The 230,686-nt window shown below is 62.5% G+C and carries 201 protein-coding genes, 1 other RNA gene and 2 pseudogenes (2 of these 204 only partly in view); 100 read left to right on the top strand and 104 right to left on the bottom strand.

Translation table 11 applies throughout. The features are described 5' to 3' along the window. Positions 1 to 1,865, bottom strand: the 5' portion of a protein-coding gene (ligA, locus tag C5J24_RS03630; protein WP_105415663.1) for an NAD-dependent DNA ligase LigA. It extends 292 nt beyond the left edge of the window; 1,865 of the gene's 2,157 nt are visible here — the first part of the coding sequence; its start codon is at positions 1,863 to 1,865; the stop codon falls past the left edge of the window. Between the two features lie 105 nt (positions 1,866 to 1,970). Between ligA and C5J24_RS03625 the strand changes: the two genes are divergently transcribed. Both C5J24_RS03625 and C5J24_RS03620 read left to right on the top strand, forming a co-directional pair. Then, the gene (locus tag C5J24_RS03625; protein ID WP_371673647.1) at positions 1,971 to 2,309 is read left to right on the top strand and encodes a DUF6516 family protein; all 339 of its coding nucleotides are present in this window, start codon (positions 1,971 to 1,973) and stop codon (positions 2,307 to 2,309) included. Further along, entirely contained in the window at positions 2,296 to 2,634 is a 339-nt protein-coding gene (locus C5J24_RS03620; RefSeq protein ID WP_105415661.1) for a hypothetical protein, read from the top strand. The genes C5J24_RS03625 and C5J24_RS03620 overlap by 14 nt, the downstream gene beginning before the upstream one ends. Before the next feature lie 66 nt (positions 2,635 to 2,700). On the opposite strand, the gene recN is transcribed toward C5J24_RS03620, so the two are convergent. From recN to C5J24_RS03495, 25 genes are all read right to left on the bottom strand, one after another. Next, positions 2,701 to 4,374 carry a DNA repair protein RecN gene (gene recN / locus C5J24_RS03615; RefSeq protein WP_105415659.1) on the bottom strand — a complete coding sequence of 558 codons (1,674 nt, stop codon included), beginning with the start codon at positions 4,372 to 4,374 and terminating at the stop codon, positions 2,701 to 2,703. Between the two features lie 10 nt (positions 4,375 to 4,384). Continuing rightward, positions 4,385 to 5,227, bottom strand: coding sequence for an outer membrane protein assembly factor BamD (locus tag C5J24_RS03610; RefSeq protein ID WP_105400782.1), 843 nt, complete (start codon positions 5,225 to 5,227; stop codon positions 4,385 to 4,387). Between the two features lie 242 nt (positions 5,228 to 5,469). Further along, positions 5,470 to 6,426, bottom strand: coding sequence for a UDP-3-O-acyl-N-acetylglucosamine deacetylase (gene lpxC / locus C5J24_RS03605; RefSeq protein WP_105415657.1), 957 nt, complete (start codon positions 6,424 to 6,426; stop codon positions 5,470 to 5,472). A gap of 255 nt (positions 6,427 to 6,681) precedes the next feature. Further along, complete coding sequence (ftsZ, locus tag C5J24_RS03600) at positions 6,682 to 8,457, bottom strand: cell division protein FtsZ (RefSeq protein WP_105416617.1); 1,776 nt, start codon at positions 8,455 to 8,457, stop codon at positions 6,682 to 6,684. An 87-nt stretch (positions 8,458 to 8,544) separates the two neighbouring features. Next, positions 8,545 to 9,876 (bottom strand): cell division protein FtsA, encoded by a 1,332-nt coding sequence (gene ftsA / locus C5J24_RS03595; protein WP_046633535.1) that lies wholly within the window; start codon positions 9,874 to 9,876, stop codon positions 8,545 to 8,547. Continuing rightward, a complete protein-coding gene (locus C5J24_RS03590) occupies positions 9,873 to 10,805 on the bottom strand; it encodes a cell division protein FtsQ/DivIB (RefSeq protein WP_105415655.1) in 933 nt (310 codons plus the stop codon). The genes ftsA and C5J24_RS03590 overlap by 4 nt, the downstream gene beginning before the upstream one ends. Continuing rightward, positions 10,793 to 11,719, bottom strand: a complete 927-nt coding sequence (locus C5J24_RS03585; protein ID WP_105415653.1) for a D-alanine--D-alanine ligase — start codon at positions 11,717 to 11,719, stop codon at positions 10,793 to 10,795. The genes C5J24_RS03590 and C5J24_RS03585 overlap by 13 nt, the downstream gene beginning before the upstream one ends. Before the next feature lie 333 nt (positions 11,720 to 12,052). After that, positions 12,053 to 12,754 carry an aquaporin Z gene (aqpZ, locus tag C5J24_RS03580; protein ID WP_105415652.1) on the bottom strand — a complete coding sequence of 234 codons (702 nt, stop codon included), beginning with the start codon at positions 12,752 to 12,754 and terminating at the stop codon, positions 12,053 to 12,055. Between the two features lie 249 nt (positions 12,755 to 13,003). Continuing rightward, positions 13,004 to 13,978 carry a UDP-N-acetylmuramate dehydrogenase gene (gene murB, locus C5J24_RS03575; RefSeq protein ID WP_105415649.1) on the bottom strand — a complete coding sequence of 325 codons (975 nt, stop codon included), beginning with the start codon at positions 13,976 to 13,978 and terminating at the stop codon, positions 13,004 to 13,006. Between the two features lie 3 nt (positions 13,979 to 13,981). After that, positions 13,982 to 15,391, bottom strand: coding sequence for a UDP-N-acetylmuramate--L-alanine ligase (murC, locus tag C5J24_RS03570; RefSeq protein ID WP_105415647.1), 1,410 nt, complete (start codon positions 15,389 to 15,391; stop codon positions 13,982 to 13,984). Further along, positions 15,388 to 16,512 (bottom strand): undecaprenyldiphospho-muramoylpentapeptide beta-N-acetylglucosaminyltransferase, encoded by a 1,125-nt coding sequence (gene murG, locus C5J24_RS03565; RefSeq protein ID WP_105415645.1) that lies wholly within the window; start codon positions 16,510 to 16,512, stop codon positions 15,388 to 15,390. The genes murC and murG overlap by 4 nt, the downstream gene beginning before the upstream one ends. 7 nt (positions 16,513 to 16,519) lie before the next feature. Beyond that, the gene (ftsW, locus tag C5J24_RS03560) at positions 16,520 to 17,674 is read right to left on the bottom strand and encodes a putative lipid II flippase FtsW (RefSeq protein ID WP_105415643.1); all 1,155 of its coding nucleotides are present in this window, start codon (positions 17,672 to 17,674) and stop codon (positions 16,520 to 16,522) included. Positions 17,675 to 17,699: 25 nt separating this feature from the next. After that, complete coding sequence (gene murD / locus C5J24_RS03555) at positions 17,700 to 19,097, bottom strand: UDP-N-acetylmuramoyl-L-alanine--D-glutamate ligase (protein WP_105415641.1); 1,398 nt, start codon at positions 19,095 to 19,097, stop codon at positions 17,700 to 17,702. A 7-nt stretch (positions 19,098 to 19,104) separates the two neighbouring features. Beyond that, positions 19,105 to 20,208, bottom strand: a complete 1,104-nt coding sequence (gene mraY / locus C5J24_RS03550) for a phospho-N-acetylmuramoyl-pentapeptide-transferase (RefSeq protein WP_046633517.1) — start codon at positions 20,206 to 20,208, stop codon at positions 19,105 to 19,107. Positions 20,209 to 20,238: 30 nt separating this feature from the next. After that, on the bottom strand, positions 20,239 to 21,669 hold the full coding sequence (locus C5J24_RS03545) for a UDP-N-acetylmuramoylalanyl-D-glutamyl-2,6-diaminopimelate--D-alanyl-D-alanine ligase (protein ID WP_105415639.1): 1,431 nt from the start codon (positions 21,667 to 21,669) through the stop codon (positions 20,239 to 20,241). Continuing rightward, entirely contained in the window at positions 21,666 to 23,126 is a 1,461-nt protein-coding gene (locus tag C5J24_RS03540; protein WP_105416615.1) for a UDP-N-acetylmuramoyl-L-alanyl-D-glutamate--2,6-diaminopimelate ligase, read from the bottom strand. Before C5J24_RS03540 ends, C5J24_RS03545 begins: the two co-directional genes overlap by 4 nt. Before the next feature lie 59 nt (positions 23,127 to 23,185). Continuing rightward, on the bottom strand, positions 23,186 to 24,928 hold the full coding sequence (locus tag C5J24_RS03535; protein WP_105415637.1) for a penicillin-binding protein 2: 1,743 nt from the start codon (positions 24,926 to 24,928) through the stop codon (positions 23,186 to 23,188). Continuing rightward, on the bottom strand, positions 24,928 to 25,389 hold the full coding sequence (locus tag C5J24_RS03530) for a hypothetical protein (protein ID WP_105400772.1): 462 nt from the start codon (positions 25,387 to 25,389) through the stop codon (positions 24,928 to 24,930). The genes C5J24_RS03535 and C5J24_RS03530 overlap by 1 nt, the downstream gene beginning before the upstream one ends. Before the next feature lie 3 nt (positions 25,390 to 25,392). Next, positions 25,393 to 26,418 (bottom strand): 16S rRNA (cytosine(1402)-N(4))-methyltransferase RsmH, encoded by a 1,026-nt coding sequence (gene rsmH / locus C5J24_RS03525; protein WP_105415635.1) that lies wholly within the window; start codon positions 26,416 to 26,418, stop codon positions 25,393 to 25,395. A gap of 14 nt (positions 26,419 to 26,432) precedes the next feature. After that, positions 26,433 to 26,867, bottom strand: coding sequence for a division/cell wall cluster transcriptional repressor MraZ (mraZ, locus tag C5J24_RS03520; RefSeq protein ID WP_245446544.1), 435 nt, complete (start codon positions 26,865 to 26,867; stop codon positions 26,433 to 26,435). A 448-nt stretch (positions 26,868 to 27,315) separates the two neighbouring features. After that, an RNA gene (rnpB, locus tag C5J24_RS03515) (RNase P RNA component class A) lies at positions 27,316 to 27,750 on the bottom strand. A gap of 70 nt (positions 27,751 to 27,820) precedes the next feature. After that, positions 27,821 to 29,011 (bottom strand): FAD-binding oxidoreductase, encoded by a 1,191-nt coding sequence (locus C5J24_RS03510; RefSeq protein ID WP_105416613.1) that lies wholly within the window; start codon positions 29,009 to 29,011, stop codon positions 27,821 to 27,823. 67 nt (positions 29,012 to 29,078) lie between these two features. Beyond that, positions 29,079 to 29,675, bottom strand: a complete 597-nt coding sequence (locus C5J24_RS03505) for a lytic transglycosylase domain-containing protein (RefSeq protein ID WP_105415631.1) — start codon at positions 29,673 to 29,675, stop codon at positions 29,079 to 29,081. A 243-nt stretch (positions 29,676 to 29,918) separates the two neighbouring features. Further along, positions 29,919 to 30,680, bottom strand: a complete 762-nt coding sequence (locus C5J24_RS03500; RefSeq protein WP_105415629.1) for an N-acetylmuramoyl-L-alanine amidase — start codon at positions 30,678 to 30,680, stop codon at positions 29,919 to 29,921. Continuing rightward, positions 30,677 to 31,426, bottom strand: coding sequence for a DnaJ family molecular chaperone (locus C5J24_RS03495; RefSeq protein WP_172723835.1), 750 nt, complete (start codon positions 31,424 to 31,426; stop codon positions 30,677 to 30,679). The genes C5J24_RS03500 and C5J24_RS03495 overlap by 4 nt, the downstream gene beginning before the upstream one ends. 327 nt (positions 31,427 to 31,753) lie before the next feature. Between C5J24_RS03495 and C5J24_RS03490 the strand changes: the two genes are divergently transcribed. The 3 genes from C5J24_RS03490 to C5J24_RS03480 all read left to right on the top strand — a co-directional run bounded on the left by C5J24_RS03490 (position 31,754) and on the right by C5J24_RS03480 (position 34,867). Next, positions 31,754 to 32,965, top strand: coding sequence for a pyrophosphate--fructose-6-phosphate 1-phosphotransferase (locus C5J24_RS03490; protein ID WP_105400767.1), 1,212 nt, complete (start codon positions 31,754 to 31,756; stop codon positions 32,963 to 32,965). A 49-nt stretch (positions 32,966 to 33,014) separates the two neighbouring features. Further along, the gene (locus tag C5J24_RS03485) at positions 33,015 to 33,650 is read left to right on the top strand and encodes a LysE family translocator (protein ID WP_105415626.1); all 636 of its coding nucleotides are present in this window, start codon (positions 33,015 to 33,017) and stop codon (positions 33,648 to 33,650) included. 101 nt (positions 33,651 to 33,751) lie between these two features. Continuing rightward, on the top strand, positions 33,752 to 34,867 hold the full coding sequence (locus C5J24_RS03480) for a lytic transglycosylase domain-containing protein (RefSeq protein WP_245446504.1): 1,116 nt from the start codon (positions 33,752 to 33,754) through the stop codon (positions 34,865 to 34,867). A gap of 41 nt (positions 34,868 to 34,908) precedes the next feature. Here the strand turns inward: C5J24_RS03480 and C5J24_RS03475 are convergent. Further along, a pseudogene (locus tag C5J24_RS03475) lies at positions 34,909 to 36,260 on the bottom strand (serine hydrolase domain-containing protein). Between the two features lie 166 nt (positions 36,261 to 36,426). Here C5J24_RS03475 and C5J24_RS03470 point away from each other — a divergent pair. The 5 genes from C5J24_RS03470 (at position 36,427) to C5J24_RS03450 (ending at position 41,648) form a co-directional block, all read left to right on the top strand. Then, positions 36,427 to 37,674 (top strand): DUF3419 family protein, encoded by a 1,248-nt coding sequence (locus tag C5J24_RS03470; protein WP_105415624.1) that lies wholly within the window; start codon positions 36,427 to 36,429, stop codon positions 37,672 to 37,674. Positions 37,675 to 37,685: 11 nt separating this feature from the next. Continuing rightward, positions 37,686 to 38,342, top strand: a complete 657-nt coding sequence (locus C5J24_RS03465; RefSeq protein ID WP_245446502.1) for a class I SAM-dependent methyltransferase — start codon at positions 37,686 to 37,688, stop codon at positions 38,340 to 38,342. A 146-nt stretch (positions 38,343 to 38,488) separates the two neighbouring features. Further along, entirely contained in the window at positions 38,489 to 39,274 is a 786-nt protein-coding gene (locus C5J24_RS03460) for a GH25 family lysozyme (RefSeq protein ID WP_105416609.1), read from the top strand. A gap of 142 nt (positions 39,275 to 39,416) precedes the next feature. After that, the gene (locus C5J24_RS03455; RefSeq protein WP_105415620.1) at positions 39,417 to 40,619 is read left to right on the top strand and encodes a lytic murein transglycosylase; all 1,203 of its coding nucleotides are present in this window, start codon (positions 39,417 to 39,419) and stop codon (positions 40,617 to 40,619) included. A gap of 99 nt (positions 40,620 to 40,718) precedes the next feature. Then, positions 40,719 to 41,648, top strand: coding sequence for a DMT family transporter (locus C5J24_RS03450; RefSeq protein WP_105415618.1), 930 nt, complete (start codon positions 40,719 to 40,721; stop codon positions 41,646 to 41,648). Positions 41,649 to 42,065: 417 nt separating this feature from the next. Here the strand turns inward: C5J24_RS03450 and metF are convergent, their stop codons facing one another. The 4 genes from metF to ettA form a co-directional block, all read right to left on the bottom strand. Beyond that, positions 42,066 to 42,953: a methylenetetrahydrofolate reductase [NAD(P)H] gene (metF, locus tag C5J24_RS03445; RefSeq protein WP_105415616.1), complete on the bottom strand. Its 888-nt coding sequence runs from the start codon at positions 42,951 to 42,953 to the stop codon at positions 42,066 to 42,068. 13 nt (positions 42,954 to 42,966) lie between these two features. Then, positions 42,967 to 43,965 carry a metalloregulator ArsR/SmtB family transcription factor gene (locus C5J24_RS03440; RefSeq protein ID WP_046667564.1) on the bottom strand — a complete coding sequence of 333 codons (999 nt, stop codon included), beginning with the start codon at positions 43,963 to 43,965 and terminating at the stop codon, positions 42,967 to 42,969. A gap of 151 nt (positions 43,966 to 44,116) precedes the next feature. Continuing rightward, positions 44,117 to 46,414: a methyl-accepting chemotaxis protein gene (locus C5J24_RS03435; RefSeq protein ID WP_105416607.1), complete on the bottom strand. Its 2,298-nt coding sequence runs from the start codon at positions 46,412 to 46,414 to the stop codon at positions 44,117 to 44,119. Positions 46,415 to 46,636: 222 nt separating this feature from the next. After that, on the bottom strand, positions 46,637 to 48,286 hold the full coding sequence (ettA, locus tag C5J24_RS03430; protein ID WP_105400760.1) for an energy-dependent translational throttle protein EttA: 1,650 nt from the start codon (positions 48,284 to 48,286) through the stop codon (positions 46,637 to 46,639). Between the two features lie 91 nt (positions 48,287 to 48,377). On the opposite strand from ettA, the gene C5J24_RS03425 reads away from it, so the two are divergent. From C5J24_RS03425 to C5J24_RS03410, 4 genes are all read left to right on the top strand, one after another. After that, complete coding sequence (locus C5J24_RS03425; protein WP_105415614.1) at positions 48,378 to 49,316, top strand: alpha/beta fold hydrolase; 939 nt, start codon at positions 48,378 to 48,380, stop codon at positions 49,314 to 49,316. Positions 49,317 to 49,414: 98 nt separating this feature from the next. Then, a complete protein-coding gene (locus C5J24_RS03420) occupies positions 49,415 to 50,377 on the top strand; it encodes a DMT family transporter (protein ID WP_105415612.1) in 963 nt (320 codons plus the stop codon). Between the two features lies 1 nt (position 50,378). Then, positions 50,379 to 51,581 (top strand): CaiB/BaiF CoA-transferase family protein, encoded by a 1,203-nt coding sequence (locus C5J24_RS03415; protein WP_105415610.1) that lies wholly within the window; start codon positions 50,379 to 50,381, stop codon positions 51,579 to 51,581. Next, positions 51,578 to 53,239: a thiamine pyrophosphate-binding protein gene (locus C5J24_RS03410; protein WP_105415608.1), complete on the top strand. Its 1,662-nt coding sequence runs from the start codon at positions 51,578 to 51,580 to the stop codon at positions 53,237 to 53,239. The genes C5J24_RS03415 and C5J24_RS03410 overlap by 4 nt, the downstream gene beginning before the upstream one ends. A 61-nt stretch (positions 53,240 to 53,300) precedes the next feature. On the opposite strand, the gene C5J24_RS03405 is transcribed toward C5J24_RS03410, so the two are convergent. The 3 genes from C5J24_RS03405 to C5J24_RS03395 all read right to left on the bottom strand — a co-directional run bounded on the left by C5J24_RS03405 (position 53,301) and on the right by C5J24_RS03395 (position 54,981). Next, complete coding sequence (locus C5J24_RS03405; RefSeq protein WP_105415606.1) at positions 53,301 to 53,642, bottom strand: RidA family protein; 342 nt, start codon at positions 53,640 to 53,642, stop codon at positions 53,301 to 53,303. Between the two features lie 71 nt (positions 53,643 to 53,713). After that, positions 53,714 to 54,052: a TIGR01244 family sulfur transferase gene (locus C5J24_RS03400; protein ID WP_105415604.1), complete on the bottom strand. Its 339-nt coding sequence runs from the start codon at positions 54,050 to 54,052 to the stop codon at positions 53,714 to 53,716. Between the two features lie 89 nt (positions 54,053 to 54,141). After that, positions 54,142 to 54,981 (bottom strand): DUF4432 family protein, encoded by an 840-nt coding sequence (locus tag C5J24_RS03395; RefSeq protein ID WP_105415602.1) that lies wholly within the window; start codon positions 54,979 to 54,981, stop codon positions 54,142 to 54,144. Positions 54,982 to 55,174: 193 nt separating this feature from the next. Here C5J24_RS03395 and C5J24_RS03390 point away from each other — a divergent pair, with 193 nt between their 5' ends. Together C5J24_RS03390 and C5J24_RS03385 are read left to right on the top strand one after the other, a co-directional pair. Further along, on the top strand, positions 55,175 to 56,569 hold the full coding sequence (locus C5J24_RS03390) for a L,D-transpeptidase (RefSeq protein ID WP_371673633.1): 1,395 nt from the start codon (positions 55,175 to 55,177) through the stop codon (positions 56,567 to 56,569). Between the two features lie 52 nt (positions 56,570 to 56,621). After that, positions 56,622 to 57,299 (top strand): ClpX C4-type zinc finger protein, encoded by a 678-nt coding sequence (locus tag C5J24_RS03385; RefSeq protein WP_172723834.1) that lies wholly within the window; start codon positions 56,622 to 56,624, stop codon positions 57,297 to 57,299. A 35-nt stretch (positions 57,300 to 57,334) separates the two neighbouring features. Here C5J24_RS03385 and C5J24_RS03380 read toward each other — a convergent pair whose 3' ends face one another. From C5J24_RS03380 to C5J24_RS03345, 8 genes are all read right to left on the bottom strand, one after another. Next, positions 57,335 to 58,051, bottom strand: a complete 717-nt coding sequence (locus tag C5J24_RS03380) for a ParA family protein (protein ID WP_105400753.1) — start codon at positions 58,049 to 58,051, stop codon at positions 57,335 to 57,337. A gap of 218 nt (positions 58,052 to 58,269) precedes the next feature. Continuing rightward, complete coding sequence (locus C5J24_RS03375; RefSeq protein WP_105400752.1) at positions 58,270 to 59,415, bottom strand: iron-containing alcohol dehydrogenase; 1,146 nt, start codon at positions 59,413 to 59,415, stop codon at positions 58,270 to 58,272. Further along, positions 59,412 to 60,797, bottom strand: coding sequence for an aldehyde dehydrogenase family protein (locus C5J24_RS03370; protein ID WP_105415600.1), 1,386 nt, complete (start codon positions 60,795 to 60,797; stop codon positions 59,412 to 59,414). The genes C5J24_RS03375 and C5J24_RS03370 overlap by 4 nt, the downstream gene beginning before the upstream one ends. A 37-nt stretch (positions 60,798 to 60,834) precedes the next feature. Further along, positions 60,835 to 61,251 (bottom strand): type II toxin-antitoxin system VapC family toxin, encoded by a 417-nt coding sequence (locus C5J24_RS03365; RefSeq protein WP_105415597.1) that lies wholly within the window; start codon positions 61,249 to 61,251, stop codon positions 60,835 to 60,837. After that, positions 61,244 to 61,726, bottom strand: a complete 483-nt coding sequence (locus tag C5J24_RS03360; RefSeq protein WP_105415595.1) for a helix-turn-helix transcriptional regulator — start codon at positions 61,724 to 61,726, stop codon at positions 61,244 to 61,246. Before C5J24_RS03360 ends, C5J24_RS03365 begins: the two co-directional genes overlap by 8 nt. 81 nt (positions 61,727 to 61,807) lie before the next feature. After that, positions 61,808 to 63,178 carry a glutamine synthetase family protein gene (locus C5J24_RS03355; protein ID WP_105415593.1) on the bottom strand — a complete coding sequence of 457 codons (1,371 nt, stop codon included), beginning with the start codon at positions 63,176 to 63,178 and terminating at the stop codon, positions 61,808 to 61,810. 87 nt (positions 63,179 to 63,265) lie between these two features. Beyond that, positions 63,266 to 64,816, bottom strand: coding sequence for an APC family permease (locus C5J24_RS03350; RefSeq protein WP_105416603.1), 1,551 nt, complete (start codon positions 64,814 to 64,816; stop codon positions 63,266 to 63,268). A 101-nt stretch (positions 64,817 to 64,917) separates the two neighbouring features. Beyond that, entirely contained in the window at positions 64,918 to 65,694 is a 777-nt protein-coding gene (locus tag C5J24_RS03345; protein WP_105415591.1) for an N-formylglutamate amidohydrolase, read from the bottom strand. A gap of 170 nt (positions 65,695 to 65,864) precedes the next feature. On the opposite strand from C5J24_RS03345, the gene C5J24_RS03340 reads away from it, so the two are divergent. From C5J24_RS03340 to C5J24_RS03320, 5 genes are all read left to right on the top strand, one after another. Continuing rightward, entirely contained in the window at positions 65,865 to 66,755 is an 891-nt protein-coding gene (locus C5J24_RS03340; RefSeq protein ID WP_105400746.1) for a MurR/RpiR family transcriptional regulator, read from the top strand. Positions 66,756 to 66,897: 142 nt separating this feature from the next. Beyond that, positions 66,898 to 68,004 carry an ABC transporter substrate-binding protein gene (locus tag C5J24_RS03335; RefSeq protein ID WP_105415589.1) on the top strand — a complete coding sequence of 369 codons (1,107 nt, stop codon included), beginning with the start codon at positions 66,898 to 66,900 and terminating at the stop codon, positions 68,002 to 68,004. A 72-nt stretch (positions 68,005 to 68,076) separates the two neighbouring features. Further along, positions 68,077 to 68,952 (top strand): ABC transporter permease subunit, encoded by an 876-nt coding sequence (locus tag C5J24_RS03330; protein WP_046608687.1) that lies wholly within the window; start codon positions 68,077 to 68,079, stop codon positions 68,950 to 68,952. Beyond that, a complete protein-coding gene (locus C5J24_RS03325; protein WP_105415587.1) occupies positions 68,949 to 69,737 on the top strand; it encodes an ABC transporter permease in 789 nt (262 codons plus the stop codon). The genes C5J24_RS03330 and C5J24_RS03325 overlap by 4 nt, the downstream gene beginning before the upstream one ends. A gap of 9 nt (positions 69,738 to 69,746) precedes the next feature. Continuing rightward, entirely contained in the window at positions 69,747 to 70,808 is a 1,062-nt protein-coding gene (locus C5J24_RS03320; RefSeq protein WP_105400743.1) for an ABC transporter ATP-binding protein, read from the top strand. Between the two features lie 69 nt (positions 70,809 to 70,877). Here C5J24_RS03320 and metH read toward each other — a convergent pair whose 3' ends face one another. Beyond that, positions 70,878 to 74,651, bottom strand: a complete 3,774-nt coding sequence (gene metH, locus C5J24_RS03315; RefSeq protein ID WP_105416602.1) for a methionine synthase — start codon at positions 74,649 to 74,651, stop codon at positions 70,878 to 70,880. 169 nt (positions 74,652 to 74,820) lie between these two features. Between metH and C5J24_RS03310 the strand changes: the two genes are divergently transcribed. Together C5J24_RS03310 and C5J24_RS03305 are read left to right on the top strand one after the other, a co-directional pair. After that, positions 74,821 to 76,077, top strand: a complete 1,257-nt coding sequence (locus C5J24_RS03310) for an AGE family epimerase/isomerase (RefSeq protein ID WP_105416600.1) — start codon at positions 74,821 to 74,823, stop codon at positions 76,075 to 76,077. Positions 76,078 to 76,173: 96 nt separating this feature from the next. Continuing rightward, positions 76,174 to 76,659: an MgtC/SapB family protein gene (locus C5J24_RS03305; RefSeq protein WP_105415586.1), complete on the top strand. Its 486-nt coding sequence runs from the start codon at positions 76,174 to 76,176 to the stop codon at positions 76,657 to 76,659. Positions 76,660 to 76,685: 26 nt separating this feature from the next. On the opposite strand, the gene C5J24_RS03300 is transcribed toward C5J24_RS03305, so the two are convergent. The 3 genes from C5J24_RS03300 to C5J24_RS03290 all read right to left on the bottom strand — a co-directional run bounded on the left by C5J24_RS03300 (position 76,686) and on the right by C5J24_RS03290 (position 83,760). Next, on the bottom strand, positions 76,686 to 79,643 hold the full coding sequence (locus C5J24_RS03300) for a PAS domain-containing protein (RefSeq protein WP_172723833.1): 2,958 nt from the start codon (positions 79,641 to 79,643) through the stop codon (positions 76,686 to 76,688). A 174-nt stretch (positions 79,644 to 79,817) separates the two neighbouring features. Further along, entirely contained in the window at positions 79,818 to 82,001 is a 2,184-nt protein-coding gene (locus C5J24_RS03295) for a bifunctional diguanylate cyclase/phosphodiesterase (RefSeq protein ID WP_105415582.1), read from the bottom strand. A gap of 217 nt (positions 82,002 to 82,218) precedes the next feature. Further along, positions 82,219 to 83,760, bottom strand: coding sequence for a UbiD family decarboxylase (locus C5J24_RS03290; protein ID WP_105415580.1), 1,542 nt, complete (start codon positions 83,758 to 83,760; stop codon positions 82,219 to 82,221). A gap of 157 nt (positions 83,761 to 83,917) precedes the next feature. Between C5J24_RS03290 and C5J24_RS03285 the strand changes: the two genes are divergently transcribed. The 5 genes from C5J24_RS03285 (at position 83,918) to C5J24_RS03265 (ending at position 88,508) form a co-directional block, all read left to right on the top strand. Beyond that, positions 83,918 to 84,898 carry a tripartite tricarboxylate transporter substrate binding protein gene (locus C5J24_RS03285; protein ID WP_105415578.1) on the top strand — a complete coding sequence of 327 codons (981 nt, stop codon included), beginning with the start codon at positions 83,918 to 83,920 and terminating at the stop codon, positions 84,896 to 84,898. Between the two features lie 251 nt (positions 84,899 to 85,149). Beyond that, a complete protein-coding gene (locus tag C5J24_RS03280; RefSeq protein ID WP_105415576.1) occupies positions 85,150 to 86,667 on the top strand; it encodes a PAS domain-containing sensor histidine kinase in 1,518 nt (505 codons plus the stop codon). Further along, entirely contained in the window at positions 86,654 to 87,274 is a 621-nt protein-coding gene (fixJ, locus tag C5J24_RS03275; RefSeq protein WP_046667538.1) for a response regulator FixJ, read from the top strand. The genes C5J24_RS03280 and fixJ overlap by 14 nt, the downstream gene beginning before the upstream one ends. 115 nt (positions 87,275 to 87,389) lie before the next feature. After that, positions 87,390 to 87,740, top strand: a complete 351-nt coding sequence (locus C5J24_RS03270; RefSeq protein WP_172723832.1) for a transcriptional regulator — start codon at positions 87,390 to 87,392, stop codon at positions 87,738 to 87,740. A gap of 117 nt (positions 87,741 to 87,857) precedes the next feature. Continuing rightward, the gene (locus C5J24_RS03265; RefSeq protein ID WP_105415573.1) at positions 87,858 to 88,508 is read left to right on the top strand and encodes a helix-turn-helix domain-containing protein; all 651 of its coding nucleotides are present in this window, start codon (positions 87,858 to 87,860) and stop codon (positions 88,506 to 88,508) included. A 174-nt stretch (positions 88,509 to 88,682) separates the two neighbouring features. On the opposite strand, the gene C5J24_RS03260 is transcribed toward C5J24_RS03265, so the two are convergent. From C5J24_RS03260 to C5J24_RS03240, 5 genes are all read right to left on the bottom strand, one after another. Beyond that, positions 88,683 to 89,420: a copper homeostasis protein CutC gene (locus C5J24_RS03260; RefSeq protein WP_105415571.1), complete on the bottom strand. Its 738-nt coding sequence runs from the start codon at positions 89,418 to 89,420 to the stop codon at positions 88,683 to 88,685. Positions 89,421 to 89,477: 57 nt separating this feature from the next. Next, on the bottom strand, positions 89,478 to 90,497 hold the full coding sequence (locus tag C5J24_RS03255) for an ROK family protein (protein ID WP_105415569.1): 1,020 nt from the start codon (positions 90,495 to 90,497) through the stop codon (positions 89,478 to 89,480). Further along, on the bottom strand, positions 90,494 to 91,360 hold the full coding sequence (locus C5J24_RS03250; protein ID WP_105415567.1) for an ABC transporter permease: 867 nt from the start codon (positions 91,358 to 91,360) through the stop codon (positions 90,494 to 90,496). The genes C5J24_RS03255 and C5J24_RS03250 overlap by 4 nt, the downstream gene beginning before the upstream one ends. After that, positions 91,360 to 92,280 carry an ABC transporter permease gene (locus C5J24_RS03245; protein WP_105415566.1) on the bottom strand — a complete coding sequence of 307 codons (921 nt, stop codon included), beginning with the start codon at positions 92,278 to 92,280 and terminating at the stop codon, positions 91,360 to 91,362. Before C5J24_RS03245 ends, C5J24_RS03250 begins: the two co-directional genes overlap by 1 nt. 86 nt (positions 92,281 to 92,366) lie before the next feature. After that, positions 92,367 to 93,902 (bottom strand): ABC transporter substrate-binding protein, encoded by a 1,536-nt coding sequence (locus C5J24_RS03240; RefSeq protein WP_105415564.1) that lies wholly within the window; start codon positions 93,900 to 93,902, stop codon positions 92,367 to 92,369. Between the two features lie 136 nt (positions 93,903 to 94,038). Between C5J24_RS03240 and C5J24_RS03235 the strand changes: the two genes are divergently transcribed. Then, on the top strand, positions 94,039 to 95,181 hold the full coding sequence (locus C5J24_RS03235; protein ID WP_245446500.1) for an ROK family transcriptional regulator: 1,143 nt from the start codon (positions 94,039 to 94,041) through the stop codon (positions 95,179 to 95,181). A gap of 8 nt (positions 95,182 to 95,189) precedes the next feature. Next, positions 95,190 to 96,626: a M81 family metallopeptidase gene (locus tag C5J24_RS03230; RefSeq protein WP_105415562.1), complete on the top strand. Its 1,437-nt coding sequence runs from the start codon at positions 95,190 to 95,192 to the stop codon at positions 96,624 to 96,626. A 569-nt stretch (positions 96,627 to 97,195) separates the two neighbouring features. Here C5J24_RS03230 and C5J24_RS03225 read toward each other — a convergent pair. After that, positions 97,196 to 97,870, bottom strand: a complete 675-nt coding sequence (locus tag C5J24_RS03225) for a GntR family transcriptional regulator (protein ID WP_105415560.1) — start codon at positions 97,868 to 97,870, stop codon at positions 97,196 to 97,198. Positions 97,871 to 98,209: 339 nt separating this feature from the next. Between C5J24_RS03225 and C5J24_RS03220 the strand changes: the two genes are divergently transcribed. From C5J24_RS03220 to C5J24_RS03175, 10 genes are all read left to right on the top strand, one after another. Then, positions 98,210 to 99,337 (top strand): BMP family ABC transporter substrate-binding protein, encoded by a 1,128-nt coding sequence (locus C5J24_RS03220; RefSeq protein ID WP_105415558.1) that lies wholly within the window; start codon positions 98,210 to 98,212, stop codon positions 99,335 to 99,337. A gap of 23 nt (positions 99,338 to 99,360) precedes the next feature. Beyond that, a complete protein-coding gene (locus C5J24_RS03215; RefSeq protein ID WP_105415556.1) occupies positions 99,361 to 100,488 on the top strand; it encodes an ABC transporter permease in 1,128 nt (375 codons plus the stop codon). Positions 100,489 to 100,491: 3 nt separating this feature from the next. After that, positions 100,492 to 101,418, top strand: coding sequence for an ABC transporter permease (locus C5J24_RS03210; RefSeq protein WP_105415554.1), 927 nt, complete (start codon positions 100,492 to 100,494; stop codon positions 101,416 to 101,418). A 26-nt stretch (positions 101,419 to 101,444) separates the two neighbouring features. After that, positions 101,445 to 102,161, top strand: coding sequence for a cysteine hydrolase family protein (locus tag C5J24_RS03205; RefSeq protein WP_105415552.1), 717 nt, complete (start codon positions 101,445 to 101,447; stop codon positions 102,159 to 102,161). Continuing rightward, positions 102,161 to 103,216: a ring-opening amidohydrolase gene (locus C5J24_RS03200; protein WP_105415550.1), complete on the top strand. Its 1,056-nt coding sequence runs from the start codon at positions 102,161 to 102,163 to the stop codon at positions 103,214 to 103,216. The genes C5J24_RS03205 and C5J24_RS03200 overlap by 1 nt, the downstream gene beginning before the upstream one ends. A gap of 1 nt (position 103,217) precedes the next feature. Beyond that, complete coding sequence (locus tag C5J24_RS03195) at positions 103,218 to 104,768, top strand: ABC transporter ATP-binding protein (RefSeq protein ID WP_105415548.1); 1,551 nt, start codon at positions 103,218 to 103,220, stop codon at positions 104,766 to 104,768. 11 nt (positions 104,769 to 104,779) lie between these two features. Beyond that, on the top strand, positions 104,780 to 105,463 hold the full coding sequence (locus C5J24_RS03190) for a cysteine hydrolase family protein (RefSeq protein ID WP_105416596.1): 684 nt from the start codon (positions 104,780 to 104,782) through the stop codon (positions 105,461 to 105,463). Further along, positions 105,456 to 105,809 (top strand): cupin domain-containing protein, encoded by a 354-nt coding sequence (locus C5J24_RS03185; protein ID WP_105415546.1) that lies wholly within the window; start codon positions 105,456 to 105,458, stop codon positions 105,807 to 105,809. Before C5J24_RS03190 ends, C5J24_RS03185 begins: the two co-directional genes overlap by 8 nt. After that, positions 105,806 to 107,644 carry an allophanate hydrolase gene (atzF, locus tag C5J24_RS03180; RefSeq protein WP_105415544.1) on the top strand — a complete coding sequence of 613 codons (1,839 nt, stop codon included), beginning with the start codon at positions 105,806 to 105,808 and terminating at the stop codon, positions 107,642 to 107,644. Before C5J24_RS03185 ends, atzF begins: the two co-directional genes overlap by 4 nt. Before the next feature lie 115 nt (positions 107,645 to 107,759). Beyond that, on the top strand, positions 107,760 to 107,945 hold the full coding sequence (locus tag C5J24_RS03175; RefSeq protein ID WP_105415542.1) for a hypothetical protein: 186 nt from the start codon (positions 107,760 to 107,762) through the stop codon (positions 107,943 to 107,945). A gap of 20 nt (positions 107,946 to 107,965) precedes the next feature. On the opposite strand, the gene C5J24_RS03170 is transcribed toward C5J24_RS03175, so the two are convergent. Further along, on the bottom strand, positions 107,966 to 108,865 hold the full coding sequence (locus C5J24_RS03170) for a LysR family transcriptional regulator (protein WP_172723831.1): 900 nt from the start codon (positions 108,863 to 108,865) through the stop codon (positions 107,966 to 107,968). 138 nt (positions 108,866 to 109,003) lie between these two features. Between C5J24_RS03170 and mdlC the strand changes: the two genes are divergently transcribed. Further along, positions 109,004 to 112,087: a benzoylformate decarboxylase gene (gene mdlC, locus C5J24_RS32605; protein WP_205836915.1), complete on the top strand. Its 3,084-nt coding sequence runs from the start codon at positions 109,004 to 109,006 to the stop codon at positions 112,085 to 112,087. A 74-nt stretch (positions 112,088 to 112,161) separates the two neighbouring features. Here the strand turns inward: mdlC and C5J24_RS03155 are convergent, their stop codons facing one another. The 4 genes from C5J24_RS03155 to C5J24_RS03140 all read right to left on the bottom strand — a co-directional run bounded on the left by C5J24_RS03155 (position 112,162) and on the right by C5J24_RS03140 (position 115,511). Further along, positions 112,162 to 112,620, bottom strand: coding sequence for a DUF3237 domain-containing protein (locus C5J24_RS03155; protein WP_105415538.1), 459 nt, complete (start codon positions 112,618 to 112,620; stop codon positions 112,162 to 112,164). Positions 112,621 to 112,625: 5 nt separating this feature from the next. Further along, positions 112,626 to 113,921 (bottom strand): TRAP transporter large permease, encoded by a 1,296-nt coding sequence (locus C5J24_RS03150; RefSeq protein ID WP_105415536.1) that lies wholly within the window; start codon positions 113,919 to 113,921, stop codon positions 112,626 to 112,628. Further along, positions 113,918 to 114,418, bottom strand: coding sequence for a TRAP transporter small permease (locus C5J24_RS03145; protein ID WP_105415534.1), 501 nt, complete (start codon positions 114,416 to 114,418; stop codon positions 113,918 to 113,920). The genes C5J24_RS03150 and C5J24_RS03145 overlap by 4 nt, the downstream gene beginning before the upstream one ends. Before the next feature lie 73 nt (positions 114,419 to 114,491). Then, entirely contained in the window at positions 114,492 to 115,511 is a 1,020-nt protein-coding gene (locus tag C5J24_RS03140; RefSeq protein ID WP_105415532.1) for a TRAP transporter substrate-binding protein, read from the bottom strand. 713 nt (positions 115,512 to 116,224) lie between these two features. Between C5J24_RS03140 and C5J24_RS03130 the strand changes: the two genes are divergently transcribed. Next, complete coding sequence (locus C5J24_RS03130; protein ID WP_105415530.1) at positions 116,225 to 117,613, top strand: FAD-binding oxidoreductase; 1,389 nt, start codon at positions 116,225 to 116,227, stop codon at positions 117,611 to 117,613. Positions 117,614 to 117,701: 88 nt separating this feature from the next. Here C5J24_RS03130 and C5J24_RS03125 read toward each other — a convergent pair whose 3' ends face one another. From C5J24_RS03125 to C5J24_RS03105, 5 genes are all read right to left on the bottom strand, one after another. Beyond that, positions 117,702 to 119,108, bottom strand: a complete 1,407-nt coding sequence (locus C5J24_RS03125) for an aminomethyltransferase family protein (RefSeq protein WP_105415528.1) — start codon at positions 119,106 to 119,108, stop codon at positions 117,702 to 117,704. Between the two features lie 416 nt (positions 119,109 to 119,524). Then, positions 119,525 to 120,340 carry a GntR family transcriptional regulator gene (locus C5J24_RS03120; RefSeq protein WP_105415526.1) on the bottom strand — a complete coding sequence of 272 codons (816 nt, stop codon included), beginning with the start codon at positions 120,338 to 120,340 and terminating at the stop codon, positions 119,525 to 119,527. A 159-nt stretch (positions 120,341 to 120,499) separates the two neighbouring features. Further along, positions 120,500 to 121,594 carry an ABC transporter ATP-binding protein gene (locus C5J24_RS03115; protein ID WP_105415524.1) on the bottom strand — a complete coding sequence of 365 codons (1,095 nt, stop codon included), beginning with the start codon at positions 121,592 to 121,594 and terminating at the stop codon, positions 120,500 to 120,502. 87 nt (positions 121,595 to 121,681) lie between these two features. Continuing rightward, a complete protein-coding gene (locus C5J24_RS03110; RefSeq protein ID WP_245446498.1) occupies positions 121,682 to 123,448 on the bottom strand; it encodes an iron ABC transporter permease in 1,767 nt (588 codons plus the stop codon). A 74-nt stretch (positions 123,449 to 123,522) separates the two neighbouring features. After that, positions 123,523 to 124,602 (bottom strand): ABC transporter substrate-binding protein, encoded by a 1,080-nt coding sequence (locus C5J24_RS03105; RefSeq protein ID WP_172723830.1) that lies wholly within the window; start codon positions 124,600 to 124,602, stop codon positions 123,523 to 123,525. 515 nt (positions 124,603 to 125,117) lie between these two features. Between C5J24_RS03105 and C5J24_RS03100 the strand changes: the two genes are divergently transcribed. The 7 genes from C5J24_RS03100 to C5J24_RS03070 all read left to right on the top strand — a co-directional run bounded on the left by C5J24_RS03100 (position 125,118) and on the right by C5J24_RS03070 (position 132,163). After that, complete coding sequence (locus C5J24_RS03100; protein ID WP_046633401.1) at positions 125,118 to 126,023, top strand: LysR family transcriptional regulator; 906 nt, start codon at positions 125,118 to 125,120, stop codon at positions 126,021 to 126,023. A gap of 239 nt (positions 126,024 to 126,262) precedes the next feature. Then, the gene (locus tag C5J24_RS03095) at positions 126,263 to 127,342 is read left to right on the top strand and encodes an amidohydrolase family protein (RefSeq protein ID WP_105415520.1); all 1,080 of its coding nucleotides are present in this window, start codon (positions 126,263 to 126,265) and stop codon (positions 127,340 to 127,342) included. Positions 127,343 to 127,345: 3 nt separating this feature from the next. Further along, positions 127,346 to 128,449 carry an amidohydrolase family protein gene (locus tag C5J24_RS03090; RefSeq protein ID WP_105415519.1) on the top strand — a complete coding sequence of 368 codons (1,104 nt, stop codon included), beginning with the start codon at positions 127,346 to 127,348 and terminating at the stop codon, positions 128,447 to 128,449. A 16-nt stretch (positions 128,450 to 128,465) separates the two neighbouring features. After that, entirely contained in the window at positions 128,466 to 129,590 is a 1,125-nt protein-coding gene (locus C5J24_RS03085) for an amidohydrolase family protein (protein ID WP_105415517.1), read from the top strand. Beyond that, positions 129,587 to 130,693 carry an amidohydrolase family protein gene (locus C5J24_RS03080; protein WP_105415515.1) on the top strand — a complete coding sequence of 369 codons (1,107 nt, stop codon included), beginning with the start codon at positions 129,587 to 129,589 and terminating at the stop codon, positions 130,691 to 130,693. The genes C5J24_RS03085 and C5J24_RS03080 overlap by 4 nt, the downstream gene beginning before the upstream one ends. Positions 130,694 to 130,695: 2 nt before the next feature. After that, entirely contained in the window at positions 130,696 to 131,109 is a 414-nt protein-coding gene (locus tag C5J24_RS03075) for a Rieske (2Fe-2S) protein (protein ID WP_105415512.1), read from the top strand. Positions 131,110 to 131,143: 34 nt separating this feature from the next. After that, positions 131,144 to 132,163: an extracellular solute-binding protein gene (locus tag C5J24_RS03070; RefSeq protein ID WP_105415510.1), complete on the top strand. Its 1,020-nt coding sequence runs from the start codon at positions 131,144 to 131,146 to the stop codon at positions 132,161 to 132,163. 81 nt (positions 132,164 to 132,244) lie between these two features. Here C5J24_RS03070 and C5J24_RS03065 read toward each other — a convergent pair whose 3' ends face one another. Together C5J24_RS03065 and fabF are read right to left on the bottom strand one after the other, a co-directional pair. Beyond that, positions 132,245 to 133,426 carry a thiolase family protein gene (locus tag C5J24_RS03065; RefSeq protein ID WP_105415508.1) on the bottom strand — a complete coding sequence of 394 codons (1,182 nt, stop codon included), beginning with the start codon at positions 133,424 to 133,426 and terminating at the stop codon, positions 132,245 to 132,247. A gap of 10 nt (positions 133,427 to 133,436) precedes the next feature. Beyond that, the gene (gene fabF, locus C5J24_RS03060) at positions 133,437 to 134,726 is read right to left on the bottom strand and encodes a beta-ketoacyl-ACP synthase II (RefSeq protein WP_105415506.1); all 1,290 of its coding nucleotides are present in this window, start codon (positions 134,724 to 134,726) and stop codon (positions 133,437 to 133,439) included. An 89-nt stretch (positions 134,727 to 134,815) separates the two neighbouring features. On the opposite strand from fabF, the gene C5J24_RS03055 reads away from it, so the two are divergent. The 7 genes from C5J24_RS03055 (at position 134,816) to C5J24_RS03025 (ending at position 141,665) form a co-directional block, all read left to right on the top strand. Then, positions 134,816 to 135,388, top strand: coding sequence for a TetR/AcrR family transcriptional regulator (locus tag C5J24_RS03055; protein WP_105415503.1), 573 nt, complete (start codon positions 134,816 to 134,818; stop codon positions 135,386 to 135,388). Between the two features lie 147 nt (positions 135,389 to 135,535). Further along, positions 135,536 to 137,140, top strand: a complete 1,605-nt coding sequence (locus tag C5J24_RS03050) for an ABC transporter substrate-binding protein (protein ID WP_105415501.1) — start codon at positions 135,536 to 135,538, stop codon at positions 137,138 to 137,140. 40 nt (positions 137,141 to 137,180) lie between these two features. Continuing rightward, positions 137,181 to 138,170 carry an ABC transporter permease gene (locus C5J24_RS03045; protein ID WP_105415498.1) on the top strand — a complete coding sequence of 330 codons (990 nt, stop codon included), beginning with the start codon at positions 137,181 to 137,183 and terminating at the stop codon, positions 138,168 to 138,170. A 10-nt stretch (positions 138,171 to 138,180) separates the two neighbouring features. Continuing rightward, positions 138,181 to 139,011 (top strand): ABC transporter permease, encoded by an 831-nt coding sequence (locus C5J24_RS03040; RefSeq protein WP_105415496.1) that lies wholly within the window; start codon positions 138,181 to 138,183, stop codon positions 139,009 to 139,011. Further along, positions 139,008 to 139,790 carry an ABC transporter ATP-binding protein gene (locus tag C5J24_RS03035; protein WP_105415494.1) on the top strand — a complete coding sequence of 261 codons (783 nt, stop codon included), beginning with the start codon at positions 139,008 to 139,010 and terminating at the stop codon, positions 139,788 to 139,790. The genes C5J24_RS03040 and C5J24_RS03035 overlap by 4 nt, the downstream gene beginning before the upstream one ends. Beyond that, entirely contained in the window at positions 139,787 to 140,584 is a 798-nt protein-coding gene (locus tag C5J24_RS03030) for an ABC transporter ATP-binding protein (RefSeq protein WP_105415492.1), read from the top strand. Before C5J24_RS03035 ends, C5J24_RS03030 begins: the two co-directional genes overlap by 4 nt. Then, positions 140,574 to 141,665, top strand: coding sequence for an aminotransferase class V-fold PLP-dependent enzyme (locus C5J24_RS03025; protein ID WP_105415490.1), 1,092 nt, complete (start codon positions 140,574 to 140,576; stop codon positions 141,663 to 141,665). Before C5J24_RS03030 ends, C5J24_RS03025 begins: the two co-directional genes overlap by 11 nt. Here C5J24_RS03025 and C5J24_RS03020 read toward each other — a convergent pair whose 3' ends face one another. Next, positions 141,666 to 143,222: a VOC family protein gene (locus C5J24_RS03020; protein ID WP_105415488.1), complete on the bottom strand. Its 1,557-nt coding sequence runs from the start codon at positions 143,220 to 143,222 to the stop codon at positions 141,666 to 141,668. 342 nt (positions 143,223 to 143,564) lie between these two features. Between C5J24_RS03020 and C5J24_RS03015 the strand changes: the two genes are divergently transcribed. Next, positions 143,565 to 145,418, top strand: coding sequence for an ABC transporter ATP-binding protein (locus C5J24_RS03015; protein WP_205836914.1), 1,854 nt, complete (start codon positions 143,565 to 143,567; stop codon positions 145,416 to 145,418). A 10-nt stretch (positions 145,419 to 145,428) separates the two neighbouring features. Further along, positions 145,429 to 147,327 carry an ABC transporter ATP-binding protein gene (locus C5J24_RS03010; RefSeq protein WP_105415484.1) on the top strand — a complete coding sequence of 633 codons (1,899 nt, stop codon included), beginning with the start codon at positions 145,429 to 145,431 and terminating at the stop codon, positions 147,325 to 147,327. 136 nt (positions 147,328 to 147,463) lie between these two features. On the opposite strand, the gene mmsB is transcribed toward C5J24_RS03010, so the two are convergent. The 6 genes and pseudogenes from mmsB to araD1 all read right to left on the bottom strand — a co-directional run bounded on the left by mmsB (position 147,464) and on the right by araD1 (position 155,193). Continuing rightward, the gene (mmsB, locus tag C5J24_RS03005) at positions 147,464 to 148,654 is read right to left on the bottom strand and encodes a multiple monosaccharide ABC transporter permease (RefSeq protein ID WP_105415482.1); all 1,191 of its coding nucleotides are present in this window, start codon (positions 148,652 to 148,654) and stop codon (positions 147,464 to 147,466) included. Beyond that, on the bottom strand, positions 148,654 to 150,213 hold the full coding sequence (gene mmsA / locus C5J24_RS03000; protein ID WP_105415480.1) for a multiple monosaccharide ABC transporter ATP-binding protein: 1,560 nt from the start codon (positions 150,211 to 150,213) through the stop codon (positions 148,654 to 148,656). Before mmsA ends, mmsB begins: the two co-directional genes overlap by 1 nt. A gap of 57 nt (positions 150,214 to 150,270) precedes the next feature. Further along, positions 150,271 to 151,302 carry a multiple monosaccharide ABC transporter substrate-binding protein gene (gene chvE, locus C5J24_RS02995; RefSeq protein ID WP_245282809.1) on the bottom strand — a complete coding sequence of 344 codons (1,032 nt, stop codon included), beginning with the start codon at positions 151,300 to 151,302 and terminating at the stop codon, positions 150,271 to 150,273. Positions 151,303 to 151,419: 117 nt separating this feature from the next. After that, a pseudogene (locus tag C5J24_RS02990) lies at positions 151,420 to 153,208 on the bottom strand (IlvD/Edd family dehydratase); the annotation flags it as partial. A 58-nt stretch (positions 153,209 to 153,266) separates the two neighbouring features. Continuing rightward, positions 153,267 to 154,193: a Gfo/Idh/MocA family protein gene (locus C5J24_RS02985; protein WP_105415479.1), complete on the bottom strand. Its 927-nt coding sequence runs from the start codon at positions 154,191 to 154,193 to the stop codon at positions 153,267 to 153,269. Between the two features lie 7 nt (positions 154,194 to 154,200). After that, a complete protein-coding gene (gene araD1 / locus C5J24_RS02980) occupies positions 154,201 to 155,193 on the bottom strand; it encodes an AraD1 family protein (RefSeq protein WP_105415476.1) in 993 nt (330 codons plus the stop codon). Positions 155,194 to 155,521: 328 nt separating this feature from the next. Between araD1 and ytfQ the strand changes: the two genes are divergently transcribed. From ytfQ to C5J24_RS02955, 5 genes are all read left to right on the top strand, one after another. Beyond that, positions 155,522 to 156,481 (top strand): galactofuranose ABC transporter, galactofuranose-binding protein YtfQ, encoded by a 960-nt coding sequence (gene ytfQ / locus C5J24_RS02975; RefSeq protein ID WP_105415474.1) that lies wholly within the window; start codon positions 155,522 to 155,524, stop codon positions 156,479 to 156,481. Between the two features lie 107 nt (positions 156,482 to 156,588). Further along, positions 156,589 to 158,115, top strand: coding sequence for a sugar ABC transporter ATP-binding protein (locus C5J24_RS02970; protein ID WP_105415472.1), 1,527 nt, complete (start codon positions 156,589 to 156,591; stop codon positions 158,113 to 158,115). Further along, on the top strand, positions 158,112 to 159,161 hold the full coding sequence (locus tag C5J24_RS02965; protein ID WP_105415469.1) for an ABC transporter permease: 1,050 nt from the start codon (positions 158,112 to 158,114) through the stop codon (positions 159,159 to 159,161). The genes C5J24_RS02970 and C5J24_RS02965 overlap by 4 nt, the downstream gene beginning before the upstream one ends. After that, complete coding sequence (gene yjfF / locus C5J24_RS02960) at positions 159,158 to 160,144, top strand: galactofuranose ABC transporter, permease protein YjfF (protein ID WP_105400686.1); 987 nt, start codon at positions 159,158 to 159,160, stop codon at positions 160,142 to 160,144. The genes C5J24_RS02965 and yjfF overlap by 4 nt, the downstream gene beginning before the upstream one ends. Then, on the top strand, positions 160,145 to 160,888 hold the full coding sequence (locus C5J24_RS02955; RefSeq protein ID WP_037083382.1) for a FadR/GntR family transcriptional regulator: 744 nt from the start codon (positions 160,145 to 160,147) through the stop codon (positions 160,886 to 160,888). Between the two features lie 6 nt (positions 160,889 to 160,894). Here the strand turns inward: C5J24_RS02955 and C5J24_RS02950 are convergent, their stop codons facing one another. The 5 genes from C5J24_RS02950 to C5J24_RS02930 form a co-directional block, all read right to left on the bottom strand. Continuing rightward, positions 160,895 to 162,043, bottom strand: coding sequence for a M20 family metallopeptidase (locus C5J24_RS02950; protein ID WP_105415467.1), 1,149 nt, complete (start codon positions 162,041 to 162,043; stop codon positions 160,895 to 160,897). A gap of 168 nt (positions 162,044 to 162,211) precedes the next feature. After that, entirely contained in the window at positions 162,212 to 163,072 is an 861-nt protein-coding gene (locus C5J24_RS02945) for a shikimate dehydrogenase (RefSeq protein ID WP_105415465.1), read from the bottom strand. A gap of 62 nt (positions 163,073 to 163,134) precedes the next feature. Beyond that, a complete protein-coding gene (locus C5J24_RS02940; RefSeq protein ID WP_046639129.1) occupies positions 163,135 to 164,148 on the bottom strand; it encodes a TRAP transporter substrate-binding protein in 1,014 nt (337 codons plus the stop codon). A 74-nt stretch (positions 164,149 to 164,222) separates the two neighbouring features. Further along, positions 164,223 to 165,503, bottom strand: a complete 1,281-nt coding sequence (locus C5J24_RS02935; RefSeq protein ID WP_046633353.1) for a TRAP transporter large permease — start codon at positions 165,501 to 165,503, stop codon at positions 164,223 to 164,225. Between the two features lie 10 nt (positions 165,504 to 165,513). Then, positions 165,514 to 166,077: a TRAP transporter small permease gene (locus C5J24_RS02930; RefSeq protein ID WP_105415463.1), complete on the bottom strand. Its 564-nt coding sequence runs from the start codon at positions 166,075 to 166,077 to the stop codon at positions 165,514 to 165,516. 294 nt (positions 166,078 to 166,371) lie between these two features. Here C5J24_RS02930 and C5J24_RS02925 point away from each other — a divergent pair, with 294 nt between their 5' ends. Then, a complete protein-coding gene (locus C5J24_RS02925; protein ID WP_046608629.1) occupies positions 166,372 to 167,010 on the top strand; it encodes a TetR family transcriptional regulator in 639 nt (212 codons plus the stop codon). On the opposite strand, the gene maiA is transcribed toward C5J24_RS02925, so the two are convergent. The 3 genes from maiA to hmgA form a co-directional block, all read right to left on the bottom strand. Continuing rightward, positions 167,007 to 167,642 (bottom strand): maleylacetoacetate isomerase, encoded by a 636-nt coding sequence (gene maiA / locus C5J24_RS02920; protein WP_105415461.1) that lies wholly within the window; start codon positions 167,640 to 167,642, stop codon positions 167,007 to 167,009. The two genes, C5J24_RS02925 and maiA, sit on opposite strands and share 4 nt — an antisense overlap. After that, positions 167,639 to 168,658 carry a fumarylacetoacetate hydrolase family protein gene (locus tag C5J24_RS02915; RefSeq protein WP_105415459.1) on the bottom strand — a complete coding sequence of 340 codons (1,020 nt, stop codon included), beginning with the start codon at positions 168,656 to 168,658 and terminating at the stop codon, positions 167,639 to 167,641. The genes maiA and C5J24_RS02915 overlap by 4 nt, the downstream gene beginning before the upstream one ends. An 86-nt stretch (positions 168,659 to 168,744) precedes the next feature. Further along, positions 168,745 to 170,109 carry a homogentisate 1,2-dioxygenase gene (gene hmgA, locus C5J24_RS02910; RefSeq protein WP_105415458.1) on the bottom strand — a complete coding sequence of 455 codons (1,365 nt, stop codon included), beginning with the start codon at positions 170,107 to 170,109 and terminating at the stop codon, positions 168,745 to 168,747. 79 nt (positions 170,110 to 170,188) lie between these two features. Between hmgA and C5J24_RS02905 the strand changes: the two genes are divergently transcribed. Continuing rightward, positions 170,189 to 170,683, top strand: a complete 495-nt coding sequence (locus C5J24_RS02905; protein WP_105415456.1) for a MarR family winged helix-turn-helix transcriptional regulator — start codon at positions 170,189 to 170,191, stop codon at positions 170,681 to 170,683. On the opposite strand, the gene C5J24_RS02900 is transcribed toward C5J24_RS02905, so the two are convergent. Then, complete coding sequence (locus C5J24_RS02900) at positions 170,662 to 171,141, bottom strand: Lrp/AsnC family transcriptional regulator (RefSeq protein ID WP_046599717.1); 480 nt, start codon at positions 171,139 to 171,141, stop codon at positions 170,662 to 170,664. The two genes, C5J24_RS02905 and C5J24_RS02900, sit on opposite strands and share 22 nt — an antisense overlap. 124 nt (positions 171,142 to 171,265) lie before the next feature. Here C5J24_RS02900 and hppD point away from each other — a divergent pair, with 124 nt between their 5' ends. Then, a complete protein-coding gene (hppD, locus tag C5J24_RS02895; protein WP_105415454.1) occupies positions 171,266 to 172,381 on the top strand; it encodes a 4-hydroxyphenylpyruvate dioxygenase in 1,116 nt (371 codons plus the stop codon). Positions 172,382 to 172,414: 33 nt separating this feature from the next. Here hppD and C5J24_RS02890 read toward each other — a convergent pair whose 3' ends face one another. The 3 genes from C5J24_RS02890 to C5J24_RS02880 all read right to left on the bottom strand — a co-directional run bounded on the left by C5J24_RS02890 (position 172,415) and on the right by C5J24_RS02880 (position 175,639). Then, the gene (locus tag C5J24_RS02890; protein ID WP_105415452.1) at positions 172,415 to 173,404 is read right to left on the bottom strand and encodes an isoaspartyl peptidase/L-asparaginase family protein; all 990 of its coding nucleotides are present in this window, start codon (positions 173,402 to 173,404) and stop codon (positions 172,415 to 172,417) included. 85 nt (positions 173,405 to 173,489) lie between these two features. Next, the gene (locus C5J24_RS02885; RefSeq protein WP_105415451.1) at positions 173,490 to 175,082 is read right to left on the bottom strand and encodes an ABC transporter substrate-binding protein; all 1,593 of its coding nucleotides are present in this window, start codon (positions 175,080 to 175,082) and stop codon (positions 173,490 to 173,492) included. Further along, entirely contained in the window at positions 175,079 to 175,639 is a 561-nt protein-coding gene (locus tag C5J24_RS02880) for a MarR family winged helix-turn-helix transcriptional regulator (RefSeq protein WP_105415449.1), read from the bottom strand. The genes C5J24_RS02885 and C5J24_RS02880 overlap by 4 nt, the downstream gene beginning before the upstream one ends. Positions 175,640 to 175,845: 206 nt before the next feature. Between C5J24_RS02880 and C5J24_RS02875 the strand changes: the two genes are divergently transcribed. From C5J24_RS02875 to C5J24_RS02855, 5 genes are all read left to right on the top strand, one after another. Then, a complete protein-coding gene (locus C5J24_RS02875; RefSeq protein WP_105415447.1) occupies positions 175,846 to 176,547 on the top strand; it encodes a creatininase family protein in 702 nt (233 codons plus the stop codon). 76 nt (positions 176,548 to 176,623) lie between these two features. After that, positions 176,624 to 177,595 (top strand): ABC transporter permease, encoded by a 972-nt coding sequence (locus tag C5J24_RS02870; RefSeq protein WP_105415445.1) that lies wholly within the window; start codon positions 176,624 to 176,626, stop codon positions 177,593 to 177,595. Next, positions 177,595 to 178,470, top strand: a complete 876-nt coding sequence (locus C5J24_RS02865) for an ABC transporter permease (RefSeq protein WP_046667477.1) — start codon at positions 177,595 to 177,597, stop codon at positions 178,468 to 178,470. Before C5J24_RS02870 ends, C5J24_RS02865 begins: the two co-directional genes overlap by 1 nt. Then, on the top strand, positions 178,467 to 180,182 hold the full coding sequence (locus C5J24_RS02860; protein ID WP_105415443.1) for an ABC transporter ATP-binding protein: 1,716 nt from the start codon (positions 178,467 to 178,469) through the stop codon (positions 180,180 to 180,182). Before C5J24_RS02865 ends, C5J24_RS02860 begins: the two co-directional genes overlap by 4 nt. 16 nt (positions 180,183 to 180,198) lie before the next feature. After that, complete coding sequence (locus C5J24_RS02855; RefSeq protein WP_105415441.1) at positions 180,199 to 181,083, top strand: polysaccharide deacetylase; 885 nt, start codon at positions 180,199 to 180,201, stop codon at positions 181,081 to 181,083. A gap of 69 nt (positions 181,084 to 181,152) precedes the next feature. On the opposite strand, the gene C5J24_RS02850 is transcribed toward C5J24_RS02855, so the two are convergent. Then, the gene (locus C5J24_RS02850) at positions 181,153 to 182,082 is read right to left on the bottom strand and encodes a LysR substrate-binding domain-containing protein (RefSeq protein ID WP_105400669.1); all 930 of its coding nucleotides are present in this window, start codon (positions 182,080 to 182,082) and stop codon (positions 181,153 to 181,155) included. Between the two features lie 101 nt (positions 182,083 to 182,183). Here C5J24_RS02850 and C5J24_RS02845 point away from each other — a divergent pair, with 101 nt between their 5' ends. After that, the gene (locus C5J24_RS02845) at positions 182,184 to 183,089 is read left to right on the top strand and encodes a DMT family transporter (protein ID WP_245446496.1); all 906 of its coding nucleotides are present in this window, start codon (positions 182,184 to 182,186) and stop codon (positions 183,087 to 183,089) included. Positions 183,090 to 183,140: 51 nt separating this feature from the next. Here the strand turns inward: C5J24_RS02845 and C5J24_RS02840 are convergent, their stop codons facing one another. After that, positions 183,141 to 183,725: a DUF922 domain-containing Zn-dependent protease gene (locus tag C5J24_RS02840; RefSeq protein WP_172723829.1), complete on the bottom strand. Its 585-nt coding sequence runs from the start codon at positions 183,723 to 183,725 to the stop codon at positions 183,141 to 183,143. A 213-nt stretch (positions 183,726 to 183,938) separates the two neighbouring features. On the opposite strand from C5J24_RS02840, the gene C5J24_RS02835 reads away from it, so the two are divergent. From C5J24_RS02835 to C5J24_RS02805, 7 genes are all read left to right on the top strand, one after another. Continuing rightward, positions 183,939 to 184,256: a hypothetical protein gene (locus C5J24_RS02835; RefSeq protein ID WP_105415437.1), complete on the top strand. Its 318-nt coding sequence runs from the start codon at positions 183,939 to 183,941 to the stop codon at positions 184,254 to 184,256. Positions 184,257 to 184,322: 66 nt separating this feature from the next. Next, positions 184,323 to 184,958: a TetR family transcriptional regulator gene (locus tag C5J24_RS02830; RefSeq protein WP_105415435.1), complete on the top strand. Its 636-nt coding sequence runs from the start codon at positions 184,323 to 184,325 to the stop codon at positions 184,956 to 184,958. 95 nt (positions 184,959 to 185,053) lie between these two features. Further along, positions 185,054 to 185,896: a metallophosphoesterase gene (locus C5J24_RS02825; protein ID WP_105415433.1), complete on the top strand. Its 843-nt coding sequence runs from the start codon at positions 185,054 to 185,056 to the stop codon at positions 185,894 to 185,896. 21 nt (positions 185,897 to 185,917) lie between these two features. Next, positions 185,918 to 187,225 (top strand): ABC transporter substrate-binding protein, encoded by a 1,308-nt coding sequence (locus C5J24_RS02820; protein ID WP_105415431.1) that lies wholly within the window; start codon positions 185,918 to 185,920, stop codon positions 187,223 to 187,225. Between the two features lie 82 nt (positions 187,226 to 187,307). Beyond that, the gene (locus C5J24_RS02815) at positions 187,308 to 188,258 is read left to right on the top strand and encodes a carbohydrate ABC transporter permease (protein ID WP_105415429.1); all 951 of its coding nucleotides are present in this window, start codon (positions 187,308 to 187,310) and stop codon (positions 188,256 to 188,258) included. Continuing rightward, entirely contained in the window at positions 188,248 to 189,111 is an 864-nt protein-coding gene (locus C5J24_RS02810; RefSeq protein WP_105415427.1) for a carbohydrate ABC transporter permease, read from the top strand. Before C5J24_RS02815 ends, C5J24_RS02810 begins: the two co-directional genes overlap by 11 nt. 1 nt (position 189,112) lies before the next feature. Next, positions 189,113 to 189,865: a tyrosine-protein phosphatase gene (locus tag C5J24_RS02805; protein ID WP_105415425.1), complete on the top strand. Its 753-nt coding sequence runs from the start codon at positions 189,113 to 189,115 to the stop codon at positions 189,863 to 189,865. Between the two features lie 37 nt (positions 189,866 to 189,902). On the opposite strand, the gene C5J24_RS02800 is transcribed toward C5J24_RS02805, so the two are convergent. Both C5J24_RS02800 and C5J24_RS02795 read right to left on the bottom strand, forming a co-directional pair. After that, positions 189,903 to 190,874, bottom strand: a complete 972-nt coding sequence (locus tag C5J24_RS02800; protein ID WP_105415423.1) for a S1C family serine protease — start codon at positions 190,872 to 190,874, stop codon at positions 189,903 to 189,905. 99 nt (positions 190,875 to 190,973) lie between these two features. Beyond that, on the bottom strand, positions 190,974 to 191,768 hold the full coding sequence (locus C5J24_RS02795) for an NAD(P)-dependent oxidoreductase (protein ID WP_105415421.1): 795 nt from the start codon (positions 191,766 to 191,768) through the stop codon (positions 190,974 to 190,976). A 204-nt stretch (positions 191,769 to 191,972) separates the two neighbouring features. Here C5J24_RS02795 and C5J24_RS02790 point away from each other — a divergent pair, with 204 nt between their 5' ends. The 8 genes from C5J24_RS02790 to C5J24_RS02755 all read left to right on the top strand — a co-directional run bounded on the left by C5J24_RS02790 (position 191,973) and on the right by C5J24_RS02755 (position 200,158). Beyond that, positions 191,973 to 192,725 carry a FadR/GntR family transcriptional regulator gene (locus tag C5J24_RS02790; RefSeq protein WP_105415419.1) on the top strand — a complete coding sequence of 251 codons (753 nt, stop codon included), beginning with the start codon at positions 191,973 to 191,975 and terminating at the stop codon, positions 192,723 to 192,725. Positions 192,726 to 192,802: 77 nt separating this feature from the next. Further along, positions 192,803 to 193,708, top strand: coding sequence for a 5-dehydro-4-deoxyglucarate dehydratase (gene kdgD, locus C5J24_RS02785; RefSeq protein WP_105416588.1), 906 nt, complete (start codon positions 192,803 to 192,805; stop codon positions 193,706 to 193,708). Positions 193,709 to 193,711: 3 nt separating this feature from the next. Further along, complete coding sequence (locus C5J24_RS02780) at positions 193,712 to 194,848, top strand: mandelate racemase/muconate lactonizing enzyme family protein (RefSeq protein ID WP_105415417.1); 1,137 nt, start codon at positions 193,712 to 193,714, stop codon at positions 194,846 to 194,848. Continuing rightward, complete coding sequence (locus tag C5J24_RS02775) at positions 194,848 to 195,714, top strand: amidohydrolase family protein (protein WP_105415415.1); 867 nt, start codon at positions 194,848 to 194,850, stop codon at positions 195,712 to 195,714. Before C5J24_RS02780 ends, C5J24_RS02775 begins: the two co-directional genes overlap by 1 nt. A gap of 82 nt (positions 195,715 to 195,796) precedes the next feature. Then, the gene (locus C5J24_RS02770) at positions 195,797 to 196,768 is read left to right on the top strand and encodes a TRAP transporter substrate-binding protein (RefSeq protein WP_046668627.1); all 972 of its coding nucleotides are present in this window, start codon (positions 195,797 to 195,799) and stop codon (positions 196,766 to 196,768) included. An 84-nt stretch (positions 196,769 to 196,852) separates the two neighbouring features. Continuing rightward, a complete protein-coding gene (locus C5J24_RS02765; RefSeq protein WP_105416586.1) occupies positions 196,853 to 197,374 on the top strand; it encodes a TRAP transporter small permease in 522 nt (173 codons plus the stop codon). Further along, positions 197,374 to 198,654, top strand: coding sequence for a TRAP transporter large permease (locus tag C5J24_RS02760; RefSeq protein ID WP_105415413.1), 1,281 nt, complete (start codon positions 197,374 to 197,376; stop codon positions 198,652 to 198,654). The genes C5J24_RS02765 and C5J24_RS02760 overlap by 1 nt, the downstream gene beginning before the upstream one ends. A 70-nt stretch (positions 198,655 to 198,724) precedes the next feature. Further along, positions 198,725 to 200,158 (top strand): aldehyde dehydrogenase family protein, encoded by a 1,434-nt coding sequence (locus C5J24_RS02755; RefSeq protein ID WP_105415411.1) that lies wholly within the window; start codon positions 198,725 to 198,727, stop codon positions 200,156 to 200,158. A gap of 59 nt (positions 200,159 to 200,217) precedes the next feature. On the opposite strand, the gene msrA is transcribed toward C5J24_RS02755, so the two are convergent. The 8 genes from msrA to C5J24_RS02715 all read right to left on the bottom strand — a co-directional run bounded on the left by msrA (position 200,218) and on the right by C5J24_RS02715 (position 208,379). Beyond that, entirely contained in the window at positions 200,218 to 200,742 is a 525-nt protein-coding gene (gene msrA / locus C5J24_RS02750) for a peptide-methionine (S)-S-oxide reductase MsrA (protein WP_046633284.1), read from the bottom strand. Between the two features lie 74 nt (positions 200,743 to 200,816). Then, on the bottom strand, positions 200,817 to 201,509 hold the full coding sequence (locus C5J24_RS02745) for a hypothetical protein (protein WP_105415409.1): 693 nt from the start codon (positions 201,507 to 201,509) through the stop codon (positions 200,817 to 200,819). 8 nt (positions 201,510 to 201,517) lie between these two features. Then, entirely contained in the window at positions 201,518 to 202,570 is a 1,053-nt protein-coding gene (locus C5J24_RS02740) for an ABC transporter ATP-binding protein (protein WP_105415407.1), read from the bottom strand. 49 nt (positions 202,571 to 202,619) lie between these two features. Then, positions 202,620 to 203,462 carry a carbohydrate ABC transporter permease gene (locus C5J24_RS02735; RefSeq protein WP_046608602.1) on the bottom strand — a complete coding sequence of 281 codons (843 nt, stop codon included), beginning with the start codon at positions 203,460 to 203,462 and terminating at the stop codon, positions 202,620 to 202,622. Further along, on the bottom strand, positions 203,452 to 204,384 hold the full coding sequence (locus tag C5J24_RS02730; RefSeq protein ID WP_105415406.1) for a carbohydrate ABC transporter permease: 933 nt from the start codon (positions 204,382 to 204,384) through the stop codon (positions 203,452 to 203,454). The genes C5J24_RS02735 and C5J24_RS02730 overlap by 11 nt, the downstream gene beginning before the upstream one ends. Positions 204,385 to 204,398: 14 nt before the next feature. Further along, positions 204,399 to 205,682, bottom strand: a complete 1,284-nt coding sequence (locus tag C5J24_RS02725; RefSeq protein ID WP_105415404.1) for a sugar ABC transporter substrate-binding protein — start codon at positions 205,680 to 205,682, stop codon at positions 204,399 to 204,401. A gap of 49 nt (positions 205,683 to 205,731) precedes the next feature. Next, complete coding sequence (locus C5J24_RS02720; RefSeq protein WP_105416584.1) at positions 205,732 to 207,333, bottom strand: FAD-dependent oxidoreductase; 1,602 nt, start codon at positions 207,331 to 207,333, stop codon at positions 205,732 to 205,734. 14 nt (positions 207,334 to 207,347) lie between these two features. Then, the gene (locus C5J24_RS02715) at positions 207,348 to 208,379 is read right to left on the bottom strand and encodes a LacI family DNA-binding transcriptional regulator (protein WP_105415402.1); all 1,032 of its coding nucleotides are present in this window, start codon (positions 208,377 to 208,379) and stop codon (positions 207,348 to 207,350) included. Positions 208,380 to 208,485: 106 nt separating this feature from the next. Between C5J24_RS02715 and C5J24_RS02710 the strand changes: the two genes are divergently transcribed. Beyond that, complete coding sequence (locus tag C5J24_RS02710) at positions 208,486 to 209,145, top strand: SGNH/GDSL hydrolase family protein (protein WP_105415400.1); 660 nt, start codon at positions 208,486 to 208,488, stop codon at positions 209,143 to 209,145. Between the two features lie 66 nt (positions 209,146 to 209,211). On the opposite strand, the gene C5J24_RS02705 is transcribed toward C5J24_RS02710, so the two are convergent. The 8 genes from C5J24_RS02705 to C5J24_RS02670 form a co-directional block, all read right to left on the bottom strand. Next, the gene (locus tag C5J24_RS02705) at positions 209,212 to 210,393 is read right to left on the bottom strand and encodes a mandelate racemase/muconate lactonizing enzyme family protein (protein ID WP_105415398.1); all 1,182 of its coding nucleotides are present in this window, start codon (positions 210,391 to 210,393) and stop codon (positions 209,212 to 209,214) included. Positions 210,394 to 210,403: 10 nt separating this feature from the next. Then, complete coding sequence (locus tag C5J24_RS02700; RefSeq protein WP_105415396.1) at positions 210,404 to 211,315, bottom strand: dihydrodipicolinate synthase family protein; 912 nt, start codon at positions 211,313 to 211,315, stop codon at positions 210,404 to 210,406. After that, positions 211,312 to 212,148 carry a carbohydrate ABC transporter permease gene (locus tag C5J24_RS02695; protein ID WP_105415394.1) on the bottom strand — a complete coding sequence of 279 codons (837 nt, stop codon included), beginning with the start codon at positions 212,146 to 212,148 and terminating at the stop codon, positions 211,312 to 211,314. The genes C5J24_RS02700 and C5J24_RS02695 overlap by 4 nt, the downstream gene beginning before the upstream one ends. Before the next feature lies 1 nt (position 212,149). Further along, positions 212,150 to 213,082 carry a carbohydrate ABC transporter permease gene (locus tag C5J24_RS02690; RefSeq protein WP_051909353.1) on the bottom strand — a complete coding sequence of 311 codons (933 nt, stop codon included), beginning with the start codon at positions 213,080 to 213,082 and terminating at the stop codon, positions 212,150 to 212,152. A gap of 256 nt (positions 213,083 to 213,338) precedes the next feature. Continuing rightward, positions 213,339 to 214,610 carry an ABC transporter substrate-binding protein gene (locus C5J24_RS02685; protein ID WP_105415390.1) on the bottom strand — a complete coding sequence of 424 codons (1,272 nt, stop codon included), beginning with the start codon at positions 214,608 to 214,610 and terminating at the stop codon, positions 213,339 to 213,341. A gap of 85 nt (positions 214,611 to 214,695) precedes the next feature. After that, positions 214,696 to 215,502, bottom strand: a complete 807-nt coding sequence (locus tag C5J24_RS02680; RefSeq protein WP_105415388.1) for an SDR family NAD(P)-dependent oxidoreductase — start codon at positions 215,500 to 215,502, stop codon at positions 214,696 to 214,698. After that, positions 215,499 to 216,593, bottom strand: a complete 1,095-nt coding sequence (locus C5J24_RS02675) for an ABC transporter ATP-binding protein (RefSeq protein ID WP_105415386.1) — start codon at positions 216,591 to 216,593, stop codon at positions 215,499 to 215,501. The genes C5J24_RS02680 and C5J24_RS02675 overlap by 4 nt, the downstream gene beginning before the upstream one ends. A 17-nt stretch (positions 216,594 to 216,610) precedes the next feature. After that, positions 216,611 to 218,335, bottom strand: a complete 1,725-nt coding sequence (locus C5J24_RS02670) for an SMP-30/gluconolactonase/LRE family protein (protein ID WP_172723828.1) — start codon at positions 218,333 to 218,335, stop codon at positions 216,611 to 216,613. A 139-nt stretch (positions 218,336 to 218,474) separates the two neighbouring features. Between C5J24_RS02670 and C5J24_RS02665 the strand changes: the two genes are divergently transcribed. The 5 genes from C5J24_RS02665 to C5J24_RS02645 all read left to right on the top strand — a co-directional run bounded on the left by C5J24_RS02665 (position 218,475) and on the right by C5J24_RS02645 (position 222,872). Then, complete coding sequence (locus C5J24_RS02665; RefSeq protein WP_172723827.1) at positions 218,475 to 219,626, top strand: mandelate racemase/muconate lactonizing enzyme family protein; 1,152 nt, start codon at positions 218,475 to 218,477, stop codon at positions 219,624 to 219,626. A 12-nt stretch (positions 219,627 to 219,638) separates the two neighbouring features. After that, positions 219,639 to 220,562, top strand: a complete 924-nt coding sequence (locus tag C5J24_RS02660; RefSeq protein WP_105415383.1) for a 2-dehydro-3-deoxygalactonokinase — start codon at positions 219,639 to 219,641, stop codon at positions 220,560 to 220,562. 2 nt (positions 220,563 to 220,564) lie between these two features. After that, positions 220,565 to 221,494 carry a 2-dehydro-3-deoxygalactonokinase gene (locus C5J24_RS02655; protein ID WP_105415381.1) on the top strand — a complete coding sequence of 310 codons (930 nt, stop codon included), beginning with the start codon at positions 220,565 to 220,567 and terminating at the stop codon, positions 221,492 to 221,494. A gap of 12 nt (positions 221,495 to 221,506) precedes the next feature. Next, positions 221,507 to 222,127 (top strand): 2-dehydro-3-deoxy-6-phosphogalactonate aldolase, encoded by a 621-nt coding sequence (locus C5J24_RS02650; protein WP_105415379.1) that lies wholly within the window; start codon positions 221,507 to 221,509, stop codon positions 222,125 to 222,127. 94 nt (positions 222,128 to 222,221) lie between these two features. Beyond that, complete coding sequence (locus C5J24_RS02645) at positions 222,222 to 222,872, top strand: class I SAM-dependent methyltransferase (RefSeq protein WP_105415377.1); 651 nt, start codon at positions 222,222 to 222,224, stop codon at positions 222,870 to 222,872. A 9-nt stretch (positions 222,873 to 222,881) separates the two neighbouring features. Here the strand turns inward: C5J24_RS02645 and C5J24_RS02640 are convergent, their stop codons facing one another. Beyond that, positions 222,882 to 223,733 carry a MurR/RpiR family transcriptional regulator gene (locus tag C5J24_RS02640; protein ID WP_038543847.1) on the bottom strand — a complete coding sequence of 284 codons (852 nt, stop codon included), beginning with the start codon at positions 223,731 to 223,733 and terminating at the stop codon, positions 222,882 to 222,884. Positions 223,734 to 223,961: 228 nt separating this feature from the next. Here C5J24_RS02640 and murA point away from each other — a divergent pair, with 228 nt between their 5' ends. From murA to C5J24_RS02605, 7 genes are all read left to right on the top strand, one after another. Then, positions 223,962 to 225,218: a UDP-N-acetylglucosamine 1-carboxyvinyltransferase gene (gene murA / locus C5J24_RS02635; protein ID WP_105415375.1), complete on the top strand. Its 1,257-nt coding sequence runs from the start codon at positions 223,962 to 223,964 to the stop codon at positions 225,216 to 225,218. Continuing rightward, positions 225,215 to 226,099: an N-acetylglucosamine kinase gene (locus C5J24_RS02630; protein WP_105415373.1), complete on the top strand. Its 885-nt coding sequence runs from the start codon at positions 225,215 to 225,217 to the stop codon at positions 226,097 to 226,099. Before murA ends, C5J24_RS02630 begins: the two co-directional genes overlap by 4 nt. Positions 226,100 to 226,280: 181 nt before the next feature. After that, positions 226,281 to 227,204, top strand: coding sequence for an N-acetylmuramic acid 6-phosphate etherase (murQ, locus tag C5J24_RS02625; RefSeq protein ID WP_046633822.1), 924 nt, complete (start codon positions 226,281 to 226,283; stop codon positions 227,202 to 227,204). Positions 227,205 to 227,283: 79 nt separating this feature from the next. Then, entirely contained in the window at positions 227,284 to 228,804 is a 1,521-nt protein-coding gene (locus C5J24_RS02620; RefSeq protein ID WP_105415371.1) for an ABC transporter substrate-binding protein, read from the top strand. Positions 228,805 to 228,840: 36 nt separating this feature from the next. Next, entirely contained in the window at positions 228,841 to 229,803 is a 963-nt protein-coding gene (locus C5J24_RS02615; RefSeq protein WP_105415369.1) for an ABC transporter permease, read from the top strand. After that, complete coding sequence (locus C5J24_RS02610) at positions 229,803 to 230,642, top strand: ABC transporter permease (RefSeq protein WP_205836913.1); 840 nt, start codon at positions 229,803 to 229,805, stop codon at positions 230,640 to 230,642. The genes C5J24_RS02615 and C5J24_RS02610 overlap by 1 nt, the downstream gene beginning before the upstream one ends. Beyond that, positions 230,639 to 230,686, top strand: partial view of an ABC transporter ATP-binding protein gene (locus tag C5J24_RS02605; protein ID WP_105415366.1) — the 5' end (the start) only. Its footprint extends 1,698 nt past the window's final position; only the first 48 of its 1,746 coding nucleotides appear in the window; it begins with the start codon at positions 230,639 to 230,641; its stop codon lies beyond the right edge, outside the window. The genes C5J24_RS02610 and C5J24_RS02605 overlap by 4 nt, the downstream gene beginning before the upstream one ends.

The raw sequence follows: 230,686 nt of genomic DNA, 5'->3' as shown, positions 1-230,686 counted from the left end.
TCGACATTGCGCGGCTCCTTGAAGAACTCGACGATGGCACGCGCCATCACCTCGCCGATGCCCTCGATATTGTTGAGATCGTCCCAGGCGTCGCCGGAAAGCTCGGCCGCATCGTCCATGGCCTTCGCAAACGCCTCGTAGGTGCCGTAGGCGCGCGCCAGCAGCTTGGCGGTGGTCTCGCCCACGTGGCGGATGCCGAGCGCGTAGATGAAGCGGTGCAGGGCGATCTCGCGCCGCTCGTCGATCGCATCGAACAGTTTCTTGACGCTGACTTTTCCGAAGCCCTCGATATTTTCGAGCTTGGTAAGCGTCGATCCCTCCTGCCGCCGCTTCAGCGTGAAAATATCCGGCGCGGTGCGGATCTTCAGCGCGTCGTCTTCCGCCTCGAAGAAGAAATCGATCTGCTTTGAGCCGAGGCCTTCGATATCGAAGGCGTTGCGCGACACGAAATGCTTGAGGTGCTCGGTCGCCTGCGCCCGGCAGACGAAACCGCCGGTGCAGCGGGTGACCGAATCGAGCTTGCCGGTCTTTTCGTTGCGCTCACGCACCGCATGGCTGTCGCAGACCGGGCAGCGCTTCGGGAATTCGTAAGGCACCGCTTCCTGAGGACGTTTCTCCATCACCACGTCGAGCACCTGCGGGATGACATCCCCTGCCCGCTGGACGATGACGGTGTCGCCGACGCGGATATCGTGGTCGAGCTCGCGGATCGGCTCGCCGGAATTGCCCAAGCCCTTGATATAGTCCTCGTTGTGGAGCGTCGCATTGGTGACGACCACGCCGCCGACGGTGACCGGCGTCAGCCGCGCGACCGGCGTCAGCGCGCCGGTGCGGCCGACCTGGATGTCGATCCGTTCCACATGGGTAAAGGCCTGCTCCGCCGGGAATTTATGCGCCGTCGCCCAGCGCGGAGACCGCGAGCGAAAGCCGAGCCGGGCCTGCAGATCGAGCCTGTCCACCTTGTAGACGACGCCATCGATCTCGTAGTCGAGATCCGGGCGCTTAAGGCCGATATCCTTGTAATGGGCGATGATGTCCTCGACCGCGTGCAGGCGTTTCATCAGCGGGTTGACCGGAAAGCCCCATTCCCTGAACTTTTCGACCATGCCCATCTGGGTGTCGGCCGGCATTTCGGACATCTCGCCCCAGGCATAGGCGAAGAATTTCAGGTTGCGGCTGGCGGTCACCTTGGCGTCGAGCTGGCGCAGTGACCCGGCCGCCGTGTTGCGCGGGTTGACATAGGTCTGCCTGCCTTCCGCCGCCATCTTCTCGTTGAGCGCCAGGAAGTCGCTTTTCGTCATATAGACCTCGCCGCGCACCTCGACGACATCGGGCACGCCCGCGGGCAGGCGGTTCGGGATCTCCTTGATGGTCTTGATGTTCTCGGTGACGTTCTCGCCGGTCGTACCGTCGCCGCGAGTCGCGGCATTCACCAGCCGGCCGTTCTCGTAGCGGATCGACATGGAAAGCCCATCGATCTTCGGCTCGGCGGTAAACGCGATCGAGCCGTCCGGCAGCTGGCCGAGGAAACGATAGACGGAAGAGACGAAGTCGCGCACGTCATCGTCCGAGAAGGTGTTGTCGAGCGACAGCATCGGCCGCGAATGGGTGATCGCCGCGAACGTCGGCAAGGGTGCCGCACCGACCCGGATCGACGGGCTGTCGGCGCGGATAAGCTGCGGGAACCGCTTCTCGATCGCATCGTTCCGCCGTTTCAGCGCGTCGTAATCGGCATCCGAAATCTGAGGCGCGTCATGGCCGTGATAGAGCTCGTCATTGCGGGCAATCTCCGCCGCCAGATAGGCCAGTTCGGCTGCGGCCTGTTCTTCGGTCAGGTTTTCGACGGGCGTCTGTTCGGCGGGCATGCGGGTCTACTCCTCGGGTAGCGAGGAGTCGTTTTGTAGCGCAAATTTCCCCAAGGGGAAGAGGATCACCCATCGCAAGGCGCCAAGAAACGTTGGAGACTGGCGATGCTATTGAAGTCATCACCAGTTGATGCTATTGAGGTCATCATGGCAAACGCAAAACTCCTGTTGAAAAGACGGCAGGAACGCACGCTACGATCATTCGTGGATCTCTCTGTTTTCGAAGTGCCGGCACCGCTCAAAGGCAGCGCACACAATTACAAATATCGGCTGGCCTATGTGGTCGATGACGTTTGCGTCATGCGATACGACAACGAGGCTGGAAAGGGAGATCACAGGCATATCGGTGCCGTCGAGGCACCGTATTCGTTTCGAAACGTATCGGCTTTGTTGCGGGATTTCTTCGCAGAAGTCGAAAGGATGGAGGCCGATGAAAACTCTTAGAATCAATATTGCATCGCAAGATGACATCATCGCCGACTTCGAAGCCGGCCGACATCTCGGAGAACCGGTCTACAGTTTTCCTACATGGGAAGCCCTGCACACAGCCCTGACCCCCAACCGGGTTGCGATTTTGGCGGCCATGAAAGACAAGGGCGGCATGACGATGCGGGAAGTGTCCCGGCTCGTAAAACGCGACTTCCGCCCCGTTCATGCCGACATTGCAGCACTGATTAAGATCGGGCTTCTCGATAGGGCTGAAGACGGCGTCATCTTTCCCTATGCCGACGTCCATATCGACATCTCGGATATCTCGAAGGCAGCTTAAACCCCGGACGCGCTTTTTCATTGGAAGGCAGCGGGAGGTCGGTACGCCGACGGGATTACATTCCGATCAGCCGTTGCCCGCCAGCAGCCGCTTGGCCGCCGCCCTCGCCTCGTCGGTCACCGATGCGCCGGCGAGCATGCGGGCGATCTCTTCGGTGCGGTGTTCCGGCTCCATGGTGGCGACGCGGGTGGCGATCTTGTCGGTGCCCTCGCCGGCGGGTCCCTTGGAGATCAGCAGATGCGTTGCGGCGCGTGCGGCCACCTGCGGCGCGTGGGTGACGGAAAGCACCTGCACCTTGTCCGACAGCCGTTTCAGCCGCTGGCCGATCGCATCGGCGACGGCACCGCCGACACCGGTATCGATTTCGTCGAAGACCAGCGTCGGAGCCGAGCCTCGGTCGGCGAGCGCCACCTTGAGCGCCAGGAGGAAACGCGACAGCTCACCGCCCGAAGCGACCTTCATGATCGGGCCGGGGCGCGTGCCGGGATTGGTTTGAACGTGGAACTCGACCGTATCGATGCCTTCGGCGCTCGCCGCTTCCGGATCGCTCGCCACATCGACCATGAAACGGGCCCGTTCGAGCTTCAGCGCCGGCAGTTCGGCCATCACGGCTTCGGCCAGCGCCTCGGCGCCATGCCGGCGCTTCTCGGACAGGATGGCGGCGGCTTGATCGTAGGCGGCCTTGGCAGCGGCGGTCAGCTTTTCCAGCTCGGCGAGCTTCTCCTCGCCGGCATCGAGATCGGCAAGGTCCGATATCATCTTTTCGGCAAGCGCCGGCAGGTCGGCGACCGGGATCGAATATTTGCGACCGGCGGCCCGGAGCGCAAACAGCCGCTCCTCGACCCGCTCCAGTTCGCGCGGATCGAATTCGGTGCGCCTCAGCGCCGCCTCGACTTCCATCTGGGCGTTGGAAAGGTAGTTCAACGCCTGATCGAGAAGCTCGACGGTTTCTTCAAGCAGGCCCGGCGCCTCATGGCTCTTGCGCTCCAGGCGCCGCACCAGCGAGGCGATCAGCGGCACGGGCGAGGCATTGCCATTGAGGAATTCGGAAGCTTCGGAAATGTCGCCGGCGATGCGTTCGGACTTCTGCATTCGCGAGCGCTGCTCGGCGAGCTCCTCCTCCTCGCCGTCACGCGGCGACAGCGCTTCCAGCTCTTCCACCGAGGCACGGATATAATCGGCTTCGCGGGCCGCGGCCTCGACCTTGGCGCGATGGGTCTTGAAGGCCCGATCCGCGTCCTTCCACGAGCGATAAAGGCCGGAAAGCTGCAGTACCTCGTCGCCGAGGCCCGTAAAGGCGTCGAGCAGCGTGCGGTGGGCGTCGGTATCGATCAGCGCCCGGTCGTCGTGCTGTCCGTGGATCTCGACCAGAAGCTGGCCGGCCTGGCGCATCAGCTGCACGCTGACCGGCTGGTCGTTGATGGAAGCACGGGTGCGCCCGTCGGCCGACTGGATGCGACGGAAGATCAGGTCGCCGTCGTCGTCGATGCCGTTGTCGCGCAGAAGTTTTCGGGCGCCGTGGCTGCCGGACACGTCGAAGACGGCCGTCACCTGGCCCTTGTCCTCGCCATGGCGCACCAGGTCGCCGTCACCGCGACCGCCGAGCGCCAGCGAAAGGCTGTCGAGAAGGATCGATTTGCCGGCGCCGGTTTCGCCGGTCAGCACGGAAAGGCCGGTCTCGAAGGCAAGATCCAGCCGCTCGATCAGAACGATATCGCGGATCGATAACTGGATCAGCATGTCTCAGACCTTAAGCGCCGATCAGCTTGGCCCCGGCGCGGGAAATCCACGAACCGCGATTCTCGCGCGGTTCGACGCCGTTGCCCTTCAGCAGCTTGAAGGAGTCCGCATACCACTGGCTGTCGGGATAATTGCGCCCGAGGACAGCGGCAGCGGTCTGCGCCTCTTCCGTGATGCCCATCGCATAGTAGGCCTCGGTCAGGCGTGCCAGCGCCTCTTCCACCTGATTGGTGTTGGGGTACTGCTCGACCACGTTGCGGAAGCGCTGGATCGCGGCAAGATATTCCTTGCGCTCCAGATAATAGCGGCCGATCTGCATTTCCTTGCCGGCGAGCTGGTCGCGCGCGAAGCGGATCTTCGCCTGCGCATCCTCGACATATTCCGAGGTCGGATAATTGGTCACGACCTTGTTCATCGCATCGATGGTGCGCACGGCAGCGCGCTGGTCCTGGGTCACGTCGGCGATCTGCTTGGAGTAAGCGAGGCCGACGAGATACTGGACATAGGCCGAATCCTGCGATTGCGGATACTGGCTCATGTAGCGGTTGCCGGTGGCCACCGCCTCGTCGTTGCGGCCGAGCCGGTACTTGGTGAATGTGCTCATGACGAGCGCCTTGCGGCCCCATTCAGTGAAGGGATTCTGGCGGTCGATCGAATCGAACTTGCGGCCTGCTTCGGCAAGGTTGCCTGCCTTCATGTTGGCGAGACCCTGGTTGTAGAGCGTCTCCGGCGCATCCGTTTCGAGACCGAGCTTGGTGATGTCAATATCGGGATCCGACTGGCAGGCGGTCATGCCAAAGCCGGCGCCGGCCAGCACCAGCGACACAAGCGCTACTCTTGCCGTCTTACGCATTCCAACAGACCTTACATGGTTCATTCGAGAATTCCTGATCGTCCCGCGCCTGAAAAGCCCGCTGCCCAAGCAGGCCGTTCTAGCCATAAAAGCAAAGGGAGAGCAACGCAATGCTGTGGCATTAATGCATTTTTGTGGCACGTCGCCGCAATACGGCATTTCAAGGTTAAATCGGAACCCTGTCCCCAAAAAAGAAAAAGGCCGCTTCCGGAGAAGCGGCCGAGTCGACTGGGTCAACTTTATCAGGCAAACCAGGACGTAAGTTCCGGCACGTTGACCGGTACGAACTCCCCTGCCCGCACGCGGGCCGCACGCGACGACGGAGCCTCGACGACCTCATAAGCCGTCGGATCGCTCATCAGCGCCTTCAGCGCATTGGCATTCATCTTGTGGCCGCCGCGATAGGAGCGGTAGCAGCCGATGAACTGGGCGCCGGCAAGCGCCAGGTCGCCGACGGCATCGAGCGTCTTGTGGCGCACGAACTCGTCCTTGTAACGAAGGCCCTCGACATTGACGATCGTGTCGTCGTCCGAGATGACGACCGAATTTTCGAGCGAGGAACCGAGTGCGTAGCCGGCAGCCCAGAGACGCTCCACGTCGCGCATGAAGCCGAAGGTGCGGGCACGGGAGAGTTCCTGCTTGAAGGTCTCGGCGGTCAGGTCGCCCTTCCAGGTCTGGCGGCCGATCAGCGGCGAAGAGAAATCGATCTCGACCTCGAAACGGGTGCCGTCATAGGGGCGGAACTCCGACCAGGAAGCGCCGGAGTCGATGCGGACCGGCTTCAGGACACGGATGTAGCGGCGCTTGATGCCGAGATTGACGATGCCGGCCTGCTCGATCGCTTCGATGAACGGATAGGAACTGCCGTCCATGATCGGCATCTCGCCGCTATCGACTTCGACCATAAGGTTGTCGACGCCGAGCGCGTAAATCGCGGCCATTACGTGTTCGATCGTCGCGACGGAACGGGAAAGCGAAGTGCCGAGAACGGTGCAGAGATCGGTATTGCCGACCTGGGAGGAAACGGCCCGATATTCGACCGAGCTGCCGTCGTCCAGAAGACGCGTGAAGATTACGCCGGTGCCAGCTTCGGCAGGCTGAAAAGTAAGGCTGACGGGGGCTCCGGAATGAACGCCAATGCCCTTCAGGGTTACCGGGGAGGCGATGGTGGTCTGGAAACCGAACAGTCCGATAGTCATTCCTGCTGCCTTCTTTTCGCCGGATCCGTAAAGCAAAAGGATCCGATATTCTTAACGCCTGCCGGACCGATCGCCTGAATCGGTCGATCTCTGTCGGCGTGTCTTAGCGTCTTTCATACGCAGCCATCCGGCACAATCCAAATCACTGTTCATTTCGGATTGTTACGTTGTTAACTCTACGTCTTGATTGATAAAACGAGCGAAGGCCCGGATGCGTGATCCGGGCCTTCTTCACGTTTCGTGACCGTCTTTAACTCAGTTCGACTGGCGGCGCAGGAAGGCCGGAATTTCGAGCTGATCTTCCTCGTGATGGGCCTGCGGAACCGCACGTCCATGATCGTCGAGATTGCCGCGGCGCGGCGCATAGAGGCTTGCCTCGGCCGACAGCGGACGACGCTGCTGCGGGGCCGGAGCCGGTGCGGCCGGCTCGATGTGAGCAGGCTCTTCCTCTTCGCGGCGGCCGAGCGAGTTGGTGATCCGCTTCAAGAGACCCATCGGGCCGCGTTCTTCCTGCACATGGCTCACCGGCTGGGCGCGACGATCCATTTCGGCCTTCACGACCGGCGGGAAATCCTCGACCTTCGGCATGCGAACCGGTTCGACCACCTGCGACATCGGCTCGCGGTAGACCGGCTGCGCCGGGCGCGGAGCCGGCTGGCTCATCGCCGGAGCGGGTTGCTGCGCGTGATGATGAACCGGGGCTGGCTGCGGGGCCGGAGCCGGGCGGCTCATGACCGGGGCCGGTGCTTCGGCCGGAGCAGCTGCGAAGATGCGGCTCTGCGGGCGGAACTCCTCCTGCTGATGCATGACCGGCTGCGGAGCGACCGGCTGAGGTGCCGCATGCTGGTGCTGCGGTTCAGCAATAGCGAGTTCGCGTTCCATTTCGGCTTCCGCCATGCGGATCGTCTCGGCGATCGGATCGACGACCGGCTTCGGAGCCGGGGCTGCCTGCATGACCGGAGCCGGCTGAGCAGCAACAGGCGCCGGAGCAATGGCAGCCGACGGGCGGATGATCGGCTTGGCAGCGGCGCGCATTTCGGCGGCGCGGATGTCGACGGCGCCGGCGGCGCGATCGATGCCGGTCGCCACGACCGATACGCGGATCAGGCCTTCGAGCGCTTCGTCGAAGGTCGCGCCGAGGATGATGTTCGCATCCGGATCGACTTCTTCGCGAATGCGGGTCGCAGCTTCATCGACTTCGAACAGCGTCAGGTCACGGCCGCCGGTGATCGAGATCAACAGCCCTTGAGCGCCCTTCATCGAAGTCTCGTCGAGCAGCGGGTTGGCGATCGCGGCTTCTGCGGCCTGCATGGCGCGGCCCGGGCCGGATGCTTCGCCGGTACCCATCATCGCGCGACCCATCTCGCGCATCACCGAGCGGACGTCGGCGAAGTCGAGGTTGATCAGGCCTTCCTTGACCATCAGGTCGGTGATGCAGGCGACGCCGGAATAGAGAACCTGGTCGGCCATCGCGAACGCGTCGGCGAAGGTCGTCTTGTCATTGGCGATGCGGAAGAGGTTCTGGTTCGGAATGACGATCAGCGTGTCGACAGACTTCTGCAGTTCCTGGATGCCGGATTCCGCAAGCCGCATGCGGCGCTGGCCTTCGAAATGGAACGGCTTGGTGACGACGCCGACGGTCAGGATGCCCTTGGAGCGGGCGGCCTGCGCGACGACCGGCGCGGCACCCGTGCCGGTGCCGCCGCCCATGCCGGCGGTGACGAAGCACATGTGCGTGCCATGCAGGTGATCGACGATCTCGTCGAGGCATTCTTCCGCGGCGGCGCGGCCGACTTCCGGCTGCGAACCGGCGCCGAGACCTTCGGTGACCCGAGCGCCCATCTGGATGATGCGTTCGGCCTTGGTCATGGTCAGCGCCTGGGCATCGGTATTGGCGACGACGAAATCGACGCCTTCGAGGCCGGCTGTGATCATGTTATTGACGGCGTTACCGCCGCCGCCACCGACGCCAAACACGGTAATCCGAGGCTTCAACTCGGTGATATCAGGCTTTTGCAGCTTGATGGTCATTGCACCAGTTCCTTCTTTTGCTGGCCGCATCGCCGCCGGCCAATTCATTGCAACTCTTCTCCGATACGCGGGCCGAAGCCCCTCGCATCAAAAACTTTCCTTCAACCACTGGCCCACGCGGGCCAGCCTGCCATTGCCGCTTCCCAGCGTGGCCATCAGGCCGCTCTGCGAAGCGTGTGTTTCGAGATCCGCGACCTGCGGATAGATCATCAGCCCGACTGCCGTCGAAAAGGCCGGTCCCTTGGCTGCCGTCGGCAGGCCGGAGACGCCCATCGGACGGCCGATGCGGACATTGCGCGCCAGGATGCGGCGCGCCGTTTCCGAAAGGCCGGTAAGCTGGCTGGCACCACCCGTCAGCACCACGCGCTTGCCGACGATCGGGCTAAAACCCGACTTCTGGATGCGGTCACGGATGAGCTCGAGCGTCTCTTCGATGCGCGCCTGTACGATGCGGGTGACCAGCGAACGCGGCACCTGGGTCGGCTGATCGCGATCGTCCTCGCCGATCGGCGGAACGGAGATCACATCCCGCTCGTCGCCACCGTTGGCGAGCGCCGAACCGTGAACGACCTTCATGCGTTCCGCATCCTCGATGCGGGTCGAAAGCCCGCGGGCAAGGTCGGTGGTCACGTGATGACCGCCAAGGCTGATCGCATCCGTATGGACGAGCTTCCCCTCGGCAAAGACCGAGATCGTCGTCGTGCCGCCGCCCATGTCGATCGCAGCGCAGCCGAGTTCGACTTCGTCGTCGACGAGGGCCGCAAGGCCGCTCGCATAAGGCGTTGCAACCATACCTTCGACCGAGAGATGCGCACGGTTGACGCAGAGTTCGAGGTTCTTCAGCGTGGCGCGCTCAGCGGCCACGACATGCATGTCGACACCAAGTGTGTCGCCGAACATCGCCAGCGGATCGCGGATGCCGCGTTCGCCGTCGAGCGAGAAACCGGTCGGAAGCGAGTGCAGGATGGCGCGATCCTGGCGCAGCGACTGCTGGCTTGCCGCCACCAGCACCTTCTTGAGATCGGCCTCTTCCACTTCCTGGCCGCCGAGATCGATCGTCGCCGTATAGACGTCGCTGGTGATGCGGCCGGCGGAGACGTTGACGATCAGGCTGTCGACGGTAAGCCCCGCCATACGCTCGGCGGCATCGACCGCGAGGCGAACGACGCTTTCCGCGGCATCGAGATCGCCGATCACGCCGGACTTCACACCGCGCGAGCGCTGGTGGCCGATGCCGATGATCTCAATATTGTGGGTGCGGCCGGGCAGAACCTGGCTTTCCTGGCGCGGCGTCAGCCGGGCGATCATGCAGACCACCTTGGTTGAGCCGATATCGAGGACGGAAACGACGTGGCTGCGCTTGGAAGACAGCGGCTTCATGCGCGGCAGACCGAAATGGGAAGAACCGAATACGCTCAAGACTGCTCTCCCAGTTTCTTCAAGGCCTTTGTCCGCGCATCGAGCGCCTCTTTGCGGCGATCCATGGCACCGGGAGTGAGCTGAATGGTGGTGCGATCCTCAAGCCTCAGGTCGACACCGGCGACATCGCGCTCCAGCAAGCCCTGCTCCTTTTCGAGCCGTGCGAGCACGCGCAGCGCCTTGGCGACGTTGGCTTCCGGCAACTTCAGCACGACGCCGTTGTCGAGATGCAGATCCCAGCGGCGACCGGCAATGCGAACATAGGCCTTCACACGATTTTTCAGCTCCGGCCAGCCGGCCATGGCGTCCTCGAAGGAGGATGCGGCCGTCTCGGCATCGCGGCCGACGAAGAGCGGCAGCGAGGCGAACTTGTTGTCACGCAACGGCGCGATCACGCTGCCGTTCTTTTCGATCAGCGAGAGTTCGGCGCCGTGCTGCCAGATGCCGAAGGCCTGACGTTCCTTCAGCATCACCTCGATCGTCTTCGGATAAATCTTGCGAACTTCCGCATACTGGACCCAGGGAAGCGCCGAGAGCTTGCGGCGGGCGGAATCAATGTCGAGAGCGACCAGCGAGGTCGTGCCGTCGAGGCCAAGAAGCTGCAGAATGTCGATTTCGGAAGTCTGGTCATTGCCCGAGACGCGCACATCCTCGATCGCAAAGCCGACAGCCGCCGTCGTTGCCTGGGCGACCGTCTGGCCGTGACCGCCGAGCGACATGCCGTAAAGGCCGACTACCGCGAAGAAGCCTGCAGCGGAAACGGTTCCCGTATGGGGCGGGATATGGATGCGGCCGGTGGCGAGACTGACGCAGAAGCGGAACACCCGGCGAAGCGGGCGCGGAAGAACCCGGCGCTCTTCGGCACCGAGATAATGAGCCTGAGAACGGCCTCGCGGTCCACCCGCTTTTCTGCCGATCAACGCAAACACGTAGCGTCCTCCACCATCCAACGGACGAGTTCACCAAATGAGTGACCGGCATGGCCGGCCATTTCGGGCACCAGTGATGTCGGGGTCATGCCCGGCTGCGTGTTGATTTCCAGCCAGATAACCTCGCCGTTCTCGGAGAACCGGTCGTCGTAGCGAAAGTCGGAGCGACTGACGCCACGGCAGCCCATCGCCTGATGCGCCTTAAGCGCTAGTGTTTGAATCTTTTGGTAAACATTCGGTGAAATTTGCGCCGGAATGACGTGTTTCGAACCACCCTCCGCATATTTCGCATCGTAATCGTAAAAGGCGTGGCTGAGCGGCACCACTTCGGTGACGCCAAGCGCCACATCGCCCATCACGCCGCAGGTCAGTTCGCGGCCATAGATATAGCGCTCGACCAGAACACGATCGCCGTAACGCCATTCGGCCGAACCGATGATCTGCGGCGGATGCGATTGATTTTCCTGGACGATCACGACGCCGAAGGACGAGCCTTCGCGAACCGGCTTCACCACATAGGGCGGCTTTATCGGATGGGCGTTACCGATATCGAAGCGGCTCATGGCCTTGGCTTCGGCGACGGGAATGCCGGATGCCTTGGCGACGTGCTTGGCCTGATGCTTATCCATGGCGAGCGCCGAGGCAAGCACGCCGGAATGGGTGTAGGGTATCTCGAGGTATTCGAGAATGCCCTGGATCGTTCCGTCTTCACCGAAAGGTCCGTGCAAGGCATTGAAGGCTACGTCCGGCCGAAGCTCCGAGAGAACGGCCGCGACATCTCGGCCGACATCGACGCGGGTGACGCGATAGCCTTCACCTTCGAGAGCATCCGCACAGGCAGTGCCCGAGGACAGGCTGACAGGCCGCTCGGAGGAAAATCCTCCCATCAAAACAGCCACGTGCTTGTCGCTCATCAATCACTCCCGCCAAAAAGGACTACACTCTCTAGTACGGCGCTTGCGCCAACCTGTTCTCTGACGATTCTCGCCGGACGTTAGGCATGCCTGCATTAGTGCCCGAATATAGTTAACAAACCGTTTACCTTGATTAACCCGGGTAGCCAAAAGCATGAAAACAAAGGAAAAATCGAATCGCTGGATGTTAACGCCCAGTTTGCGGCAACATTCGGAACGGCAATAAAAGGAGGGTCGAGCCTCTCGAATCGGACGGCGATTCCTGAAAGTTCGAGGCACGGAAAAGCCCGCGAAGCGTGCGGCTTCGCGGGCTCTCTTACCGGGAAGAAAAGATCAGGCCGCGGCCCGCTCTTCCGAATCGTCCACCAGCTTCCACGCCAGCGCGCCGAGGATGGCGCCTACGATCGGGGCAACCCAGAAAAGCCAAAGCTGTGCGACAGCCCAGTCCCCGACGATCAGCGCGACGCCGGTCGAACGTGCTGGATTGACGGACGTGTTGGTGACAGGGATCGAGATCAGATGGATCAGCGTCAGCGCAAGGCCGATTGCGATCGGAGCAAACCCGGCCGGCGCCTTCGGTCCGGTCGCGCCCAGAATGATGAAGATGAAGAAACCGGTGAGAACCAGTTCTATCAACAGCGCGGAGGTCAACGAATAACCGCCGGGCGAATGCTCGCCATAGCCGTTGGACGCAAAGCCGCCGAGCTGGAAACCAGCCTTGCCGGAGGCGATGAGATAGAGAACCAGGGCAGCAACGACCGCTCCTACCACTTGAGCGATGACGTAAGGCAGCAGGCTCGATGCCGGGAACCTGCCCGCCACCGTCAGTCCCACCGATACCGCCGGATTGAAATGCCCGCCGGAAATGCCGCCGACCGCATAAGCCATGGTCAGCACCGTCAGGCCGAACGCGAGCGCTACGCCGACGAAGCCGATACCGAGATCCGGAAATGCAGCAGCCAGAACCGCGCTGCCGCATCCACCGAAGACAAGCCAGAAAGTGCCGAAAAACTCGGCTGCTAATTTTTTAAACATCGGATATCCCCCTGCTCGTGCCCCCGGCACCCTGCCGGTTCTTGGCACGAATCTCATTCAAACAGGGGTATTATGCAATATACTCTCATGAATGCTCAATGAATAAGCATCTCGTGAAATATCCAAGGTTGCACCGGCGTCACCGGCGCTATCCAACTGAATCAAAACACGAGATGACCGCTGCAACGTCTTAAATTTACAAGACAACCCGCCAACCGGGGGCCTTTGCCTCACCCCGGTCGAGTACCGTCATTCGCTTGTCATGCCCTGGAAGGGTCTCACCTCGCGGCCGGGCATGAAGATGCCGAGGCGCTTGATTTCCCATTCGAGCTTGACGTCGGAATGTTCAAAGACCCGCTGGCGAATGGTCTCGCCGAGATATTCGAGGTCGTAGCCGCTGGCATAACCGATATTGATCATGAAGTTGCAATGGAGCGACGACATCTGTGCTCCGCCGCTGACCAGCCCGCGGCAGCCTGCCTCGTCGATCAGCTTCCACGCGGAATGGCCTTCCGGGTTCTTGAAGGTCGAGCCGCCGGTCTTTTCCTTGATCGGCTGCACCGTCTCCCGATGCTGACGCACGGCATCCATCTCGGCGCGAATCTTTGCCCGCTCCTCGGGATATCCTTCGAAGACCGCGTGGGTAAAGATCATGTCCGCCGGGACCGAGGAATGGCGATAGCTGTAGCCCATCTCGGCAGTCGAGAAGACATGCGTGCCGCCCTTGCGGTCGACGGCATGCACTTCGACTACGCGCCCGGCCGTCTCGCCGCCATTGGCGCCGGCATTCATGCGCAGAGCGCCGCCGATCGAGCCGGGGATGCCGTAATAGAAGGCGAAACCGCCGATGCCGTTGTCCATCGCCATTGCGGCAATGTGCTTGTCGGGGCAGATCGCGCCGGCCTTGATGCGGTTGTCACCGACGAGATCGACCCCGCCGAAACCCTTGGCCGAGAGACGCAGAACGACACCGGGAATGCCTCCGTCGCGGACCAGCAGGTTCGAACCGACGCCGACCACCGTCAGCGGCACCTCTTCCGGCAGGATCTGCAGGAAAGTCACGAGATCGTCGACGTCATGGGGCTGGAACATCAGTTCGGCGAGCCCGCCGGCCTGGAACCAGGTAACGCGATCCATCGGCGCGTCCGGCGTCAGCCTTCCGCGCAGTTTGTTGACGTCATCCCCCAACGACGCCAGAAGCTTTTCCCCGTTCACCTGTTTCATTTCCTACTGTCCCGATATGCTTTCCAGTTCCTTCGGCAACGCCGCGGCCCACTGTGTGATATTGCCCGCTCCCAGAAGAACCACGAAATCACCCGGCTTCGCAATGCCCGATACAATCGAAGCGAGTTCTGTCGGCGACGCCATGTATCTTGCGTCGCGATGGCCGCCCGAACGGATGCGCGAAATCAGCGTTTCAGAATTGGCACCTTCGATCGGCTCCTCGCCGGCGGCGTAGACCGGCGCCAGGATGATGCTGTCGGCATCGTTGAAGCAATTGGCAAAATCCTCGAAGAGGCTCGACAGACGCGTGTAACGATGCGGCTGGTGCACCGCGATGATGCGGCCCTGGCACGATTCGCGGGCAGCCCGCAGCACGGCCTTGATCTCCACCGGATGGTGACCGTAGTCGTCGAAGATCGAAACGCCGTTCCATGTCCCCGTCAGGGTAAAGCGCCGCTTGACGCCGCTGAAATTGGCGAGCCCCTTGCGGATATCCTCTTCCGAAATGCCGAGCCGGTTGGCGACGGCGATCGCGGCGGTGGCGTTGGAAATGTTGTGGCGCCCGGGCATCGGCAGCGCAAGATCCTTGAACTGGAACACCCGGCCCGTGCGGCGACGGCGAATTTCCACGTCGAAGATCGACTTGGTGCCTTCCATGCGGACACTCGAGAAACGCGCATCCGCCTGGGGGTTTTCGCCATAGGTGACGATCTTGCGGTCCTCGATGCGGCCGACCAGCGCCTGCACTTCCGGATGATCCAGGCAGAGCACGCCGAACCCGTAAAAAGGCACGTTCTCGACGAACTGCCGGAAGGCGGCGCGTACCGCGTCGAAATTGCCGTAATGGTCGAGATGCTCGGGATCGATATTGGTGACGACGGCGACGTCGGCAGGCAGCTTCAGGAAGGTGCCGTCCGATTCGTCGGCCTCGACCACCATCCACTCGCCCTCACCCATGCGGGCATTGGTGCCGTAGGCGTTGATGATGCCGCCGTTGATGACGGTCGGGTCGAGGCTGCCTGCCTCCAGCAGCGCCGCGACCATCGAGGTCGTAGTGGTCTTGCCATGTGTGCCGCCGATGGCGATCGCATTGCGGAAGCGCATCAGCTCGGCGAGCATTTCGGCGCGGCGCACGATCGGCAGCGATTTTTCGCGCGCGGCCATCAGCTCCGGATTGTTCTTCTTGATCGCGGTCGAGACGACGACCACCTCGGAATCGCCGATATTCTCGGCCTGGTGGCCGACGAAGACCGGGATGCCCTTGTCGCGCAGGCGCTGGACATTTGCACCGTCGGCCTGGTCGGATCCCTGGACCTTGTGGCCGAGATTATGCAGCACCTCGGCGATACCGCTCATGCCGATACCGCCGATGCCGATGAAATGAACGAGCCCTATGGCCTTCGGCATCTTCATGCACGCACTCCCTTAAATTCCGAAATTGATTTCCGCTCCGCGATCGCCACGACCAGATCCGCAAGCTGGCCGGTCGCATTCGGCCGTCCGGCGGACCTGGCGGCCGCTGCCATTCTTTCGAGCTTATCCGGATCCTTCATCGCACCCGAAATGATCGCGGCAAGCTTTTCCGGCGACAGATCCGACTGCTGCACGACCTTTGCGCCGCCGGTCGCCACCAGCGCCTCGGCATTGGCTGCCTGGTCGTGATCCAGAGCATGTGGGTAAGGCACGAGAATGGCCGGCCGGCCGATCACCGCGATTTCCGACACAGTGGAGGCACCGGAGCGGCAGATGACCAGATGTGCCGTCGCCAGCCGTTCGGCCATGTCCGAGAAGAACGACGAGATATCGGCGGGTGCCTTGAGCTTTGCAAAGCAGGAGCTGACCCGATCCTTGTCTTCCGGGCGCGCCTGCTGGGTAACGACGACACGATCGCGCTCGGCCTGGTCGAGCAGGCTGAGCGCCGTCGGCACGGCCGACGAGAAGAACTGCGCGCCCTGGCTGCCGCCGAACACGACCAGCCGGAACGGATCGTCGCCGCGAGAGGCGACATAGGGAATATTGGAGGCCGCAAGCACGGCCGGACGCACCGGATTGCCCGTCGTGACGGTCTTGTCCGCATAAGGACCACTGCCCTCCTGCAGGAAACCGCCGGCGATCGCCTGGACCTTGGCGGCCAACGCCTTGTTGGCGCGGCCCATCACGGCGTTCTGTTCATGGATCATCGTTGGCACGCCCATGGCGGTCGAAGCCATCAGCGGCGGCACGGTCGGGTAGCCGCCGAAGCCGACCACGGCAAGCGGCTTCAGGCGGCCGATCAGGCGGCGCGCAGCCCGCAGGCCCGTCCACAGCTTCCAGCCGGTGCGGGCGAGCGCGATCGGGTTCTTGGATCCGAACGTGGCGGACGGAACGACATGGATTTCGTCGGCGGGAAACGTGCCGGCATAACGCTCCGCCCGGCTGTCGGTGACGAGATGCACGGAATAACCCCGCGCCTTCAGTTCGTGTCCCAGCGCTTCCGCCGGAAACACATGACCGCCGGTTCCCCCGGCGGCAAGCAATATGATGCCCTTGGTCATTCGACTTTTACTCCGCGGGTACGCTCTGGGCGACCCGGAACAGGCTCCGCTCTTGCGCTCGCTTCTCCGGACGATGGCGGGTCAGCGCCAGGATGAAGCCTGCAGTGATGCAGATCGCGATCATCGAGGAGCCGCCATAGGAGATCAAGGGGAGCGTCATGCCCTTGGCCGGCATGAGTTCGAGATTGACGCCGATATTGATGAGCGACTGCATGCCGATCTGCAGCACGAGGCCAGCGACCGCGAACCGGTTGAAGTCGTTGCGCTCCTTGAAGGCGTGGTTCAGGCCGCGCAGCACGATGAAGGCGAAGATCGCCACCAGTGCCATACAGAAGATAATGCCGAATTCTTCCGCTGCAACGGAGAACACGAAGTCCGTGTGGCTGTCCGGCAGGATGCGCTTGACGATGCCTTCGCCCGGCCCCTGCCCGAACCAGCCGCCCTGCAGGATCGCTTCGTGCGCCGTCTCGATCTGGAAGCGGTCGCCCTCCCCGGTCAGGAACTTGTCGAAACGGGCGGTCACGTGCGGCAGCATGTAATAGGCGGTGACGATGCCGCCGGCACCGACGCCGCCGAGCAGCACGATCCACAGCCAGGGCATGCCGGCCATGAAGAACATGCCCCCCCAGACGACGCTGGTCAAAATCGTCTGGCCAAGGTCGGGCTGGGCGACGAGCAGTGCCGCGACGATGCCGAAAAGGATGATGGCGAAGAGATTGCCGGGGATTTCCGGCTGCCGCGCGTGCTCGGCAAACAGCCAGGCGCAGACGACGACGAAGGCCGGTTTCATGAATTCCGACGGCTGGATCGAGAACATTCCGACGCCGATCCAGCGCCGCGATCCCTTGACCTCGACGCCGAAGAACAGCGCCAGCACCATCAGCGTCAGCGAGATGATCAAGAGGACGATCGCGGTCCGCCGCACCTGCCGCGGCGTCAGGAAGGACAGGCCGACCATCACCACCAGCGACGGCAGCAGGAACAGCGCGTGACGCTCGACGAAATGGAAGCTGTTGAGGCCGATACGCTCGGCGACCGCCGGCGATGCCGCGAAGGAGAGCATGAAACCGACGCCCATCAACAAAACGAAGGCGACGAGGAAGAAACGGTCGATCGTCCAGAACCAGTCTGCGAGCGGCCCACGGTCTGCGCGGCTTACCATCTGTCGTTCCCCTTTTCCGTCTCGATCAATCTAAATCGACCAACATCGTGACGCCGTCGAGACCCGCGACATGGCCGACAAAGGCATCGCCGCGAACCTCGAAATTCTTGAACTGATCGAAGCTGGCGCAGGCCGGCGACAACATCACCGCGGACGGCGTCGTATCGGCTCCTGCATCCGCCGCTGCGTGCGCGACCGCCTTTTCGAGCGTGCCCGAAATCTCGTAGGGCACCGCCTCGCCAAGCGTCGCCGCGAATGCCGGCGCGGCTTCTCCGATCAGATAGGCCTTGACGATACGCGGGAAGAGTGGAGCGAGGCTGACTATGCCGCCCTCCTTCGGCAGGCCGCCGGCAATCCAGTAGATCCGATCGTAGCTGGAGAGCGCCGGCGCTGCCGCATCCGCGTTGGTCGCCTTCGAATCGTTGACGAACACGACCTGGCCCCGGCGGCCGACCGGCTGCATCCGATGCTTCAGACCGGGGAAGGATTTCAGTCCCGCCCGGATCTCGTCCCGCGACACGCCGACCGCGAGGCACGCGGCGATGGCCGCCGCCGCGTTCTGGGCGTTGTGGCTGCCCTTGAGCGTCTGGATGCCGTCGAGATCGACGAGCAGCGACGTCGCGCCGCCATGCGCCTCGATGATCCGGCTGCCTTCGGCATAAAGACCGTCGGCAACGACGACCCGCTTGGAAATCCGCTTGACCGCGACGCCGGCCCGCTCGATGCGGTCGGCAATCAGGGCGCAGAACGAATCGTCGACGCCGATCACGGCCGTGCCGCTACCGGCAACCAGCCGTTCCTTGACGTCGGCATAATGCTGCATGGTGCCGTGGCGGTCGAGATGATCAGGCGTCAGGTTGAGCAGGATGCCGGCGGTCGGGTTGAGCGTCGGCGCCAGATCGATCTGGTAGGACGAGCATTCGACGACGAAATAACGCTCGGCCTTCGGCGGATCGAGCGTCAGGATGGCGGTGCCGATATTGCCGCCGAGCTGGGTATCGCGGCCGCTCGACGTGAGGATATGGGCGATCAGCGCCGTGGTCGTCGACTTGCCGTTGGTGCCGGTAATCGCGATGAACGGGCAATCCGGCGCATGCGCCCGGCGCTCGCGCACGAAAAGCTCGACATCGCCGATGATCTCGACGCCGGCGGACCGGGCAAGGTCAACGCTCCAATGGGGCTTAGGATGAGTGAGCGGCACGCCAGGCGACAGCACGAAGGCGGCTTGTGCCGACCAGTCGATGCCGCGCAGATCGGCGGTCGCGATCCCCTCGGCCGTCGCCTTGGCAACGCTGTCGGGATTGTCGTCCCAGGCGACCACCTTCGCGCCGCCGGCAACCAGGGCCCTGGCCGTGGCCAGTCCCGAGCCGCCGAGGCCGAACAACGCGACCGGCTTGTCCTTGAATGTGGTGACCGCGATCATCGCCGTGTCACCGCAGCTTGAGCGTCGAAAGGCCGAGCATGGCAAGGCCGACGGCGATGATCCAGAAGCGGATCACCACCTGGCTTTCCGTCCAGCCGAGTTTTTCGAAATGGTGGTGGATCGGCGCCATCAGGAAGACGCGCCGGCCGGTCATCTTGAAGAAGCCGACCTGGATGATCACCGACAGCGTCTCCATGACGAACAGGCCACCGACGATCGCCATAACGATCTCGTGCTTGGTGGCAACCGCGACCGAACCGATCAGGCCGCCGAGCGCCAGCGATCCGGTATCGCCCATGAAGATGGCGGCCGGCGGGGCGTTAAACCAGAGGAAGCCGAGGCCTGCGCCGATCACCGCGCCGAGGATGACGGCGAGCTCGCCGGTGCCGGGCACAAAATTGATCTGCAGGTATCCCGCAAACACCGCGTTGCCGGCGAGATAGGCGATGACGCCGAAGGAAGCCGCGGCGATCATGACCGGCACGATGGCAAGCCCGTCTAGGCCGTCCGTCAGGTTTACCGCATTGCCGGCAGCCACGATGACGAAACCGCCGAACAGCACGAAGAAGACGCCGAGATTGATGAACAGGTCCTTGAAGAAAGGGAAGGCGACCGAGGTGCCGAGCGTCGGATTGCTCGACTGGCCGGTGGCGAGCGCCACCCGCATCATGAAGAAGACCGCGATGCCGGCGATCACGAACTCGATGCCGAGTCGGGCCTTGCCGGAAAACCCCTTGTCGGTCTGCTTGGTGACCTTGAGATAGTCGTCATAGAAGCCGATCGCGCCGAAACCCAGCGTGACGAGGAGGGTCGCCACCACATAGACGTTCGAAAGGTCGGCCCAGAGCAGCGAGCCGCCGACGATGCCGGCGAGAATCATCAGCCCGCCCATGGTCGGCGTGCCGGCCTTCTTGAAATGGGTCTGCGGCCCGTCGGCGCGGATCGGCTGTCCCTTGCCCTGGCGCAGGCGCAGCGATGCGATGATCATCGGCCCGAACAGGAAGACGATCAGCGCAGACGTAAAGAGCGCAGCACCCGTCCTGAAGGTGATGTACCGGAACAGGTTGAAAAATTGGACTTTGTCCGCCAGTTCCACAAGCCAGATCAGCATTCAGCGCCCTTTCTAGAAGCCGCGTCTCAATTAGTGGCGTTCCGTGTCGGAGAATGCCGGGTAGTTGTCAATAAGCGCGGCCACGATCTTGCCGAAACCGATGCCAAGCGAAGATTTCACCATCACCACGTCGCCAGGGATCACCGAGCGCACCACAAAATCGGCGAGATCCGCGGTTTTTTCGTAATATTGCACGTCGACGGTGTCGGGCAGCGCGTCGCGCAGCGCTACCATTTCCGCACCCGCCAGCCAGACATGCTCGATACCGGCGGCGAGCAGCGGACCTGCCAGCTCCTCGTGCACCTTCGCGGAAAACTCGCCCATTTCGAGCATGTCGCCGAGGACCGCGATCCGCCGGCCGGTCAGTTCCGGCGTCGCCGCCGCCAGAAGCGCGATCCCCGCCCGCATCGAGGCAGGGTTGGCGTTGTAGCTCTCGTCGATGAGGGTCAGATGGCCTTCGCCAATGCCGAGGCGGTGGCGCTCGCCCCTGCCCTTGACCGGCTTCAGCCCCGCGAGCGCCGCCATTGCACCGGCCATGTCCGCGCCGACCAGCAGGCAGGCGCCGAGGACTGCCATGGCGTTCTCGGCGATATGGCGGCCGGGAGCACCGATATGGACTTCCGAGGTCTCGCCGTTCAGCACCGCCCAGACGACCGAGTTTTCCCCGTTGCCTTCGAAATCCGCCAGCCGGAAATCCGCCTTGGCGTGCTGGCCGAAGGTGTGGACGTGCGAGACGCCTGCCTCCTGCGCCTTTTTCTGCAGGAAGCCGAACTGCTTGATGTCGCGGTTGAGGATCGCCGAACCGCCCGACTCAAGGCCTTCGAAGATCTCGGCCTTGGCGGCTGCAATCTCCTCGAGGTTCTTGAAATGGCCGAGATGGGCGGCGGCGATCGTGGTTATGATCGCCACATGCGGGCGCACCATCTTGACCAGGGGGCGGATTTCGTCGAGATGGTTCATGCCGATCTCGAAGACCCCGAAATCGGTATCAGCCGGCATGCGGGCGAGTGTCAGCGGCACGCCCCAGTGATTGTTGAAGGACGCGACGGCGGCATGCACCTTTCCGGAAGGCGCAAGCGCGTGGCGCAGCATCTCCTTGGTGGTGGTCTTGCCGACCGAACCGGTCACGGCGACGATACAGGCCCTGCTGCGGTCGCGTGCCGCGAGCGCCAATTTGCCAAGAGCGGCGAGAACGTCCTCCACCACGATCATCGGCACCGTCAATTTGCCGAGCGCAGGCAGTTTCGCCTCGTTGACGACGATCAGCGTCGCACCGTTGGCAACCGCGAGACTTGCATAGTCATGACCGTCGACGCGATCGCCCTTGATAGCGAAAAAAGCCTCGTCCTGGCCGATGGAACGGCTGTCGATCGAGATGCCGGTGATGCCCGCCGGAAGCGCACCGATCGGCCGGCCGCCCATGGCAGACGTCAAATCCTCGGAGGTCCATAGCCAGCTCACGATTTCATCTCCTCCAGTGCCTTGCGGACTTCGACGTGATCGGAAAACGGCAGGACCGTCGTGCCGATCGTCTGGCCGTGTTCATGGCCCTTGCCCGCGACGATCAGCGTATCGCCGGCCCGCAGCATATTGACTGCCTGGCGGATCGCCTTGGCCCGGTCGCCGATCTCGATTGCGCCCGGAGCCGCCGCCATGATCTCGGAACGGATCACCTCGGGAACCTCGGAACGCGGATTGTCGTCGGTGACGATGACGATATCGGCAAGCCGCGTCGCCACGTCACCCATGATCGGCCGCTTGCCCTTGTCGCGGTCGCCGCCGCAGCCGAACACCACGATGACCCGCCCGGTCGTGAACGGGCGCACGGAGGTCAGCACGTTTTCCAGCGCGTCCGGCTTGTGGGCATAATCCACATAGGCGAGCGCGCCGGCTTTTGTCTGGCCGATCAGCTCGAGACGACCCGAGGCGCCCACCAGCTTTTCGAGCGCGGCCATGGCAACGGCAGCCGGAACCCCGGTCGACATCGCAAGTCCTGCCGCGACCAGCGCGTTCGCCACCTGGAAATCACCGGCAAGCGGAATATCGACTTCAAAAATCTGGTCGCCGATGTGGATCTCGGCCATCTGCTTGTGCCGGAAATGCTCGACGCGCTTGAGGCACAGATAATCGCCCTTTCGGCCGACGGTGCGGACTTCGAGATCGGCAACCGTCGCCACTCGTATCGCCTCTTCCGACCAGGCGTCGTCGGCGAAGATGACGGCCGGCGAGCCTTTCGGCATCAGCGTATCGAAGAGCCGCATCTTGGTGGCCATGTAGCTTTCGATCGTCGGATGGTAGTCCATGTGGTCACGGCCGAGATTGGTGAAGCCGGCGGCGGAAAGACGCACGCCGTCGATCCGGCTCTGGTCGAGGCCATGGCTGGAAGCCTCCATGGCGGCATGGGTAACGCCTTCGGCAGCCAGTTCCGCCAGCAGCTGCTGCAAGTCGACCGGATCCGGCGTGGTCAGCGTTCCGTAGTCGTTGCGGGTGGGCGAGACGACGCCGGTCGTGCCGATCTGTGCCGCGGCATGGCCGGCATGCGCCCAGATCTGGCGGGTGAACGAGGCAACGGAGGTCTTGCCGGCGGTGCCGGTGACGGCAACCATGGTTTCCGGCTGCGCATGGTAGAAACGGGCGGCCGCCAGTGCCAGGAGCCGGCGCGGATTGGAGACGGCAAGAACCGGAATGCCCGCTTCCGCCGAATGCCCTGCAATCGCCGCGGCCGCGCCGCGGGCGGCGGCATCGCCGATATAGCTCGAACCGTCCGCCTTGGTGCCTGCGAGTGCCGCAAAGAGCATGCCCGGGGTTACCTTCCGGCTGTCGGAAGTAAGCCCGGTCACCTCGAGATCGCCTGCAGGCCCGGCCATCAGGTCGGCTATTTCCGGGAAATCCTGTCCGGCGAGTTCTCGCAATTTCATCGGTTGATCGTCCATTCTGAGCGTCGTCCCCTCGAATCGTCCGCTCAAGTTGTTATCGCTCAATAAGACACAAGCAGGGCAGAACCGTCATTGCCGAATTTCGGCTTCACACCCAGAATCGGCGCGGCGCGGGTGATGATCTCCTTGACCATCGGAGCGGCGGACGTCGCGGCAAGAGCCGCGCCGTTGCCCTTGTCGGTCTTGGGTTCGTCGCAGAACGTCAAGACGACGTATTGCGGATTGTCCATCGGGAAGGCCGCGAGGAAGGCGTTGAAGTTCTTGTCATGGGCGTAACGTCCGTTGACGACCTTGTCCGCCGTACCCGTCTTGCCGCCGACGTTGAAGCCCGCGACGCGGGCATTCCGGCCCGATCCGTTGGCGCCGTTCCATTCGAACAGGAAGCGCATGTCCTTGCTGGTCGAGGGCTTGAGCACCTGGGTCGCAATCTTGTCGGCTTCTGCTCGGTTGCGCGGCAGAAAGGTCGGCGGGATGTATTTTCCGCCGTTGACGAGCGCTGCACCGGCAACCGCCGTCTGCAACGGCGTCGTCGAGACACCGTGGCCGAAGGAAATGGTGACCGAATTGATCTTCTTCCATTCGCGCGGCTGGCTCGGAGAGGCGACTTCCGGAAGCTCCGTCCGCATTTTGGTCAGCAGGCCGAGCTTGGTCAGGAAATCCTTGTGGCCTTCGATGCCGACCGTATCGGCAATCTTGGCGGTGCCGATGTTGGACGAATATTGGAAGATTTCCGGCACGCTCAGCACGCGCCCCTTACCGTGGAAATCCTTGATCGTGAAGCCGCCGATGCGGATCGGGAACCGGGCGTCGAACGTGCTCTGAAGGTTCACCTTGCCGGAGTCGAGACCCATGGCGATGGTGAAGGACTTGAAGGTCGAGCCCATTTCGAACGTGCCATTCGACATGCGGTTGAACCAACCCTCCTCGCCGCCTTCGGCCGGGTTGTTGGGATCGAAATCGGGCGCGGACGCCATGGCGACGATTTCGCCGGTATGGACATCGAGAACGACCGCGCCGGCGCCGATCGACCGGTACTTGCTGATCGCCTCGGACACGACGTCGCGGACGATTGACTGGACACGCAGGTCGATGGACAGTTTGACCGGCTCCAGCGGCTGGCTGGAAGTCATGCCGACGGCCGCGAGATCGGCAAGCCCCTGATTGTCGACGTAACGCTCCATGCCGGCAACGCCGCGGTTGTCGATATTGACATAACCGACCACATGCGCGGCGGTCGGGCCGCCCGGATAGAAACGGCGTTTCTCGGGCCGAAAACCGATGCCCGGAATGCCGAGCGCCAGGATCTGGCTCTGCTGCTTCGGCGTCAACTGGCGGCGCAGCCACTGGAAACGCGAGTTCGAGGTCAGCTTCGAATAGGTGCCCTTGACGTCGAGGTCGTTCAGAACCGTCGAGAGCTTCTCGATCACCTCGTCGGCATCGACGATCTTGTTGGGTTCGGCAAACAGCGAAACGGTGCGGATGTCGGTCGCCAGAACCGCGCCGTTGCGGTCGACGAGATCGGGGCGCGACGCCAGAAGGCGGTCCGCCGGCAGGATGCTCGATGTCGTCAGCGGCTGCGCGACTCCATATTGCATCAGCCGGCCGCCGACGACGCAGTAGAAGACCGTGAAACCGGCGATCAGCAGGCCGACGCGGTTTTTCGCCTGGGCAGACTTGCGCTTGCGGGTCCCCTCGAAGGAGGCCTTCTCGGAGCCGCGGCCACGGCTGCCGGAGGAGAAATGCGCGCGGCTCTTGACGATCATGATGCGGGACAGGAAAGACATCAGCGTTTCACCGATCCTGTGGAAATGACTTCGATGGGACCGCGCCGCTGCGGCACGGGAATTTTGGCGGCGGGCTTGGCCTTGGCGGCAGCAACCCCCTTCAGCGCGGCGGCAACCTCGCTGTTCTTGCCGGCGATGATGTCCTCGATCGTGGTCTCCGGCTGCGGAAGCCGGGCCTTGGGCATCGGCAGTTCCTTCGGCATCGCAAGCTGCGTCGTCTCCGTGGGAGCCAATGCCAGCTCGGAACTGTAGACGTTGATCAGCCGGTGCAGGCGGTTCGGCTGGGTCAGCAGAGCCCAGTCCGCCTTCAGGAGATCGATCGTGTCTTTCTCCAGCTTGATTTCCGATTCGAGCCGGCGAACTTCGCTGAGTTTTTCATCGGCGCGGTGCTTGATCGAATAGGTGACGACGGCCGCTGCCGTCATCACGCCGATCAGGACAAGATCGAAGCTACGCAGCATGTATCAGGCTCCCATCTTTGCAAGGCTGGCGAGATCGGGCAGATCGAAAATGGAGATGTCGGCTGACCGTGGCGGAGCTTCCGTCCTGACCCCGGCGCGAAGCTTGGCGGAACGGGCGCGCGGATTGAGTTCCGCCTCCTCATCGCTCGCCGAGATCATCGACTTGCCGATCGGCTCGAAAATCGCAGGCTTGGCCTCGACCATCGGCAGGTGGCGCGAGCCGGAGGCCTTGCCGGAACGATCGGCGAAGAACTGCTTGACGATCCGGTCTTCCAGCGAATGGAAGGTGACGACGACCAGCCGGCCGCCGGGCTTCAGGGCCCGCTCGGCGGCAAACAGCGCCTGAGCAAGCTCGCCGAGTTCGTCGTTGACGAAGACACGCAGCGCCTGGAAGACGCGGGTCGCCGGATGGATTTTGTCCTTGGCCTTGCGCGGATTGACCGTCTCGATGAGGTTGGCGAGTTCGCGCGTCGTGGTGAAGGGTTCAGTCAGGCGACGCTTCTCGATGGCGCGGGCGATACGGCCCGAGTGCTTTTCCTCACCGAGGAAACCGAAGATGCGGGTGAGATCGCCGACCTTGGCGCGATTGACGACATCCGCTGCGGAGACGCCGCTCGCCGACATGCGCATGTCGAGCGGTCCGTTGCGCTGGAAGGAAAAGCCGCGATCAGCCTCGTCGATCTGCATCGAGGAGACGCCGATATCGAGCACGACGCCATCGAGCCCGCCTTCCGGCGCGTGGTCGGCAAGACTGGAGAACTGCGATTGAATGAGGTGGAGGCGGCCTTTATGGGCATCGGCAAGCGCCTTGCCGGCGGCAATCGCATTCGGGTCGCGATCGAGCGCGATCACTTCGGCTTCGGCGGCAAGAATGGCGGATGTATAACCGCCCGCCCCGAACGTACCGTCGAGAATGACCTTGCCGGCCCGAGGCTCGAGTGCCTCCAGAACTTCTTTTAGAAGAACCGGAATGTGACGAACCGGTCCGCCTTCGGGCTCGGTTGTTCCGTCGCCTGGATTCGCCGCCATTCCGTTCCCCTGTCTTACGCGGGACGCGAACCGAAGCGCCCCTCTCTCGCCGCCGCCTGCGCCTCGTAGAACGCCTGCGGCTGCCAAAGTTGAAAATGATCCGAGCGCCCAACGAAGGTAACATCCGAGCCGATTCCCGTGAAGTCGCGGATGAAATCCGTAACCATCAGCCGGCCCTCCGCATCGAGCCTCATGAAGACGCCGCCACCGTGTACGAGCAGCGACATCCGGTTCGCTTCCGGCGAAAACGGATCGGCGGAAGCGATCTGCCGCTCGTAACGATCGAGCAGATCCGGCCCGCCGACGCTGATCGCCGGATAGATGAAATCCTGGAGACAATAAAGCTCCCGGATCCCGCGCTCCGAAAGAACCGAACGAAAACTCGCCGGAACGGAGACCCGCCCCTTCGCATCGATCCTGTTCGTCGCATTCGACAGGAAGCGGCTCATCACGCCAAACATCCGCTCCGTTATGGTTCAGGACGGAAGCCCGTCCACCCGTTGACACAACACCAAACACAGCTTCGCCGCCCGGATGGGCGGATAACCGCCCGGCCGTAGGACGACCGAAACTCAGGGGTTGGCGGGCGCTCATTCGCCCTTGTGCAGTGCGATTTTGGGATACCATGGGACCATATGGGCGTCAATGGGAGAAGCCCCGCTAGCCACTCCCAGATGGGATTTATTTATAAGCTGTTAAGTTTAACAAAGGGTTATCGGAGGGAGTGAAGAAACCGCCTCGGCAGTGTCCGACAAGTGAACTGTGGACACTTGTTAAGCGCCGACAAACAAAGGAGCTTTCGAAACTCCTGATATAAACGCTGCACCGCAAAAAGCGGCCGCAGGACGTCTCTCCTTGCCAAAGGCGCAGACAGAATCGCGACGGCGAGAGGAGGTAAACGCCAGTTGGCCTGTAAGCCGGGTTCTGTATGGCCCCGGTGCAAGCACCGGAACGTGGCAGCCATTCATCTGGGACGACATTTGCATGTCGCCTCACGCAACCCACCCGGATGACTGGCCCGGAAACAGGCTGTAGCCACGCTTTCACGCGGCCCGTGTCATCCCTATTCGGTCTTGCTCCCGGTGGGGTTTACCTTGCCGCCGCTGTTACCAGAAGCGCGGTGGGCTCTTACCCCACCCTTTCACCCTTACCCCGCCAGCTCTGCCGCTTTGTTTAAAGCGGTACAGCAAGCGGGGCGGTTTCCTTTCTGTGGCACTTTCCCTAGGGTCGCCCCCGCCGGACGTTATCCGGCACCGTGTTTCCGTGGAGCCCGGACTTTCCTCACCTTACCGCCTTTCGGCATTGGTAAAGCGCGGCTGCCCGGCCAACTGGCAGGCGGTCCATAACCGAGATGGAGAGCGAAAGCCATAGGCGAGAAGCAATCAGGCCGGAGATAATCGGCTTAGAGATAATCCGCCCGGAAATCCGTCGAATAGGCTTCGTCCCGGATTTTCCCATGAAAGATCAGCTCGGCGCCGAGCCGGCCGATCTCGTCGGAACTCTTGGCCGCCGCCCCGCAGCCGCCGCTGAGGATGCCGATTCGGGAGGCTTGCGTCATGGCGATTGCCGGATATCCGGTTGGCGTGAACGAGGTGACGCAGGCCGCCATCGACGAGCGCGAGAGATCGAGTTCCGGCATCAGCCGTGTCATGATCTCGGCAAGCCGCGCCCTGGTGCTTTCCCGTCCGCCCGAGCGGAACCAAGCGCGGATGTCCGGCTCGGTCGGCAGCAGCAGATCATCCGGATCGCCGCCGATCTTCAGATAGATCCTGCCATCGGGATACCGCACCGGCGGAAGGAGATAGATGCCGTCCTCGCCCTCGCCCCATTTCCAGATCAGCGAAGGCACCCTGCCCGAGATGTCCATGGCGGCCTCATCGACCTCGAAGAAGGCGACAGTGCGGGCATAAACGCTCAGGTCGAGGCGTGCGCCGAGCAGCCGTTCGTTGATCGAAAAACCTCCGGCTGCGACCAGCACTTTTTCGGCAACATAGCTGTTGCCCTCGCTGGTCGTGACGGTGACCTGATCGCCATCCTGTCGCACCGAGGAAACCGTTTCGGGAATAATTGCCGTGCCCTGGCGTTCGGCGATCAGAGCCTGGGCCTTCACCAACCGGCGCGGATTGATGTGCCCGGCATTCCTGGGCTCCCAGACACCCTCGCTCGCCTGCGGGAACGAGAAGAAACCGAACCGATCGGCAAGATCGAGATCCGACAGCGTCTCGGTCGAAACGCCGAGCTTATCTGCCGCATCGAGGACGTTCGCGACATAGGAAGGTCCCTCGCCCCGCTTCGGCCCGACCAGCAAGCAGCCCGATTCGGTATAGAAATCCAAGCCGCTTTCGCGGGCGATCTCGCCGTAACGTTCGATCGAACGGTTGGCGAGGCGCGCCCACACGGGATCGGGATCGATCGTCCGGGTGATGCGCGCCTCGTCGTAGTGGCTGGCAAAGACGCCTTCATGGCGCCCGTAGTCCGCCGGCTCACCGGGACCGACCAACGCAATACCGTCGGTCCATTTCGAGAGGTAGCGGGCAGCCGCAGCGCCCATCATGCCCCTCCCGATCACGATAAATCTGAACCGTTCCGTCATGCCCTCGCCTTTCGATTCCACCGGCCGAAATGTCTTCTGTCAGAAGCACTTCTAGCCGTTTTCGGAATCAAAATGCCACAGGCGAAAGCGACGCAGTCTGTTCGGCCGTCTGCTCGGCGGTCTCGATCACCGCTTGCACCCGATTACAATAGCGCTTGGAAACCGGGTTCATGCGCTTGGCGCCGTGGCCGGCATTGTATTTGAGGATGGTGCCGCAGATCTTGCCGCCGCCGAGTTCATGCGCGCCGGCCAGGTATTTCATACCGTAGCGGATATTGGTCTCGGGATCGTAGAGGCCGTAGTCCGGCCCGTGGTAACCCATCAGCCTCGCCGTCGCCGGCTTGATCTGCATCAGCCCGATCTCGCCGGCACTGCCCTTGACAGTCGGGCGGAAGTTGCTCTCGATCTGCACCACCGCCAGCGCAAGCTCTTCCGGAACATCGTATTCGTCCGCATATTTCGCGATCAGCTGGGTGTAATGAAGCTGCCGAACCAGGCGCCTGGCTTCGTCGGTGGGCGCGGCAAAACCGGTTTCGCGCGTTTCCCATGGAATGATGAGCGGCTTGGTATAGGTGGTGACGGCGTCGTCCTCAGCACGCACGAGTTCGGTTCCCGCGACCAGCATGGCAAGGCCCGCCGCGGCAGCAACAATCATAATATTCATGTAGGTGAAGTGTCTCCGGACCAACAGGAACCGCGGGTGTCGTTACGCAAACACCCTCTCAGCGCGTCGCCGGATTGACGGCGCGATGTTTTCACGAATCCTGGTCGTTTATCTCTGCAACCCCCGTCCAACATGGCGGCTGCCGTTAGCGGGTCCTTTAGACCGGGCTAATAAGGAGATGATGTGGCACTGCAAAATTTTGCGATTTCGACGCGGTCCCGAACGACCGGTGCGGCGCCCGCATTAATTGAATTTTGGCAAGGACTTGAGCAGCCGATGAAGCGTGTCGATCGTCGAAAAATCGGCGATCCCGTCGACCAACTGCGGCCTAAAATGACGCTGGAACGCTTCGACCACGCCCTTCGTGCGCTCGCAGAAAGTGCCCGTGATTTCAATTCCGTAGCCATAAAGCGACAGCATCGACTGCAATGCCTCGATAGGCTGGCCGCTCTCGCCGAACTGGAAAAACCGTCCGCCGCGGATTTGCGCTGGATCGATCCAATGACCTATCCCGTCAAGGTACAACTTTTCCCAAGGGAAATTTTCGCCCGGATCGACCTTGCGGATAGGGGCGACATCGGAATGTCCAAGCACTCTTTCCGGTCGGATTTGCCACCTTTGGCCGCAATCGCGACACAATTCGACGACGGCTTGGATCTGCGCGGACGGATAGTCCGGCAGGCCACCGGGATGGCCTGGATTGGCGATCTCGATGCCGATCGAACAGGAATTGATGTCGGTCTCGCCGGCCCAGGAGCTCTTGCCGGCGTGCCAGGCACGGCGATCCTCCGGCACAAGCTGCACCACGCCCCCGTCCTCGTGGACGAAATAGTGGCTCGAGACCTGGCTCTCCTCGTTGCAGAGCCAGGAAAGCGCCTGGTCGCCGATCGGCATGCCTGTGTAATGAAGGATAATCATGTCGGGCCTGCGCCCGCCGGCGCGCTCGCCGTGATTGGGGGAAGGCCTTACCGTCGCGCCGGCATAGTCGGCGTAAAACGGCATCATGCGGCGCGGCGCTCTTTCTCGATCGCCGCATAGGCGGCATTGAGCGCGGCCATGCGCTCATTGGCAGCGGCATGCAGCGAAGCCGGAACGCCGCGGGCGATCAGACGGTCCGGGTGATGTTCGGACACCAGCGAGCGGTACTGCTTGCGGATCTTTGCGAAATCGTCTTCCGGCGAAACGCCGAGCACAAGATAGGGGTCTCGTCCGTCGAGATGCACGTGTCGCGCCATGATGCGGCGGAAATGCCCCTCGTCGATACGGAAGATTTCGGCGATACGGAAAAGGAAGGCAAGCTCCGCCTCGTGCACCAGGCCGTCCGCCTTGGCGATGTGGAACAGCCCGTCGACGACGTTTTCCAGCATCGGGCAATTTGCAGCCTTGCCCGCGCCCGGGCTGCACAAGCCGGCGAGCTTCGTCGCATAGGCTTCGTAGCCCGCGACATCCTGGCGCGCGAGGTTATAGAGGCGCGCGACGTTGCGGGCTTCCTCGTCGGGAAAATCGAATATCTGCTGAAAGGCCTTGACCTCGGCCTCGCTGACGATACCGTCAGCCTTCGCCATCTTGGCCGACAGCGCGATGATTGCGACCGAGAAAGACACCTGCCGGCGTGTTTCCGGATCACCCTCGAACGTCGTGCGGATCACCTCGATGACACGGCCGAGCGCGTTCCCGGCCGCGTCGCCCATGGCGCCGAGAAGCCGTTCCCAAAGGGAGGAAAAGTGAAGGCAGGCAAAATCCCAGATCATGAGCGCAGTGGACCAGATTATAATTGGGATTGCAAGGCGACCAACGGTCCGTCTTAGATTAAACTATGTTCATGTTTTCCGAACAATCACCGGCGCTCACAGACAGGTGACCCTGCACTTCGGGACAATTGGAAAGCCTCCAAAACTCTTTTTCCACAGGCGGGACGAAGGGGCTGCGGCAGTTGAATCGATTATATTAGGCTCTCCTGCACCGAGAAGTCGAAGCTGCGGTTTTTCTTGAGAAATTCACTTTACAGGGGCCTGTCTCTGTCGCATCCATTCCAGCGGTTTTGAACTGTACGCGAGCATGCGCGTCAAGGAGGATCGATGGCCAAACAGAAAGTAGCAATGCTGACCGCAGGGGGCCTCGCGCCTTGCCTGTCTTCCGCCGTCGGCGGCCTGATTGAGCGCTACAACGACGTCGCGCCGGATATCGAGATGGTCGCCTACCGTTCCGGTTATCAGGGCGTTCTGCTCGGCGACCGCATCGAAATCACCAATGACATGCGCGAAAAGGCCCATCTGCTGCACCGCTACGGCGGCTCGCCGATCGGCAATAGCCGCGTCAAGCTCACCAATGCCGCAGACTGCGTCAAGCGCGGCCTCGTCAAGGAAGGGGAGAACCCGCTTCGCGTTGCCGCCGAGCGGTTGGCGGCCGATGGGATCACCATCCTCCACACGATCGGCGGCGACGACACCAACACGACGGCCGCCGACCTCGCAGCCTATCTCGGCGCCAATGGCTACGACCTGACCGTCGTCGGCCTGCCGAAGACCGTCGACAACGATATCGTGCCGATCCGCCAGTCGCTCGGCGCCTGGACGGCTGCCGAAGTCGGCGCCTCTTTCTTCGACAACGTTTCGAACGAGCAGAGTGCCGCTCCTCGCACATTTGTGATTCACGAAGTGATGGGACGTCACTGCGGCTGGCTTACCGCCGCGACTGCACGGGCCTATATTCAGAAGACCAAAGGCAACGAATATGTCGAGGGCTTCATGATGAACAGCGCGATGAAGAACATCGACGGTGTCTACCTGCCGGAGATGGCCTTCGACCTCGAAAAGGAGGCCGCACGCCTCAAGGACGTCATGGACAAGCGCGGTTTCGTAACCTTGTTCGTGTCGGAAGGTGCCGGTCTCGATACGATCGTCGCCGAACGGGAAGCGGCAGGCGAATCGATCAAGCGCGACGCGTTCGGCCATGTTAAGATTGACACGATCAATGTCGGCGGCTGGTTCCAGAAGCAGTTCGCGGCGCTGATCGGCGCCGATCGCTCCATGGTGCAGAAATCCGGCTACTTCGCCCGCTCGGCGCCGGCAAACGGCCAGGACCTGCGGCTCATCCAGGGCATGGTCGATCTCGCCGTCGAAAGCGCATTGAACAAGGTCTCAGGCGTTACCGGCCACGACGAGGACCAGGGCGGAAAACTGCGCACGATCGAATTTCCCAGAATCAAGGGTGGAAAACATTTCGATCTGACGGCAAAATGGTTCGGCGAAGTGATGGACCATATCGGCCAGCCCTTCGAAACGGCTTGAGACAAGAAAACTAGCGGGCGCCGCTCACGGGCGTCCGGGAGGAAATGGAATGACGGCTGACATCTGGCTCGCTTTTGCTGCGACCGCGATCTTTCTCGCCCTCCTTCCGAGCCCTATCGCTTGTCTGACTGCCAGTTTCTCTCTCCAGCGCGGTCGCCGCACGGCGATCGCAACGGTCCCGGGGCTTGCCGTGGGAATGTCGGCGGCCCTGATCGTGGCGATGGTCCCCATGGCCCTGATCGCCGTCTACCTTCCCAAGCTCATCGACGTGATCTCCTGGGCAGGGCTCGGCTATCTGATGCTCTATGTGATCTGGTCCTACCAGGATCCGCGAATCTCCGGCCCGATTGCCGATAACGACAATCTTCCCGAATGTCGGGCAGCGCGAATCTTCGGATGCCTGTTCGGCAAATCCGCCTTCCGGGCGCGTTATGCCGTCGTCCTTGCAGCTGTGCTCGCCCAGTTCGTCGATCCCGACCGCTCTCTCCTGCCCCAGTTTCTCGAAATGCAGGCGACTTTCCTTGTCTGCGCTGCGCTTGGAGCCGGTATTCACGTGCTTTTTCCGCGCCGTGTACTCAACCGCCGGCGGCGGCCCGCCAACTTCAACTCCGCCTCACGCAAGCCCCAGACGCGCTTCATTTCGCGGCGCGCGGTCACAGCCGGCTATCGCCGGATCGCCGCCTGACGCTCGCCATCTTGTCGGACGCTGCCCAATAGGTTAATCAAAACACTCTTTTGGTGGCGTTTGGGCGGACTGGGGTAACCATTTTTCATGAAAGCGACCCAATGGCGATAATCCGATTCCTCGGCCGCGGGACGGTTGTGGCGTGCGCCGTTTCTTCGGTTCTGGCCGGATGTTCGAGTGTCGAGCGCGAGCAGAAGCTTGCAACGACACAGACGGTTGCCCCGACCAGCGGCCAGGCGACCGGACCTGCCCAGACGGCCTCCGCAGATGGCCAGACGACTATCCAGTACAGATCCGATCTCCCGTTAAACGGACAGGCTCAGACTGCAGGCCAGATGACCCCTCCGGGAGTTCAGGTCGCCTCGGTCGCCCAGACGGTCGGCACGCAGCCGACCGTGGCGCTCGCCAAGACCGCAAGACTTCCCGTTCCGGTGCCCGTCGCCGCCGATGCGATGTCCGTTCAGTCCGCCGCAATGGCATCGCCCATCATGGCGCCGCTCGTCGCTTTCGCCCCCGCGCCCGGGCCAGCGATGATGCCGCCGCCCGTTGCTCCGACCACATCGACAATTCTCGCGTCGGCCCAGCCGGCGAACCTTGCCACACCAAAGGGCGGACGCCTCGTGTCGCCGCCGATCGCACCAGCGGTCAGCGAAGGCAAGATCCAGCCGGCGGCAGCTTCGGCGATCGCGCTGGACGAACGGGAACTGACACCGGACATGGTCGCGCTTCAGACCGTCGTGCCGACCCCTCGCCCGGACACTGCGACGCTTGCCTATGCAGCGCAGCCGCGAGCCGTTGCCGCCTTGTCCGCCATGGAATTCCCGCCGGCTCCCGGCGAGCCGATGCCGTCCACGGCCACCGGTGCGACGCCGGAGTTGAGCAAGCTCATCAAGCGTTATGCCGGCATGTACGGCGTGCCGGAATCGCTGGTGCATCGCGTCGTGCATCGGGAAAGCAAGTACGATCCCAAGGCCTATCACAAGAACGGCTACTGGGGTCTCATGCAGATCAAGTATTCAACCGCCAAGTCCATGGGCTACGAAGGCCCGCCGGCCGGCCTGCTCGATGCCGAGACCAATCTCAAATACGCGATCAAATATCTGCGCGGCGCCTGGCTTGTCGCCGACAACAGAAACGACAACGCCATCAAACTCTATGCGCGCGGCTATTATTACGACGCCAAACGCAAGAACATGCTGGACGTCCTGGAGAAGTAGCCGGGCTGAAAGTGCCTCGACTGAAAATGTTCAACGGCGCCTCAAGGCGCCGTTGTTGCTTTCACCACCTCGGCGACCAGCCGGGTCGGATCGTAACGGTTCCAGTTCGGCGTCAGCCCGAGCCGTACCACCACCAGATCGAGCGACGGGATGACCGTGATGGTCTGCCCATCATGCCCCTGCAGGAAAAACGCATCCGCCGGGATATCCGGATTATTCTTGCCCGGCAGCCACGTCTGCATTTTCGAATAACGGCCGTTCGACGTGGCGTTGGCCTGGTGCATCAGGGTGACGAAACCTTGCGGCAGGATCCGGCTGCCGTTCCACACACCGTCCCGCGCAAGCAGCAGCCCGATCCGGGCCCAGTCGCGCGCGGTCGCATACATATACGAACTGCCGACGAAGATGCCTGCCGCATCGGTCTCCATGACGGCGCTTTGCATGCCGAGCGGGCCGAACAGCGCGTTACGGGGATAGGACAACGCGGCAGTTCTGTCGCCGATCCGGTCCATCCAGATCTTGGAGAGCATCACGGCCGTGCCGGAAGAATAACCGAACCGCGTGCCGGGATCAGCCTCCAGCGGCTGGTCGGCCGCGAAATTCGCCATGTCCGGCTCGAGATAGAGCATGCGGGTGACATCGGCGACCGTGCCGTAATTCTCGTTGAAGGCAAGCCCGCTTTCCATGGCGGCGAGGTCGGCAATCCGGATATCGCCTCGCTGGTTGCCCTGCCATGGCGGGACAGACCCTTGTCGTCCAGCGAGAGCTTTCCGTCTCGAATGAGCGTGCCGAGGATCGCGGCGTTCACGGTCTTGGTCATCGACCAGCCGAGCAGCGGCGTATCCTTCGAAAAACCGATCGAATAGGTTTCGCCGACGATCCGTCCCCGCTTGACCACCACCACCGCCCGAAGGCCTGGACCGGCAAGACCCGTATCTGAAAGAAGCCGCGCAACCGACTGATCGGATTCGACTTTTCTGCCTTCCGGCCAAAGCGCGGATGGATCGACTGACGTAACGGCAGGCACCGAAACGCCGACGGCAACAGCCGGCGCCCCATCGGGGACGACGCCGCAGCCGAGCCCTTCGCGATAGACCGCGTCATTGCCGGCGAAAATGCCGAGCAGCGCCGCATGAACCCGCTTCTCCGTTCGATCGACGGAAACCCGCATCAATTTCAGAAGCGGGTGACCCGGAGCCTGCACGTCGACGGCGAGGACCTCGCTGCTGTCGCGGCCGGCAAGGAAGACGTTCGAGCAGACCATCTTGGCCGAATAGCCGCTTCCGACCCTCAGCAGTTCCGGCGGCGACGCATAGAGCCAGATCCCGAGCCCGACGAGGCCGACGACGATGACGCCGCAGAGGATTTTTACGAACCGCACCAACAACCGCATGCCTGCCTCCATTTCAAGGGCCGCATGCAATCAGGATTCTCGACACCAAGGAAGGGGGTGTTCGGCCGCGTGGGGCCGATCGGGGGACTGGCCACAGGCGGCGTCATCAATCTGTAGCATGACGGGTTTACACGCGCTGAAACTCTGGACAAAGCGGGACTCGACCATGGCGGATATTGCACAGGAAGCCGGTTTTCGGAAAAACCAGAAGCTGAAGGACGCCCTTCTGCAGCATAAAGCTCTGTCCCGGCAGGGTTTCTCAGAAAGGCTTTTCGGCCTCCTGTTCTCCGGTCTCGTCTATCCGCAGATCTGGGAAGACCCGGAAGTCGACATGACCGCCATGGAGCTTTCCGGCGAGCATTCGATCGTCACCATCGGTTCCGGCGGCTGCAATATGCTCGCCTATCTGTCCCGTTCGCCGAAGAAGATCGACGTCGTTGACCTCAACCCGCATCACGTCGCGCTGAACCGCCTGAAGCTCGCCGCGTTCCGCCACCTGCCCGGCCACGGCGATGTCGTGCGCCACTTCGGCATGGACGGCATCCGCACCAACAGCAAGAGCTACGACGCGTTCATCGCGCCGAACCTCGATGCCGCGACCCGCGCCTACTGGGACAAGCGTTCGCTCGCCGGCCGCCGCCGGATCGAAGTGTTCGACCGCAATATCTACAAGACCGGCCTGCTCGGCCGCTTCATCGGCGCCGGCCACCTGATCGCCCGCCTGCATGGCATCGACCTCACTCAAATGGCAGATGCCAAATCGTTGCGCGAACAGCGCCAGTTCTTCGACGACCGCATCGCTCCGCTGTTCGACAGGCCGCTGATCCGCTGGATCACCAGCCGCAAGAGTTCGCTGTTCGGCCTCGGCATTCCGCCGCAGCAATATGACGAGTTGGCGAGCCTTGCCTCCGACGGATCGATCGCGCCGGTCCTGCGCCAGCGCCTCGAAAAGCTCGCCTGCCATTTCCCGCTGCGCGACAACTATTTCGCCTGGCAGGCCTTTATGCGACGTTATCCGAAGCCGGAGGAAGGCACGCTGCCGACCTATCTCAAGGCTGAAAACTACCGCGCCATCCGCGACAATGCCGAGCGCGTCACGGTCCACCATGCCAGCTTCACGGAACTGCTGGCCCAGAAGTCCGCCGGCTCGGTCGATCGTTATATCTTGCTCGACGCCCAGGATTGGATGACGGACGAGCAATTGAACGACGTCTGGTCGGAAATCAGCCGCACGGCCGCGCCCGGCGCCCGTGTGATCTTCCGCACCGCCGCCGAAAAGAGCGTGCTCGACGGTCGCCTTTCCCCGGCCCTTCTCGACCAGTGGTCCTATCTGGAAGAACGCTCCAACGAACTCAACCTGGAAGACCGCTCGGCAATTTACGGCGGTTTCCACATCTATGTGAAAAAAGCCTGATGGCGACGGATATGGCGAGTAACTCCCTGCCGACTGGCCACGCCGAGCGCATGGACCGGATGTACCGGTATCAGCGCCATATCTACGACATCACCCGCAAATATTATCTTTTCGGCCGCGACCGGGCGATTGCGGGATTGAATCTCCCGCCGAATGCCTCGCTGCTCGAAGTCGGCTGTGGCACGGGCCGGAACCTTGCCCTCGCCCACCGGCAATATCCGGCGGCCAGGCTCTACGGCCTCGATATCTCCGCTGAGATGCTGGAAAGCGCCAGGGCCAATTTCCGCGGCAAGCCGATCATGCCGGAATTTCGTGTCGCCGATGCGACGAATTTCAAGGCGGAGGAATTCGGCGCGACCGGCTTCGACCGCATCCTGATCTCCTACGCGCTGTCGATGATTCCCGATTGGGAAAAGGCGATCGACGCCTCGCTTGCGGCGCTCGCACCACACGGTTCCCTGCATATCGTCGACTTCGGCCAGCAGGAACGGCTGCCAAGCTGGTTCGGGCGGTTCTTGAAGGCCTGGCTCATGCGTTTCCACGTCACGCCGCGGCCAAACCTGCACGAAGTGCTGGAAAGCAAGCTGACTGCGGCCGATGCCGACATGATCTTCGAGGAGATCGGCCGGGGTTATGCCTGGCATGCCGTCATCCGCCGCCGCGGCTGAAGCGTTAGGGCTCCCGCATCTCCGGCGTGAAATCCTCTTGCCCTAACCGATTTTTTACGACGTTATGGTGAATATGGAGTTCATGCCTCCCTGTGTTGCGTCGAACGGGGCAAGAGGCTTCCACGTCGACACCACACGGGATGTTCATGCCTCGGCTCCTTCTGGCCCTCCTTGCCACCGCGCTCCTTGCCACGGGATGCACATCCTCAAGTTATGACCTGATGGAAACGTCATCGGTCAAGAGGATGCGGTTCAAGGACAGTGACCCGCAGGATTTCGGTAAAACGCATCCTGGGCTCCACGAGGTCCACGGCATCGACGTCTCCAAGTGGAACGGCACCGATATCGACTGGCCCGCCGTGAAAAAATCCGGCATCGCCTTTGTCTTCATCAAGGCGACGGAAGGCAAGGATCGCATCGACCCGACGTTCGAACTGAACTGGCGGGGCGCCGCATCGGCCGGCATTCCCTATGCCCCCTACCACTTCTATTATTTCTGCTCGACAGCCGACGAACAGGCCGACTGGTTCATCAACAACGTGCCACGGGATGCGGTGAAGCTGCCGCCGGTCCTCGACATGGAATGGAACCATTCCTCCCCGACCTGCAAGACCCGCCCCGATCCCGAGACTGTGCGCGCCTCCATGCAGCGCTTCATGGACCGCGTCGAGACCTATTACGGCAAGCGGCCGATCATCTATACGTCGGTGGATTTCCACCGGGACAATCTGGTCGGTGCCTTCAGCAACCACCACTTCTGGCTCCGCGCCGTGGCGCAGCATCCGACCAAGATCTACCCGGATCGCCGCTGGGCTTTCTGGCAGTATACCTCGACGGGCGTCGTGCCGGGCATCAAGGGCGAGATGGATATCAACGTCTTTGCGGGCACGTCCAAGAACTGGCACAACTGGGTTGCGGCAGTCTCAAAGTAAACCCCGTGCACCCGGCGAAACAGGTGTCTGGCAATGTGTGAGCAGTTGCGATAAAAACTGCGCCAACACGGCTGCCGTCCACGTTTCGGTCACAAAATTTTCCGAGATCGGACGGCGCTTACTCAGATTCTAGGAACGCCGAATGTCCGCTCGCTTTGCCCGCCGCCTCGCCCTTGCCTCCGTCATCACCAGTTGCCTTGCCTCCACCGCTCTCGCCCAGGCCCCGGCTATCGCCTGCGGCGGCGATCTCGGCGCTTTCCTCGACGGCGTCAAGGCGGAAGCCATTTCCAAGGGCGCCTCAGCAAGCGCGGTAGACGAAGCGCTCGCCGGCGCCCAGATCGACCAGAAAGTCTTGTCCCGCGACCGGGCTCAGGGCGTCTTCCGCCAGACCTTCCTGGAATTTTCGCAGCGCACCGTCAGCCAGGCGCGCCTCGACATCGGCCGCCAGAAAATCAAGCAGTATGCGGAGGTCTTCGCCCGCGCTGAGAAGGAATTCGGCGTGGCGCCCGGCGTCATCACTGCCTTCTGGGGGATGGAGACCGATTTCGGCGCCGTGCAGGGCGATTTCAACACCCGTAACGCACTGGTGACGCTCGCGCACGACTGCCGCCGCCCGCAGCTTTTCCGCCCGCAGCTGATCGCCCTGATCGAGATGGTCCAGCACGGCGACCTCAATCCTTCCACCAACACGGGCGCATGGGCCGGCGAGATCGGCCAGGTGCAGATGCTCCCCGAGGATATTATCGCGCACGGCGTCGACGGTGACGGCGACGGCCATATCAACGTCAAGGCCAGCTCCCCCGACGCTATCCTCACGGCCGCAAAATTCATCCAGAGCATGGGCTTCAAGCCTGGCCAGCCGTGGATCCAGGAAGTGACGCTGCCGGAGAACCTCCCCTGGGACAGGTCCGGCCTCGGCAACGAGATCCCAGCCAGCGAATGGTTCAAGCTCGGCGTCACCCCGCGTGACGGCGCGACCAACTTCGGCAACCTGCCCGCAGCTCTCATCCTGCCGCAGGGTCGCAAGGGACCAGCTTTCCTGACCTATCCGAACTTCAGCATCTATCTGGAATGGAACCAGTCGTTCATCTACACGACCTCGGCCGCCTATTTCGCGACCCGGCTTTCGGGTGCCCCGACCTATCTGAAGGGCACGCCGGACCAGGGCCTGGACGACACCGGTATGAAGGCGCTGCAGACCAAGCTGGAAGCGCTCGGCCACAATATCGGCAAGGTCGACGGCATCCTGGGGTCGGGCACGCGCCAGGCCGTCCAGAAGGAACAGGCGCGCCTCGGTCAGCCGGCCGACGGCTGGCCGACCCAGACCCTGCTCTCCGCGCTCTGAAATACAATCTCTGAATACAATCGCCGCCCGACCGAAATCGGGTGGCGGTTCGCGGAACAAAGGGATATCCCCTGACCTTGACCACGAGGGGGATTTTGCATGACAACCGCCGCCATTTCGAAGCCCAGCGCCACCGCCTGGGCCCTGATCCTGCTGCTCGGGCTGATCTGGGGCGGATCCTTCTTCTTCGCGCGCGTCGCAGTCGTGGAAGTGCCGCCCTTCACCCTCGTCTTCCTGCGCCTGTTCCTGGCAGCAGCGGCGCTGCACATCTATCTGCGCGGCCGGTTCGAGCTCTATCCGACGCTTAGAACCCACTGGCGGTCCTTCCTGGTCATGGGCTTCATCAACAACGCCCTTCCCCATACGCTGATCTTCTTTGGCCAGACCGAGATCGGCGCAGGTCTCGCTTCGATCCTCAACGCGACCACGCCGATCTGGACGGTGCTGATAGCCAATCGCTGGACAGCCGACGAAAAATTGACACCGGCAAAAATCGCCGGCTGCCTTGCGGGTCTTGCCGGTACCGCCGTGCTGATCGGTCCGGGCGTCACGGCGGCCGCGGCCGCGCCGCTCTGGGCGCTGATCCTGCCGATCCTTGCGGCAATCTCCTACGGAGTGGCCGGCACCTACGGCAAACGCTTCCGCGGCCTGCCCGCACCAGTCAGCGCCACCGGTCAACTCACGGCCTCCAGCCTGATGATGCTGCCCGTGTCGCTGCTCGCCGACCAGCCCTGGGCGCTGCCCGCCCCATCGACGCATGCCGTCCTTGCGATCCTCGCCCTGGCGCTCCTCTCGACCGCCTTCGCCTATCTCCTCTATTTCCGAATTCTTGGGATGGCCGGCGCGACGAATGCCTCTCTGGTTACGCTCGTCGTGCCTCCGAGCGCGATCCTTCTCGGCGCGCTTTTCCTCGGCGAAAGACTGGAGGCGACCGACCTCATCGGCATGCTGCTGATCGGTTTCGGCCTGGTCCTGCTCGACGGAAGGCTCCTTCGCAGGCGCAGCAATTCGCCGTCCGGCGCGTCGTAACGGATCGAAACCATCACGGAATATGTCAGAAGTTAACAGCCGTACACGGCTTTTTAACTCTGCGGAAATTAAGATTAACGGATGCTTTACCGATAAAAATCAGTGACTTGCGTGATCAGCACCGGGATAAGGTGAACAGGCGAACGGCGCTGCAGCATAGAAATACGCTTCCCAACCGGCACAAAACCGACATAAAGTCTGCCCGTCAACGCAAGGAGGCAGACATGGGACGTACATACTCTCTCAATGTCTTGGTAGTCAGTGCAGCGTTTGTGTTTGTGGCATCCATGCTCTTCATTTGAGCGCCACCAGTTCCACTACCAGTTCAAGATATCGCATCCAAGACCGTTTGATAATCAGCACTTCCGGTGAAAACGCATGCTCCTTTCGTAGGAGCATGCGTTTTTTTCATTGCGCTCAGGCAGCGGCGATCCGCGGTGTGCGGATCTGCCGGCGGCCAAGCCGCTGAAGGACGGCGGAGACGAGCGGTGCCCGGTTCATCGTGTAGATGTGGAAGTCGCCAAGGCCGCGGCGGATCAGATCCTCGATCTGTTCTGCGGCGATGTCGGCAGCCACGCTGGCGCGATCCTCGGGCTTGTCGTCCAACCCTTCGAAACGGGCATCCAGGAAAGACGGAACCGAGGAACCGCAGCGACCGGCGAAACGCTTGAGCTGGGTCAGGTTCTGGATCGGCATGATGCCCGGCACGATCGGGATTGCGATGCCGGCGGCGCGGACCTTTTCGAGGTAACGTTCAAAAACGTCATTGTCGAAGAAGAACTGGGTCAGTGCCCGGGCGGCGCCGGCATCCGCCTTGCGCTTGAGCATTTCGATGTCTGCGCCAAGATCGGCGCTTTCCGGATGTTTTTCGGGATAGGCGGAGACGGAAATGTCGAAGCCGCCGAGTTCTGTCAGGCCGCGCACCAGCTCCGCTGCATTGGCATAACCCTGCGGATGCGGGCGATAGTCCGTGCCGACACCGCTCGCCGGATCGCCGCGCAGGGCAACGATGTGGCGGATGCCGGCGGCGCGATACTCGCCGACGACGGAATGGGTTTCTTCTCGCGTGGCATCGACGCAGGTCAGATGTGCGGCGGTCGCAAGCGAGGTCTCGCCGACCAGGCGGCGCACCGTGTTGATCGTCGGCGCCTTGGTCGAACCGCCCGCACCATAGGTGACCGAAACGAACCTCGGATCCCAGAGCGCCAGTTCATCGACCGTATCCCAGAGCTGGCCCTCCATCTCTTCCGACTTCGGCGGAAAGAATTCGAAGGAAACGCTGAAAGTTTCGCTATCGGCGGTCATTGGTTCAGCTCCCTTAAAGGACGGTTTGCGATTGGGCGGATGCATGATGGGCGGCGATCAGCAGGCGGCGGTCGCGGGCGAGCCAGACTGTGGCTGTGAGCCCGCCTTCCTTGCCAGAACCAAGATCGATCGCCTGCTCGACTTCGAGGCCCACCTTCTCGAGCCACTCCGCCATCACCTGATGGGAGAAGCCGAGACGCACATGGGCGTGGTCGTTGCGCAGGTATTCGAGCGTATGCGGTGCGAGATCGACGATCAGCAGGCGGCCGCCCGGACGCAGCACGCGGGCTGCCTCGGCGATCGCCAGTTCCGGCTGGTCGAGGAAGTGCAGCACCTGGTGAACGGTGATCAGGTCGAAATCCTGGCCTTCGAGCGGCAGGTTGAGAATGTCGCCGTGCCGGACGGACGCCTTGACGATCCCGGCCTTGTCGAGATTGGACCGGGCGACCGAGAGCATGTCGCGGCTCGCGTCGATGCCGACGGCGCGACGGTAGATGTTGGACAGAAGCTGGAGGATCCAGCCGGTGCCGGTGCCGAGATCGAGAAGCGCGTCGACGGGCGCCGGGCCGATCAGCTTGAGCAGCGCCGATTCGACTGCCGCGTCGCTGATATGCAGGCGGCGAAGCTCGTCCCATTCGGATGCGTTGCGCGTGAAATAGGCTTGCGCGCGTTCGGCACGCAGACGCTTGACCGTCGTCAGCCGCTCGCTGTCCCTGAGCAGCACCGGATCCTCCTCCGAGGAGGCGGCGAGCAGCGTCCTCACCAGCGTTGCCGCCTTGCCTTCCTGCTTCAGCCGGAAATAAGCCCAGGCGCCTTCCTGATAGCGATCGATCAGCGCCTCTTCGGCAAGCAGCTTCAGATGCCGCGAAATGCGCGGCTGCGACTGGCCCAGGATTTCGGTAAGATCGGTGACGGTGAGATCCCCGGCAGCGAGAAGCGCAAGCAGGCGGAAGCGCGTCGGCTCGCCGGCTGTTTTCAGTACGTCCACCAGGGTGTCGAGCGCCAATCCCATTCAGCCGCATCCTTACGCAATCAAGATATAAAGATATGTTTATATCGTTTTGCCGTTCTATGCAAGCGGCAACTGATGGATCCGACGAGGTCGCCTGAAACGCAGAAGGCGGCCGAAGCCGCCCTCTCAAGCTCTGTTTGTGCCAGGAAGATCAGAATTCTTCCCACTCGTCGGCGGATTGCGCGAGGGCCGTATTTCCGCGGGAAACCGGAGCGCGCGCCGGCATCGGACGGCTCGGTGCAGCGGCGACCGGGCGCGAGGCCGGAGCTGCCGGCGCACGCATGCGGCTCGCCGTCTCGCGAAGCTGGCCCGAGGCGCTGCCGCCGAGTTGGAAGTGCGAGAGGAGATCGCTGAGCTTGCCGCTCTCCTGGGCAAGGCCGGCGCCTGCGGCGTTCATCTCTTCGACCATTGCGGCATTCTGCTGGGTCGACTGGTCCATGTGGTTGACGGCGGTGTTGACCTGGGCCAGGCCGACCGACTGTTCCTGTGCCGCGATCGCGATCGCATCCATGTGACCGTTGACGGTCTGAACCAGTTGCTCGATGACGCTGAGCCCCTCGCCCGTCTCGCTGACGAGCTTGACGCCTTCGCTGACGGCAACCGCCGAGTTGGAGATCAGCGACTTGATTTCCTTGGCGGCGTTTGCCGAGCGCTGGGCCAGTTCGCGGACCTCCTGCGCGACGACCGCAAAGCCCTTGCCGGCTTCACCGGCACGCGCCGCTTCCACGCCGGCGTTCAGCGCCAGCAGGTTGGTCTGGAAGGCGATCTCGTCGATGACGCCGATGATGTTGGAGATCTGGCTGGACGACTTCTCGATCCGCTCCATGGCAGCAACCGCGTTGCGGACGACCTGGCCAGACTGGTCCGCGCGGGTCCGCGCGTCGCGGACGACATCGCGGGCCTCGCCGGTGCGCTTCGAGGTAGAAACGACGTTGGCGGTGATCTCCTCGAGTGCTGCTGCCGTTTCTTCCAGCGAAGCAGCCTGCTGTTCGGTGCGCTTGGACAGGTTGTCGGACGCGTCGGAGATTTCCCTCGAACCGCTGGTGACGGTGGAAACCGAATTGCCGACGCTGAGCAGCGCGTCGCGCAGCTGGCGGACCGAGGTATTGAAGTCGTGGCGCAGGCCTTCGAACTGCGGCGCCAAGGCTTCGTTCACTTCGCAAAGCATGTCGCCGGCGGCAAGACGGCGAAGGTTGGCGGCGAGCGCACCGGTCGCCTGGGTCAGCTTCGCCTCGGTATCCGCCTCGCTCTGGCGCTGCATTTCGATGCGCTCGGCTTCCGAGCGACGACGGGTGGCCTCTGCCTCGGCTTCCAGCTCGAGATTGCGGATAGCGGCTTCGCGGAAAACCTCGACCGAACGGGCCATGGCGCCGATTTCGTCCTTGCGGTCAGCGTAGGGGATTGCCTCCTCGGTATTGCCCGAAGCGAGGCTTGCCATACGGTCGCCGACCCGACGAATTGATTTGGATAGCTGGCGAGCGATCACGACTGACAGGGCAATGGCGGCGATGACAAACGCGCCAAGCAGCGTCAGCGACGTCAACAATGAATTGTAGGAATTGCCAAGCTTGGACGTGGCTTGTGCGTGGACGCTTGCCGCGGTTTCAACCAACAACTGGCCGACGAAGTCACGACGCGATGCCATTGCTCGGGTCCAGTTATCCAGATCGGCAGGAGCAGGCGTGAAGGCCGTATTCTTCGCCATTTCCTCGATCCTTTGCTGAACCAATCGACCTGGGGCCGACTGCATGAAAGTGTCCAGCTGGCCAACAATCGCAGGATTTACGAACTCGCGCACGAGCTGAGCGTAGATTCGGATCTGGGTCGTTGCAGCACCGAAGCGAGCAAACTCTTCAAGTGAAAGCGTACCGTTCTTGGTATATTGCATACCGATCCGGTTAAGAACGAGAAAACCTTCATTATACTGCAGCAGGGCGCCATAGCCCGTTACTCCCTGCTGGAGATCGCGATCCTCCATGATATTGCCGGTTCGCGCGGTCAGCTGGATGGAGGACGCGGAAAGCGGCTGCAGATAGAGAAGCGGCACCATCGCATCGATGGGTCCGGCGTCCACCTTGCCGCGGAACTCCGAAATCTTGACGTATCGTTCGTCGAGAGTGCGCTTGATGTCGGTCAAGAGCGTGTCCGCATAGCCGGCACTGACCACTTCGTTGTAGCCCGCAACGATTGCCTTGTAGGCCTCATCGGTTTTCTGGCGCATCTGGCCGCGCTGATCGGGCGAAGCGGCACTTTCAACCGGCAAGGCAAGCATCAGCCGTCCACTCGCCCCAGCCAGACGTTCAAGGGCCGCCGCGCCGGAGAGCTTTTGATAAGCGCCGTAGCTATTCAACGTGACGAAAGCGCCGAGCCCAATCACGGCCAGGAGCGGAACGGCAGCAAGAAGCGTCAACGATGTACGGAAAGGCAGACGTTCGATCAAACGCAGCATGAAAAACCCTTTGAAGCGGGCCGTCATCATGACAGCGTCAAGACCCACGCGGACATGGTCTCCCTGGGCGAAAATGCGCTGGCAATCTTTGCAATTGTCTTTATCGGGCTACGTCAAAAATACCCATAATTTTGGGGGTTCGAATTTTAGCTTTTATTAATCTTACATAAAACGAAAACCCCGGCAGAGCCGGGGTTTTGAATTAGGTGAAGCTAAAAAAGACTAACGCGTCAGACGCTTGTGAGCCTGGCTGCCCGGGTTGAGGGCGTCGGGGCCGAGTCGGCGGACCTTGTCCTGCTCATAGTCCTCGAAATTGCCTTCGAACCATTCCACATGGCCGTCGCCTTCGAAGGCAAGGATATGCGTCGCCAGACGGTCGAGGAACATGCGATCGTGGCTGATGATGATGGCGCAGCCGGCAAAGTTTTCCAGCGCGCTTTCGAGCGCGCCCAGCGTTTCCGTATCGAGGTCGTTGGTCGGTTCGTCGAGGAGGAGAACGTTGCCGCCGGCCTTCAGCATCTTGGCAAGGTGAACGCGGTTGCGCTGACCACCCGAGAGGTTGCCGACCTTCTGCTGCTGATCGCCGCCCTTGAAGTTGAAGGCGCCGCAATAGGCACGGGAGTTCATGTCGAACTTGCCGAGCTTGATGATTTCGGCGCCGCCCGAGATTTCTTCCCAGACGGTCTTGTTGCCGTCGAGCGCATCGCGGCTCTGGTCGACGTAACCGAGGTGGACGGTCTCACCGACCCGGATCGAACCGGCATCCGGGGTTTCCTGGCCGGTGATCATCCGGAACAGCGTGGTCTTGCCGGCGCCGTTCGGGCCGATGATGCCGACGATGCCACCCGGCGGCAGCTTGATCGACAGGTCGTTGATCAGCGTGCGGCCCTCGAAGCCCTTGGTGATGCCTTCCATCTCGATGACCACCTGGCCGAGACGCTCGCTGACCGGGATGATGATCTGCGCATCGCCGGGACGCTGCTTGTCGGCGGCCTCCACCAGCTGTTCGTAGGACTTGATACGCGCCTTGGACTTGGCTTGACGCGCCTTCGGGCTGGAAGCGATCCATTCCTGTTCGCGGGAAATCGCCTTCTGGCGGCCGGCCTCTTCCCGGTTTTCCTGCTGCATGCGCTTGGCTTTTGCGAGCAGGTAGGCCGAGTAATTGCCTTCGTACGGAATGCCGCGGCCGCGGTCGAGCTCGAGAATCCAGCCGGTGACGTTGTCGAGGAAGTAGCGATCGTGGGTGATCATCATCACGGCGCCCGGATAGTCGCGCAGGTGCTTTTCGAGCCAGGCGATGGTTTCGGCGTCCAGATGGTTGGTCGGTTCGTCGAGCAGCAGCAGGTCCGGCTGCGACAGCAGGAGACGGCAGAGCGCCACGCGACGGCGTTCACCGCCCGACAGGCTGGTGACTTCCGAATCGCGCGGCGGGCAGCGCAGCGCCTCCATGGCCATCTCGACCTGGCTTTCCAGATCCCACAGGTTCTGGCTGTCGATGACGTCCTGAAGCTTGGCGCCCTCGTCCGCGGTCTCGTCGGAATAGTTCATCATCAGTTCGTTGTAGCGGTCGAGGACGGCCGTTTTCTTGGCGACGCCTTCCATGACGTTCTCGAAAACCGTCTTGGACTCATCGAGATGCGGTTCCTGTTCGAGATAGCCGACGGTCGCGCCTTCTGCGAGCCAGGCTTCGCCGGTATATTCCTTATCCTGACCGGCAATGATGCGCAGCACGGTCGACTTACCGGCGCCGTTCGGACCGAGGATACCGATCTTGGCATCCGGGTAGAAAGACAGATTGACGTTCTCAAGGATTTTCTTGGCGCCGTAGGACTTGTTGAGTCCCGACATGTGATAGATGAACTGACGTGCCATGGATAAAAGTGCTCCGGGGGGAATTTCGGTTTGCCGCTATGTAGGCGAATTGGTGGCCGGGAGCAATGCGCGAACGGTCGAGGGAGCGAGGATGTTCGACGAAACGAGGCGGTTTAAGAGCCCCACGGGTGCAAACCTTGCCTATCATTACCAGCCGGCGGCAGAACCGGGGCTCGCCGTCCTGCTGATCTCTCACGGGCTTGCCGAGCATTCCAGGCGCTACAGGGGGTTCGCCGAGGCCATGGCCAGCCACGGCTTCCACGTCTATGCCTTCGACCATCGTGGTCACGGCGAGACCACCGCGCCGGACGCACCGATCGGCCGTTTCGCCCGGCGCGACGGCGTCGGCCTAGTGCTCGCGGACGTCAAGGCCATGCGCGACATGGCGGCACATGCCCATCCCGGCCTGCCGATCCTGCTCTTCGGCCATTCCATGGGCGGCCTGATCGCACTCAATGCCGCCGTCGACCATCCCGACAGCTTTAATGCCGTCGCGGTTTGGAATTCCAATTTCCATCCAGGCGCGGCTGGCCGCGCTGCGCAGGTGATCCTGCGCATCGAAAAAGCCCTGAAAGGCTCCGACGTGCCGAGCGGGCTCCTGCCGAAACTCACATTCGGAGCCTGGGGGAAATCTGTCCCGGGCCACCGCACGGAATTCGACTGGCTGAGCCATGACCGGGATGTCGTCGACGCCTATATCGCCGATCCCTTGTGCGGTTTCGATGCCAGCGTCTCGCTGTGGCTCGATCTTTTCGAACTCACTTTTCGCGCGCCGAAACTCGTCGATCGGCTGGCGAAGAACCTGCCGATCCATCTGATCGGCGGCGCCGAGGACCCGGCGACCAATGGCGGCCGCGAAATCCTGTGGCTGTCCGAGCATTTCAAGCGCAACGGCTTTTCCGACGTCACCACCAAGATCTGGCCGGGCACCCGCCACGAAACGCTGAACGATACGGTGCGAGGCCGCGCCACCGCCGAATTCGCCGCCTGGGCCCGGGCCGCCCTGCCCGTCCCGGCGCCGGTGATCTGAATCGACAGTCCATATAAAACGGCCCTTCATATCAAACGGAATGAGTTCATGACATTTAATCAAGTGCTTCCGGAACCGGTCCCGGCTATAGGAAATCCATGAATTCGTCGCCCGCAAGCCTTGTCGCATCAGCCCCGAACCGGATCGTCAACGGCCTCGGCCTGATGATCGTCGCGATGCTGATCGCGCCGTTTATCGACATCTTTTCCAAGCTTGCCACCGATACCGCATCGCCCACCTTCATCACTGCCGCCCGCTTCGCTTTCCAGGCGCTCTGCATGCTGCCGATCGTGCTCTGGAATGGATACTGGCGGACGTTCTCCTGGCGGCTCAGCGTCTTCCATGCGATCCGCGCGACCCTCATCACTGTCTCCATGGTCTGCTTCGTGGCGACGCTGGCAGTCATGGAAGTGGCCGATGCGATCGCCATCTTCTTCGTCGAGCCGATCATCCTGACGGTGCTTTCCAGCATCTTCCTCAAGGAGACCATCGGCTGGCGGCGTTATACCGCCTGCGCGGCCGGCTTCGTCGGCGCCATGATCGTCATCCGCCCGAGCTTCCAGGAGATCGGTTTCGTGGCGCTGCTGCCGATCGTCACCGCCTTCTGCGTGGCGATCTTCGCGATCCTGACCCGGGCGCTGGCGCATCGCGAAGATCCCTGGTCGATGCAGTTCCAGATGGCGCTCTGGGGAATTCCGATCTCGGCCATCCTGCTCTTTGTCGGCGACCGGAGCGGCGTCGCCTTCCTGGCCCCCTCCATGCCGGACTGGACGACCCTGCTGTGGCTCGCGGGCGTCGGCGCCTTCGCGGCCCTGTCGGGCATCCTTGCCGTCTATGCCTATCGCGCCGCACCGGCGTCCGTGATCGCGCCGCTGCAATATTTCGAGATCGTTTCGGCGACGCTGTTCGGCTGGCTGGTCTTCGGAGACTTCCCCGACCCGGTCAAATGGCTCGGCATTTCGATCATCATCGGCTCCGGCCTCTACATCATCTGGCGGGAACGCCGCGTCGCCTCCATGAAGCCGGTAACCAGCGCCGCCAAATCAACCGTGACCCCGTGACATGACCCAGACACCCAAAAAACCGCCGCTTACCGGTATCCGCGTCATCGAACTCGCCCGCGTGCTCGCCGGTCCCTGGGCCGGGCAGATGCTGGCGGACATGGGCGCCGACGTCATCAAGGTGGAAAATCCCGATGGCGGCGACGACACTCGCGCCTGGGGTCCTCCCTTCGTCGAAGGCAAGGACGGTGAAAACCTGTCGGCCGCCTATTACCACTCCACCAATCGCGGCAAGCGCTCGATCGCCGTCGACCTCAAGACCGAGGAAGGCCAGGACATCGTCCGCCGGCTGGCGGCAACCGCCGACGTGCTGATCGAGAATTTCAAGCTCGGCGGCCTCGTCAAATACGGGCTTGACTACGAGAGCCTGAAAAAGATCAATCCGAAGCTGATCTATTGCTCGATCACCGGCTTCGGCCAGAACGGCCCCTACGCCAATCTCGCCGGCTACGATTACATCGTCCAGGGCATGTCCGGCTTCATGTCGATCACCGGCGAACCGGACGGCCAGCCGATGAAGGCGGGCGTCGCGATCGCCGATATCTTCACCGGCATCTATGCGGTGACCGCCGTCCAGGGCGCGCTGATCCACGCGATGAAAACGGGCGAAGGCCAGCATGTCGACATGGCGCTGCTCGACGTCCAGGCCGGCATCCTCGCCAACCAGAACATGAACTACCTGGTTTCCGGCGAGGCGCCGGTGCGGCTTGGCAATGCTCATCCGAATATCAGCCCCTACGAGGTCTTGGCGACCGAGGACGGTTACCTCATTCTCGCCGTCGGCAATGACGGTCAGTTCCGCCGCCTCTGCCGCATCCTCGGCATCGATGGGATGGCCAACGACGAACGTTTCGCCACCAACAAGGCGCGCGTCGCCAACCGCGTCGAAGTGCGCCGGCTGATCCTCGCACAGACGTCGAAATGGAAGAAGGCCGAGCTGCTCGCCGCCTGCGGCGACAATGCGGTGCCGGCAGGGCCGATCAATTCGATCGCCGAAATGTTTAACGATCCGCAGGTCAAGGAGCGCGGGCTCCGAATCGATCTGGAAGCGGCAGACGGCACCGTCATCCCGGGCGTGCGTAGCCCGATCGTGCTGTCGGAAACGCCGCTTGCCTATCACCGGCCGAGCCCGGCGCTCGGCGAACATACCGCAGACGTGCTGGCGCAACTCGATCAAATCGAAAAAGAGGGGAGAGAAAAATGAACACCGTCATGAAGACCGGAGGGCAGCTCATCGTCGAGGCGCTGAAGGCGAACGGCGTCAAGCGCATCTCCTGCGTACCCGGGGAAAGTTATCTCGCCGTGCTCGACGCGCTGTATGAAAGCGGGATCGAGATCCTCGTCTGCCGCCAGGAAGGCGGTGCCGCGATGATGGCCGACAGCTGGGGGCGTCTCAGCGGCGAGCCCGGCATCTGCATGGTCACCCGCGGCCCCGGCGCCACCAACGCGTCGGCCGGCCTGCACATCGCCAGGCAGGATTCCATTCCGATGATCCTCTTCGTCGGCCAGATCGGTCGCGATATGAAGGAGCGCGAGGCCTTCCAGGAAGTCGAATACCGCCGCGCCTTCACCGAATTCGCCAAATGGGTCGGCGAGATCGACGACGCCCGCCGCATTCCGGAATTCGTCACCCGCGCGTTTGCCGTCGCCACCTCCGGCCGCCCCGGTCCGGTCGTGCTGACGCTGCCGGAAGACATGCTGGTCGAAGAGGTCGAGGCGCCTGAAGCCCGCGCCTACATGCCGGTCGAAAGCCATCCCGGCAAAAGCCAGATCGCCGCATTCGAAACCATGCTCAAGAACGCCGAGCGTCCGATGTTCATCCTCGGCGGCACCCGCTGGAGCGAGCAGGCGGTTGCCGATTTCCAGGATTTCGCCAGCCGCTTCAAGGTGCCCGTAGGCTGCTCCTTCCGCCGCCAGATGCTCTTCGATCACCTGCACCCATCCTATGCGGGCGATGTCGGCATCGGCATCAATCCGGTGCTCGCCAAGGCGGTCAAGGAGGCCGACCTGCTGGTGCTGATCGGCAGCCGCATGTCGGAAATGCCCTCCTCCAGCTACACGCTGATCGACATCCCCTACCCGAAGCAGAAGCTCGTCCACGTCTTCCCGGATCCGGAAGAACTCGGGCGCATGTACCGGCCCGACCTTCCGATCTGCGCCGCCCCTTCGGAATTCGTCGCCGCCCTGAAGGACCTCGATCCGCCGGCCGCCCCGCTCTGGACCGAACGGAAATCGGCGCTGCACGATTCCTACCTCAAGTGGTCGACGCCACCGGAGGCCGGCCCCGGCCCGGTCAGGATGGGGCCGATCATGCAGTGGATCGAGGAGAACGTGCCCGACGACGCGATCTTCACCAACGGCGCCGGCAATTACGCCACCTGGCTGCACCGTTTCCACCGCTTCCGCAAATACAACACCCAGTCCGCCCCGACCTCCGGCTCGATGGGCTACGGCCTCCCCGCCGCGGTTGCCGCTAAGCAGCTGTTTCCCGAACGCGAAGTCGTCTGCTTTGCCGGCGACGGCTGTTTCATGATGCATGGCCAGGAATTCATCACCGCCGTCCGCTATGGACTGCCGATCATCACGGTGCTCGTCAACAACGGCATCTACGGCACGATCCGCATGCACCAGGAGCGGGAGTATCCGGGCCGCGTCAGCGCTACCGACCTCGTCAACCCGGATTTCGTCGCCTATGCCAAGGCCTTCGGCGGACACGGGGAGCTGGTCGAGAAGACGGAAGAGTTCGGCCCTGCCTATCAGCGGGCGCGCGCCAGCGGCAAACCCTCGATCATCGAGGTCAGGCTCGATCCGGAAGCGATCACGCCGGCCAGGACGCTGACCCAGATCCGCGAAAAGGCCTGAAAATAGAAAAAGCCGGCCTATCAGAGCGATAGGCCGGCTTTTTGAATCAATATCGCAGCGATCAGATCGCAGCCGTAACGATGAACTCGACCTTGTATTTCGGTGCAGCGAGCTTGGCTTCGCTGGTGGCGCGGGCCGGCGGGTTGGCCGGGTCGATCCAGGCTTCCCAGACAGCGTTCATCTCGCCGAAATAGGCGATGTCGGAGAGATAGATGATCGTCTGCAGGATCTTCGACTTATCCGAACCGACGGCTGCCAGCAGGCGGTCGACTTCGGCGAGCGCGTCCTTGCACTGGTCGGTGACACTCTCGCCTTCGCCGACCTGGCCGGCCAGATAGACGGTGTTGCCGTGGACGACGGCGGCGCTCATGCGGGCGGCCGGCTCGATGCGCTGGATGCTCATGGAATTCTCCTCAAAAAAATTGAGCTTCGGGAAAAGACCCCGCGCAAAAGGCACGAGGCCGCGGAAAATCTTCAGCCGCGCAGATGCTGGCTCTTTTCGTAGATGGTCGTCGAACGGGCGCCGGAGCGGCAAAAGCCGAGCATCGGGCGCGGGAATTCGTCGAGAGCATCGACCATCGCCCTGACGCCCTGTTCGTCGACGCCCATGCGGCCGACCGGGATGTGGCTGATGTCGAGGCCAAGTTCCTTGGCGCGAGCTTCGATCTCGGCGAAATGCGGCTGGCCCGGCTCTTCGTCGTCAGGACGATGGCAGACGACCGACTTGAACCCCATGGCCTTGATCTGATCGAGATCCTCGACGGTGATCTGGCCGGTGACGGAATACTCGTCGTTGATCTGGCGGATATCCATGGCTTGAGCCCTCCGTTCTGATTGAGGCGCCAGCATTACGACGGTGCCGCCCGGGCGTCAATCGGGCGACGGCCGCTGGACGGCGGGTCTCAGACGAAGCAGAAGCGCAGTCCGTATTCGACGCTTTCGCCGGGTTTGACGAAGCCGAGTTCTCCGTTTGCCGCCAGTTCCTGGCGGCTTGCCAGGCGATGTGAAACCGGCTCTATCCCAAGCACATGCGCCGGCGCCTTCTGGTTCCGCCAGACCTGCAGATGCGGAAGCGTATCGGTCTTGAACTTCACCTTCAGCGTCAGTCCGCCGATTGCCGCGATCGGGCCGAGCGCGATCTCGGCCCATTGCTCGCCCTCGACGGCCGCCGGGACGCAGAATATGCCGCCGGTCTCGCCGCCGAACGTCCAGGGGAAACCGCCGTTGTCGAGCATCGCGCCGCTCAGCCGGACCCGGTCGTCGAACAGCCAGGCGCCGATATTCAGGTGGTACATATGCACCCGCGCAAACGGCTTCGAGCCGGTGTTGGTGACCTTGTCCGACAGGCTCACCTCCCCCGTCGCCCCGTCGATCCGCCAGTGGCGTTCGAGGAGGGCCGTCTCGCCGGTCGCAAGGGTCAGCGGCACGCGGGCACGGCACTCCGCATCCGGCCCCTGCGCATCCCAGAACAGGATTTCGGCGGGGTGGGAGGAGAAGGATCCGTGCAGCGGATATTTCCGGCCGTCAGAGGCGCCTTCGATGGCCTCGGGGTGACGAATATGGTCCGGCCCGCAGGTGAAGAGAAAGCCTTCGAGCGAGTGATCGATTCGCGGATCTCCGTCGTCCGGAATGGCCCGGCCCGGAGCAAGGTCCACATCGCCGACAAAACAGCCTCCGATATCGAGAACGGAGCTCTGGTCCAGGAAAATCCTCGGTCCGTTGGCGGCGGAAAAAGCCTTCATAATCATTCCCTTCACGGTTTCGTCAAAACTTCTAACCGATCGTGAAGTGAATTTAACGGTGTGTTCATGACGAATTCACTTTTTCCACACTACGGTCAAATTTAACTTGTCTGTGGCGACAGGCGAACGGGCGGGAACCAATGTCCGATTTCCCGATTACGTTTAAGTAGGAAACAAGGAAGTCGGTGACATCGTGAAGCGGCTATTTTTCGCATGCGCAAGTCTGGTGATCTTGACCGCGGCACAGGGAATTCCCTCCGCCGAGGCGCAGAACCGCTACGGCCGCTATCCTTCGGAAACGATGCTCGTCGCTCCCGACGGTTCGATCCTGGACTATGAACCGGATCGCCGTGACGTCATCATCAGCCGAGACGGCATGGGGCGCCGCGTCCTCATCGACCATTTCGGCAATGTCGTCGCGACCGAAATCCGCGGGGAAACCTATCGCCCCAACCGGAGGCAGGAATATCCGCCGGTGCCGGGCGGTTACCGGTCGCTGCGCGATTCGGGCGGTTACCAGCAGGGTGCAGGCGGTTATCGCGACTACCGCGAGTATCGGCCGGGCGAACCAGGCGCCGTTACCGGCGGCATCCCAGGGCCAGGCTCGGTCAGCCGCATGCCACTGGATGACCAGGCCCTCCCCGACGACGATTTGGGCTATCCGCAGGAGGCTTCGATCGAACCGGACCAGCGGCCGGCGGAGACGCTTCTGCCGCAGAAGCCGATCATTACCGTCACCAAGAAGCCGCAGGCCCAGATCGCAGCACTTCAGGTCTTCCTGGACCGTGAAGGCATCTCGCCCGGCGTGATCGACGGCCATCTCGGCGACAACGTCAACAAGGCGATCGCCGCCTGGCAGGAAATGACCGGTGAGACGCTCGATCCGAACAATTCCGAAGACATCATGCAGCGGCTGACCTATTCGGGCGGCCTGCCGATCGTCGACTACACGATCACCCCGGCCGATGCCGCCGGTCCCTACGTCGCGTCGATCCCGGAAGACTATGCCCACAAGTCGCAGCTGCCGGCCATGTCCTATATGTCCGTGACGGAGAAGCTCGCCGAGCAGTTCCACATGGACGAGAACTATCTGAAGGCGCTCAATCCCGGCGTCGATTTCACTATCCCCGGCTCGATCATCAAGGTCATCAATCCCGGCCAGCCGAAGGCCGGTCAGGTCACCCGCATTCTCGCCGACAAGGCCAGAAAACAGGTCTTCGCCTACGGCGCGGACGGGCGCCTGGTCGCCGCCTATCCGGCCACCATCGGCTCCACCGACACACCTTCGCCGACCGGAACCCATACGGTCGAACGTATCGCGCTCGATCCCGGTTACACCTACAATCCGAAGATCAATTTCAAGCAGGGCAATAACGACCAGATCCTGCAGATCCCGCCAGGGCCGAACGGGCCGGTCGGTACGGTCTGGATTGCACTCTCGAAGCCCACATACGGCATCCACGGCACGCCGGAACCTTCCAAGATCGGCAAGACCAACAGCCACGGCTGCGTCCGCCTGACCAACTGGGACGCAAGGGAACTTGCCAAGATGGTCAAGCCAGGCACGACGGTAGAATTCACCGAGTAAGATCCCGGCACAACCTATCAGCCGTCGGCACCCGCTGCCGAAGGCTTTTTGTTTGCCTGGCAATCTGGCTTCAGCCAAAAGACGCCCTAGTTTTTCGCGAGAAAAATGTACATCGGCGGTGGATGGAATGAACTTCCCAACGAGACTCAAAGGCGCCCTGTCCCTCCTCTTCGGACGCGGCGACGATAGAGCTGTCTGCTCCTTTTGCGGTGAAAACCGCCGTACTGTCGAGATGATCATTGCCGGTCCGGCAGCCACGGCGATCTGCAATCGTTGCATCTGCGTCTGTAACCAGGTCATGCTTGAAAATTCCGGCCCACCTGGTTTCCGTCGCCATGCCGAAAAAGATCATGAAAAGACGATCGCGATACCGCTCGCCCATGACGAAGTCCTGCTGGGTGCTCCCGAACGTATCGCGCTCGAGCAGATGCTGCACGTCCTCGTCGCGTCGCTTCCGCAAAGCAGACTGATCGGCTGGAGCTATATGCATTCGGAAGATCGATTCGACCTGCTGACAGTCGAGATCCTGACGACGTCCGGAATGCAGCCGAATGAAATCAGCAGCCTCGCCCAGCAGAACTGGCGTCAGATGCGCGACCGGTTCGTCGCCGCGCGCAGCGTTCCGGCCAATCTGGAAGAGCCCGAACTGATCGGAACGGCAGCCGCAGCTACCCAAGCGGCCAGCGCATATGCAAAGGCGGTCGGCTCTTTCGAACCAACCGCCTCTTAATCCACGTCTTGGAATGAACAGAAGTCCAATGGTGATCAGGCTGCGTAGCGGCTCAATCCGAAGAGGCGCGACGCAACGGACCGGGTGATCTTGACGGGCATGAGCCGCATGACTTCCTGTGCGTAGGAGCGGGCGTTTTCCTTCGCCTTGTCGAGATTGCTGACCTTGGCCGGATCGAGCGTGTGGAGCGTTCCGCCGGTCTCGAACAGTTCCTTGAAGGCGATGCGTTCGCCGATCGGCGTATCGAGGACATGCACGCCGCGGGCTGCCAGAAGCCCTTTGATGGTCAGCAGCGCCTTGGTGGTGACCATGGACGTCACCCGCGTCAGCACCACCGAATGCGGGATCACCAGGCCGGCCTTCTCCTTCATGTAGGACAGGAGGTCGAGGATCTGCGCCGCACCCTTGGCGTCCATGGCAGAACCCTGGACCGGGATCATCACATGGTCGGAAAGGCCGATCGCCGTGGTGACCAGCGCGTCACGGGCGCCGGCGAGGTCGATGATGAAATAGTCGGTGCGCGATGCCATTTCCCGCAGGTGACACTGCAGCGATGCGAGTGTGACTTCCGATACCACCTCGATGTTGCGCACCGCGCGAGAGGTCTCGAACCATTGGCTGATCCAGCGCTGCGGATCGGCATCGATGACGGTGACGCGAAAACCCTGATGGGCAAGTTCGGTGGCGAGCAGGAGTGCCGCGGTCGTTTTTCCGGCTCCACCCTTGGCATTGGCAAAGGAAATTACTGGCATTTTCGGTCCTCGAACAAGTCTTGAGCCACATCGCTCACGAGGACACCGGGAAGCATGGTGTCATAAGCACATCCTTTCCAAACATGGTTAACGAATTGCAAATTTAGCCACCATTAATATCACTCAGGAGATTTAGCTTTTGGCTCTAAAATGCGGAAAAGCCCGGAAGTTTTGCCTTCCGGGCTTGATCGACGCCGATGCATCGGGGTCTGGAAGTCTTAAAAGCAGGCGAGGAAAAGCGCCTTGGTATTCTCCATCGTCATGGTGACGGGGTTGCCGCCGCAGCTGGGGTCCTCCATCGCCATGGCCGTCAGCTCATCGATTCGGTCGGGCTTGATCCCCATCGCCGTGAGATTTTCGGGCACGCCGAGTTCCGAACGCAATGACAGGACATAGTCGTAGAACCCGTCGAACCCGCCGGCGATGCCGAGATAGGCCGCAGCGCGGGCGATCTTCTCCTCGATCGCCGGCCGATTGAAGCGCAGCACCGGCGGCATGACGACCGCATTGGTCATGCCATGATGAGTGTTGTAGACCGCGCCGATCGGATGCGACAGCGAATGGATGGCGCCGAGCCCCTTCTGGAAGGCGACCGCCCCCATGGCTGCGGCCGACATCATGTTGGTGCGTGCTTCGAGATCCGCCCCGTCCCTATAGGCGCGCGGCAGGAACTCCTTGACGAGCCGCATGCCTTCGAGCGCGATCCCGCCGGACATCGGGTGGTAGAAGGGCGAGGAATAGGCTTCCAGGCAATGGGCAAAGGCATCCATGCCGGTGCCGACGGTGATCGCCTTCGGCATGCCCATCGTCAGCTCCGGATCGCAGATGACGACGCCCGGCAGCAGTTTCGGGTGGAAAATGATCTTCTTCACATGGGTGGCGGAATTGGTGAGCACCCCTGCCCGGCCGACTTCCGAACCGGTCCCGGCCGTGGTCGGCACGGCGACGATCGGCGCGATCTTCGAGGCGTCGGCGCGGGTCCACCAGTCGCCGATATCCTCGAAATCCCAGACCGGCCGCGTCTGGCCGGCCATGAAGGCGATCAGCTTGCCGAGATCGAGGCCCGAACCGCCGCCGAAGGCAACGACGCCGTCATGGCCGCCGTCATTGTAGGCCTTGATGCCGGCTTCGAGGTTGTTCTCGTTCGGGTTCGGATCGACGTCGGCAAAGATCGCCCGGCCGAGGCCCGCCTCTTCGAGCACGTCGAGCGCGTGGCCGGTGATCGCCATCGAGGCCAGTCCCCGGTCGGTGACCAGGAGCGGCTTGCTGAGGCCGAGCGTCTTGCAGGCGTCCGCCAGTTCCTTGATGCGTCCGCGGCCCAGCTTGACGGCGGTCGGATAGCTCCAGTTCGCGACGATATTCATTTCGTGACCTTCTTCAGGTGGTAGGATTTCGGGCGGGTCAGGTTGTGGAAACCGAGGACGGAGAGCGAACCGCCTCGCCCGGTTTCCTTGACGCCGGTCCAGACAAGCGCCGGATCGAGATAGTCGGCGCGATTCATGAACACCGTGCCGGTTTCGAGCTGGCTGCCGATCCGGTTTGCCCGGTCGACATCCGGCGTCCAAAGCGACGCCGTCAGCCCGTAGCGGCTGTCGTTCATGTAACCGATCGCCTCGTCGTCACTCTTCACCTTCATGATGCCGACAGCCGGGCCGAACGTCTCTTCCCGCATGATCTCCATGGAATGGTCGACGTCAACCAATACTTGCGGCGCAAGATAGGCGCCACCGTCGTCGGCCGGGAAAAGCTTCGGATCGACCAGCGCCCTGGCGCCGCTCGCCACCGCGTCGGCGATCTGCTGACGCACGACCTTGGCGAAGCGCTTGTTGGCCATCGGCCCGAGCGTCGTTTCCTTGTCGAGCGGGTTGCCGAGCTTGTAGTTCGACACCCAGGCGACCGACTTCTCAACGAAGGAATCGTAAAGCGATTCGTGCACATAGATGCGCTCGATGCCGCAGCAGCACTGGCCGGAATTATAGGTCGCGCCATCCATCAGCGTATCGACGGCGGCGTCGAGATCGGCGTCGTCCATCACATAACCGGGATCCTTGCCGCCGAGTTCGAGGCCGATGCCGGTAAATGTGCCGGCGGCGGCCCGCTCGATCGACCGTCCGCCTTCGACCGAGCCCGTAAAATTGATGAAATTGAACATGCCCTCGGAAATCAGCTTCGCCGACGTCGCGTGGTCGAGGAAGATATTCTGGAAGACGTCTTCCGGAACGCCGGCCTCGATAAAGGCGCGCACCATGCGCTCACCGACAAGCAGCGTTTGCGAGGCATGTTTGATGACAACCGCGTTGCCGGCCATCAGCGCCGGAGCGACCGTGTTGATCGCCGTCATATAGGGATAATTCCAGGGCGCGATGACGAACACGACCCCATGCGGCTCCCGTTCGATGCGACGTTCGAACGTGGCGCTGTCCTCGACGCGCAGCGGAGCGAGCGCATCGGCGGCGATCGACGCGACGTAATTGGAGCGCTCGTTGAACCCCTTGAACTCGCCGCCGTAGCGTACCGGCCGGCCCATCATCCAGGCAAGCTCGGGCACCACTTCCTCGACCATCTCGTTGAGGCGTGCGACGCCCTTGAGTACAAGCTGGACACGCTCCTCGAGCGGCCGCTTCGCCCACGCCTTCTGCGCTTGCCGTGCGCGGCCGATAGCTTCGGCGGCCGCTTCCGCCGACATGGCCGGACGCTCGGCATAGACCGAGCCGTCCACCGGCGAGATACATTGGATCATTGTCATTGATACAGACTCCAGAAATTCAACAGGCCCCGAGGGGTTAACAGGCAAGCGTGCGGACATGGCCCGCAGCGCCGTAGGATAGAATAGCGCGGTCGCGCGTGATGATGGTCAGGTCGTGTTCGCGAGCAGTGGCGATCAGGATTCGGTCGATCGGGTCCTTGTGGATGGGCTGGGGCAGGATACAGGACGCCATGAAAAGATCGGCAGTCACCGACTTCTCGGCAACCTCTGTCTCCTGCCTAAAACTGTCGTACCAGCGTTTGGCATCCCTTGTCTCATGGATCCGCCCTCGGGCCACCAGCATGGCCATTTCCCAAGCCGTGGCAGTGGACACGTAAACAGGAATGCCCATAGCCCAGGAGCTGTTGACGGCATCGGCTGCCCTGGCGGCAAGGAGCTCGTTATGTGTCATCCATATGACCGCACATGTGTCGAGCAGATAGGACTCATTCATTATAGAGCTTCTCGCCCCATTCGTAATCCCAGTCCATCGGCGCCGTCAGGTCGACGCCGGGCATGACCGTGATCGTTCCCTTCATGCTGCCGAATATGGGATGCAGTTCTATCAGCGTGCCGTCCTCTCGCTCCATCCAGCGCTTGCCGTCCTTGTAGATGATGTCGTCTTCCGTGAACATCTTCTCGGATGGATCGGGCGTAGGGGAGCCGCCCTCCGCCAAATAAGCGTCCTGCTTCTTTTCGGCAAAACCATAGGCCTCACCTCCACCTCTGCGGTGAATAGCAACCACGTCCAGAGGAATGCCGAGAAAGGCTGAAACCCCGTCCTGCTCGTCTGCGCTCATCTTTCGCTCGCCTTTGAGCATGCGGGAAACCGAGCTTGGATCGAGCTTCAGGAACCTGGCGAGCTCCACACTGGACGACCCCATCTCCTTCAGCTTTTCATAGAACCAGTCGCTATCGATCTCAGCCATGACATCAGCCCTCGATGAACCAATTCAACCTAGCCGATTATTGATTAAATCTCAACAATCGAAAGATCGATTGCGATTATCTCAAGCCCTCTCGAAACCGCGTGCCACTTCCCAGTCCGTCACGCGGCGATCGTATTCCTCTTGTTCCCACTGGCCGGCGCGGACATAGTGGTCGATGACATCGTCGCCGAAGGCGGAGCGCAACAGTTCCGAGCCGTCCATGAGCTCGACCGCGTCACGCAGCGTTCGCGGGATTTCTCGAACACCCTTGCCGCCATAGGCGTCGCCGACGAAGGCAGGCTCCAGCGTCATCTTCTTCTCGATCCCCTCGATGCCCGCCGCAATCAGTGCCGCCATGGCGAGATAAGGGTTGAGGTCGGAACCGCCGACGCGGCATTCGATGCGGATTCCCTTGGACGCCTCGCCGCAGAGACGATAGCCGGCGGTGCGGTTGTCCTTCGACCAGACGGCCTTGGTCGGCGCGAACGTGCCGGCCATGAAGCGCTTGTAGGAATTGATATAGGGCGCCAGGAAGAAAGTGATCTCGCTCGCGTGGGCGAGCAGCCCGGCGATATAGTGTTTCATCAGTTCCGACATGCCGTGCTCGTTGTCCTTGTCGAAGAACAGCGGCGTCTTGCCGTCGGCACTCCACAGGGACTGGTGGATGTGCGACGAGCTGCCGGCGGCCGAATAATTCCACTTGGCGAGGAAGGTGATCGCCTTGCCCTTGCCCCAGGCGATCTCCTTGCACGCATTCTTGATGATCACGTGCCGGTCGGCCATGGTCAGCGCGTCGGCGTAACGAACGTTGATTTCCTCCTGGCCGGCCGATGCCTCGCCCTTGGAATTCTCGACCGGAATGCCGGCGCCCTGCAGGCCGGTGCGTATCGCCCGCATCACTTCTTCTTCCTTGGTAGTCTGGAAGATGTGGTAGTCTTCGTTGTAGCCGCTCGCCAGCTTGAGATTGCGGTAGCTGCTTTCGCGGGCCTGGTCGTAGGTCTGGTCGAACAGGAAAAATTCGAGTTCCGTCGCCATGAAGGCGGACATGCCCATGTCTGCGAGACGCTGGACCTGTCTCTTGAGGACCGCCCGCGGCGAATGCGGCACGTCCGCATGGGTGTGGTGGTCGAGCACGTCGCAGAGGACCAGCGCGGTGCCTTCGAGCCAGGGCAGTTTTCTGAGCGTCGCGAGATCCGGCTTCATCGTATAGTCGCCGTATCCCTGCTCCCAGCTGGTCGCCTTGTAGCCGGAAATGGTCTCCATCTCGATATCGGTCGCAAGCAGGTAGTTGCAGCTATGCGTTTCCTGATAGGCGCTCTCGACGAAATATTCCGCCTGGAACCGCTTGCCCATCAGGCGGCCCTGCATGTCCACCTGGGCGGCGATGATCGTATCGATGCGGCCATCGGCGACATCGCGTTTCAGATCGTCGAAGGAGTAAATCGGGGTCATGCCTCACATCCGTTTCAAAAGGGGGAACCGCCACAACCTCTCGAGTGTCGTGGCGGCGGGATCATAGGGGCGTCAGCCCGGTCGCGCTTACTTTTCTCCGACAGCCGCTTCCGCAGCAGCGATCTCGGCCTGCCGCTTGGCGATGGCGTCGCCGATCGGCGGTCCCATGAAGCGCCGGTTCTCGAAGGCGAACCAGACGATTCCGGTCAGCACCAGGAAGCCGACGGTGATTTCGAGCGCCCAGTCGTTCGGCGGCTGAATGCCGATGAAGAAGATGACGATCATCGAGATGATCGCCAGGACTGCAACTAGCCTGTAGACCGGAATCCCCATGTTCCAGGGTCCCATTTTCGGCCATTTCGCCGTGCCGATCGTGAACAGCCCGAGCGCGATCGGCAGGGCGAAGGAAAGGAACAGGAAGATGACCGTGCAAGACACGACGATCGAATAGGCCGGCGTGCCGGCAATGGTGATCGCCGAGGTAAACCAGACGAACAGGACTGCGAGGATGGAGCCGGTCCAGATCGCCGCGACGGGCGAACGGTGTTTTGGGCTGACCTTGGCGAGCACCGACGACGCAGGCAGGCCCTTGTCGCGTGCGAAGGCGAAGATCATTCGCGATACCGACGTGACGGTAGCCAGGCCGCAAAGCAGCTGCGAGATGAAGATCAGGAAATACAGGATGCTCTTCACGGTCGGGTTCATCTGCGCGTCCATCGCCCAGAAGAATACGTTCCAGCCCTGCTTGGCCGCATCGTCCATGTTGGGGATCATCAGTACGAACGCGCACAGCATCATGTAGCCGAACAAGGCGGACCACAGGACGGCCGAGATCATACCGCGCGGCACGGATTCCGCCGCCTTGACGGTTTCCTCGGATGTATGGGCCGAGGCGTCATAACCGGTGATCGTGTAGATCGGCAGGAGCAGGCCGAGGAGGAATGCCATCAAGCCGGAAACGCTCGTCGGCCAGACCAGCGCCGCCCCTTCCGTGCCGGTATAGTTGGCGAAGGTGAAGAACCGTGCGAAATCGAAGCCGGGGGCTGCGATAAGGCATGCGATTGTGAGCAGGATCGCGGTCGCGAAGATCAGATAGCCGGAAAAGTCGGTGAGTTTCGCGGTCAGACCTATGCCGAAATGATTGATGCCGGCCTGCAGCCCGGTGATGATGGCTACGAAAACCACCCGGTGCGTCAGCGTATCCTCGATGCCGAAGGTCGGCCCGAAGGCGCCGAAGAAGAAATAGAACGTCCCGACATTGATGGCGCCGAGCACGGTCACGAGGCCGAGCAGGTTGAGCCAGGCGGAAAGCCAGCCGGTGAAGCGGTTGCCGAGGATCGATCCCCAATGATAGAGGCCGCCCGCCGTCGGATAGGCCGATCCGATCTGCGCGAGCCCGAGCGCGAAGATGCCGGAAATAAGGCAGCCGAGCGGCCAGCCTATGCCGATCGCTGCGCCGCCGGCGCCGGCAGTCGCCTGGCCCAGCGAATTGATGCCGCCGGAGAGAATGCAAATGATGGAAAACGAAATTGCGAAGTTGGAAAACGAGCTCATGCGACGCTCGAGTTCCTGTGCATAGCCCATGGAATGCAGGATATGGGTATCCTGCTTTTTGTCGCCTTCGGTATAATCGGACATGACTTCCCCCTGTTGGCAGAAAGACCGCGCCATCGCGGCCATCCGGTTTGTCCTTCCCGCGGCGATCGACCGCGGGCATGCGAGCTGCTGCTCCCCGGGTCTTATCTTTGGATGTCTGCGAGGCTTTCCCGCAGCAATCCTGTCAAGAAATCGGCCACGACCCCCTGGCCGGTTTCGTCTGTTATGAGATCGTTCCTGATTTCGATCATGACGTTGAGAAGCCCCGCCGGCAGGGCGTGGACTTCCAGTGTATGGGTTACGCCGTCCGCCGGCCCGTAAGGCTCGTTGCGCTCGACGCGATAGAGATGCGTGTCGGATGCGGCCTGCAGCATCCGGTCGGCAAGCCGGCTGTCGGTATCGTGAAGCACGCCGATCTCGACGGGCCGTTCCTTGCCGAAATAGACCGGCGTGAAGCTGTGGATCGTGACGAAGACGGTCCCCTGCCCCCTTGCGCGCCGTGCCGCGATCTCCTCGCGGATACGGCCGTGGAATGGCAGGTAGAGTGCCGTGGTCCGGCGCGATTTCTCTGCCTCCGACAGGTTCTCGTTGCCGGGAATCCGGAAGATCTCGGACACGTCACGCATGGCGGCAGGCGAATCCGGCGGCCGGTTGCAGTCGTAGATGAGGCGCGAAAACCGCTGGTGGATCAGCGTCGCGCCGAGGCTCTTCGACATCAGCCGGGAGACGGCAAGCGCTCCCGGATCCCAGGCTATATGCGAGGCGAGCGCATCCTTCGAGAGCCCGAGATCGCCGTAGCGCTCCGGCAGGCGTCTCGAGGCATGCTCGCAGACGAGAAGCACCTCTCCCCGGCCGCCCGCATTGTCCACGGCAACGGGCTCGCCATCCGCCTCCGAGAAGAATTCCGACTGGACCAGCATGAACGCGTTCCGGGAAAAATCGTTTAAATTGGATTAAGAAGAGAATTCTTCACTTTCCGGCCGCCGTCAACGTGATTCTGAAAATTTCTCTTCAAACGCACCGTTGACTTCTCTGCAGAAACGATTGTTAATCTTTCGACAACCGGCGAAGACCGGAGGGAACAGCTTTAGTGCCACCAACTGCACGCACCGTATCGGATGTCATTCGTGTTCGCTACGACAGCCTGACGCGCGCGGAAAAACAGTTGGCGGACAGCCTATTGGAGAACTATCCGGTGTCAGGGCTCGGCAGCATCACTGTGATCGCGGAGAACGCGGGCGTTTCGACGCCGACGGTCGCGCGCATGGTGCAGAAGCTCGGCTACAAGGGTTATCCGGAATTCCAGTCGCATCTGCACCAGGAGCTCGAGGCGACGCTCTCCAACCCGATCGCCAAGCATGACCGCTGGGCGTCCAATGCGCCGGGCACGCATATCCTCAACCGTTTTGCCGACGCGATCACCGCCAATCTGCGCGATACGCTTTCAGCTCTCGACACCACGACCTTTGAGGGCGCGGCTGCACTTCTGCGTGATCGCGACCGCAGCATCTATTTCGTCGGCGGCCGCATAACAGGGGCGCTGGCCGAGTACTTCTTCACCCATATGCAGGTCATCCGTCCCAGGACGACCTTGATCTCCACCAATTCCAGTTCCTGGCCGCAGCATGTCCTCAACATGAGCGCCGGCGACGTGTTGGTGATCTTCGATATCCGCCGCTACGAGCAGGAGATGGCGACGCTGGCGGAGGCCGCACGGGCCAACGGCGTCGTCATCATCTTGCTGACCGACGTCTGGGCCTCGCCCGTTGCCAAACATGCACAGCACACGTTCAAGGTGAGGATCGAGGCGCCGTCGGCCTGGGACAGCTCCGTCATTACTCTCTTCGTGGTCGAGGCGCTGATCGAAGCGGTCCAGAGCGCGACCTGGGAGGAGACCCGCGAACGCATGAACTCTCTGGAAGGTCTTTTCGAGCGGACGATGCTGTTCCGCCGGCCGGGCCGCCAGAGCCGTCCCGACTGATTGTCGGGCTCAAGAAATATGCCGGCAATCCGGGGGTTTATGAGCAAATGCTCATCCTCCGGGCTGTCACATACGATACATGAACTGGCTCTACGAGTCGCGCCGAAACGATCCGGACTACCTGAACCCCTAGGAGGATACCTTGCTCAACAAGACCCAACGTCTTCTTTCCCTGACGACCGCCATCGTCATCGCCTCCACCGCCATTGCCGCCGCCGAGCCGAGCGCCGAGCTGATCGCAGCCGCCAAGAAGGAAGGCACGCTGACCACGATCGCCCTGCCCCATAGCTGGTGCGGTTACGGCGACGTCATCGCCGGCTTCAAGGCGAAGTACGGCCTCGAAGTCAACGAACTCAACCCGGATGCGGGTTCGGGCGACGAAATCGAAGCGATCAAGGCCAACAAGGGCAACAAGGGCCCGCAGGCTCCCGACGTCATCGACGTCGGCCTGTCGTTCGGCCCGTCCGCCAAGACTGAGGGCCTGATCCAGCCTTACAAGGTCTCCACCTGGGATTCGATCCCGGCCGACGCCAAGGATGCAGACGGCTACTGGTACGGCGATTATTACGGCGTTCTGGCCTTCCTGGTGAACAAGGACCTCGTCAAGACGTCGCCGAAGGACTGGCCTGATCTCCTGAAGTCCGACTACGCCAACACCGTCGCGCTCGCCGGCGATCCGCGCAGCGCCAACCAGGCCGTTCAGGGCGTTTTCGCTGCCGGCCTTTCCGGCGCCAAGGGCGACTCCGCCAAGGCCGGCGACGAAGGCCTGAAGTTCTTCGCCGAACTCAACAAGAAGGGTAACTTCGTGCCGGTGACCGGCAAGGCCGCGCCGTTCGCGCAGGGCACCACGCCGATCATCGTCGCCTGGGACTATAATGCGCTGTCCTGGGGCCAGAGCCTGAAGGGCAACCCGCCCTTCGAAGTCGTGGTTCCGGCAACCGGCGTCGTAGCAGGCGTCTACGTCCAGGCGATCTCCGCCTTCGCTCCGCATCCGAACGCTGCGAAGCTGTGGATGGAATACCTCTATTCCGACGAAGGTCAGCTCGGCTGGCTGAAGGGATATTGCCACCCGATCCGCTTCAACGATCTTGCCAAGAACAACAAGATCCCGAAGAACCTGCTCGACGCCCTGCCCCCGGCAGCGGCCTATGAGAAGGCCGTATTCCCGACGCTCGCCCAGCAGGCTGCCGCCAAGGAAACCATTACCAAGAAATGGGATAGCGTAGTCGGCGCCAACGTCGCAAAGTAATCGGAACAAGACTGAGCTCCCGCGCCGCCCGGCGCGGGAGCTTTCCCGTTTCCCCCTGGATGGCCAGCATTCATGACCACCGCTTCCACGTCATTCATCGATCGCCGGACAGTCATCGACTGGCTCGGCATCGTGCCGTTCATGGTATTCGCACTCGCCTTCCTGATTGTTCCGACGCTCTATCTGATCGTCGGTGCCTTCTTCAATCCGGCCGGCGAATTCACGTTCCAGAACATTGTCGATCTCTTTTCGCCTTCCATCCTGAGCGCCTACTGGATCAGCATCCGGGTATCCGTCGCCTCGGCACTGGGTGGCGCGTTGATCGGCTTTTTCCTAGCCTGGGCAGTCGTGCTCGGCGGCGTGCCGTCCTGGATCCGCTCCAGCCTGCTGACCTTTTCAGGCGTCGCCTCGAACTTCGCCGGCGTGCCGCTCGCCTTCGCCTTCCTGGCGACGCTTGGCCGGACCGGATTGGTCACGATCTTCATGCGGGACTGGTTCGGCTTCAATCTCTATTCGACGGGCTTCAACCTCCTCTCCTTCTTCGGCCTGACGATCACCTACATGTTCTTCCAGATCCCGCTGATGGTACTGATCCTGACGCCGGCGCTGGACGGATTGAAGAAGGAGTGGCGGGAGGCGTCCGAAATCCTTGGCGCATCCACGTGGCAATACTGGCGCATGGTCGTGCTGCCGATCCTCTGGCCGAGCCTGATGGGCGCCACGCTCCTCCTTTTCGCCAACGCCTTCGGCGCGATTGCGACCGCCTTTGCGCTGACCGGTGCCTCGCTCAACATCGTGCCGATCCTGCTCTACGCCCAGATCCGTGGCGACGTGCTTCATAACCCGAATCTCGGCTACGCCCTGGCCCTCGGAATGATCGTCATCACCGGCATTTCCAACATCCTCTACATCTGGCTGCGCAGCCGCGCAGAACGGTGGCAGAAATGAAGGCGCACAAGATCTTCGCCTGGATCGCGATCGCTATCGGCGCCATCTATTTCCTCGTGCCGCTGATCGGCACGTTCGAGTTCTCGCTGCGCATGCGGCGCGGCGTCTATTCTTTCGATGCCTACCAGTCGGTGTTTACGGACGCTCAATTCCGCGCCACCTTCGGCTTCTCGATGCTGATGGCGCTGGTGACGATCGTCGTCGGCATGTTCCTCATCGTGCCGACCGCCTATTGGGTCCGGCTGCGCCTGCCGCAGATGCGGCCGGTCGTCGAATTCATCACGCTCCTGCCGCTCGTCATTCCGGCGATCGTCATCGTGTTCGGTTACCTGCGTCTCTACAATTCCTCGTCCTGGATCCCGTTCACCGGCTCGACGCAGGGAACGAACATCCTGCTGACCTTTTCCTACGTGACCCTGGCACTTCCCTACATGTACCGTTCGGTCGATACCGCGATGCGGACCATCGACGTACGGACGCTGACGGAGGCGGCCGAAATTCTCGGCGCCAAATGGCCGACGATCATGTTCCGCTGCATTTTCCCGAACGTCATGTCGGGCGTGCTCTCGGGCGCCTTCATCACGTTTGCGATCGTCATGGGCGAGTTCACCATGGCGGCCCTCCTCAACCGTCCGGCCTTCGGTCCCTATCTCCAGCTCGTCGGCGCCAACAAGGCTTACGAGCCTTCTGCGCTGGCGGTCATTGCGTTTGCGATCACCTGGCTCTCGATGGGTCTGATCCAGCTCGTTTCCCGCTTCGGCAAATTGTCGCCGGCCAGGCCTTAAGGAATTTTGATGTCGTTCCTCGTTCTCGAAAGTATCAAGAAGAGTTTCGGCCCGACCCAGGTCGTCAAGGACTTCAACATGTCCATCGAGAAGGGCGAGTTCGTCTCCTTTCTCGGACCCTCGGGCTGCGGCAAGACGACCGTGCTGCGGATGATCGCCGGGTTCGAAAGCCCGAGCGACGGAGCGATCTCGATCAACGGCCGGAACCAGAACGCGCTGAAGACCAATCAGCGCAATATCGGCATGGTATTCCAGGCCTATGCGTTGTTTCCGAACATGAACGTCTTCGACAACGTCGCCTTCGGTCTGAAAGTCGCCGGTAAGTCCAAGACGGAGATCGAAACGCGCGTCAAGGAAATGCTGAAGCTGATCAGCCTCGACCATCTGGCCGACCGCTACCCTTACCAGATGTCCGGCGGCCAGCAGCAGCGCGTGGCGCTTGCCCGCGCGCTTGCGCCGAAGCCGCAGGTGCTGCTGCTCGACGAGCCGCTGTCGGCGCTCGATGCCAAGATCCGTGTGTCATTGCGCGAGGAGATACGTGAAATCCAGCGCCAGCTCGGCATCACCACCGTCTTCGTGACGCACGACCAGGAAGAGGCCCTGTCGATCTCCGACCGAGTGGTCGTCATGAATGCCGGCCGCGCCGACCAGATCGGCACGCCGTCGGAAATCTACAATCGTCCGACCACCCGTTTCGTCGCCTCCTTCGTCGGCACGCTCAACATCATCGAGGCGACCGTCGTCGATCCGGCGGCAAACACCGTCAAGGTCGGCGAAAACACCATCAGGCTGAGGGAATCGATCGGCGCGCTGAAGGGCGGCGACAAGCTGTCGATCGCGCTGCGCCCTGAAGCTGGTTCGCTCCTGGAAAATGCAAAGGGCGACACGTCGCTCACCGGCCAGGTCCTCTCCTCGCATTTCCTGGGCTCGGTCATCCGCACCAAGCTCGATGTCGGCGGAAACCAGATTTCCTTCGACATGTTCAATTCGCCGGATGCGGTCCTGCCGCAGTCGGGCGAAACCCTAACGCTGCGCTTCAACGCCCACGACTTCCTGATCATCCGCGACTGATCGCGGAAGACGGACGGTCCGCGGACGAAAACGGCATCCTCGCGGATGCCGTTTTGCATTTGAGCCATCTCAGGCCGCGTCGTCGACCGCATCCTGGCCGGACGCCGGCACGTAGTTGAGGACCGGCCCGAGCCAGCGCTCCACTTCCTCGACCGACATTCCCTTGCGCTTGGCATAGTCCTCGACCTGGTCGCGCTCGATCTTGGCGACGCCGAAATAATAGGATGCCGGATGGCCGATATAGAGGCCGGAGACCGACGAGCCGGGCCACATCGCGTAGCTTTCCGTCAAGACGACGCCGGTCGCCTCTTCCGCGTCGAGCAGCCGGAACAGCGTCGCCTTTTCCGTATGGTCGGGCTGGGCCGGATAACCGGGCGCCGGGCGGATGCCGTGATAGGCCTCGGTGATCAACTCTTCCGCCGAGAACGTCTCGTCGGCCGCATAACCCCAGAATTCCTTGCGGACCTGCTCGTGCATGCATTCGGCGAAGGCTTCCGCGAAGCGGTCGGCAAGCGCCTTGACGAGGATCGAGGAATAATCGTCGTTCGCCCGTTCGAACCGCTCGGCGATCGCCACTTCCTCGATGCCGGCCGTGACGACGAAACCGCCGACATAGTCTTCCAGGCCGGTCGCGACGGGTGCGACGAAGTCCGACAACGCCACGTTCGGGCGGCCATCCCGCTTTGAAAGCTGCTGTCGCAGCGTGAAGAAGGTCGCGAGTTCTTCGTTGCGGCTTTCATCCGTGTAGACGCGAATATCGTCTCCCACCGTATTGGCCGGCCAGAAGCCGATCACCGCCCGCGGCCGGAACCATTTTTCCGTAATGATCTTGTCGAGCATCGCCTGGGCGTCCGCATAAAGCTGGCGTGCCGCCTCGCCCTGCTTCTCGTCTTGGAGGATCGCCGGGAAACGTCCCTTCAGCTCCCATGTCTGGAAGAACGGGGTCCAGTCGATGTATTTCGCCAATTCCGCCAGATCGTAGGTCTCGAACACTTTTGTGCCGGTGAACTGCGGCTTCTTGGGCTGATAGGACGACCAATCAATCTTTTCGGCATTGGCGCGCGCACGCGCGATCGGCAGGCGTGTCTTTTCCGCCTCCGAGCGAGCATGTGCGGCGGCAACCTTGGCATATTCCGCCTGTACCGTGCTGATATAGTTCGATTTTCCGTCTTCGGATAGAAGCGCGGACACCACGCCGACCGCGCGGCTGGCATCCGTCACATAGATCGCCTGGCCGCGATTGTAGCGCGGGTGGATCTTGACCGCGGTGTGCACGCGGCTGGTCGTCGCGCCGCCGATCAGCAGCGGAATGTCGAAACCCTGGCGCTCCATTTCCGAAGCCACATGCGCCATCTCGTCGAGCGACGGAGTGATCAGGCCGGAAAGCCCGATGATATCGACCTTTTCGGCAATCGCCGTTTCCAGGATCTTGGTCGCCGGCACCATCACGCCGAGATCGATGATCTCGTAATTGTTGCAGGCGAGCACGACCCCGACGATGTTCTTGCCGATATCATGGACGTCGCCCTTGACGGTCGCCATCAGCACCTTGCCGGCGGACTTTTTCTGGTCGCCGCCGTTGAGACGCTTTTCCTCTTCCATGTAGGGCAGAAGGACGGCGACGGCCTGCTTCATGACGCGGGCGGATTTCACCACCTGCGGCAGGAACATCTTGCCCGAGCCGAACAGGTCGCCGACCACGTTCATGCCGGCCATCAGCGGGCCCTCGATCACATGCAGAGGCCGCTCCGCATTCTGGCGCGCCTCTTCGGTATCGCCCTCGATGAACTCGTTGATGCCGTTGACGAGCGCATGCGAAAGGCGCTTCTCCACCGGCCATTCGCGCCAAGCGAGATCTCTCTCCTTGGCTTCCTTGGCCCCGGTCCCACGATAACGTTCGGCGATATCCAGCATCCGTTCGGTCGCGTCGTCGCGGCGGTTGAGGACGACGTCCTCGCAGGCCTCGCGCAGATCCGGATCGATGTTCTCGTAGATCGCCAGCTGGCCGGCATTGACGATGCCCATGTCCATGCCCGCCTGGATGGCGTGGTAGAGGAACACCGCATGCATTGCCTCGCGCACCGGCTCGTTGCCGCGGAACGAGAAGGACAGGTTGGAGACGCCGCCTGAAATATGCACGAGCGGCATGCGCTCGCGGATGGTCTTCGTCGCCTGGATGAAGGCGAGACCGTAGCTGTTATGCTCTTCGATACCCGTGGCGACCGCAAAGATGTTCGGGTCGAAGATGATGTCTTCCGGCGGGAAATCCGCCTCTTCGGTCAAAAGCTTGTAGGCACGTTCGCAGATCGCCACCTTGCGCTCGTAGGTATCGGCCTGGCCCTGTTCGTCGAAGGCCATGACCACGACGGCCGCGCCGTAATTGCGCAGTAGCTTGGCCTGGGCGATGAACTTCTCCTCGCCCTCCTTCATCGAGATCGAGTTGACGACCGGCTTGCCCTGCACGCATTTCAGGCCCGCTTCCATGATCTCGAACTTGGACGAGTCGAGCATGATCGGCACCCGGGCGATATCCGGCTCTGCGGCGATCAGGTTGACGAATTCGACCATCGCTCGCTGCGAATCGATCAGGCCCTCGTCCATGTTGATGTCGATGACCGAGGCGCCGTTTTCCACCTGGTCGCGGGCAATCGCCAGCGCTGCGGTAAAATCGCCGGCGGTGATCAGCTTGCGGAATTTGGCCGAACCGGTGACGTTGGTGCGCTCGCCGACATTGACGAATGGCACGTCCTTGGTGAACTCGAAGGGTTCGAGGCCCGCAAGCGACATGAACGGCCGGTGTTCCGGCACTTCGCGCGGCTTGTGCGGCGCGACTGCCTCGGCAATCGCGCGGATATGCTCCGGCGTCGATCCGCAGCAGCCGCCGACGACGTTGACCAGGCCTTCCGCCGCAAACCCTTCGATCTGGCGAGCCATGTCGTCCGGCGATTCGTCGTAACCGCCGAACGAATTTGGCAGGCCGGCATTCGGATAGGCGGAGATGAACGTGTCGGCGACGCCCGAGAGTTCCTGCAGGTGCGGCCGCATTGCATCGGCGCCGAGCGCGCAGTTGAGGCCGACGGTGAAGGGCTTCGAATGACGGATTGAGGACCAGAAGGCCGACGGCGTCTGGCCGGACAGCGTGCGGCCGGAAAGATCGGTGATCGTGCCGGAGATCATCACCGGCAGGCGGATGCCCTTTGCCTCGAAACGCTCGGCGCAGGCGAATATCGCCGCCTTGGCGTTGAGCGTATCGAAGATCGTCTCGATCAGGATGATATCGGCGCCGCCGTCGATCAGGCCGTCGAGCTGTTCGCCGTAAGCGATGCGAAGATCGTCGAATGTCACCGCCCGGTAACCGGGATTGTTGACGTCGGGAGAAATCGAGGCCGTGCGGTTGGTCGGGCCGATGGCGCCGGCCACGAAACGGCGGCGACCGTCTTCCTTCTGCGCCCTCAGCGCCGCTCGCCGGGCCAGCCGCGCGCCGTCACGGTTCAGGTCGTAGACCGCGTTCTCCATCTGATAGTCGGCCTGGGCGATGCGGGTCGAGGAGAATGTATTGGTTTCGATGATATCGGCGCCGGCCTTGGCGTAGCGATAATGGATTTCCTCGACCGCCTGCGGCTGCGAGAGAATCAGAAGGTCGTTGTTGCCCTGCTGGTGGCAGGCGCATCCGGCAAATCGCTCGCCGCGGAAATGGCTTTCGTCAAAACCCAGGCCCTGGATTTCGGTGCCCATCGCACCGTCGAGGATGAGGATGCGCTCACGAGCCGCGGCCTTGAGTGCCGAGAGAATCTCCGCGCCATCGCGAGCGGCGGCTTCGGGACCAAAGAGTTCGTCGAACATGGCACTGCCCTTCATCATTTCCGGATGGCTCAATAACCGCATAAAGATATGTTTATGTCAATATATAACCAGCATGTCGTGCGATATAGAATAGTCGATGACATGAAACCGGCCGGGCGTTATAGGCGTTCTGATCCCAATGCGCCGCCGTAGCGATTCCGAGGTTTTCATGAGCGACACCGGTCAGACAGAAGCCAAGTGGGCGAGCCTTCCCTATCATCGTCGCTGGCTCCTGAACGAGGCCGACGGGCTCTTCGATTTTTTCCAGTACCGGGCGATGAACCCAAAGGGCGGCTTCTTCGATCTCGACGACCAGGGCTTGGCCCTCGGCGGCGCCAATCCGACGCGGGGCATCCATGCCTCGGCGCGTATGGTCCATTGTTTCTCGATCGGCTACCTGCTCGGCCGGCCAGGCTCCGGCGATATCATCGACCACGGCATGCGCACTCTCTGGGAGCGCCATCGCGATAGCGAATATGGCGGTTATTTCTGGCAGGTCAACGATGACGGCGCAGCCGATTCGGCCAAGCAGGGTTACGGCCACGCCTTCGTGCTACTCGCCGCCTCCTCGGCCAAGGTCGCCGGCCACCCTCTCGCCGACCAGATGCTTGCCGACATAAGCGAGGTTCTGGAAACCAGGTTCTGGGAACCGCGCCACGGCGCGATCGCGGAAGAATTCGCCCGCGACTGGTCGCCGATCGACGGTGGCAGCTATCGCGGCCAGAATTCCAACATGCACCTCACCGAAGCGCTGATGGCCGCTTTCGAAGCGACCGGCGAGAAGGCCTATCTCGACAAGGCGGAAAGCATCGCCGACCTCGTCATCCGCCGCTCCGCCGGCAGCGTCGGGTTCCGGGTCGCCGAACATTTCGATCCGGAATGGACGATCGACAAGGACTATTATCACCCTGACGAAATGTTCCGCCCCGCCGGCACCACGCCGGGCCATTGGCTGGAATGGTCGCGCCTCCTGCTGCAGCTCTGGACACTCGGGGACAAGAAACACGGCTGGATGCCGGATGCGGCGAAATCGCTGTTTATCCAGTCCATGTCACTGGGTTGGGACAAGGAGAAGGGCGGCTTCTTCTACACGCTCGACTGGAACGACAAACCCGCCAAGACCAACAAGCTCTGGTGGCCGATGTGCGAGGCAGCCGGTGCCGCGCATTTCCTCAACGAGCACCTGCCGGCCGACGATTTCTACGAGGACAGCTATCGGCGGATCTGGGGTACGATCGCCAACCGTTTCATCGATCACAAAAACGGCGGCTGGCACGAGGAACTGACCGAGGATCTCGTCCCGGCCCACACCCTCTTCCCCGGCAAGGGCGATATCTACCATGCCCTGCAGGCCTGCCTCATTCCGCTATTCCCGGCAAACGGCAGTCTGACGAAGGTCATCGTCGAGGCCGAGGGGCGTATCTGAAGCATGCCACTCAACGTCACCCAGCGGTGACGGAACCATCCATGCCTGCATCAGTTTCCCGTGTCACATAGTTGTAACATCGGGATATGGTGAACCATGCTCAACGTTCTCGCGGAAGAGTTTTCGCACGAGGCGCCCGTTGCGATCGAAGTGCTTCTGGTGAGGCTGATCGGCGCAACACTCCTCTGCGGCTTGATCGGCCTGGAACGCGAGTTCCGCAACAATTCCGCCGGCCTGCGCACCAACATGCTGATCGGCCTCGCATCCGCCGTGTTCACCCTCGCCGGCCTGCAGATCATGCATGAATTCGGAAACCGCCCCGATACGGTCCAAATCGACCCGATCCGTCTCATCGAGGCCGTTACCGCCGGCATCGCTTTTCTGGCCGCCGGCGTCGTCTTCCAGATGCGAGGCGATGTGAAGGGCCTGACCACCGGCGCCAGCATGTGGCTGTCTGGCGCGATCGGCCTTTGCGTCGGACTCGGCATGTGGATCGTCGCGGTGACGGCGACCGGCGCCGGCATCATCGTCCTCTGGCTGCTGCGCAAGACCGAAGTGGCCGCGGGCTTGAAAGACGAATAGCGGCAAGGCACCGGAGATAGTGCGGATCACCCGCCCGAGCGCGGCGTCACCATTGCCCGAATGCGGGTCGTCAGCAGCTCGTAATCATAGGGCTTGGTAATCAGCGCGGTATTGCCGAGCGTCTCCGATCCCGGCACGTTGCGGTCGCCGGTCGCGAAAATCACCGGCAGGTCGGCAACCGTTTCTCGCAATTTCAAGGCGAGCTGCAAGCCGCTCATTTCAGGCAGATGGACGTCGGTGACGAGGATGTCGATCGGATCGCTGCCCGCCGCGGCAAGCGCTTCGGCAGCCGATCCGGCCTCGATCACGGTCATGCCCGCATCCTGCAGGAAATCGGCGGTCGAGATGCGGATCAGCGCCTCGTCCTCCACCAGCAGAACGGAGATCGGCAGATCCGGCGCCGATGGTTGTTCGACGGCAGGCTTGGCCGAAGCTGCCTCGGCCAAACTTGCATCGGCCAAACTTGCCTCGGAAGGACTTTCCGGCAAGCGCGGCTGTGGAGCCTGCCGGCTCTGATCGATCACCTGGCGGATTTTTCGGGCGAGCGCCTCCCGCGTATAGGGCTTGCTCAGGAGATTGACGCCCGGGTCGAGCCGCCCACCATGGACGATCGAATTTTCGGTGTAGCCCGAGGTGAACAGCACGCCGAGATGCGGCAGCCGCTCCTTGGCCCTTTTGGCGAGATCGCTGCTCTTCAGCCGCCCCGGCATCACCACGTCCGTGAACAGGCAGTCGATCGGCACGCCGCTTTCGATGATCGCAAGCCCGCTGTCGGCATCCTTGGCCCGCAGGACCCGGTACCCCAGTTCCGCAAGCAGGCTGACGGTGATTTCCCGCACCGCTTCGTCGTCCTCGACGACCAGGATCGTCTCGTTTCCGCCGAGGGCAGCGCCACCGGTATTTTCGGCGACCACATCCTCGTCCTCCATCGATCGCGGAAGATATATCCGCACCGTGGTGCCGTTTCCCGGCTCGCTGTAGATCCGGATATGGCCGCCAGACTGCTTGACGAAGCCGTAGACCATCGACAGGCCGAGCCCTGTGCCCTTGCCCTCCGGCTTGGTGGTGAAGAACGGGTCGAAGACCTTGCTCAGAATGTCGGCCGTCATGCCCGTACCGGTATCGGTGACCGCGAGCATCACGTATTGGCCCGACTCGATGTCGAACGTGTGGCGCGCATATTCGTCGTCGAGATAGGCGTTACCGAGTTCGATCGTCAGCTTGCCCTGCCCGTTCATCGCATCGCGTGCATTGATCGCGAGGTTGAGGAGCGCATTCTCGACATTGCTCGGATCAACAAGCGTATTCCAAAGCCCGCCGCCGACGATCGTGTCGATCTCGATCGCCTCGCCGAGGCTGCGCCTCAGGAGATGATCCATCTCGCGGATCAGGCGGCTCAGATTGATCACCTTCGGCGAAAGCGGCTGGCGGCGGCCGAAGGCGAGAAGCTGCGAGGCAAGCCGGGCGCCGCGCGAAGCCCCTGCAAGCGCGCTGTTCAACCGCCTTTCGGCCACTTCGTTGCCCGCGAATTCCCGGCCGAGAAGCTGGAGATTGCCGGTGATCACCTGCAGGAGATTGTTGAAATCGTGGGCGATGCCCCCTGCGAGATTGCCGATCGCCTCCATCTTCTGGCTCTGGCGAAGCACTTCCTGCGTCCGCTCGAGCTCGATCGTTCTTTCCTCGACGCGGTGGCCGAGGGTTTCGGCGAGGCTGGAAAGCTCCGATTCTGTCTTCTTCTGCTCATCGATATCGGTATTGGTGGCAACCCAGAGGGTGATCTCGCCCTCGGCATTCTTGATCGGCACCGCGCGGCTGATGAACCAGCGATAGACGCCGTCGTGGCGGCGAAGACGTATTTCCGTCTCCAGCCGGCTTCCGGTGCGCAAGGCCTCGCCCCAAGCGGCGGCAATCCGGGGCGAATCGTCCGGATGGAGCATCTCGGAGCGCCGCTCCCTGTCGAAATAGAAGGACTCCAGGCCGCTATAGGTGAAGATCTGGTCGTTGCACCATTGCATCCGGCCATCCGGCGTCGCCGTCCATACATGTGTCGGCAAGGACTGGGCAAGCGTCCTGAAACGGTCCTCGTTTTCGCGGGCCGCCTCCTGTGCACGGCGAAGCTCCGTGACGTCCTGGCCCTGCACGAAAATGCCATCGACCATCCCGTCGTGATCGCGGATCGGCTGATAGACGAAATCGAGAAAGCGTTCTTCCGGCTCAGCGTTTTCGGAGGACTGGAAAACGACGCGCGCGCCATAGGCGCTATAGGGCGTACCGGTCCGGTAAACCTCGTCGAGCAGCTCGTAGACACCCTGGCTGGCGACATCCGGCAAAGCCTCGCGCACAGTCTTGCCGATCAGGTCCTCGCGGCCGACAATCGTCCGGTACGACCTGTTGACGATCGAGAAAATATGCTCCGGGCCACGCAGCACGGCAATGAAGCCGGGCGCCTGTTCGAACAGCATGCGCAGATATTCCCGCTCCTCGCCGAGCGCGGCATTCTGCCCCTGGACCGCATCGGCCCGGCGCATCAGATCCGTATGGACCTTGAGGACGCCGTCTCCCGCGGATCGGCTGCGCAGCAGGTGAAGTTCGGTCACGTCCACCGTATGCTGCAGGATGAAGATCAGCCGCCCCGCCTCGTCCTTGATCGGCGTATGGGTTGCGCTCCAGTAACGATCCTCGAGCTCTCCATCGGGACCTGGGATCGGATAGGGGATGAGCGGCAGGTGATCCACCTCGGCGGTGGAGAGGACCTTGGCGAAGGACTGGCGCAGCAGCCGGCCCGGGACAGAATCCGGTTCGCTTGGAAACGCATCGAACATGGTACGGTCGACAAGCTCTTCACGGCTGCGCCCCGTCACCGCCAGATAAGCGTCGTTCATTCCGACAAGCCGCAATTCCCGGTCGAGTATGACATAGGGATTGGGTGAGAGATTAAACAACTGATTCAGATCGATTTCGGAAAGCTCCGTCAGTCTGAACATGCGCCGTCCCTGATGCCAATGCATCACAGGTTATAGGGCTTCCGCTAATATTGACAATTGAAATCAGGAGGGGTCAGGAAATCTCCCACGGGATTATCGCAATACGCTAAAAGACATCTAACGCCCCGATTTTGCTCGCGGTTCCGGCACCGCCCTGTGCGGCATCAGGCCGGATTACTTGATCCGGATCCGCTGCCTTTCCACCGGTTGGACGAAAAGCCGGGCGACCTCATCGGCCGGCATCGCCTTGCCGTAACGATAGCCCTGCCCCGCCTCGCAGCCCATCAGGCGAAGCGCCGCCTCCTGCTCCTCGGTCTCGATGCCTTCGGCAATCGTCTTCAACCCCAGTTCCCTGCTGAGCGCGATCAGCGCCCGGGTAATGGCGGCATCGCGCGGCTTGGTCAGGAGATCGCGCACGAACCCCATGTCGATCTTGAGCGTCGTTAGCGGATAGCGCTGCAGCGAGCCGAGCGAGGCATAGCCGGTGCCGAAATCGTCGAAGGCGATGCCGACGCCGAGTTCGCGCAGCGCCTGAATCGATTCGAGCGACTGGTCGTCGTCGTTGAGCGTGACCGTTTCGGTGATCTCGATCTCGAGGAAACGCGGATCGAGCGCGTAGCGTGCGATCAGGTCCACGACGCTGCGCGCCAGATCGCCGGCCCGGACCTGCGCTGGAAACAGATTGATGCCCATCTTGATCGGTGGATACCCCGCCGCATCCCAGGCGGCCATCTGGCGGCCCGCTTCGTCCAGCACCCAGAAGCCCACGTCGAGTGCGATCGAACTCTGCTCCAGAGCCGGGAGAAAGGCCGCCGGCGACAGGAGCCCGCGCTCCGGATGCTGCCAGCGGATGAGCGCCTCGACGCCGAATACCTCCCCGGTGTCGAGCGTCACCTGCGGCTGGTAGTGCAGCACCAACTCGTTCTTGTTCAGCGCCCGCAGCAATTCGTCCCGCAGCATTCGCTTCGCCAGGGTTTCGTTGCGCATCGACTGTTCGAACATGCGCACGACCCGGCCGCCGGCCTGCTTGGCCCGGTAGAGCGCGAAGTCGGCACTGGCGATGAGCTCCTCGGAATCGGAACCATGGTTCGGCGCAAGCGAAAAGCCGACGCTCGCCCCGACGCGGAACGTGTGCCCGGCAACCTCGAACGGTATCTTGAAAGCCTCAATGACCGCATTTGCGGTTTTCTGGGCGACGAGAGGATCCCCGGTTCCGGGAATGAGAATGGCAAACTCGTCGCCGCCAAACCGGGAGACCGTGACGTTACGGTCGAGGACGGCCGGCAATCTGACACCGATCGCCTGCAGCAGGGAATCGCCGATGCCGTGCCCCAGGCGATCGTTGACGTCCTTGAACCCATCAAGGTCGAACAGCAGCACGGCGAGCGGCCGGTTGCGCGCCAATTCCTCGCGCAAAAGGTCTTCGAAACGAGGCCGGTTGCACAAGCCGGTGAGCGTATCCTGGCTTGCCAGCCTCAGGAGCCGGACGTCGCGGTCGCGGCGTTCGGATATGTCCTTGATGATGGCGCCCACGCCGACGCCGCGCTGATCGTGCCAGATCGAAAGCGCCATCTCGACCGGGAACTCCGAGCCGTCCTTGCGGCATGCCGAAATCTCGACGGTCTTGCCCTTGAGCATGGAACTGCCGCCCGCGGCCACGCGCGCGAGACCGGCATTGTGAGCGGCTCGGAACCGTTCGGGCACGATAAGGTCGAGCGAGCCGCCGACCATCTCCTCCCGGCTGAAACCGAACATATCGAGCGCCGCCTGGTTGACGAACTCGACGCGGCCGGTGGGATCGACGGTAATCAGCGAGAGATCGGTGGCATCCGCAAAGTTGGCAGCCGTCGCCTGCGGTATGCCCTCCCGACGCAATTCCATGTGCTCCATGACCATGGCGGCAAGGCCGGCGAGCGTTCGCCTTTCCCGCTCGGAGAAACTTTCTCGCACCTGCGTATCGGCGATGCACAGCGCTCCGAGCCGGAAACCGTCCGGCGAGATCAGCGGCGCACCGGCATAAAACCGGATGAATGGTTCGCCGGTGACGATCGGCAGGCCGGAGAACCGCGCATCGAGCCGGGCGTCGGACACCACCAGAACATCGTCCGTGCGGATCGTGTGATCACAAAAGGATTCGGATCGGTCGGTCTCCTGGATATCGAGACCCGAACAGGCCTTGAACCATTGCCGATCCTCTTCGATCAGCGTCACGAAAGCCATGCGCGTGGAAAAAAGCTCGGAGGCAAAACGGCAGATTCGGTCGAAGCGGTTTTCAGGCCCGGAGCCCGCAATGCGGTAGTTCGCCAGAGCGTCGAGCCGTCTGCGCTCCGCAATATCGATGCTGTCGGCGTAAGACATCTCTGCTCCAGAGGAGGGCGGGTAGTAGGACTACCATAGAAATCCATCCATTAGAGAAAGCATAACGGGGCGCCCCCAAGAAATGAATGGTGTTTGACGGGGTCCTCGCCCGTTCGGCCCGATGTAAGAGGGCTTTCTCGACTTAAAATGAAAAACCTCCCGGATTTACATCCGGAAGGCTGCTTCGGTAAGGCACAATGTCCCGAAATGGATCATCCTATCGGGGAAGATAGTAACGGCCGCGCTCGTCGCGCTCCAGCCCCTTGGAGCGGAAGGTGTCGAGTTCGCGGACGACCTCGCGGCCATCGCGGCTGCCGACGGCGGCCATCAACTCCTCGAAATGTTTGGCGCCATCCTTCAAAGCCGCTTCGAGCGACGGGAACCGATTGCCGGGATAGGACGGAGCCTGCGGCGTGACGAGCTCCCAGCTCTGGGCATGCTGCATCGGCCAGGTCAGGTCGTAGCCGGCCTTGGCGCCGGAGCGGGAGCCGTGAAGCGACGGATCGAGCGGCGACAGCCGGACGCCGGTGGCGATCACCAGATCCCGGTCGGCCTGGAAGCGGGTACCAAATGCCCATTCCATCTGGCTGTCGTCGAAGATGTCGATATCCGGATCGACGACGAAGACGTTCTTGACGCCGACGGCGCCGAGAACCGCATAGAGTGCCGAACGGGCCTCGCCCGGATAGGTCTGGCGGATGGAGAAGCGCATGCTCATCGAGCCGCCGGCGGCGACCGGCGCATAGACGGCGACCGGCTGGCGCACGACGTCGCGGAGCGTCTTCCAGACGTTCATCTCCATACGCAGCGCTTCAAGGTTGGAGGTATCGGTGAAATCCATGCGATTGCCGCTGATGGTCGCGGTCTGGAACAGCGCGTCACTGCGGTGGGTGATGGCGGTGACATGGAAGACCGGATTGGTCTTCACGACGCCGTAATAGCCAAGATATTCGCCGTAGGGTCCTTCCTTCTCCACGTAACCGCGCTCGTCGAAATAGCCTTCGATGACCATTTCCGCGTCTGCCGGGACCATGATGTCGTTGGTGACGCATTTGACGACCGGCAGCGGTGCCCCGCGAAGAGAGGAGATCAATTCCAGTTCGTCGACCGGCTCCTTCATGGTGGCCGACACCATGTCGATTGGATGGCAGCCGACCACATAGGCAACGTTCAGCCGCTCGCCGCGGTCGGAAGCGGCCATGTACATGACGCGCAGGTCGCTCGGCGCAATCAGATCGACGCCCGCTTCCTGCGGGCCGCGCAACATCAGCCGGCGCATACCGCAATTGTAGCGGCCGTCCTTCGGGTCGATCGTATAGTCGATCGTCGCGGAAATGTAGGGCGCGCCATCGAGCGCGTGCTGCACGTGGACCGGCAGCTTGAGGAGATCGGCGTCAGCGCCGGACAGCACGACCTGCTGCACGGGCGCTTCGTCACCGGAAAGCTTCACCAGTTCCGGCTTCAGCGACAGGCGGCGGCGCATCTCGAGCGCCACGTCGCCGGCGGGCACGCCGAAAGCCTTTGCGAGACGGGAGCGGCTGCCGACCACGTTGCCGATCAGCTGCTGGCCTTCGGGACCTGCATTTTTGAACCAGACGGCCTTCGGGTTGTTCTGAAGGATCGCCGCGACATCGGCCAGATCGACCTTCTCCTCGCGGATCTCGAGCTCGTCGGCGCTCAGGCTCTCGACGAAATTCTTCAACCGGAAACGGTCGAGATCAAGCGCGGCGGCGGATTGAGTTGTCGTATTGGCGGTCATTCTTCCTCTCCCGAAAACGCGTTTCTGCGTAGGACGGTTTTTAGCCAGAACAGTTGATTAAATCAAATATAATTATACAATGTTGTATCAGGTCGCATCGGGGAGGTGTGGCCGACCGGCGTCGACTGCGAGACCTGGTCATCCATGGGAGGAATTCATGCAGACTGTCACTCGTCGTTTCATGCTTGCCGCATCGGTCGCCGTTGCCGGTAGCGCCCTCGGTCTTTCGCCGGCCGCGGCCCAGGCGGATTATCCAAATCAGACCATCAGCATGATCTGCGCGTTCCCGGCCGGCAGCGGCGCCGACGTTATCGTCCGCTTTTTCGCCGAGAAGATAGCCAAGGTCTCGGGCGCCACCATCATCGTCGAAAACAAGCCCGGCGCCGGCGGCAACATTGCCGGACAGTACGTCACGCGCTCCAAGCCGGACGGCTACACGATCTTCTTCCACACCGGCAGCGCCGTTGCCGGCAACATGCACATGTTCAAGACGCCGCCCTTCGACGTGGTGAAGGACCTGCAGGTCGCGGCCACCGTCAACAAGCAGCCGCACATGATCGCCGTTCCGGTATCGAGCCCGATCAAGGCCATGAAGGAACTGACCGAATACCTGAAGAAGGAAGGTTCGAACGCGAGCTATGCCGTCAACAACACGTCGGGCAAGGTGCTGGCAGCCATCTACAAACAGGAAGCCGGCCTCGAAACGGTCGAGGTCGCCTATAAGAGCAGCGCCGATTCCGTGAACGACATCATGAGCGGTGCCATGGCCTTTGCCGCCCAGGATCCGGTCTTCTCCCTGTCGCAGCTCCGCGAAGGCCGCTACCGCCTGCTGGCCGTCAGCTCCGCGAAGCGCATTCCGGGCGCTCCCGACGTTCCGACCATGACCGAAGCCGGCTATCCGATGGACCAGGTCGGCTGGTTCGCGATGATGGTCCCCTCGGCGACCCCGAAGGATATCGTCAACAAGATCAATGGCTGGACCAGGCAGGTCCTCGGTCAGGAAGAGGTCAGGAAGTTCGTGACCGACCAGGGCGGCGACGTGTTCGTCTCGACGCCGGAAGAAGGCCAGGAATACCTCAAGAAGGAGGTCGCGGCCTGGGCCGGCTACGTCAAGGTCGCCAACATCCCGCAGCAGTGAACCCTTTGGCCTCACGGTTCTTTGCATGGCCGGAAGCGGCGCACCGTCGCCGCTTCATTCGTGTCGGCACCCGCCCGCAGGTCGGCACAAATAAACGCGCAAAAGTATATGCTTTTTAACCTACAACCGCTTCCGCCGTTGGACGCCGCATCCGCGCGCATGCTAGAACGGTTTCAAGGATAGGCTGTCAGGTTTCAGATGCACAAAGGAATTGCGTTTCTCCTCCAGACGATCGGATTCGGGTAGGCATCATGGCTTCCAAGACGATCGCCGAAAGGAAGGATGACTATATTCAGTCTTTCTTGAGCCGTCGGTTTTCCCCCGCCGAGGTTTATGTCATTGCGACCGTCGGCGTGCTGATCGCGTTCGGGCTGCGCATTTCGCTGCATGGCGTCCTCGACGAAAGGGCACCTTTCACGTTCTTCATTCCGCCGATCCTGGTTGCCGCCCTTATCGGTGGCCTGCGGGCCTCGCTTTTCGCGGTGGCCCTTTCCGTTCTGGCAGGCTACATCATCAAGGAGTTGACGCCGCGGGGAGCCGTTTTTTCGGAAATGGCCATGCTCAGCTTCATTGGCGTGGTGATCGCGCTGCTCGGCGAAATCCTTCACTCCGCCCGCAAGGCGATCGGGAAAGCCCAGGCGAGAGCTGATTCCCGCGAAGCCCATCTTCGCTCCGTCCTCGACACCGTTCTCGATGCCAGCATCGTCAGCACAAGGGACGGGACGATCGTTTCCTTCAACGCCGCTGCAATCCGCCAGTTCGGCTACAGCGAAGAAGAGGTGGTCGGCCAGAACCTGCGCATGCTGATGCCGGAACCCTACCGCCGCGAACACGACGGTTACATGGAAAGGTATCTGAGGACCGGCGAGAAGCGGATCATCGGCATGGACCGCGTGGTCGTCGGGCGGCGCAAGGACGGCTCGACCTTCCCGATGAAGCTTGCTGTCGGCGAGACCCATACCGGCGGGGAAACCTTCTTCACCGGCTTCGTGCGCGACCTGACCGAACGCGAGGAATCGGCCGCACGCCTGCAGGAGATCCAGGGAGAGCTCGCACGGCTCGCCCGCCTTAATGAAATGGGTGAAATGGCATCCACCCTCGCCCACGAACTGAACCAGCCCCTTTCGGCGATCGCCAACTATGTGCATGGTTGCGCACGCCTTCTGCGCGACATGGACGAAGCCGTGGCGGTGCGCATGCGCGAAGCGCTGGAAGAAACGGCGCATCAGTCGCTGAGGGCAGGCCGGATCATCAAGCACCTCCGGGAATTCGTGACCAAGGGCGAGACCGAAAAGGCGCCGGAAAACATCCGGCGCCTGGTAGAAGAAGCCGGCGCCCTGGCGCTGGTCGGCTCGCGCGAAAAAGGTGTCCGGGCGGTTTTCGAGTTCGCACCAGGACCGGAAATGGTCACCGCCGACCGCATTCAGGTCCAGCAGGTGCTCACTAACCTGATGCGCAACGCCATCGAGGCGATGCGCGACAGCCCGCGACGGGAACTGGTCATCCGCACCCTCCAGGAGGACGAAGACATGATCCAGGTGATCGTCCAGGATACCGGCCCCGGCATTCCCGAAGAGATCGCCGGGCAGCTTTTCAAACCCTTCGTCACCACCAAGGCCGGCGGCATGGGGATAGGGCTTTCGATTTCCAAGCGCATCGTCGAAGCGCATGGCGGCGAGATGACGGTGACGCGCAATGAGGCCGGAGGAGCGACGTTCCGTTTCACACTCCCGATCGACAAGGAGGAACGCGAAAATGCAGACGGGTGACTACACGATCCATATCGTCGACGACGAGGAGCCGGTCAGAAAGTCCCTTGCCTTCATGCTGACCATGAACGGCTTTGCCGTGCGCATGCATGAAACCGCCTCGTCCTTCCTGCAGTTCGCGCCGAGCGTGCGAAACGGCGTTTTGGTGACCGACCTCAGGATGCCGGACATGACCGGCGTCGAACTGATCCGCAAGCTGACAACCAGCCGGACCGGCATTCCTTCGATCGTCATCACCGGCCACGGCGACGTGCCGATGGCGGTGGAGGCGATGAAGGCAGGCGCCGTCGACTTCATCGAAAAACCGTTCGGCGACACGGTTATCATCGAAGCGATCCAGCGGGCGGCCGAGCTGCTGTCGGATAAAATGCTCGATACGGACGACCTGGCAGAGGTTCAGACGCGGCTTGAAAGCCTGAGCGACCGGGAGAGGCAGGTGCTGGCGGCCGTGGTTGCCGGTCTGCCGAACAAGTCGATCGCCTACGATCTAGACATAAGCCCCCGCACCGTCGAGGTGCACCGCGCCAACGTGATGGCCAAGATGAAGGCGAAAAGCCTGCCACAGCTCGTTCGCATGGCGATCGCCGCCGGTTTCGGTCCCAATTGAACGGCGCAAAAATATTGGAATTTCTTGATCTATCGCAAAGCGCCACTCCCCACGCAGGCCCTAGATGTCTGATTTGAGCGGCTCTCCGGCTGCCCCCACCCGCGCGGGAAGTTTGGTGTTATCACAAGCGAGAAGCATAGTCGTCATCGCGCCCGATCTCGGTCTCAGGCAGTCGTTGACATTCGCACTCGAGGTAGAGGGCTACCGGGTCGAGGCCCATGAATCCTGGCGCAAGAGCGCCGCCATCCTCGGCCCGACGCTTTGCATGATCATTGACGACCAGGTGCTGCGCTCCTCGAGCGATATCCTGCAGCGCCTGCTCCAGTCGGGCCAGGCGGTGATCCTGCTCACCGACGGCATGTCTCCACCCATCGAAGGCGAGATCGGCCCGGTCCTGAGCCTCGCCAAGCCGTTCAACGGCGCCGATCTTCTGGGTCTCGTCAAGAACCTTGCGCTCACGGCCTGAGCCGGATCGAAGCTGTCCTGCCGCCCGCCCCTACGTAAATCCCCCTAGTGATACAACCCAATTTTTCCCCTGCACGTCTTCTGTCATCTTGAGACTACAGCAAGGGGAGACGTGAACATGCACACCGCAGCCGCTCATGCCACGAAGTTGGAGCTCACCAAGAGCCAGATCGTGATCGCACCCCAGGCCGCGGGTCTCTTCCGGGCCAATACCGTGACGACCTTCAATGCCGGTGCCGAAATCTACGCTCCCGGCGACAAGGCAGGTACATTCTATCACGTCGAATTCGGTGCCGTGCGGATCCACCGCCTGTTGTCGGACGGAAGGAGGCAGGTCATCGCCTTCCATCTGGCTGGGGAAACCTTCGGGTTCGAGGCCGACCGGACCCATAGTTTCTTTGCGGAAGCCATCGCCCCGACGGGCTTGCGCGCCATCAACCGGGCCACCAACGACCAGGCCTTGCCGGAACTGCTTTCTTTGGCGCTGCGCGGCATGCTGCGCGCCCAGGAACATATCATGATGATCGGCCGCCAGACGGCGGTGGAACGGATCGCCGGCTTCCTCGTCGACATGGCGGAACGCCAGGGCGGGCTCGAATATTTCGACATACCCATGACCCGGCTTGATATAGCCGACTATTTAGGCCTGACGATCGAAACGGTGTCGCGCGTTTTCGCAAAACTCCGTGCGGCCGGCCTTATCAAACTGCGGAGCATTCGTTGCATCGAGATCAAAAAGCACGAAGCACTCCGCAGCCTCTGCGCATGACAGTGAATGAAAGTGCATAGCAGTGCATGAGCGGACGGTGGCGGCCGTCCGCTGAGAATGGAAGTGCCTATCTCCTCAATTTCGTAATATCCTCCCTCACTGCTGAGCGGCAGGTCGTCGTCCCCCGGCGGCCTGCCGCAAAGTCGTGCCTGCCGATCGGCAGACACCTGAGCATCAGTCCCGCGCCACTTCCAATTCATCGAGCAAACTGCGCATCTGCCGGACGATCTCGCTGCTCGTCTCATAGGAAACAGGCGCCTGGAAACCGAAGGCAATGGCGCGCTCGTCCTTGCTTCCGACGGTCCGGCGGCAGGAACTGTGGACCTCGTGCACGCCGGTTTCGCGAACCACCCGTTCGACGGTCGACAGATTGATGCCGCCGCCGGGCATGATCGACACCCTGTCCCCCGCCCGCTCCACCAGCATCTTCAACATCTCGGTCCCGTCCGGCCCATTGACCTTGAGGCCGGAGGTCAGGATGCGTTCGACGCCGAGTGCGACCGCCTGTTCCAGGGCCTCGAACGGATCGGGCACCAGATCGAAGGCGCGGTGAAGCGTCACGCCCAGCCCCCGCGCATGCTCTATCAGCCGCTTGAGCAAGCCCATGTCGAGTGTCATGTCCGGCCGGCTCGCGCCAATCACCACGCCTGCAAGGCCCGCCGCCCGAACCGCATCGATATCGGCCATCATCGCTGCCTCGTTGTCGACGTCGTAGACGAAGCTGCCAGCGCGGGGCCGGATGATCGCATAGACCGGGACCGGCGCCTTGGCGGCAAGCGCGATCATGCCCGGCGGCGGCGTCAGTCCGCCGACATCGAGTGCCGCGCAGAGTTCGATGCGGTTTGCGCCGCCGGCGATGGCAGCCGCCAGACCTTCGGGACTATCGACGCAGACTTCGAGCAGGATGGACAGGATCAGTCTCCTTGACGACCGGCACTCTTGTAACAGCAGGCGCCGCTGAAAGGCGCTTTAATGACCTTGAACGGCACTCTCGCGACCGTAGCCGGCGCTTTGATGGCCGAGCACGGCGGCCCCTACCAGCCCGCCATCCTCCAGCCGGAGCGCCGGTGTCACCAGCGGGTGATCGAGGCGGTTGAGGATACGCTTGCGCACCGCCCGGTCGAGCGCATCGATGAGGGGCGTGACCGAGGCAAGCCCGCCGCCGACCGGCACGATCGAGGCGCCGGTGACATTGACCGACAGCGCCAGCGGATCGGCGATCAGTTCGAGATAGACGGCGACGGTCCTTGCCGCCCTCGCCTCGTCCGCCTGCCAGTCCTCGAGTATCCGGTAGCTGGTCTCCTCGCAGCCATGCAGGAAATGATGCAGCCGCTCGATGCCGCGTGCCCCGCCGATCGTGTCGACGCAGCCGGACTGGCCACAGCCGCAGGAGAAGCGCGGGATATGCAGCGTCTCGCCGCCGATCTCGACCGTCGTGTTGAGGATCGGGCCATGGCCCCACTCGCCGGTGACCCCGCCGGCCCCGCGCACCAGCCGCCCATCAATCGCAAGCCCGCCGCCGATGCCGGTACCCATGATGGCGCAGAAGACGACCGCATGGCCTCGCCCTACCCCCTCGTTAGCCTCGGCAAGCGTCAGACAGTCCGCATCGTTTGCGGCCAGCACCGGCCGTCCGAGGATGGCAGACAGTTCGTCGCCGATCCGCCGCCCGGTAATGCAGGGTATATTGGCCGAGGTCGCGATGCCGCTTCTGGGATCGATGAGACCGGCAATCGACAGCGCCAGCGGCGAAGCCGGATCACCCGCCTGCGCATTGCGCTCGATAAGCGTCGCGAGGGAGGCCGCAAGATCGTCCCAATTGGCAGCGGGCGTCGCAACCTTGTCGAGCGGAACAAGCGCGCCCGGCGCCGGCGAGACCGCGAATTTCATGAACGACCCACCGATATCGACGCAGAAGACCGGTTTTGCCGGCCCCACGCTGTCAATTGCCGGCTGGCCTGTCGTGCGGGGTGTGGCGGCGATGCTCATTTGCGCGGATCCAGAAGGTCGCGAAGACCATCGCCGAGAATGTTGAAGCCGAGCACGGTGATCATAATCGCCAGACCCGGAAACAGCGACATCCAGATGTTGAGGCCGAGATAGTTGCGGCCGTCGCTCATCATCGCGCCCCACTCGGGAAGCGGCGGCTGGGCGCCGAGGCCGAGGAACGACAGGCTTGCGGCCGACAGGATGACCGTGCCGGCGGTCAGCGTCGACTGCACGATGATCGGCCCGATCGCGTTGCGCAGGATATAATGGCTCATGATCCGGCGGCGCGAGATGCCGAGCGAGAAGGCGGCTTCGACATAATCCATGCGCTTCAGGCCCAGCGTCAGGTTTCGGCTGAGCCGGGCGTAGACCGGCACGGAGAAAATGGCAATGGCGACCAAAAGATTGATCAGGCTGGTGCCGAGCACGCTGACGATCAGGATGGCGAGCACGATGCCCGGAAAGGCAAACAGGATGTCCATCGTCCACATGATCGCCTGGTCGACATAACGGCCGCTCATGCCCGACAGGATGCCGAGCGGCACGCCGACCAGCACCGCCAGCCCGACGGCCAGGACCACTTCAAGCAGTGAGATGCGCGCCCCGAAGATGACCCGGGCGAAGATGTCGCGACCGTTGTCATCGGTGCCGAATGGATGCGCCAGCGACGGCGGCTCCATGGTCGCCAACAGGTCCTGCATGTAAGGGTCGGCGGATGCGATCAACGGCGCGAAGATCGCGGCGAGCACGATGATGCCGATCAACAGGCTACCCAGCGTGATGCTGCGATGGGTCGCCATCCAGCGCAGTCCCCGCAGAACGGCCGGGCGCCGCGATGCGATATCGGTGTCAACGGACGCCATCAGTCGAACCTTATCTTCGGGTTGAGGACGGCGATCAGCAGCTCGGCGAGAAAATTCATCATCACTACGCCGGTGACCGCGACCAGCGTCACGCCCTGGATGACGGGATAATCCCGGTAGCGCACTGCATCGACCAGAAACCGTCCGATACCCGGCCAGTTGAAGACGGATTCGGTCACGACAGCGCCGCCCATCAGGCTGCCGAAATTCAATCCGACGATGGTGATGATCGGGATGAGCGCGTTGCGCAGCGCATGGCTCCAGTAGATCTTGCTGGGCGCCACGCCCTTGGCGTAAGCCGTGCGGATATAATCCTGGCTCATCACCTCGATCATGCTGGAGCGCGTCATGCGGGCGATGACGGCCGTCGGCAGCACGGCAAGCGTGATCGACGGCAGGATGAAGCTTTTCCACGAGCTGGCGCCGAGCAGCGGCAGCCAGCCAAGATGCACGGAAAACGTATTCATCGCCATCAGCGCCAGCCAGAAATTGGCGATCGAGGCGCCGGCAATCGCAAGAATCATCACGAACTGGTCCGGCCAGCCATGCCGGTAGATCGCCGCGATCATCCCGGCCGGCACGCCGATGCCGATGGCGATCAGATAGGCGGTGATCGCCAGCCCGATCGTGAACGGCAGGCGTTCGCCGATTTCGGCAACGACCGGCAACTTCGACTTGATCGAGGTGCCGAGATCACCCCTCACCGCCCCATAGGCAAACGAGGCGTATTGCGCCGGCAGGCTGCGGTCGAGGCCGAGCCGGACGGTCATGTTGTCGACCGCCTCCTGGGTCGCCTCGGGTCCAGCCATCAGCCGCGCCGGATCGCCCGGCAGCGCGCGGATCGCCACGAAGACCAGCAGCGAAACGCCGACCAGGATCAGCGGCAGAGCCAGCAATTTCTTGAGGATATAGGCTTTCATGCGCCTGTCCTGGAGCCCGTTTTTCCGGCCCCATGTTCATAAAAGGAAACGGCGGACGGATTTCTCCATCCGCCGTACTGTTGATATTACTTCTTGGCATCCTTGACGACGATAAGGCCGCCCGGGATTACCCAGGCACCCTTCACGCTGGCGCGCGTCGCAAACAGGTCCTGCTTGGTATAAAGCAGAACATGCGGAGCCTGGTCGTTCACTTGTCTCTGGGCATCGACATAGATCGCGTTACGCGCCTTTTCGTCGAGCGTCGAAGCGGCCTTGTCGATCAACTCATCGAGCTTGGCATCGGAGAAGAAGCCGAGGTTGGCGCCGGCGGGCGACGCGCTCTTCGTGTAGTAGAGCGGGCGGAACTGCAGGTCGGCACCGTTGACACCGGAAGACCATGAAGCGATCGACGAACCGATATTGTCCTTCTCCTTGCCGGCCGGATCCTGGAAAGCCGCCTTCGACCAGACGCCGCCTTCCATCTTGCGCACGTCCAGCTTGACGCCGGCCTTCGCCCACATCGCCTGCAGCAGTTCGCCGATGCGCGATTCCTGCTCCTGCACGATGGTCGACATCGCGAAACCGTCCGGATAACCGGCCTCCTTCAGGAGCTGCTTGGCCTTCTCGATATTGTAGGGATAGGGATTGAGCGTCTTATCGTAACCGGGGGTGACCGGGGCGAGCGGCGAGTTGGCCGGCGTCGCATAACCGTTCATGAACGCCTTGACGAGGCCTTCCCGGTCGGTCGCATAGTTCAGCGCCTGGCGGACGCGGACGTCGTCGAGCGGCTTCAACTTGGTGTTGAGCGAGACCCAGAACACGGCCGACCCGTCGGTCGTCGAGAGCTTCATCTCGGGGTTTGCCTTGACCTGTGCGGCAAAGGCGGCCGGGAACGGGTTGATCACATCGGCGTCGCCCGTCTGCAGGGCCATGTTCATGACCGAAGGCTCGCCGGTCCAGGTCCACTTGATCTGGTCTTCGCCCTTCGGCGCACCGCCCCACCATTCGGAATTCTTGGCCTGCAGCACATATTCGCCGGACTTGTATTCCTGCAGCTTGTAGGGGCCGGTGCCGACAGCCTTGGAGCCGACCGTGCCAGCGGCATCGGCGGTCGGGCTGACCATCAGGCAGGGACCGGTCGTGAGTAGCGCGAGGAAGGCCGGATACTGCGTCTTCAGCTTGAACTGAACGGTCGTCGGATCGACGGCGGTGACACCTTCGAGGAAGGTGCGCAACCGGCCGCTGGCGGCAAGGCCGCGCTTGGTATCGAGGTGGCGGGCAAAATTCTTGACCACGGCGTCGGCATCGAAGGCCGTGCCGTCATGGAATTTTACGCCCGGACGCAGCTTGAAGGTCCAGATCAGGCCGGAAGCGTCTGCCGACCATTCGGTGGCGAGCGCGGGCTTCATCGACAGATCGGGATCGCGCTTGACGAGGCCTTCATACATCGGGTCGAGCAGGGCCGCGGTATAGGTCGCGGTCTGGTCGCCCGGATCCATGGAACGCGGAGCTTCGGTCTGCATCACGTTGAGCGTCGCGGCACTCGCCGCAATCGGAAACACGAGGCTGCCGGCAACTGCGCAGGCGAGCGCGAAATGGCGACTTTTCAGGAACATGGTCATGGTCGTTCACCCTTGGTTTTGTTGACACGAGGGCGGTCCGTTGCCGCCTTAGATCATTTTTATAATTTATTGGCGTTGATTTGTTCATTTTCTGAACTTAGTGTCAACCCACCTTCACAAACAGAAAACAGCTGCCTTGAACGCTCTGCTTACCTCCTCCCAGCGCCAGCTTGTGCGCGTCATCAGCGAGTCCGGCCCGCTCAGCCGGACCGAGATGGCGAGCCTGCTGGGCTTCAGCAAAGCGGCAATGAGCGGCATTGCCCGCGACCTGATCGACCTCGGCGTGCTGCACGAGACGGAGACGGTCTACGGCCAGGGCCGGCCGTCGGTGAGGCTCGACCTGCATCCGGAATGCGCCTTCTTCGTCGGCATCTCGTTGCTCGAAGACCCGGCGCCGATGATCCTCAGCGACCTCAACGGCAAGATCATCGCCCGCCAGTCGATGCCGCTGTCGCGCGATCCGCATGTCATCGCCGAAGCGATCACCGAAGGCCTCCCGAGCCTTCTCGAAGCCCATCCGGACGCCAAGGAAAAACTCTCGGGCATCGGCGTCGCCCTGTCCGGCTTCGTCGACGAATCCCAGGCCAATTGCGTGCAGTCCACCCTGCTTGGCTGGCAGGACGTACCTCTCGCAAAGATCATCCGCCAGCGCTCCGGCGTCGAGACCTTCATCGAGAACGACGCAAAGGCGGTCGCCGTCAGCGAAAAGCTGTTCGGCAGCGCTCGCGAAATCCAGAGTTTCAGCGTGGTCTCGCTCGGCGACGGCATCGGCTGCGCCCATTTCATCGACGGCAAGCTCTATCGCGGCAATCACGGCGGCGCCGGCGAGATCGCCCATTGCACCATCGAGCCCGGCGGTTCCCCCTGTCGCTGCGGCAAGCGCGGCTGCCTCGACACCGTCTCCTCCATGAAGGCGATCAAGGAAATGTCGCGCGCCGAGGGCCTCGAATGCACCTCGCTGTCGGATATCGAATATGAGGCATCGACCGGCAACGCCGCCGCGATCCGCATCCTGCACCGCGCCGGCTCGGCGCTCGGGCTGGCGATCGCCAACCTCATCCAGATCAACGACCCCGGCCTGATCCTGATAACCCATGTCGAAGGCTCGTTCGACGGCCTGTTCGGCACGGTGGTCAACCAGGCCATCGAAACCAACGTGCTGCCGCGTTACGCCGGCCAGACGCCGATCCGCATCAAGCGTGTCGATGGCGATGTCTGGGCGCGAGGTGCCGCCAGCATCGCAGCCCATAACTTTTTGATCGGCCCCAACTCAAACTGAGGTTTCCCATGCGTATCGCTGTCGGCGGCATCCATATCGAATGCAGCACCTACAATCCGGTCCTCAACGAGGAGAAGGATTTTCGCGTCGTGCGCGGCGAGGAGCTGACGGCAGCGCCCTATTTCGCCTTCCTCAAGGATTACGACGCCGAATTTCTGCCGACCATCCATTGCCGCGCCATTGCCGGCGGTCCGGTCTCCCGCTCCGCCTATGAGCGCTTCAAGGCCGAATTCCTCGACCGACTGAAACCTATGCTGCCACTCGATGGTCTCTATCTGGCCATGCACGGCGCCATGTATGTGCAGGGCATGGAGGATGCCGAGGGCGACTGGATCACCGCCGCCCGCGATCTGGTCGGCCCGGATTGCACGATCTCGGCCAGCTACGACCTGCACGGCAATGTCAGCCAGCGGATCATCGACGCGCTCGACATGTATTCAACCTACCGCACCGCGCCGCATATCGATGTCGAGGAGACGATGCGTCGCTCGGTGAAAATGCTGGTCGAAAGCCTGAAGACAGGCGTCAAGCCGGTCCTTCTCTGGGCACCGATCCCGGTCGTATTGCCCGGCGAGCGCACCTCGACGGTCGATGAGCCGGCCAAAAGCCTCTACGAGATGATGCCGGAAATCGACGCGATCGACGGCGTCTGGGATGCCTCGCTGATGGTCGGTTACGTCTGGGCCGACGAACCGCGCGCCACCGCCGCCGCGATCATGACCGGCACCGACCGCGCGGTCCTCGAGCGGGAAGCCAAGCGCGTCGCCCAGGCCTATTGGGATGCGCGCGAAAAATTTGTGTTCGGCTGCGAGACCGGTTCGATCGAGGAATGCGTCGACAAGGCGATCGCCGCCAAGACCGCACCGGTGGTTCTTGCCGAATCCGGCGACAATCCGACCGGCGGCGGTGTCGGCGATCGCGCCGAAGTGCTGGCCGACCTGATCGCGAAAAAGGCAACCGGCGTCATCTTCGCCGGCATCGCCGACAAGGCGGCGACAGAGGCCTGCTACGCGGCCGGCGTCGGCGCCGAACTCGACGTGTCGATCGGCGCTTCGCTCGACACGATCGGCAGCCAACCGGTCAAGGCGAAGGTCAAGGTGCAGTTCCTCTACGACACCACCGAACTTGCCGACCGGCAGGCGGTCGTCACGATCGGCGGCATCGAACTCGTCCTCTCCGCCAAGCGCCGCCCCTACCACTACATCGCCGACTTCACCCGCCTCGGCCTCGATCCGAACGGCGCCAAGATCATTGTCGTGAAGTCGGGCTATCTCTCGCCCGAACTGGCGCCGATCGCCAACCCGAACCTGATGGCCCTGTCACCTGGCGTCGTCGACCAGTTCGTCGAGCGCCTGGAACGCCATCACAAGCTCAGGCCGACCTATCCTTTCGACAAAGATTTTGCCTACGAACCGCAGGTGTTTGTTTCGGCGCGGTCGAAGTGAATTTGGCGTGATGTCTCCCGTTGCGTGAGGCGTATGCCGGCGCGTTAGCCCCTCACCCTAACCCTCTCCCCGCGCGCGGGGAGAGGGGACATGCCCCACGACACCGCTAGAGAGGAACGGAGAGGCCACGGCATATCTCCTTCGCCCCGCCGGCGGGGAGAAGGTGCCGGCAGGCGGATGAGGGGCAGTTTGAATCGGACGGTGACGCTTTCAGCATCCCCGAAAAATTTCTCACCGTCGTTCAGACACTTACCCGCTTTCCCTTCTCCGTCCGTCCCCGCGTCCCGCAACGACCCGCATAATCCTGCCGTCATCGGATGGGAAACCGGTTCGCGAACCGGCCGCATCATCCGGCTCGCAAGGTCCGGTTTCCGGTGACGGTCGAGGAAGCGGCTTAAGGGGCCTGACAATCCCCGGAACCGCAAAACGGCCGGGGCAGGCGGAAAGCCTGAATACCCAATACTCCGAAATACCCCGCCTGCCCCACTCCCGCAAAACGCAACCGCCGGATTTTCATCCGCGCGGCCAAAAGTGCTGTCTGGAAAAGAGGTGGCGACGTCGACGGCCGCCTATTCCCCAGCAGTCGCGAAAACCGCGCTGGCGTCGCTGACGATCGCCACATGCGAATAGGCGGCCTGCCCCGCCGCGACTGCGTCGGCGCGTATGATCGCCATGACGATCTGGTCGTGCTCTTCATAGGATTTCGCAAGGCGTCCCGGCAGGCGGAATTGCGCGCGGCGGAAAGGTGCGAGCCGCGCCCGCGTCTGCGTCACCATCTCGAAGACATGGTCGTTATGGGCGCCGCGATAAAGCCTTGTGTGGAATTCGGTATTGTGCGCCGCGTATTCCTCTTCCGCGCCTGAATGCACCAACCGCATCGAGCCACGGTGGTCGAGTTCCAGCGCCCGCCTCTCGTCCACCGTCATCCGCTCGGCCGACAGCCGCGCGCAAATACCTTCAAGCTCGGCCATCGCCTCGAACATCGAGTGAAGATGGGTCTCGGTGACATTGGTGACGACGGCGCTGCGGTTCGGCTCGCGCCCCACAAGCCCCATGGCGCCGAGTTCGCGCAGGGCCTCGCGCACCGGCGTGCGGGAAACCTCGAAGCGTGAGGCGAGCGAGATCTCGTCGAGCTTCTCGCCCGGCAGGAGGGCGCCCGTGACGATCATGTCGGCAATCGCCCGCACCATCTGCTCGACGGTGGTTCCGGTACGGATGACTTCTCTGCGCCTGAGCTGCTTCACGGGACGATTCTACTTGACCTTACAATTTGCATACAGATGCCGTTCCGGACTCCATAAGTCAAATAACGCCGCCAACATCGCGGTAACTTTCAGCTTTCCGATATCGAAAAGGCACCACCGGCGATTGCCGTATTGCCCCTCCGGCGGGTTGCTGAACAAATAATAACTATTGATTATTTCTTAAGCGAAAATGCGATGAATCTGTATGCACTTTTCATTGGAGAGTTTTCGGCTTGTAAAATTTCTGTTCAGTAACAACGGCTTGAGTTCTGGCACGTACATTGCATGCACTTTACTGTACCCGTTCGAAACCGGCCCAGAGCCGCAAGGAGCATGCCGATGACCAAACTCCTTCCCATGAACCGCCGCAATTTCCTCCAGGCTTCCGCCGCCGGCCTGGCTGCTGGTGCCGCCCCCGGCCTGATCGGCTCGCAGGCCATGGCGCAGACGGCGCTGACCGTCGGCTTCATCTATGTCGGCCCGAAGGACGACTATGGCTACAACCAGGCGCATGCCGAGGGCGCGTCCGTCATCAAGAAGATGCCGGGCATCACGCTGGTCGAAGAGGAAAACGTTCCGGAAACCGTCGATGTCCAGAAGACCATGGAGTCGATGATCAACCTCGACGGCGCCACCCTGCTCTTCCCGACCTCGTTTGGCTATTTCGACCCTCATATGCTGGCGATGGCCGCCAAATATCCGAAAGCGCAGTTCCGCCATTGCGGCGGCCTGTGGACCGAGGGCAAGAACCCGATGAATACCGGATCCTATTTCGGCTATATCGGCCAGGGCCAGTATCTGAACGGCATTGCCGCGGCCTATGCGACCAAGAGCAAAAAGATCGGCTTCGTCGCCGCCAAGCCCATCCCGCAGGTGGTCCAGAACATCAATTCCTTCCTGCTCGGCGCCCGTTCGGTCGATCCGACGATCACCTGCCAGGTGATCTTCACCGGTGAATGGTCGCTCGCCGTCAAGGAGGCCGAAGCCACCAACGCGCTGGTCGACCAGGGTGCCGACGTTATCACCTGCCATGTGGACAGCCCGAAGGTGGTCGTCGAGACCGCCGCCCGTCGCGGCGCCTTCGTCTGCGGTTACCATGCGGACCAGAGCGCGCTTGCCAAGGACAAGTACCTGACCGGCGCCGAATGGGCCTGGGGCAATGTCTATACGAGCTTCATCAAGGCCGCCCAGAGCGGCGGCAAGCTCGGCAATTTCGTCCGCGGCGGCCTGAAGGACGGCTTCGTCAAGATGAGCCCGCTCGGACCGGCCGTCTCCGCCGAAGGGCGCAAGAAGTTCGAGGCGACGCTTGCCGAGATCATGACCGGCAAGTTCTCGGTCTTCAAGGGCCCGATCAAGGACAACAAGGGCAATGTCGTCGTCACCGCCGGCAAGTCGTTTGCCGAGGATGCAATCGAACTCGAAAGCATGGGTTACCTGGTCGAGGGCGTCGTCGGGTCCACGTCTTGATCTCGAGGTGAAGGAGAAGCGCCATGACCGTCGAAGCGAACGATCCGGGACTATCGATAGCAACGGGGAGCGGTGCTTCGCTGCGCCCCGTCCTCGAATGGTTGGCGCGACGGGCTGAACCCATGGCGATCGGGCTCGTGGCGATCCTGATCGGCCTGGCGCTTTTCTCCCTCTTCATCCTCGCGATCGGCAAGTCGCCGGTCACCCTCTTCCAGCTCATGTACACGGGCGGTTTCGGAAGCTGGTTCTCGATCCAGAACAGCCTTTCCCGCGCCGCCCCCCTGCTGCTGACCGCGCTCTGCGTCGCGCTGCCGGCACGGCTCGGGCTCGTCATCATCGGCGCCGAGGGCGCGGTCGTGCTCGGCGGCGTCGCAGCGGCGGCCAGCGCCATGCCCTTCATCGGCGTGGTGCCGCCGATCGTGCTCTTCATCTTCATGGGCTTTGCCGCCATGGTGGTCGGCGGCATCTGGATCGGCTTTGCCGGTTTCCTGCGCCACTATCGCGGCGTCAACGAAACGATCTCCTCGCTGCTTCTGGCCTATATCGCGATTGCCCTGATGAACCAGTTCGTCGAAGGGCTGCTGCGCGATCCCGCCAGCCTCAACAAGCCCTCCACCAAACCTCTGCCGAAGGAATACATGCTCGGCCAAATCCCCGGCATGGACGTCCATTGGGGCCTCGTCATCGGCATCGTCGCCTGCGTCCTCTCCTGGGTGCTGATCGAGATCACCAGCTTCGGTTTTGCGGCCCGCATCGCCGGCGGCAATGTCCGCGCGGCGCAGATCCAGGGCCTGCCGGTCGGCAAGCTGATCGTCGGCTTCACCGCCATTGCCGGCGGTTTCGCCGGTCTCGCCGGCATGATCGAGGTCGCGGCGGTCCAGGGCAGCGCCAACGCCTCGCTCGCCGCCGGTTACGGTTACACCGGCATCCTCGTCGCCTTCCTGGCACGCCACAATCCGCTGGCGATCATCCCGGTCGCTATCCTGCTCGGCGGCATCGCAGCATCGGGCGGCCTGATCCAGCGGCGGATGGGCTTGCCCGATGCGACCGTGCTCGTGCTCCAGGGCACGCTGTTCATCGTCATCCTGTTCTGCGAGACCTTCTACGGCCGCTTCAAGATCTTCAATCCCGACCTCTGGAAAAGGAGCTGACCGATGGAAGACACAGGAATCGGCCTCTGGGGCGTGCCGCTGGCGATCTTCGCAGGCGCAATCCGCGTTTCCACCCCGTTCATCTTCGTTTCGCTCGGGGAGACGATCACCGAGCGCTCCGGCCGGATCAATCTCGGGCTTGAAGGCACGCTCGTTTTCGGTGCCATGGCGGCCTATGCGGTGGCTGTGATGACCGGCTCGCCGACATTAGGCGTGCTGGCGGCGATGGCGACCGGCGCCCTGTTCGGCACGATCCACGGCTGGATCTGCAAATGGCCGAAGGTCAACGACATCGCAATCGGCATCGCGATGATGCAGTTCGGCCTGGGCCTCGCCTTCTTCCTCGGAAAATCCTTCATCCAGCCGGTGGCGCCGAAACTGCCCTCCATTCCGCTCGGCAGCTGGTCGGCGGTGCCGCAGGTTCAGGCAGCGCTCAACATCAACGTGCTGTTCTTCATCGGCGCGGCGCTTGCCCTCTTCCTGTTCTGGGCCTTCAAGAACACCCGCATCGGCTTGATCCTGCGCGTCGTCGGCGACAGCACCGATGCCGCCCGCGCCATGGGCATCAGCCCGGACCGTGTACGCCTCCTCGCAACGGCCGCCGGCGGTTCGCTTGCGGCGATCGGCGGCGCCTATCTGTCGCTCTATTACCCCGGTTCCTGGAACGAGGGCATTTCCTCCGGGCAAGGGTTGATGGCGGTGGCGCTGGTGATCTTCGCCCGCTGGAACCCGATCGGCTGCTTCCTCGCCGCCCTGCTGTTCGGCGGTGCAGGCGCGCTTGGGCCGGCCCTGCAGTCGGTCGGCGTCACGCAGGGCTATTACCTGTTCTACGCTGCACCCTACGTGCTCACCCTCATCATTCTGATCGCCACCTCCTCGCCCACCCGCTCGCTTGCCGGCGCGCCGGGCGCGCTCTCGCTGACGAAATAGGCCGCAAACCGAATTGGAGAGACCCGATGAACAGCCTTTCCCCCGCCGCGCTGGCTGGCCAGACACTCAGCTATATCGACGCCGATCCCTATGCCTGGCCTTACAACGGCGACCTGAGACCTCAGAACACAGCCCTCATCATCATCGACATGCAGACCGATTTTTGCGGCAAGGGCGGTTATGTCGATCACATGGGTTACGACTTAGCCCTGGTGCAGGCGCCGATCGAACCGATCAAGCGCGTCCTCGCCGCCATGCGCGCAAAAGGCTACCACATCATCCACACCCGCGAAGGCCACAGGCCCGACCTCGCCGACCTGCCCGCCAACAAGCGCTGGCGCTCGCAACGCATCGGCGCCGGCATCGGCGATCCCGGCCCCTGCGGCCGCATCCTGACGAGGGGCGAGCCCGGCTGGGACATCATCCCGGAACTCTACCCGATCGAAGGCGAAGTCATCATCGACAAGCCGGGCAAGGGCTCGTTCTGCGCCACCGACCTCGAACTCATCCTCAACCAGAAGCGCATCGAGAACATCGTGCTGACCGGCATCACCACCGATGTCTGCGTCTCGACCACGATGCGCGAGGCGAACGACCGCGGCTTCGAATGCCTGATGCTGGAAGACTGCTGTGGCGCCACCGATTACGGCAACCACCTCGCCGCCATCAAGATGGTCAAGATGCAGGGTGGCGTCTTCGGTGCCGTCTCCAATTCCGAAGCACTCGTGAAGGCCCTGCCCTGATGCCTTCGCTGCGTGCCCACGTCTATCGCATACCCGCCGACGGCCCGGACGATGTCGCCGGCGTCGAGGCGTTGTTTGCGGGCGGTCTTGCGGCGAAGAACGTCGTGGCGGTGCTCGGCAAGACCGAAGGCAACGGCTGCGTCAACGATTTCAGCCGTGGATACGCGACCCGCAGCTTCGACGACTTGTTCCACAGGCATGGGGTCGATGGGGTCTCAACCGTCATGTCGGGTGGAACCGAAGGCGCGCTTTCGCCGCACTGGACGATCTTCACCCGCGAAACTGTGGAAGCGCCCGGCGAACGAGCGCTTGCAATCGGTGCCTCCCGCACACCCGTTCTGCCCACCCATCATCTCGGACGCCGGCAACAGGTTCTGCTCGTCGCCGACGGGGTCAGGGCGGCAATGCGGGATGCCGGTATCGACGACCCGGCGGATGTGCATTTCGTCCAGATCAAATGCCCGCTGCTGACGTCGCGCCGGATCTCCGAGGCGGAGGCCGCGGGCGCCACCGTCGCGACCCGCGACACGCTGAAGTCGATGGGCCTGTCGCGCGGCGCCTCCGCGCTCGGCGTCGCGGTGGCGCTTGGCGAGGTCGGCGAAGCGGAAATCGCCGATGCCGATATCGGTATCCGTTTTGACCTCTTCTCGAATTGCGCCTCGACATCGGCCGGTGTCGAACTGATCGACCACGAGATCATCGTCCTCGGCATGAGCTCCCAGTGGTCCGGCCCCTTCGCGATCGATCATGCCGTCATGGAAAACGCGATCGACGCATGTTCAGTCCGCCGGGCGCGTGAACGCTTGCCGGAAAACAGCCGCCTTGCAGCGGTTCTCGCCAAGGCCGAGCCGGACCCTTCCGGCAAGATCGGCGGCAAGCGCCATACGATGCTGGACGATTCCGACATTTCCGGCACGCGCCACGCCCGCGCTTTCGTCGGCGGCGTTCTCGCGGGCGTTTTCGGCATGACCGACCTCTACGTCTCGGGCGGCGCCGAGCATCAGGGACCACCCGGCGGCGGCCCCGTCGCTATTATCGTCGAAAAGGAGACTTGAAGTGAGCATCGTTCGCGATACCCCACTCCCCCAGGCCGGCAAGGCGGTCGGCATCGAAACGCTCGGCATGACCATGCGGTTCGGTTCCTTCACCGCGCTCGACAACGTCTCGATCAGCGTGCCCGCCGGCTCGTTCCATGCTCTGCTCGGCGAAAACGGCGCCGGCAAGTCGACGCTCGTCAAATGCATCATGGGCTTCTACCACGCGACATCGGGCTCGCTCTCGGTCGACAGCCGCGAAGTCTCGGTCGCCTCGCCCAAGGATGCCGCCACCTACGGGCTCGGCATGGTCTACCAGCATTTCACGCTGGTGCCCTCGCTGACCGGCGCCGAAAACCTGGTGATCAGCCGCACCTCCGTGCCCTCGGTGATCAACTGGGCGAAGGAACGCAAGAATCTTGCCGCCTTCATGGAGCGCATGCCGTTCCAGATCCCGCTCGAACGGCCGGTGAGCGAGCTGGCGGCCGGCGAGAAGCAGAAGCTGGAGATCGTCAAGCAGCTCTATCTCGGCCGTTCCTTCCTCGTGCTCGACGAACCGACCTCGGTGCTGACGCCCGCCGAAGCCGACGAGATGCTCGGCATCGTGCGCGGCATGACCGAGCGCGGCGAACTGACGGTGCTGATGATCAGCCACAAGTTCCACGAGGTGACGAAGTTTGCCGATGCGGTCTCGATCCTGCGTCGCGGCAAGCTGGTCGGCACCGGCAAGGTCAGCGAACTTTCCACCTCCGACATGGCGGGAATGATGATCGGCGACGTCAAGCTCGCCGAACTCGACAGCCGCCTGCCGGTGCCGGAAGCCGCGAAATCGGTATTGAAGGTCGAACAGGTCAAGGCGCCGGATCGCTCCGGGCTGAAGACGATCGAGATCGACAACCTGACGGTCCGATCCGGCGAGATCGTCGGCATCGCCGGCATTTCCGGCAATGGCCAGAAGGAACTGACCGAGATCCTCGCCGGCCAGCGCCCGACCGACGGAGGCACGGTGACCGTCAACGGCGAAGCCTATGGCGCGACCCGCCCAGAAACCCGCAGGAACAACGTCCGCTTCATCCCCGAAGAACCCCTCCAGAACGCCTGCGCGCCAAAAATGACGGTCAGCGAAAACCTCGCCTTCCGCACCTTCGACCTGAAGGGTGACGGCAAGGATGCGATCTGGCTGAACAAGGGCGAAATGAAGAAGCGCGCCTCCTCGCTGATCTCGGATTTCAAGGTGAAGACCGCCTCGTCCTCTTCGCCGATATCAGCCCTTTCCGGCGGCAACGTGCAGCGGGCGGTGCTGGCGCGCGAACTCACCGGCGACGTCGATCTGCTGATCGTCTCCAACCCCTGTTTCGGCCTCGACTTCTCGGCCGTCGCGGAAATCCGCGCCCGCATCATGCGCGCCCGCAACTCGGGCACCGCCGTGCTGCTGCTCTCGGAAGATCTCGACGAACTGCTGGAAATGTCGGACCGCATCATGGTGATCTCGGAGGGTAAGCTGGTCTACGAAACACCGATCCGCGCCGCCGATATCGGCGTCATCGGCGCCCATATGGCGGGGCATCACTGATGGCCGAGGGGATAATCGAGATCAAGGCAGAACCCTTCGCCTTCCCGGCGAAACCGGAAACGCTGGCGCTTATCGTCATCGACATGCAGCGCGACTTCGCCGAGCCTGGCGGTTTTGGCGCCAGCCTCGGCAACGATGTCGGCCGCATCACCAAGATCGTGCCGGACGTCAAACGCCTCATCCAGGGGTTTCGCGATGCCGGCCTGCCGGTCATCCACACGATGGAATGCCACAAGCCGGACCTTTCCGACCTGCCGCCCGCCAAGCGCGACCGTGGCAATCCGACGCTCCGGATCGGCGATCTCGGCCCGATGGGTCGGGTTCTGATTTCAGGCGAACCGGGCACGGCGATCCTGCCTGAACTTGCGCCGATCGACGGCGAAGTGGTGATCGAAAAGCCCGGCAAGGGCGCCTTCTACGCCACCGAGCTTGGCGACGTGCTGAAGGCGAAAGGCATCAGCCAGCTCGTCTTTGCCGGTGTGACGACGGAAGTCTGCGTCCAGACGACGATGCGCGAGGCGAACGACCGCGGCTACGAATGCCTGCTCGCCGAAGAGGCGACCGAGAGCTATTTCCCCGAGTTCAAGGCCGCCGCCATCGCCATGATCCGCGCCCAGGGCGCCATCGTCGGCTGGACCGCTCATGTCGACGACATTCTGGACGGGATCACGCCTAAGGGGATGACCGATGCCTGAATCAACCCGCGAACTTCTGACGCTAGGCGGATGGAAAGACTTGGAATTCGAGCCCTTCCGCGACGAGGTCACGATCCACTGGATCCGCCCCTTCGAAGGCGACCAGCCGGGTGTGGCGCTGCTGAAATACGAGGCCGGCGCCGGCGTTCCCCGCCACCGCCATGAAGGCCTCGAAACCATTCTGGTGCTCGAGGGCGTGCAATCCGACGAGGCCGGCGACTCCGGCCGCGGCAGCTATATCGTCAATGCGCCCGGCACCGAACACTCCGTCTGGAGCGATACCGGCTGCGTCGTCCTGATCCAGTGGGACCGGCCGGTGACAATACTGGAAGAGGAAATGGCATGAGCTTGCCGGAACAGACGCCCGCCTTCGACATCGCCTCGCTTCACGCGTTCTACCAGGATGGCGGCAGTGTCGCGCAGATCGTCGAGGCGGTTTTCGCGCGGATCGCCGAGGTCGATGATCCCGGCATCTTCATCCACCTGGCCGACAGGGAGACGGCGCTAGCGGAAGCCGCAAGCCTTGGCGCCTTTGATCCGGCGAAACCGCTCTTCGGCATTCCCTTCGCGGTGAAGGACAATATCGACGTCGCCGGCATGCCGACCACCGCCGCCTGCCCGGACTATGCCTACATGCCCGAGAAGGACGCGACCGTGGTCGGCCTGCTCAAGGCAGCCGGTGCGATCGTCATCGGCAAGACCAATCTCGACCAGTTCGCGACCGGCCTCGTCGGGGTACGCTCGCCCTATCCGATCCCCAAAAACGCCATCGACGCAAGGCTCGTGCCGGGCGGCTCATCTTCCGGGTCGGCTGTGGCAACCGCGCAGGGCATCGTCAGCTTCGCTTTAGGCACCGATACCGCCGGCTCGGGGCGCATCCCGGCCGGCCTCAACAATATCGTCGGGCTGAAGCCGAGCGTCGGCGCGCTGTCGACCACAGGCGTCATTCCCGCCTGCCGCACGCTCGACTGCGTCTCGATCTTCGCGCTGACCACGGACGACGCGTGGAAGGTCTTCTCCGTCGCCGCGAAATACGACGAGACGGACGCCTATTCGAAGGTCGCGCCAGTAACCGGCTTCGGCTCCGCGCCACCGGTACTGACGGTCGGCGTGCCTGCCAAGGCGGACCTGCAATTCTTCGGTGATACGGTCATGGAGGCAGCCTATGGCGATGCCGTATCGATGCTTGCAAGGCTCGGGCATCGCATCGTCGAAGTGCCCTTCGGCGATTTCTACAAGGTCGCCAACCTGCTCTACGAAGGCGCCTGGGTCGCCGAGCGTTATGCCGCGGTAAAGCCGTTCTTCGACACGAAGGAAGAGAGCTTCCATCCGGTAACGCGAAAAATCTACGGCAGCGCCAAATCGCTCTCCGCAGCCGACGCCTTCAAGGGTCTATATGCACTGCAGGCCCTGAAGAAAACACTGGCGCCTCTGATCGCCTCCGTCGATCTCTTCTGTGTGCCAACCGCGCCGACCCACTACACGGTTACCGATCTGGAAGCGGAGCCGATCCGGGAAAACTCGCGGCTCGGCACCTATACCAACTTCGTCAATCTGCTCGACATGTGTGGCATCGCCGTGCCGACCGGCACCCGTGCCGACGGCCTGCCGGCAAGTGTCACGCTGCTCGCGCCTTTCGGCCGCGACGGCCTCACCGCATCGGTTGCCCGCGACCTTCACCAGGCGAGCGGCCTTTCGCTCGGCGCCGCCGGCTGGCCGCTTCCCGCACCATCCGAAACGCCTGTCGCAATCGCCAGCGACGACCTGATCGACGTCATCGTGGTCGGTGCGCACCTATCCGGCATGCCTCTCAACCATCAGCTTACCGATCTCGACGGCACCTTCTCCCGGGTCGCGAAAACCTCCGCCGCCTACAAGCTTTATGCACTTGCCGGCACGGTGCCGCCGAAACCCGGCATGGTCCGCGTCGCCGAAGGCGAAGGCGGCGAGATCGAGGTCGAGGTCTGGAAGCTGACGCCAGCGGGCTTCGGCCTGTTCGTCGCAGCGATCCCGCCGCCGCTCGGCATCGGCACCGTCACCCTGTCGGACGGCACCTCGGCCAAGGGGTTTCTGGCCGAACCGTTCGCGCTTCAGGGCGCACTCGACATCACCGCCTATGGCGGCTGGCGGGCCTATCTCAAGGAGTTCGCGTCGCTGCCGCGGGTTGGCAGCGTCGGCTGATCTGCTGCGGCTGACCACGCGGGCACGCAAATCCGGAAAAGATGCGCATGTGCGGGAACGCCTTCACGCGCCGCCGGTTCGACTGCTGCGCCAATCAGGCGCTGGAGGAGAAACCATGGGTATAGAACAGGCTCCGACCGAAAAGGGTCGGCAATCCGCACGCGGTCTGAAGCAGAGCACCCGCAAGGAAGAGAAGAAGGTCGAAGTTCAAAAGGGATCGGACCTCGCCAAGGGCGCCGAACGTTTTGAGGAAAGGTCGAAAAGCTCGGACGGCAAAAGCGCCGGCACCAAGCAGAGGTAGAGCCTAAACCGCCCTGCCCTTTACATCGACCAGGTCTCGCTGATGCGGCGAATGCATTGCAGCAGGTTGACCGTCGGCGGCGTCATCAGGCCCTTCTTGCGGCGGTAGACGCGGAACGTCCGCTGCCAGTCGAGCTCGGGCACGTTGACCCGTGCCATGTTGCCTCGTTCCACCTCCTCGCGCACCAGGGGCAGCGGCATCCAGCAGAACATCGCTTCCGAGAGAACCGCGGCTTTTAGAACCGGCACGGAGCGGGAGACGATCGACGGCGCGTTCGGCTCCAGCGCATTGTCATGGAACCGCCGCTGCCACTCCCTGACGGTCGGTGTGCTCGGTGGAGGCATGGCCCAGTCGAACTTTCCCGCTTCCGCGAGCGTCACGTGCTCCCGTTTAATGATCGGATGATCGGACCTTGCAAAAACCGACACCGTGTCGTGCATGATGTCAGGCGTCGCCATGATGATATCGTCGTCCAGATAGGGTTCCGGCGAAATCGCGATATCGATCGTTCCACCCTTCAGCCCTTCCAGCACCCGGTCTTCCAGGTCTTCGATGACCTGGTACTGCACTTCCGGATGCTGTTTGCGCATCTCGCCGATCACCGCGATGATGAAACCGCCGACGACGCTCGCCACCCCGCCGATCCGCACCACGCCGCGGCTGGCGCCGCGCATCTGCTGGATCACGTCTGTCGCATTACCGATCTCGGAAACGACCAGTTTGGCATAGGGAAGCAGGGCATCTCCGAAGACGGTCGGCACCACGCCGCGCGTGGTGCGCTCGAACAGAGGAACGCCGTAGCTGTCCTCCAGCCGCTTCAGCATGCGTGTGATCGCCGGCTGCGTCATGTTCAAGGCGGTGGCGGCCGCGCCGAGGCTGCCGCGCCGCGCGCATTCCAGAACGATTTGAGCCGATCGCACATCCAAAGTCATGCCTTGATGTAATGGATTATTGGAAATTCTTCAATTCCAAGATAGGGCGCTATCTGCGACACTTCCCATGACAAGACATGCGCTCAGGGTGGGAGCCCTGAAAGGCCGGGAGGAGGCCTCGAAGCTATGAACAAGATGTCGCTGGATTTCCTGTCCAGCAGCACGAAGCTGCGTGGACAGACCGTAAGCGAGGCGGTTTTCGACTTTCTGAGGCAGAAGGGCATCGACCGCATTTTCGGCAATCCGGGCTCCACCGAACTGCCGATGTTCGTCAACGTGCCGGACGATTTTTCCTACGTGCTCGGCCTGCAGGAATCGATCGTCGTTGCGATGGCGGACGCCTACGCGCAGACGAGCCGCAAGCCGGCCTTCGTCAACCTGCATTCCGCCGCCGGCCTCGGCCATGCGCTCGGCAATATCTACACGGCCTATCGTAACCGCGCACCGCTGATCATCACCACCGGTCAGCAGAGCCGCGAACTGCTGCCCCACGACCCGTTCCTGTTCGCCGAAAACCCGACCGAGTTTCCGAAGCCCTATGTGAAATGGGCGTGCGAACCGGCCCGCGCCGAAGACGTGCCGGCGGCGATTGCCCGCGCCTATTATATGGCGATGCAGCCCCCCCGCGGCCCGGTCATGGTGTCGGTTCCGTTGAGCGACTGGCAGGCGCAGGCCGCCCCGATCGCCATCCGCGACGTGGAAACGGTGATCAGCGCCCCCGCCTCGGCGATCGACGATCTGGCCCGCCGGTTGAACGATGCCAAGGAGCCGGTGCTCGTTGTCGGACCGGGCGTCGATATCGACAATGCCTGGGACGCCACGGTGCGGCTTGCGGAAATCCTGCAGGCGAAGGTGTGGGTAAGCCCGCTTTCGTCCCGCTGCAGTTTTCCCGAGCGCCATCCGCTGTTTGCCGGTTTCCTGCCGGCCTTCCAGCCGAAGCTCGCGAACTGCCTGCATGGCGCCGATCTCGTGCTGGTGCTCGGCGCGCCGGCCTTCACCTATCATTTCGCCGGCTCCGGCCCGGATATTCCGGCAGGTGCGGAACTGTGGCTGGTCACCGACGACCCTGCCCAGGCGGCGAGCGCCATCGTCGGCAACGCCATGGTCTCGAACCTGCGCGCCGCCACCGAAAGCCTCGTCTACCGCCTGCGCTGCCGCCCGCAACGAACGAGCGGACCGGCCCGCACCATTCCGCGCCTGAAAACACCGAAGGGCATCACCCAGGAATTTTTCTACCAGACGCTCGCCGACGTTCGCTCGCCTGACAGCATCGTCTTCGAGGAAGCCCCAAGCGGCCGCGATGCACTGCACGACTTCTTGCCCATCGAACGGCCCGGCGGCTTTTTCGCCACCGCCAGCGGCGGCCTAGGATATGCCCTGCCCGGCTCGGTCGGCGCCGCCCTGACCAGGCCGGAACAGCCGGTCATCGCCGTCATCGGCGACGGATCGAGCCTCTATTCCATCCAGTCGATCTGGTCCGCCGTCGAATACGATGCCGATCTGATGATCGTTATCCTCAACAACGGCGGCTACAAGGTGCTGAAGGCGATTGCCGAGCGGAGTGGCTCCGGCCGCATCGACGGTGTCGACATCGGCCACATGGATTTCGTCAAGATCGCCGAGGCGCAGGGCTGCAAGGCCGTTCGCTGCGAAAAGGGCGACGAACTGTCGTCATGCCTGCGGGACCTTCTCAAGATGAAGGGGCCGCGGCTTTTGGAAATCATTCTATCCGAGGAGGAGACTGAAATGAATGTCGCGGTCAGAAACGAACAGGCCCTGAAAACCCCCGAAAAGTTCTTCATCGGCGGTGAATGGGTTGCCCCGCTCGGCACCAACAAGCTCGATGTCATCTCGCCGGTGACCGAAGAAGTGCTGATGAGCTATCCCGAAGCCAGCAATGCCGATATCGACAAGGCCGTTGCCGCCGCCCGCGACGCCTTCGACAATGGCCCGTGGCCGCGCATGACCTTCAAGGAACGCGCCGGTTACCTGCGCAAGATCGCCGACCTCCTGACCGCCCGCCTCGACGAGATCGCCAATGCCTGGACCACCCAGGTCGGCGCGCCGATCTTCCTGACCAAGAAGCTCGTCGGCCAGAACCCCGGCCTCTACAACTATTATGCAGGCCTGATCGAGAACGACGAGTTCGTCGATCAGCGCAAGCGCGCCGATGGCGGCGAAGTCCGTGTCGTGCGCGAGCCGGTCGGCGTCTGCGCCGCGATCACGCCGTGGAACGCGCCGATGGTGCTCCTCAACTACAAGGTCTCGGCAGCGCTTGCCGCCGGCTGCACGATTGTCGCCAAGCCCTCGCCGGAAACCCCGCTGGATGCCTATCTTCTGGCCGAATGCATCGAAAAGGCCGGGCTGCCCAAGGGCGTATTCAACCTCGTTCCGGCCGGCCGCGATGGTGGCGACTACCTCGTCCGCCACAAGGGCGTCGACAAGGTGTCGTTCACCGGCTCGACCATTGCCGGCAAGACCATCGCCGCCGCCTGCGCCGACCGCCTTGCCCGCGTCAGCCTCGAACTCGGCGGCAAGTCGGCAGCCGTGCTTCTCGACGATGCCGACTTCGCCAAGGCCCTGCCGGCGCTGATGGTCTATTCCATGCCGATCACCGGCCAGGTCTGCTTCTCGCTGACCCGCATCCTGGTGCCGGAATCCCGCAAGCAGGAATTCATCGACCTCTACGTGGGCGCGGTGAAGAACATCAAGGTCGGCGACCCGGCCGATCCGACCACCCAGATGGGGCCGCTCACCATGGCCCGCCAGCTTGCCCGCGTCGAAGGTTACATTGCTGCCGGCCGTGCAGGCGGTGCGACGGTTGCCTGCGGCGGCGGCCGTCCGGCCGGTCTCGACAAGGGCTATTTCATCGAACCTACCGTCTTCACCGACGTGACGATGGACATGAAGATCGCTCAGGAAGAAATCTTCGGCCCGGTCGTGTCGATCATCAGCTACAAGGACGATGAGGAAGCGGTCAAAATGGCCAATGACACGACATACGGCCTGTCCGGCGCGGTCTTCAGCTCCGATCCGGAGCGTGGTTATGCCTTTGCCCGCCGCATGCGGACCGGCAGCGTGACGGTCAACGGCATGATCGTCGACATCCACCACCCGTTCGGCGGGTTCAAGCAGTCCGGCATCGGCCGCGAGGGTGGTCCCGAAGGCCTCGAAAACTACTTCGAGGTCAAGACGATCCACATGGCCTGAGACCATAGAGTCCAAACAGAAAGGCCGCCGGGTTCATGATCCGGCGGCCTTCTTGTTTCGAAATGTCTGGTGGATCAGAGCACTTCGAAAACGCCGATCCTGACGGCATTTGCCAAACGCTCGCCGGTGCCGATGAACATGGTGTGGTTGAGCCAGGTGTATCTCGGATCACCGGTCTGCAGGCGCGGGCTCGTGCGCATATAATAGAGCGCCGGATCGACCGTCTCGCCCGCCGCCAGCCTTGCCAGCACGTCCGGCGGCCCGTGCCGGAAACCGAAATTGCGGATGTCGATCATCGCCCCGTCATGGGTCTCGATCACGTAACGGGTGTCGAGTTCCGCGTAACCGGCATCATAGACGCTCTGCCAGTCCGCGCCGAGATTGAGGACACGCCCGGAAAGGCGCTCCCCTTCGACGACGCCGCCGATGATCGGGATGATCCGCCAGCGGCCGCCCGGGCCGCCTCCCTTCTCGATCGGCGTGCCGAGTTCGGCGCGGATTTCGCAAAGCTGTCTGAGGCTCGGTGCCATCATGTGCGTTATCTCATCGTTTGCGGCAGCCACAGCGAAATCACAGGGAACGCCACCAGCAGGAAAAGCCGGATGATATCGTTGAGAATGAAAGGCATGACGCCGCCGTAGATCGTGGTGATCTTCACGTCCTTCGCAATCGAATTGATGACGAAGACATTGATGCCGACGGGCGGCATGATCATGCCGAGCTGGCAGGCGACGACGATGATGATGCCGAACCAGACGGGGTCGAAGCCAAGATGGCTGATGACCGGGAACACGATCGGCACGAGCAGGATGATCATCGCCATCTCGTCCATCAAAGCCCCGGCAATGAGGAAAATGACCAGGATCAGCGTCAGCGTCCCATAGGGCCCGAGATCCATTCCGACCAGCAGTGCTGTCAGCTTCTGCGGCGACTGGGTGATCGCCAGGAAATAGCCGAACAGGATGGCGCCGATCAGCACGCTGAACAGCGAGACCGACGTCCGGAGCGACTCCACGAGGCTCGCCATGATGGACCGATAGTTTAACCGGCCCCGCAGCAAGCCGATGACCATGGTCATCAACGCGCCGACCGCCGCCGCTTCCGTCGCGGTTGCTATACCGAGATAGATGACCCCGATGACGGAGATGAAAAGAAGCATGACGGCCCAGACGTCCCGAAGCGATGCGAGAGCTTCCCTCAGCTCGAACGGCTTTCCGGGCGGCAACCGCTTGCCATGGGCGATCAGCACGGTCGCCATGTACATGAAGGTCGCCATGATGCCGGGGATGATGCCGGCCATAAGCAGCTGCGCGACATCCGTCTCCGTCAGAAAGGCGTAGACGACCATGATCACCGAAGGCGGGATCAGAATGCCGAGCGTGCCGCCTGCGGCGATAACGCCGGTCGAGGTAGCATCGGCGTATTTCGCCTTGCGCATCTCGGGCAGCGCGATGCGGGTCATTGTCGCGGCGGTCGCAATCGAACTGCCGCAGATCGCCGCAAATCCGGCGCAGGCGCCGATCGTGGAGAGGGCGAGCCCTCCCCGGAACTGTCCGAGCCAGGCATTGCCCGTCCTGAACAATTCCCGCGACATGCCGGAATTGGTGGCAAAGGCCCCCATCAGGATAAAGAACGGCACGAGCGTCAGGTTGAAATCGGTAATGACGCGAATCGGCGATGTCGTCAGCAGGTTGAGCGCCGGCGACATGCCGCGCATGGCGGCAAACCCGAATATGCCGACCAGCCCCATCGAAACGCCGAGCGGAACGCGCAGGCCCATGAGCACGAACATGGCGACAAAGCCGCCGATAGCGACGAGATCAGCGGTATTCATACGCCATGGCCCTCAAGCGGATCGATATCTTCAGGTTCGCGCCGAACGAAAGGCGAGATCGCGGTGGTGACGACGGCCGATGCACAGCCGAGCCAGATCAGCCCGATCAATGGCCAGACGGGGATGCGCAGATCGAACGTCGCTTCATTGCTCCGATAGGCGCTGGCGAGGCGGAAGAACATCATGTAGGCGAGCATGGCCGTGAAGACGAGGAGCAGCGCCCAGGCGATGAAATTGAGGATGCGGCGTCCCCGCGGCCCCATCGGCTCGTAGAGCAGGTCGACCGCAATGTGCCCGCCGCGATAACCGAGCGACGCCAGGCCCCACATGATGCAGGCGCCGATCAGATAGCGCGAAATATCGAAGGAGTCGGGGATCGGCCACGCCAGGACATAGCGGCCAACGGTGGAAGCGACGATCAGGATGGTACACAGCCCCAGCAGGATGCCTGCCACAAGATCGACCACGTCGCTGAAGCGTTCCAGATAGCGGTTCATGGACAGCACTCGATGAACGGATGGAAAAGGGCGGGCGCCGCGACAGCACCCGCCTGCGAATGGTCCGCACGCGCTATTTCACGTCGGCACCGTATTTCTTGAGCGTCTCTTGCAGGCTCGCCCAGGCCGCCTTGGCGTCTATGCCGGCCTTGGTGGCTGCAGTCTCCCATTCGCCCTGCAGCGAACCCGTCGCCTTTTTCCAGAGGCCCACCTCATCCGGGGTTGGCTTGTAGAGGGTGTGGCCGCCCGCATCGATCATCTTCTGGCGCCCGGCCGCTTCCGCATCGGCCCATTTGCTGGCCATCTTCTCGGCCCAGTCGGGCGTGCAGTGATCGTCGATCACCTTACGGTCGGCGGCGGAAAGCCCGTCGATCTTGGCCTTGTTCATCACAAAGGCGAAGGTCGTGGCATAGAACGGCAGGTCGAGATGATGCTTGGTCACGTCCTGCAGACCGAACGTATAGATCGAGTTCCAGGGCGAGGCGGTCATGTCGGCACCTCCCTTGGAGATCAGTTCGCGCATTTCGCCCGCCGGCACCTGCACCGATGCGGCCCCGAGCGAGCTCACCATGCGCGCCATGGTCGCGTGCGCCGGGCGAATGTTCTTGCCCTTCAGGTCGGCCGGAACCTGGATCGGTCCCTTGACGCCGTGCAGCGTCCCCGGGTCATGCAGATGCACCATGCAGACGTAGACGTCCTTCATTTCCTTCTGGGCGTACTGTCCATACCATTCGTCGAGCGCCCGCGACCCGCCCTTGGCATTGGCGATCAGGAAGGGAATTTCGCCCGCCGCGATGATCGGGAAGCGCCCCGGCTGATAACCCGGATTGATGAAGCCGATATCGACGATGCCGTCGCGCGCCATGTCGTAATGATCGGGTGCGGCGCCGAGCTGCGAAGCGGGGTATATGGTGATGTTGATGCGCCCGCCGGACGCCTCCTTGATCGATTTCGCCCAAGGCTCCATCCCGCCCGGCTGCAGCGCATGGGTGGCGGGGACCCAGTGCGACAACGTCAGTTCCACATCGGCGGCGTGAGCGGGTGCAATCAGCGCCGCGAGGCAGGCCGAAGCGAGCAATGCCTTCAGTTTCATGTGTTTCTCCTCCCTTTGAGATCAGAGACCGGCGGGGCTCCCTCCCCGCTCCGGCCAGCGAATATCGCGGTCAACCCACCAGGAAAGTTCAAGCCCCGGCTGGATCGACAAAGTCGTTGGAAATTCCGTGACGAGCCGCAATTGCGGCGCCCATAAAAACGGCCGGCGAAAGGTCGGCAGCGGCGCGGCCCCTCGTCATCTCGGCAGCCGAAACCGAACCTGCCATGTCTGTGGCAGATGCAACTGTCCCGGCCATCTGTGTATACATCGATTTCCTCCCATGCCCGGTCTCCCAAGGTGACGCCGTCCTCCCGACATCGCCTACCCGAACGTTCGAATTTCAACACATCCAGGCTGAAACGACAAGCTTCCATTTCGCTTTGGGATACAAAAAGTCAGGGTTCCTGAGATTTTTCCGATAGGCACTTCAACCGCGGTTCAAACCGTCTAGAATGTCGCAACAGCACTTCATGCATACACGGCAGGAAGAATGGGGTAACAAGGCGGGGCTGGGAGACCCTGATCTGAAGGAGGGAATGTTCGGCCGGTAGAAGCTGCCGGCCGATCGGTTGGGATACGGTATCGGCGTCCAAAACCGTTCGCGGAAACGCCGGGACGCGCCAGGATTTTCGGCCCTGGTTGCTTTGGATCCGTACCGGATCGAGGGGCACGATTATTCAAGTCATCATTGCGGCATCAGGGAGGAAGAAAAAATGGATGATCTCGTCACGCCGGTCGGTCAGACGATTGCGAAACTCAAAGGCATTCTCGGCGACAGGCTGGTGACCTCGGCTTCCGTCCGGGAGCATCATAGCCATGACACGTCGCGGCTCACCCCTCACCTGCCCGATGCCGTCGCCTTTCCGCGCACCGAAGAAGAGGTCCAGGCGATCGTTTCGGCTTGTGCTGCGCATGGGGTGCCGGTCGTGCCCTTCGGCGCGGGGTCTTCGATGGAAGGCCATACGATCCCGATCCGCGGCGGCATCTCGCTCGATACCCGCGAGATGAACAGGATCCTCGAGATCCGGCCGCAAGACCTGCTGGCCGTCGTCCAGCCCGGCGTCACCCGCAAGCAGCTCAACGTGGACCTGCGCGAAACCGGCCTGATGTTCTCGGTCGATCCCGGCGCCGACGCCTCGATCGGCGGCATGGCGTCGACGCGCGGCAGCGGCACCACTTCGGTCCGCTACGGCACGATGCGCGAAAACGTGCTGGCTCTCCGGGTGGTGACACCCGATGGCGAGGCGATCCAGACCGGTTCGCGGGCCAGAAAATCCTCATCCGGCTACGATCTCACACATCTCTTTGTCGGTTCGGAGGGCACGCTCGGCGTGATTACCGAACTCACCATCCGCCTGCATCCCATTCCGGAAGCCGTGTCGGTTGCCTTCTGTCCTTTCCCGACTGTCGCCAATGCCGTGGAAGCGGTGATCGAGGCGGTGCAATATGGCATTCCGGTCGCTCGCGTGGAGTTTCTGGACGAAGTGGCGATCGCCAGCGTCAATAACTATTCCAAGCTAGACATGCCGGTCGCCCCGACGCTGTTTTTCGAATTCCACGGCACGTCCGCCTGGGTCGAGGAACAAGCGAAGCTCGTCGAAGAGATCACCAGGGGCCACAATGCGATCTCCTTCCGCTGGACGGCCGATGCCGACGAGCGGGCAAAACTCTGGCAGGCTCGCCACGACCTTTTCTGGGCGACCAAGGCGATCATTCCGGGCTTTGAGCTCTATACCGGCGACATCTGCGTGCCGATCTCCAGGCTTGCCGAAAGCATCGTTGCCGCGCGCGCCGATATCGACGCCTCCTCGCTGACGGGCCAGATCATCGGCCATGTCGGCGACGGCAATTTCCACACCGCCTACCTGATCGATCCGAACAATCCGGAGCATCTTAAGGAAGCCGACGAGATGGCCGACCGCGTCGTCGAACGGGCACTCGCCGTCGGCGGCACGGCGAGCGGCGAACACGGCATCGGCATCGCCAAGCTCAAATTCATGCGCCGCGAACACGGCAAGGCGGTGGATGTGATGAAGAAGATCAAGGCGGCACTCGATCCGCTGGGGATCATGAACCCCGGCAAGATGGGTGATGCAGGCTAAAAACAGGGGCAACGGTCCCTCCCGTCGCCCCCAAAACGCAAAAACGGCGCCCGGAGGCACCGTTCTCATGTCATATCCTGGGAGGATATCAGACCTTCTTGGTGCGCCAGCTTTCGGCATAGTTTTCGCGGGCTTCGGCGGCATAGGGGGTTGGCGAGACGCGGACCCGGATTTCGGCCTGTTTGTGGCCCTTTTCGATCGACGTCTTGCCGGTTCCGCCGTTCGGTTCGCCCCAGATCAGCGTCAGGACGTCGCCTTCCTGGACATCCGCGTCGACGACGCCGAGCGACAGCATGCAGCGTTCGTTGTAGCTGTAGCCGTTGAACATCGACATGCCGACGACCTTGTCGCCATGCATGATCCTGTCGGCGCTCGAAGATGCGTAGTTCGGCTGCGGCAGGTCGATCCACTTGTAGGCCTCGCCGCCGGGTACGAAGTTCGAGGCGATGACCTTCATCACGTCTTCCGCGTTCCACTCGAAGGTGACCTTCTTGCGCTGCGGCTGACCCTTCATCTTTTCCAGCGCCTCGCGGCCGACGAAGTCGTGGTCGAACTTGATGTAGATGCCGTAACCCAGTTCGTACGGATTGACGTAATAGTCTTCGATGTTGTCGGAGACGAGGCTGCCGCCGATCGAGCCGGTCGCTTCATAGCTGTCTTCCGTCAGCCAGTCGCGATAACCCTGCAGTTCGGCGCCGGTGTAGATGCCCGGCAGCGGCGAGGGAATCCAGCCGGATTCCAGCGTGTTGGTGGAATAGGCGCGCGCCCCGACGAGGTAGAGGTCGACGCCGGCATCCCTGGCGGCCTTGACGATGATCTCGCGGACTTCATCCTTTTCGGCATAAGGTCCCCAGACTTCGAGGCCGGGCGCGCCGGCCATGCCGTGGCGCAGGGCCTGTACCTTCTTGGAGCCGATATTGATCCAGTCGACATGGAAAAACTTGATGTCGGGGATCGGGCCGCCATTCATCTTTTCAAAGATCTTCGGAGCGTCCGGACCCTGAATCTGGAAGCGGTAGTGAACGCGATTGACTTCCTTGCCGTCCGGGCGCGAAGGCGAACGCGGGTCGTGGGTGAGCTTGACGTCATGCTTGCCGAGCGAAGCGTTGTAGCGCAGCCAGTTGGCGGTCGGCGCACGGCCGACGAGCACGAACTTGTCATCACGCTCGCGGAAGATGATCATGTCGCCGATAACGTGTCCGGCAGGCGTCACCGGAACGTAGTGCTTGGCGCGATCGACGCCGAAATTGGCAAAGCTGTTGATCGCCAGGCTTTCGAGGAACCTGGACGCGTCCGGGCCTTCGACGATCAGTTCGTCCATGTGGTGGGACTGGTCGAACAGGACCGCCGAATGGCGCCAAGCCATCTGCTCGGTGCGCCAGTTGGAAAACTCCGGTGCGACGACCGGATAGATATACATGCCGATACGCGAATTGCGCAGCATCTCGACAGTATTGCCCTTTTCTTTCAGGATCTGGGTCAGATTCTTCGGCATTTTCTTAACCTTCCCTCGGTTGCTCTCCTGCATGCCGCCCGCCGGCAAAGCCGGTTCGGGATACGATATGCATCGTCTCAAGATGTCTCATGCAATTGAGGGTCAGCGGTCTCCTCCCGCCATCTCCTCCCAACAGCCCGGTTCTCGAACCTCGCCTCGACGGCTCGGCGGAAATCGAGGCCTCCTCCCGGTCAAAGCAATTCATAGAGCAATCATTTTTGGGATACAATACCCGATTTTGGCCGCTCCGCCAAAAGTGCCGCGACAGCCCATTAGAATTGCGCCGTTGGCATAATATATGGTGATAATTGATGCGGCGCGGAAAAACAAACTGGATCCGGATTGCCGCCATCCGCAAAGAAAATTGGCGTTTTGGGATCCCAAAATGGATCTCGCCCTAGCGCCTGCCAACGCCCCTAGTCTTCGTTTTCGTCCTGCATCGGGCCATTGATATGGCCGGCCGGACTGTCGAGGTCGAAGATCGGCAGGATGCGCGAGCCGTCGATCGCGAAAAGCCCCTTGCTGATGCCAAGGCTGATCTTCACCCCTTCCCCATGCTCGCGGAAAAGGCTTTCGGCGCGAGCGCCGTCGCGGGCGATCAGCGCCGATACCATGTGATGGTGCTGCCAGTGCGCGTAATGCAGGTGCTGCGCCCGCTCCTTGCGGGTGATGTTGTCGAAGCGGATCGAATCCGGCGCGCCGAACGGCACGCGGTCGAAAAGGCTGGTGAGCTGGTGCAGCAGGTTTCCGCCTCCGGCCTCGATGATCAGCGTGTGGAAACGCAGGTTCATCGCCGCATAACGCTCCTCGTTGACCGGATCGTCGATGCCGCCGTTCTCGAAGATATCGTCACCTTCCCGCAGGCAATCCTTGAGTTCGGCCAAGAGCGTCGGCGACGGGCCTTCGCTGGCAATCTTCTTGGCGGCATAACCTTCGATCATCGAGCGCAGCTCGATCGCCTCGATCACGTCTGCAACCTTGTAGGCCCGGACACGGTAGCCTCGGGCGCCGACCCGTTGCAGCACGCCTTCTTCGACGAGCACCGCCAGCGCATGCCGGATCGGCGTGCGCGACACGCCGAGCGCCTCGGCAAGCCCTGATTCGGAGAGTTTCTTGCGCGGATCGATCGTGCCGTCGCTCGCCCAGGTCCTCAGCTTGTCGATCACGTGCTGCTGGCGGGTCTCCTGCTTCTCAGGCCCGGGAGGATTCTGAGTTCGGGTGCCTGTGGTCATGCTTGGGCCTCACCTGCGCCATATCGAAATGCGGATCGCGCCGGCCGAGGAAAGGCCGGCGGGAACATCGCTTCAATATTGAATATCTGCGACAAAACGCAAGTTTTCCATATCGCCGGCCCAAACCCGAGCCGGATGGGCCCGGGCTGCCGAGAACAATCAGTTCCGCACGGCCCAGGCAGCCTCCACGGGTGCGGCGACCGTGACCGGGCGGCCGATATCGACATTGGAGAGCGAGGAGGCCTCGACATGCAGCATCTGCGCCGGCGTCTTGACCATGATCGAGCGGTGCGAGCCGCGGAAGATCGCCTGCGAAACCTCGCCTGACCACGAAAGATCACCGTTCACCTGGCCCGCGTCGCGGACATGCAGGTTTTCCGGCCGAACCATCACCGTAACATCCGCACCCTTCGGCATTTCGGTTGCCGCATGACAGTCACCGGACCAACCCTGGCCTTCGACCGAGAGCTTGTAATATTGCCCGCCATTCGGGCGGCAGTCCTTGACCGTCGCGTTCAGGAGATTGGGCGTTCCGAAGAAGGCGGCCACCTGGCGGTTTTCCGGCCGGCGGTAAATCTCTTCCGGTGCGCCGACCTGCAGGATCTTGCCGCCATGCATGACGACGACGCGGTCGGACAGTGCCATGGCTTCCGCCTGGTCGTGGGTGACGTAGAGCGCGGTAATCTTCAGCCGCTGCTGCAGCGCGCGGAAATCGTCGCCCATCTGGGTACGCAGGCGCGCATCGAGGTTGGAGAGCGGCTCATCGAGCAGCAGCACTTCCGGCTCGAACACGAGAGCACGGGCGATCGCAACGCGCTGCTGCTGGCCGCCGGACAGTGCCGGCGACGGACGCTCGGCATATTGCTCCATCTCGACCAGGCGCAGCGCGTTCATGACGCGATCCTGGATCTCCTTGTCGGGACGGCGGCGGATGCGCAAGGGATAGGCGACGTTGTCGAACACCGTCATATGCGGCCAGATCGCATAGGACTGGAAGACCATGCCGAGACGCCGGCGTTCGGAGGGCACGAAATAGCCCTTCTCCGAATCCGACACGACATTGTCGCCGATCGCGATGCGGCCGCCGGTATTCTTCTCGAGACCCGCCACCATGCGCAGCGTCGTCGTCTTGCCGCAGCCCGACGGCCCGAGCAGCGTGACGAATTCGCCGCTCTTGATCTTCAGGTTCACGTTGTCCACGGCAGTTATCGCGCCATACATGCGGCTCACGTTTTCGAGCGTCACCGAAGCCATATTTCTCTTCCTTTCGGAGCGGATGCCAGGATCCGCTTAAACGACAACCAAAAATCGGCTGGCGGCCGCAGCCGCCGGGCCTGAAGCCTAAAGCTTGCTGATGCGGGCCTTGATGAAGCTGAGCTGGACCCAGCGGAATACGATGACCAGAAGCATCATCATCAGGCCGATGACGCTCACCTGCTCGGCATTGCCGTTGGCCCACAGTTTCATCAGCACGACCGCCAGCGTTTCCGATCCGACCGAATAGAGAAGGATCGACGCCGACAGCTCGCGCATGATGCCGAAGAAGGTCAACACCCAGCCGACTGCGAAGGCCGGCCAGGCAAGCGCCACCATGATCCGCCACATGGTCTGGAACCAGCTTGCGCCGTGGACGCGCGAGCATTCTTCCAGGTCATAGGAAAGCTGGTGATAGGCGCCGGTCATCACCCGCACGGAGACCGGCGTGCCGAGCGCGATATAGGCAAGCAACAGCGCCCAAATGGTGCCATAGATCGGGATCGGTCCCGGCAGCATCGCAAACGCCCAGAGGAAACCGACACCGAGCACCATGCCCGGCATCATCCAGGGAAGCCAGGCCATGCTGTCGATCAGGTTGCGGCCGCGCCATCGGGTCCGCACCGAGATGTAGGCAACGATCGCGCCGAGCGCCATGGTCGCGGTGGCGCCGAGCAGGCCGAGCACCATCGTATTACGGACCGCCCGCCAGAATTCGCTGTTGGCGAAGACGGACCTGTAATGCTCCAGGGTCAGCATGTCATAGGTGTAGAAGCCGAAGAAGCGGAAGAACGAGCCGAGCATCAGCTGCCCGATCGGCAGCACGACCGTGACGAAGAAGAACAGCACACAGAAGGCGAAGGTCACCCAGCGCCAAGGGCCGAGTTCCATGACGCTCGGGCGAAACCCCTTGCCGGTGACGGTCTGGAAGCTCTTGCCGCGCAGCATCCACCACTGCCAGATGACGAGCAGGAACATCAGCCCCATGATCGCGAAGGAAAGCGACGTCGCGTACTGGTAGTCGGGCGTGGCGCGGTGGTTGATCGACTCGTAGATGTCGGTGGTGATCACCTTGATGCCTGCGGGCAGGCCGAAGAACAGCGCCGACTCGAAGGTCTCGATGCCCTTGATGAAGCTCAGCATGAAGGAGCTGGTCAGCACCGGCAGCATCAGGAGCAGCGTGATCTTGCGAAAAGTCGTCCAGCGCGAGGCGCCGCACATGCGGCTCGATTCCTCGAGCGACGGATCCATCGCCCGGAAGGCGTCGACCATGAACAGGAAGAGGAACGGGATCGAATACTGGCACATGTGCCAGATGACGCCGCCATAGGAATAGATGTTGACGAGCGGATCGGTACCACCGGTCAGCCAGCGCCAGACCATGTTGATGACGCCCACCTGCGGGTTGGCGAGCATGCCCCAGGCCATGGCGGTCAGGATCGGTGGAATGAAGAACGGCAGCGTGATCAGCACTTCCAGCGTGCCACGGAAGGGCGTGTCGGTGCGCGCGACGATCCAGGCGAGAAACACTGCGATCGTCAGCGACGGTATGGTTTTGGCGAGCGATATGCCGATCGTGTTGGCCAGAACGATGAGGTTTTGGGTGGTCATAATCGACCGGTAGCCGTTCAGATTGAACTCGCCGGCCATGCCGGGCGGTGTGGAATGCAGGCTGCCGTAGAGCAGCATGGCGAGTGGATAGATCGTCAGGAAGCCGAGGATCAGGATCAGCACCAGCATGCCGATCAGACGCCACAGCGATCCGCCCGAAAAGGCGCGCGTGAAAGCATTGCCGGCAATCGTCGGCGCAGTTTCGGCGATGTCGTCTAGGGGGCGATTGTGGATAATCGTCATGGGATCCTCGCGGCTCCGGGTATGAAAAACGGCACCGCCGGCCCGAACATCGGACCGGCGGCGGCCTGGGAGGCTTACTTGAAGATGTCCTTGGACTTGGCCAGCATCTCGTTCTGGCGGGTCGTGTCCGTCGTGCCGTAGAGCTTGGCTTCGGAAATCGCCTTGACGTCCGCCGGCAGGCCCTCGGTCATGCCGGGAAGGACGGGACCGTAGCCGAGGCTCGCATAGATTTTCTGCACGACCGGGCCCTGCATGAAATCGAGATAGAGCTTGGCGGCGTTCGGGTGCGGAGCCTTCTTGAGCATGACGGTGCCGTAAAGAACGTAAGGAACGCCCTCCTCCGGAATGATGAACTTGACCGGCAGCCCCTTCAAATCCGAGAAATCGGTCATGATGACCGGCATGTAGATCGAATATTCGCCGCGTGCGGTGCGGCGCTGCGACTCGCGCTGGTCGCGGGTGAAGACGAGCTTCTGGCTCGCGACCTTCCTCAAATAGTCTTCGCCGATCTTGTCATGGGTCGAGAAGAACCAGAGGTAACCGGCACCGATCGCGCGCGGGTCGTCGGACAGGATCTTGCCCTGCCACTTGGGATCGGCAATGTCTTTCCAGCTCTTCGGCTCGTCGGCTGGTTTCACGAGGCCTGTATTGATCATGATCCCGTAGGGAATGGTCATGACCGAGGCCATCGGCACCTTGAGCTTGAATTTGTCGCCGATCTTTTGCGAATTCGGGGTCGCCGGCAGCGGATCGACGGACTTGTCCTCCTTGTCGTAGAGCATGGTCTGCCCTTCGCTGGTGAACATCACGTCTGCGGCGAAGCGGCCTGCGGCCTGCTCGACGCGGACGCGCTCGCGGATCTCGGAGGCGCGCGCTTCAAGCACCTCGACGGAAATACCGTATTGCTTGGTGAAGGCCTCGGCGATTTGCTTGGTGCTCGGCTGGCCGACCAGCGCGGTATAGAGGACGAGCGAGCCCTCCTTCTTGCCCGCGTCGATCACCTTCTGCCACTCGGCATCCTGCGCGAAGGCAGGAAGGCCGGCCGCCGCCGAGATGGCAAGGCTGCCCGCAGCCGCCATGAAAACCCGGCGCGACCATTTTTGAATGGCCGAAGCCTTCTGAATGACCGAAGTCATGGATGTATTTGTCGTCACGTGTCTCTCCTCCCTGGAACCAACGATCGGGCATCGCGCCCGGGACCCGATCCCGGCACTCGACGCTCAAAATTTCTGCGGCCACCGGCCGCGATCTCCCTTTTCACCGCAAGCGGTGGCGTTTTCCCGAACAACTGCAACCGGGCCTTAAATTTCCGGCTTAATCCCGACCGCTCACCGGTGTTCCACAAACGATCTGGCGCGCATCCTGCAATTGACAAGGTCCCTGATAAGCACCGCATGATACGGAGCATTCAGGCCTTCGGTTCCGACAGGATTGGCCTTGGCCAACTGCAAACTCCCTTTATCTGAATTCCGATCTACGCCGGCTCTCCCTGCCGGTCGCGGCGATGCCACCCGGCACCGGAATTCCCTCTTCTGTTAGATTGACCTTTTCCCGTGCAGGGGAAAAGCACCATTTTTTTACATTCACTTTTCTCGAAAATAGAAAGATGAATTGTGTTACCGTTTACGCGGAGGGCTGCCCGACGGGGCGGCATGGGAGATCTAAGACATTGGATACGCTTATCAATATCCGCACGTTTCTGGCGGTTGCCCGGTCCGGCAGCTTTTCGGCGGCGGGCCGTCATCTCGGCGTCGCACCCTCGGTCGTGACCAAACGCATCAGCCGGCTGGAAGACCAGATGCGGGTGAAACTCTTCGTCCGCTCGACCCGCCAGATCATCCTGACGGAGATCGGCGAGCGCTACCTGCCCCGCTACCAATCCCTGGTCAAGGAGATCGACGATGCCATCAGTGGAGCGGCGGCCGTCGCCCAGCGGATCGAGGGACATTTGAGGATAAAGGCGCCGACGACGGTGACGATCGCCTTCCTCGCCCGCATCCTGAGCGACTTCCAGCAGGAGAACCCGAACGTCACCATGGATCTTGCCCTGGTCGACCGCTCCGTCAATCCCGCGGAAGAAGGATACGACATCGCGCTCGGCGCCCTGCCCGCCTCCTATTCCAACGTCGTCGACGAGCCGCTCTGCCCCTATCCGCGAAAACTCTGCGCCGCTCCCGACTATCTCGAAAACCGCGGCCTGCCGAAACATCCGCGCGATCTGGTCAATCACATCTGCCTGACGTTCCACGCGACGGGTTCGACCTGGTCCTTCCGCAGCCCCGGCGGGCCGATCGATGTCGAGGTGCGCTCCTCCTTCAGCGCCAACGATACCCAGATCCTGCACGACCTGGCGTTGCGAGGCCGTGGCGTCGCCATGGTGGCGAATTACGTGGCGGAAGAATCGATCCGGACGGGCAAGCTGATCGAGCTCCTGCCGGACTATCCCGTGGCGGAACTCTGGCTGAAGGCGCTCATCCCCCAGACCCAGGCGCGCAAACCGACCGTGCGCGCGCTGATGGAATGGCTGCGCATTCATATGCACGCGGCTCTCGTTCCGGGTGATCGAGCAGCTTGAGCGCCACGCCTTTGCTCCAGGAGAAAAACTGAAAGCCGATTGGCTTTCTCGAATCGAGAAAGCCGCTACGATGAAAAAGCCTATTCTCTTGGCTCCCCGTGCCGCTTACCCTCCCAAATCGAGGAAACGCATCGCTGATGCAAGGTTGGCCGTCGCCTGTCGACGCGCCGCCCGGGAGTGAGGTTCAGGTCCGCCGCGAAACGAGCGGCCGGACCGAAAGACAAGGGAGGTTTTGAGCGGTGGATACTGCTGTGACCCAGCAGCGCCCTGTGCTTTCGCAATTGGGCGCGATCGATTGTGACGTTCATCCGGACGCGCCGGGGCGAGAGGATCTTCTTCCCTATTTCGACGATTACTGGCGCGAGATTGTTACGACGCGCGATGTCGACCGTCTCGAACTCACCAATTTCCCGACCCGCACCAAGCCGTTCTTCCGGGAGGACTGGAAAGCGACGGAGGGCAAGGGCGTCGAAAGGATGCGGAAAAACCTACTCGATCCCTACGGTCTCAAATACGCGATCCTCAACTGCATCACCGCCGTGCATGCGATCTACGATCCCTATCTCGCGACCGCCGTCTGCCGCGCCACTAACGACTGGCTGAAGACGGAATGGCTGGATCGCGACCCGCGCCTGCGCGCCTCCCTCGTCCTGCCGATGCAGAACCCGGAAGCCGCCGTCGAGGAGATCGAGCGCTTCGCCGACGACAAGCGTTTCGTGCAGGTGCTGACGCTCTGCATGGGCGAGATGCCGCTCGGCCGCCGTATCTATTGGCCGGTCTACGAGGCCGCCCAGCGCCATGGTTTTGCGCTCGGCGTGCATGCCGGCAGCGCCTATCGCCACGCGCCGAGCCAGAGCGGTTTCCTCTCCTATCTCGCCGAGGATTACGCCCACCAGGTCCAGGGTTTTGCAGCCCAGGTCGGCAGTTTCGTTTCCGAAGGCGTGCTCGGCAAGTTCCCCGACATGAAGATCGTGCTGATCGAGTCCGGCGTCTCCTGGCTGCCCGGCCAGATGTGGCGGATGAGCAAGGACTGGCGCGGCGCCCGCATCGAGATACCGTGGGTCAAGGAGCCGCCGTCGGCCCTCGTCCGCCGCCAGATCCGCATGACGACGCAGCCCTTCGATGCGCCGCACGACCCGGCCGAACTGGAACGCATCATCGAACATCTCGATTGCGACGACATGCTGTTGTTCTCGACCGACTACCCGCATGCGCAATTCGGAGGCGACGCCGCGATTCCCGCCGGTTTCCCGGAACGGCTGATCGACCGGCTGGTTCGGCAGAACGCGCTCGCCACCTATTCGCGACTGGAGGACTAAGCCATGAACCAAGCCGTTCTGGACAAGGAGACCAAAACCGAAGCCAAGCTCGGGATCGTCGATTGCGACATCCACCCGGCCTTCGGCTCGCCTGCGGAACTTGCGAAATTCCTGCCCGTCCGCTGGCGCGACCATCTGGCCGATTACGGCCAGCGCAGTGCCAATCCGGTGGTCGGCACCCTGCCTTACCCACGCATGACGCCCGGCAACGGCATGCGCCGCGACGCCTGGCCGCCGAACGGCGGACCGCCGGCCTCCGACCTTGCCTATCTGCAGGAGCAGTTGCTCGACCCGCTCGGCATCGAATACGGCATCCTGCAACCCTTGGCGGCCGGTTCCTCGACGCTGAACCAGGAGCTCGGCGCTGCGATGTGCGCTGCCGTCAACGACTGGCAGCTCGACAAATGGACAGGCCCGGACCCGCGCCTGAAAGCCTCGATCTCCGTCACCCAGGAAGACGTGCCGGCGGCGCTTGCCGAAATCGAGGCGCGTATCGGCGACCGGAGTTTCGCCCAGATCGCCATTCCGCCGCGTACCATCGAGCCGGCGGGTCGCCGCCGCTACTGGCCGATCTACGAGGCTGCCGAACATTACGACATGCCGATCGGCATGCATTCGGCAGCCTATGGCCAGCACGCGAATAGCGGCGCCGGCTGGCTGAACTTCTACATCGAGGAGCACTACGCCTTCTCGCACAGCCTGCAGAGCGTCGTCACCAGTATGGTCTTCGAGGGCGTCTTCGAACGCTTCCCCAAGCTGAAGCTGATCGTCGTCGAAGGCGGCTTCGCCTGGGCGGCCCCGCTGATGTGGCGGCTCGACAAGCAGTGGGAACGGATGCGCTCGGAGGTCCCGCATGTGAAACGTCCGCCGTCCGAATATATCCGCGAGAACGTCTGGTTCACCACCCAGCCGATCGAGGAGCCGGAGAACAACCGCCACCTGCTCGACACGCTGCGTTGGGTCGGTACCGACCGGCTGATGTTCTCGACCGATTATCCCCACTGGGATTTCGACGATCCCCGCTACGCCTTCAAGGTGCCGCTGTCGCCGACGGAGCGCGCGCAGATCTTTCGCGATAACGCAAAGCGCGTCTACCGCCTGCCCTGAACATGGGAGTGCCCACATGAATGAAATGGTGAGATCGCTGGGCAACGAGCCTGGACTATCGACCATCGGCGGCATCGACTGCGACCTGCATCCGGCCTCACCGGCGACCGCGACGCTGCTGCCCTATCTCGACGACTACTGGCGCGAAACTTTTGTCATGCGCGGCGTCGACCGGATGAGCCTGGCGATGACCGCATCGCCGCCGCGAGCGCCGATCAACGTCCGTTCTAACTGGAAGGCGACAAGCGGCTTTGCCGGCGATACCTTGGAGGCTGTCCGCGCCCAGGCGCTCGACCCGTTCGGAACGCGGCTAGCGATCTGCAACGTGCTGCACGGCTCGATGATCATGCATTCCGACGACATGGCCGCGGCACTCTGTGGCGCCGTCAACGAATGGCTGGCGCGGGAATGGCTCGACAAGGAGCCGCGCCTGCGCGGTTCGATCATCGTCTCGGCCCAGAACGCAGACCTCGCGGTCGCCGAGATCGAGAAACGCGCGGCCGACCCGCGCTTCGTGCAGGTGATGATCCTTGCCCAGAACGACGAGCCGCTCGGGCGGCGCCGTTACTGGCCGATCTACGAGGCCGCCGCCCGCAACGGGCTGCCGCTCTGTATCCATGCCGGCGGCAGCAACCGTCACGCGCCGACCGCCACCGGCTGGCCGAGCTTCTTCGTCGAGGCCTATGTGGCTCAAGGCTCGATCTTCGAAAGCCAGCTCCTCAGCCTCATTGCCGAGGGTGTCTTCCACAAAGTGCCGGACCTCAAGGTCGTGTTTGCCGAAAGCGGCTTCACCTGGCTGCCGTCGTTCTTCTGGCGGGCCGACAAAACCTGGCGCGGCGTGCGCGCCGAGACGCCCTGGGTCACCGAGCAGCCGAGCGACATCGTCAAGCGCCATGTCCGCTTCACCCTTCAGCCGGTCGAAGCGCCGCTCGAAACGGATGCGCTCGCTCGCACGCTCGAACACATCGACTGCGACGATCTTCTGCTGTTTTCGACCGACTACCCGCATGCGCAGTTCGAGGGCACCCAGGCGCTCTCGGCCAGGTTCGGCGAAACGCTGGCGAAGAAGATCCTGATCGACAACCCGCTCGCCACCTATCCGCGGATCGCCGCGGGCTTTGAGAAGGAGGCCGCACGATGACCGAAACCCAAACGCTCGAACGCCCGGTCGAGGCAAAGACCAAGTACAATCTGATCGACTGCGACATCCATCCGTCGATGAAGACGCCGGCGGAGATGCATCCCTATCTGTCACAGCGCTGGCGGGATCACCTCGCGACCTATGGCGGCCATACCCGCCAGGGACTGTCCGAAACCCTGTCGCATCCGCGCATGGTGCCGGAAGTCTCGCGCGTCGATTCGTGGCCGCCGGCCGGCGGGCCTCCCGGCTCCGACCTCCCCTTCCTGCGCGAACAGCATCTCGACGGGCTCGGCATCGATATCGGCGTGCTCGTGCCGCTGCGCTTCAACGCCAGCGGCCAGCGCCATCCGGATTTCGCCACCGCCATCGCCACAGCCATCAACGACTGGCAGGTCGGCAAATTCCTGGAGCCGGAACCGCGCCTGCGCGGCTCGATCATCGCCACCCAGGAAGACCCGCAAAGCGCCGTCGCCGAGATCAACCGCCGCGCCTCCGATAAGCGTTTCGTGCAGGTCCTGCTGCCGCCGCGCTCGATAGAGCCGCTCGGAAAACGTCGCCACTGGCCGATCTTCGAAGCGGCCGTCAGCCACCGTCTGCCGATCTCGCTGCATGTAGGCGGCGTCGGCGGGCATCAGGCGACCGGCGCCGGCTGGCCTTCCTATTACATCGAGGAGCACCACAGCCAGGTGCAGACCATGCAGTCGGTGATATCTAGCCTGATCTTCGAGGGCGTCTTCGAGCATTTTCCGGGCCTGAAGATCTCCTTCGTCGAAGGCGGCTTCTCTTGGGTGCCGGCCTTCGGCTGGCGCATGGACAAGGCTTGGGTTGCGATGCGCGACGAGGTCCCGCATGTGAAGCGGCCGCCCTCGGAATATCTGAAGAACAACATCTGGTTCACCACCCAGCCGATGGAAGAGCCGAACCCGGCCAGGAACCTCACGGACACGCTGAACTGGATCGGCACCGACCGGCTGATGTTCTCGACCGACTATCCCCACTGGGATTTCGACGATCCCCGCTACGCCTTCAAGGTGCCGCTGTCGGCGGCCGAAAAAGCGGCGATCTTCGCCAGAAACGCTATCAACTTCTATGGATTGAATTGAGCATGGCCCGTCACGTAATCGCCAAGGTCGATGAACTCGATATCGGCAAGTCCAAGCTGGTGAAGGTCGCCGGCCGCGACATCGCCCTTTTCAACGTCAAGGGCGAGTTCTTCGCCATTGCCAATCGCTGCCCGCACGAAGGCGCCGATCTCTGCCGCGGCCAAGTCGTCGGCCTCGCCGAATCCGACGAGCCAGGCAAATACCGCATGACGCGCCATGGCGAGCTCGTCCGCTGCCCCTGGCACGGCTGGGAATTCGACATCCGCACCGGCAAGTCCTGGTGCGATCCGGCCCGCACCCGCGTCAAGAGTTTCGACGTGAGCGTCGCCAAGGGCGGGGCGCTTAGCGAAGGCCCGTACCAAGCCGAAACCTTTCCGGTCTCCATCGACGAGGACTACGTGATCGTCGAGATCTGAAACCTTTTCACAAGCGAATATCTCGGGAGGAAAAATGTCGCTCATCACCAAATTGGCCGCGCTCATGCTCGGCGCGATGCTCTGTAGCCCAGCGCTTGCGCAGGATGCCGACTGGAACAAGGTGGTGGAAGCCGCCAAGAAGGAAGGCACCGTCACCGTCTACAATTCGCAGCTCGGCGCTCCGAACTTTCTCGCCGTCGTCGAAAGCTTTCAGAAGAAATACGGCATCAAGGTCGAGTCGCTCGATCTGCGCGCCAGCGAGCTGACCGAGCGCCTGCGCGCCGAACAGGCCGCCGGCCGTTTCATCGCCGATATCCAGATGCATTCGGCGAACTCGATCGAGACCGGCGTCACCCAGGGCACCCTCGTACAGCCGCTCGGCACCATCCCCAACGTCGCCAATATCCGCGAAGATATGAGGAAGGAGATCACCGACACCCACGTGCCGGGTTTCCTGCAGGCCTACGGCATCCTGGTCAACACAAGCCTGGTCAAGCCGGAAGACGAACCGAAAAGCTGGAAGGACCTTGCCGACCCGAAATGGAAGGGCAAGATCCTCTCCGACGACATGCGTCCGCTTGGTTCCGGCGGCACGATGTTCGTCGTCTTCCACAAGGCCTTCGGCCAGGCGTTCAACGAGAAGCTCGCCGAGAACAAGCCGGTCTTCAGCCGCGACCTGCGCAATGACGCCAAGCGTGTCGCCCGGGGCGAATATCCCGTCTACATTCCGCAGATGTTCGCATTCGCCAACGACCTGAAGGGCCTGCCGATCAAGGTGATCGTGCCGCCGGAAGGGGTGCCCTACGTATCGATCCATTTCGCGATGATGAAGAACGCGCCGCATCCGAACGCGTCAAAACTGTTCATCAACCACTTCCTCGACATGGAACCGCAGGTCACCTACGCCAAGGCCTGGATGCTGCCGGTTGCCAAGGGCGTGGAAGACCAGCTCGACCCGGAATCCAAGCGCTTCGCCGGCGCCAAGCTGCTCGGCACCCGCGAGATGAACGAATACGGCCCGATGATGGATCTGGCCAAGAAAATCTATCCGTAAGGGTCTCCAAGACCCTAAGGTCCTCTCTGCCTGGATAGACGGAAAGCGCGGCAATCCCTCTTGCCGCGCTTTTTGCTGCTCCTATCGGATCATCTCCAGCGCCAGCGCGATGCCCTGGCCGCCGCCGATGCAGAGCGTGACGATACCGCGCTTCAGGCCGTCGCGCTGCATCGAATGGAGAAGCCGCGTCGTCAGGATCGCGCCGGTCGCGCCGATCGGGTGGCCGTGCGCCACCGCCCCGCCTTCGACATTGGCGATATCCTCCGGCAGGCCGAGCCCTTTCAGGACCGCGAGCGGCACCGCCGCGTAAGCCTCGTTGATCTCGATCCGCTCGATGTCGCCGATCGTCCAGCCGGCACGCTCCAGCGCCTGATTGACGGCCGGGATCGGCGCGAGCGCGAACATGCCGGGTTCGACGGCGGCAACGCCATAGGACACCAGCCGCGCCATCGGGCGCAGGCCCTTGGCTTCGGCAAACGCCCGGTCGGCGACGATCATCGCCGCCGCGCCGCTGTTGAGGCCCGGCGCATTGCCGGCGGTGATCGTGCCGTCGTCGCGGAAGGCAGGCTTGAGCTTGGCAAGCGCCTCTATCGTGGTCTCCGGCCTTGGCGTTTCGTCGGCGACAAAACTTTTCACGCCACCCTTCACCGGAAGGTCGATGCCAACGATCTCGGCTGCGAACCTGCCTTCCGCCTGCGCGGCGCTGAACCGCTGCTGCGAACGCGCCGCCCAGCGATCCTGGTCCGCACGGCTGATCTGCTGCGATGTGATCATGTCTTCGGTATGCCAGCCGGAATGTCTGTCCGAAAACGCATCGTGCAGGCCGTCGAGCAGCATGCTGTCGAAAATTTCCGCATGGCCCATGCGATAACCCCAGCGGCCGCCGCTCATCAGGTAGGGCGCGCGGTCCATGTTCTCCATGCCGCCGGCAATGGCGGCCCTGGCATGGCCGAGCCAGATGTCCTTGGCCGCGCTGGCGATCGCCTCGGCGCCCGAGCCGCAGACGCGGTTGACCGTGACTGCCGGCACCGAGACCGGCAGGCCGCCATGGATAGCCGCCTGCCGCGCCGGGTTCATCCTGTTGCCGGCCTGGACGACATTGCCCATGGTGACCGAGGCCACTTCGGCGGCATCAAGGCCGGAGCGCGCGATCGTCTCGCGGATCACGGCAGCGCCGAGATCGACGGCCGCAATGCCGGCGAGCGAGCCGTTATATTTGCCGATCGCGGTACGGACCGGCTGGACGATGACGACTTCGGACATGGACTTCTCCCTAGTTTGCGTTTTCGTCAAAGCGCCTCAGGATGACGCTGGCATTGACGCCGCCGAAGCCGAAACCGTTGGACAGCGCGTATTCGACTTGGGCGTGACGGGCCTGCGGGCCGATGAGATCGAGCCCTTCGGCCAGCGGATCCGGATCTTCGAGATTGAGGGTCGGCGGCAATATGCCGTCGCGCAACGCCAGTGCGGTGATGATCGCTTCGAGCCCACCGGCCGCACCGAGCAGATGGCCGGTCGCCGACTTGGTCGAGGAGATCGCCGGACCGTTATTGGTGCCGAAAATGGACTTGATCGCAGCGAGCTCGCCCGCGTCGCCCACCGGCGTCGATGTTGCATGCGCGTTGAGATAACCGATTGCTCCCGGTTGAAGCCTTGCCATCTGCAGCGCCCGCTGGACCGCCCTTTTCGCCCCGGAACCATCGGCCGGACCGGCGGTCAGGTGATAGGCATCGGCGCTGGTGCCGTAACCGACCACTTCGACGAGCGGGGTCGCGCCGCGGGCCAGCGCATGTTCTAGCGTTTCGACTACGACGATGCCGGCGCCCTCGCCCATGACGAAACCGTCGCGCGCGGCATCGAACGGCCGCGACGCCTTTTCAGGCGTATCATTGAAGGCGGTGGAGAGACCACGTGCCGCCGCAAATCCGCCAAGTGCCACGCGGTTGATGCAGGCCTCGGTGCCGCCGCAGAGCGCGACATCGACTTCGCCGCTCCTGATCATCCGCACGCCGTCGCCGATCGCTTGCACACTTGCCGCGCAAGCCGTCACCGGCGCCCCGATCGGGCCTTTGAAACCGTAACGGATGGAGACATGGCCGGCCGCAAGATTGACGAGGAAGGACGGGACCGTGAAGGGCGAGAGCCGGCCGGCGCCGCGCGCGTCCACCGTGCGCACCGCCTCGGCTATCGAATGGAACCCGCCGATGCCGGAGGCGATGATCGTCGCGGTACGGTCCTGCTTGTCGTCGGTATCGGCGGCCCAGCCGGACTGCTCCAGCGCCTGCCGCGAGGCTTCGAGCGCAAAGGCGATGAACCGGTCCATCTTCTTGCGCTCCTTGTGCGGCACCGCAAGGTCGATATCGAAACCGAACTCGTCCTCGTCGATGCCGGGCACCACGCCGCCGACCTTGGCGTCGATATCCGGTACCATCTCGTCGGACAGCCGGCGCAGGCCGGAACGGCCCTCGATCAGGCGTTTCCAAGTGGCTTCCACGCCGCTGGCGAGAGGCGATACCATGCCCATGCCAGTGATCACTATTCTGTCGCTCGGTCTTGCCGGCATGTTTCACCTCGATTTAAATTTTGATCATCATTTATCCCCTTTAAATGACGATCCAAATATAAGAGTCAAGGTATTCGAAGGAGAAGACGATGAAGGTGAGCCGCCAGGAAGCCGAGGAGAACCGCGCCCGCGTGGTGCTAAAAGCGGGCGAACTGTTCCGCGAATACGGCTTTGACGGCATCGGCATCGCCGACCTGATGAAGGCGGCGGGCCTGACGCATGGGGGATTTTACGGCCAGTTCAAATCCAAGGTGGATCTGGCAGCCGAGGCGACGCGCCAGGCGCTTGCGCTCAACGCCGCCGCGTGGCGGGAGACGATCGGACATACCCGTGAAAAGGCCCTCAAGGCGATCGCAAGCATGTATCTGTCCCGGCCGAACCTGATCTTCAAGGCCAAGGGCTGTACCCTCGCCTCTCTCTGTGCCGACGCCTCCCGGCAGGGCGAAGCGGTGCAATCCGTGTTCGCCGAAGGCATCGAAAACCACCTCCAGTTGCTGCAGGAGATCGTCGATGGCGATGGCGACGAGGATCGGCGCAGCAAGTCGATCGTCATCCTGTCCCAGATGGTCGGCGGGATGACGCTCGCTCGCGCGGTCGGCGATGCGCCGCTCGCGGAGGAGATCCTCGCCACCCTTCGCGGCAAGCTGGAGACCCGGCACTAAGCCTTTATGGCGCAATGGAAAATTCGCCTCCCACCCCTCCGCGCCCAAGAATTTGTTCCCGAATGCCCCGCAGAGGAATTTCCTGCCTGTGCGACCGCACATTTCGCTGGCAATATGCTGAAAAATGGCTGGATGCAGGAGAGAGCAATGACGATCGCCACCCTATCCCGACGGACCCTTTTGCAGGCGGGCGGCACACTGCTCGCCTCGACAGCTTTGCCGACTTTCGCCCTTGCTCAAGGCGCCGGCAATCGGCTGGTCGTCGCGGCAGATTCCGAACCTAAAAACCTCAACCCGGCGATCGTCGCCTCGAACGGCGTATTCTTCATCGCGAGCAAGGTGGTCGAGCCGCTGGCCGAAGCCTCCTTCGACGGCAAGGACGGCTTGGCGCCGCGCCTCGCCACCTCCTGGGAAGGTTCTGCCGACGGCAAGTCGGTCACCTTCAAGCTGCGCGAGGGCGTCAAATGGCATGACGGCAAGCCGTTCACCTCGGCCGACGTCGCCTATTCGGCGCTCAATATCTGGAAGCCGCTGCAGAACCTCGGCCGCCTCGTCTTCGCCAATCTCGAAGCCGTCGACACGCCGGATGCGACGACCGCCGTCTTCAAGTTCTCGAAGCCGACGCCCTTGCAGCTCATCCGCAACGCCCTGCCGGTGGTCAGCAGCGTCGTGCCGAAACATCTCTATGAAGGCACCGACATCGCCACCAATCCGGCCAACGTGAAACTGGTCGGTACTGGCCCGTTCAAGTTCACCGAATACAAGCCGGGCGAATATTACCGCCTGACCAAGAACGCCGACTACTGGGGCAAGGGCGAACCGAAGCTTGACGAGATCATCTTCCGCGTCCTGCCGGATCGCGCCGGCGCAGGTGCTGCACTGGAAGCGGAAGAGATCCAGCTCGCCGCCTTCTCCGCCGTGCCGCTTACCGATCTCGCCCGCATTTCCAAGGTGCCGGGCATCAAGGTGATCTCCAAGGGCTATGAGGCGCTGACCTATCAGCTCGTGGTCGAGATCAATCACCGCCGCAAGGAGCTCGCCGACGTCAAGGTGCGCCAGGCGATCGCCCATGCGATCGACAAGAAGTTCGTCGTCGACACGATCTTCCTCGGCTACGCAGCCGCCTCGACCGGCCCTGTGCCGAAGAACGCCCCGGAATTCTATGACGCCAGCGTGCCGACATACGCTTTCGACACCGCCAAGGCGAATGCGCTGCTCGACGAAGCCGGCTACAAGAAGGGCGCCAATGGCACCCGTTTCTCGCTGAAACTGCGCCCGGCGCCCTATTTCAACGAGACCAAGCAGTTCGGCGACTACCTGCGCCAGGCGCTCGCGGCAGTCGGCATCGATGCACAGCTCATCAATGCGGATTCCGCGGCCCACCAGAAGGCGGTCTACACGGATCACGATTTCGATCTCGCCATCGGCCCGCCGGTCTTCCGCGGCGACCCGGCGATCTCGACGACCATCCTCGTCCGGTCCGGCATCCCGGCCGGCGTGCCCTTCTCCAACCAGGGCGGCTACGAGAACAAGGAGCTCGACGGCATCATCGCCAAGGCGGCGGAAACGGTCGATACCGCAGCCCGCACGGAACTCTACAAACAATTCCAGAAGATCGTCGCCACCGACCTGCCGCTGATCAACGTCGCCGAATGGGGCTTCATCACCGTGGCACGCGATACGGTTTCGAACGTCTCCAACAATCCGCGCTGGGCGGTGTCGAACTGGTCGGATACCGCGCTGAAATCGTGATAGGCTTGACGGACTATCCGATCCAGAGGCGCTTTTTGGCGTGAACCGAGCCATTCGATTGATCCGACGTCGCGCGATCAGTAGCATCCCGGTGCTGCTGATCGTCGTCGTCCTGACCTTCCTCCTGCTCGAATCCGCCTCCGGCGATGCGGTGGATGCCTATCTCCTCTCGATCGGCGGCGGCGACGCGACAGTCGCCCAGTCGTTGCGTCAGGCCTATGGCCTCGACCAGTCGATGCTCGCCCGGCTTTGGCTCTACGTCTACTCGCTGGCGAAGCTCGACCTTGGTTGGTCCGTCGCCTTTGGGCGGCCGGTTCTCGACCTCATCCTTGAGCGCCTGCCAAACACGCTGCTGCTGATGGGCAGCGCCACGGCGCTTTCCTTCGGCTTGGGCTCCGCACTCGGGATCGTCGCCGGCACAAAGCCTGAAAACATAATAGACAGAGTGCTTTCGACCGGTTCCCTCATTCTTTACGCGATCCCCAGCTTCTGGCTCGGCCTGGTTTTCAGCATCGTCTTTGCAGTGCAGCTTCGCTGGCTGCCGACGTCGGGCATCGAGACCATCGCCTCCGGCAAGGTTGGCCTTGCCCGCGCCATCGATATCGCCCGGCACCTCATCCTGCCGGTCGGCGCGCTGGCACTGATCTACATGGCGCTGTTCCTGCGGGTGATGCGCTCCGGCATGGCGGAGGCATGGACGCTGGATTTCGTGCTCTTCGCCCGCTCCAAAGGGCTGTCCCGCAGCCGCATCGTGCTGCGTCATGTGGCGCGCAACGCGATGCTGCCGCTCGTCACCATGCTCGGCCTGCAATCGGCCGCCATGCTCGGCGGCAGCGTCGTCATCGAGAGCATCTTTGCCATTCCCGGTTTCGGCCGGCTGGCGCAGGAGGCGGTCAGCGGCCGCGACGCGCCGCTGCTGATGGGCATTATCGTCGTCAGCGCCGTGCTGGTCATCTGCGTCAATCTCCTCGTCGATCTTGTTTATGCAGCGCTCGACCCCCGCGTCGGTACCTCGGAGCCCAGTTCATGAGAGAGCGTGCATGAGGCTCCTACGCGATCTCGTCCGGACGCCGGAAGGCGTGATCGGGCTCGGTATCCTGGCGGCTCTGGTGCTCGTGGCATTGTTCGCGCCGGTGCTGTCCGCCGGCGATCCGCTGCGCATCGCCGGCCGGGCGCTGCTGCCGCCCTTCACCGACCCCGCTTTTCCGCTCGGCACAGACCGGCTTGGTCGCGATGTGCTGGCCGGCATCCTTCACGGCACAAGGACGTCGCTGGCGGTCGGCCTTGCGGCAGCGCTAGCGGCGATTGGCATCGGCCTCTGCGTCGGGTTGACGGCCGGCTTTGCTGGCGGCCTAGTCGATGAAGGGCTGATGCGCATCGTCGACGCCTTCCAGATCGTCCCGAGCTTCCTGCTGGCGCTCGCCTTCGTCAGCGTCATCGGCGCTTCGGTGCCGGTCGTGGTGCTGGCGATCGCGCTCGGGGCCTGGGCCGATCCGGCGCGGCTGACACGGGCGCAGGTACTCTCCATCCGCGAGCGGGATTACGTCGCCTCCGCCCGGGTGATCGGCATGCATCCGGCCGAAATCGCCTTCCGGGAGATATTGCCGAACGCTCTGCCGCCGGTTCTGGCGCTCTCCGCCATCATCGTCGCGGCGGCGATCCTCACCGAAGCCGCCCTTTCCTTCCTCGGCCTCGGCGACCCGAACGTGGTCACCTGGGGCTCGATGATCGCAGAGGGGCGCAACATCCTGCGCTCCTCGCCGTCGCTCTCGATCTTCCCGGGCATCGCGCTGGTGGTGACCGTCGTCGGCGTCTACCTCTTCAGCGAAGGCCTGACCAAGGCGCTTGGCGGCCGGAGGCTGGAGCCATGAGTACGCTTTGCCAGATCAGAAACCTGTCGGTCACCTATCGTGGCCAGACGCTGCCGGCGCTGAACCAGATCGACCTCGGCATTGCCGCAGGCGAGCGGCTGGCGATCATCGGCGAAAGCGGATCCGGCAAAAGTACGCTCGCGCGAGCCCTGGCCGGCCTCTTGCCGCCGGGTGCCCGGCTGGCAGGCGAGATGCGATGGTCATCAGGCCAGCCGCCTTTGCCCGGACGCGATCTCGGCTTCGTTTTCCAGGACCCATCCTCCAGCCTCAACCCGGTGCTCAGCGTCGGCGAGCAGGTGGCCGAAGGTGCCCGCCGGCATCTCGGCCTATCGTGGAAAGCCGCGGACGCCCGGGCGCTGGACATGCTGGAGCGGGTCCACTTGCCCCAGCCGGACAAGGCGATGCGGGCCTTCCCGCACCAGCTTTCCGGCGGCCAGCGACAGCGTGTCGCGATTGCCGCCGCCCTTGCCGCCAAGCCCGGCATCCTGATCGCCGACGAGGCGACCAGCGCGCTCGACATGGTCGTGCAGGCCGAGATCGTCTCGCTGCTCGACGAACTGGTTCGCGAGGCCGGCATGACGCTGATCTTCATCACCCACGACATTGGACTGGCTTCAGGTTTTGCGAACCGGGTGGCAATCTTCAAGGACGGCGGGCTCGTTGAAGCCGGGCCTACCGGACTTGTTCTCTCGTCCCCCAGAGAGGCCTACACAAGGACGCTGATCGCCAGCCACCGCGATCTCGCGACGCCTCCGCTGATCCGGGAAGCCGCACCGTGACGCTGCTCGCGATCGTAAATCTCTCGAAGCGTTTTTCCTCCGGCGGCCGTGAGGTTGCGGCGGTCAGCGATGTTTCACTGACGCTTGGCCCCGGCGAGACGCTCGGCCTGGTCGGCGCCTCGGGCAGCGGGAAATCGACCCTCGCCCGAATCCTGATGCGGCTGCTGCCGGCCGATGGCGGCGCCATCCGGTTCGAGGGCGACGACTGGCTTTCGCTGTCCGGCGCCAATCTCCGCCATCGCCGCGCCAGGATGCAGATGGTGTTTCAGGACGTGCTGGGCGCCTTCAACCCGCGCGCCACCGTTGCCTCGGTGCTGGACGATCCGCTCCGCATCCACAACATCGTGCCGAAAGCTGAGCGCAGACAAGAAATCGCAGCGCTGCTTGATCGCGTCGGCCTGCCCGCGAACTATGCCGAGCGGTCGATCCGCGAGGTTTCCGGCGGCCAGCGGCAGCGCATCGCCATTGCCCGTGCCATCGCCACAAAGCCGTCGCTGATCGTGCTCGACGAGGCGGTATCGGCGCTGGACGTCTCGATCCGCGGCAAGATACTCGAGCTGCTTGTCGAGCTACAAGAAGAGCGCGGCATCAGCTATCTTTTCGTCTCGCACGATCTCGCCGTCCTGCGCGCCGTCTCGCACCGGATCGCCGTCATGGATGCCGGGCAGTTGGTCGAGACCGGGCCTATGCGGCAGGTGATCGAAAATCCGCAATCGCCTGCGGCCAGGGCCCTGGTCCATGCCGTACCGCGCCTTTTGACAGAACCAACGGAAGGACCCTCCCATGACGTTTGACCGCTGGAACCCGCTGAACGACGCGCCGTCCTTTCCCGTTGCGCGTTACGCTGCGATCGCCGACCGGATAGCCAAAATCCTGAAGACCCGCAACGACGTCCTGCTGATTCAGGCAGAAGCCGTCGTCGCGCTGGAAGCTGCCGCCCTCAGCCTCGCCCGCCCCGGCCTGAAGGCGATCAACATCGTCACCAGCATGTATGGCGGATGGTTCGGCACCTGGCTCAGGCGTGGCGGCGCCGAGGTCGTCGATCTCGCCGCAGAGCCCGCCCGTCCGATCAGGCTGGAAGCGGTCGAGGCGGCGCTGAATGCGCATCCGGGCATCAAAGTCCTGGCCCTCGTCCATGCGGAATCGGCAAGCGGCATCCGCAACCCGCTGGAGGAGATCATAGCGCTCGCCCGTTCCCGCGGCATCGTCACGGTGGTGGATGCAGTCGCTTCAATCGGCGGCCATGCACTTGGCATCGACGAACTCGGCATCGACATCGCCATTATCGGCCCGCAGAAGGCGCTGGCGGGACCGGCCGGGGTTTCGGCGCTCTCCGTCAGCTCGGCCGCCTGGAAACTGATTTCTGAACAAGGGGCGCCAAGGGATTCCATTCTCTCGCTTATCGACCAGAAAGCCTGGCTCGAAACCGGCCGCGGCGCGTTATCCGGCACCACTGCCCCGCTGGAATTTTTCGCCCTCGAAGCCGCCCTCGATCGCGTCGAGGCGGAGGGCGTCGATTCGATCGTCGCCCGGCATGTCCGCGCCGCCCGGGCTACACGTGCGGCACTCGCCGCCATGGGCGGCGAACTGTGGGTCGATGCCTTGCACGGTTCGAACCTGGTGACGGCGGCCCGCCTTCCGGCCGCAGCCGATCCAACCGCCGTGCTCTCCGTCGCCCCGCGCGGCATCGAGCTTTCCGCCGGCGTCGGCCCCGGCGCCGAACGGCTGATCCGGCTCAACCACACCGGCCAGCGCGCCCGTTTCGATATCGTGCTCGGCAACCTGACGGCCTATGGCATGGCGCTTCGCCGGCGGGGGTTCAAGGCAGACATATCCGCCGCCGTCGACGCCATCGCCCTGCATTACGGCGATTAATCAGAAGCCTTTTTCGATCAGCCAGTCGCGGGCGATCATCTCGTCCTCGGTGCCGATCCCGTGGTTGGCATCGAGCGTCCTGGCGGTAAGTTCCGCTCCGCCGGCAAGAAGCCGCTCTTCGAGTTCCCGGGCCAGCGAACCGTAAAAATCGTCGGTTGCGCTGAGCGACAGGACATGCGTGCCGGAAAGATCGACTGCCGGCCGATCTTCCAGGCAGTTCATCGACCGCAGCAGCACCGCTTTGCGGATCAGGTCCGGATGAAGCTGCATCACCGCGCCGATCATGTTGCCGCCGTTGGACCAGCCGGCAAAACCCGTCCGCGCCGGATCGACGCCATAGGCCGGACCGAGTTCCTCCACGAAGGCGACGAAGGCCTCCGCTTCCGAGACGATCTCCTTCTGATCGAACGTCGTCTCCGTGAAACGACGGAAATATCGCGGATGCCCGTCGTCCGTAGACCGCCCGCGCACCCCGATCAGCATGGCGTTCGGAGCCGCCTTGCGGCCGAAGGGCAGCATGGTCGTTTCATTGCCGCCGCTGCCGTGCAGCAGCACCAGCGTCGAACCGTCCCAGCTCTCCGGCATGTGGATGCGGTGCACGAAAGGCAGGTCGCGATAAATGATGCGCTCCTCCCCCGGCAGGCCGAACTGCGGCAGCATGACCCGCAGGACGTCATGGTCTTCCTTGAAATGCGCCGGGATAAACAGCTCGGACCCGAGCGTTTCAATCGGCTCGTCGGCCGCGAAACCCGGCCCGTCCGTCGCCAGTTCGATCAGCGTACCGGACGGCTCGCGGACATAGAGCGAATGGAAATAATGCCGGTCATGCATGTTCATCTCACCGGCATCCTCCGCCAGCAATTTCGCATGCACCGCCTCGACCTCGGGTCGATCGACGGCGCGAAACGCGATATGGTCGATCGTGCCGGTGCCGGGTGCAGCAGTCCAGAAGCCGCCGGCATCGCGGACATCGACGATATCTCGCGCATCCGACACCAGCCGCTGGATATTGCCGTCCTTCGGCCCGAGCCTGAGGCCCATGTGCCGTGTTAGAAATTCCGCCGTCTGCTCCGGCTTTTCGGAAAGGATCGTCGCGCCGTGGAGTTTTCGGATCGCATCCGCCTCGGTTATGCCGCCGCCGCTCCACCAGACCCAGGGCGTCGTGTCTTCGACGCCGACCAGCTTGACGATGATGCCGTCGGGGTCGGTCAGCCGCAGCACCGGTTCGCCGAATTCCTGGGCCGGACCGGAAAATTTGACGTTGAACTGCAGCGCCCGCGTCAGCCAGAAACCGATCGCGTCGGGCGCGATCGCAAAACTGATCTCGCTCGGCGCCCCATGCCCGACTCGCCCAAGCGAGCCATCCTCCCAGGCGAGGAAAGTCATCAGCGAGCCGGGGGTCGCAGCGCCGTCGCCGTAGAACAGATGAAGCTGGCGGGCGTCCTCGAAGCCCGCCGTCCTCTTGACGAGCCGCAGGCCGAGAAAGCCAGTGTAGAAATCGACATTCGCCTGGATCTTGCGGGTGATGGCGGTGATGTGATGCAGGCCGCTGGTCATGCGAAAGCCGAACCTTTTCTAGTGAGTTACGGCGCGACGATATCAGCACGGAACCGAGCTTGCGATATGCACGGAGACAAAAGAAACCGCGGTCAACATCCTGATGGACGTTTTCCTCCCGCATCCGCATGCTCAGGCATTGGAATACCGGCAGGCTCGTTGCTGAAAATTCAGGCGCCACACAGGTCAAAAATTCACCACAGCGGGCTCGGTTTTTGGTCCAAATCGGTTGACTGATTCAGCACCATTATGCAGGCTAGATCGAGGTCCCGAATCTTCATCTCATAATGGCCGTCTTTCCGGATATTTTTCCGGCTCTGTAATTCATTTTGGAATTAACCCGTGAGCAGCGATGCAACAGTTCGCGCCGCGAAGCCGTCGGCTTCGTTGGCGCTGGTGAATGCGGCAGGTTGGGGCAAAGGCTTCTCGATACTGACCCGCATTACCGTCATGGCCTTCCGTCATCCGTGGCAATCTAGCTTCGCGATCGGCGCGACCCTGATCGCCTGCGCCTTCCAGCTGATGATCCCGCGGCTGCTCGGGCAGGCGGTGGACCACACGCAGGTGGCGCTGACCGGGGGCGATGCCGGCCAGGCGGCTCAGGATGCGCTTCTGACGACTGCCCTGCTGCTCCTCGGCGCCAGCGTGCTCCGCGGCGTTTTCACCCTCTTCCAGAACTACTACAGCGAGGCGGTCGGCCACCATATGGGCTATCGCCTCCGGCTTGCCTGTTACGAAAAGATCCAGCGGCTCTCCTTCAGCTTCCATGACAGCATGCATTCGGGCGACCTGATCACCGTCGGGCTGCTCGACCTTGAAGGCGTGCGCATGTATTTCTCGACCGCGCTGGTGCGCATGGTCCTGCTGACCGTGCTGATCGGCATCGGCGCCTACCTTCTGCTGTCGACCGACGTAGTGCTCGGCCTACTGGCCCTGAGCTTCGTGCCGTTCGTCGGCTGGCGGTCGTCGGTGACGCAGCTCCGGCTGCGCGCCACCTGGCTCGACCTCCAGGAACGGCTTTCGGTTCTGACCCGCGTGATGGAGGAAAATCTCGGCGGCATCCGCGTCGTACGTGCCTTCGCCGCACAGGACCACGAGCTCGAAAAGTTCGACACGGCCTCGAAGAGCGCGGTGTCGCTGGCGCATCAGCGCGTCGGCATCCGGGTCGCCAATACCAGCGCCATGACGCTGTCCTTCTTCGCCTCCATGGGCCTGGTGCTCTGGGTCGGCGGCACCAAAGTAATGGCCGGCGAGATGACCGTCGGTACGCTCACCTCCTTCCTCACCTTCATGACCATCCTGCAGATGCCGGTGCGCCAGCTCGGCCTGATGGTCAACGCCTTTGCCCGCGCCTCCACCTGCGGTGCACGCCTGTTCGAACTGCTCGACCTCGACATCGCCATCAAGGACGAGAAGGACGCCAAGGAGCTGAAGGTCACCGAAGGCACGCTGCGGTTCGAGAATGTCGATTTCGCCTATCCGGGCGCCGAAAAGCATCAGGTCCTGACCGGCGTTTCCTTCGAGGCGAAGCGCGGCGAGACGATCGGCATCGTCGGCCCGCCCGGCAGCGGCAAATCGACCATGGCCCACCTGATACCGCGTTTCTACGATGTGACGGGCGGTAGGATCACCATCGACGGCCAGGACATCCACAGCGCCACGCTGCAATCGCTGCGCCGGTCGGTGGCCGTGGTCCAGCAGGACAGTTTTCTGTTCACCACGACGATCGAAAACAACATCGCCTACGGCGACCCGTGGGCCAAGGAAGGCCGCATCGAGCGCGCCAGCGAAAGCGCCCAGCTGCATAACTACGTGCTCGGCCTGCCGACCGGTTACGGCACGGTCGTCGGCGAACGCGGCGTCTCGCTCTCCGGCGGCCAACGGCAGCGCCTGTCGATCGCCCGCGCGCTGATGCTGCGCCCGGCGGTGATGGTGTTCGATGACTCGACGGCGGCAATCGATGCCGGCACCGAACAGCGCATCCGCACCGCGATGCGCAGATATGCAGCCGACCGGGTGACGATCATCGTCGCCCATCGCCTGAGCTCGCTGATGCATGCCGACCGGATCCTGTTCATGGAAGAAGGCCGCATCGTCGAAAGCGGAACGCATGACGAGCTGTTGGCGCTCGGTGGCCGCTACAAGGCGCTTTACGATCTGCAGGTACGTCCGGGCGACGACGCGCTCAGCGCCTGAGGGAGGATATATGGCCGAGGAACTGGAAACCGAACGCTCCGACGTTCGTGACGACGGCAGGCGCCCGCCCCGCGCGGTGGTCGGCTCGCACCGCATCGAAGAGGAAATCTTCGGCAAGGTCTTCGACAGCAACATCGTCAGGCGCATCTGGGGTTTCGTGCGGCCCTACCGCACCAAGATCTATTGGGCCGTGCTTGCGGTGCTGACCTTCACGGCCATGCAGCTCCTGATCCCGTTGATCATTCGTTACGCGATCGACCACGGCATGCAGGCGGGCAGCGACAGCCAGTCGATATTGATCTGGTCGATCGTTGCCTTTCTCGTGGCGATCCTCATCAATTTCGGGGCCAGCTATGCCCAGGAAACGCTGGTCGGCGGTGTGGCCGAAGACGTGCTCTTCGATATCCGCAGGGCGATGTTCACGCATCTGCAGCGCGTCTCGCTCTCCTGGATGGACAAGACGGAGGTCGGCCGCCTGATGTCGCGCCTGCAGGGCGACGTCAATTCCATGCAGGAATTCCTCGAAACCTCGGTTCTCTCGGTCGGCGATATCACCCTTTTGTTCGGCATCGTCTTCGTGATGCTGACGCTCGATTTCAAGCTCGGCCTGCTGACGCTCTGCGCCCTGCCCGTCCTCTTCGTCGTGCGCCTCTTCTGGCTGCCACGGGCGCGAAAATCGTTCATGGCCGCGCACGAAACCAACTCGATCGCCAACGGTGCGCTTGCCGAAGCCATCCATGGCGTGCGCGCCGTCCAGAGCATGGACCGCCAGAGCGTCAACTTCATGCTCTATGACGACAAGGCCCGCGCCAACCTCAACACGCATCTGAACGCAGCGAAATACGCCCAGGTGATGGTGCCGATCGTCGACTCGCTGACTGGCCTTGCGATGGCGCTGGTCGTCGTGGTCGGCGGCGCCCGCGTGCTCAACCAGGCGCTCGATGTCGGCGTCATGGTCGCCTTCCTGTTCTACATCCAGCGCTTTTTCGACCCGATCCGCTCGCTGACGCTGCAATATTCGGTGATGCAGCGCGCCATGGCATCCGGCCAGCGCCTGACCGAAGTGCTGGACGTGCCGGTCGACGTCCGGGATGCGCCGAACGCCAAGGTCCTCACATCGAGCATGGACGGCTCGGTCGAGTTCAAGGACGTGGTCTTCGGCTACAATCCCAAGCACCCCGTCCTGAAACATGTAAGCTTCAAGGTGAACCCGGGCGAGACGGTCGCGCTGGTCGGCCCGACGGGCTCGGGCAAGTCCAGCTGCATGTCGCTGATCCACCGTTTCTACGACGTGCAGCAGGGCCAGGTTCTGGTCGGCGGTCACGACGTGCGCGACCTGACGCAGGAATCGCTCGGCCGGCAGATCGCCATGGTGCTGCAGGAGCCGTTCCTGTTCACCGGAACGGTGTTCGAGAACATCCGCTACCACAAGACGGACGCGACACGGGAACAGGTGGTCGAGGCTGCCAAGGCGGTCGGCGCGCACGACTTCATCATGCGCATGCCGGAGGGTTACGAAAGCATCCTTGGCCAGCGCGGCGGCAATCTCTCGCTCGGCCAGCGCCAGCTTCTGAGCTTTGCCCGCGCGCTTGTGGCGGACGCGAAAATCCTGGTGCTCGACGAGGCGACCGCCAATATCGACAGCTATACCGAAATGCTGATCCAGAAGGCGCTCGTAAAGCTGCTCGAAGGCCGCACCGGGCTCGTCATCGCCCATCGCCTTGCGACCATCCGAGAGGCGGACCGTATCATCGTGCTGCAGAACGGCGAGCTGATCGAGAGCGGCAATCACCGCGAGCTGATGAAGAACAAGAAGCTCTATTCGAAGCTCTACAACCTCAACTACTCGTCCTTCGACGATATCCCAGAGGATGTCATCGAAGAGGCCGTGACCGAGCAGGCGACCTGAAGCCGGTCTGGATCGCTCCACTCATCGCCCCTGAAAGCCGTCGCGGTTTACAGGGCCAACCGCAAAAAAGCCCGGAGGCGTCTGACGCATCCGGGCTTTCTAGTTTCTTCTGGCAATCTTGAAGGAAGGTCTGGCCTTAGCGGCGCTGGTTGTAGACGTCGACGCAGACGGCGCCGAGCAGAACCAGGCCCTTGATCACCTGCTGGTAGTCGATGCCGATGCCGAGGATCGACATGCCGTTGTTCATCACGCCCATCAGGAAGGCGCCGATGACGGCACCCGTCACCTTGCCGACGCCGCCATAGGCGGATGCGCCACCAATGAAGCAGGCCGCGATTACGTCCAGTTCGAAGCCGGTACCGGCCTTCGGCGTAGCGCTGTTCAGTCGTGCGGCGACGACGAGGCCACCGAGAGCCGCAAGCACGCCCATGTTCACGAAGGTGAGGAACACCAGCCGCGTGGTTTTGATGCCGGAAAGCTCGGCTGCGCGGGCGTTGCCGCCGACCGCATAGATCTGCCTGCCGATCACCGTGCGGGTGGTGAGGAAGCTATAGGCGGCGATCAGCACCGCCATGATGATCAGCACGTTCGGCATGCCGCGATGCGACGAGATCAGGAAGGCGATGTAACCGACGCCCGCCAGGATCAGCAGGTTCTTGGCCACGAAGAAGCCGAACGGCTCCGTCTCGACGCCATGCGAAACGCGCCGCTTGCGGCTTGCGAAATTCTGCACGATGAGGATGACCGCAAGCACCAGCCCGAGCAGGAACGAGGTGATGTAGAGGCCGCCGGTCGACGAGATCAGTTCGACGACATAACCGGACGAAAGCTTCTGGAAAATCGGTGGGAAAGGACCGATTGCCTGGCTGCCGAGGATGGCGATCATCAGTCCGCGGAAGACCAGCATGCCTGCCAGTGTGACGATAAAGGACGGTATCTTGAAATAGGCGACGAAATAGCCCTGGGTCGCCCCGATCAAGCCGCCGACGGCAAGGCTGATGACGATGACGACGGCGAAGTTGATGCCCCACTGAACCATCAGCAACCCGGCAAAACCGCCGATGAAGCCCGCGACCGAACCGACCGACAGGTCGATATGGCCGGTGACGATCACCATCAGCATGCCAAGTGCCATGATGACGATATAGGAGTTCTGCAACACGATGTTGGTGACGTTGAGCGGCCTCAGGAGCACGCCGTCCGTGGCGATCTGGAAGAAGATGACGATCACGACCAGCGAGATCAGCATGCCGAAATCGCGCAGATTGTCCTTCAGAAAACCGCCCACGCTCTGAGGCGCCGATATCGTTTCCTGCGGAGTACTCATTATTCTCTCCCTTTGCGCCGCATGATGGCGCGCATGATATTTTCCTGCGTGGCTTCCTCGCCGGCCACTTCGCCGACAAACGCACCTTCGTGCATCACCACGATACGGTCGCAGATGCCGATCAGCTCGGGCATTTCCGACGAGATCACGATCACCGCCTTGCCCGCATCGGCGAGTTCGTTGATGATTGTGTAGATTTCATATTTCGCGCCGACATCGATACCGCGCGTCGGCTCATCGAGAATGAGCACGTCGGGACCGGTGAACAGCCATTTCGACAATACCACCTTCTGCTGGTTGCCGCCGGACAGCTTGCCGGTTTCCTGGTAGACGTTGTGGCTGCGGATGCGCATCCGGCCACGGAATTCCTGCGCCACTTTCATCTCTGCGATGTCGTCGATGACGCCGCGGGAAGAAACGCCGCCGAGATGGGCGAGCGAGACGTTCTTACGGATATCCTCCGAGAGAACCAGCCCGAGCTGCTTGCGGTCCTCGGTCACGTAGGCAAGGCCGGCCTTGATCGCCTTGTGGACGTCGGAAAGGTCGAGTTCCTTGCCGTGCAGCTTGGCGGTGCCGGTGACGTGGCGCCCCCAGGACCGGCCGAACAGGCTCATGGCGAATTCGGTGCGCCCGGCGCCCATCAGGCCGGAAATGCCCACGACTTCGCCTGACCGCACCTTCAGCGAGACGTTCTTCACCACCTGCCGGTCCGAGTGCATCGGATGATAGGCGGACCAGTTCTCGACTTCGAAGATGACGTCGCCGATCTTTGGTTCACGCTTCGGATAGCGGCTTTCCAGGTCGCGGTCGACCATGCGTCGCACGATCTCGTCTTCGTCGACGGGACCGGCATGGCAGTCCAGCGTGCCGACGGTGCGGCCGTCGCGCAGCACCGTGATGCGGTCGGCGACCTCGGAAATCTCGTTGAGCTTGTGCGAGATCATGATCGAGGTAATGCCGTTGCGGCGGAATTCCTTGAGAAGCTCCAAAAGCGCGGCACTGTCGGTCTCGTTGAGCGACGCGGTCGGCTCGTCGAGGATCAGCAGCCGCACGTCCTTGGACAGCGCTTTGGCGATTTCGACCAGCTGCTGCTTGCCGACGCCGATATTGGTGATCAGCGTATCCGGCTGTTCTGTAAGCCCCACCTTCGCAAGCAATGCCTGGGTGCGCTTGTGCCGTTCGCTTCGGTCGATCACCCCGCGGCTCGCCGGGGGATTGGTCAGGAAGATGTTTTCCGCGATCGACATCAACGGAATAAGTGCCAGTTCCTGATGGATGATGATGATGCCGAGCTTTTCGGAATCGTTGATGTCGCGGAAATGCCGCTCCTCACCCCCGAAAAAGATGGAGCCCTCGTAGGAACCGTGCGGATAAACGCCGGAAAGCACTTTCATGAGGGTCGATTTGCCAGCGCCGTTTTCGCCGACGAGGGCATGGATCTCACCCTCCTGAACGGCGAAGCTGACATCGGAAAGCGCCTTTACGGCGCCAAAGCTCTTCGAAATTGCCCGCATCTCGAGGATGGGTGGCTTTTCGGCAAGCGGAACGGGATCGAGCATGATCACTCCGAAAAAAAGGGTCCGCGCGGCAGAATACCACCGCGCGGATTAAAAGGCTTACTTAAGCTGCGATTCTTTGTAGTAACCGCCATCCACCAGAACCTGCTTCCAGTTGGTCTTGTCAACCACGACCGGCTTCAGGAGGTATGACGGAACGACCTTCTTGCCGTTGTCATAGGTCTTGGTGTCGTTGACAACAGGCTCCTTGCCGCTCATCGCAGCATCGACCATGTCGACGGTGACCTTGGCAAGATCGCGCGTGTCCTTGAAGATCGTCGAAGACTGCTCGCCGGCAATGATCGACTTGACGGACGGGACTTCTGCGTCCTGGCCGGTAACGATCGGCATCGCCTGACCGCCCGAACCGTAACCGACGCCCTTCAGCGACGACAGGATACCGATCGAGATGCCGTCATAGGGAGACAGAACGCCGTCCAGCTTCTTGCCGGAATAGGTCGACGAGAGGATTGCGTCCATGCGGGACTGGGCGGTTGCCGGGTCCCAGCGCAGCGTCGCGACCTTGTCCATGCCGACCTGGCCGCTGCCGACCTTCAGCACGCCCTTGTCGATCAGCGGCTGAAGCACGCTCATCGCGCCGTTGTAGAAGAAGAAGGCGTTGTTGTCGTCCGGCGAACCGCCGAAGAGTTCGATGTTGAACGGGCCCTTTTCGGTGTCGGCCTTGAGGCCCTTCACCAGCGAAGTAGCCTGCTGAACGCCGACCTGGAAATTGTCGAAGGTGGCGTAGTAGCTGACGTTTGGGGTATCGCGGATCAGGCGGTCATAGGCGATGACCTTGATCTTCTGGTCGGCGGCCTGCTGCAGCACGTCGGAAAGCGTCGTGCCGTCGATCGAGGCGATGACGAGAACCTTGGCGCCCTTGGTGATCATGTTTTCGATCTGTGCGAGCTGGTTCGGGATATCGTCTTCAGCGTACTGAAGGTCGGTCTTGTAACCGCGCTCTTTCAGAACCTTGACCATGTTGTCGCCGTCCGCGATCCAGCGGGCGGAAGACTTGGTCGGCATGGCGACGCCGACGAGGCCCTTTTCTTGCGCGCTGGCCGGAGCCGCAACGACCAGACCGGCCAACATGGCCGCGGTCGCGAGATATTTGAACATTCGCATGGATTACTCCTCCTTTGGAGCGGCTCCCTTCGAGCCGCCAATCTTGTCTAAGGGTGGTCCCCGCCACCCTGGGGACCGAAACGGTCAGTGATTGTCGCGCGGAATGCCGTTGGTCTGGGCAATCCGCTGGTATTTGACGGCCGGCTCCAGCACGGCGCCGGTTTCGAGCTGTCCGACGTAGTTGCGCTGGATTTCCTGCCAGGGCGTCTGATGCTTCGGGTACTGGTAGCCCCCCGCTGCTTCGAGTGCCTTGCGGCGCTCCGCCATCTCCTCGTCGGAGATCAGGATGTCCGCGGTGCCGCGACCAACATCGATGCGCACGCGGTCGCCGGTCCGCAGGATGGCAAGACCGCCACCGGCTGCTGCTTCCGGCGAGGCATTGAGGATCGACGGGCTGCCCGAGGTTCCCGATTGGCGGCCGTCGCCGATGCAGGCGAGCGACGAGATGCCCTGCTTCAGGAGATAGTCCGGCGCGCGCATGTTGACGACTTCGGCAGCGCCCGGATACCCGATCGGGCCGGCGCCGCGCATGAACAGGACCGTATGCGCGTCGATTTCGAGCGAAGGATCGTCGATCCGGTGATGATAGTCTTCCGGCCCGTCGAACACGACCGCCCTGCCTTCGAAGGCCTCCGGATCGTTCGGGTTGGAAAGATAACGCTGACGGAATTCCGGCGAGATGACGCTGGTCTTCATGATCGCCGAAGAGAAGAGGTTGCCGCGCAGCACCCGGAAGCCCGCATGGGCCTTCAAAGGCTCGTCGTAGCGGCGGATGACCTTCTCGTCTTCGATGATCGCTCCACGGCAGTTCTCGCCGATCGTCTTGCCGTTGACCGTCATGGCGTTCTCATGGATGAGGCCCTGGGTCATCAGCTGGTTGACGACTGCAGGCACGCCGCCGGCGTGATAATAGTCCTCGCCGAGATACTCGCCAGCCGGCTGCAGGTTGACGAGCAGCGGCACTTCCTCGCCGTAGGTCTGCCAGTCGTCCACGGTGAGTTCCACGCCGATATGACGGGCAAGCGCGTTCAGATGGATCGGCGCGTTGGTCGAACCGCCGATCGCCGAATTGACGCGGATGGCGTTGATGAAGGCTTCCTTGGTCAGGATCTCGGAAGGCTTCAGGTCTTCCTTGACCATCTCGACGATGCGAAGGCCGGTCAGGTAGGAGACCTCCTGCCGGTCGCGATAGGGCGCCGGGATCGCGGCAGAGCCCGGAAGCTGCATGCCGAGCGCTTCGGCAAGCGAATTCATCGTCGTCGCCGTGCCCATCGTGTTGCAATAACCGGTGGACGGCGCCGAGGAGGCGACGAGCTTCACGAAGCCTGCATAGTCGATCTCGCCCTTGGCCAGCAGCTCGCGAGCCTTCCAGACGATGGTGCCGGAGCCGGTGCGCTCGCCACGGAACCAGCCGTTCAGCATCGGACCGACCGACAGCGCGATCGCCGGAATGTTGACGGTGGCCGCCGCCATCAGACAGGCCGGCGTGGTCTTGTCGCAGCCGATCGTCAGCACGACGCCATCGAGCGGATAGCCATAGAGCACTTCCACGAGGCCGAGATAGGCAAGGTTGCGGTCAAGGCCGGCGGTCGGGCGCTTGCCCGTTTCCTGGATGGGATGGACCGGGAATTCGATGGCGATGCCGCCCGCCTCGCGGATACCCTCGCGCAGACGATGCGCCAGTTCCAGATGATGCCGATTGCACGGCGAAAGATCGGAACCCGTCTGGGCGATGCCGATGATCGGCCGGTCGGACTGCAGTTCGGCCTGGCTGAGACCGAAATTCATGTAGCGCTCGAGGTAGAGCGCCGTCATGTCCACATTCGACGGGTTATCGAACCACGCGCGAGAGCGGAGCTTGCGGACCTCCTGGCGGCGCTGGTCGGTTTCGGCGATCTCGTTCGAGGTTACGTTTTCGGAATTGGTCATCATCAGTCCTCAAATACGTCTGTTTGAATGCGCCGGCCCAGCATAAAGGCATCGGCGACATGCACCAGCGGCGAGAAATCGGTGTCGCTGCGGCTTTCTGCCACCAGCGTCACGAAATCACGATAGAGATTGCGGTATTCCTTGTCTTCCTCGACGATCGCGCTTTTGCCGTCGACGAAAAGGCGGCTGCCGCCATGGGTCAGAACGATCGGGCCCTCGTCGGTCTCGACGCGGATATCCCAGGTCTGCGGCCCGGTCTGGCGCCAGTCGAACTCGGCCAGGACCGGAACTCCGCCATCGGTCTCGAAAGAGAGGCTTGCCGCGATCGGGGCCGCCCGGTTGGCCGGGAAGGTCAGTTCGGAACGGGTGAGGTGAAAGCTTTCCGGCAGGATGCGCGTGACGATCGACAGCGCGTTGATGCCGGGATCGAAGACGCCGAGGCCACCCGGCTCCCAGATCCAGGCCTGACCGGGATGCCAATGGCGGACGTCTTCCTTCCATTCCACCGCAACGCTGCGAATCCTGCGTTTGGCGAGCAGCGCCCGCGCCGGCTCGACAGCTGCGGCGGCGCGCGAATGCCAGGTTGAAAACAGCGAGACGCCTTTTTCCCTGGCAAGCTTCTCCAGCGCGTAGACTTCCGAAAGCGTCGCACCCGGCGGCTTTTCGAGCATCACATGCTTGCCGGCATCGAGTGCCGCCTTTGCCTGTTCGAAGCGCCCGACGGGCGGCGTACAGAGAGAAACAGCGTCGAACTTGACGTCCGAAGCGAGCAGATCGCCGATCTCATGGAAACAGGCGATGTCGTCGAGCTTGGCGTGACGGCTGGCGACAGCCACGAGTTCGATGCCGTCGGTTGCCTCGATCGCGCCGAGATGCTGATCCCTTGCGATCTTTCCAAGCCCGACAATGGCGACGCGAATGGGAGCCATGGCCGCCTCAGAGCTTCTTGATTGTCACGGGCGTGTCCGCCGCGACAGTCAGCCGGTTGACGAGCGGCAGTTTGAAGGGAGCCGCGGAAATCTCAAACACATCGCCCGGCTCCGTCTTGATCCCCTCGGAGAACGACAGCGTCGCCGTTCCGAAGAAATGCACATGCAGATCGCCCGGCTGGCGGAAGATATCGTATTTGAAATTATGATGTTCGAGGTTGGCGATCGTGTGCGACATGTTCGCCTCGCCCGAGAGGAACGGCTTTTCGAAGATCACCTCGTCGCCGCGCCGCACGAGTGACGTGCCTTCCACGTGATCCGGCAGGTCGCCGACCAGAAGTTCCGCGCCGAGTGCCGCCTGGCGGAGCTTGGAATGGGCGAGCCAGAGATAGTTGCCCTTCTCGGTCACGTGGTCGGAAAATTCGTTTGCGAGACAGAAGCCCAGCCGGAAGGGCGTGCCGTCCGGACCGATCAGATAGATGCCCGCCAGTTCCGGCTCCTCGCCGCCATCGAGCGCGAAGGCCGGCGATACCAGATCGCTGCCGGTGGCGCGAAGCTGCGAGCCGTTGCCCTTGTAGAACCATTCCGGCTGCACGCCGGCCTCGCCGGGTTTCGGCTTGCCGCCTTCGACGCCCATCAGGAACATGCGCATCGAATCGGTCGGCTTTTCCGCCGCCTGTGCCGCCTTGTGCATCTTGTCGCGACCGTCGGCCGAGCCGAGATGGGTCAAACCGGTGCCCGCGACAATGAAATGCGCGGGGTCCGGATGGGTGATCGGCAGGCCAAGGCGCCCCTCGCCCGTGGCCTTTTCAAGATCGACGACATCGCCGAGACCGGCCGATTCGATCCGCTGAGCCAATGTCTGGCCGGCGGCAATCGCTTGGCAGGCAAGATCATAGGTAGACGAGACGCCGTTCACCGCCCGGGCAGCACCTTCGCCATCCCACGCGACAACAATAGACGCACCAGCGCCATCCAAGACCTGAAGAACCCGCAACATCGATTTAATCACCCAAATGCTTCCAATACCAACATGACGTCTCCTGTCGCCATGCCACTCCTCCCATCAGAACCATCAGGCCCGATGTAGTCATTAATACGACTATTGGATTGGCATCGGGCTTGTCAAGGAGGAGGAAAACCGCTTCCGGCAATCCAGATCTTTTTAAGAATGCCATTTATCCCAGGGATTCAATCGATTGTTGCCCTCGAAAGTGGCAGGATGCCGCCTTTCTTGCAATTTCTTCAAAAATAGCGCTTGAAAAAGTAATATTATATGCCAATCCTTGGGCGGTCAGTTCGCTTTATCATCTCTGGGAGGATTTAGGATGAAAAGAGCTCTCGCGGCAGCTGTAGCCGCTCTTACCCTATCGTTGGCATCCGGCGTTTCCGCCGCGTCCCTTACAGTCGGTTTCTCGCAGATCGGATCCGAATCCGGCTGGCGCGCCGCCGAAACCACGGTCACCAAGCAGGAAGCCGAAAAACGCGGCGTTACCCTGAAGTTTGCCGATGCGCAGCAGAAGCAGGAAAACCAGATCAAGGCGATCCGTGGCTTCATCGCCCAAAAGGTCGACGCGATCTTCATCGCACCGGTGGTCGCCACCGGCTGGGATGCGGTTCTCAAGGAAGCCAAGGAAGAGAAAATCCCGGTCATCCTGCTCGACCGCGACATCGACGCACCGAAGGACCTCTACCTGACGGCCGTCACCTCCGACCAGGTGTTCGAAGGCAAGGTCGCCGGCGACTGGCTGGTCAAGGAAATCGGCTCCAAGACCTGCAAGGTCGTGGAACTTCAGGGCACGACCGGTTCTTCGCCGGCCATCAACCGCAAGAAGGGTTTCGAACAGGCGATCACCGGCCATTCCAACATCAAGATTGCCCGCTCGCAGACCGGCGACTTCACCCGCACCAAGGGCAAGGAAGTCATGGAAAGCTTCATCAAGGCTGAAGGCGGCGGCAAGGATATCTGCGCGGTCTATGCCCACAACGACGACATGGCCGTCGGCGCCATCCAGGCGATCAAGGAAGCCGGCTTGAAGCCCGGTACCGACATCAAGGTCGTCTCGATCGACGCCGTGCCGGATATCTTCCAGGCGATGGCCAAGGGCGAAGCCAATGCGACGGTCGAGCTGACGCCGAACATGGCCGGCCCCGCCTTCGAAGCCCTCAATGCCTATCTCAAGGACAAGAAGGCTCCGCCGAAGTGGATCCAGACGGAATCGAAGCTCTACACCGCCAAGGATGACCCGATGAAGGTCTACGAAGCCAAGAAGGGTCTCGGTTACTGACCTCCCGCCGCCCGGCTCCACCTCATACCCCTTAGAGCCGGGCAACTCAGCAACCGGAGCGGTGCATCTCGCCGCTCCGGTTCTTCGATAGACGCGGGACTTTAGGCATGTCGGATACAAACTCACTTTTGGAAGCCTGGGGCATCGGCAAGGCCTTCCTCGGCATCACGGCGCTCGACGCCGTCGACTTCACGCTCGAGCGCGGCGAAATCCATGCGCTGCTCGGCGAAAACGGCGCCGGTAAATCGACTCTGATCAAGATCCTGACCGGGGTCTACAGCCGCGATCACGGCACCATGCGCCTCGACGGCGCGGAGGTGACGCCGGCCAGCGTCGCGGAGGCGCAAGGCCTCGGCATCGGCACCGTCTACCAGGAGGTCAATCTCCTCGAAAACCTGACGGTCGCTGAAAACCTCTTCCTCGGCCGCCAGCCGCGCCGTTTCGGCCTGATCGACCGCCGCGAAATGCGCCGCCGCTCGAAGGCGCTTCTGGAACGCTACGGCCTCGATATCGACGTCGACGCCCTGCTCTCGTCCTATTCCGTTGCCGTCCGCCAGCTTGTCGCCATCGCCCGCGCCGTCGATCTGTCCGGCAAGGTCCTGGTGCTCGACGAGCCGACCGCCAGCCTCGACGCCCACGAGGTGGAGATGTTGTTTGTCGTCCTGCGCCGGCTGCGCGAGGAAGGCCTCGGCATCATCATCATCACCCATTTCCTCAACCAGGTTTATGCGGTCGCCGACCGTGTCACGGTTTTGCGCAACGGCCGGCTCGTCGGTACCCGCAAGCTCGCCGAACTGCCGCGGCTGGAGCTGATCTCGATGATGCTCGGCCGCGAGCTGCAGCACATCACCCGTGAGCATCAGGCGCAGGAAGAAACCATCGCCTCGACGGCCGAAGCGCCGATCCGCTTCTCGGGCTACGGCAAGCGCGGCAGCGTCGCACCTTTCGATCTGGACATCCGGCCCGGCGAAGTGGTCGGCGTTGCGGGTCTGCTCGGCTCCGGCCGCACCGAGACCGCCTTCCTGCTTTTCGGCATCGACCGTGCCGACAGCGGCACGGCAACCGTCGACAACCAGCAGGTCGCCCTCTCCTCTCCGGAAGCGGCGATTGCCAACGGCTTCGGCTTCTGCCCGGAAGAACGCAAGACGGACGGAATTATCGGGGATTTTTCCGTCGCGGATAATATCGCGCTTGCGGTGCAGGCTCGCCAGGGCTGGGCAAAACCGATCTCCTCGCGGGAAAAGGCAGCCCTTGCCGAAAGCTTCATCAAGTCGCTGGATATCCGGCCGGCCGATGCCAACAGGCAGATGAAATTCCTCTCCGGCGGCAACCAGCAGAAGGCGATCCTCGCCCGCTGGCTGGCGACCGGGCCCCGTTTGCTGATCCTCGACGAACCGACGCGCGGCATCGATATCGGCGCGCATGCGGAAATCCTGAAAATGATCGAAAAACTCTGCGCCGATGGCATGTCGCTGGTGGTCATCTCCTCGGAACTGGAGGAACTGACCGCCATCGCCCACCGTGTCATCGTGCTTTCCGACCGCAAGCATATCGCCGAGCTCAAGGGCGATCGGGTGACTGCCGACAACATCATGCAGGCGATCGCAGCGCCGGGCCACACGGAGGCAGCATGATGGACCGCTTTACCCGCCGGCTGAAACGGCTGGCACCCCAGATCATCGCGCTTGCGGTCATCCTCGCTCTGATCACAGCAGTTGCGCCGGGGTTCCTCAACGTCTCCTTCCAGAACGGCCGGCTCTACGGCAGCCTGATCGACATCCTTGTGCGCGCCGCCCCCGTTGCGCTGTTGACGATCGGCATGACGCTGGTCATCGCCACCCGCGGTATCGATCTCTCGATCGGCGCCGTGATCGCCATCTGCGGCGCGGTGGCCGCGACGCTGATCGCACACGATTATCCGCTGCCGGTCGTGATCCTGATCTCGCTCGGCGTCGGCCTCGCCTGCGGCCTGTGGAACGGCGTGCTGGTCGCCCTGCTCGACATCCAGCCGATCATCGCCACGCTGATCCTGATGGTGGCCGGCCGCGGCATCGCCCAGCTGATCACCGAAGGCGTCATCCTCACCTTCAACAACGACAGCTTCGCGGCGCTCGGCTCCGGTTCGCTCGGCGGCATTCCGATCCCGATCCTCATCTGGGTCTGCGCGGCACTGATCATCGGCCTGCTGGTGCGCCGCTCCGCACTCGGCTTCCTGATCGAGGCGACCGGCATCAACCGCCGCGCCGCGACCCTTGCCGGTGTGCGCGCTCGCTTCCTGCTGTTCTTCGTCTATGCGATCTCCGGCATCTGCGCCGCCATCGCCGGCCTGATCGTCACCGCTGATATCCGCGGCGCCGATGCAAACAATGCCGGTCTCTGGCTTGAGCTCGACGCGATCCTCGCCGTGGTCATCGGCGGCACCTCGCTGAATGGCGGACGGTTTTCCATCACCGCATCGCTGATCGGCGCGCTGATCATCCAGTCGATCAACACAGGCATTCTGGTCTCGGGTTTCCCACCGGAATTCAACCTGATCATCAAGGCCGGTATCATCATCGTCGTCCTGACCCTGCAGTCGCCGGCGATCATGGCGCTGTTCGGCTTCGTCAAGGCCTCGCGGCGCAAGGGCGAGACCGCATCCCGCGAGACATCCCATAAGGCGGAAGGAACGGTTCGATGATCCATACCCGCAACCTGCCCTTCGTCACCACGCTCGGCATCTTCGTCATCGCCTATGCCCTCTGCGTGCTGCAGTTTCCGAACATGCTGTCGATGCGTGTCATCGGCAACCTTCTGACAGACAACGCCTTTCTCGGCATCGCCGCGGTCGGCATGACTTTTGTCATCCTGTCGGGCGGCATCGATCTGTCGATAGGCTCGGTGATCGCCTTTACCAGCGTTTTCGTCGCCGTCCTGGTCGGCTCCCTCGGCGTTCACCCGCTGATCGCCTTTGCGGCCGTCCTGGTCATCTCGACCCTTTTCGGCAGCCTGATGGGAGCGATGATCCGTTATCTCGGCATTCCGCCCTTCGTGGTGACGCTCGCCGGCATGTTTTTGGCCCGCGGTGCTGCTTACCTGATCTCGACGGAATCCGTGCCGATCAGCCACGAGATGATCGACACGATCCAAGGCTTCTACTTCCGCTTCCCGGGCGGCGGCCGTCTGACCATGCTTGCCATGCTGATGCTGCTGGTGTTCGTCGTCGGCGCCTTCGTCGCGGCTCGCACCCGCTTTGGCGCCAATGTCTATGCGATCGGCGGCAGCGAGCAGTCGGCCGAGCTGATGGGTGTCCCCGTCGGCTCCACGACGGTCGGCATCTATGCGCTGTCAGGCTTCCTCTCGGGCCTCGCCGGCATTGCCTATACGCTCTATACCTCGTCCGGTTATTCGCTGGCGACGGTCGGCGTCGAACTCGATGCGATCGCGGCCGTCGTCATCGGCGGCACGTTGCTGACCGGCGGCGTCGGCCTGGTCGCGGGAACGTTCATCGGTATTCTGATCCAGGGCTTGATCCAGACTTACATCGTCTTCGACGGCACGCTGTCGTCGTGGTGGACGAAAATCGTCATTGGCATCCTGCTCTTCGTCTTCATTGTATTGCAGCGCGGAATCATCTGGTATTCAAACCGGCGACTGGCCGAGAGCCGGCTGAAGGAGATCTGAGTGGGACTTCTGGAAACGACGATCAGTGGGCGAAAGCGCCGCAGCAACCACGCGCATGTGGTGGCGGAGCTCGGCCGGGGGATCGTTTCCGGCAAGATCCCGGAAGGCTCCCTGCTGCCCGGCGATACCGAGCTTTCGGCCCGTTTCGGCGTGTCCCGCACGGTGTTGCGGGAATCCATGAAGACGCTCGCCGCCAAAAGGCTGGTCGAAGCCAAGGCCAAGGTCGGCACGCGCGTGCTCGACAAGGCCAGCTGGAACTTCTTCGATTCTGACGTGCTCGGCTGGCGTTTCGAATCTGGGCTGGATTTCGAATTCATCGAGCATCTCGCCGAAATGCGCATGGCACTGGAACCGGCAGCAGCAGCAGCAGCAGCGCTGCGCGCCTCCAGCGACGACATCGTTGCGCTCTACGCGATCGCCGCGAAATTCGACGATCTCTCCCATACGCCGGAAACCATCGCCAAGGTGGACCTCGAATTCCACCTCGCCATCGCCCGCATGTCGGGCAATCCGTTCATGCGCTCGGCGAGCGCGCTGATCGAGGCGGCGCTTGCCATTTCCTTCCAGCTCTCCTCGCCGGCTGCCTCGCCGGAAAAGATCGACGAGGTCGCTACCAACCACCTGAGGATCGCCCATGCGGTCGCCTCGCGTGATCCTGACAGGGCGATCTCCGCCATGCGGCACGTCATCGAGGTCGGCAAGATCCGCATCGCCAACTCGTTCGAAGTGACCCTGCCTGCCTGAGACGGGTTATCTCACGTCGAGCGAGATCATCAGGTTGGCGAGCAGGGCGGTGCGCGGCGCAACACTGCTGACGAAGATATGCTCGTTGAACGTATGGGCGCCGGCACCGTCTGCACCGAGCCCGTCGAGCGTCGGCACACCGAGCGCTGCCGTGAAATTGCCGTCCGAGCCGCCGCCCGTCGTCATTCCTTCCAGCGCGATGCCGAGACCCTCGGCGATCTCTGCCGCCACGTCGAAGAGACGCCTGCCTTCATCCGACTGCGCGAAGGGCGGACGGTTCATCTGGCCGTCGATTTCAAAGGTGATATCCGGATCGACAGGCTTCATCGCCTCGATCTTGCCGGTTATCTCCCTGGCCATCACATCGTCGGGAACACGAACGTCAACCTGCAGGCGGCATTCCGCCGGCACGGTATTGCGGCCCGTCCCGCCCTGGATCGTCCCGACCGTGACGGTAACGCCGCGCTCGGTGTCGTTGAGCGCCTCAAGCTCCAGAACCAGCCGGGCGGCGGCGCGAATGGCACTGCGACCATCCTGCGGCCTTGTACCGGCGTGCGAGGCATGCCCCCGCACGGTGACATCGTACATTGCGACCCCTTTGCGGGCGACGACGATCTTGCCGCCGTCGCGGGCAGGTTCCACCACCAGCGTATAACCTGCATTCTTCGCCGCCTCTTCCATGAAGGCGCGGGACGACAGGCTTCCCATCTCTTCGTCGGGCACGAAAATCAGGTCGATCGGCATCCTGCTGCCGTGCCTGACGGCGAGCTTCATCGCCTCGAGCGCCATCAGCGCGCCGGACTTCATGTCGTAGATGCCGGGGCCATAGAGCTTGTCCCCCTCCTGACGCAGCGGCAACTGGTTATCGATCACGCCCACCGCATGCACGGTGTCGAGATGCGCCAGTATCAAGACGGTCTTTTCGTTGCTGCCCGCCGGGCGCGGAGAGCGGATCGCCAGGATATCGCCGAAACCGAGCTTGCCCGGCACCCGCTCCATCTCCAGACCGGCCGCCTTGCCGATCGCCTCGACCCGATCCGCCAATACATTGACAGCCGAGGCGTTAGGCGTCGGCGTCTCGATCTCGACCCACTGCTTCAACTCGGCGATAAGAGCCTTGTCGTCGATGTCTTTGGCGGAAATGGCAAGCGTCATGGCAATAACCCTGGGCGTTCTTCGGCGGGGATGATGCCGCAGAAGGTGCGGCCCGGCCACTATAGTCGGCCAAGCCAGGATCGCCAGACCCACTGCCGACGCGAGCGGCAAAAATCGCAGGCGCTCCAGATGACCACTATGTGACGAGCAGGACCGGAAAATCTTCCGTCAGACTGTCAGTACCTCGAAATGCTGGAGCATGCGGGCGGCATCCGGCTGCCGGCCGGTGAACAGCTGAAAGGCGCCGACTGCCTGGAAGACGGCCATGCCGCCGCCGTTCAGCACCCGGCAGCCGCGTTGCCTGGCAACGCTCAGCAGCTCGGTCTCGAGCGGGAAATAGACGATCTCCGCCACCCAGTGATGCGGCCGGAGAAGTTCCGGCGGCAGCGGCAGGCCCGGATATTTTGCCATGCCGGTCGGCGTAGCATGAATGATGCCCGAAACGTCCTGCATCGCCGAAACGATATCCGATGATGCTTGTATCGCGGCGTCCGGAAAGAGCACCGACATCGTTTGGGCAAGCTGCTCGGCCCGATCAGGCTCGCGATCGAACACCGTGAGTGCCTTCAGACCGAGGGACAGGATCGCGTAGGCCGTCGCAACCCCTGCGCCACCGGCGCCGATCTGAACCGCCGCGCTCAAATCGGCCCCCGGCAGACCGCGCCGGAAACTTTCGGCGAAACCCCACCAGTCGGTATTGTGGCCAAAACGCTTGCCGTCCTTCAGCACCACCGTATTGACGGCGCCGAGCGCCCTCGCCTCGTCGGAGAGTTCGTCGAGGTAGGGAATGACCAGTTGCTTGCAGGGGTGTGTGATGTTGAGGCCAATCAGCCCGCGTGCTTCCGCGTCGTCCAGAAGCTCCGGCAGGCTGCTCGGCGTCAGCCCGAGCTGATTGAGATCGATCAGCTCGTATTCATATGAAAACCCCTGGGCAGCACCTTCCTTCATGTGCATGGCCGGCGTCAGCGAGGCCTGGATGCCGGCGCCGATCAGCCCGGCCTTCAAGGGTTTCAGCAATGTCTCGGCCATGGGTATCCCGCCTCGTTTTGGTGGAAGAGCCGGCCCGCCGTAAAGACGGGCCGGCGCGGATGTTACTTCTTGCGGACGGCGTCCAGTTCCTTGAAGAGCAGCGAGACGGTATCGGCACCCACATCGGCGCTGAACTTGTCGATCAGCGGCTTCACGGCATCGCGGATCTTCTGGGTTTCAGCGGCGTTGAGTTCGGTGACCTGCATGCCGGTCTTCTTGATCTCGTCGAGCGCCTTGGCGTCCGCTTCGCGGGAAACCTTGCGCTGGAAGTCGCGGGCTTCGGTCGCAGCCGACTGGAGAATGCCCTTCTCCTCGTCGTTGAGGCCGTCCCAGAACTTCTTGCTGACCAGCACGATCTGCGGATTGTACTGGTGACGGGTGACCGTCAGGTACTTCTGCACTTCGTAGAACTTGGCATTGAGGATGTTCGCGAACGGATTTTCCTGGCCGTCGACCGTACCGGTTTCAAGCGCGGTGTAGAGTTCCGTATAAGGGAGCGGCACCGCGTTGGCGCCGAGGCTGTTGAACAGCTCGATCGGGATCGGCGACTGCAGCGTGCGGATCTTCAGGCCCTTGATGTCTTCGAGCTTGGTGACCGCGCGGCGATTGTTGGTGAGGTTGCGGAAGCCGAGTTCCCAGTAGGCGAGACCGACGAGCCCGGTCGCCGGCAGCTTTTCGGAAAGGCTCTTGCCGAAGGCGCCGTCCATGACCTTGTCGGCTTCTTCCCCGCTGTTGAACAGGAACGGCAGGTCGACGGCGCCGAACGCCTTGACGTTGCTCGACAGGATGCCGGCATTCAGCACCAGCATCTCGACCACGCCGCCCTGCAGCGCGGAGACGGTCTGCACGTCGCCGCCGAGCACGCCGCCCGGAAACAGCTTGACGTCGATCTTGCCGCCGCTCTTCGCCTTGACGATCTCGGCGAATTTTTCCATGCCGGTGACCTGCGGATGGCCCTTGTTGTTGGCGGCTGCGAACTTCAGCGTATGCGCACGGACTTCGGCGGATGCCGTGCCGGCAAACAGCATCACCGGCAAGGCGATCCCGAGCGCCAGTTTCATCATCGTGTTGAACATGCTTTCCTCCCACTGGTGGCCGGGGTCCCCCACGGCCGGTTGATATGTACTTGGTTGGCAGAAGCTTCCCGGCCTCAACGCCCGAACCAGGCGACCGGCACGGTCACCAGTTGCGGGAAGAGGACGAGAAGGAAGAGAACGATCAGTTCGGCGATCAGGAAGGGCATCACGCCCTTCATCAGGTCTTCCATCGACAGCTTGGAGACCCCGCAGATGACGTTGAGCACAGTGCCCACCGGCGGCGTGATCAGGCCGATCGAGTTGTTGATGATAAAAAGGACGCCGAAATAGACCGGATCGATGCCCGCCTGCTTGATGATCGGCATCAGCACCGGCGTCATCACCAGAATGGTCGGCGTCATGTCCATCGCGGTACCGACCAGGACGATCAGCACCATGATCGCGAGCAGCAGCAGCGTCTGGTTGTCCATCAGCGGCTCCAGCAGGGCGACGAGATCGCCGGGTACGTCGGCAACCGTGATCAGCCAGGCGGAAACCGCAGCACAGGCGACCAGGAACATCACGACAGCGGTGATCTTCGCCGCCGCCACGAAGACGTTGAAGAGTTCGGACGGCGCAAGCTCGCGATAAACGACCATCGAGACGAACAGCGAATAGACGGCGGCGACGACGCCGGCTTCGGTCGGCGTGAACACGCCGAACTTCAGTCCGACGATGATGATGACAGGCAGCATCAGCGCCCAGATGCTGTCGACGAGCGCCTTGACGCGCACCTCGCGGCTCTGCCTCGGAGGCAGTTCGAACTGCTCCTTGCGGGCGACGATCAGCCAGGTGATGCAGAGCGCCAGCGCGATTAGCAGGCCGGGAACGATGCCGGCGAGGAAGAGCTTGGTAATCGAGACGCCGCCGATGACGCCATAGAGGATGAAGCCGATCGAGGGCGGGATGATCGGCCCGATGACCGAGGCCGATGCCAGCAGTCCGCCGGTCCGCGCCGGATCATGGCCCGACTTGATCATCATCGGATAGAGAAGCGCACCGAGTGCCGCAGCGTCGGCCACCGCAGAACCGGAAAGGCTCGACAGAACGCAGGCGGCGAAGATCGCCACGAAGCCGAGACCACCGCGCACGTGGCCGACCAGGGCCATGGCGAGATTGACGATGCGCTTCGACAGGCCGCCGGTATTCATCACCTCGCCGGCAAGCAGGAAGAAGGGAACGGCCATCAGCGGAAAGCTGTCGGCGCCGTTCAGCACGTTCTGTGCGACGATCTGGGCGTCGAAGATGTCCATGTACATCATCAGCGCCACGCCGCTGAGGATGAGCGCAAAGGCGATCGGCACGCCGAGTGCCATGGGACCGAGAAGGGCGCCGAGGAAAATAGTGAGCGTCATCGGTTTCTCCTCAGACCTTGGTGACGCCGGCGGCGACCGCGGCTTCCGGATGATGGTCGAGAGCCACTTCCTCCTCGCTGTCGCGCACCAGTTGGGCAGTCGCGATATCGATGCGGCCGGTGGCCACCTGGAAGGCGTCCCAGAGGATGATGAGGAAGGTCGGAACCCCGAAGGCGAGGCCGGCGCCGTAAAACCAGCCCATCGAGATGCCGGTTGCCGGCATTGTGGCAGGCAGGTTGATCAGCGTCTGCGTCCAGCTTCCGCTGATCAACAGCCATGTGGCGACGAGCATCAGCCCCTGCCCCATTAGCACGGCGATCCTGGCACTTGTCGGCGGCAGCCGCTTCAGAAGCGAATCGACACCGAGGTGGCCGTGTTCGCGCATCGCAACGACGCCACCGAGAAACGTCAGCCAGATGAAGAAGACCCGCGACAGCTCTTCCGAAACGGTGATCCCCTGATTGAAGGCATAACGCAGCACGACATTGCCAAAGACAAGCACCACCATGCCTGCCAGAAGCAGGGCGATGACGACCTTCAGCGCGAAGAAATAGAAATCGATGATTCGTGTCACTTCCGTCCTCCCAAGGCTTCCGTCACCGGATGTCGATAGCGGCCTCCGCTGATGCGGCTGGCCAATCGGTCCTTTGACGAGATAACCTCCGCCGGGACCGCCTCCTCAGGGATCGACCGGCAATTCGGATAAAATGTACGAACTAGTGCGTATGTCAAGCGCCATCTATTGAAAGCCTCACGCAGGCCCATTATGACTTTGGAACAAATGCGAAAATTCGATGTGGACAATCAGTTGTCCACAAGGCCTGTTTCTGTGAGCATGGCGGACAAAACGGTGAAGGCGGATTCGGGGATGGCGGCGAAACGCGAAAACGGCAGGAAAAACGATCCGCAGCGCACCCAGGAAGACATCCTGGATGTGGCGACGGAGGAATTCACGACCCATGGCCTTGCCGGCGGCCGCGTCGATGCGATCGCGGAGAAGACCCGCACCTCGAAACGGATGATCTATTATTATTTCGGCAGCAAAGAGGGGCTCTACCTCGCCGTGCTCGAGCGGGCCTACCGCAAGATCCGCACGCTGGAAGAAGACCTGCAGCTTTCCAACCTGCCCCCGGAACAGGCGCTGCGGGTGCTGATCTCGACGACCTTCGAACATGACGAGGCCAATCCGGAATTCGTCCGGCTGGTCAGCATCGAGAACATCCACCACGCCGCACATATGCTGCGGTCCGAGGCGATCCGCGACCTGAACGTCTCGGTCATCGAGACCATTGCGGCGATCCTTGATCGCGGCGTCGCGGCCGGTGTATTTGCCCGCAAAGCCGATCCGATCGACATTCACATGCTGATCAGTGCCTTCTGCTTCTTCCGCGTCTCCAACCGTTATACGTTCGGAACGATCTTCCGCCGCGACCTTTCAGAACCGGCGACCATGGAGCGCCACAAGGGCATGATCGCCGACGCGGTGATCAGCTACCTGAAGACTTAGCGAGCAGCCTTGTCGGGATGGGCGTTGGCGAACGGTTTCAGTTCGGCGCAGCGGTCGGCGATCTCGACAAGTTTCGGGCAGGCCGAAAGATCGACGCTCCATCGGCGCGCGTTGTAGACCTGCGGCACGAGGCAGATATCCGCCATCCCCGGCCGGTCGCCGTGACAGAATGTGCCGGTCGAACGGGAATTAAGCAGTATCTCGAAGGCAGCAAGCCCTTCCCCGATGAACTTCTGCATCCAGGCCGGCCGGGCGTCGTCGCCACCGCCGGTCAGCGATAAGACATGGCCGACAACGTGCGTGTTGCAGACCGGATGGATTTCCATGGCGATGACATAGGAAAGCGCCCTCACCCGCTGCCGCCCGACGGAATCGCCCGGCAGGAAGGCGCCGCCGCGCGTCTCGTCGAGATATTCGATCACCGCCAGCGACTGGGTAAAACTGTGGCCGTCGATTTCCAGCACCGGCACCAGCCCCTGCGGGTTGCGGGCGAGATGTTCCTGCGACCTGTGCTCCTTGGCGAGGATGTCGACCGGAACCGTGCGGAATGTTTCGGCCGCCATGTTCAGGGCGATCCTCAGCCGATAACTCGCCGAGGACCGCCAGTAGTCGTAGAGAACCGTATCGCTCATCCTGCCTTCTCGTATCTCGTCACGGTCTGTTCGATCGCACCGAAGATCGAATGCCCCTTGTCGTCCTTCATCTCGATCCGCACCGTATCTCCGAAATGCAGGAAAGGCGTCTTCGGAACGCCGAAGTTGATCGTCTCGATGGTGCGGATTTCGGCGATGCAGGAATAACCGGCTCCGCCATCGGCAACCGGCTTGCCGGGACCTCCGTCGAGCTTGTTGGAGACCGTGCCCGAACCGATGATCGTGCCGGCGATCAGCGGCCGCGTCTTCGCCGCATGGGCGATCAGTTGCGGAAAGTCGAAGGTCATGTCGACGCCGGCATTGGCCCGGCCGAACGGCTTGCCGTTCAGATCGACCTTGAGCGGCAGGGAAAGCTTGCCGCCGTCCCAGGCCGAACCCAGCTCATCGGGCGTGACCGCGACCGGAGAAAAAGCGGAGGACGGTTTCGACTGGAAGAAGCCGAAACCCTTGGCGAGTTCGGATGGGATCAGCCCGCGCAAGGATACGTCGTTGACGAGAAGCACGAGGCGGATCGCCTCCCGCGCCTCATCCACGGACGCGCCCATGGGCACGTCGCCGAGGATCACCGCGACCTCGCCCTCCATATCGGCGCCCCAGGCTTCATTTTCGAGCAGGATCGGATCGCGAGGCCCGAGGAAACTGTCGGACCCGCCCTGGTAGATCAGCGGATCGGTCCAGAAGCTCTCCGGCATGTCCGCATCGCGCGCCCGGCGCACCAGCTCGACGTGATTGACGTAGGCCGATCCGTCCGCCCACTGGTAGGCACGCGGCAGCGGCGATGCCGCATCATGTTCATGGAAACGGATGGTCGGCTGCGCACCGGTCTCGATACCGTCCGCCACCCGTTCGAGCCGCGGACCGACATACGCCCAGTCGTCGAGCGCTGCCTGGAGGGTCCGGGCGATATGGCCGACCTCCGAGCACTGGGTCAGGTCTTTCGAGACGACGACTAGGCGGCCGTCGCGGGTGGAATCCTTCAGTGTCGCGAGCTTCATGAATGAGTGTTTCCCGTTTTATCGTTGGTATTGCTCTCAGAATGTGTGGAGATCGCGCAAGAAGGCAACCGTTATGTCGCGCCGCCTCACTTGATCCCCGGCGTACCGTCGAACTTTCGCTCGAGGCCTGACCAGCAATCCACGTAATTGTCCTGCAACGTCTCCAGATCCGCCGCGAATTTGGTGAGCTGCTGCGGGAAACGGGTTTCGAACATGAAGGCCATGGTGTTTTCGAGCTTGACGGGTTTCAGCTCGCCGTTCGAGGCCTTCTCGAAGCCGGTGAAGTCAGGCCCGTGCGGCAGCATCATGTTGTGCAGGCTCATGCCGCCCGGCACGAAGCCCTCCTCCTTGGCATCGTAGCGGCCGTAGATCAGGCCCATGAACTCGCTCATGATGTTGCGGTGATACCAGGGCGGACGGAACGTGTGCTCGGCCACCAGCCAGCGCGGCGGGAAAATCACGAAATCGACATTGGCGGTTCCCTCCTCTCCCGAGGGAGCGGTCAGAACCGTGAAGATCGACGGATCGGGATGGTCGAAAAGAATGGCGCCGACCGGCGAAAAGGTGCGCAGGTCGTATTTGTAGGGTGCGTAATTGCCGTGCCAGGCGACCACGTCGAGCGGCGAATGGCCGATCTCGGTCAGATGGAAGGAACCGCACCATTTCACCTGCACGCGGCAGGGCGTCTCCTTGTCCTCGTAGGCCGCCACCGGCGTCTTGAAATCGCGCGGATTGGCAAGGCAGTTGGCGCCGACCGGACCGCGATCCGGCAGGGTGAACTTGGCGCCGTAATTCTCGCAGATATACCCGCGCCAGACTTTTTCCTCGCCGAGCCGGGTCACCTTGAACATGGTTCCGCGCGGGATGATGCAGATCTCCGAAGGCTCCAGATCCATCTTGCCAAGTTCGGTGAAAACGCGGATCGAACCGACTTCCGGCACGATCATCATTTCGCCGTCGGCATTGAAGAAATAGTCGTCCACCATGTCGGTGTTGAAGACATAGACATGCGCCGCCATGCCTGACTGGGAGAGCGCATCGCCCGCAGTCGTCATGGTGCGGATACCTTCGAGGAAGTTCAGCTGTTCCGTCGGCGCCGGCACAGGGCTCCAGCGAAGCTGGCCGAGCGCCAGCGAATGTTGGGCAACGTGGGGCGCGGTCTTCCACAGTGGATAGTCGATCTTCCTGAACCGGCCGGTGTGGCGCACGCTCGGTCGGATGCGATAGAGCCAGGAACGCTCGTTGGTGCCGCGCGGCGCGGTGAAAGGCGAACCGGAGAGCTGTTCCGCATAAAGCCCGTAATTGCATTTCTGCGGGCTGTTCTGCCCCTGCGGGAGGGCGCCCGGCAGGCTCTCGGTTTCGAAATCGTTACCGAAACCCGGCATATAGCCGAGGGTCTCGGCATTCGCCCCGGTAAACTGCGTGGCGTTCGGATCGATCTTGTCCAGCATGGCTTGTTTCCTCCCATGATGACGATATGGTTGCAAACGTAACCATTATTTTTGTAACCATCAACGCCCGATCAACGCCATGACGACCGATAGTTTCAAACTCGAACAGTTCCTCCCCTACAGGCTCAACCGCGCCGCCGAATTCGTCGGCCTGCGCTTCGCCGCCCATTACAAGGCGAAATACGGACTGACCCGGCCGGAATGGCGCACGCTTGCGGCACTCGGCAGTTCGGGCCGCATGACCTCGAAAGCCGTCGGCGCGCATTCCTCCATGCACAAGACCAAGGTCAGCCGTGCCGTTTTCGCGCTCGAACAACGCCGCTGGCTGAAGCGCAGCCAGGACGAAGCGGACCGGCGGGTCGAGCATCTGGAACTGACCGTCGCCGGGCAGCAGGCCTATCGGGAACTGATCGAGCTCGCCCGCCGCTATCAGACTGAACTGGAGACGGAAGTCGGCGGGAGCGGCATCGAGGCTTTGTCGAACGGTCTAGCGGCAATCGAGCAGGTCATCCGCCGCTCGGGCAAAGGGAAGCCGCCGGAGCCGGACGATATTCAAGCCTTGGCGGGCTTTTGAATCGGAATCCCACCAAAATCCTTCAACACGCTGAGAACGATTGATGTTTTGACGTGCTGCACGCTCTCATGCGGCAACAGTATATCGTTGACGAAATGGGATAGGCCCGCGAGATCGCGTGTCACCACCTTCAGGTGATAGTCCATCTCGCCGGTCAGCGAGAAACACTCCAGCACTTCCGGCAGGTCCTCGACAAGGCGCGCGAACCGCTTGGCGTTGTCGCGGTTGTGGGTGGCGAGCGTCACGGCGATCACCACCAGCAGGTCGAGGCCGAGTTTCTGGCGGTTGAGATGTGCCCGATAGGTCTGGATGAACCCCTCGCCCTCGAGCCGCGCCCGGCGGCGCGAACATTGTGACGGCGAGAGCGCGACGAGCTCCGACAATTCGTTGTTGGTCAGCCGTCCGTCGGTCTGCAGATGGCTCAAGATCTTCAGGTCATATCCGTCCAGCGCGTCCATCGTGCATCGAGCCCCTCATATCCGCACATTTCATGCACAAATCGCGCAGAACCTCGCCAAGATTGCAAGCACAATGCGCCTCTCCTGCATCATCATGATGATCGAATGACAGGAGGAGTTTGCCATGGGTCCTTTCCCGCACGACGCACCGGTTTCGGAGATCACCGCCGATAACCCGGCCGGCACCGACGGTTTCGAATTCGTCGAATTCGCGCATCCGGAGCCGCAGAAGCTCGAAGAGCTGTTCACACGCATGGGCTACAGGCCGGTGGCGAAGCACAGGACGAGGAACATCACCGTCTGGCGCCAGGGCGACATCAATTACGTCGTCAATGCCGAACCGGGCAGCCATGCCATGCGCTTCGTCGATGAGCACGGCCCCTGCGCGCCGGCGATGGCCTGGCGCGTCGTCGATGCCAAACATGCCTTCGACCACGCGGTCGCCAAGGGTGCGACGCCTTATGAGGGCAAGGACAGGACGCTCGACGTGCCGGCCATCGTCGGCATCGGCGGTTCGCTTCTCTATTTCATCGAGACCTACGGCGAGAAGGGGTCGGCCTATGAGGCCGAATTCGAGTGGCTGGAGACACGCAACCCCAGGCCCGAAGGCGTCGGTTTCTATTACCTCGACCACCTGACCCACAACGTCTATCGCGGCAACATGGACAAGTGGTGGGACTTCTACCGCGAACTCTTCAACTTCAAGCAGATCCACTTCTTCAACATCGACGGCCGCATCACCGGCCTGGTGAGCCGGGCGATCACCTCGCCCTGTGGCAAGATCCGCATTCCGCTGAACGAGTCGAAGGACGAGACCAGCCAGATCGAGGAATTCCTGAAGAAATACAAGGGCGAAGGCATCCAGCATATCGCGGTCGGCACCGACGGCATTTACGAAGCGACCGACAAGCTCGCCGACAACGCGCTGAAATTCATGCCCGGCCCGCCGGACACCTATTATGAAAAGTCCGGCGCCCGCGTGCACGACCACGACGAACCGATCGACCGCATGAAGAAACACGGCATCCTCATCGATGGCGAAGGCGTGGTCGATGGCGGCACGACCAAGATCCTGCTGCAGATCTTCTCGAAAACGGTGATCGGCCCGATCTTCTTCGAGTTCATCCAGCGCAAGGGCGACGAAGGGTTTGGCGAAGGCAATTTCCGCGCCTTGTTCGAATCCATCGAAGAAGACCAGATCCGCCGCGGCGTATTGAAGCCGCAGCAAGCCGCCGAATAAAAGAGCGGGTCCGGAGGGCGCGAGGTCCGGCGGTCATCCCGCCGGACTTTTCGTGCCGGAAGCTCTGCCGGCTCCGGGCTTGAACGGGAAAACCTCACCATGGGTGGCGACGTAGAATTCGCCTTCCGGCGTCACCCAGCCGCGGAACATGCCGTCGGTATTGTAAGGCGCGGTGATCGTGCCGTCGGCGCCGACCGCCACCAGCCCAGCCCCGATATCATGCTGCTTCAGGTCCTCCTGGATGACCTTGGCGGCCGCCTTTTCAAGGCTCTCGCCGAGATAGGAGACGCGGGCAGCCACTTCATGGCCGACGGCGTAACGTATGAAATATTCGCCCTTGCCCGTGCCGGAAACGGCGCAGGCGCCGTCGCGCGCGTAAGTTCCGGCGCCGATGATCGGGGTGTCGCCGATCCGGCCTTCCGGCTTGTTGTTGTAGCCGCCGGTCGAGGTCGCCGCCGCCAGATGCCCGGCGCTGTCGAGCGCAACCGCACCGACCGTGCCGTGCTTTTCCGACTCGCTGGCTTTCGCCGCCGTGCCCGCAGCGGCATGCGCCTTCATTGCCGCCAGTGCCCTGATGCGACGCTCGGTGGTGAAATAATCCGGCTCGACCATATCGAGCCCCGCCTCACGGGCGAAATCGTCGGCCGCATCGCCACCAAGCAGGATCGCATCGCCGTTTTCCATGATCTTGCGGGCCGCCTTGATCGGATTGCGGATACGCCGAACCAGCGTCACCGCGCCGGCTTCGAGCGTCCGGCCGTCCATGATCGAGGCGTCGAGCTCATGTTTGCCGTTGGTGTTAAGCGCTGCGCCGTAACCGGCGTTGAAATGCGGCGAATCCTCCATGACGACCACGGCCGCCTGCACCGCGTCGAGCGCCGCACCGCCTGCCGTCAGGATTTCCCAGCCGGCTTTCAGCGCCCGTCCGAGATCGACGCGGGCAGCCGCCCATTCCTCGTCGCTCAGGTCGAGCTTTGCCATGACGCCGCAGCCGCCGTGGATCGCCAGCGCAATCTTTCCCATCGGTCCTTCTCCCGTCCGAACTTGAAATTTTCGGAAAAACGGCCGGGCGGGATGCCCGGCCGGTAGATCGCAGGTTGGGAAGGCCTTATTTCGCCGGGCGGATGTTCATTGCCAGCGTGTCCTCGTCGGAACGGGGAACGATGGTGATGCCCTTCTTCATGCCCCAGGCCGAGACGGTCGAGGCGATCGCCAGATAGGGCCGATCGGTCGAAACCAGGGCATTGGCATCCATCAGGAACTTTTCGCGCTTCTTGGGGTCCATCTCGATGGCGGCGTCCTCGATCAGCTTGTCCATCGTCTTGTTGACATAACCGCGCAGGTTGAAGGCGCCGAGCTTGGTGTTGGGGTCGTTGCTGTGGGCGAGCGACGACAGCGTGTAGTTCGATTCACCCGTCAGTGTGCCCCAGCCGGACATCGCCATCGAATAGTCGCCGCGCGTATTGGCCGGGAAGAAGACGGCGCCCGGCTGCGCGTTCGCCTCCGCCTGGATGCCGACCGCCGTCAGCATCTGGGCGATCGTCGTTCCGACATCCTTGTCGCCCGGCAGGCGGTCGTTGGTGAAGGAGAAGGTCACCTTGAAGCCGTTCGGATATCCCGCTTCGGCAAGCAGTTTCTTGGCCTTTGCCGGATCGGCCTTGGTGGATTTGACGGCCGGGTTCCAGCCGAAGATGTTCGGCGTCACGAGTTGCGACTGGACGGTGCCCATGCCCTCCATGGCGATCTCGGTGATCGTTTCGCGGTCGATCGCAAGATCGAAGGCTTCGCGCACCTTGGGGTCGAGGAAGGGGTTCTTCGGCAGCGGCGAACCGTCCTTGGCGCTCACCTGCGGCGGCTTCTCACGGAAGTCGAAGGCGATATTGAAGAGGTAGACGCTGTTCTGGCGCACGACGGTGAGCTTGGTATCCTTCTCCAGCGTCGGGACGTCGGAAGCCGGGATACGCGAGATCAGGTCGACCTGGCCAGCTTTCAGCTGCGCAACGCGGGCCGCATCGTTGGGGATTTCCTTGCGGGTCACCTTGTCCCAGGGCTCCTTTTCGCCCCAGTAGCCGTCGAACTTCTGCAGCACGAGCTGCTCCTTCGGCGTCCAGGAGACGAATTTGTAGGGACCGGTGCCGATCGCCGCCTTGCCGGAATTGAAACCCTCCGAAGCCTTGTCGGCATTGGCGGAAAAGTCCTTGGCAGCCGTGTGCGACACGACGAACAGGCGGATGAAATCGTTCGGCAGGTTCGGCGCGGCCCCGTCGGTCTTGATACGGATCGTCAAGGGATCGACGATCTCGATGCCTCGGACGCGGCGCACATAGATGGTGGTCGGGTTCGGGCCGGTGACTGCCGGGATGCGCTCGATCGAGAATTTCACGTCCTCGGCGGTGAAGTCGGAACCGTCGTGGAATTTGACGCCCGGGCGGAGCTTGAACTCCCAGGTCGTATTGTCGATGGCGGTCCAGCTGGTCGCAAGCCCAGGCTCGAGCTCGAGGTTGTTGCCGGATTTCACCAGCGAGTCGTAGATATGCTTGACCGCTTCGGCGTGGGTGCCGGCGGCGGTGAAATGCGGATCGACCGAAAGCGGACCAGCGCGCACGCCGATCATCAGGTCGGCGGCAAGTGCAGCACCCGAAACGCTGCCGAGCAGTACGGCGGCGAGAGCCGCTGTGCGGAATGTCTTGAGAATAGTCATTCTTCGTTCTCCTCTATATTTATCATTGGGGGCCAGTTGGGTGAGTCCACGACGACTTTCGCCAGCAGCTCGGAGAGCATCAGCTTTTCTGCAGGCGTCAGCCCCGACAGCATGACCTTTTCGCGCTCCACCATCGGCTGTATGGCTTGATCGACGATGCGCTTTCCTTCGTCCGTGATGAACAGGACGAAGCTTCGAAGATCCGCCGCGTCGACCTCGCGGCGGATGATGTTCTTGTCGATCAGCTTCTGGATCGCCCGGCTCATCGTATTCTTGGGGAAACCGGAGGAGCTGCTGATGGCGCTTGCCGTCAGTCCGTCGGAAAGGCCGAGCGAATAGAGAACAACGAATTCCGGCCGGGCGAGACCGTACTCTTTTTCGATCCAGCGATAGATCGGCTCGTTGAACTGCAGCGCCAGGAAATTGATGCGGAACGAAAGCCAGCAGGGGTTCTGCCACAGCTTCACGGAAACCAGATCATCGACGCCATGACTGCCGGCCGCGGCCTTGCCACCCTGCCTGAGGAGTGCATCGAAGGATGAGATTTCCAATTGCAATGCCGTCAGCTCCCGCAGAAATCTTGGTCCGGATTTTGTTCCGTATGGAACTTGACGATAGCTTATTTGGCTGTCAATCTCTTTTTTTTAGTTCCGTATGGAACTTTGCATTTGATCAGCGCAACGCCTGTCAAGGCACATTTTTTGTGCTTTTGTGCGAGATTGTGATTAGTTTTTGCGCGTCACGCGCATCGCATGGAGATTTCATGAAGATCGCGGATATGAACTGGATGCAGGTGGAGGAACGGGCGGCGGAAGACGACCGTTGCGTGCTTCCGATCGGCAGCGTCGAGCAGCACGCCTATCTCAGCCTCGCGACCGACATGATCCTTGCCGAAAAGATCTCGCTCGACGCGGCGGAGCCGCTTGGCATTCCGGTTTTCCCCGTCGTGCCCTATGGTCTCGCGTCATCCTTCGCGACCTTTCCCGGCACGCTGACGCTGACGCTGTCCACCTATATCGGCGTGATCCGCGACCTGATGGACAGCATCCACCGTTCCGGCTTCCGCCGTATCCTGATCGTCAACGGCCACGGCGGCAACACGCCGGCGACAGCCGTCATCTCCGAATGGCTGAATGCGCATCCTGATGCCTCTGTGAAGTTCCATGACTGGTGGCGGGCGCCCAAAACCTGGGCAAAGGTGCAGGAAACCGATCCGGCCGCCTCGCACGCCTCGTGGATGGAAAACTTCCCTTGGACCCGCACGAAAGACCAGCGTCAGCCGACGACCGCCAAGCCGAAAGTGGATTTCGCCGGCCTTGCCCAGGTCGATGCGGGCCGCAAGCGGAAACTCCTCGGGGACGGAAACTATCACGGCCTTTACCAGCGCCCCGACGAGGACATGCTGGCGATCTGGGATGTGGCGGTCGCGGAAACCCGCGATCTTCTCGAAAGCGACTGGCGCTGACGGCGAGGCATCCTTCGGAGCCTCACCCTACGAAACCCGCGGAAGACGGGACTGGGGGACAAGAACAGGGGAACATATGTTAGGTTTCGTCTTGCAACGCCTGTGGCAGGCGGCGATCGTGGTCATCGCGATGTCGGCGCTCGTCTTCTGCGGTGTCTATGCCGTCGGAAATCCCATCGACGTGCTGATCTCGCCGGATGCGACGCAGGACATTCGCGCTGCGGTGATCGCCCAATACGGGCTCGACCAGCCGCTGTGGCGGCAATATTTCGCCTTTCTCGGCCGGCTGATCAACGGAGATTTCGGCCGCTCGCTCGTTTATAGCATGCCGGTCAGCGAACTGATCCTCACCCGTCTGCCGGCGACGCTGGAACTGACGCTGGCGGCCGTTCTATTTGCCAGCCTCGTCGGCATCCCGATCGGCATGTATGCCGGCTACCGGCCGCATAGCCTGATTTCCCGTGCCATCATGGCGATCTCGATCCTCGGCTTCTCGGTGCCGACCTTCTGGTTCGGCCTGATGCTGATCATGGTATTTGCCGTGCAATGCGGCTGCATGCCGGCTGGTGGACGCGGCGAGACGGTCAGCCTGCTCGGCGTCGATTTCAGCTTCTTGACCGGCGACGGGCTTTCGCATCTCGTGCTGCCGGCACTGAACCTGGCACTCTTCAAGTTCTCCTTGATGATCCGCCTCGCCCGCGCCGGCACTCGCGAACTGATGCTGAGCGACACGGTGAAATTCGCCCGCGCCGCCGGCCTTTCCGAATTCACGGTGCTGAGCCGGCATGTGCTTCGCCTGATCTCCATTCCGCTCGTCACCGTCTTCGGTCTGGAGCTCGGCTCGACCCTCGCCTTTGCGGTCGTCACCGAAACCATCTTTTCCTGGCCCGGCCTCGGCAAGCTGATCATCGACAGCATCACCTCGCTCGACCGGCCGGTCATGGTCGCTTACCTGATGCTCGTCGCCTTTCTGTTCATCGTCATCAACCTGATCGTCGATCTGACCTACGCGCTGCTCGATCCGCGCCTGCGAAAGGGCCGTGCCTGATGCGCGATACTCTGCTTGGCCGTTTCCTCGAGGAATTCTTCCGCAACAAGGTCGCGACGGGCGCCGCAATCGTCGTCCTGCTGATCGTCCTGACCGCGATCGTCGCGCCGCTGGTCACCCCACAAGATCCGTACGACCTGACCAGCCTCGTGCTGCGCGATGCCCGCCGTGCGCCGGGTTATGTCGGCACCGGCGGTTACACCCATTGGCTCGGCACGGACTCGCAAGGCCGCGACCTCCTGTCGGCGATCATCTACGGGCTTCGCATCTCCCTGCAAATGGGCGTGATCGCTGGCGGCATCGCCTTCGTCATCGGCGCGGTGGTTGGCTGCTCGGCCGCCTATATCGGTGGCCGTTTTGAGAGCCTTGCCATGCGTATCGTCGACCTGCAGCTTTCCTTCCCGGCAATCCTGCTCGCCTTCGTCATCGCGGCCCTTCTCGGCCAGGGGCGTTATCAGCTGATCATGGCGCTGATCTTCGCCCAGTACGCCTATTTCGCTCGCACCGCCCACGGCGCGGCATCGGCCGAAAGGCAGAAGGATTATGTCGAGGCGGCGCTCTCCATCCCGCTGTCGCCCTGGCGCGTCGTCGTCAAGCACATCCTGCCAAACTCGCTGCCGCCGCTGATCGTCGTCGCGACGGTGCAGGTGGCAAGCGCCATTTCGCTCGAAGCCACCCTCTCCTTCCTGGGCGTCGGCCTGCCGCCGACCGAACCGTCGCTCGGCATGCTGATCGCCAACGGTTTCCAGTATCTGCTTTCCGGCCGCTACTGGATCTCGATCTATCCCGGCGTCGCGCTGATCCTGTTCATCGTCTCGCTCAACCTCGTCGGCGACCAGATCCGCGACCAGCTCAATCCGAGGCTCCGCCGATGACCGAAACGACGAGTGCTCCGCTTCTCGAAGTCACCAACCTCAGGACCTGGTTCCCGAGCGGACGCGGCGAGATCAAGGCGGTCGACGGCGTCTCGTTTTCGCTGGCGCCCGGCGAAGTGCTCGGCCTCGTCGGCGAATCCGGTTCCGGCAAGTCGATCACCGGCTTCTCGATCATCGGCCTGATCGACGAACCCGGCCGCATCGTCGAGGGTTCGATCAGGCTCGAAGGCCGCGAGCTGATCGGCCTGCCCGCTCATGAACTGCGCGCCATCCGCGGCAAGACCATTTCCATGGTCTTCCAGGATCCGATGATGACCCTGAACCCTGTCCTGAGCATCGGCACCCAGATTAGGCTCGCGCTCGAAGCCCATGAAAACATCAGCGCATCGGACGCACGGGAAAGAGCGATCAAGGCGCTCGCCCAGGTCCGCATCAGCGAGCCGGAACGCAAGGTGGATTTTTTCCCGCATCAGTTTTCCGGCGGCATGCGCCAGCGCGTGGCGATCGCCATTGCCCTGCTGCACCGGCCGAAACTGATCATCTGCGACGAACCGACGACGGCGCTCGACGTGTCGATCCAGGCGGAAATCCTCGCCGAGATGAAGGAACTGGTGGCCGAACTCGGCACTGCGCTGATCTGGATCAGCCATGATTTGGCGATCGTCTCGTCGATCGCCGACCGCGTCGCGGTGATGAGATATGGCAAGATCGTTGAGATCGGTCCGGCGCTCGGCGTACTCACCCGCCCGCAGCACGACTATACCAAGGCGCTGCTCGATGCGCTGCCCTCACGCGCCAAGCCCGGCCAACTGCTGCTGCGCGGCAGCGGCATCGCGGATGCGGCACCGCCGCCGCGCAAGTCGGCGACACTGAACCTGCCGCCGCTCGGCAGCCCCTATCTCGTTATCGACGATGCGATGAAGCGCTTTGAGAAGCCGGCGGGCCTGTTCAGGAACCTGGCGATCAAGTCCGGCATTTCCCAGCCGATGCCGGTCGTCCAGGCGGTCGACGGCGTGTCGATCACGCTGAAGCGCGGCGAAGTGCTTGGCCTTGTCGGCGAATCCGGCTCCGGAAAATCGACGCTCGGCCGCATGGCTGCCGGCATTGCGATTCCAACCTCCGGAACGATCCGTCTCAACGGCAAGCCGGTCATGAGCGACGGCCGCAATGCGCGAAAAATCACCACCCGCATCCAGACGATCTTCCAGGATCCGTTTGCGTCGTTAAACGGCCGCATGCGGATCGGCGATATCATCGCCGAAGGGCCGCTCGCCCACAAGCTGGTGACCCGAGCCGAAGCGCTGGTCTATGTCGGGGAATGGCTGGCCGCGGTCGGGCTCGATCCGACCTTCGCCAACCGTTTCCCGCACCAGTTCTCCGGCGGCCAGCGGCAGCGCATCGCGATCGCCCGCGCGCTCGCCATGCAGCCGGATGTGGTCGTCTGCGACGAGCCCGTCGCCTCGCTCGACGTTTCGATCCAGGCGCAGATCATCAACCTGTTGATCCGCCTGCGCGCCGAGCTCGACCTTTCGCTGCTCTTCATTAGCCACGACCTGTCCGTCGTCCGGCATCTCTGCGACCGCGTCGCGATCATGTATCGCGGCAGAATAGTCGAGGAAGGCGTGGCCTCGACGATCTATGCCGATCCGCAGCACGATTACACCAAGCGGCTGCTCGCCGCCGTGCCGGTCCTGCCGGAGGCGGCCGAATAAAAAGGGAGAACGGGATATGGAACCCTGGGAGTGGGACGAGGCCATGTGGCGCGGCAAGGTCAACAAGGTGCGCGCCGGCCGTTCGCTGAAACCGAAAGCCTGGAAGGACGGCGCGCGCTGCGCTGTCGCCCTTTCCTTCGACAGCGACCATGAGACCAACGAACTTCGCGACGGCGGTGAATCGATCGGCCGCATGTCCCAGGGGCAATACGGCAACCGCATGGGCGTGCCGCGCATCCTCGAAACGCTGAAGAATGCCGATGTCCCGGCGACCTTCTTCGTGCCGGCGGTCGCGGCCCTCCTCTATCCCGACGAACAGCGGCGCGTCATCGCCGAAGGCCACGAAATCGGCCTGCACGGCTGGATTCACGAGGTGAACACCAAGGTGCCCGCCGACAAGGAACGGGAATTGCATTTCCGCGCCGCCGACACGCTCGAAAAGATCACCGGCATCCGCCCGGTCGGCATGCGCACGCCCTCCTGGGACTTTTCCTATGAGACGCTGAAGATCGAGCGCGAGCTCGGGCTGATCTACGATTCCTCGCTGATGGCCGATGACGACCCGTACGAACTGGTCGAGGACGGCGAGCCGACCGGCATGGTCGAACTGCCGGTCGAGTGGATCCGCGACGATGCGGTCTATTTCAATATGAACCGGTTTACCGCGCTCCGCCCTTACACCCCGCCGACCTCCGTGCTCGACATCTTCAAGCGGGAGTTCGACCGCGCCTATATCGAAGGCGGGCTGTTCCTTTTGACCATGCATCCGCATGTGTCCGGTTACCGCTCGCGCATCTTCGTGCTGGAGGATCTGATCAGGCACATCCAGGGCCACGAGGGCGTCTGGTTCGCCACCCATGCCGATATCGCCCGCTTCGCCAGGGAGAATGGCGGCGAGTGAGCCCTCCAACCCAAGCTGAGCAGATTACCGATATCGGCGGTATTCAGTGCATGCGGTAGGTGCCTAGGTTTATCCCTTTCCCCGTCCCGGCGCGATGAAGGCTGCGATCGCCGTCTCGTCGAACCCGGCCTCCTGCAGGAAGCGCCGGGCAAACTCGGCGGCAGAAGCTTTCATCGCGTCGTTCGGGCGGATCAGGTGAAAGGCGACGTGGTGATCGATGGTCCTGTCGGACACGGCGACGACCCTGCCGGAGGCAAGCGCGGCGTCGGCAAGCGGGGGCCGGGCGAGCGCGATGCCGAGGCCATGCGCGCAGGCGTCGATCACCAGGTTATAATCCTCGAACCGCCGGTCCTGCCCGCGCGGCACGTAATCGACGCTCTCGACGGCCAGCCAGCGCCGCCAGGCCTCGACATTGGAATCGTGCAGGATCGGCAGTTCGAGCAGTGATTTTGCATCGGTGCGTCCGCCGAGACGCTCGGCCACCGCCGGAGCGGCGATCGGCACGAGTTTCTCCTGCCAGAGCGGCAGGCTGCGCACGCCGGCCCATGGCCCCTTGCCGCAACGGATCGCCAGGTCGATGCCCTCGCTGAAGTCCGCCAGCCGATGTTCCAGGATCACTTCCAGGTGGATATCGCTGGCCTCCAGCTTCGGCATCCGCGAGAACAGCCAGAGCGAGGCGACCGACGGCGTCACCGAAAGCCGGACGACCGCCTTGTTGCGGCGGGGCAGCCACCGCTCGTCCGTATCCCCGAGCAGGGCCAACGCTTCCTCAGCGCGGGCGAAAAACCGTGTGCCTTCCGGTGTCAGCGTTACGCCGCGGGCCTCGCGGGAGAAAAGCCGCACGCCCATCCAGCGCTCCAGCCGGGATATCTGCCGGGAGACAGCACCATGGGTGACGCCGCCCTCTTCCGCTGCTGCCGAAAACGATCCGAGACGCGCGGCGCGCGCGAATGTCTCGAGCGTATCAAGTGGTGGCAAGGTCTGCGAGCTGTGAACCATACGCACATATGATCATCGATTGCGTTGCTTTTCAAGCATGGATGAGAGGCGCTAAATCTGACTTCAAGTTTTGCCAGACTTCAAGTTTGAGGGAGAAAGAGATGAGCACGGTCGCCATGAGCACTGGAACGAATGAAAAACAGGGATTTGATGTGATCGCCTTCCTGGCGATCCTGGTGACTATCGTTTTCTGGGCCTCGTCCTTCGCCGTGATCCGTATCGCGCTCGGGCCGCTGACGCCGATCGAGCTCGCCACGGCTCGGTATGTTCCGGCCGCCTTGATCGCGGTCGTCTATCTCGCAGTTGCCCGGCCGGCTCTTCCAGCCAAGGGCGATATCCTCCGCCTCGTCGTCGCGGCAGTGCTCTTCATCGCCGCCTATGCCGTTCTCCTCAACATGGGCGAACGAACGGTGGCGGCAGGCCCGGCGAGCTTCATCATCAACACCATGCCGGTCTTCACCGCACTGATCGCCATTTTCGCGCTCGGCGAGCGGTTCGGCCGCTGGGGCTGGGTCGGAACGGCGATCTCCTTTGCCGGCGTGGCGCTGATTGCAGCCTCCGGCGAGGATGGCTTCGATCTCGATCCGAACGCGATCCTCATCCTTGGCGCCGCCCTCTGCTCCGCGATTGCCAGCGTGCTGCAGAAGCCGATCCTCGGCCGTATGCCCGCATTGGCGGTCACAGCCTGGCTGATGCTGATCGGCTCCGTTCCGCTGTTGCCGGCCGTACCGTCGGCCCTGCAGGCGCTCGCAGCCGCCCCTGCCGAGGTGAACTGGGGCATCGCCTATCTCGTGCTCTTCCCGACGGTGATCGGTTACGTCACCTGGGCAATAGCCCTGAAGCGCCTGTCGGCAGCCCGAGCCTCCAATTTCCTTTACGGCGTTCCTCCGACCGCAACCCTGATCGGTTTCCTCTGGCTCGGCGAAGTGCCCACGCTGATCGGCGCGATCGGCGGCATCATGGCGATCGTCGGCGTGCTCGTCGTCAATGTCATGCGCAGGAGATAGGTGAGCCGCCGCGATCCGGTAAACTGCAGATGAAGCAATGCAGGCGGCGCCCTATTTACCGGCGCCGTTCACGAATTGGAGAATGAGCTGGTGGACATTGCCGCCCTCGCTCATCTCCATCCGATCGTAGTCGTTGCTGCGCTTCTGCTGCGCCTTCGAAATCTCGCCGAGCTTGGCCGTCAGTTCCGTCCTGATTTTCGTGCATTTCGGGTCGTTGGCGACGCTGAGACCCACGCTCACCCGCTCGATCTCCTTCACCATGTCGATGATCATGACGCCGTGGACCAGTTCGTGCTTGTAGACGCCGGCAATGAAGACATCCCATTTCTTCTTCAGATCGGGAGCAAGCGCCGATGCGGGTTTTGGCAGCGTGTAGGTGATGATCAGCTTCGGCCGCGCCGAAACGAGCGTGCAGGCGCCATCAGTCTGAGGTCGGTAATCGCGGGTCCAGGTCAGCTTGAAATTGGTGTGGGCGATGGCGCGCACTTCCTTGCCGATCTTGGGGCCGCGCTGTCCGATGGAAGCGTAGAGATCGACGCCGGAATCACCGGTCACGGGATAGGTCTGAATCTGCTCCACCGGCTGCCATTGGCTCTGCGCCGATACATTTATCGGCACCAGGACGAGACAAATCATCGCCCGGAGAATTCCTGCACCTATCCTCACCCGTTCCCTCCCGCTTCGATCGCCGCGAAACTAGGGAGACGACGCCGCAGTTTCAACTGGCCAGATATGTTTCAGTGAACGCTATACATTACAACTTTGGTTCCAGCCCCTTGCCATATTTCCCTCGAAATGAATGATGACAGTTGCGTGACAAGACGTTCTGATTTGGTGCTGGAGAGTTCAATGGGAGAAAAGCGAAAGGTCTACGAGGCGCTGGTCGACGGTGCCATGGAAGGTCTGACCGACGAGGCATTGTTCAAATTTGTCACCAAACGTTGCCCGAAGACGTCGAGCAAGAAGATCGTCAGGGCGGCCCTCCTCGGGTTGAGCGATCCGCACCTGCGTGACCGGAACATTCTGGATACGATCTACGCACTGGCCATCAAGCACCGCATGGACGAGTTCCGGGACGGCGAGGATGGAGATGACGAAAGGGACAGCTGGCCCGTGCCTTTCGCCCGGCCGCTCGACAAGGAAACGGCCCGCGTGGACTTGGCCTAATCGGCCGCCTGCTGTCATCCGCCCTACACAAAATCTACCTAGATTGCGGTGGTCGAGGGTGAGTTCATGCACGGCCGCGCCAATCTTACAGCCATGAGGCTCATGGATGCCTGCGAGCATCTGCTTTGCGAAGCCGAGGCTTTCGAGGATCTGACCGCCCGGCGGATCGCCATCGAGGCACATGCGACGCCCTCCGCCATCAGCTACCATTTCGGCTCGCAGGAAGAACTGGTCGCAGCGGTCGCAGAGCGTGTCTATCGGCGGCTCAATGCAGAACGGTTGAGCCTGCTCCGCAAGGCCGTCGACCGGCGGGCGCCCGATCCGCCCGATCTCGATGAAGTCATTGCAGCTCTGGTCGGTCCCTCGATCCGCTGGAGCCTCGACCCGACCTCCAGCTATCCGGTCCTGTCGCATTTCACCTCGATGGCGAAGACCCACCGGGAACGCGCACCGCACTACCGCCGCATCATCGATAACGTCGAACATCACCGAGCTTTCGTCCCGCATTTGAAGCGGATCGCGCCCTGGCTCGACGAGGTCGATATCGGCTGGCGGCTCAATTGCGCGCTCGGCATCCGCTCGCAGGTCACCCGCTCCCGGTCGCGCACCGAAGTGCTGACCAATTACGGCATCGACCTCGATGATCCGGGCATCGTCATCGCCCGCATGGTCGAGGTGATCGCGCCGATGTTTCGCCGCTGAACCGGTTTCGAACGGCATTCGAAATCCGTCACGAGCAGGAAACAAACCCCTTCTAACGGTCCTCCTGACGAAACCGTCTTCCATGGAGGCATCCGGTGCGACGCGAAACGACATTCATCCATCTGACCGACCTGCACATCGGCACCGCCGACGACAGCCATCTGCACAGCGACACGACCGAGACGCTGCATCAGGTGCTCGATCTCGTCGCGACCGTGACGCCGAAGCCGCAATTCGTCATCGCCAGCGGCGATCTCACCAATCGCGGCGATGCGGAAAGTTTTCGTCGGCTGAAGGACATTATCGACGCCAGGATCGATGTTCCTGTCATCTATGCGCTCGGCAATCACGACACCCGCCCCGGCTTCTACGAGGGCATGGGCATCGAGACGCATGATCCGGATGCACCCTACGACCACGACGCGATCATCGAGGGCATCCACATCGTCACCATCGACTCGACGACGCCCGGCCTGATCGGCGGCACGATCGATCCCGAACAGTTCGACTGGCTCGCCTCGACGCTCGACAGCCATCCCGACCTGCCGAAGCTGATCGTCGTCCACCACCCGCCGGCGCTCGGCGAGGAAGCGGATGCCGCCCATTGGCGGACGATCCACTTCCCGCAGTCGGAACGTTTCCGCGAACTGCTGAAGGGCCGCAACATCATCGGCATCCTCAGCGGCCATATCCATCACGACCGCGTCTCGGTCTGGCATGGCATCCCGGTGGTGGTCGGCACCGGCCAGCACGCCGCGACCGATATCCTGCGCACGGACATCCTGCGCATGGTGCGCGGTACGTCCTTCGGCATCGGCACCATCCGCCCGTCCGGCCTCACCATGGCCTTCGTGCCGCTGCCGTCCGACCGCGCCGAACTCAATACCTATCCGCTGGAACTTCTGATGGCCCGGGCAATGCCCGTCGCCGCTGAATAACCCTCACCCGGAGACACACAAATGCTGCGCAGAACCACGCTCAAGCTGATGGCAACACTCACCGCCGCCTCGATCTTGCCTCTTGGCCTCCCGGTCGGCGCCCTCGCCGAAATGCCAGCAACCGTCGACAAGCCGGTCACGATCAGCTTCTACAACTACAACCTCGCGTCCGCCGGCATCGGCTCCGAGGCCACCAGGGAACTGATTGCCGGTTTCGAGAAGAAATTCCCGAACGTGAAGGTCGAGACGATCGCGGTACCGTCGAACGAGATCATCAACCGCGTTCAGGCCGATATCGTCGCCGGCAAGCAGCCGGACGTCGCCCAGCTGACCTTCCGCGACCTGATCTTCGTCGCCAGCGACCTCGGCGGCAATGCGCTCGAGGACATGGTGAAGCCGGCGGAACTGAAAGAGCATCTCGCCGGCATGATCCCCAAGGGTCTCGAACTCGGCAAGGTCGACGGCAAGACCTATGGTCTCGCCTACACCTTCTCGACGCCTGTCCTCTATTACAACGGCGACCTCTTCAAGCAGGCAGGTCTGGACCCGAACAACCCTCCGAAGACCTGGGCCGACGTCAACATCACCGGCAAGGCGATCAAGGAAAAGACCGGCAAGAACGGCTTCTTCCCGGGCGCCTACGGCCCGAGCGACGGCACCTTCGTCTACCAGGCGATCGTCATGTCGAACGGCGGCAAGGTGCGCGACGGCAACAAGCTCACTTACGCGGACAAGAATGCTGCCGAGGCGGTCAAGATGCTGCGCGACATGGTCGATAGCGGCGCCCACGCCAGGATCGACCCGGCCAGCGGCTCGGACACGTTTGCGGCCGGCAATCTCGGCATGTTCGTCTATACGACTGCGGTGCTTGGCTCCTACAAGAAGGCCGCCCAGGGCAAATTCGACCTGCGTATCGCCCCTATGCCGTCCTTCGGCGAAAAGCCGACCGCTCCGACCAATTCCGGCAGCGCCCTGTTCGTCTTCAGCAAGGATCCAGCCAAGCAGCGTGCGGCCTACGAGCTCCTCAAATACCTGACGAGCAAGGAAGCCTACACGATCATCACCAGCAAGATCGGTTACCTGCCGCTGCGTCTCGATATCGTCGACGACCCGAATTACCTCGGCCCCTGGGTCAAGGAGAACCCGATGTTCCGCGCCAACCTGGAACAGCTGAACCGCCTCACCGCCAACGTTGCCTTCCCCGGCCCCAACTACCGGCAGGTCGAGAAGATGATGATGGACTCGGTACGCGAAGCCGTCTTTGGCAAGGGCGATTCGATCGCCACGCTGAAAGCCGCCCAGGATCAGGGCCAGGACCTGATGCCGTAACCGTTACGAGGAGATGCCGGGCGGGTCTCGCTTTCCCGTCCGGCGTCGTTGCCCTCTCGGGGTCCTTTCGGGGGAAAATTCCATGACCGATATCCAGGCCGATCTCGCAAGACCGCTCATCCTTGCCCGAGCGCCTACGGCTGCCCGCCAGCGCGGCACGTTCACCGTCCAGCCCTGGCTCTATCTCGCGCCGGCGCTCTGCCTTCTGATGATGTGGACCTATGTGCCGCTCGTCGAGGCCTTCCAACTCTCCTTTTACCAATGGAACATGCTGCCGACCGCGCCGCAGCGCTATGTCGGCCTCACCAACTACCAGCGCCTGTTCGCCCTGCCGGAGATGCGCGCCGCGCTCTGGAACACGCTTTTCTACATTCTCGGCCTCTTCCCGATGTCGGTGATCATTCCCCTTTTCGTGGCGATCTGGACCCAGGACCTCGAAGGCCGCGCCCGGACCATCTACCGTGCGCTGATCTTCGTGCCGATGATCGTGGCGCCCGTGGTCGCCGCCATCCTCTGGCGCTGGCTGCTCAACGAGGATCAGGGGCTGATCACCCTCGGCCTGGAGACGATCGGTCTCGGCCGCATCGGCTTCCTGACCGACCCGAACTACGCGCTCGCCACGCTGACCTGGATCACCGGCTGGAAGCTGATCGGCTTTTCCACCCTGTTATTTTCCGCCGCCAATGCCGGCATCAATCCCTCCTATATCGAGGCGGCGCGCATCGACGGCGCCAGCCGCTGGGGGATCATCCGCGATATAAGACTGCCGTTGCTTTCGCCGACCATCCTGCTTCTATCGATGATGACAATCCTGTTCGGGGCGCAGTGGAGTTTTGCCTATATCAACGTGCTGACCAATGGCGGCCCGCTGAAAGCGACCACCAACATCTTCTACCTGCTCTGGGAATACGGTTTCCAGACCATGTCCGCCGGCTGGAGCTCGGCGGCCGGCATGATCGCCTTTGCCGGTTTTGCGGTCATCGCGGCGGGATGCATGTGGCTGACCAAGAGGTTTGCGATCTATGACAACTGACGTTTCACCCGATCTCGCCTCACTCGCGTCTAAGGGTGCCAAGTCCGGTGGCGCCCGCCGGCTTGCGGTGCATGCGGTGATGATCCTCCTGTCCTTCCTGTCGATCTTTCCGATCTACTGGATGATCGTCACCTCGCTCCGGCCGGAAAACGAGATCTTTTCCACCTCGCTCTGGCCGTCCAACCCGTCGCTCGAAAACTATGTCTTCGTGCTGACCCGCATTCCGATGATCGGCATGCTGGTCAACACCACGATCGTATCCGCGGCGACCGCCCTGCTGCAGGTCGTGACCGGCCTGTTCGCGGCCTATGCGCTAGTGCGCTGGCGCATGCGGCTCTCCGGTGTCATCCACGGCCTTATCGCGCTCTCCTGGCTGGTGCCGTTCCAGGTCACGATGATCCCCAACTACGTGCTTGCCTCACGGCTCGGCCTCCTGGATACGCTCACCGGTCTCATCGTGCCGAATGCGGCGCATGCCTTCGCGATCCTGCTCCTCTATAACGCGATGCGCTCCTTCCCGACCGAGATCCTCGAAGCGGCGCGCATCGACGGAGCCAGAAGCTGGAAGATCCTCTGGCAGATCGTGGTGCCGAACATGGGCGCTCCGATCGCCTCCCTGTCGATCATCGCCTTCATCTCCGCCTGGAACGAGTATTTCTGGCCGCTGCTGCTCTCGCGCAAGCCGGAGAATTCGGTCGTCCAGATCGGCCTGCAGATGTTCATGACCCAGGAGGGCAATCTCTGGGGGCCGCTGATGGCGGCCGCCGCACTCGCCAGCCTGCCGATCCTGATCATCTACCTGGTGCTGCAGCGCCACGTCATCGAATCCTTCATGAAATCCGGAATCCGCTGATATGTTTGCCCCAGAAAACGCGCATGAACGCCTGATCGCGCTGGAAGGCGCCCACAATGTCCGCGACCTCGGCGGTTACCAGACCGCACATGGCGGCCTGACCCGCTGGCGCTCGATCCTGCGCGGCGACGCATTGCATCGCCTGAGCGAGGCCGATATCGAAACCTTGCTGGACAATGGGCTGGCCACCGTCATCGACCTGCGCAATGCCCACGAGATCGCCGCCGAAGCCAACCCGTTCGCGGGTCATGCCGAAGTGCGCTACCACAACACGCCGCTGTTTTCGGCGCTGGCGCCGGTGGAGATGATGGCGAATGCCGTGTTGAGCTTCGACATGGGCGACCGTTATTGCCAGGCGATCGACGACTGCCAGCCGGCAATTGCCGAAGTCCTGAAGAGCATTGCCGACGCGCCTGATGGAGCGGTGCTCTTCCATTGCAGCGCCGGCAAGGACCGCACCGGCGTGATCTCGGCCTTGCTGCTCGCCAATGCCGGCGTCGATGAGATGACCATTATCGAGGATTACGCCCTGACGGCGACGATCTCCGGTCCACTGATCGCGACCCTCAGGGATCGCGCCCTCGGCCGCGGCACCTCGCCCGAGCTGGTCGATATCGTTCTTGCCTCGGAGCCGCGCAGCATGCGGCAGGCACTGGACCATATCCGCTATCGCCACGGCGGTATCGAGGCCTATCTCTCTTCGCTCGGCCTCGATGAAACCGCACGGGAAAGACTTCGCTACCGGCTGGCTTAGGACCTCGAGGACGAGGACCTGAAGAGAAACAGCATGCTCAGCTCTGCGGCCGTGCGGCTGGGACCAGCACGCGGTCGACGATCCGCGAGTCGAGGTCGTAGACGGAGATCAGCGTCTCCTTGCCGATCCGCGTCCCGTCCAGCAGACGGATCAGATCATCGGCGCCACCGACGGGCTGGCCGTCGATGGCCAGGATGAAATCGCCCTCCTTCAACCCCGCCTGGTCGGCCGGGCTGCCGGGATCGATGCGGCGAATGCGCACCGTCGTCTCCTGCAACATGCCGGCCTTCACCGCGACGCGGCGCGGTAGAGCGGTCGTATCGACGACGATACCGATGAAGGCACGCCGCACATGGCCGAAGCGCAGGATCTCCGAGACGACGAAATTGGCCGTGTTGGAGGCAACCGCAAAGGCGATGCCCTGTGCGCCGCGGATGACCGCCGTATTGACGCCGACCACCTCGCCCGAGGCCGATACCAGCGGCCCGCCGGAATTGCCCGGGTTAAGAGCCGCATCGGTCTGCACCACGTCGTCGATCAACCGCCCGGTGGACGACCGCATCGAGCGACCCAAAGCCGAGACGACGCCTGATGTCACCGACCAGTCGAAACCGAGCGGGTTGCCGATCGCGATGGCGATATGGCCACGCCGCAGTTTCTGGGAATCGCCGAGCCGTGCCCAGGCCTGCACGTCCATGTCGGCACGCACCAGCGCGATATCCGTGTCGGCATCGCGGCCGAGCACGGCGCCCTGCCCGACAGCACCATTGGCACTGCGGATACGGACGGTCTTGGCGTCGGAAACGACGTGGTGGTTGGTGATGATCAGGCCGTCTGGCGAAATCGCAAAGCCCGATCCGTGGCCGCCTTGGCCAGCAACGCCGCCGAGCCGCTCGATGCGGCTGACGGCGGGACCGACGCGGTCGACCGCGCCGGCAACCGTCTCCGAATAGGCGTCGAGAAGCACGCTATCTTCGGGGACGGGAGGATTGATATCGATAAATCCCATCACAAGAACTCCGGAAACACCTTCCCGGAAAAGGGAAGGTTGCAGAAGAAGCTGATGTGGTGGGCCTAAAAGGCGGAAACAAGAACCGGCCTTGCGGGCTCAGTCCTCGGCGAAGATCGGGTCCTGTGTGAACATGCCGCCCTGGTAGACAGCGGCCGGGGACGCCGGTTCCGGACGCCCCTTGGCATCAAGCTCGGCGCGGAAGCGTTCGGCATTGTCCTTGGGCTTCCAGCCGAGATAGGACGCGTGGGAATTGTCCCACCATTTGCTGTCATTGTCAGAAATGCCCCAGATGATCGGGCAGCCGAGCATGGGCGCGCGAAAGACGCAGTCGATCAGGGAGGCGAAGTCGTCATAGGACATCCAGCCGGACAGCATGCGGTGGTTGATCGGCTTTTCGAAGCAGCTGCCGATCCTGACGAGCGCCGTCTCCTGACCGAATTTCTCGAAATACATGCGCGCCAGCGCCTCGCCGAAACATTTCGAAACGCCGTAGAGACCATCCGGCTTCATCGGAGCCTTGACGTCGATGTGCTCGTCCTGGCGGTAGAAACCGACCACATGGTTGGAGCTGGCGAACAGGATGCGCGGCTGGCCATGCGCGCGGGCGGCTTCATAGAGATTGTAGAGGCCGAGCAGGTTGGCGTTGAGTATCTTCGAAAACTTGTCCTCGACCGAAACCCCGCCGAGATGCAGGATACCGTCGCAGCCTTCGACCAGCTTCATGACGGCGTCGGCATCTCCGAGGTCGCAGACAACCGTTTCCTCATTGGGACCGGCTGGGCCGAGATCGACGATATCGGAGAGGCGAAGCGTTTCGGCAAAACCGGCGAGACGCGAGCGCATGGCGCGTCCGAGGCCGCCGCCGGCACCGGTGATCAAAAGTCTTTTCAAGAAATCATCCTCCGAAAGCGGCGCATTGGCCGCGGCAATCCAGTGATGGCCGGTCTGTCGGCCAACTTATTCGTGACAAGCGTCGACACTTATCATACATGTTGACGAAACCTGGTCAATAAGTTGGAGCGGTTCGGAGCGGCGCTCGACTTGACATATGGGTTGACACGATATTGTGATGCGCCGCTGCGCAGGGAGGAACGAATGAGCGTTGAAACCAGACTCGATACCGGCAAGGGATCGAGGACGCTTGTTTCCCGCCTCGGAGAAACGCTGCGCCAGGCGATTGCGGCAGGCCAGTTTCCGCCGGGCTCCCGCCTGCCGAGCGAAGCGCAGCTGACCGAGGCGCACGGCGTCAGCCGCACCGTCGTGCGTGAGGCGATCGCATCGCTGCGCGCCGACCGGTTGGTGGAAGCGCGTCAGGGCGCCGGCGTCTTCGTGCTGGAGCCGTCGCGCAACGTGCAGCCGGTCATGCTCTCCCTCTCGAATATCGATCTTGCCCGCGTATCCTCGATGATCGAGCTCCTGGAGCTTAGAACCGCGGTGGAAGTCGAGGCCGCGGGACTTGCCGCCCTTCGCCGCTCGCCCGCGCAGGAAGAGGTCATTCTCGATCGCCATTATGCGGTCCGCGCCTGTCTCGAGGCCGCAAAACCAACCAGTGAGGCGGATTTCGCGCTGCATCTTGCCATTGCCGAAGCCACCAACAATCCGCGTTTCCGCGAATTCCTGACCATGATCGGCCGCAGCCTGATCCCGCGCGCAGCCCTGCGCCCGGACGATTCGGAGGCCGATCAGGCTGCCTATATCAAGCTGCTCGACGAGGAGCACAACGCCATCGTCGTGGCGATTTCCGACGGCGACGAGGACCGTGCCCGCGACGCCATGCGCCGGCATCTGCGGGGCGCGCAGCTGCGCTATCGCACCCTCCTCCGGGAGCTGCGCGAATCTGTAAGATGACTTGTTGACACAAGTCGAGGCGACCTGTACGACAATTTTTGTCTGGAGGAGACGCTTACAAAGGAATTTTCTGAATGATGACGCCTGAAGAAATCAAGGTTGCACTTGGTGCCGGCCTGCTGTCCTTTCCCGTCACCCATTTCGACGCGGAAGGCGAGTTCCAGCCGGAAAGCTATCGCCGCCATGTGGAATGGCTGTCGGGCTTCGATGCACCGGTCCTGTTTGCCGCCGGCGGCACGGGCGAATTCTTCTCGCTGTCCCCCAATGAAGTCCCCGGCATCGTGTCGGCCGCCAAGGAAGCCGCCGGCAAGACGGCGATCGTCTCCGGCTGCGGTTTCGGCACCCATGTCGGCGTGGAAATGGCCCGCGCGGTCGAAAAGGCCGGCGCCGATGGCATCCTGCTGCTGCCGCATTACATGATCGATGCGCCGCAGGAAGGTCTTTATCAGCATGTGAAGCGCATCTGCCAGTCGGTCGGCATCGGCGTCATGGTCTATAACCGCGACAACTCGATCCTGTCGGTCGATACTCTGCAGCGCCTCTGCGACGAGTGCCCGAACCTGATCGGCTTCAAGGACGGCAGCGGCGATATCGGGCTTGTCCGGCAGATCACCGCTACCATGGGCGACCGGCTGATGTATCTAGGCGGTATGCCGACCGCCGAACTTTTCGCGGAAGCCTATCTCGGCGCCGGCTTCACTACCTATTCATCGGCGGTGTTCAACTTCGTGCCGGGCCTTGCGGTCGACTTCTACAAGTCGCTGCGCGCAGGCAACCGAGCCCGCTGCGAGGAGATCCTCAAGGACTTCTTCTATCCCTTCATGGCGATCCGCAATCGCCGCAAGGGTTATGCTGTCTCGGCCATCAAGGCCGGTGTGCGCCTGCAAGGTTTCGACGCCGGCAAGGTGCGCCCGCCGCTCGACGACCTGACGGCGGAAGAAGAAGAGATGCTCCTGAAGCTCATCGGCCCCTGGAAGCGCTAATCCATGAAGATCGCGTCCGTCTGCACCCATCTCCTCGAACACAGGCTCGACGTCGCCTTCGAAAGCGCCTCGATGCGCTTCGATCGCCGCGCCCATGTGCTCGTCGAGATCGAGTGCGACGACGGCACGATCGGCTGGGGCGAATGCCTCGGCCCAGCCCGGCCGAATGCGGCCGTGGTCGCTGCCTATGCGAACCGGCTGGTCGGCGAAAATCCGCTGGAAACCGAAAAGATCTGGGCGCGGCTCTATAATGCGCTGCGCGACCAGGGCCAGCGCGGCCTCGCCGTCACGGCACTGTCCGGCATCGACATCGCGCTTTGGGATATCAAGGGCAAGCATTTCGGCGTTCCGGTCTCGATCCTGCTCGGCGGACGCTTCCGCGAGAGCGTCAAGGCCTATGCGACCGGCAGCTTCAAGCGCGACGGCGTCGATCGCGTGGAAGACAATGCGACCGACGTCGCCGGTTATTGGCAACAGGGTTTTCACGCCAGCAAGATCAAGATCGGCTTCGGCGTCGAGGAAGATCTGCGGGTCATCCGCGCGGTGCGCGACGCCGTCGGCCCCGACATGCGGCTGATGGTCGACGCCAACCATGGTTACGACGCCATCGAGGCGATCAAGTTCGGCCAGGCGGCTGCTGAACTCAACATCGACTGGTTCGAAGAACCGGTCGTACCGGAACAGCTCGCTGCCTATCGCGAAGTCCGCGCCCGCCAGCCGATCCCGGTCGCCGGCGGCGAGACCTGGCACAGCCGCTGGGGCATGCGCGAGCCGGTGGAAACCCGCGCCGTCGATATCCTGCAGCCCGACCTTGCCGGCGTCGGCGGCTTTACCGAAGCCAAGCGCGTTGCCGACATGGCAGCCCTTCACGGCATCCGCGTCGTGCCGCATGTCTGGGGCACCGGCGTGCACATCGCGGCCGCCCTGCAGTTCATGGCGGCGATGATCCCGAGCCCGGTTCGGGTCAATCCGATCGAACCGATCCTCGAATTCGACCGTACCCACAATCCGTTCCGTCAGGCGGTGATCAAAACCCCGATCGAACACGAGCGCGGCGTGGTGCAGATCCCGAACGGCCCAGGCCTCGGCATCGAGATCAACCGCGATGCGCTCAAAGAATTCCGCATGGGAGACATCTGATGCTCGTCCGCACCCTTTCCGGCACTCCGCCCAAGACCAGGCTGCCCAAGGGGGCGGTCGACACCCAGATGCATGCATATCTGCCGGGCTTTCCCTCTTTGCCCGGCGGCCCCGGCCTTCCGGCCGGAGATTTGCCGACCCCGGCCCAGTATCTCCAGTTCATGCGCTGGATCGGCATCGATCGGGTCATCGTCACCCAGGGCAATGCCCAGCAGCGTGATAATTCGAATCTCAACGCCTGCCTTGCGGAATTCGGTTCGGTTGCCCGCGGCGTCTGCGTGATCGACAGCACCACGTCGGAAGCCGAACTGGACAGCCTCGTAGCAGCCGGCAATGTCGGCGCCCGCATCATGGACCTGCCGGGCGGCGCGGTGAACCTGTCGGAACTCGAAGCGGTCGACGCCAAGGCTGCGTCCCGCAACTGGATGGTCGCCGTCCAGTTCGACGGCAGCAACATTCTCGACCACGAAGAACGCCTGAAGAACCTGAAGTCCCGCTGGGTCTTCGATCACCACGGCAAGTTCTTCGCCGGCGTCACGCCCGATAGCCCGCAGGTCGACGCCGTCAAGCGCCTCATCGACGGCGGCAAGTGCTGGTTCAAGTTCGCCGGCGTCTACGAATCCTCGAAGGCCGGCGGCCCGGACTATGCCGATGTCGCCGCGGTCGCCCGGGAAATCGCCAGATATGCACCGGAACGCATCGTCTGGGGCACCAACTGGCCGCATAACCTCGCCCGCGAACAGGCCGATTATCCGGATGACGCGGCGCTGACCGATACCGTGCTCGGCTGGCTCCCGGACGATGCGGCACGCGAGCTCGCGCTCGTGAAAAACCCCGAAGAACTTTACGGCCTGCCCGCCCGATAAACGGCACGGGAGGCCTGAGGAAGACTGATAAATTCAACGACCGGGGCGTGGAGGCTCCGGCGCTCACACAGAGGAGGACAACATGAAACTCACGAAACTGCTCGGCCTTGCCTTCGGCCTCGCGCTCGGCGCGACGGCCGCCAATGCACAGGTTACCCTGCGTTCCGCCGACATCCATCCGGACGGTTATCCGACCGTTGATGCCGTCAAATACATGGGCGAGCTGGTCTCCCAGCGCACCAACGGCCGCATCAAGATCCAGGTGATGAACAACTCGGTACTGGGCGGTGAAAAGGACACGATCGAGCAGACCCGTTTCGGCGTCATCGATATGAACCGCGTCAATGCTGCGCCGTTCAACAACCTCGTGCCGCAGACCACCGTTCTCGGCCTGCCCTTCCTGTTCCGCTCGACCGAACACATGCACAAGGTCGTCGACGGCCCGATCGGCGACGAAATCCTGAAGGCCTTCGAACCGCATGGCCTGGTCGGCCTTGCCTATTACGACTCCGGCGCGCGCTCCTTCTACACGACCAAGAAGCCGATCACCAAGCTTGCCGACCTGAAGGGCATGAAGATTCGCGTCCAGCAGTCGGACCTCTGGATCGCCATGATGCAGGCCTTCGGCGCCAACCCGACGCCGATGCCGATGGGCGAAGTCTATTCCTCGCTCGAAACCGGCGTGGTCGACGGCGCGGAAAACAACTGGCCTTCCTATGAATCGGCCCGCCACTACGAGATTGCCAAGAACTATACGCTGACCGAACATTCGCTGAACCCGGAAATCCTGGTCATGTCCAAGATCTCCTGGGACAAGCTGACCCCGGAAGACCAGAAGATCTTCCGCCAGGCCGCCAAGGACTCGGTCGTCAAGATGCGCGAACTCTGGACTGCCCGCGAAAAGTCCTCGGAAGCCAAGGTTCGCGCCGGTGGTGCCAACGTTATCAAGGTCAACAAGGACGAGTTCTCGGCCGTCATGAAGCCGGTCTATGACAAGTTCGTCACCGATCCGAAGCAGAAGGCCCTGCTGGAACAGATCCAGGCCGTCAAGTAAGCCGACCGGAGACCGGCCCTCGCCAAGAGGGCCGGTTTTTTCTTGCATATCCGGCAGCTTTGCTGCCGCGAAGAGGACAGGATCATGAGAAAATTCATGCTGGCCATAAAGCCCTACCTGGGCGGGCTTAGCCGCATATCACTTTATATCTCCGGCATCGGCATGATCGCCATGACCCTCATCGTCGGATGGCAAGTGTTCGGCCGTTATGTCCTCAACGATTCGCCGAGCTGGTCCGAGCCGCTGTCGCTCTATCTGATGTCCTGGTTCATCATGCTCGGAGCCGCCGTCGGCGTGCGTGAGAGCGTGCATCTCGGGCTCGATATCGTTCGCTACGTCATGCCGCCGGCAATCCAGAAGGCAATGGATCTCCTGAGCCTGGGCCTGATCGTGCTCTTCGGCATCGGCATGGCCTATTATTCGACGCTGCTGGCCATGGGTACCTGGTCGGCCACCATTCCCGTTCTCGGCTGGCCGGGCGGCACCGACTTCTTCCCGATGATCGTCGGCGGCGCCATGATCTCCCTTTTCGCTCTGGAGCGCTTCGTTGACGTCGCCATCGGCGAGGAAGTTGCTGCCGACGTACTCGTGCAGGAGGCTGCGTAATGGCCTACGCCATTCTTTTCGGTTCGTTCACATTCCTCATGCTGGTCGGCATGCCGATCGCCTTCTGCCTCGGCATCGCCTCCTTCGCGACGGTCCTCTACATGGGCCTGCCGCCGATCGTCGTCTTCCAGCAGCTGAATTCCGGCATGAACGTCTTCGCCATGATGGCGATCCCGTTCTTCATCTTCGCCGGCGACCTGATGGTGCGCGGCGGCATCGCGCAGAGGCTGATCCGCTTCGCCGCAGGCCTCGTCGGCCACATGCGCGGTGGTCTCGGCCAGGTCAACGTCGTCGCCTCGACGCTGTTCGGCGGCATTTCCGGTTCGGCCGTAGCGGACGCGTCGGCCGTCGGCGGGCTGATGATCCCGCAGATGGCGGCGCGCGGTTATGACAGGGACTATGCAGTCAACGTGACGGCCAACGCCGCCATCATCGCGCTGATGATCCCGCCCTCGCACAACATGATCCTCTATTCGATCGCAGCGGGCGGCAACGTCTCCGTCGCCGACCTCTTCACCGCCGGCATCGTTCCCGGCCTGTTGCTGGCCGGGGCGCTGATGATCACAGCCTGGTGGGTCGCCGTAAAACGCGGTTATCCGGCCGACCCCTTCCCGGGCTTTGCCCGCGTCGGTTATTACCTGCTGGCTTCGCTGCCCGGCATCCTTCTGATCGCCATCATCTTCGGCGGCGTCCGCTCCGGCGTGTTCACGGCAACGGAAAGCTCCTGCATTGCCGTCATCTACGCCTTCCTGGTCGCCATGCTCGTCTACCGCGAGCTGAACTGGGACGGTTTCGTCGAGGCCGTCATGGGCGCCGTGCGCACCACCGCCATGGTACTGCTGGTCATCGGCACCGCCGCCGCGTTCGGTTGGTTGATGGCATTCCTGCAGGTCCAGACCCTGATCATCGCAGCGATCAGCGCGGTTTCGGATAATCCGATCATCGTTCTCCTGATGATCAACGTCATCCTGCTGGTCCTCGGCACGTTCATGGACATGGCGCCGATGGTCATCATCTCGACGCCGATCCTGCTCCCCGTCGTCAAGGCCTTCGGCATCGATCCGGTCCATTTCGGCGTCATCATGATCCTCAATGCCGGCATCGGCCTCAACACGCCGCCGGTTGGAACCGTGCTCTTCGTCAGTTGCGCGGTTGGCGGCATCACGATACGTGAAGCGATGCGCACAATCTGGCCTTTCTTCGGAGCCAGCATCGCAGTATTGCTGCTCGTGACTTACATCCCTGCCCTGTCGCTCTGGCTGCCAAGCGTTTTCAGGTAAGCGACTGAAACAAGCTCTATCTGACGGTCCCGCCCCCATGGCGGGGCCTTTCACATGAAAGGAGAGGTCCATGACCATCTACCAGAACCTGATCGCCGGCGAATGGGTCGGCTCGGACGCTTCCAAGAACATCAACCCGTCCGACACAAATGATGTCGTGGGCATGTATGCCCAGGGCAGCGCCGAAGACGCCAAACAGGCGATCGCCGCGGCAAAGGTAGCATCCCCCGCCTGGTCGCGCTCCGGCATCCTCGAACGCCATGCGATCCTCAGAAAGACCTCCGACGAAATCCTCGCGCGCAAGGACGAACTCGGCGCCCTTCTCGCCCGCGAGGAAGGCAAGATTCTTCCCGAAGCGACCGGCGAAGTCATCCGCGCCGCCCAGATCTTTGATTTCTTCGCCGGCGAAGCGCTGCGCCTGACCGGCGAACTAGTACCGTCTGCCCGTCCGAATATCGGCGTCGAGATCACCCGCGAACCGCTCGGCGTCATCGGCATCATCACGCCATGGAATTTCCCGATCGCCATTCCCGCATGGAAGATCGCGCCGGCGCTCTGCTACGGCAACACCGTCGTCTTCAAGCCTGCCGATCTCGTACCTGGCTGCGGCTGGGCGATCGTCGACATCCTCCACCGCGCCGGCCTGCCGAAAGGTGTCCTGAACCTCGTCATGGGCCGTGGCTCGGTCGTCGGCCAGGCCATGCTCGACAGCCCGGACCTCGCCGGCATCACGTTTACCGGCTCCACCGGCACCGGCAAGCGCGTCGCGCTCGCCTCGATCGAGCATAACCGCAAGTTCCAGCTCGAAATGGGTGGCAAGAACCCGATGGTCATCCTCGACGACGCGGACCTCAACGTGGCCGTCGAAGCCGCCGCCAATTCGGGCTTCTTCTCGACCGGCCAGCGTTGCACCGCCTCCTCGCGCCTGATCGTGACGGAAGGCATCCACGACAAGTTCGTCGCAGCACTCACCGAGAAGCTGAAGACGATCAACGTCGACAACGCCATGAAGGCCGGCAGCCATATGGGCCCGGTCGTCGACGACAAGCAGCTGAAGCAGGACACCGACTACATCGAGATCGGCAAAAACGAGGGCGCCAAGCTCGCCTTCGGCGGTGAACTCGTGAAGCGTGACACGCCCGGCTTCTATCTGCAGCCGACGCTGTTCACCGAAGCGACCAACCAGATGCGGATTTCGCGCGAGGAAATCTTCGGACCGGTCGCTTCCGTCATCCGGGTGAAGAACTACGAGGAAGCGCTGGCAACCGCCAACGACACGCCGTTCGGCCTGTCGGCGGGCATTGCCACCACCAGCCTCAAGCATGCGACGCATTTCAAGCGCAACTCCGAGGCCGGCATGGTGATGGTCAACCTTCCGACGGCGGGCGTCGATTTCCACGTACCGTTCGGTGGCCGCAAGGCCTCGTCTTTCGGCCCGCGCGAACAGGGCAAGTATGCCGCCGAGTTCTTCACCGTGGTGAAGACCGCCTACACGCTCGCCTAAACAAAAAAGGCGCTGCCATTTCGAAATGGCAGCGCCTTCAATTCAGCAATCGAGATAGCTTATTCGGCGGCAGCAACACTGGCGCGCTTCGGCAGCTTCCAGTTCGGACGCGGGAAATGGCAGGTATAGCCATTCGGATAACGCTCCAGGTAATCCTGATGCTCCGGTTCTGCCTGCCAGAAATCACCAACCGGCTCCACTTCCGTCACCACCTTGCCCGGCCATAACCCCGATGCGTTGACATCGGCGATCGTATCTTCGGCGACGCGCTTCTGCTCGTCGTTCTCGTAGTAGATCGCCGAACGATAGCTCATGCCGATATCGTTGCCCTGGCGGTTCTTCGTCGACGGATCATGGATCTGGAAGAAGAATTCAAGTATATCGCGATAACTGGTCTTGGCCGGATCGAAGATGATCTCGATCGCTTCGGCATGGGTGCCGTGATTGCGGTAGGTCGCGTTCGGCACATCGCCGCCGCTATAGCCGACGCGGGTCGAAACCACGCCGGGCAGACGCCGTATCAGGTCCTGCATGCCCCAGAAACAACCACCGGCCAATACGGCCCGTTCGGTAGACGTCGTCATGCTTTCCTCCTTCGGTTTTGGATTTGCACCTAAAATGGCGATCCGACGGAAGAAATTCAATCCATCGCCACCACTCAACCGACTGCTGCCTCGACGATCGGACGGACCGCCGCCTCCAGGCTCTTCGGCGTCGTACCGGTGACGATGACACCGAGCAGCGGCGCCGCAATGCCGGCCGCCTTCAGCCTTGCCATATCGCCGGCCACGAAACGCTTCTGGCTCGGCGCGATGACCGGAATGCCGGCCTTCGAGGTGATTTCCCTGTAGCGGTCAAGATCGGTCTCGTTGAGCGGTTTGCCGTAATCGGCAAACGACGCGACGGACGCCTCCATCATGGCGCCGGGAATGGCGACGATAGTCTTCAGGTCCTCGTCAGTGCTTTTCTCGCCGAGCGCCGGGATCGGACGGAGCTTCGACTCCAGCAGATGCGGCTGAAGATGGTCGAAATAAACGTTGAAGCCTTCAAAACCCAGTTCGGCCAAGGCATCGAGTTCGTCCGGCGTCGGCACCGTCTCCTGGCCGGCCATCACCAGCAGCGGCACCCCGAGCGGCGCCAGCCTCTCGAAAAACGGCCGTTCCTCGGCAAAACTGCCGAATGTCGTGCCGGTCGCGCGGTGATAGGCGTTGAGATGCACCTTGATCGCAAAGGCCCCTGCCCCGATCGCCGCCTTGGCAAGATCGAGGTCGTGCCGGGCGAGCGAGACGATGACCGGGAATTCGCCACCGCGCAGCGCCTTGGTGAGCCTGGTTTCGGGATAGTTCGGCATGACGGCCCTCAGTTCAGACGCTCGCCGCCATCGGCGGCGAAGAGATGGATATTGCCGAGTTCCGGCCGCACCCGGATCGTCGCTCCCGGCGACAACGATACCCGTTCGCGAAACACGCCGGTCACCAGCGTTTCGCCCAGTTTCATCGTCACCTGCGTCTCGGAACCCATCGGCTCGACCAGCACGATTTCCGCAGGCACGCCGCTGTCGTCCAGGGCGAAATGTTCGGGACGAATGCCGTAGACCGTCTTTCGGTCCTTGTGCCCGTGCGCTGCCTCGGGCAGTGGCAGCAAAATACCGGGCGCGGAGAAACCTTCCGGCGTAATCGTGCCGGTCAAAAAATTCATCGACGGCGAGCCGATGAAGCCCGCCACGAACTGGTTGGCCGGCCTGTCGTAAAGGTCGAGCGGTGCACCGATCTGCTCGACCCGGCCGCCATTCAGCACGACGATCTTGTCGGCCATAGTCATCGCTTCGACCTGGTCGTGGGTAACATAGATGGTGGTCGTCTTCAGCCTCTGGTGCAGGCTTTTGATCTCGCCGCGCATGACGACGCGCAGTTTCGCGTCAAGATTGGAAAGCGGCTCGTCGAACAGGAAGACCTTGGGGTCGCGGACGATCGCCCGGCCCATCGCAACGCGCTGGCGCTGGCCGCCGGAAAGCTGGCGCGGGTAGCGATCGAGCAACGGCGCGAGGCCAAGAATGTCGGCTGCCCATTTGACGCGTTCGGCGATCTCCGCCTTGCTGCCGCCGCGGTGTTCCAGCGAGAACCCCATATTGGTCGCGACTGTCATATGCGGATAGAGCGCATAGTTCTGGAAGACCATGGCGATGTCGCGGTCCTTGGGGTCGAGGTCGTTGACCACCCGCCCGCCGATATTCACCTCGCCGCCGGTAATTGTCTCCAGCCCGGCGACCATCCTGAGCAGGGTGGATTTGCCGCAGCCGGACGGGCCGACCAGCACCACGAACTCGCCGTCGGTGATGCCGAGGTCGATGCCGTGGATGATGTCGACGGCGCCATAGCTCTTGCGGACATTGGAAAGGATAACTTCAGCCATCAATCAGATTTCCGTTTCTTCAGCCCCAGTGTTTCAAAAGGTGAGTTTTTCAACCCTTGAGGCCGGTATGCGCGAGCCCTTCGACGAATTGCTTCTGCGCGATGATGAAGACGATGAGAACGGGCAGCGCCGTCAGGGTCGCAGCAGCAAGCTGGATGTTCCACATCGGCCCGCCATAGGCGTCCGTGTATTGCGTCAGCGCCTGCGGCAGCGTGAATTTGTCGGCACTCGACAGGAACACGATCGGTTCCAGATAGAGGTTCCAGGAATGCAGGAAGGTGAAGATCGCGACCGACGCGAGCGCCGGCCTTGCAAGCGGCAAGGCGATCTTGCGAAAAATCTTGAAGCGCCCAAGACCATCGACCCGTGCCGCCTCTTCGAGCTCGACAGGCAGCGCAATGAAGAACTGCCGCATCACGAATGTCGCGAACACGCTGGGCGCACCGAAGATCGGCACCAGGATCAGCGGCCAGTGGGTGTTGACCATGCCGGCCTTCAGGAACATCTGGAAAAGTGGCACGATCGTCACTTCCGATGGGATCAGGAGCCCGAGCAGCACGACCATGAAGATCGCATTGGCGAACGGAAACTTGATGCGCGCGAAGGCATAGCCCGCCATGGAGGACACGACCATCGTGCCGATCGTCACCAGTGCGGCGATATAGGCGGAATTCCAGTACTGCTTTACGAAGGGCTGCAATTCGAAGACCTTCGAATAGGTCGTCCAGTCGTAGCTTTCCGGCAGGAGTTGCGGCGGAAAGGCAAAAATGTCGCTGATCGGCTTCACCGACGACGTCACCATCCACCAGGTCGGAAAGACGAAGGGGATCAGGAGAACGCAGAGCAGGCCGTAGAGAAACACTTGTCTGCGCGGGGAGAGCTCAGCTTTCATAAAAAACGATCCTCTTGCGCATCTGCCATTGGGCGAAGGTCAGCACGGCGACGATCACGAACAGCATGATCGACAGCGTCGAGCCGTAGCCGAAGAAATGGAACTGGAAGGCCTGCTGATACAGATAATAGACGAGCACCGTGGTCGTGAGACCCGGTCCGCCTTGCGTCAGCACCGCGATCTGCGCGAACACCTGCAACGAGCCGACGATGGTGATGATCGAGGTCAGAAGGATGGTCGGGCTGATCAGCGGCAGGGTGATGCGGCGAAACTGCTTGAAACGCGGCGCACCGTCGATGCGGGCGGCCTCATAGAGCTCGTTCGGCACGCCCTGGAGGGCGGCGAGGAACAGGATCATGTTGAGGCCGACATTCTTGAACACCTGCACCACGATGACCGAGATCATCGCCGTTACCGGTTCGCGCAGCCAGTTCGGCCCGTCGATGCCGAAGACGAGCAACACGCCGTTGATGCCGCCGTTCTTCTGCAATAGGAAACCCCAGACGATCGTCCAGGCGACCAGCGACACGACGACAGGCGAGAAGAACAGCGTACGGAAGAGGGTGATGCCGGCGAGTTTCTGGTTGAGCAGCACCGCAAGCAGCAATGCCAGGCTCAGGTTGAAGATCACCAGCCCGGCGGAGAAGATCGCCGTCGCCCCGAGCACAGACGGCAGGCTCGTGTCTTCGAGAAGCATCTGGTAGTTCGCGAGGCCGGTATAGGTGAAGGTATTGGCGAGCACGTTCCACTCGTGCAGCGAATACCAGAAGACCAGGCAGAGCGGGATCAGCACGAAGAGCGTGATCCCGATCAATTGCGGGGCGATGAAGAGAAACCCGGCGAGGCTGTCGCGCTGCGCGACCGTCCAGAACGACGATGAGGAGCGGCCCTCCGAATGGGCGGTTTGCTGCACGACAGCCATCGACACGAGCCCCCTTAACGCTTCAGAAGCGGGCCGATCTGGCCGCAGATCTGCTGGAGGGCTGCCGGGATATTCGCATCCGGACGCCAGACGGCATCGAGGCCCGAACGAACCACCTGCTGGATCTGCGCAAAGCCGGTATGACCCGGAATGACCTTGCCGGTGGCAATGCCGGAGATCACGACCTTGTCGATCTGCTCCTGGCTCAGCAGCGGATTGGTCTTCTTCAGGACTTCGGCGTTCAGCAGCGACTTGCGGGCCGACGGGAAGAACTGGCTGAGCTTGGCCGAGTTTTCCGGGTTCGTCATATAGGCGACGAATTCAGCCGCCGTCTTAGCGTTCTTGCCCGACTGCATGACGCCGACGCCGGCCTGGCCGATCAGCGCATAATTGCCGGCCGGACCCTTCGGCAGCGGCACGAGATCCCAGGCGAACGGCTTGTCCTTCGGCAGCAGCGAGGCGCGGCTGATCTGGGTGATCGTCATTGCCGCATTGCCGGCGAAGAAGTCGACGCTTTCGCCGGGGCCCGGCATCGCCTTGTTCTTGAAGACGGCATTGTGAATGAAGGTCAGCGCGTCGACCATCGGCTTCTCGGTCATCGTGCAGGTCTTGCCGTCGGCGCTCCAGGGCGAAGCACCCCAGCCGTTCCAGACGGAGGCGAGGTTCTGCCAGATCTGGTAGTTGAAGTCGCGGACGATCAGGCCGCCCTTGCCGGTCTTGCCAACGGTGGATGCGGTGGCGATGGCGTTGTCCCATGTCCACTGGTTGGCTGCGATCATTTCCGCCGGCGTCTTGGCGCCGGAAGCCTTGATGAGGTCGTTATTGACGAACATCGCAAACGGCGAGGTCGAGAACGGATAGGCAAACAGCTTGCCGTCCTTGGTCCAGCGCTCGGCGGCCGTGGTGCTCAGTTCTTCCGCATTGTAGCCCTTGGTGGCCTTGAGCGTGTCCGTCAGCGGATAGAGCGCGCCGGAATTGACGAAGTCATAGGCGGCGGTTTCGAAGATCCAGGCCATGTCAGGTGCATTGCCACCGGCGATCTGGGTCGTCAGCGCCGTCGTATAGGTATCGAAGGGCAGCGACTCATAGGTCACCGTCACGTTCGGATGGTCCTTTTTGAAGCCGGTAGCGATGTCGCTGAACAGCTTCAGATGCGCCTCGTTGGCGCTCCAGATGGTCATGCGCAGGTTGACCGCGTCCTGGGCGTTGGCGATGCCGCTCCCCACGGGCGAAATGCCGAGCGGCACGGCAACCGCGAATGCGGCTACCGCCGATTTCAATGTCTTGTAATAGTTCATTCCCGTTCCTCCTCCAAAGATTGGTTTGATAGACAGGCTCCTGGCCGTCCTAATAAGCAGCGACGTCCGGCCAGCGCATTTCGATGCCTTCACGGGTAAGCTCTCTCTGGAAATTCTGGAGCTTCTCGTCGTTTTCCTGGACCTGATGCGGCGTAAGATTTTTGTCGAGGCAATGGGCGGCGAGCATGCCGGCGACCTCGCCGATATTCCATTCGACCGGGTGCAGCCGATAGCAGCCATTGGTGATGTGGGTCGTGCCGATGTTCTTGCCGGCCGGAATGAGGTTTTTCACCCGCTGCGGCAGCAACGCGCCGAGCGGAATCTCGAACGGGCAGGACGGCACGTCGATATAGTTGTCGCCGCCGGTCGAGGGATGCAGATCGATCCGGTACATGCCGATGCCGATGCTGTCGCGGTAGTTGACCGCGCCCTTTTCGCCCCGCACCGAATAGGACAGGTCCTGCTCGACGATGCGGGTGACCGGCTTGATGCGGCGGCTCTCACGGATATAGGGAGCCATGGCAAGCCCGTGCTCGGTGCCGGTAATGTCGCCGCGCAGGCGAAGCCCGGGAAAGCCCTGGCCGCCGTCGACGCGCGGGGCTTCGGTCTGCAGCCAGTAGAACAGCGAATAGGAGAGGTCGGCCGCCGATTTCAGCTGTTTTGCCTTGTCCTCTTCGGAAAGGTCGATGATCGTGCCTTCCATGTAGTCGATCATCGGCCAGTTCACGAGGCAGATGTCGGAGGCGTAGGCGCCGGGCACGAAATTGTTGCGCGCCGCGATGCGCCGGAAGATCCACAGGTTCTCGTCGCCGCCACCCTTGCGCTGGTCGGCATCGACGGCGAGCGGATCGTCATTCGGATTGGGCGTGAACGAGCGGGTGGTGAAATCGAGCGTACGCGGATGCGGGGCGGTGAAGCCGAGCAAAGGGCCGCCCCAGAAATGCGGCTGGTACGCGCGCCAGGAATCGTAGTTCTCCGGCTTGTCGATCGTCTGGTCGCCGTCGACGTGATCGATGGCAAAGCAGATCGACACGGCCTGGACATTGTCCGGCTGCGCTTCAGATGGCGCACTCGGCTCGCCGGTGTCGGACTGGGCCTCGAAGCCCTTCACATATTCCGTGCCGGTCATCGGCAGCAGATCGCCGAGTTCCGTTGCATCGAGGATATAGGCGGCGGAGATGCTGATCTCCCGTCCCGTGTCGCGATGCCGAACGGTAACGGAACGCACCGTATCCCCGTCGACATCGGCAGCGACCGGGCGATAGGGCTGCAGCACCTTCAGCTTGCCGGCGCCGCGATAAGGCGCAAGCATCGCTTCCATGACGGCGAGACTGACGCGCGGCTCGGCGCAGATGCGGCTGACCCAGCCGGCACCGGGATTGAGGTCACCCCAGGCGCGTGCGCCCTCGGTCAGCGGATAGTGGTCGCGGTAATACTGGCGGATGCCGCTGCGCAGCTTCCGGTAGGAGCGGGTAATGCCGAACTGCTCGACCCAGGTATGCTCGTCGGAGGGCACAGCCTGGCTGGTCAGCTGGCCGCCGATCCAGTCGAACTCCTCGGTCATGATCACGCTGCGGCCAGCCCGGCATGCACCAAGTGCTGCCGCAACACCGCCAAGACCGCCGCCTACCACCAGAATATCCGTATGCATCTCTGTCACGTTGATCATGTCCGTCTTTTTGCGGGTCCAAGGGTTTCCCCCTCGACCGGTTCACAGGTCAGAAGAATTTGGCCGCCGGCATCTCCACTTTCGATGCGGCGCACCAGCATCGCAGTCGCCTGCCGACCCATCTCCTCGCGAGGGATGTCGAAGGCGGTGAACTGCACATGGCTGCGTTCGGCGCGGATATGGCTGCCCAGCACGACGGCGGAAAAATCGCCGGGAATGGACAGGCCCTGCGCCCGGGCAGCCGCCTCGACGCGCACCGCATCGGCGAGCTCGACGAAGAAGGCGACAGTCGCACCGCTGCCGAAAAGAGCGTCCAGTATCTCGTCTGCCGCGCGGCCCACTGCTTCGATATGCAGGACAAGCTCGAGACCGTCACCAAGGGCTCCATCAAAGCCCGACCATCGATCGGCAGTCGATTCCGCCGGTCCCGGCGGGCCGATATAGGCAAGCTTCGAATGCCCGAGCACCCTTGCCTTCTCGACGAGCGCCCGCGTGCCGTTCGCATAATCGCCGCCGACATAGGGAACCGGCCCGCCGGCGTCCTCGCGCCGGCCGATCGCCACGAACGGATAGTCGCCGGATACCAGCCGCGTCAGCTCGGTGCGGTCGAATTCGCGGCCGAGTACGAGGCAGCCGTCGGCGATCCTCAAGCGATTGCCGTCGGCAAAGATTTTTCGATCCTGCCCGACACCGGCCCCGGTCAGGAGCAGAAGGTCGTAATTCTGAATCTGCGCCTCTTCCTCTATGCCGAGCAGGAAGGGCGTGAAGAAGTCCGCTTGGGCGCTCGGAAAGGCCGGCTCGTAGGTGAACACGCCGAGAATGCGGTTCAGCCCCTTCGCCATCCGGCGAGCGATCGGATCGGCAACGTAACCGGTGGTACGGATGACCTGCTGGACGCGCTCGCGGGTCTCCTGCGGAATGCGCGCCAAAGCTGTCGGCGCGCCGTTCAGCACAAGCGAAACGGTCGCCTGGCTGACGCCGGCCAATTTCGCAATGTCGTGCTGAGTCAAACGCTTAGGCGCAGCCACGCAACATCCTCCCTCTCTCCTCTTGACTGCTAATGCGTATTAGCAGCTAATACGTATAAACAAGTTTATGGCGGCGGCTGTCAAGCGGGAAAATGAAGGAAAGTTGATGAGGTTTGCGGAGCATTTGAAATCGCTGGAAATTTCCGGCACCCGCGTATTCGGCGACAGCGTCACCGCCGGCTTCAACGCCTCGCGGGCCGAACTTGCCTGGCCGGCACTGTTTGCCAGTGCGGTCGAAGGCTTCCCGATCCGCAATCACGCCATCCCGGGAACGGTGCTGCAGGGCTCAAAGCTTGTCGATGGAAAGCCGAGATTGAACAACGGTGTCGGGAGGTTTGTTCAAGCACTTCTTGATCAGCCGCACGAGGACGCGATCCTGATCCTCTACGGCTACAATGACGCTCGCTACACTGCGGCTCCCGAGACTATGAGTGTCGCAGGCTTCGTGCGGGATTATAGCCGTATCCTGAAAGGGCTGATCGCCGCCGGGCACGGGCAAAGGATCGCGATCGGCAGCCCGCCCTATATTCCGGATGCCGGATTTTCGGTTGGAAGCGCAGGGTTCACCGGCCAGACCCGCCAGGGCTTTGAGCGTTATGTGGAGGCGGTCCGCGAGCTTGCCCGGCAATTCTCGGTTTTCTATGCCCCGGTCTACGAAAGGATGATGGAGCACGGCGACGGACTTCTCGCCTCGCCCGACATCACCCACCCCAACGACGCCGGCCACCGGGTGATCTTCGAAGCGTTCCGGGATGCCGCACGGTGATGATCTCAGGCGCTGCGCCCAGTCGCCATGCGGCGACAGCCCCTTCAACAGTCGACGTCGATCCTGTCACCGTCTGACGACAAACTCGAACACGTCCTCCTTCGGCTCGACGCCGAGACCGGCGCCGGTCGGCACCACATAGGTGCCCTCGCCCGACGCCATGTCGCCCTTTGTATAGGTGAGGTTCCGGTCGAAGATCGAGTGCTGGTATTCGTGATAGGGCACGTTCTGCAGCGCCGACGCGGCCTGCAGGCTCGCCGCCATGAAAATGCCGACGCTGATCGATGCGTGCGGCATGATGTTCATGTGAAAGGCCTGCGCCATCTGGCCGATGCGGATGAACTCGGTGATGCCCGTATGGCCCATTTCCGGCTGCACGATGCTCATCGCCCGCTTTTCGAACCGCGGCCTGTATTCGTAGGTGGTACGCAATTCCTCGCCGAGTGCCAGCGGCACGCCGATGCCGGCCGCAACCCGCGCCTGGCCCTCGAGGTTCTCCGGCTGTACCGGCGCCTCGGCAAAATAGAGATTGTAAGGCTCCAGCCGCCGGATGATGCGGACCGCCTCGCCCGCCTCGAATTTCCAGTGCAGGTCGACCATCAGGTCGATATCCGGCCCGACCGCTTCGCGCAGAGCCGCCATTTCCTTGACGATATCCTCCTCGGAGACCACTGCCGCGAACTTGATGCCCTTGTAGCCCTTGCCGACCCAATGGACGGCCAGATCACAACGCTCCTTCAGCGTCGCCTTCGGCAGGCCGGAGACATAGGCACGGATCGTATCGTGCCGCCGCCCGCCGAGCAGCGTCGAGACCGGCACCCCGAGGTTCTTGCCGGTCAAATCCCAGAGCGCGATGTCGACGCCTGCCAGCGCGTCGAGATAATAGCCGCCGAAGAAACCGCGCACCCGCATCAGGTCGTAGAGGTCCTCGTGGATGACCGCCGCATCGCCCGGATCGCGGCCGATGATGACCGGGCCGAGCACGTCGTCGATGATCGCCTTGGTCGCCTCCGGCGCGACGATCCCATAACACTCACCCCAGCCGACCTTGCCGCTCTCGCCGGTGACCTTGATCAGCAGCGCCATGTCGGTCGAGGGATAGATGGTGCGGTTGCCCTTGCGGATCAGGTAACCGCGCGCGTTGATCGCCTCGCCTTCCTTCAGAGGTCCGAGATAGGGCACCTCGCGGGGAATGGAAATGATGAAGGTCTCGACCGAGACGATCGCATCGACGACGTTTTTCGGCATGGGTTCTAGCTCAGTTCGGCTTGTGATTGGTATAGGGCAGATCGGCCTCCGCCAGAAGCAACGCCAGTTCCTTGGCATCGCCCTCGTCGAATTTCGGCCCCTTGCCGCGCACGAACGTGTGCTTGATCACACCTCGGCGGCGCAGCACTTCCTTCGTCATGTGCATACGGAAGATGGCCTGGAAATTCAGAAGCGGCAGAGAGACGTTATAGAGCTTTCGTGTCGTCGCGACATCGCCCTTCTGCCAGGCATGGATCATCTGCGCATGGATATCGGCAAGCTCGGCAGCAGGCATGGTGCCGGCCGCACCGCGCGCCAGTTCATCGGTAACGTAACGTCCGCCGGCGCCGCCGAAGATCGCATCGAGGGAGCCGTTGGCAGCAGCCTTGATGCGTGTGAGATGCTGGCCGCAGGGCGCGGTCTCCTCCTTCACGTAGCGAATTTCCGGCACGGCATTGGCAACCGCCGCCACTTCTTCCGGCGTCAGCCCCGCGCCGATCGGCTTCGGCTGGTTCTGCAGCATGATCGGCACACCCGCATCAGCCGCCACTTCCCGGAAATAAGCGGTCTGGGCAGCGATGTCGTTACCGAGAGACAACGGCGCCATCACCATCGCCGCCCCTGCCCCGATCTCGGCCGCCTGCGCCACATGTTTCGCCGCAGCCTTCGGGTCCGGATCGCTGGCGCCGATAATGATCGGGATGCGCCCGCCGATGCGTTCCGCCAGCAGTTCCACCTGCCGCATGCGTTCTTCCGGCGTCAGCGTGTCCACCTCGCTGGCGACGCCGGGATAAACGACGCCGTCCACGTTGCTTTCCAGCGCGAAGTCGATGATCGATAGGAAATCCGTCTCGTCGATCGATCCGTCGTCGCGGAACGGTGTGGGAAGAACGGGGAAAGCCCCGGCAAGGATCTTGCTCATTTGACTGCTCCGGCGGTGACGCCCTGAATGAAATAACGTTGGAGGAACATGAAGGCCGCGACGATGGGCGCAGACGCGATCAGCGATGCCGCCATGGCGCCGCCCCAGTCGGAATTGACCTCGTTGAGATAGGTGAGAAGCAGGCCCGGCCCGATGGTGCGCTTCTCGTCCGAGACGATCAGCGTCATCGAATAGAGAAGGTCGTTCCAGGACCACATGAAGGAATAGAGGAACACCGTGACGATCGGGGGGATCGAGATCGGGATGACGATCGTGTGGAAGATCCGGAGATCGCTCGCACCATCCGCCCGCGCCGCATCGATCAGCTCGTCCGGCACCTGGGTAAAGTAGCTGTAGAGCATGTAGGTCGAGACCGGCAGCGCAAAGACGATATAGCTGAGGATCAGTCCCGGCCGGGTGTCGAGCAGGTTCAGTTCGCTCATCAGCGGGTAGATCGAGATCAGCAGCAGGCCGAACGGAAACATCTGCGCCGAGAGCATGAACAGCATCACCGGCTGGCGACCGAAATAACGGTATTTGGCGAAGCTGAAGCCGGCATAGAGCGCCAGCAGCGTCACCAGCGCGGCGCTGCAGGTCGAGGTGATCAGGCTGTTCATCAGGTACATCGGCAGCTTGCCGGTGGTCAGCGCCCGGATGAAATGCTCGAGGCTCGGCATGGTCGGAAACGGCGTCGGCACCACCCGGTAAAGCTCGGCATTCGCCTTCAGGGACGAGATCACCAGCCAGTAGAGCGGGAAGAACAGGAAGAAGCCGATCACAGCGAGGGCGGCAAAGAAGACGACTTTTGCCTGACGGGAGGAAAGGTCGAACATCTCAGTTTCCTTTCACCAGCATGCGCAGATAGAGGAAGGCAGGCGGCAGGAGCGCCGCAACCCAGAGCACGCCGACGGCGGAGGCAAAGCCGATATCCCACTGCTCGAAGGCACGGCGATAGACCTCGACGGACAGAACCGTCGTCGCCCGCACCGGCCCACCGCCGGTCAGCGCGTAGATCGTATCGAACTGCTGCAGATTGCCGATTACGCCGAGCACGACGACGATCATCAGGACCGGTCGCAGGTGCGGCAGGATATGGTCGCGCAGCACCGCCCAGTTGCCGGCGCCATCGACGCGCGCCGCATCGATCTGCTCCTTGTCGAGGTTCTGCAGGCCGGCCAGGAAAAAGGACATGAAAAGCGGGATGGAGAGCCAGATCTTGGTCAGCACCACCGCGAGCATCGCGCCCTCAGGCGTCGACAGCCAGGCCTGCGGGTAGTCGATCAGGCCCAGTTCCATCAGGAAGGCGTTCAGCACGCCGTAGCGGGAATTGAAGATCCAGCCCCAGATGAAGGCGCTGACCGTCGAGGGAAGCACCCAGGGCAGCAGCGACAGCGAGCGCAACACCGCGCGGCCGGCAAACGGCTGGTTCATAATCAGCGCCCAGCCAAGCCCGGCGACCAGCGTGCCCGTTGTCGTCAACACCACATAGATGGCCGTCGTCCAGAACGCCGCCCAGACATCCGGGTCCGACGCGATCTTATAAAAATTCTCGAAGCCGATGAAACGCGGCTCCATCATCTCGACGGTGTATTCGAACAGCGACAGGCCAAGCGCCGACAGAAACGGATAGAGAATGACCGCAGCAAAGGCGATCGCCGCCGGCAGCAGCAGAAGCAGCCCGATGCGGTTCTGCCCCGCTTTCAGGCCCCCGCGGTTCGCATGCGGCGAGACCGGATAGGCACCGACATTGTTTTCGATCACGGCCATAGAGGCTATTTCCTGTTCGATACACTTTCGAGTTTGGGACCTGTGCAAGTACGGTCCCCTCACCAACAAAATCTGCGACTTAGCTGAAGCTAAGATCATGATTTTGTAACCTCTCCCGCAAGGGGAGAGGTAGAACGCCGAGTTTGCGGCACCGGTATCTCTCCCCTTGCGGGAGAGAACGCGATTTCAACATCTTAGCGCAGCTAAGTGTTAGAAATCGCAAGTGAGGGGATCGCCCTCACCCGCGATCGCCGACCTATTCCGACTTCTTCGCCTTCTCCATGCTGGTCGTCAGCCGAGCCTGCATGGACTTGATGGCATCGTCGGCCGATTTCTGGCCGAGCAGCGCGCCCTGCACTTCCTCGCCGATGATGTTGGTGAGGTCGGCGGCATTGGACCAGATGCCGACTTCGTTGCGGCGGGCGTCACCCGTCGCGGCCGACCAGTTCTTGAGATAGGCGTCGTCGGCAACCGCCGCGCGGGCGGACTTGGTGACCGGCAGCGCGCTCATCTTCAACGGAAGATCCGTCTGCACCTTGTCCGAAATGATGTAGGTCAGGAACTTGTCGGCCGGATCGTCAGCCTTGGCCTTGCCGCCGGCGGCGAACTGCACGAGCAGATGTCCCCACTGGACGGAAACGGACTTGTCGCCAGCCTTCAGCACAGGTGTCGGCATCGGCAGCACGTTGGCATCGAAGGCCTGGCCCTTGCCGGAGAAATCCCGCAGGAAAGTCCGGGTCTGCGGAGCGTCGAGATAGAAGGCCGAAGCGCCCTGCGCCAGCAGGCGGCGCGAATCCGGGCGGTCTATTTCAGGAGCGGCCAACCGGTCCTTCAGCAGGCCGACCATGAAGCCGAGCGCATCGCGGCTCTGCTGGCTGTCGACGACGACCTTGCCGGCGTCGTCGATGATCCGGCCGCCATGCACCCAGTTCCAGACCATGAAGTCGATCAGGATCGAGCCGTTGTTTTTGGTCGCCATGGAGTACGGCACCGAGTTGGGTACCTTGTCGCGCACCGCGACCAGGGCTTTCTTGAAGTCTTCGACGGTCTTCGGAGCGTCATTGATGCCGGCCTTGGCGAGCACTTCCTTGTTGGCCACCATGCCGATCGAACCGGACAGAAGCGGCAGTGCAAGCTGCTTGCCGTTGATATTGCCCATGGCGAGCGCATCCGGCGCGAAAGCCGCTTGAAGCTTGTCCTTGCCGTAGACCATGTTCAGGTCGACGAGATTGTCGAGGCTCGCGAAAGTCGGCAGCCAGCGTTCGGAAAGCTGGGCGACATCTGGCAGGGTTTTCGACCGGGCGCGCAGAAAGATATTCTTCTGCATGTCGCCCCAGGCGAAGCCGAGCGGCTCGACCGTCAGCTTCTCGGTCTTCTGGAAATTGTCCAGGACGCCCTGGACGATCGCCTTGTTGGCTTCTTCCGCGTAAGTGAAGCTCATGAAGCTGAGATCGGCTGCCTTGGCGGCACCCGAGCCGAGCGCAAGCGCGACGGCGGCAGTGCCGATCAGTCTGGTAAAGGTATTCATCAGATCCTCCCGAAACGATGATGATGGAACTCTGTTTCAACTCGAAAAGGGTCAAGCGGCGAGCGCCGTATCCGCCTTGCCCTCGTTAGACGACGCCTCCATCAACGATGAATGTCTGCGATGTGATGAGGCGGGAATCGTCTGCCGCCAGGAACAGCGCCATGCGGGCGATATCGGGCGGCAGCAGATGCTCCTTGAGGCACTGAACCTCGAGGTATTCGGAAAACTTGCCCTGGTAGACACGCTTGGCGCGCTCCACCTGGCGCTCTGTCAGCACCCAGCCGGGCGCGATCGAGTTGACACGGATATTGCGTGTCCCCAGTTCGCGGGCGAGCGACTTGGTCATGCCCATGACGGCGGATTTGGCGGTCGTATAGAAGATCAGCCCGGCCGCACCGCGCATCCAGGAGATCGAGCCCATATTGATGATCGACCCGCCGCCAGCCTCCGCCATTTCCGGCACGACCGCCTGGACCGCGAAGAACTGATGGCGCAGGTTGGTCTGGAAACGCTCGTCCCAATAGTCCGGCGTCACGTCTTCGAGCGGCATGCGATCGTCATTGCCGGCATTGTTGACGAGGACACGGATCGGTCCGATTTCGGATCGCAGCGCCTCGATCCCGTCCTTCAGGGCGTCGATGTCGCGCAGGTCCGCGGTACCATAGAACGGCTTGTTGCCGGTCTTTCTCGCGACTACCGCGGCCGTCTCGTCGGCAACATTGGCATTAAGGTCGAGGAACCCGACCCTGCAGCCCTGGGCGCAAAAATGCTCGACCAGCGAGGCTCCGATACCCGAACCGCCGCCGGTGATCAGCACGCCCCTGCCCTTGAGGCTCGGATACTTGGCGGCCTCGACCTCGGCCTTTGCGATGAGTTCCGGATGGATGCTCATGCGGCCTCCAGGGCGACTGGACGCGCCGAAGCCAGTGACAGGCCATCAGCGGAAAAGACGTGGATCATGGCCGGATCGACGTGCACGCCGATCGGCTCCCCGCGCTTGACGGCCCGGTCGCCGGAAAGCCGCACGACAACCATCTCCTCGGAGCCTTCGAGCGCCACATAGGCATAGGTGTCGCTGCCGAGATGTTCGGTCATGGTAACGGTCCCAGCGAGCGAATCCGGGGCGCCACGGCTCACCAGCTCCACATGCTCCGGCCGGATGCCGATCTCAGCCGGCGCTGAAGACAGGTTGCGCGGCAAGCGGACTTCGCCGCCCGGGACAGTGAACGCGCCCTCGCCCTTTCTGGCACCGAGCTTCAGGAAATTCATGCGCGGCGATCCGATGAAGCCCGCTACGAAGCGGTTGACCGGCTTGTTGTAGAGATCGAGCGGCGAGCCGATCTGTTCGACACGGCCGGAATTCAGCACCACGATCTTATCGGCCAGCGTCATGGCCTCGATCTGGTCGTGGGTGACGTAGACCATTGTCGTGCCGAGCGTATCCTTCATCCGGGCGATCTCGATACGCATTTCCACTCGCAGCGAGGCGTCGAGGTTGGAAAGCGGCTCGTCAAACAGGAAGATGCGCGGTTCGCGAACGATGGCGCGGCCGATCGCCACGCGCTGGCGCTGGCCGCCGGAGAGCTGGCGGGGCTTGCGCTCCAGATAGCTGTCGATGCGCAGTTTCTTGGCGGCCTGGGTGACACGGCTGTTGATTTCCGACTTTGGCGTGCCGGCAAGCCGCAGCGCATAGCCCATGTTCTCGGCAACCGTCATATGCGGATAGAGCGCATAGGATTGAAAGACCATGGCAATGCCGCGCTTGGCCGGCGGCACGTCGTTCACCAGTTCGCCGTCGATCGCCATCTTGCCCGAGGTGATTTCATCGAGCCCGCAGATGAGCCGCAGCAGCGTCGATTTTCCGCAGCCGGACGGGCCGACGAAGGCGACGAATTCGCCGTCTTCGACCGTCAGGTCGATACCCTTCAGGACTTCGGCCGAGCCGAAGGATTTACGGATGTCTTTGAGTTCAAGCTTGGCCATGAGTGTCTCTTGATGTCTCAGCCCCCGAACATCTGGGCTGCCTGGCCCTTGATGCCGGTATCGATGGAAAACACGCTGCCGGAGAGCGGCGCTTCGGAAAGTTGGGCTGCCGAAAGCCGGATGCGGGCGGATGTCACGAACAGGGTCTGCATGTCGACACCGCCGAAGACGCAGCTCGTCGGGCGCGGGATCGGCAGGTTGATCACCCGCTCCACCTTGCCCTGCGGGTCGTAGCGGGTAACGCACCAGCCGTCCCAATGGGCGATCCAGACGAAACCTTCCGCATCGACCGTCATGCCGTCCGGCTTGCCCTCGGCTTCCGGCACCGTAATGAACACACGCCGGTTGGCGACCTCGCCGCTTTCGATATCGAAGTCGTAGGCATAGACCGTCTGCCGATTGGTATCGGTGAAGTAGAAGGTGCGGTCGTCCGGGCTCCAGCCAAGCCCGTTCGAGACGTGGAAACCGCGATCCATCTCCCGCGAGCGACCGTCCGGGTCGATCCTCCAGAGCCGCCCCTGGTCCGGCGTCGTGTCGATCGCGAGCGTCCCCGCCCAAAGCCTGCCGCGACGGTCGCATTTGCCGTCGTTGAAGCGATTGCCGGGACGGTCGGCCTCCGGCCGCGAAATCGTCGTGATGTCGCCGGTCGAAAGATCGATGCCGCGGATCTCGCCATGCATGGCGGCAACGAAACCGCCACGGGAACGAGGAATCACGAAGCCAATCAGTTCCGGCACCTGCATCGATGTATAGGTGCCCTTGGCGGGATCGCCGGTATGGACGGCAGGCGCCAGGATATCCACGAAATAGAGCTTCTTGTGCTCCGGCGACCAGTGCGGACCTTCGCCGAGAAACGTGCTTGCCGGAATGACGCAGCGCACGTCTGCGCGATCGGGGCCGAGAGGACGCGGCTTGACCGCAAGCGACATGGGAAACTCTCCAAAATTGCCGGATGTGCGGCGCGCCGCCTCGATGACGTCGCGGCCGAAAGCGTGCAACCGGTCGACCGGCAGGCGGAAGGACGGGCCGATAATGCCGATCGCGCCGATCGGTTCGCCACGATGGTTGAGGACGGGTGCTGCGACCGAGGAAATGCCGATATGCTGCTCGTCGACCGAGACGGCGTAGCCACGTGCCTTGGTAAGATCGAGCTGGCGACTCAGCTCCTCGGCATTGACGATCGTGTTCGGGGTCAGCCGTTCCAGTTCGATGCCGTCGAGCAGCGCGCGGCGTTTTTCGAGCGACAGATGCGCCAGGATCGCCTTGCCGAGGCCGCTGGCATGCGGTGCTGCACGCGAGCCGACGCCATTGTTGAGGCGCAGCGGTTGCGGCACTTCCCGCTGGTCGATGTAGAGGACGCTGCCGCCGTCGAGCACGCCGAGACGAATCGCCTCACCGGTCAGGTCGCGAAGTCGCGCCAATTCCGGTTCGGCCGCGCCGCGCAGATCGAAATTGTCCCAGACCTTGTGCGCCCATTGGAACAACCGCGGCGCCAGCCGGTAGACTTGGTCGCGGGTATCGAAGTGGAGCAGCCGCTCGTCGACGAGCGCCTGCAGCAGCCGGTGCAGCGTGCCCTTCGGCAATTGGGTCTGGTCGAGCAGTTCGGTGAAGCGCAGGCCGCGGGCTTCCGCCGCCACGGCATCGACGATCTGGATGCCGCGCGTCAGCGCCTGAACACCCGGCACGCCGCCCGTATCATTGGCGACTTCCTTGTCGATCGCTTCCAATTGTACCTTGGCCATGCCCTCTCCCTGGACGACGATTTTTGATGCCGCTCCCACAGCACGCCGCCTCGCTCTTGCCAAGAGAGTTATCTTGGAACTAAGTTCCATGTCAACGGCGAAACTGAAGCGGCAAGGAAGTTGCCCATGGGAGGATATCTTGCGCATCACCAAAGTGGACCATTGGCTGGTCCGTATGCCGTTCACCGAGGACATCCTGTGGGGTTCCGGGCGGCGAATCGGCACGACCCGGCTGATCTGCCGGATTGAGACGGATGCCGGGATCATCGGCTGGGGCGAGACCATTTCGCTGATCGCCAACGTGCCCGCAGTCTTCGCCGATGTCGTCGCACCCCTCGCAATCGGGTACCCGGTCGCGGATGCGGAACGTTTCCACCGCCATGTGCTCGGCGCCGGCTTCTATCACCACAAGCGCGCCGCAGTGATGGCGATCTGCGCCATGGAAATGGCGATGTGGGATGCGCTCGGCAAACAGGCGAACCTGCCGCTTTATGCCATGTGGGGCGGCCGCTGGCACAACGATGTCGAAGCCGCCGCCTATCTCTTCACCAACGATCCTAAGGGTCTTTCCGAACGGCTGACGCGCTTCCTCGACCTCGGTTACACGACTTTCAAGGTGAAGATCGGCTTCGACGAAAGGAGCGATATCACGCTCGCCGAGACTTCGCGGAAGGTGATCGGCGACCACCCGTTGCGGCTCGACGTCAACGGCGCCTGGAACCCGGCAACCGCAAAACGCCAGCTGGAAAAACTGAAAGCCTTCGATCCCGCTTATGTGGAACAGCCGCTGGAGCTCGACGATCTTCCAGGCCATGCGGCGCTCGTTGCCCGCTCAACGGTGCCGATCGCGCTCGACGAAAGCGCCTATACGCTGTCCGATGTCGGAAACATCATCCGTGCCAATGCAGCCGATGTCGTACTGCTCGACCCTCACGAGGCCGGCGGCCTGTGGCAGACGATCAAGGCGGCGGCGATCTGCGAGGCGGTCGGCATCCCGGTGACGCTGCATTCCGGCGCGGAACTGGCCCTGTCGCAATCAGCCTATATCCATCTCGCGGCATCGCTGCCGAACATGTCGATCGCCATCGATACCGAGCGCGCCTATCTCGGCGGCGATATCTCGCCCAATCCGCCGGTCCTGAAGGACGGCCGTTTCCAGGTGCCGGAAGGCCCGGGTCTCGGCGTCGAAGTGGGTGTCGAACTGCTCGAAAAATACAGCGTATCCGGCATTGCCGGCGCTTATCTCGATACCGAGCGCAAGGACTGGTTCCCGGTCAAACCCGCCTATTAGGATGATTCCCCCATGTATATTGCAATCGAATGGACCTCCGCCGCCTTCCGTGCGCTGCTTCTCGACGACGACACGGTGCATGGCGAAAAGAAGAGCGACCGCGGCACGACCAAGGTCGCAGCCGGCGGTTTCGAGACCGCGCTCCGCGAGGAGCTGGGCGGGTGGATCGACAGGGCCGAAAAAATCCTGTTTTCCGGCATGATCACCAGTCGCAACGGCTGGATCGAAAGCCCCTTTGCCCCGGTGCCGGCTGGGCCTGCGGATTTGTTGGCCCAGGCGGTTACGCATGAGGTCGAAGGTCTGCCGCCGCTGATCTTCCTGCCCGGCATCGCCCAGACCAAACCCTTGCCCGACGTGATGCGCGGTGAGGAAATGTCGCTCTTCGGTCTCACGGAAACCGACGGCATCTTCGTGCTGCCCGGTCCGCATGCCAAATGGGTGACGATGGAGGGCGGCCGCATCACGGCGATCACCACCTACATGTCGGGCGAAATCCTCAATCTGCTCAAGAAGGATTCGCTTGTCTCGCGCCTCATCCCCGCGACGTACGAGGAGCGCCCGGACGCCTTTCGCCGCGGGGTCCAGACAGCGCTTGAACAGGAAACTCTACCCGGCCGCATCCTCGCCCGCGTCTTTTCAGCGCGCAGCCTGGTCCTGTTCGACCGTCTGGCGCCGGAAGAGATCGCCGACTACCTCGCCGGCCTGATGATCGGCGCGGAAATTTCGGAAGCGCTTGGGCAGGACAAACCGAGGAAAATCAATATTGTCGGTCACGCCGCGCTCGCCGAGCGTTACAAGACGGCGCTCGAGATTTTCGGGGCGCGCGCAAATCTCGTCACGCCCGACATCGGTGCCGGTTTCCGCTGGGTCGCCTCTCGACAGGGTGATACGTCACGGGCTATCGAAGGGGCGAAAGCCGCTTCGGGAGAAATGTGACCATGCCCAAACCCACCTCGATCATCCTCGATTGGGGAACGAGTTCGCTGCGCGCCATGCTGGTTTCGGAAACAGGCGAAACGCTCGATACCCGCGATACGTCGAGCGGCGGCATCCAGTTCGTCAAGAACGGCGCCTTCGAGCAGGCGTTGATGGAAACGGTGGGCGAATGGTTTTCGGCGCATGGCCCCCTGCCCGTCCTGGCAAGCGGCATGATCACCAGCCGCAACGGCTGGGTCGAAGTACCCTATGTGGACACGCCCGGCGGGATCGCCGAGCTTGCCGCCGGCACGCGCAAACTCTCTCTTCAGAACGGCGCCGTCATCACCTTCCTGCCCGGCATGCGCGATCCGGCCGCAAAACCCTTTCCGGATGTGATGCGTGGCGAGGAAACCCAGATCGTCGGCTACGGCCTCGGGCGCGACCGCACCCTGGTCCTGCCCGGCACCCATAGCAAATGGGCACGGGTCAGGGACAACCGCATCGATGGTTTCCAGACCTACGCGACCGGCGAGGTATTTTCGCTCCTGACCAAACATTCGTTCATCGCCAAGGCTCTCGAGCCGCAGCCGGGCGCCGAGCCGGACTGGCAGAGCTTCGATCGCGGGGCGGAATTCGCAGCGAGCGATTCGGCCGCCGCCGATGCCTTCCTGTCGGCGATCTTCAGCGCCCGCACCGGCATTCTCGACGGCAAATTGAAGCCCGAGAATATCCTCGATTACGTCTCCGGCCTCGTCATCGGCTCGGAATTCCGCCAGGCGCGCGCTGCCGGCTGGCTCAAGAACGGCGATACGATCGGCATCGTCGGCAACAACGTGCTCAACAGCCGCTACGGCCGGATCGCGCCCCTGTTCGGCCTGACGGTCGAACCCGCTTCGGAAAACGCCGCGAAACGCGGCATCATGCTGATCGCGGCCGAAGCCGCGCAATAAAGGAGTTTCGAGATGACCTTCGAAGAGGCGCTCAAAGCATGCAATCTCGTCGCCATCCTGCGCGGCATCAAGCCGGAGGAGGCTGAAAGCGTCGGCGAGGTGCTGGTCGAGGCCGGCTGGCGGATCATCGAAGTCCCGCTGAATTCTCCCGACCCGCTGAAGAGCATCGAAAAGCTGGTCAGACGTTTCGGAGACCAGGCACTGATCGGAGCTGGCACCGTACTGACACCTGCCCAGGTCGCCGATGTCGCCGCGACCGGCGCCAAGGTGATCATCTCGCCGAACGCGAATGTCGAGGTCATCAAGGCCAGTCGCGCGGCAGGCATGGTGAGCCTGCCGGGCGTCGCAACCCCGACGGAAGCCTTCGCGGCGATCGAGGCCGGCGCCAGCGGCATCAAGGCCTTTCCGGCGGAAGCGATCCCGCCCTATGTCATCAAGGCATGGAAGGCAGTATTGCCGAAGGATATCCCGGTACTCGCCGTCGGCGGTGTTACGCCCGAGAATATGGCTGTCTACGCGCAGGCGGGCACAGCCGGTTTCGGCATCGGTTCCTCCCTCTATAAGCCGGGTGCCGACCTCGCCTCCATCGGGCAAAAGGCGAGAGAATTCATCGAGGCGATGCGTGCCCTCTGAGGTCTGAGCCCTCGTCGCAAAACCGTCGTGAAGCGGAACTATCGTTTTCGTCCTGAGTTTCAGCCCAATTCGCGGCAAATCGGAGGGGACGATCTTGGCAGTTATCCGCAACAGCGCCGAACATCAGCAGAAGGTGTATGAACGGTGGGCGCCGGTCTATGACCGGGTCTATCGAGGCTTGCTGCGCGACGGGCATCGAACCGTCGCGAAGCTCGCCGCTGAAGCCGGACGGGACATCCTCGAAGTCGGCGTCGGCACCGGGCTGGTATTGCCCTATTATCCGAGCCATTGCCGGGTCACCGGCATCGATCTTTCCGAACACATGATCGCCAAGGCGCGCGAGAAGGTCGCGCGCGCCGGCCTCTCCCATGTCCAGTCGCTGCATGTCATGGATGCGCACAATCTCGAATTTGCCGATCGCTCGTTCGACGCCGTCTGCCTCCCCTTCGTCATCACGCTGATCCCGGATCCCGAACGCGCTCTTGACGAGTGCGCCCGCGTGTTACGCCCGGGCGGCGAGATCATCGTTGCGAGCAAGCTCGGCGACGGGCGCGGTCTGCAAGGGGCGATCGAGGAAGCCGTAGCGCCGCTGGTGCATCGGGTCGGGTGGAGCTCGTCCTTCCGCATCGCCCGGATTGTCGAATGGGCGAAGCGCCGAGGCGATTTCGAGGTGGCGGAAATCCGTCGCGTGTTCCCGAACGGTTTCTTTAAGGTCATGCGCCTGAAGCATCGCCTGGCCGCGTGAACTCGAGGATCACTTGGCCTTCAGGACCGAGACCGCAAGTTCGCTGTTGTGGACGTATTCGTTGGCATCCGGCTGGCGTTGGACCAGCAGGATGAACAGCAAGTCCGTCAGCATCAGCTGCGCATCGCGCGCGGTGATGGAGGATGAGCGCACCCGCTCCTCGTCCGCGACCGTATAAAGTCGGATATCTGCCGCCTGCATCAGCGGATTGCCATTGAGACCGGTAATGGCGATCACCGTCGCGCCGCGTTGGCGCGCCAGTTCGGCGATCCTCAGCGTCTCGAAACTGGTGCCGGAATAGGAAAGCGCCAGCAGCACGTCCTGGCTGTTGAGCGTCGAGACATTCGCCATCTGCACATGGCTGTCGCTGTCATGCAGCACGTTGCGCCCGAGCTTCATCAGCTTGTAGGAAAAGTCGCGGGCGACCAGCGACGATGCCCCGACGCCGGCCATATGGATGCGCCGCGCATCGTTGAGAGCCGTCAGGGCCCGCTCGATCTCCTGCTCATTGTTGACCGCAAGCGTCTGCTGCATGGACAGCATCTTGCTGCCGATCAGCTTCTGCAGGATCGTCAGATAACTGTCCCCGACCTCGATCGAGCCGTGGATCATGCCGGGAGGCGCATGCCATTCCTGCGCCTTCGCCTCGCTGACGGCGAGTTTCAGCTCCTGGTATCCGGCAAAACCCAGCTTCTGGCTGAACTTCACGACGCTCGACTGGCTGCGCCCCGTCTCGGCCGCAAGCGCTGCCGAGGAAAGCCGCAGCATCTGGTCCGGATTGTCGAGGATGAACTGGCCGATCTCCCGGTCTGCCGGTGCCATATCCTCGAGCTGCGCGTTGATCTTCTTTAAGACTGACATGCGTTCCTTCGGAAGCTCCGCGATACGGCCTTGGGTCGGGTGGAGGATATCACCGGAACGGTCCTCCGCAACAGCGTTTCCATTCCCGAGCCGAGGATGGATTATCGCAGATAATGCCGCACAAAGGAATAAAAAATTCCGAATGATTGACAGAGACGCGCCGTAGTTTAGTTTCCAGGAAGCGCAGATTGATTTGAGATTCACCGCACCTCTTCGACAGGTTTCGTCATGGACAGATTACGGATCGTCGGCGGTCATCGGCTCCAGGGAGCCGTCACCATTGCCGGGGCGAAAAACGCGGCGCTCCCGCAGATCGCGGCGACGTTGCTGAGCCCCTACCCGGTCGAACTCACCAATCTGCCACAGGTCAGCGATGTGGAAAACATGCTGGGGGTCGTCGAGCTGCATGGCGCCGCCGTCACCCGCACCGGCCATTCCACCATCGTCGATGCCAAGGCAATCGCCTCGAAAGAAACCTCCTACGACACCGTTCGCAAGATGCGCGCCACCGTGCTCGTCCTTGCACCGCTGCTCGCCCGCTTCGGCCAGGCACGCGTATCGCTGCCGGGTGGCTGCGCCATTGGCGCGCGCCCGGTCGACATGCATATCAAGGCGCTCGCCGCGTTGGGGGCGGACATCGATATCGAGAACGGCCTGATCGTCGCCTCGGCACCGGGCGGATTGAAGGGTGGCCGCATCGTGCTTCCCTCCCCCTCCGTCGGCGCCACGGAGACGGCGATGATGGCCGCCACCGCCGCCAGGGGCGAAACCGAGATTCTCAACGCCGCCCGCGAACCCGAAGTCGCCGATCTCGCCGCCTGCCTGATCGCCATGGGCGCACGCATCGAAGGCGCCGGCACCCACCGCATCCTGGTCCAGGGCTCAACCACCTGGCAACCGGCGAAACATCACGGCATTCCCGACCGCATCGAAGCCGGAACCTACGCCGTGGCAGCCGCCATCACCGGGGGCATGCTGGAGCTGACCAACGCACGGCTGGAAAACATGGCCTCCATCGTGCAGGTGCTGGAGGCGATGGGCGTCAGCATCTGGCCGAGCGATCGCGGCCTTGTCGTTTCTCGCGAAGGTCCGCTAAGGGCGACGGATATCACCACCGAGCCCTATCCGGGTTTCCCGACCGATCTGCAGGCGCAGTTCATGGCGCTCGCCGCCTGTGCTGAAGGCGCTTCACTGATCCGCGAAACCGTCTTCGAAAGCCGTTTCATGCACGTGCCGGAGTTGATGCGCCTCGGCGCCAATATCGCACTACAAGGCACCACCGCACTGGTACGCGGCGGCGCCCCATTGAAGGGCGCGCAAGTGATGGCGACGGATCTGCGCGCCTCCGTCTCGCTTGTACTCGCCGGGCTGGTCTCGTCGGGCGAAACGACCATCAACCGGGTGTACCACCTCGACCGTGGTTACGAACAACTCGACCGCAAGCTTGGCCAGTGCGGAGCGGATATCGAGCGGATCAGCGCATGACGGCCGGAACCGAACGCTTTTTCCTGGGTGTCGATGGCGGCGGTACCGGCTGCCGCGCCCGTATCGAGGACGAATCCGGCTCCGTTCTTGGACAGGGTCTTTCCGGCCCTGCCACGACGCGGCTCGGCATCGAACAGGCCTGGGCCTCGATCTCGCGCGCGTTCAATGCCGCCTTCGACGAGGCCGGGTTCGGGTCTGACGAGATAGGCCGCACCCATGTGGGCATCGGGCTTGCCGGCACCGGCCGCAAGGGTTCGGTCGAGGCCTTGAAGGCGATCCCGCACTCGTTCGCCAGCATCGATTTCGTCAGCGACGGAATGGGGGCCTGCCTCGGCGCCCATTCCGGCCGTGACGGCGCGATCGTCATCGCCGGCACCGGCTCGATCGGTCTCGGTTTTGCCGAAGGCCGCAGCCTGCGCGTCGGTGGTTACGGATTTCCCATTTCCGATGAAGGAAGCGGCGCAGATCTCGGCCTCAAAGCTGTGCAGCTGGCGCTTCGCGCGCATGACGGACGGATCGAAAAAACCGCTCTGCTGATCGAGGTCATGCAGCGCTTCCAGAACGATCCTTTCGAAGCCATAGCCTGGATGGATCGTTCGTCCGCCACCGACTATGCCTCGCTTGCGCCGATGGTGATGCGGCATGCGGACCAGGGTGATTCCGCCGGCCGTCGCATCGTCCAAAGTGCTGCCGAGCAGATCGACACGCTGGTCCGCACGCTGTTCGATCAAGGCGCGCCGCGCGTTACCCTGCTTGGCGGCCTGTCGAGCCCGCTCGAGGCCTGGCTGGCGCCCGACGTCCGCCGCCGCCTGAAGCCCGCCGACGGCGATGCCGTCTCAGGCGCGATCATCCTCGCCCGCCAAGCTGTCAAAGCCTCCTGAACCGCGATCCTGCCTACTGAAAAGGCTGGGTGATATGGAATAATATATTCCAATTTTCAATTGACTCATGGAATGGATGATCCTAATCCTTTGAGAAAGAGTAACAAAGGGTGAGGAGCAACATCGTATGACGCCGATCCTGCGAAGCGCTGCACCGCACTCTGATCTCGAAGGCAGGGTCATGAGCGACGAACGGCTGATATCCGAACTGGAAAGATTGGTTTCGGAAGACCGCAATCCCCGCTCCATGGATATCGATCTGCTGCCGACAGTCGATGTCCTGCGTGAAATAAACGAGGAAGATCAGGGCGTTCCCGCAGCCGTCGAGAAGGTGATCCCGCAGATCGCCGAGGCCGTGGAAGAAATCGTTCGCGCTTTCCAGAAGGGCGCGCGGCTGGTCTATATCGGTGCCGGCACCAGCGGCCGCCTCGGCGTACTCGATGCTTCCGAATGCCCCCCGACTTTCAGCGTCCCCGAAGGCATGGTCGTCGGCCTGATCGCCGGCGGCAGCCACGCCCTGCAGCACGCCGTCGAAGGTGCCGAGGACAGCCCGGAACAGGGCCAGCAGGATCTCGTCGACATCGGGCTAACCGCAGACGACGTCGTTGTCGGCATCGCCGTCAGCGGCCGCACCCCTTACGTCATCGGCGCCCTGAACTATGCCAAGGGGCTTGGAGCGAAGACGGTCGCCCTCTCCTGCAATCCCGACGCCGTTATCGCCGACATTGCCGATATTGCCATCTCGCCGGTGGTCGGCCCGGAAATCCTCACCGGCTCGACGCGGCTGAAGTCCGGCACCGCCCAGAAGCTCGTGCTCAACATGCTGACCACGGCGAGCATGATCCGCATCGGCAAGAGCTATCAGAACCTGATGGTCGACCTGCATGCCAGCAACCAGAAGCTCGTCGCCCGCGCCGCCCGCATCGTCATGCAGGCGACCGGCTGTACGACGGAAGAGGCGCGCCGCGTGCTTGACCTCACCGGCAACGACGTCAAACTGGCGATCCTGATCGCGCTGACGGGAATGGATGTCGATACGGCGCGCGTGGCGCTCGACGATGCTGGAGGCTTCCTCCGCAAGGCAATTGATGGGAAGACAGCGTAAAGCTGCTGAATGACGGGCCGCTGCTCGAATATGGCTGGGGTCGAGACAACGAACAGATATCAAAAGAGGGAGAATCAAAATGGGAAGACATCTTTCGACTAAACTGCTGTCCGGCCTTGCGCTGGCCGTCACCATCGGCGCCACCGCGATCGCCTCGCCGGCATCGGCCGCGTCGCTGAAAATGGCCTGGAAGCAGGATGCGACCGGGCTTGATCCGCACAAGCAGACTGCATTTTCCTCGATCCGCCTGCTGGAACTGATCTACGAGCCGCTCGTCCGCCTCAACAAGGATTTGCAGATCGTCCCGGCCGTCGCAGCCTCCTGGGAATTTGCAGCCGACGCCAAGCAACTGACCTTCAAGCTTAATCCGAACGCAAAATTCCAGGACGGCAAGCTGGTGACCGCCGCCGACGTGAAGGCCTCGTTCGAGCGCCTTCTCGACGAAAAGACCGCCGCCGCCGCGCGCGCCAACTTCCTGTCGATCGCCTCGATCGAGACTCCGGACCAGACGACCGTCGTCTTCAAGCTGTCGCAGCCGGACGTGCCGCTCCTGACCGCCATGGCGAGCATCAACGCCGCCATCGTACCGGCCGCTGAAATCGCTGCCGGCACCATCGGCACCAAGGCGCTCGGCTCCGGCCCGTTCAAGCTCGACAAGTGGGAGCCTAATTCCAAGGAAACGCTCTCCGCCAACAAGGATTGGGCCGGTGGCAAGGTCGCGATCGACGGCATCGACATCAGCGTCCTGCCGGACGAGACCGCTATCCTTGCGGCGCTTCGCACCAAGCAGGTCGATTTCGCGCTGATCAACGATCCGCTGGTCGCAACCCTCGTGCCCAAGGAGCCTAGCCTTGTGCTCAACCGCACGCCGGTTCTCGCCTACCACGTCCTGCAGATGAACCCGTCCCGCAAGCCGATGGACGTTCTCGCCGTGCGCCAGGCAATCTCCTGCGCCATCGACCGCAAGGACGTGCTCGACACGGCTTCGGTCGGCGAAGGTAAGGTCACCGGCCCCCTGACGATGCCCGGCTACACGTCCGACGCCAGCACGCTGTTCTGCTACAAGCAGGATATCGCAAAGGCGAAGAAGCTGATGGCTGACGCGGGTTTTGCGAACGGCTTTACCGCGACCGTGATCGCCGCCAATGGCGAACCCGCGACCGCTGCCGCAGAAGCGCAGGTCCTCCAGTCCCAACTCGCCGAAATCGGCGTCAAGCTCAACATCAAGATGATGGAGCTCAACGTCTATGTCGACGCCTGGCTGAAGGGCGACTTCGATATGGCGGTGGCGCTGAACGGTGGCCGTGCCGATCCTTATTCTATGTACAACCGTTACTGGACCAAGACCGGCAACCTGCAGAAGGTCACCAACTACATCGACGACACGCTCGACAGCCTGATGCAGAAGGGCCGCGTCGAGACCGACCCTGCCAAGCGCAAGGTCATCTTCGCCGACTTCGAAAAGCACCTCGTCGAAGTCGCCCCCTGGGCCTGGCTCTACACGTCTTACAGCTATACGGCACAGCAGAAGAACGTGCAGGGCTTCGTGCCGACGCCGGAAGGCTCGCTGTTCGGCCTGAGCAAGGTCACGTTGCAGTAATCGCGAAAGCATGACGGATACGAGGTTGGTGGGCGAATGAGTTACCTGGCGCGACGGCTGTTGACGTTTCCGCTCGTGATGCTCGGGGTCTCCGTCCTCGTGTTCGTCGCAATTCGATTGGTGCCGGGTGACGCGATCACCGCGATGCTCGGCACCGAAGCCGGCCTGCTGACGCCGGCGCAGAGGGCCGCGCTCTCGGCCTATTTCGGCATCGACAAACCGATCCTGGTGCAATACTGGAGCTGGCTTCTTGGGGTCGTCCAGGGCGATCTCGGCATTTCGGTGATCCACGGCAAGCCGGCTCTCACCATCATCCTCGAACGTTTCCCGCTGACGCTGCAGCTCGCATTGATGTCCATGTGCGTGGCGCTGCTCGTCGGCCTGCCGGCGGGCGTATTCGCCGCCACCCGCAACGAAAAAATGTCCGATCTGGCGGTACGCATCTTCGCGATGATCGGCCAGTCGACACCCAATTTCGTCGTCGGCCTGCTGATCATCTATGCGCTGTCGGCCGGTTTCGGCATCCTGCCGGCCATGGGCGAGTTCACGCCGTTCCTGACCGACCCCTTGCGCAATCTCGGCCAGATGATCCTGCCGGCGATCACGCTCGGTTTCGCCTTCGCCGCCTCCGTCACCCGCATCTCCCGCTCCGCCATGCTGGATGTCCTCTCCGACGACTATGTCCGCACCGCCCGCTCCAAGGGCGTGCCGAAACGCAGCGTCATCTGGCGCCATGCCTTGCCGAACGCACTGATCCCGGTCGTCACCCTGAGCGGCGTCGAATTCGGCTATTTGCTCGGCGGCGCAGTGCTCGTCGAGCAGATCTACGCCCTGCCCGGCCTCGGCCGACTGGTGCTCGAAGCGATCCTGCAGCGCGATTATGCGCTGGTGCAGGGCTGCGTGTTGTTCATTGCCTTCAACTTCATGGTGGTCAACCTGCTCGTCGACCTCGCCTATGTGACGCTCGATCCGCGCATCCGGCTCGGTGAGGGCAACTGATGTCGATTCTGCGCGCAATTTTCAGCCATTCCAGCGGCAGGATCGGCGGTACGATCGTGGTGATCTATGTGATCGTCGCGCTGCTCGGCATGTCCGGCATCACGCCTCACAATCCGCTGCAGCAGTTCCGCATCGACCGCCTGCATGCGCCGAACGCGGCCTACTGGATGGGCACCGACCTGTTCGGCCGCGATGTCGCCAGCCGGCTGATGAACGGCATCGGCCAGTCCTTCCTCGTCGCCTTCTGCTCGGTGGCGATCGCGACGTTTGCCGGAACCGTGCTCGGCCTCACGGCCGCCTGGTTCGGCAAGGCCTGGGATGGCCTGGTCATGCGCATCATGGACGTGCTCCTTGCTTTCCCGGCCATCCTGCTCGCGCTCCTGATCATCGCCGTTGTCGGCCCCGGCACCTGGACGAGCGTCGCTGCGATCGCCATCGTCTACACGCCGATCTTTACTCGCGTCGTGCGCGGTCCAGCGCTCTCGATCAAGGCCCGCGAGTTCGTCGATGCTGCCCGCACCTTCGGTTCGAGCCGACGCTATATCCTGACCCGGCATCTGCTCCTCAACCTGGTGGCGCCACTGACCGTTCAGGTGACGCTGGCGCTCGCCTGGTCGCTGCTGACCGAGGCCGGCTTGAGCTTCCTCGGCCTCGGCACCCAGCCGCCTGCATCCTCGCTCGGCCTCATGCTCGCCGACAGTCGCAACCTGATGGAAAACGCGCCCTGGCTGCTGATCTTCCCGGCGGTCGCCATCATGATCAGCATTCTCGGCTTCAACCTGCTCGGTGATGCCCTGCGCGACATCCTCGACCCCAAGACGCGGAGGTCCGCGCAATGACATCGCTTCTCTCGGTATCCGGCCTGCGTGTGGGCTTCGGGCGT

Origin of the sequence: Neorhizobium sp. T25_27, assembly GCF_002968565.1 — a bacterium.
Classification (GTDB): domain Bacteria; phylum Pseudomonadota; class Alphaproteobacteria; order Rhizobiales; family Rhizobiaceae; genus Neorhizobium; species Neorhizobium tomejilense.
The sequence above is the reverse complement of the archived record's forward strand: the minus strand, read 5'-3'. Positions and strand labels throughout refer to the sequence as shown.

Excerpts from the sequence above, each read along its gene's own strand:
- C5J24_RS02755 (WP_105415411.1), top strand. The coding sequence starts at position 198,725 with ATGACCATCTACCAGAACCTGATCGCCGGCGAATGGGTCGGCTCGGAC.
- C5J24_RS03155 (WP_105415538.1), bottom strand. The coding sequence starts at position 112,620 with ATGATGGCACCGAGCCTCAGACAGCTTTGCGAAATCCGCGCCGAACTC.
- C5J24_RS03130 (WP_105415530.1), top strand. The coding sequence starts at position 116,225 with ATGGATGATCTCGTCACGCCGGTCGGTCAGACGATTGCGAAACTCAAA.
- C5J24_RS03470 (WP_105415624.1), top strand. The coding sequence starts at position 36,427 with ATGGCGGATATTGCACAGGAAGCCGGTTTTCGGAAAAACCAGAAGCTG.
- ytfQ (WP_105415474.1), top strand. The coding sequence starts at position 155,522 with ATGAAAAGAGCTCTCGCGGCAGCTGTAGCCGCTCTTACCCTATCGTTG.
- C5J24_RS02905 (WP_105415456.1), top strand. The coding sequence starts at position 170,189 with ATGACGACCGATAGTTTCAAACTCGAACAGTTCCTCCCCTACAGGCTC.
- C5J24_RS03150 (WP_105415536.1), bottom strand. The coding sequence starts at position 113,921 with ATGAATACCGCTGATCTCGTCGCTATCGGCGGCTTTGTCGCCATGTTC.
- C5J24_RS03395 (WP_105415602.1), bottom strand. The coding sequence starts at position 54,981 with ATGAAGGCTTTTTCCGCCGCCAACGGACCGAGGATTTTCCTGGACCAG.
- C5J24_RS03255 (WP_105415569.1), bottom strand. The coding sequence starts at position 90,497 with ATGAGCATCGCCGCCACACCCCGCACGACAGGCCAGCCGGCAATTGAC.
- C5J24_RS03530 (WP_105400772.1), bottom strand. The coding sequence starts at position 25,389 with ATGCTGCGTAGCTTCGATCTTGTCCTGATCGGCGTGATGACGGCAGCG.
- C5J24_RS03405 (WP_105415606.1), bottom strand. The coding sequence starts at position 53,642 with ATGAGCATCCAGCGCATCGAGCCGGCCGCCCGCATGAGCGCCGCCGTC.
- C5J24_RS03355 (WP_105415593.1), bottom strand. The coding sequence starts at position 63,178 with ATGACCCCGATTTACTCCTTCGACGATCTGAAACGCGATGTCGCCGAT.
- metF (WP_105415616.1), bottom strand. The coding sequence starts at position 42,953 with ATGACCGCCGATAGCGAAACTTTCAGCGTTTCCTTCGAATTCTTTCCG.
- C5J24_RS02735 (WP_046608602.1), bottom strand. The coding sequence starts at position 203,462 with ATGAAAGCTGAGCTCTCCCCGCGCAGACAAGTGTTTCTCTACGGCCTG.
- C5J24_RS03035 (WP_105415494.1), top strand. The coding sequence starts at position 139,008 with ATGAGTACGCTTTGCCAGATCAGAAACCTGTCGGTCACCTATCGTGGC.
- C5J24_RS02915 (WP_105415459.1), bottom strand. The coding sequence starts at position 168,658 with ATGAAGCTCGCGACACTGAAGGATTCCACCCGCGACGGCCGCCTAGTC.
- C5J24_RS03085 (WP_105415517.1), top strand. The coding sequence starts at position 128,466 with ATGAATGAAATGGTGAGATCGCTGGGCAACGAGCCTGGACTATCGACC.
- C5J24_RS02875 (WP_105415447.1), top strand. The coding sequence starts at position 175,846 with ATGAAGATCGCGGATATGAACTGGATGCAGGTGGAGGAACGGGCGGCG.
- C5J24_RS02690 (WP_051909353.1), bottom strand. The coding sequence starts at position 213,082 with ATGGCCGTGATCGAAAACAATGTCGGTGCCTATCCGGTCTCGCCGCAT.
- ftsZ (WP_105416617.1), bottom strand. The coding sequence starts at position 8,457 with ATGACCATCAAGCTGCAAAAGCCTGATATCACCGAGTTGAAGCCTCGG.
- C5J24_RS03465 (WP_245446502.1), top strand. The coding sequence starts at position 37,686 with ATGGCGAGTAACTCCCTGCCGACTGGCCACGCCGAGCGCATGGACCGG.
- C5J24_RS03080 (WP_105415515.1), top strand. The coding sequence starts at position 129,587 with ATGACCGAAACCCAAACGCTCGAACGCCCGGTCGAGGCAAAGACCAAG.
- C5J24_RS02685 (WP_105415390.1), bottom strand. The coding sequence starts at position 214,610 with ATGAATACCTTTACCAGACTGATCGGCACTGCCGCCGTCGCGCTTGCG.
- C5J24_RS03370 (WP_105415600.1), bottom strand. The coding sequence starts at position 60,797 with ATGACAATGATCCAATGTATCTCGCCGGTGGACGGCTCGGTCTATGCC.
- C5J24_RS03425 (WP_105415614.1), top strand. The coding sequence starts at position 48,378 with ATGTTCGACGAAACGAGGCGGTTTAAGAGCCCCACGGGTGCAAACCTT.
- C5J24_RS02640 (WP_038543847.1), bottom strand. The coding sequence starts at position 223,733 with ATGTCAGTCTTAAAGAAGATCAACGCGCAGCTCGAGGATATGGCACCG.
- C5J24_RS02985 (WP_105415479.1), bottom strand. The coding sequence starts at position 154,193 with ATGGCTCCCATTCGCGTCGCCATTGTCGGGCTTGGAAAGATCGCAAGG.
- C5J24_RS02745 (WP_105415409.1), bottom strand. The coding sequence starts at position 201,509 with ATGCCGAACTATCCCGAAACCAGGCTCACCAAGGCGCTGCGCGGTGGC.
- murQ (WP_046633822.1), top strand. The coding sequence starts at position 226,281 with ATGAGCGACGAACGGCTGATATCCGAACTGGAAAGATTGGTTTCGGAA.
- C5J24_RS02900 (WP_046599717.1), bottom strand. The coding sequence starts at position 171,141 with ATGGACGCGCTGGACGGATATGACCTGAAGATCTTGAGCCATCTGCAG.
- C5J24_RS03025 (WP_105415490.1), top strand. The coding sequence starts at position 140,574 with ATGACGTTTGACCGCTGGAACCCGCTGAACGACGCGCCGTCCTTTCCC.
- C5J24_RS02770 (WP_046668627.1), top strand. The coding sequence starts at position 195,797 with ATGAAACTCACGAAACTGCTCGGCCTTGCCTTCGGCCTCGCGCTCGGC.
- C5J24_RS02710 (WP_105415400.1), top strand. The coding sequence starts at position 208,486 with ATGAGGTTTGCGGAGCATTTGAAATCGCTGGAAATTTCCGGCACCCGC.
- C5J24_RS03065 (WP_105415508.1), bottom strand. The coding sequence starts at position 133,426 with ATGTCCGAAGTCGTCATCGTCCAGCCGGTCCGTACCGCGATCGGCAAA.
- C5J24_RS03290 (WP_105415580.1), bottom strand. The coding sequence starts at position 83,760 with ATGACCGCCAATACGACAACTCAATCCGCCGCCGCGCTTGATCTCGAC.
- C5J24_RS03245 (WP_105415566.1), bottom strand. The coding sequence starts at position 92,280 with ATGAAAGCCTATATCCTCAAGAAATTGCTGGCTCTGCCGCTGATCCTG.
- C5J24_RS02885 (WP_105415451.1), bottom strand. The coding sequence starts at position 175,082 with ATGACTATTCTCAAGACATTCCGCACAGCGGCTCTCGCCGCCGTACTG.
- aqpZ (WP_105415652.1), bottom strand. The coding sequence starts at position 12,754 with ATGTTTAAAAAATTAGCAGCCGAGTTTTTCGGCACTTTCTGGCTTGTC.
- C5J24_RS02780 (WP_105415417.1), top strand. The coding sequence starts at position 193,712 with ATGAAGATCGCGTCCGTCTGCACCCATCTCCTCGAACACAGGCTCGAC.
- C5J24_RS02835 (WP_105415437.1), top strand. The coding sequence starts at position 183,939 with ATGGGAGAAAAGCGAAAGGTCTACGAGGCGCTGGTCGACGGTGCCATG.
- C5J24_RS03535 (WP_105415637.1), bottom strand. The coding sequence starts at position 24,928 with ATGTCTTTCCTGTCCCGCATCATGATCGTCAAGAGCCGCGCGCATTTC.
- kdgD (WP_105416588.1), top strand. The coding sequence starts at position 192,803 with ATGACGCCTGAAGAAATCAAGGTTGCACTTGGTGCCGGCCTGCTGTCC.
- mraZ (WP_245446544.1), bottom strand. The coding sequence starts at position 26,867 with ATGAGCCGCTTCCTGTCGAATGCGACGAACAGGATCGATGCGAAGGGG.
- C5J24_RS02615 (WP_105415369.1), top strand. The coding sequence starts at position 228,841 with ATGAGTTACCTGGCGCGACGGCTGTTGACGTTTCCGCTCGTGATGCTC.
- C5J24_RS03050 (WP_105415501.1), top strand. The coding sequence starts at position 135,536 with ATGACGATCGCCACCCTATCCCGACGGACCCTTTTGCAGGCGGGCGGC.
- C5J24_RS02925 (WP_046608629.1), top strand. The coding sequence starts at position 166,372 with ATGGCGGCGAAACGCGAAAACGGCAGGAAAAACGATCCGCAGCGCACC.
- ftsW (WP_105415643.1), bottom strand. The coding sequence starts at position 17,674 with ATGGTAAGCCGCGCAGACCGTGGGCCGCTCGCAGACTGGTTCTGGACG.
- C5J24_RS03185 (WP_105415546.1), top strand. The coding sequence starts at position 105,456 with ATGCCTGAATCAACCCGCGAACTTCTGACGCTAGGCGGATGGAAAGAC.
- C5J24_RS03420 (WP_105415612.1), top strand. The coding sequence starts at position 49,415 with ATGAATTCGTCGCCCGCAAGCCTTGTCGCATCAGCCCCGAACCGGATC.
- C5J24_RS03305 (WP_105415586.1), top strand. The coding sequence starts at position 76,174 with ATGCTCAACGTTCTCGCGGAAGAGTTTTCGCACGAGGCGCCCGTTGCG.
- C5J24_RS03250 (WP_105415567.1), bottom strand. The coding sequence starts at position 91,360 with ATGGCGTCCGTTGACACCGATATCGCATCGCGGCGCCCGGCCGTTCTG.
- C5J24_RS03040 (WP_105415496.1), top strand. The coding sequence starts at position 138,181 with ATGAGGCTCCTACGCGATCTCGTCCGGACGCCGGAAGGCGTGATCGGG.
- C5J24_RS02820 (WP_105415431.1), top strand. The coding sequence starts at position 185,918 with ATGCTGCGCAGAACCACGCTCAAGCTGATGGCAACACTCACCGCCGCC.
- C5J24_RS03485 (WP_105415626.1), top strand. The coding sequence starts at position 33,015 with ATGACGGCTGACATCTGGCTCGCTTTTGCTGCGACCGCGATCTTTCTC.
- C5J24_RS02620 (WP_105415371.1), top strand. The coding sequence starts at position 227,284 with ATGGGAAGACATCTTTCGACTAAACTGCTGTCCGGCCTTGCGCTGGCC.
- C5J24_RS03070 (WP_105415510.1), top strand. The coding sequence starts at position 131,144 with ATGTCGCTCATCACCAAATTGGCCGCGCTCATGCTCGGCGCGATGCTC.
- C5J24_RS02940 (WP_046639129.1), bottom strand. The coding sequence starts at position 164,148 with ATGTTCAACACGATGATGAAACTGGCGCTCGGGATCGCCTTGCCGGTG.
- C5J24_RS02675 (WP_105415386.1), bottom strand. The coding sequence starts at position 216,593 with ATGGCCAAGCTTGAACTCAAAGACATCCGTAAATCCTTCGGCTCGGCC.
- mraY (WP_046633517.1), bottom strand. The coding sequence starts at position 20,208 with ATGCTGATCTGGCTTGTGGAACTGGCGGACAAAGTCCAATTTTTCAAC.
- metH (WP_105416602.1), bottom strand. The coding sequence starts at position 74,651 with ATGTTCGACGAACTCTTTGGTCCCGAAGCCGCCGCTCGCGATGGCGCG.
- C5J24_RS02725 (WP_105415404.1), bottom strand. The coding sequence starts at position 205,682 with ATGAACTATTACAAGACATTGAAATCGGCGGTAGCCGCATTCGCGGTT.
- C5J24_RS02670 (WP_172723828.1), bottom strand. The coding sequence starts at position 218,335 with ATGGCCAAGGTACAATTGGAAGCGATCGACAAGGAAGTCGCCAATGAT.
- C5J24_RS02720 (WP_105416584.1), bottom strand. The coding sequence starts at position 207,333 with ATGCATACGGATATTCTGGTGGTAGGCGGCGGTCTTGGCGGTGTTGCG.
- C5J24_RS02815 (WP_105415429.1), top strand. The coding sequence starts at position 187,308 with ATGACCGATATCCAGGCCGATCTCGCAAGACCGCTCATCCTTGCCCGA.
- C5J24_RS03585 (WP_105415653.1), bottom strand. The coding sequence starts at position 11,719 with ATGAGCGACAAGCACGTGGCTGTTTTGATGGGAGGATTTTCCTCCGAG.
- C5J24_RS02730 (WP_105415406.1), bottom strand. The coding sequence starts at position 204,384 with ATGGCTGTCGTGCAGCAAACCGCCCATTCGGAGGGCCGCTCCTCATCG.
- C5J24_RS02775 (WP_105415415.1), top strand. The coding sequence starts at position 194,848 with ATGCTCGTCCGCACCCTTTCCGGCACTCCGCCCAAGACCAGGCTGCCC.
- murG (WP_105415645.1), bottom strand. The coding sequence starts at position 16,512 with ATGACCAAGGGCATCATATTGCTTGCCGCCGGGGGAACCGGCGGTCAT.
- rsmH (WP_105415635.1), bottom strand. The coding sequence starts at position 26,418 with ATGGCGGCGAATCCAGGCGACGGAACAACCGAGCCCGAAGGCGGACCG.
- C5J24_RS03310 (WP_105416600.1), top strand. The coding sequence starts at position 74,821 with ATGAGCGACACCGGTCAGACAGAAGCCAAGTGGGCGAGCCTTCCCTAT.
- C5J24_RS03205 (WP_105415552.1), top strand. The coding sequence starts at position 101,445 with ATGAACAGCCTTTCCCCCGCCGCGCTGGCTGGCCAGACACTCAGCTAT.
- fixJ (WP_046667538.1), top strand. The coding sequence starts at position 86,654 with ATGCAGACGGGTGACTACACGATCCATATCGTCGACGACGAGGAGCCG.
- C5J24_RS03375 (WP_105400752.1), bottom strand. The coding sequence starts at position 59,415 with ATGAATATCGTCGCGAACTGGAGCTATCCGACCGCCGTCAAGCTGGGC.
- C5J24_RS03440 (WP_046667564.1), bottom strand. The coding sequence starts at position 43,965 with ATGGGATTGGCGCTCGACACCCTGGTGGACGTACTGAAAACAGCCGGC.
- C5J24_RS03435 (WP_105416607.1), bottom strand. The coding sequence starts at position 46,414 with ATGCTGCGTTTGATCGAACGTCTGCCTTTCCGTACATCGTTGACGCTT.
- C5J24_RS03240 (WP_105415564.1), bottom strand. The coding sequence starts at position 93,902 with ATGACCATGTTCCTGAAAAGTCGCCATTTCGCGCTCGCCTGCGCAGTT.
- C5J24_RS02790 (WP_105415419.1), top strand. The coding sequence starts at position 191,973 with ATGAGCGTTGAAACCAGACTCGATACCGGCAAGGGATCGAGGACGCTT.
- hmgA (WP_105415458.1), bottom strand. The coding sequence starts at position 170,109 with ATGCTGGACAAGATCGATCCGAACGCCACGCAGTTTACCGGGGCGAAT.
- fabF (WP_105415506.1), bottom strand. The coding sequence starts at position 134,726 with ATGCCGGCAAGACCGAGCGACAGAATAGTGATCACTGGCATGGGCATG.
- C5J24_RS02695 (WP_105415394.1), bottom strand. The coding sequence starts at position 212,148 with ATGTTCGACCTTTCCTCCCGTCAGGCAAAAGTCGTCTTCTTTGCCGCC.
- C5J24_RS03215 (WP_105415556.1), top strand. The coding sequence starts at position 99,361 with ATGACCGTCGAAGCGAACGATCCGGGACTATCGATAGCAACGGGGAGC.
- C5J24_RS03280 (WP_105415576.1), top strand. The coding sequence starts at position 85,150 with ATGGCTTCCAAGACGATCGCCGAAAGGAAGGATGACTATATTCAGTCT.
- C5J24_RS02705 (WP_105415398.1), bottom strand. The coding sequence starts at position 210,393 with ATGCCGAAAAACGTCGTCGATGCGATCGTCTCGGTCGAGACCTTCATC.
- C5J24_RS03230 (WP_105415562.1), top strand. The coding sequence starts at position 95,190 with ATGCGTATCGCTGTCGGCGGCATCCATATCGAATGCAGCACCTACAAT.
- C5J24_RS02810 (WP_105415427.1), top strand. The coding sequence starts at position 188,248 with ATGACAACTGACGTTTCACCCGATCTCGCCTCACTCGCGTCTAAGGGT.
- C5J24_RS03400 (WP_105415604.1), bottom strand. The coding sequence starts at position 54,052 with ATGGATATCCGCCAGATCAACGACGAGTATTCCGTCACCGGCCAGATC.
- atzF (WP_105415544.1), top strand. The coding sequence starts at position 105,806 with ATGAGCTTGCCGGAACAGACGCCCGCCTTCGACATCGCCTCGCTTCAC.
- ettA (WP_105400760.1), bottom strand. The coding sequence starts at position 48,286 with ATGGCACGTCAGTTCATCTATCACATGTCGGGACTCAACAAGTCCTAC.
- C5J24_RS03510 (WP_105416613.1), bottom strand. The coding sequence starts at position 29,011 with ATGACGGAACGGTTCAGATTTATCGTGATCGGGAGGGGCATGATGGGC.
- maiA (WP_105415461.1), bottom strand. The coding sequence starts at position 167,642 with ATGAGCGATACGGTTCTCTACGACTACTGGCGGTCCTCGGCGAGTTAT.
- C5J24_RS03455 (WP_105415620.1), top strand. The coding sequence starts at position 39,417 with ATGTCCGCTCGCTTTGCCCGCCGCCTCGCCCTTGCCTCCGTCATCACC.
- C5J24_RS02660 (WP_105415383.1), top strand. The coding sequence starts at position 219,639 with ATGTATATTGCAATCGAATGGACCTCCGCCGCCTTCCGTGCGCTGCTT.
- C5J24_RS03460 (WP_105416609.1), top strand. The coding sequence starts at position 38,489 with ATGCCTCGGCTCCTTCTGGCCCTCCTTGCCACCGCGCTCCTTGCCACG.
- C5J24_RS03090 (WP_105415519.1), top strand. The coding sequence starts at position 127,346 with ATGAACCAAGCCGTTCTGGACAAGGAGACCAAAACCGAAGCCAAGCTC.
- C5J24_RS03495 (WP_172723835.1), bottom strand. The coding sequence starts at position 31,426 with ATGATCTGGGATTTTGCCTGCCTTCACTTTTCCTCCCTTTGGGAACGG.
- C5J24_RS03140 (WP_105415532.1), bottom strand. The coding sequence starts at position 115,511 with ATGAAACTGAAGGCATTGCTCGCTTCGGCCTGCCTCGCGGCGCTGATT.
- mdlC (WP_205836915.1), top strand. The coding sequence starts at position 109,004 with ATGAACAAGATGTCGCTGGATTTCCTGTCCAGCAGCACGAAGCTGCGT.
- C5J24_RS03450 (WP_105415618.1), top strand. The coding sequence starts at position 40,719 with ATGACAACCGCCGCCATTTCGAAGCCCAGCGCCACCGCCTGGGCCCTG.
- C5J24_RS03540 (WP_105416615.1), bottom strand. The coding sequence starts at position 23,126 with ATGAAATTGCGAGAACTCGCCGGACAGGATTTCCCGGAAATAGCCGAC.
- C5J24_RS03055 (WP_105415503.1), top strand. The coding sequence starts at position 134,816 with ATGAAGGTGAGCCGCCAGGAAGCCGAGGAGAACCGCGCCCGCGTGGTG.
- C5J24_RS03410 (WP_105415608.1), top strand. The coding sequence starts at position 51,578 with ATGAACACCGTCATGAAGACCGGAGGGCAGCTCATCGTCGAGGCGCTG.
- C5J24_RS02890 (WP_105415452.1), bottom strand. The coding sequence starts at position 173,404 with ATGGGAAAGATTGCGCTGGCGATCCACGGCGGCTGCGGCGTCATGGCA.
- C5J24_RS03210 (WP_105415554.1), top strand. The coding sequence starts at position 100,492 with ATGGAAGACACAGGAATCGGCCTCTGGGGCGTGCCGCTGGCGATCTTC.
- C5J24_RS02610 (WP_205836913.1), top strand. The coding sequence starts at position 229,803 with ATGTCGATTCTGCGCGCAATTTTCAGCCATTCCAGCGGCAGGATCGGC.
- C5J24_RS02630 (WP_105415373.1), top strand. The coding sequence starts at position 225,215 with ATGACGGCCGGAACCGAACGCTTTTTCCTGGGTGTCGATGGCGGCGGT.
- murC (WP_105415647.1), bottom strand. The coding sequence starts at position 15,391 with ATGAAGATGCCGAAGGCCATAGGGCTCGTTCATTTCATCGGCATCGGC.
- lpxC (WP_105415657.1), bottom strand. The coding sequence starts at position 6,426 with ATGACTATCGGACTGTTCGGTTTCCAGACCACCATCGCCTCCCCGGTA.
- C5J24_RS02680 (WP_105415388.1), bottom strand. The coding sequence starts at position 215,502 with ATGAGCATCCATCCGGAACTCATCGCAAAGGCCGAGGTCGAGGCCGCC.
- C5J24_RS02950 (WP_105415467.1), bottom strand. The coding sequence starts at position 162,043 with ATGACGCTTGCCATTTCCGCCAAAGACATCGACGACAAGGCTCTTATC.
- chvE (WP_245282809.1), bottom strand. The coding sequence starts at position 151,302 with ATGTTGGCCGGTCTGGTCGTTGCGGCTCCGGCCAGCGCGCAAGAAAAG.
- C5J24_RS02800 (WP_105415423.1), bottom strand. The coding sequence starts at position 190,874 with ATGGGATTTATCGATATCAATCCTCCCGTCCCCGAAGATAGCGTGCTT.
- C5J24_RS02655 (WP_105415381.1), top strand. The coding sequence starts at position 220,565 with ATGCCCAAACCCACCTCGATCATCCTCGATTGGGGAACGAGTTCGCTG.
- C5J24_RS02855 (WP_105415441.1), top strand. The coding sequence starts at position 180,199 with ATGGAACCCTGGGAGTGGGACGAGGCCATGTGGCGCGGCAAGGTCAAC.
- C5J24_RS03365 (WP_105415597.1), bottom strand. The coding sequence starts at position 61,251 with ATGAATGAGTCCTATCTGCTCGACACATGTGCGGTCATATGGATGACA.
- recN (WP_105415659.1), bottom strand. The coding sequence starts at position 4,374 with ATGCTGATCCAGTTATCGATCCGCGATATCGTTCTGATCGAGCGGCTG.
- C5J24_RS02850 (WP_105400669.1), bottom strand. The coding sequence starts at position 182,082 with ATGGTTCACAGCTCGCAGACCTTGCCACCACTTGATACGCTCGAGACA.
- C5J24_RS03320 (WP_105400743.1), top strand. The coding sequence starts at position 69,747 with ATGTCGTTCCTCGTTCTCGAAAGTATCAAGAAGAGTTTCGGCCCGACC.
- mmsA (WP_105415480.1), bottom strand. The coding sequence starts at position 150,213 with ATGCTCGATCCCGTTCCGCTTGCCGAAAAGCCACCCATCCTCGAGATG.
- C5J24_RS03380 (WP_105400753.1), bottom strand. The coding sequence starts at position 58,051 with ATGCCAGTAATTTCCTTTGCCAATGCCAAGGGTGGAGCCGGAAAAACG.
- C5J24_RS03500 (WP_105415629.1), bottom strand. The coding sequence starts at position 30,680 with ATGATGCCGTTTTACGCCGACTATGCCGGCGCGACGGTAAGGCCTTCC.
- C5J24_RS03285 (WP_105415578.1), top strand. The coding sequence starts at position 83,918 with ATGCAGACTGTCACTCGTCGTTTCATGCTTGCCGCATCGGTCGCCGTT.
- C5J24_RS03200 (WP_105415550.1), top strand. The coding sequence starts at position 102,161 with ATGCCTTCGCTGCGTGCCCACGTCTATCGCATACCCGCCGACGGCCCG.
- yjfF (WP_105400686.1), top strand. The coding sequence starts at position 159,158 with ATGATCCATACCCGCAACCTGCCCTTCGTCACCACGCTCGGCATCTTC.
- C5J24_RS03125 (WP_105415528.1), bottom strand. The coding sequence starts at position 119,108 with ATGCCGAAGAATCTGACCCAGATCCTGAAAGAAAAGGGCAATACTGTC.
- araD1 (WP_105415476.1), bottom strand. The coding sequence starts at position 155,193 with ATGTTGCGGGTTCTTCAGGTCTTGGATGGCGCTGGTGCGTCTATTGTT.
- C5J24_RS03610 (WP_105400782.1), bottom strand. The coding sequence starts at position 5,227 with ATGCGTAAGACGGCAAGAGTAGCGCTTGTGTCGCTGGTGCTGGCCGGC.
- C5J24_RS03360 (WP_105415595.1), bottom strand. The coding sequence starts at position 61,726 with ATGGCTGAGATCGATAGCGACTGGTTCTATGAAAAGCTGAAGGAGATG.
- C5J24_RS03265 (WP_105415573.1), top strand. The coding sequence starts at position 87,858 with ATGCACACCGCAGCCGCTCATGCCACGAAGTTGGAGCTCACCAAGAGC.
- C5J24_RS02860 (WP_105415443.1), top strand. The coding sequence starts at position 178,467 with ATGACCGAAACGACGAGTGCTCCGCTTCTCGAAGTCACCAACCTCAGG.
- mmsB (WP_105415482.1), bottom strand. The coding sequence starts at position 148,654 with ATGAGTACTCCGCAGGAAACGATATCGGCGCCTCAGAGCGTGGGCGGT.
- C5J24_RS03295 (WP_105415582.1), bottom strand. The coding sequence starts at position 82,001 with ATGTCTTACGCCGACAGCATCGATATTGCGGAGCGCAGACGGCTCGAC.
- C5J24_RS03115 (WP_105415524.1), bottom strand. The coding sequence starts at position 121,594 with ATGGCTTCGGTGACGCTCGAAAACGTGAGCCGCATGTATGGCGCGATA.
- C5J24_RS02700 (WP_105415396.1), bottom strand. The coding sequence starts at position 211,315 with ATGAGCAAGATCCTTGCCGGGGCTTTCCCCGTTCTTCCCACACCGTTC.
- C5J24_RS02765 (WP_105416586.1), top strand. The coding sequence starts at position 196,853 with ATGAGAAAATTCATGCTGGCCATAAAGCCCTACCTGGGCGGGCTTAGC.
- C5J24_RS02935 (WP_046633353.1), bottom strand. The coding sequence starts at position 165,503 with ATGACGCTCACTATTTTCCTCGGCGCCCTTCTCGGTCCCATGGCACTC.
- C5J24_RS03480 (WP_245446504.1), top strand. The coding sequence starts at position 33,752 with ATGGCGATAATCCGATTCCTCGGCCGCGGGACGGTTGTGGCGTGCGCC.
- C5J24_RS03145 (WP_105415534.1), bottom strand. The coding sequence starts at position 114,418 with ATGAACCGCTATCTGGAACGCTTCAGCGACGTGGTCGATCTTGTGGCA.
- murA (WP_105415375.1), top strand. The coding sequence starts at position 223,962 with ATGGACAGATTACGGATCGTCGGCGGTCATCGGCTCCAGGGAGCCGTC.
- C5J24_RS03505 (WP_105415631.1), bottom strand. The coding sequence starts at position 29,675 with ATGAATATTATGATTGTTGCTGCCGCGGCGGGCCTTGCCATGCTGGTC.
- C5J24_RS03345 (WP_105415591.1), bottom strand. The coding sequence starts at position 65,694 with ATGCTGGTCCAGTCGGAATTCTTCTCGGAGGCGGATGGCGAGCCCGTT.
- C5J24_RS02840 (WP_172723829.1), bottom strand. The coding sequence starts at position 183,725 with ATGATTTGTCTCGTCCTGGTGCCGATAAATGTATCGGCGCAGAGCCAA.
- C5J24_RS03625 (WP_371673647.1), top strand. The coding sequence starts at position 1,971 with ATGCTATTGAAGTCATCACCAGTTGATGCTATTGAGGTCATCATGGCA.
- C5J24_RS03120 (WP_105415526.1), bottom strand. The coding sequence starts at position 120,340 with ATGACCACAGGCACCCGAACTCAGAATCCTCCCGGGCCTGAGAAGCAG.
- C5J24_RS02740 (WP_105415407.1), bottom strand. The coding sequence starts at position 202,570 with ATGGCTGAAGTTATCCTTTCCAATGTCCGCAAGAGCTATGGCGCCGTC.
- C5J24_RS02965 (WP_105415469.1), top strand. The coding sequence starts at position 158,112 with ATGATGGACCGCTTTACCCGCCGGCTGAAACGGCTGGCACCCCAGATC.
- msrA (WP_046633284.1), bottom strand. The coding sequence starts at position 200,742 with ATGACGACGTCTACCGAACGGGCCGTATTGGCCGGTGGTTGTTTCTGG.
- C5J24_RS02970 (WP_105415472.1), top strand. The coding sequence starts at position 156,589 with ATGTCGGATACAAACTCACTTTTGGAAGCCTGGGGCATCGGCAAGGCC.
- C5J24_RS03490 (WP_105400767.1), top strand. The coding sequence starts at position 31,754 with ATGGCCAAACAGAAAGTAGCAATGCTGACCGCAGGGGGCCTCGCGCCT.
- C5J24_RS03330 (WP_046608687.1), top strand. The coding sequence starts at position 68,077 with ATGACCACCGCTTCCACGTCATTCATCGATCGCCGGACAGTCATCGAC.
- murB (WP_105415649.1), bottom strand. The coding sequence starts at position 13,978 with ATGAAACAGGTGAACGGGGAAAAGCTTCTGGCGTCGTTGGGGGATGAC.
- C5J24_RS03075 (WP_105415512.1), top strand. The coding sequence starts at position 130,696 with ATGGCCCGTCACGTAATCGCCAAGGTCGATGAACTCGATATCGGCAAG.
- C5J24_RS03010 (WP_105415484.1), top strand. The coding sequence starts at position 145,429 with ATGGCCGAGGAACTGGAAACCGAACGCTCCGACGTTCGTGACGACGGC.
- C5J24_RS03300 (WP_172723833.1), bottom strand. The coding sequence starts at position 79,643 with ATGTTCAGACTGACGGAGCTTTCCGAAATCGATCTGAATCAGTTGTTT.
- C5J24_RS02870 (WP_105415445.1), top strand. The coding sequence starts at position 176,624 with ATGTTAGGTTTCGTCTTGCAACGCCTGTGGCAGGCGGCGATCGTGGTC.
- hppD (WP_105415454.1), top strand. The coding sequence starts at position 171,266 with ATGGGTCCTTTCCCGCACGACGCACCGGTTTCGGAGATCACCGCCGAT.
- C5J24_RS03175 (WP_105415542.1), top strand. The coding sequence starts at position 107,760 with ATGGGTATAGAACAGGCTCCGACCGAAAAGGGTCGGCAATCCGCACGC.
- C5J24_RS03350 (WP_105416603.1), bottom strand. The coding sequence starts at position 64,816 with ATGTCCGATTATACCGAAGGCGACAAAAAGCAGGATACCCATATCCTG.
- C5J24_RS03325 (WP_105415587.1), top strand. The coding sequence starts at position 68,949 with ATGAAGGCGCACAAGATCTTCGCCTGGATCGCGATCGCTATCGGCGCC.
- C5J24_RS02650 (WP_105415379.1), top strand. The coding sequence starts at position 221,507 with ATGACCTTCGAAGAGGCGCTCAAAGCATGCAATCTCGTCGCCATCCTG.
- C5J24_RS02805 (WP_105415425.1), top strand. The coding sequence starts at position 189,113 with ATGTTTGCCCCAGAAAACGCGCATGAACGCCTGATCGCGCTGGAAGGC.
- C5J24_RS03110 (WP_245446498.1), bottom strand. The coding sequence starts at position 123,448 with ATGACGATTATCCACAATCGCCCCCTAGACGACATCGCCGAAACTGCG.
- C5J24_RS02830 (WP_105415435.1), top strand. The coding sequence starts at position 184,323 with ATGCACGGCCGCGCCAATCTTACAGCCATGAGGCTCATGGATGCCTGC.
- C5J24_RS02845 (WP_245446496.1), top strand. The coding sequence starts at position 182,184 with ATGAGCACGGTCGCCATGAGCACTGGAACGAATGAAAAACAGGGATTT.
- C5J24_RS03220 (WP_105415558.1), top strand. The coding sequence starts at position 98,210 with ATGACCAAACTCCTTCCCATGAACCGCCGCAATTTCCTCCAGGCTTCC.
- C5J24_RS02865 (WP_046667477.1), top strand. The coding sequence starts at position 177,595 with ATGCGCGATACTCTGCTTGGCCGTTTCCTCGAGGAATTCTTCCGCAAC.
- C5J24_RS02945 (WP_105415465.1), bottom strand. The coding sequence starts at position 163,072 with ATGGCCGAGACATTGCTGAAACCCTTGAAGGCCGGGCTGATCGGCGCC.
- C5J24_RS03415 (WP_105415610.1), top strand. The coding sequence starts at position 50,379 with ATGACCCAGACACCCAAAAAACCGCCGCTTACCGGTATCCGCGTCATC.
- C5J24_RS03620 (WP_105415661.1), top strand. The coding sequence starts at position 2,296 with ATGAAAACTCTTAGAATCAATATTGCATCGCAAGATGACATCATCGCC.
- C5J24_RS03020 (WP_105415488.1), bottom strand. The coding sequence starts at position 143,222 with ATGACCAGCGGCCTGCATCACATCACCGCCATCACCCGCAAGATCCAG.
- C5J24_RS02760 (WP_105415413.1), top strand. The coding sequence starts at position 197,374 with ATGGCCTACGCCATTCTTTTCGGTTCGTTCACATTCCTCATGCTGGTC.
- murD (WP_105415641.1), bottom strand. The coding sequence starts at position 19,097 with ATGATCGCGGTCACCACATTCAAGGACAAGCCGGTCGCGTTGTTCGGC.